General features: G+C 72.5%; 209 protein-coding genes and 5 tRNA genes (2 of these 214 running past the window's edge). 120 read left to right on the top strand and 94 right to left on the bottom strand.

Annotated elements, in window-relative coordinates:
• Both FBY23_RS04655 and FBY23_RS04660 read right to left on the bottom strand, forming a co-directional pair.
• Positions 1–45, bottom strand: partial view of a phage holin family protein gene (locus FBY23_RS04655; protein ID WP_141797081.1) — the beginning only. It extends 348 nt beyond the left edge of the window; 45 of the gene's 393 nt are visible here — the first part of the coding sequence; it begins with the start codon at positions 43–45; the stop codon falls past the left edge of the window.
• Between the two features lie 12 nt (positions 46–57).
• On the bottom strand, positions 58–762 hold the full coding sequence (locus FBY23_RS04660; RefSeq protein WP_141797082.1) for a GntR family transcriptional regulator: 705 nt from the start codon (positions 760–762) through the stop codon (positions 58–60).
• 39 nt (positions 763–801) lie between these two features.
• On the opposite strand from FBY23_RS04660, the gene FBY23_RS26300 reads away from it, so the two are divergent.
• From FBY23_RS26300 to FBY23_RS04720, 11 genes are all read left to right on the top strand, one after another.
• Complete coding sequence (locus tag FBY23_RS26300; protein ID WP_186348219.1) at positions 802–1,239, top strand: hypothetical protein; 438 nt, start codon at positions 802–804, stop codon at positions 1,237–1,239.
• A 110-nt stretch (positions 1,240–1,349) separates the two neighbouring features.
• Positions 1,350–2,228 (top strand): hypothetical protein, encoded by an 879-nt coding sequence (locus FBY23_RS04675; RefSeq protein WP_141797083.1) that lies wholly within the window; start codon positions 1,350–1,352, stop codon positions 2,226–2,228.
• A 39-nt stretch (positions 2,229–2,267) separates the two neighbouring features.
• Positions 2,268–2,495, top strand: a complete 228-nt coding sequence (locus tag FBY23_RS04680; RefSeq protein WP_141797084.1) for a hypothetical protein — start codon at positions 2,268–2,270, stop codon at positions 2,493–2,495.
• A 5-nt stretch (positions 2,496–2,500) separates the two neighbouring features.
• The gene (locus FBY23_RS04685) at positions 2,501–2,992 is read left to right on the top strand and encodes a hypothetical protein (protein WP_141797085.1); all 492 of its coding nucleotides are present in this window, start codon (positions 2,501–2,503) and stop codon (positions 2,990–2,992) included.
• Positions 2,993–3,073: 81 nt separating this feature from the next.
• On the top strand, positions 3,074–3,937 hold the full coding sequence (locus FBY23_RS26305) for a DUF2510 domain-containing protein (protein ID WP_186348220.1): 864 nt from the start codon (positions 3,074–3,076) through the stop codon (positions 3,935–3,937).
• A 13-nt stretch (positions 3,938–3,950) separates the two neighbouring features.
• Positions 3,951–4,829 carry a hypothetical protein gene (locus FBY23_RS04695; protein WP_141797086.1) on the top strand — a complete coding sequence of 293 codons (879 nt, stop codon included), beginning with the start codon at positions 3,951–3,953 and terminating at the stop codon, positions 4,827–4,829.
• Positions 4,830–4,839: 10 nt separating this feature from the next.
• Complete coding sequence (locus FBY23_RS04700; RefSeq protein WP_141797087.1) at positions 4,840–5,679, top strand: hypothetical protein; 840 nt, start codon at positions 4,840–4,842, stop codon at positions 5,677–5,679.
• A 253-nt stretch (positions 5,680–5,932) separates the two neighbouring features.
• Positions 5,933–7,066 carry a pyruvate dehydrogenase (acetyl-transferring) E1 component subunit alpha gene (gene pdhA, locus FBY23_RS04705; RefSeq protein ID WP_141797088.1) on the top strand — a complete coding sequence of 378 codons (1,134 nt, stop codon included), beginning with the start codon at positions 5,933–5,935 and terminating at the stop codon, positions 7,064–7,066.
• Positions 7,063–8,040, top strand: coding sequence for an alpha-ketoacid dehydrogenase subunit beta (locus tag FBY23_RS04710; protein ID WP_141797089.1), 978 nt, complete (start codon positions 7,063–7,065; stop codon positions 8,038–8,040). The genes pdhA and FBY23_RS04710 overlap by 4 nt, the downstream gene beginning before the upstream one ends.
• A gap of 13 nt (positions 8,041–8,053) precedes the next feature.
• A complete protein-coding gene (locus FBY23_RS04715) occupies positions 8,054–9,376 on the top strand; it encodes a dihydrolipoamide acetyltransferase family protein (protein ID WP_141797090.1) in 1,323 nt (440 codons plus the stop codon).
• 160 nt (positions 9,377–9,536) lie between these two features.
• The gene (locus FBY23_RS04720; protein WP_141797091.1) at positions 9,537–10,493 is read left to right on the top strand and encodes a serine/threonine-protein kinase; all 957 of its coding nucleotides are present in this window, start codon (positions 9,537–9,539) and stop codon (positions 10,491–10,493) included.
• On the opposite strand, the gene FBY23_RS04725 is transcribed toward FBY23_RS04720, so the two are convergent.
• The 4 genes from FBY23_RS04725 to FBY23_RS04740 form a co-directional block, all read right to left on the bottom strand.
• Entirely contained in the window at positions 10,468–11,403 is a 936-nt protein-coding gene (locus tag FBY23_RS04725) for a sensor domain-containing diguanylate cyclase (RefSeq protein ID WP_141797092.1), read from the bottom strand. The two genes, FBY23_RS04720 and FBY23_RS04725, sit on opposite strands and share 26 nt — an antisense overlap.
• Positions 11,404–11,482: 79 nt before the next feature.
• Positions 11,483–13,018, bottom strand: a complete 1,536-nt coding sequence (locus FBY23_RS04730) for a hypothetical protein (RefSeq protein WP_141797093.1) — start codon at positions 13,016–13,018, stop codon at positions 11,483–11,485.
• Positions 13,019–13,074: 56 nt separating this feature from the next.
• Positions 13,075–13,506 (bottom strand): hypothetical protein, encoded by a 432-nt coding sequence (locus tag FBY23_RS04735; RefSeq protein WP_141797094.1) that lies wholly within the window; start codon positions 13,504–13,506, stop codon positions 13,075–13,077.
• Positions 13,507–13,556: 50 nt separating this feature from the next.
• The gene (locus FBY23_RS04740) at positions 13,557–15,023 is read right to left on the bottom strand and encodes a M1 family metallopeptidase (RefSeq protein ID WP_160158161.1); all 1,467 of its coding nucleotides are present in this window, start codon (positions 15,021–15,023) and stop codon (positions 13,557–13,559) included.
• 125 nt (positions 15,024–15,148) lie between these two features.
• Between FBY23_RS04740 and FBY23_RS04745 the strand changes: the two genes are divergently transcribed.
• The 6 genes from FBY23_RS04745 (at position 15,149) to FBY23_RS04770 (ending at position 25,568) form a co-directional block, all read left to right on the top strand.
• On the top strand, positions 15,149–17,716 hold the full coding sequence (locus FBY23_RS04745) for a hypothetical protein (protein WP_141797096.1): 2,568 nt from the start codon (positions 15,149–15,151) through the stop codon (positions 17,714–17,716).
• Positions 17,717–17,895: 179 nt separating this feature from the next.
• The gene (locus FBY23_RS04750; RefSeq protein WP_141797097.1) at positions 17,896–21,234 is read left to right on the top strand and encodes a (Fe-S)-binding protein; all 3,339 of its coding nucleotides are present in this window, start codon (positions 17,896–17,898) and stop codon (positions 21,232–21,234) included.
• 93 nt (positions 21,235–21,327) lie between these two features.
• Positions 21,328–22,971: an AMP-binding protein gene (locus FBY23_RS04755; protein ID WP_141797098.1), complete on the top strand. Its 1,644-nt coding sequence runs from the start codon at positions 21,328–21,330 to the stop codon at positions 22,969–22,971.
• A 176-nt stretch (positions 22,972–23,147) separates the two neighbouring features.
• Positions 23,148–23,702, top strand: a complete 555-nt coding sequence (locus FBY23_RS04760) for a toxin-antitoxin system HicB family antitoxin (protein WP_141797099.1) — start codon at positions 23,148–23,150, stop codon at positions 23,700–23,702.
• A 24-nt stretch (positions 23,703–23,726) separates the two neighbouring features.
• On the top strand, positions 23,727–24,563 hold the full coding sequence (locus FBY23_RS04765) for a DUF4097 family beta strand repeat-containing protein (RefSeq protein ID WP_141797100.1): 837 nt from the start codon (positions 23,727–23,729) through the stop codon (positions 24,561–24,563).
• 75 nt (positions 24,564–24,638) lie between these two features.
• Entirely contained in the window at positions 24,639–25,568 is a 930-nt protein-coding gene (locus FBY23_RS04770; protein WP_141797101.1) for an NAD(P)-dependent oxidoreductase, read from the top strand.
• Here FBY23_RS04770 and FBY23_RS04775 read toward each other — a convergent pair.
• The gene (locus FBY23_RS04775; protein WP_260806566.1) at positions 25,565–26,176 is read right to left on the bottom strand and encodes a TetR/AcrR family transcriptional regulator; all 612 of its coding nucleotides are present in this window, start codon (positions 26,174–26,176) and stop codon (positions 25,565–25,567) included. The genes FBY23_RS04770 and FBY23_RS04775 overlap by 4 nt on opposite strands.
• A 41-nt stretch (positions 26,177–26,217) precedes the next feature.
• Here FBY23_RS04775 and FBY23_RS04780 point away from each other — a divergent pair, with 41 nt between their 5' ends.
• Together FBY23_RS04780 and FBY23_RS04785 are read left to right on the top strand one after the other, a co-directional pair.
• Entirely contained in the window at positions 26,218–27,021 is an 804-nt protein-coding gene (locus FBY23_RS04780) for an SDR family NAD(P)-dependent oxidoreductase (RefSeq protein ID WP_141797103.1), read from the top strand.
• An 81-nt stretch (positions 27,022–27,102) separates the two neighbouring features.
• Positions 27,103–29,172 (top strand): CocE/NonD family hydrolase, encoded by a 2,070-nt coding sequence (locus FBY23_RS04785; RefSeq protein WP_141797104.1) that lies wholly within the window; start codon positions 27,103–27,105, stop codon positions 29,170–29,172.
• Between the two features lie 199 nt (positions 29,173–29,371).
• On the opposite strand, the gene FBY23_RS04790 is transcribed toward FBY23_RS04785, so the two are convergent.
• Positions 29,372–30,136 (bottom strand): IclR family transcriptional regulator, encoded by a 765-nt coding sequence (locus tag FBY23_RS04790; protein WP_141797105.1) that lies wholly within the window; start codon positions 30,134–30,136, stop codon positions 29,372–29,374.
• Positions 30,137–30,205: 69 nt separating this feature from the next.
• Between FBY23_RS04790 and FBY23_RS04795 the strand changes: the two genes are divergently transcribed.
• The 3 genes from FBY23_RS04795 to dmpG are packed head-to-tail and all read left to right on the top strand — an operon-like array spanning position 30,206 to position 33,011.
• Positions 30,206–31,018 carry a 2-keto-4-pentenoate hydratase gene (locus FBY23_RS04795; protein WP_141797106.1) on the top strand — a complete coding sequence of 271 codons (813 nt, stop codon included), beginning with the start codon at positions 30,206–30,208 and terminating at the stop codon, positions 31,016–31,018.
• Positions 31,015–31,974 carry an acetaldehyde dehydrogenase (acetylating) gene (locus FBY23_RS04800; protein WP_141797107.1) on the top strand — a complete coding sequence of 320 codons (960 nt, stop codon included), beginning with the start codon at positions 31,015–31,017 and terminating at the stop codon, positions 31,972–31,974. The genes FBY23_RS04795 and FBY23_RS04800 overlap by 4 nt, the downstream gene beginning before the upstream one ends.
• Positions 31,971–33,011, top strand: a complete 1,041-nt coding sequence (gene dmpG, locus FBY23_RS04805; RefSeq protein ID WP_260805755.1) for a 4-hydroxy-2-oxovalerate aldolase — start codon at positions 31,971–31,973, stop codon at positions 33,009–33,011. Before FBY23_RS04800 ends, dmpG begins: the two co-directional genes overlap by 4 nt.
• 162 nt (positions 33,012–33,173) lie before the next feature.
• Here dmpG and FBY23_RS04810 read toward each other — a convergent pair whose 3' ends face one another.
• On the bottom strand, positions 33,174–34,160 hold the full coding sequence (locus tag FBY23_RS04810; protein WP_260805757.1) for a siderophore-interacting protein: 987 nt from the start codon (positions 34,158–34,160) through the stop codon (positions 33,174–33,176).
• Between the two features lie 101 nt (positions 34,161–34,261).
• Positions 34,262–34,837 (bottom strand): dCTP deaminase, encoded by a 576-nt coding sequence (dcd, locus tag FBY23_RS04815; RefSeq protein ID WP_141797108.1) that lies wholly within the window; start codon positions 34,835–34,837, stop codon positions 34,262–34,264.
• Positions 34,838–35,032: 195 nt separating this feature from the next.
• Between dcd and FBY23_RS04820 the strand changes: the two genes are divergently transcribed.
• The 4 genes from FBY23_RS04820 to FBY23_RS04835 all read left to right on the top strand — a co-directional run bounded on the left by FBY23_RS04820 (position 35,033) and on the right by FBY23_RS04835 (position 38,185).
• Positions 35,033–36,181 carry a hypothetical protein gene (locus FBY23_RS04820; RefSeq protein ID WP_141797109.1) on the top strand — a complete coding sequence of 383 codons (1,149 nt, stop codon included), beginning with the start codon at positions 35,033–35,035 and terminating at the stop codon, positions 36,179–36,181.
• 56 nt (positions 36,182–36,237) lie between these two features.
• On the top strand, positions 36,238–37,245 hold the full coding sequence (locus tag FBY23_RS04825) for a TIGR03032 family protein (protein WP_141797110.1): 1,008 nt from the start codon (positions 36,238–36,240) through the stop codon (positions 37,243–37,245).
• Positions 37,246–37,305: 60 nt separating this feature from the next.
• Positions 37,306–38,079, top strand: a complete 774-nt coding sequence (locus FBY23_RS04830; protein ID WP_141797111.1) for an SGNH/GDSL hydrolase family protein — start codon at positions 37,306–37,308, stop codon at positions 38,077–38,079.
• Positions 38,080–38,109: 30 nt separating this feature from the next.
• Positions 38,110–38,185: transfer RNA gene (locus FBY23_RS04835), tRNA-Gly, on the top strand.
• Positions 38,186–38,200: 15 nt separating this feature from the next.
• Here the strand turns inward: FBY23_RS04835 and FBY23_RS04840 are convergent.
• A complete protein-coding gene (locus FBY23_RS04840) occupies positions 38,201–38,431 on the bottom strand; it encodes a hypothetical protein (protein WP_141797112.1) in 231 nt (76 codons plus the stop codon).
• A gap of 31 nt (positions 38,432–38,462) precedes the next feature.
• On the opposite strand from FBY23_RS04840, the gene FBY23_RS04845 reads away from it, so the two are divergent.
• Together FBY23_RS04845 and FBY23_RS04850 are read left to right on the top strand one after the other, a co-directional pair.
• Complete coding sequence (locus FBY23_RS04845; protein ID WP_160158162.1) at positions 38,463–39,239, top strand: DUF3592 domain-containing protein; 777 nt, start codon at positions 38,463–38,465, stop codon at positions 39,237–39,239.
• 1 nt (position 39,240) lies between these two features.
• Positions 39,241–39,873, top strand: a complete 633-nt coding sequence (locus FBY23_RS04850) for a DUF2461 domain-containing protein (protein WP_141797114.1) — start codon at positions 39,241–39,243, stop codon at positions 39,871–39,873.
• A gap of 9 nt (positions 39,874–39,882) precedes the next feature.
• Here the strand turns inward: FBY23_RS04850 and FBY23_RS04855 are convergent, their stop codons facing one another.
• Positions 39,883–40,374, bottom strand: a complete 492-nt coding sequence (locus tag FBY23_RS04855; protein ID WP_141797115.1) for an FBP domain-containing protein — start codon at positions 40,372–40,374, stop codon at positions 39,883–39,885.
• Between the two features lie 50 nt (positions 40,375–40,424).
• Positions 40,425–40,877, bottom strand: a complete 453-nt coding sequence (locus FBY23_RS04860; protein ID WP_141797116.1) for a nuclear transport factor 2 family protein — start codon at positions 40,875–40,877, stop codon at positions 40,425–40,427.
• Positions 40,878–41,068: 191 nt separating this feature from the next.
• Between FBY23_RS04860 and FBY23_RS04865 the strand changes: the two genes are divergently transcribed.
• Positions 41,069–41,737, top strand: coding sequence for a hypothetical protein (locus FBY23_RS04865; protein ID WP_141797117.1), 669 nt, complete (start codon positions 41,069–41,071; stop codon positions 41,735–41,737).
• Positions 41,738–42,054: 317 nt separating this feature from the next.
• Here the strand turns inward: FBY23_RS04865 and FBY23_RS04870 are convergent, their stop codons facing one another.
• A complete protein-coding gene (locus FBY23_RS04870) occupies positions 42,055–42,513 on the bottom strand; it encodes an Rrf2 family transcriptional regulator (RefSeq protein ID WP_141797118.1) in 459 nt (152 codons plus the stop codon).
• A gap of 193 nt (positions 42,514–42,706) precedes the next feature.
• Here FBY23_RS04870 and FBY23_RS04875 point away from each other — a divergent pair, with 193 nt between their 5' ends.
• The 7 genes from FBY23_RS04875 to FBY23_RS04905 all read left to right on the top strand — a co-directional run bounded on the left by FBY23_RS04875 (position 42,707) and on the right by FBY23_RS04905 (position 52,325).
• Positions 42,707–44,572: an acyl-CoA dehydrogenase gene (locus FBY23_RS04875; protein WP_141800861.1), complete on the top strand. Its 1,866-nt coding sequence runs from the start codon at positions 42,707–42,709 to the stop codon at positions 44,570–44,572.
• Between the two features lie 91 nt (positions 44,573–44,663).
• A complete protein-coding gene (locus FBY23_RS04880) occupies positions 44,664–45,755 on the top strand; it encodes a family 43 glycosylhydrolase (protein ID WP_160158163.1) in 1,092 nt (363 codons plus the stop codon).
• Between the two features lie 25 nt (positions 45,756–45,780).
• Positions 45,781–46,596 carry a maleylpyruvate isomerase family mycothiol-dependent enzyme gene (locus tag FBY23_RS04885; protein WP_141797120.1) on the top strand — a complete coding sequence of 272 codons (816 nt, stop codon included), beginning with the start codon at positions 45,781–45,783 and terminating at the stop codon, positions 46,594–46,596.
• 10 nt (positions 46,597–46,606) lie between these two features.
• Positions 46,607–47,533 carry an oxidoreductase gene (locus FBY23_RS04890; protein ID WP_141797121.1) on the top strand — a complete coding sequence of 309 codons (927 nt, stop codon included), beginning with the start codon at positions 46,607–46,609 and terminating at the stop codon, positions 47,531–47,533.
• The gene (locus FBY23_RS04895) at positions 47,533–47,814 is read left to right on the top strand and encodes a DivIVA domain-containing protein (protein ID WP_141797122.1); all 282 of its coding nucleotides are present in this window, start codon (positions 47,533–47,535) and stop codon (positions 47,812–47,814) included. The genes FBY23_RS04890 and FBY23_RS04895 overlap by 1 nt, the downstream gene beginning before the upstream one ends.
• A 78-nt stretch (positions 47,815–47,892) precedes the next feature.
• The gene (locus tag FBY23_RS04900; RefSeq protein WP_141797123.1) at positions 47,893–50,514 is read left to right on the top strand and encodes an EAL domain-containing protein; all 2,622 of its coding nucleotides are present in this window, start codon (positions 47,893–47,895) and stop codon (positions 50,512–50,514) included.
• Positions 50,511–52,325 carry a glycosyltransferase gene (locus FBY23_RS04905; RefSeq protein WP_141797124.1) on the top strand — a complete coding sequence of 605 codons (1,815 nt, stop codon included), beginning with the start codon at positions 50,511–50,513 and terminating at the stop codon, positions 52,323–52,325. Before FBY23_RS04900 ends, FBY23_RS04905 begins: the two co-directional genes overlap by 4 nt.
• A 7-nt stretch (positions 52,326–52,332) precedes the next feature.
• Here FBY23_RS04905 and FBY23_RS26140 read toward each other — a convergent pair whose 3' ends face one another.
• The 7 genes from FBY23_RS26140 to FBY23_RS04930 all read right to left on the bottom strand — a co-directional run bounded on the left by FBY23_RS26140 (position 52,333) and on the right by FBY23_RS04930 (position 57,565).
• Positions 52,333–52,485: a hypothetical protein gene (locus FBY23_RS26140; protein ID WP_174245180.1), complete on the bottom strand. Its 153-nt coding sequence runs from the start codon at positions 52,483–52,485 to the stop codon at positions 52,333–52,335.
• A gap of 116 nt (positions 52,486–52,601) precedes the next feature.
• Positions 52,602–52,919, bottom strand: coding sequence for a DUF1294 domain-containing protein (locus FBY23_RS04910; protein ID WP_222117725.1), 318 nt, complete (start codon positions 52,917–52,919; stop codon positions 52,602–52,604).
• A gap of 13 nt (positions 52,920–52,932) precedes the next feature.
• Complete coding sequence (locus FBY23_RS26145) at positions 52,933–53,073, bottom strand: hypothetical protein (RefSeq protein ID WP_174245181.1); 141 nt, start codon at positions 53,071–53,073, stop codon at positions 52,933–52,935.
• A 120-nt stretch (positions 53,074–53,193) separates the two neighbouring features.
• Positions 53,194–53,991, bottom strand: coding sequence for a crotonase/enoyl-CoA hydratase family protein (locus FBY23_RS04915; RefSeq protein ID WP_141797126.1), 798 nt, complete (start codon positions 53,989–53,991; stop codon positions 53,194–53,196).
• Between the two features lie 37 nt (positions 53,992–54,028).
• A complete protein-coding gene (locus FBY23_RS04920) occupies positions 54,029–55,048 on the bottom strand; it encodes a hypothetical protein (RefSeq protein ID WP_141797127.1) in 1,020 nt (339 codons plus the stop codon).
• A gap of 83 nt (positions 55,049–55,131) precedes the next feature.
• Complete coding sequence (locus FBY23_RS04925) at positions 55,132–56,373, bottom strand: acyl-CoA desaturase (protein WP_141797128.1); 1,242 nt, start codon at positions 56,371–56,373, stop codon at positions 55,132–55,134.
• 46 nt (positions 56,374–56,419) lie between these two features.
• Positions 56,420–57,565 carry a ferredoxin reductase gene (locus FBY23_RS04930; RefSeq protein ID WP_141797129.1) on the bottom strand — a complete coding sequence of 382 codons (1,146 nt, stop codon included), beginning with the start codon at positions 57,563–57,565 and terminating at the stop codon, positions 56,420–56,422.
• Between the two features lie 93 nt (positions 57,566–57,658).
• Between FBY23_RS04930 and FBY23_RS04935 the strand changes: the two genes are divergently transcribed.
• Together FBY23_RS04935 and FBY23_RS04940 are read left to right on the top strand one after the other, a co-directional pair.
• Positions 57,659–58,849, top strand: a complete 1,191-nt coding sequence (locus tag FBY23_RS04935; RefSeq protein WP_141797130.1) for a CdaR family transcriptional regulator — start codon at positions 57,659–57,661, stop codon at positions 58,847–58,849.
• Positions 58,846–59,712 carry an SGNH/GDSL hydrolase family protein gene (locus FBY23_RS04940; RefSeq protein ID WP_141797131.1) on the top strand — a complete coding sequence of 289 codons (867 nt, stop codon included), beginning with the start codon at positions 58,846–58,848 and terminating at the stop codon, positions 59,710–59,712. The genes FBY23_RS04935 and FBY23_RS04940 overlap by 4 nt, the downstream gene beginning before the upstream one ends.
• Positions 59,713–59,962: 250 nt before the next feature.
• Here the strand turns inward: FBY23_RS04940 and FBY23_RS04945 are convergent, their stop codons facing one another.
• Positions 59,963–60,829: a CoA ester lyase gene (locus FBY23_RS04945; RefSeq protein WP_141797132.1), complete on the bottom strand. Its 867-nt coding sequence runs from the start codon at positions 60,827–60,829 to the stop codon at positions 59,963–59,965.
• Positions 60,829–61,914: a CoA ester lyase gene (locus FBY23_RS04950; protein WP_141797133.1), complete on the bottom strand. Its 1,086-nt coding sequence runs from the start codon at positions 61,912–61,914 to the stop codon at positions 60,829–60,831. Before FBY23_RS04950 ends, FBY23_RS04945 begins: the two co-directional genes overlap by 1 nt.
• A 37-nt stretch (positions 61,915–61,951) precedes the next feature.
• Here FBY23_RS04950 and FBY23_RS04955 point away from each other — a divergent pair, with 37 nt between their 5' ends.
• Positions 61,952–62,407, top strand: coding sequence for a hypothetical protein (locus FBY23_RS04955; RefSeq protein WP_141797134.1), 456 nt, complete (start codon positions 61,952–61,954; stop codon positions 62,405–62,407).
• 3 nt (positions 62,408–62,410) lie between these two features.
• Here FBY23_RS04955 and FBY23_RS04960 read toward each other — a convergent pair whose 3' ends face one another.
• Positions 62,411–62,884, bottom strand: a complete 474-nt coding sequence (locus tag FBY23_RS04960) for a DUF1992 domain-containing protein (protein ID WP_260805759.1) — start codon at positions 62,882–62,884, stop codon at positions 62,411–62,413.
• A 58-nt stretch (positions 62,885–62,942) separates the two neighbouring features.
• On the opposite strand from FBY23_RS04960, the gene FBY23_RS04965 reads away from it, so the two are divergent.
• Positions 62,943–63,128, top strand: a complete 186-nt coding sequence (locus tag FBY23_RS04965) for a DUF1918 domain-containing protein (protein ID WP_141797136.1) — start codon at positions 62,943–62,945, stop codon at positions 63,126–63,128.
• A gap of 13 nt (positions 63,129–63,141) precedes the next feature.
• On the opposite strand, the gene phaZ is transcribed toward FBY23_RS04965, so the two are convergent.
• On the bottom strand, positions 63,142–63,942 hold the full coding sequence (gene phaZ, locus FBY23_RS04970) for a poly(3-hydroxyalkanoate) depolymerase (RefSeq protein ID WP_222117726.1): 801 nt from the start codon (positions 63,940–63,942) through the stop codon (positions 63,142–63,144).
• Positions 63,943–63,953: 11 nt separating this feature from the next.
• A complete protein-coding gene (locus FBY23_RS04975; protein WP_141797137.1) occupies positions 63,954–65,645 on the bottom strand; it encodes an alpha/beta hydrolase in 1,692 nt (563 codons plus the stop codon).
• 117 nt (positions 65,646–65,762) lie between these two features.
• Here FBY23_RS04975 and FBY23_RS04980 point away from each other — a divergent pair, with 117 nt between their 5' ends.
• Positions 65,763–66,944, top strand: a complete 1,182-nt coding sequence (locus FBY23_RS04980; protein WP_141797138.1) for a CdaR family transcriptional regulator — start codon at positions 65,763–65,765, stop codon at positions 66,942–66,944.
• Positions 66,945–66,950: 6 nt separating this feature from the next.
• Here FBY23_RS04980 and FBY23_RS04985 read toward each other — a convergent pair whose 3' ends face one another.
• From FBY23_RS04985 to FBY23_RS04995, 3 genes are read right to left on the bottom strand one after another with little or no spacing between them, the layout of a single operon-like run.
• Complete coding sequence (locus FBY23_RS04985) at positions 66,951–68,246, bottom strand: ArsB/NhaD family transporter (protein WP_313901090.1); 1,296 nt, start codon at positions 68,244–68,246, stop codon at positions 66,951–66,953.
• A complete protein-coding gene (locus FBY23_RS04990) occupies positions 68,243–68,695 on the bottom strand; it encodes a TrkA C-terminal domain-containing protein (protein WP_141797139.1) in 453 nt (150 codons plus the stop codon). The genes FBY23_RS04985 and FBY23_RS04990 overlap by 4 nt, the downstream gene beginning before the upstream one ends.
• Complete coding sequence (locus FBY23_RS04995) at positions 68,682–69,005, bottom strand: hypothetical protein (protein ID WP_141797140.1); 324 nt, start codon at positions 69,003–69,005, stop codon at positions 68,682–68,684. Before FBY23_RS04995 ends, FBY23_RS04990 begins: the two co-directional genes overlap by 14 nt.
• Before the next feature lie 86 nt (positions 69,006–69,091).
• Between FBY23_RS04995 and FBY23_RS05000 the strand changes: the two genes are divergently transcribed.
• Both FBY23_RS05000 and FBY23_RS05005 read left to right on the top strand, forming a co-directional pair.
• Positions 69,092–70,069: a sensor histidine kinase gene (locus FBY23_RS05000; RefSeq protein ID WP_260805761.1), complete on the top strand. Its 978-nt coding sequence runs from the start codon at positions 69,092–69,094 to the stop codon at positions 70,067–70,069.
• Positions 70,066–70,710 carry a response regulator transcription factor gene (locus FBY23_RS05005; RefSeq protein WP_141797142.1) on the top strand — a complete coding sequence of 215 codons (645 nt, stop codon included), beginning with the start codon at positions 70,066–70,068 and terminating at the stop codon, positions 70,708–70,710. Before FBY23_RS05000 ends, FBY23_RS05005 begins: the two co-directional genes overlap by 4 nt.
• Before the next feature lie 101 nt (positions 70,711–70,811).
• On the opposite strand, the gene FBY23_RS05010 is transcribed toward FBY23_RS05005, so the two are convergent.
• Positions 70,812–72,770, bottom strand: coding sequence for an ABC transporter ATP-binding protein (locus FBY23_RS05010; protein WP_141797143.1), 1,959 nt, complete (start codon positions 72,768–72,770; stop codon positions 70,812–70,814).
• Positions 72,770–73,423, bottom strand: a complete 654-nt coding sequence (locus FBY23_RS05015; RefSeq protein ID WP_141797144.1) for a nitroreductase family protein — start codon at positions 73,421–73,423, stop codon at positions 72,770–72,772. The genes FBY23_RS05010 and FBY23_RS05015 overlap by 1 nt, the downstream gene beginning before the upstream one ends.
• Positions 73,424–73,640: 217 nt before the next feature.
• Here FBY23_RS05015 and FBY23_RS25875 point away from each other — a divergent pair, with 217 nt between their 5' ends.
• The 3 genes from FBY23_RS25875 to FBY23_RS05025 are packed head-to-tail and all read left to right on the top strand — an operon-like array spanning position 73,641 to position 78,292.
• Positions 73,641–73,793, top strand: coding sequence for a hypothetical protein (locus FBY23_RS25875; RefSeq protein WP_160158164.1), 153 nt, complete (start codon positions 73,641–73,643; stop codon positions 73,791–73,793).
• Positions 73,794–73,846: 53 nt separating this feature from the next.
• The gene (locus tag FBY23_RS26805) at positions 73,847–76,834 is read left to right on the top strand and encodes a helix-turn-helix transcriptional regulator (RefSeq protein ID WP_160158165.1); all 2,988 of its coding nucleotides are present in this window, start codon (positions 73,847–73,849) and stop codon (positions 76,832–76,834) included.
• A gap of 54 nt (positions 76,835–76,888) precedes the next feature.
• Entirely contained in the window at positions 76,889–78,292 is a 1,404-nt protein-coding gene (locus FBY23_RS05025; RefSeq protein ID WP_260805762.1) for a cytochrome P450, read from the top strand.
• Here the strand turns inward: FBY23_RS05025 and FBY23_RS05030 are convergent.
• Together FBY23_RS05030 and FBY23_RS05035 are read right to left on the bottom strand one after the other, a co-directional pair.
• Positions 78,243–79,367, bottom strand: coding sequence for a hypothetical protein (locus tag FBY23_RS05030; protein WP_141797146.1), 1,125 nt, complete (start codon positions 79,365–79,367; stop codon positions 78,243–78,245). The genes FBY23_RS05025 and FBY23_RS05030 overlap by 50 nt on opposite strands.
• A complete protein-coding gene (locus tag FBY23_RS05035; RefSeq protein ID WP_141797147.1) occupies positions 79,355–79,645 on the bottom strand; it encodes a hypothetical protein in 291 nt (96 codons plus the stop codon). The genes FBY23_RS05030 and FBY23_RS05035 overlap by 13 nt, the downstream gene beginning before the upstream one ends.
• A gap of 258 nt (positions 79,646–79,903) precedes the next feature.
• Here FBY23_RS05035 and FBY23_RS05040 point away from each other — a divergent pair, with 258 nt between their 5' ends.
• Positions 79,904–80,269, top strand: coding sequence for a VOC family protein (locus FBY23_RS05040; RefSeq protein ID WP_141797148.1), 366 nt, complete (start codon positions 79,904–79,906; stop codon positions 80,267–80,269).
• A gap of 8 nt (positions 80,270–80,277) precedes the next feature.
• Here FBY23_RS05040 and FBY23_RS05045 read toward each other — a convergent pair whose 3' ends face one another.
• Both FBY23_RS05045 and FBY23_RS05050 read right to left on the bottom strand, forming a co-directional pair.
• Positions 80,278–81,435, bottom strand: a complete 1,158-nt coding sequence (locus FBY23_RS05045; RefSeq protein WP_141797149.1) for a sulfotransferase — start codon at positions 81,433–81,435, stop codon at positions 80,278–80,280.
• Positions 81,428–82,234 carry an SDR family oxidoreductase gene (locus FBY23_RS05050; RefSeq protein WP_174245182.1) on the bottom strand — a complete coding sequence of 269 codons (807 nt, stop codon included), beginning with the start codon at positions 82,232–82,234 and terminating at the stop codon, positions 81,428–81,430. The genes FBY23_RS05045 and FBY23_RS05050 overlap by 8 nt, the downstream gene beginning before the upstream one ends.
• Positions 82,235–82,336: 102 nt before the next feature.
• Here FBY23_RS05050 and FBY23_RS05055 point away from each other — a divergent pair, with 102 nt between their 5' ends.
• On the top strand, positions 82,337–83,185 hold the full coding sequence (locus tag FBY23_RS05055) for an aldo/keto reductase (protein ID WP_141797151.1): 849 nt from the start codon (positions 82,337–82,339) through the stop codon (positions 83,183–83,185).
• A 91-nt stretch (positions 83,186–83,276) separates the two neighbouring features.
• Here FBY23_RS05055 and FBY23_RS05060 read toward each other — a convergent pair whose 3' ends face one another.
• Both FBY23_RS05060 and FBY23_RS05065 read right to left on the bottom strand, forming a co-directional pair.
• On the bottom strand, positions 83,277–84,446 hold the full coding sequence (locus FBY23_RS05060; RefSeq protein WP_141797152.1) for a hypothetical protein: 1,170 nt from the start codon (positions 84,444–84,446) through the stop codon (positions 83,277–83,279).
• Positions 84,446–85,336, bottom strand: coding sequence for a TIGR03619 family F420-dependent LLM class oxidoreductase (locus FBY23_RS05065; protein ID WP_141797153.1), 891 nt, complete (start codon positions 85,334–85,336; stop codon positions 84,446–84,448). Before FBY23_RS05065 ends, FBY23_RS05060 begins: the two co-directional genes overlap by 1 nt.
• A gap of 92 nt (positions 85,337–85,428) precedes the next feature.
• Between FBY23_RS05065 and FBY23_RS05070 the strand changes: the two genes are divergently transcribed.
• The 7 genes from FBY23_RS05070 to FBY23_RS05100 all read left to right on the top strand — a co-directional run bounded on the left by FBY23_RS05070 (position 85,429) and on the right by FBY23_RS05100 (position 91,566).
• Positions 85,429–85,914 carry a nitroreductase family deazaflavin-dependent oxidoreductase gene (locus FBY23_RS05070; protein ID WP_141797154.1) on the top strand — a complete coding sequence of 162 codons (486 nt, stop codon included), beginning with the start codon at positions 85,429–85,431 and terminating at the stop codon, positions 85,912–85,914.
• Between the two features lie 23 nt (positions 85,915–85,937).
• Positions 85,938–86,369, top strand: a complete 432-nt coding sequence (locus tag FBY23_RS05075) for a nuclear transport factor 2 family protein (RefSeq protein ID WP_141797155.1) — start codon at positions 85,938–85,940, stop codon at positions 86,367–86,369.
• 29 nt (positions 86,370–86,398) lie between these two features.
• Complete coding sequence (locus FBY23_RS05080; protein ID WP_141797156.1) at positions 86,399–87,004, top strand: hypothetical protein; 606 nt, start codon at positions 86,399–86,401, stop codon at positions 87,002–87,004.
• 427 nt (positions 87,005–87,431) lie between these two features.
• The gene (dnaK, locus tag FBY23_RS05085) at positions 87,432–89,291 is read left to right on the top strand and encodes a molecular chaperone DnaK (protein WP_141797157.1); all 1,860 of its coding nucleotides are present in this window, start codon (positions 87,432–87,434) and stop codon (positions 89,289–89,291) included.
• Entirely contained in the window at positions 89,288–89,899 is a 612-nt protein-coding gene (grpE, locus tag FBY23_RS05090) for a nucleotide exchange factor GrpE (protein WP_141797158.1), read from the top strand. Before dnaK ends, grpE begins: the two co-directional genes overlap by 4 nt.
• A 39-nt stretch (positions 89,900–89,938) precedes the next feature.
• Positions 89,939–91,135, top strand: coding sequence for a molecular chaperone DnaJ (gene dnaJ / locus FBY23_RS05095; protein ID WP_141797159.1), 1,197 nt, complete (start codon positions 89,939–89,941; stop codon positions 91,133–91,135).
• The gene (locus FBY23_RS05100) at positions 91,135–91,566 is read left to right on the top strand and encodes a heat shock protein transcriptional repressor HspR (protein WP_141797160.1); all 432 of its coding nucleotides are present in this window, start codon (positions 91,135–91,137) and stop codon (positions 91,564–91,566) included. Before dnaJ ends, FBY23_RS05100 begins: the two co-directional genes overlap by 1 nt.
• Before the next feature lie 245 nt (positions 91,567–91,811).
• Here the strand turns inward: FBY23_RS05100 and FBY23_RS05105 are convergent, their stop codons facing one another.
• From FBY23_RS05105 to FBY23_RS05130, 6 genes are all read right to left on the bottom strand, one after another.
• On the bottom strand, positions 91,812–92,630 hold the full coding sequence (locus FBY23_RS05105) for a DUF6230 family protein (protein ID WP_141797161.1): 819 nt from the start codon (positions 92,628–92,630) through the stop codon (positions 91,812–91,814).
• Positions 92,630–93,556, bottom strand: coding sequence for a hypothetical protein (locus FBY23_RS05110; protein ID WP_141797162.1), 927 nt, complete (start codon positions 93,554–93,556; stop codon positions 92,630–92,632). The genes FBY23_RS05105 and FBY23_RS05110 overlap by 1 nt, the downstream gene beginning before the upstream one ends.
• Positions 93,557–93,561: 5 nt before the next feature.
• The gene (locus tag FBY23_RS05115; protein WP_141797163.1) at positions 93,562–93,990 is read right to left on the bottom strand and encodes a DUF6114 domain-containing protein; all 429 of its coding nucleotides are present in this window, start codon (positions 93,988–93,990) and stop codon (positions 93,562–93,564) included.
• Positions 93,990–94,730: a DUF6230 family protein gene (locus FBY23_RS05120; RefSeq protein ID WP_141797164.1), complete on the bottom strand. Its 741-nt coding sequence runs from the start codon at positions 94,728–94,730 to the stop codon at positions 93,990–93,992. The genes FBY23_RS05115 and FBY23_RS05120 overlap by 1 nt, the downstream gene beginning before the upstream one ends.
• Positions 94,727–95,206 carry a DUF6114 domain-containing protein gene (locus FBY23_RS05125; RefSeq protein WP_141797165.1) on the bottom strand — a complete coding sequence of 160 codons (480 nt, stop codon included), beginning with the start codon at positions 95,204–95,206 and terminating at the stop codon, positions 94,727–94,729. Before FBY23_RS05125 ends, FBY23_RS05120 begins: the two co-directional genes overlap by 4 nt.
• Positions 95,207–95,323: 117 nt before the next feature.
• The gene (locus FBY23_RS05130) at positions 95,324–95,914 is read right to left on the bottom strand and encodes a DUF6230 family protein (protein WP_141797166.1); all 591 of its coding nucleotides are present in this window, start codon (positions 95,912–95,914) and stop codon (positions 95,324–95,326) included.
• Between the two features lie 212 nt (positions 95,915–96,126).
• On the opposite strand from FBY23_RS05130, the gene lepB reads away from it, so the two are divergent.
• The 5 genes from lepB (at position 96,127) to FBY23_RS05155 (ending at position 101,094) form a co-directional block, all read left to right on the top strand.
• Positions 96,127–96,759 (top strand): signal peptidase I, encoded by a 633-nt coding sequence (gene lepB, locus FBY23_RS05135; protein ID WP_141797167.1) that lies wholly within the window; start codon positions 96,127–96,129, stop codon positions 96,757–96,759.
• Positions 96,760–96,912: 153 nt separating this feature from the next.
• Positions 96,913–98,208, top strand: a complete 1,296-nt coding sequence (locus FBY23_RS05140; RefSeq protein WP_222117727.1) for a hypothetical protein — start codon at positions 96,913–96,915, stop codon at positions 98,206–98,208.
• A complete protein-coding gene (locus FBY23_RS05145; protein ID WP_141797168.1) occupies positions 98,205–98,714 on the top strand; it encodes an Abi-alpha family protein in 510 nt (169 codons plus the stop codon). Before FBY23_RS05140 ends, FBY23_RS05145 begins: the two co-directional genes overlap by 4 nt.
• A gap of 102 nt (positions 98,715–98,816) precedes the next feature.
• Positions 98,817–100,151, top strand: a complete 1,335-nt coding sequence (locus FBY23_RS05150) for a hypothetical protein (protein ID WP_260805763.1) — start codon at positions 98,817–98,819, stop codon at positions 100,149–100,151.
• Between the two features lie 25 nt (positions 100,152–100,176).
• Positions 100,177–101,094 (top strand): Abi-alpha family protein, encoded by a 918-nt coding sequence (locus tag FBY23_RS05155; RefSeq protein ID WP_222117728.1) that lies wholly within the window; start codon positions 100,177–100,179, stop codon positions 101,092–101,094.
• 17 nt (positions 101,095–101,111) lie between these two features.
• Here FBY23_RS05155 and FBY23_RS05160 read toward each other — a convergent pair whose 3' ends face one another.
• Complete coding sequence (locus FBY23_RS05160) at positions 101,112–102,599, bottom strand: helix-turn-helix transcriptional regulator (RefSeq protein ID WP_141797170.1); 1,488 nt, start codon at positions 102,597–102,599, stop codon at positions 101,112–101,114.
• Positions 102,600–103,049: 450 nt separating this feature from the next.
• Here FBY23_RS05160 and clpB point away from each other — a divergent pair, with 450 nt between their 5' ends.
• Together clpB and FBY23_RS05170 are read left to right on the top strand one after the other, a co-directional pair.
• Positions 103,050–105,641 (top strand): ATP-dependent chaperone ClpB, encoded by a 2,592-nt coding sequence (clpB, locus tag FBY23_RS05165; RefSeq protein WP_141797171.1) that lies wholly within the window; start codon positions 103,050–103,052, stop codon positions 105,639–105,641.
• Positions 105,642–105,768: 127 nt separating this feature from the next.
• On the top strand, positions 105,769–106,827 hold the full coding sequence (locus FBY23_RS05170; RefSeq protein ID WP_141797172.1) for a hypothetical protein: 1,059 nt from the start codon (positions 105,769–105,771) through the stop codon (positions 106,825–106,827).
• Positions 106,828–106,830: 3 nt separating this feature from the next.
• Here the strand turns inward: FBY23_RS05170 and FBY23_RS05175 are convergent, their stop codons facing one another.
• Positions 106,831–108,003 (bottom strand): pyridoxal phosphate-dependent aminotransferase, encoded by a 1,173-nt coding sequence (locus FBY23_RS05175; protein ID WP_141797173.1) that lies wholly within the window; start codon positions 108,001–108,003, stop codon positions 106,831–106,833.
• Positions 108,004–108,190: 187 nt separating this feature from the next.
• On the opposite strand from FBY23_RS05175, the gene pyrE reads away from it, so the two are divergent.
• Entirely contained in the window at positions 108,191–108,736 is a 546-nt protein-coding gene (gene pyrE, locus FBY23_RS05180; protein WP_222117729.1) for an orotate phosphoribosyltransferase, read from the top strand.
• A 3-nt stretch (positions 108,737–108,739) separates the two neighbouring features.
• Here the strand turns inward: pyrE and FBY23_RS05185 are convergent, their stop codons facing one another.
• The 7 genes from FBY23_RS05185 to FBY23_RS05215 form a co-directional block, all read right to left on the bottom strand.
• The gene (locus FBY23_RS05185) at positions 108,740–109,942 is read right to left on the bottom strand and encodes a VWA domain-containing protein (protein ID WP_141797174.1); all 1,203 of its coding nucleotides are present in this window, start codon (positions 109,940–109,942) and stop codon (positions 108,740–108,742) included.
• A complete protein-coding gene (locus FBY23_RS05190) occupies positions 109,939–112,113 on the bottom strand; it encodes a DUF5682 family protein (RefSeq protein WP_141797175.1) in 2,175 nt (724 codons plus the stop codon). Before FBY23_RS05190 ends, FBY23_RS05185 begins: the two co-directional genes overlap by 4 nt.
• A gap of 35 nt (positions 112,114–112,148) precedes the next feature.
• Positions 112,149–113,258: an AAA family ATPase gene (locus FBY23_RS05195; protein ID WP_141797176.1), complete on the bottom strand. Its 1,110-nt coding sequence runs from the start codon at positions 113,256–113,258 to the stop codon at positions 112,149–112,151.
• The gene (locus FBY23_RS05200) at positions 113,255–114,550 is read right to left on the bottom strand and encodes a DUF5691 domain-containing protein (RefSeq protein ID WP_141797177.1); all 1,296 of its coding nucleotides are present in this window, start codon (positions 114,548–114,550) and stop codon (positions 113,255–113,257) included. Before FBY23_RS05200 ends, FBY23_RS05195 begins: the two co-directional genes overlap by 4 nt.
• Positions 114,547–115,842, bottom strand: a complete 1,296-nt coding sequence (locus tag FBY23_RS05205) for an SWIM zinc finger domain-containing protein (RefSeq protein ID WP_141797178.1) — start codon at positions 115,840–115,842, stop codon at positions 114,547–114,549. Before FBY23_RS05205 ends, FBY23_RS05200 begins: the two co-directional genes overlap by 4 nt.
• Before the next feature lie 354 nt (positions 115,843–116,196).
• A complete protein-coding gene (locus FBY23_RS05210; protein WP_141797179.1) occupies positions 116,197–116,622 on the bottom strand; it encodes a VOC family protein in 426 nt (141 codons plus the stop codon).
• Between the two features lie 71 nt (positions 116,623–116,693).
• Positions 116,694–117,443, bottom strand: a complete 750-nt coding sequence (locus FBY23_RS05215) for a DedA family protein (protein ID WP_260805764.1) — start codon at positions 117,441–117,443, stop codon at positions 116,694–116,696.
• Positions 117,444–117,540: 97 nt separating this feature from the next.
• Here FBY23_RS05215 and FBY23_RS05220 point away from each other — a divergent pair, with 97 nt between their 5' ends.
• Entirely contained in the window at positions 117,541–118,188 is a 648-nt protein-coding gene (locus FBY23_RS05220) for a TrmH family RNA methyltransferase (protein ID WP_141800869.1), read from the top strand.
• On the opposite strand, the gene FBY23_RS05225 is transcribed toward FBY23_RS05220, so the two are convergent.
• Both FBY23_RS05225 and FBY23_RS05230 read right to left on the bottom strand, forming a co-directional pair.
• On the bottom strand, positions 118,185–118,682 hold the full coding sequence (locus tag FBY23_RS05225) for a SigE family RNA polymerase sigma factor (RefSeq protein WP_141797180.1): 498 nt from the start codon (positions 118,680–118,682) through the stop codon (positions 118,185–118,187). The genes FBY23_RS05220 and FBY23_RS05225 overlap by 4 nt on opposite strands.
• Positions 118,679–119,269 (bottom strand): hypothetical protein, encoded by a 591-nt coding sequence (locus FBY23_RS05230; RefSeq protein WP_141797181.1) that lies wholly within the window; start codon positions 119,267–119,269, stop codon positions 118,679–118,681. The genes FBY23_RS05225 and FBY23_RS05230 overlap by 4 nt, the downstream gene beginning before the upstream one ends.
• 113 nt (positions 119,270–119,382) lie before the next feature.
• On the opposite strand from FBY23_RS05230, the gene fbaA reads away from it, so the two are divergent.
• Together fbaA and ilvA are read left to right on the top strand one after the other, a co-directional pair.
• Entirely contained in the window at positions 119,383–120,414 is a 1,032-nt protein-coding gene (gene fbaA, locus FBY23_RS05235; RefSeq protein ID WP_141797182.1) for a class II fructose-bisphosphate aldolase, read from the top strand.
• Between the two features lie 7 nt (positions 120,415–120,421).
• Positions 120,422–121,744, top strand: coding sequence for a threonine ammonia-lyase IlvA (gene ilvA / locus FBY23_RS05240; RefSeq protein WP_141797183.1), 1,323 nt, complete (start codon positions 120,422–120,424; stop codon positions 121,742–121,744).
• Between the two features lie 106 nt (positions 121,745–121,850).
• On the opposite strand, the gene FBY23_RS05245 is transcribed toward ilvA, so the two are convergent.
• Positions 121,851–123,332 (bottom strand): DHA2 family efflux MFS transporter permease subunit, encoded by a 1,482-nt coding sequence (locus tag FBY23_RS05245; protein ID WP_141797184.1) that lies wholly within the window; start codon positions 123,330–123,332, stop codon positions 121,851–121,853.
• A gap of 59 nt (positions 123,333–123,391) precedes the next feature.
• Here FBY23_RS05245 and FBY23_RS05250 point away from each other — a divergent pair, with 59 nt between their 5' ends.
• On the top strand, positions 123,392–123,814 hold the full coding sequence (locus FBY23_RS05250; protein ID WP_141797185.1) for a DUF3151 domain-containing protein: 423 nt from the start codon (positions 123,392–123,394) through the stop codon (positions 123,812–123,814).
• 109 nt (positions 123,815–123,923) lie between these two features.
• Here the strand turns inward: FBY23_RS05250 and FBY23_RS25880 are convergent, their stop codons facing one another.
• The 3 genes from FBY23_RS25880 to FBY23_RS05260 form a co-directional block, all read right to left on the bottom strand.
• Positions 123,924–124,097, bottom strand: a complete 174-nt coding sequence (locus FBY23_RS25880; protein ID WP_160158166.1) for a hypothetical protein — start codon at positions 124,095–124,097, stop codon at positions 123,924–123,926.
• A 77-nt stretch (positions 124,098–124,174) separates the two neighbouring features.
• Entirely contained in the window at positions 124,175–125,863 is a 1,689-nt protein-coding gene (gene lysS, locus FBY23_RS05255) for a lysine--tRNA ligase (protein WP_141797186.1), read from the bottom strand.
• A 19-nt stretch (positions 125,864–125,882) separates the two neighbouring features.
• Positions 125,883–126,773, bottom strand: a complete 891-nt coding sequence (locus FBY23_RS05260; protein ID WP_260805765.1) for a diacylglycerol kinase family protein — start codon at positions 126,771–126,773, stop codon at positions 125,883–125,885.
• A 68-nt stretch (positions 126,774–126,841) separates the two neighbouring features.
• Between FBY23_RS05260 and FBY23_RS05265 the strand changes: the two genes are divergently transcribed.
• Positions 126,842–128,290 carry a carboxyl transferase domain-containing protein gene (locus FBY23_RS05265; RefSeq protein WP_141797187.1) on the top strand — a complete coding sequence of 483 codons (1,449 nt, stop codon included), beginning with the start codon at positions 126,842–126,844 and terminating at the stop codon, positions 128,288–128,290.
• 165 nt (positions 128,291–128,455) lie between these two features.
• On the opposite strand, the gene FBY23_RS05270 is transcribed toward FBY23_RS05265, so the two are convergent.
• Together FBY23_RS05270 and FBY23_RS05275 are read right to left on the bottom strand one after the other, a co-directional pair.
• Entirely contained in the window at positions 128,456–128,830 is a 375-nt protein-coding gene (locus FBY23_RS05270; RefSeq protein ID WP_141797188.1) for a nuclear transport factor 2 family protein, read from the bottom strand.
• A 26-nt stretch (positions 128,831–128,856) separates the two neighbouring features.
• Complete coding sequence (locus tag FBY23_RS05275) at positions 128,857–129,915, bottom strand: GGDEF domain-containing protein (RefSeq protein WP_141797189.1); 1,059 nt, start codon at positions 129,913–129,915, stop codon at positions 128,857–128,859.
• Positions 129,916–130,235: 320 nt separating this feature from the next.
• Between FBY23_RS05275 and FBY23_RS05280 the strand changes: the two genes are divergently transcribed.
• On the top strand, positions 130,236–131,519 hold the full coding sequence (locus FBY23_RS05280) for an adenylosuccinate synthase (protein ID WP_141797190.1): 1,284 nt from the start codon (positions 130,236–130,238) through the stop codon (positions 131,517–131,519).
• 104 nt (positions 131,520–131,623) lie between these two features.
• Complete coding sequence (locus FBY23_RS05285; protein WP_260805766.1) at positions 131,624–133,498, top strand: PAS domain S-box protein; 1,875 nt, start codon at positions 131,624–131,626, stop codon at positions 133,496–133,498.
• 26 nt (positions 133,499–133,524) lie between these two features.
• Here FBY23_RS05285 and FBY23_RS05290 read toward each other — a convergent pair whose 3' ends face one another.
• The 3 genes from FBY23_RS05290 to FBY23_RS26810 all read right to left on the bottom strand — a co-directional run bounded on the left by FBY23_RS05290 (position 133,525) and on the right by FBY23_RS26810 (position 139,948).
• Positions 133,525–135,594, bottom strand: coding sequence for a protein kinase domain-containing protein (locus tag FBY23_RS05290; RefSeq protein ID WP_141797192.1), 2,070 nt, complete (start codon positions 135,592–135,594; stop codon positions 133,525–133,527).
• Positions 135,595–135,659: 65 nt separating this feature from the next.
• On the bottom strand, positions 135,660–137,753 hold the full coding sequence (locus tag FBY23_RS05295; RefSeq protein WP_141797193.1) for a serine/threonine-protein kinase: 2,094 nt from the start codon (positions 137,751–137,753) through the stop codon (positions 135,660–135,662).
• Positions 137,753–139,948 carry a serine/threonine-protein kinase gene (locus FBY23_RS26810; protein WP_160158167.1) on the bottom strand — a complete coding sequence of 732 codons (2,196 nt, stop codon included), beginning with the start codon at positions 139,946–139,948 and terminating at the stop codon, positions 137,753–137,755. The genes FBY23_RS05295 and FBY23_RS26810 overlap by 1 nt, the downstream gene beginning before the upstream one ends.
• Positions 139,949–140,036: 88 nt before the next feature.
• Here FBY23_RS26810 and purD point away from each other — a divergent pair, with 88 nt between their 5' ends.
• The 6 genes from purD to FBY23_RS05330 are packed head-to-tail and all read left to right on the top strand — an operon-like array spanning position 140,037 to position 144,863.
• The gene (purD, locus tag FBY23_RS05305) at positions 140,037–141,329 is read left to right on the top strand and encodes a phosphoribosylamine--glycine ligase (RefSeq protein WP_141797195.1); all 1,293 of its coding nucleotides are present in this window, start codon (positions 140,037–140,039) and stop codon (positions 141,327–141,329) included.
• The gene (locus tag FBY23_RS05310; RefSeq protein ID WP_141797196.1) at positions 141,326–141,820 is read left to right on the top strand and encodes a GNAT family N-acetyltransferase; all 495 of its coding nucleotides are present in this window, start codon (positions 141,326–141,328) and stop codon (positions 141,818–141,820) included. The genes purD and FBY23_RS05310 overlap by 4 nt, the downstream gene beginning before the upstream one ends.
• A 54-nt stretch (positions 141,821–141,874) precedes the next feature.
• Positions 141,875–142,495 (top strand): hypothetical protein, encoded by a 621-nt coding sequence (locus FBY23_RS05315; RefSeq protein WP_141797197.1) that lies wholly within the window; start codon positions 141,875–141,877, stop codon positions 142,493–142,495.
• Entirely contained in the window at positions 142,488–142,985 is a 498-nt protein-coding gene (locus tag FBY23_RS05320; protein ID WP_141797198.1) for a GNAT family N-acetyltransferase, read from the top strand. The genes FBY23_RS05315 and FBY23_RS05320 overlap by 8 nt, the downstream gene beginning before the upstream one ends.
• A gap of 49 nt (positions 142,986–143,034) precedes the next feature.
• The gene (gene purB / locus FBY23_RS05325) at positions 143,035–144,465 is read left to right on the top strand and encodes an adenylosuccinate lyase (protein ID WP_141797199.1); all 1,431 of its coding nucleotides are present in this window, start codon (positions 143,035–143,037) and stop codon (positions 144,463–144,465) included.
• Between the two features lie 5 nt (positions 144,466–144,470).
• Entirely contained in the window at positions 144,471–144,863 is a 393-nt protein-coding gene (locus FBY23_RS05330; RefSeq protein WP_222117732.1) for an SRPBCC family protein, read from the top strand.
• On the opposite strand, the gene FBY23_RS05335 is transcribed toward FBY23_RS05330, so the two are convergent.
• The 3 genes from FBY23_RS05335 to FBY23_RS05345 all read right to left on the bottom strand — a co-directional run bounded on the left by FBY23_RS05335 (position 144,850) and on the right by FBY23_RS05345 (position 150,676).
• On the bottom strand, positions 144,850–145,167 hold the full coding sequence (locus FBY23_RS05335; RefSeq protein WP_141797200.1) for an antibiotic biosynthesis monooxygenase: 318 nt from the start codon (positions 145,165–145,167) through the stop codon (positions 144,850–144,852). The genes FBY23_RS05330 and FBY23_RS05335 overlap by 14 nt on opposite strands.
• A 9-nt stretch (positions 145,168–145,176) precedes the next feature.
• Positions 145,177–147,969, bottom strand: coding sequence for a hypothetical protein (locus tag FBY23_RS05340; protein WP_141797201.1), 2,793 nt, complete (start codon positions 147,967–147,969; stop codon positions 145,177–145,179).
• Positions 147,970–148,099: 130 nt separating this feature from the next.
• Complete coding sequence (locus FBY23_RS05345) at positions 148,100–150,676, bottom strand: LuxR C-terminal-related transcriptional regulator (protein WP_141797202.1); 2,577 nt, start codon at positions 150,674–150,676, stop codon at positions 148,100–148,102.
• 294 nt (positions 150,677–150,970) lie between these two features.
• Between FBY23_RS05345 and FBY23_RS05350 the strand changes: the two genes are divergently transcribed.
• Positions 150,971–152,431, top strand: a complete 1,461-nt coding sequence (locus FBY23_RS05350; protein ID WP_141800872.1) for an MFS transporter — start codon at positions 150,971–150,973, stop codon at positions 152,429–152,431.
• On the opposite strand, the gene FBY23_RS05355 is transcribed toward FBY23_RS05350, so the two are convergent.
• Together FBY23_RS05355 and FBY23_RS05360 are read right to left on the bottom strand one after the other, a co-directional pair.
• Positions 152,388–154,946, bottom strand: coding sequence for a LuxR C-terminal-related transcriptional regulator (locus FBY23_RS05355; RefSeq protein WP_141797203.1), 2,559 nt, complete (start codon positions 154,944–154,946; stop codon positions 152,388–152,390). The two genes, FBY23_RS05350 and FBY23_RS05355, sit on opposite strands and share 44 nt — an antisense overlap.
• A gap of 246 nt (positions 154,947–155,192) precedes the next feature.
• Positions 155,193–155,555, bottom strand: coding sequence for a hypothetical protein (locus FBY23_RS05360; RefSeq protein ID WP_141797204.1), 363 nt, complete (start codon positions 155,553–155,555; stop codon positions 155,193–155,195).
• 94 nt (positions 155,556–155,649) lie between these two features.
• On the opposite strand from FBY23_RS05360, the gene FBY23_RS05365 reads away from it, so the two are divergent.
• From FBY23_RS05365 to FBY23_RS05380, 4 genes are all read left to right on the top strand, one after another.
• Positions 155,650–156,201 carry an RNA polymerase sigma factor gene (locus FBY23_RS05365; RefSeq protein ID WP_141797205.1) on the top strand — a complete coding sequence of 184 codons (552 nt, stop codon included), beginning with the start codon at positions 155,650–155,652 and terminating at the stop codon, positions 156,199–156,201.
• Entirely contained in the window at positions 156,198–157,268 is a 1,071-nt protein-coding gene (locus FBY23_RS05370) for a hypothetical protein (protein WP_141797206.1), read from the top strand. Before FBY23_RS05365 ends, FBY23_RS05370 begins: the two co-directional genes overlap by 4 nt.
• 10 nt (positions 157,269–157,278) lie before the next feature.
• Positions 157,279–158,181 (top strand): phosphoribosylaminoimidazolesuccinocarboxamide synthase, encoded by a 903-nt coding sequence (locus FBY23_RS05375; protein ID WP_141797207.1) that lies wholly within the window; start codon positions 157,279–157,281, stop codon positions 158,179–158,181.
• A 107-nt stretch (positions 158,182–158,288) separates the two neighbouring features.
• A complete protein-coding gene (locus FBY23_RS05380; RefSeq protein ID WP_141797208.1) occupies positions 158,289–159,863 on the top strand; it encodes a long-chain fatty acid--CoA ligase in 1,575 nt (524 codons plus the stop codon).
• A 51-nt stretch (positions 159,864–159,914) separates the two neighbouring features.
• On the opposite strand, the gene FBY23_RS05385 is transcribed toward FBY23_RS05380, so the two are convergent.
• Genes FBY23_RS05385 through FBY23_RS05395 form a run of 3 tightly spaced genes read right to left on the bottom strand, consistent with a single transcriptional unit; the run spans position 159,915 to position 163,112 of the window.
• Complete coding sequence (locus FBY23_RS05385) at positions 159,915–162,263, bottom strand: PQQ-binding-like beta-propeller repeat protein (RefSeq protein ID WP_141797209.1); 2,349 nt, start codon at positions 162,261–162,263, stop codon at positions 159,915–159,917.
• Between the two features lie 42 nt (positions 162,264–162,305).
• On the bottom strand, positions 162,306–162,812 hold the full coding sequence (locus tag FBY23_RS05390; protein ID WP_141797210.1) for a general stress protein: 507 nt from the start codon (positions 162,810–162,812) through the stop codon (positions 162,306–162,308).
• A 45-nt stretch (positions 162,813–162,857) separates the two neighbouring features.
• Positions 162,858–163,112, bottom strand: coding sequence for a DUF4242 domain-containing protein (locus FBY23_RS05395; RefSeq protein ID WP_141797211.1), 255 nt, complete (start codon positions 163,110–163,112; stop codon positions 162,858–162,860).
• 44 nt (positions 163,113–163,156) lie between these two features.
• Between FBY23_RS05395 and FBY23_RS05400 the strand changes: the two genes are divergently transcribed.
• The 3 genes from FBY23_RS05400 (at position 163,157) to purQ (ending at position 165,146) form a co-directional block, all read left to right on the top strand.
• Positions 163,157–164,158, top strand: coding sequence for an AraC family transcriptional regulator (locus FBY23_RS05400; protein WP_260805769.1), 1,002 nt, complete (start codon positions 163,157–163,159; stop codon positions 164,156–164,158).
• A 77-nt stretch (positions 164,159–164,235) separates the two neighbouring features.
• Positions 164,236–164,481, top strand: coding sequence for a phosphoribosylformylglycinamidine synthase subunit PurS (gene purS, locus FBY23_RS05405; protein ID WP_141797213.1), 246 nt, complete (start codon positions 164,236–164,238; stop codon positions 164,479–164,481).
• Entirely contained in the window at positions 164,478–165,146 is a 669-nt protein-coding gene (purQ, locus tag FBY23_RS05410) for a phosphoribosylformylglycinamidine synthase subunit PurQ (protein WP_141797214.1), read from the top strand. Before purS ends, purQ begins: the two co-directional genes overlap by 4 nt.
• A 92-nt stretch (positions 165,147–165,238) precedes the next feature.
• On the opposite strand, the gene codB is transcribed toward purQ, so the two are convergent.
• Positions 165,239–166,543, bottom strand: coding sequence for a cytosine permease (gene codB / locus FBY23_RS05415; RefSeq protein ID WP_141797215.1), 1,305 nt, complete (start codon positions 166,541–166,543; stop codon positions 165,239–165,241).
• Positions 166,540–166,998, bottom strand: coding sequence for a nucleoside deaminase (locus FBY23_RS05420; RefSeq protein ID WP_141797216.1), 459 nt, complete (start codon positions 166,996–166,998; stop codon positions 166,540–166,542). The genes codB and FBY23_RS05420 overlap by 4 nt, the downstream gene beginning before the upstream one ends.
• A 119-nt stretch (positions 166,999–167,117) precedes the next feature.
• Between FBY23_RS05420 and FBY23_RS05425 the strand changes: the two genes are divergently transcribed.
• On the top strand, positions 167,118–168,659 hold the full coding sequence (locus tag FBY23_RS05425; RefSeq protein ID WP_141797217.1) for a PucR family transcriptional regulator: 1,542 nt from the start codon (positions 167,118–167,120) through the stop codon (positions 168,657–168,659).
• A 110-nt stretch (positions 168,660–168,769) separates the two neighbouring features.
• Here FBY23_RS05425 and FBY23_RS05430 read toward each other — a convergent pair whose 3' ends face one another.
• Positions 168,770–169,957: a glycoside hydrolase domain-containing protein gene (locus FBY23_RS05430; RefSeq protein WP_141797218.1), complete on the bottom strand. Its 1,188-nt coding sequence runs from the start codon at positions 169,955–169,957 to the stop codon at positions 168,770–168,772.
• 159 nt (positions 169,958–170,116) lie between these two features.
• Here FBY23_RS05430 and FBY23_RS05435 point away from each other — a divergent pair, with 159 nt between their 5' ends.
• Both FBY23_RS05435 and purL read left to right on the top strand, forming a co-directional pair.
• Positions 170,117–171,892, top strand: a complete 1,776-nt coding sequence (locus FBY23_RS05435; RefSeq protein WP_260806567.1) for a serine/threonine-protein kinase — start codon at positions 170,117–170,119, stop codon at positions 171,890–171,892.
• 205 nt (positions 171,893–172,097) lie between these two features.
• On the top strand, positions 172,098–174,371 hold the full coding sequence (purL, locus tag FBY23_RS05440) for a phosphoribosylformylglycinamidine synthase subunit PurL (protein WP_260805771.1): 2,274 nt from the start codon (positions 172,098–172,100) through the stop codon (positions 174,369–174,371).
• Positions 174,372–174,391: 20 nt separating this feature from the next.
• On the opposite strand, the gene FBY23_RS05445 is transcribed toward purL, so the two are convergent.
• A complete protein-coding gene (locus FBY23_RS05445; protein WP_141797221.1) occupies positions 174,392–175,432 on the bottom strand; it encodes a hypothetical protein in 1,041 nt (346 codons plus the stop codon).
• A 23-nt stretch (positions 175,433–175,455) separates the two neighbouring features.
• Entirely contained in the window at positions 175,456–176,727 is a 1,272-nt protein-coding gene (locus FBY23_RS05450) for an MFS transporter (protein ID WP_141797222.1), read from the bottom strand.
• Between the two features lie 67 nt (positions 176,728–176,794).
• Between FBY23_RS05450 and FBY23_RS05455 the strand changes: the two genes are divergently transcribed.
• A complete protein-coding gene (locus tag FBY23_RS05455; protein ID WP_141797223.1) occupies positions 176,795–177,358 on the top strand; it encodes a helix-turn-helix domain-containing protein in 564 nt (187 codons plus the stop codon).
• Between the two features lies 1 nt (position 177,359).
• Entirely contained in the window at positions 177,360–177,719 is a 360-nt protein-coding gene (locus tag FBY23_RS05460) for a sterol carrier family protein (RefSeq protein ID WP_141797224.1), read from the top strand.
• A gap of 3 nt (positions 177,720–177,722) precedes the next feature.
• Here FBY23_RS05460 and FBY23_RS05465 read toward each other — a convergent pair whose 3' ends face one another.
• Positions 177,723–178,244 (bottom strand): SecDF P1 head subdomain-containing protein, encoded by a 522-nt coding sequence (locus FBY23_RS05465; RefSeq protein ID WP_141797225.1) that lies wholly within the window; start codon positions 178,242–178,244, stop codon positions 177,723–177,725.
• A 57-nt stretch (positions 178,245–178,301) separates the two neighbouring features.
• On the opposite strand from FBY23_RS05465, the gene FBY23_RS05470 reads away from it, so the two are divergent.
• The 5 genes from FBY23_RS05470 (at position 178,302) to FBY23_RS05490 (ending at position 184,150) form a co-directional block, all read left to right on the top strand.
• A complete protein-coding gene (locus FBY23_RS05470) occupies positions 178,302–179,654 on the top strand; it encodes a dipeptidase (RefSeq protein ID WP_141797226.1) in 1,353 nt (450 codons plus the stop codon).
• 180 nt (positions 179,655–179,834) lie between these two features.
• Positions 179,835–181,241, top strand: a complete 1,407-nt coding sequence (locus tag FBY23_RS05475) for an FAD/NAD(P)-binding protein (RefSeq protein ID WP_260805772.1) — start codon at positions 179,835–179,837, stop codon at positions 181,239–181,241.
• 25 nt (positions 181,242–181,266) lie between these two features.
• Positions 181,267–182,736 (top strand): amidophosphoribosyltransferase, encoded by a 1,470-nt coding sequence (gene purF, locus FBY23_RS05480; RefSeq protein ID WP_141797227.1) that lies wholly within the window; start codon positions 181,267–181,269, stop codon positions 182,734–182,736.
• A 12-nt stretch (positions 182,737–182,748) separates the two neighbouring features.
• Positions 182,749–183,810 carry a phosphoribosylformylglycinamidine cyclo-ligase gene (gene purM, locus FBY23_RS05485; RefSeq protein WP_141797228.1) on the top strand — a complete coding sequence of 354 codons (1,062 nt, stop codon included), beginning with the start codon at positions 182,749–182,751 and terminating at the stop codon, positions 183,808–183,810.
• Between the two features lie 154 nt (positions 183,811–183,964).
• The gene (locus tag FBY23_RS05490) at positions 183,965–184,150 is read left to right on the top strand and encodes a DUF3073 domain-containing protein (protein WP_141797229.1); all 186 of its coding nucleotides are present in this window, start codon (positions 183,965–183,967) and stop codon (positions 184,148–184,150) included.
• Positions 184,151–184,358: 208 nt separating this feature from the next.
• On the opposite strand, the gene FBY23_RS05495 is transcribed toward FBY23_RS05490, so the two are convergent.
• Positions 184,359–185,681 (bottom strand): hypothetical protein, encoded by a 1,323-nt coding sequence (locus FBY23_RS05495; protein ID WP_141797230.1) that lies wholly within the window; start codon positions 185,679–185,681, stop codon positions 184,359–184,361.
• A gap of 29 nt (positions 185,682–185,710) precedes the next feature.
• On the opposite strand from FBY23_RS05495, the gene FBY23_RS05500 reads away from it, so the two are divergent.
• Positions 185,711–186,988, top strand: coding sequence for an alpha/beta hydrolase domain-containing protein (locus FBY23_RS05500; protein ID WP_141797231.1), 1,278 nt, complete (start codon positions 185,711–185,713; stop codon positions 186,986–186,988).
• Here FBY23_RS05500 and FBY23_RS05505 read toward each other — a convergent pair.
• Complete coding sequence (locus FBY23_RS05505) at positions 186,979–188,154, bottom strand: CaiB/BaiF CoA-transferase family protein (RefSeq protein ID WP_141797232.1); 1,176 nt, start codon at positions 188,152–188,154, stop codon at positions 186,979–186,981. The genes FBY23_RS05500 and FBY23_RS05505 overlap by 10 nt on opposite strands.
• A 201-nt stretch (positions 188,155–188,355) precedes the next feature.
• On the opposite strand from FBY23_RS05505, the gene FBY23_RS05510 reads away from it, so the two are divergent.
• Positions 188,356–189,492: an acyl-CoA dehydrogenase family protein gene (locus FBY23_RS05510; RefSeq protein WP_141797233.1), complete on the top strand. Its 1,137-nt coding sequence runs from the start codon at positions 188,356–188,358 to the stop codon at positions 189,490–189,492.
• 8 nt (positions 189,493–189,500) lie between these two features.
• On the opposite strand, the gene FBY23_RS05515 is transcribed toward FBY23_RS05510, so the two are convergent.
• Complete coding sequence (locus FBY23_RS05515; protein ID WP_141797234.1) at positions 189,501–191,000, bottom strand: PucR family transcriptional regulator; 1,500 nt, start codon at positions 190,998–191,000, stop codon at positions 189,501–189,503.
• 172 nt (positions 191,001–191,172) lie between these two features.
• Between FBY23_RS05515 and FBY23_RS05520 the strand changes: the two genes are divergently transcribed.
• The 9 genes from FBY23_RS05520 to FBY23_RS05560 all read left to right on the top strand — a co-directional run bounded on the left by FBY23_RS05520 (position 191,173) and on the right by FBY23_RS05560 (position 200,472).
• The gene (locus FBY23_RS05520) at positions 191,173–192,324 is read left to right on the top strand and encodes an ABC transporter substrate-binding protein (protein WP_141797235.1); all 1,152 of its coding nucleotides are present in this window, start codon (positions 191,173–191,175) and stop codon (positions 192,322–192,324) included.
• Positions 192,325–192,331: 7 nt separating this feature from the next.
• On the top strand, positions 192,332–193,195 hold the full coding sequence (locus FBY23_RS05525; protein ID WP_141797236.1) for a branched-chain amino acid ABC transporter permease: 864 nt from the start codon (positions 192,332–192,334) through the stop codon (positions 193,193–193,195).
• Positions 193,192–194,103: a branched-chain amino acid ABC transporter permease gene (locus tag FBY23_RS05530; protein WP_141797237.1), complete on the top strand. Its 912-nt coding sequence runs from the start codon at positions 193,192–193,194 to the stop codon at positions 194,101–194,103. Before FBY23_RS05525 ends, FBY23_RS05530 begins: the two co-directional genes overlap by 4 nt.
• Positions 194,100–194,921, top strand: coding sequence for an ABC transporter ATP-binding protein (locus FBY23_RS05535; RefSeq protein ID WP_141797238.1), 822 nt, complete (start codon positions 194,100–194,102; stop codon positions 194,919–194,921). Before FBY23_RS05530 ends, FBY23_RS05535 begins: the two co-directional genes overlap by 4 nt.
• Entirely contained in the window at positions 194,918–195,625 is a 708-nt protein-coding gene (locus tag FBY23_RS05540) for an ABC transporter ATP-binding protein (protein ID WP_141797239.1), read from the top strand. The genes FBY23_RS05535 and FBY23_RS05540 overlap by 4 nt, the downstream gene beginning before the upstream one ends.
• Positions 195,626–195,890: 265 nt before the next feature.
• The gene (locus FBY23_RS05545; protein ID WP_141797240.1) at positions 195,891–196,889 is read left to right on the top strand and encodes a BMP family protein; all 999 of its coding nucleotides are present in this window, start codon (positions 195,891–195,893) and stop codon (positions 196,887–196,889) included.
• A gap of 2 nt (positions 196,890–196,891) precedes the next feature.
• A complete protein-coding gene (locus tag FBY23_RS05550; RefSeq protein ID WP_141797241.1) occupies positions 196,892–198,457 on the top strand; it encodes an ABC transporter ATP-binding protein in 1,566 nt (521 codons plus the stop codon).
• Entirely contained in the window at positions 198,450–199,538 is a 1,089-nt protein-coding gene (locus tag FBY23_RS05555; RefSeq protein WP_141797242.1) for an ABC transporter permease, read from the top strand. Before FBY23_RS05550 ends, FBY23_RS05555 begins: the two co-directional genes overlap by 8 nt.
• Before the next feature lies 1 nt (position 199,539).
• Positions 199,540–200,472: an ABC transporter permease gene (locus FBY23_RS05560; RefSeq protein WP_222117733.1), complete on the top strand. Its 933-nt coding sequence runs from the start codon at positions 199,540–199,542 to the stop codon at positions 200,470–200,472.
• 62 nt (positions 200,473–200,534) lie between these two features.
• Here FBY23_RS05560 and FBY23_RS05565 read toward each other — a convergent pair whose 3' ends face one another.
• Positions 200,535–201,026, bottom strand: coding sequence for a MarR family winged helix-turn-helix transcriptional regulator (locus FBY23_RS05565; RefSeq protein WP_160158168.1), 492 nt, complete (start codon positions 201,024–201,026; stop codon positions 200,535–200,537).
• Positions 201,027–201,058: 32 nt separating this feature from the next.
• On the opposite strand from FBY23_RS05565, the gene FBY23_RS05570 reads away from it, so the two are divergent.
• Positions 201,059–203,077 carry an MMPL family transporter gene (locus FBY23_RS05570; RefSeq protein ID WP_260805774.1) on the top strand — a complete coding sequence of 673 codons (2,019 nt, stop codon included), beginning with the start codon at positions 201,059–201,061 and terminating at the stop codon, positions 203,075–203,077.
• A 45-nt stretch (positions 203,078–203,122) separates the two neighbouring features.
• Here FBY23_RS05570 and FBY23_RS05575 read toward each other — a convergent pair.
• A tRNA-Phe gene (locus FBY23_RS05575) sits at positions 203,123–203,196 on the bottom strand.
• Between the two features lie 84 nt (positions 203,197–203,280).
• Here FBY23_RS05575 and FBY23_RS05580 point away from each other — a divergent pair.
• The 4 genes from FBY23_RS05580 to FBY23_RS05595 all read left to right on the top strand — a co-directional run bounded on the left by FBY23_RS05580 (position 203,281) and on the right by FBY23_RS05595 (position 204,721).
• Complete coding sequence (locus FBY23_RS05580; RefSeq protein ID WP_260805775.1) at positions 203,281–203,778, top strand: GNAT family N-acetyltransferase; 498 nt, start codon at positions 203,281–203,283, stop codon at positions 203,776–203,778.
• A gap of 63 nt (positions 203,779–203,841) precedes the next feature.
• Positions 203,842–203,914, top strand: a tRNA-Glu gene (locus FBY23_RS05585).
• A 96-nt stretch (positions 203,915–204,010) separates the two neighbouring features.
• Positions 204,011–204,087: transfer RNA gene (locus tag FBY23_RS05590), tRNA-Asp, on the top strand.
• Between the two features lie 277 nt (positions 204,088–204,364).
• Positions 204,365–204,721: a metallopeptidase family protein gene (locus FBY23_RS05595; RefSeq protein WP_141797245.1), complete on the top strand. Its 357-nt coding sequence runs from the start codon at positions 204,365–204,367 to the stop codon at positions 204,719–204,721.
• Positions 204,722–204,743: 22 nt separating this feature from the next.
• Here the strand turns inward: FBY23_RS05595 and FBY23_RS05600 are convergent, their stop codons facing one another.
• Positions 204,744–205,730 (bottom strand): ATP-binding protein, encoded by a 987-nt coding sequence (locus FBY23_RS05600; protein WP_141797246.1) that lies wholly within the window; start codon positions 205,728–205,730, stop codon positions 204,744–204,746.
• A gap of 249 nt (positions 205,731–205,979) precedes the next feature.
• On the opposite strand from FBY23_RS05600, the gene FBY23_RS05605 reads away from it, so the two are divergent.
• Positions 205,980–207,470 carry an NAD(P)/FAD-dependent oxidoreductase gene (locus FBY23_RS05605; RefSeq protein WP_141797247.1) on the top strand — a complete coding sequence of 497 codons (1,491 nt, stop codon included), beginning with the start codon at positions 205,980–205,982 and terminating at the stop codon, positions 207,468–207,470.
• 27 nt (positions 207,471–207,497) lie between these two features.
• Here the strand turns inward: FBY23_RS05605 and FBY23_RS05610 are convergent, their stop codons facing one another.
• Positions 207,498–208,136, bottom strand: coding sequence for a PaaI family thioesterase (locus FBY23_RS05610; RefSeq protein ID WP_141797248.1), 639 nt, complete (start codon positions 208,134–208,136; stop codon positions 207,498–207,500).
• A 73-nt stretch (positions 208,137–208,209) separates the two neighbouring features.
• Here FBY23_RS05610 and FBY23_RS05615 point away from each other — a divergent pair, with 73 nt between their 5' ends.
• Entirely contained in the window at positions 208,210–208,755 is a 546-nt protein-coding gene (locus FBY23_RS05615) for a GNAT family N-acetyltransferase (RefSeq protein ID WP_222117734.1), read from the top strand.
• On the opposite strand, the gene FBY23_RS05620 is transcribed toward FBY23_RS05615, so the two are convergent.
• Complete coding sequence (locus tag FBY23_RS05620) at positions 208,742–209,695, bottom strand: hypothetical protein (protein ID WP_141797249.1); 954 nt, start codon at positions 209,693–209,695, stop codon at positions 208,742–208,744. The two genes, FBY23_RS05615 and FBY23_RS05620, sit on opposite strands and share 14 nt — an antisense overlap.
• Positions 209,696–209,868: 173 nt before the next feature.
• On the opposite strand from FBY23_RS05620, the gene FBY23_RS05625 reads away from it, so the two are divergent.
• On the top strand, positions 209,869–210,282 hold the full coding sequence (locus FBY23_RS05625) for a Fur family transcriptional regulator (RefSeq protein ID WP_141797250.1): 414 nt from the start codon (positions 209,869–209,871) through the stop codon (positions 210,280–210,282).
• A 6-nt stretch (positions 210,283–210,288) separates the two neighbouring features.
• On the opposite strand, the gene FBY23_RS05630 is transcribed toward FBY23_RS05625, so the two are convergent.
• The 5 genes from FBY23_RS05630 to FBY23_RS05650 form a co-directional block, all read right to left on the bottom strand.
• Positions 210,289–210,361, bottom strand: a tRNA-Lys gene (locus tag FBY23_RS05630).
• Positions 210,324–211,097, bottom strand: a complete 774-nt coding sequence (locus FBY23_RS26895) for a CPBP family intramembrane glutamic endopeptidase (RefSeq protein ID WP_141800877.1) — start codon at positions 211,095–211,097, stop codon at positions 210,324–210,326. The genes FBY23_RS05630 and FBY23_RS26895 overlap by 38 nt, the downstream gene beginning before the upstream one ends.
• On the bottom strand, positions 211,094–211,996 hold the full coding sequence (locus tag FBY23_RS05640; protein WP_222117735.1) for an NAD(P)H-binding protein: 903 nt from the start codon (positions 211,994–211,996) through the stop codon (positions 211,094–211,096). Before FBY23_RS05640 ends, FBY23_RS26895 begins: the two co-directional genes overlap by 4 nt.
• Positions 211,993–213,261: an NAD(P)/FAD-dependent oxidoreductase gene (locus tag FBY23_RS05645; RefSeq protein WP_141800879.1), complete on the bottom strand. Its 1,269-nt coding sequence runs from the start codon at positions 213,259–213,261 to the stop codon at positions 211,993–211,995. Before FBY23_RS05645 ends, FBY23_RS05640 begins: the two co-directional genes overlap by 4 nt.
• Positions 213,261–213,566 carry a hypothetical protein gene (locus FBY23_RS05650; RefSeq protein WP_141797251.1) on the bottom strand — a complete coding sequence of 102 codons (306 nt, stop codon included), beginning with the start codon at positions 213,564–213,566 and terminating at the stop codon, positions 213,261–213,263. The genes FBY23_RS05645 and FBY23_RS05650 overlap by 1 nt, the downstream gene beginning before the upstream one ends.
• 54 nt (positions 213,567–213,620) lie before the next feature.
• On the opposite strand from FBY23_RS05650, the gene FBY23_RS05655 reads away from it, so the two are divergent.
• Positions 213,621–214,529, top strand: a complete 909-nt coding sequence (locus FBY23_RS05655; protein ID WP_141797252.1) for a DICT sensory domain-containing protein — start codon at positions 213,621–213,623, stop codon at positions 214,527–214,529.
• Positions 214,530–214,538: 9 nt separating this feature from the next.
• Here the strand turns inward: FBY23_RS05655 and FBY23_RS05660 are convergent, their stop codons facing one another.
• Together FBY23_RS05660 and FBY23_RS05665 are read right to left on the bottom strand one after the other, a co-directional pair.
• Positions 214,539–214,805 (bottom strand): hypothetical protein, encoded by a 267-nt coding sequence (locus tag FBY23_RS05660; protein WP_141797253.1) that lies wholly within the window; start codon positions 214,803–214,805, stop codon positions 214,539–214,541.
• Positions 214,805–216,007: a Rieske 2Fe-2S domain-containing protein gene (locus FBY23_RS05665; protein WP_141797254.1), complete on the bottom strand. Its 1,203-nt coding sequence runs from the start codon at positions 216,005–216,007 to the stop codon at positions 214,805–214,807. Before FBY23_RS05665 ends, FBY23_RS05660 begins: the two co-directional genes overlap by 1 nt.
• 163 nt (positions 216,008–216,170) lie before the next feature.
• On the opposite strand from FBY23_RS05665, the gene FBY23_RS05670 reads away from it, so the two are divergent.
• The gene (locus FBY23_RS05670) at positions 216,171–216,959 is read left to right on the top strand and encodes a glucose 1-dehydrogenase (RefSeq protein ID WP_141797255.1); all 789 of its coding nucleotides are present in this window, start codon (positions 216,171–216,173) and stop codon (positions 216,957–216,959) included.
• A 38-nt stretch (positions 216,960–216,997) separates the two neighbouring features.
• On the top strand, positions 216,998–217,816 hold the full coding sequence (locus FBY23_RS05675; RefSeq protein WP_141797256.1) for an SDR family oxidoreductase: 819 nt from the start codon (positions 216,998–217,000) through the stop codon (positions 217,814–217,816).
• 247 nt (positions 217,817–218,063) lie between these two features.
• Here FBY23_RS05675 and FBY23_RS05680 read toward each other — a convergent pair whose 3' ends face one another.
• Positions 218,064–220,421, bottom strand: coding sequence for a PEP-utilizing enzyme (locus FBY23_RS05680; protein WP_141797257.1), 2,358 nt, complete (start codon positions 220,419–220,421; stop codon positions 218,064–218,066).
• A 280-nt stretch (positions 220,422–220,701) separates the two neighbouring features.
• Between FBY23_RS05680 and FBY23_RS05685 the strand changes: the two genes are divergently transcribed.
• The 4 genes from FBY23_RS05685 to FBY23_RS05700 are packed head-to-tail and all read left to right on the top strand — an operon-like array spanning position 220,702 to position 225,414.
• Positions 220,702–222,372: an FAD-dependent oxidoreductase gene (locus FBY23_RS05685; protein WP_141797258.1), complete on the top strand. Its 1,671-nt coding sequence runs from the start codon at positions 220,702–220,704 to the stop codon at positions 222,370–222,372.
• A 29-nt stretch (positions 222,373–222,401) separates the two neighbouring features.
• Positions 222,402–223,151, top strand: a complete 750-nt coding sequence (locus tag FBY23_RS05690; protein ID WP_141797259.1) for a glucose 1-dehydrogenase — start codon at positions 222,402–222,404, stop codon at positions 223,149–223,151.
• Complete coding sequence (locus tag FBY23_RS05695; protein WP_141797260.1) at positions 223,151–224,599, top strand: pyruvate, phosphate dikinase; 1,449 nt, start codon at positions 223,151–223,153, stop codon at positions 224,597–224,599. The genes FBY23_RS05690 and FBY23_RS05695 overlap by 1 nt, the downstream gene beginning before the upstream one ends.
• Positions 224,596–225,414 carry an SDR family NAD(P)-dependent oxidoreductase gene (locus tag FBY23_RS05700; protein WP_222117737.1) on the top strand — a complete coding sequence of 273 codons (819 nt, stop codon included), beginning with the start codon at positions 224,596–224,598 and terminating at the stop codon, positions 225,412–225,414. Before FBY23_RS05695 ends, FBY23_RS05700 begins: the two co-directional genes overlap by 4 nt.
• On the opposite strand, the gene FBY23_RS05705 is transcribed toward FBY23_RS05700, so the two are convergent.
• On the bottom strand, positions 225,415–225,800 hold the final stretch of the coding sequence (locus FBY23_RS05705) for an FAD-dependent oxidoreductase (protein ID WP_141797261.1). It continues 1,102 nt past the right edge of the window; only the last 386 of its 1,488 coding nucleotides appear in the window; the start codon falls outside the window, past its right edge; it ends in the stop codon at positions 225,415–225,417.

A 225,800-nucleotide genomic window follows, 5' to 3' on the forward strand; every position in this document is an offset into this window, starting at 1 on the left:
GAGCGCGGCGGTCGTGATCGCCCAACGGGACAGGAAGGCCAGCATGCCGCCAGTCTGTCATTCCAGGCCGAGCGCCTCGACGATCTCGATCTCGGCGTCGTCGATGTGCTTGCGCAAGAATGCGTGCGCCCCGTCCGGTCCGTCGATCCGGTCCGCCTCCAGCAGCGCGACCAGCCCTTCGTGGGAGCCGGCCTCGTCGTGCGCGTTGCGGTTGATCCGCTCGACCTGCGCCAGCGCCAGTCGGAGCTCGTCCATCAGCGCCTCGGCCATCTGCACCAGCCGCGCGCTCCCGGTCAGCTCGACGAGCGAGACGTGGAAGGCGAGGTGGCGCTCGTTGAGCTCCTCGTACGACGCCTCGCCGCTGCGCACCGCCGCCGTGTAGGCGTCGAGGGTGGTGCGCACCCGGGCCCGTCGTACGGCGTCCGCGGCCGGCCATGCCAGCACGCCCGCGCCCTCGAGCACCCACCGCGCCCGGCACACGTCGCGCACCGACTCGGCCCGCGGTGTGGCGACCATGACCCCACGGTGCGGCTCCCGGGTCGCCAGCCCCTCGGCCACCAGTACCGTCAGCGCCTCGCGGACCGTCGGTCTCGAGACCCCGAGCGACTCGGCGAGAGCGATCTCGCGCAGCGGCGTACCGCTCTCCAGGTCGCCCTCGAAGATCGCCCGCCGCACCTCCGCGGCGACCCGGGAGACCGTCGACTCGTTCTCGACGCTCAGCAGGGTGAACGGGCTCTTCGGTGGCGTGGACGGTCCGGCCATGCACCCATTCTGCAAGCCTTCCTCGTCTAGGGTGAGGCCGTGCCCTCCGAGCTCCCGACCGACGGCCCGTCCCTCGAGGTGGGCGGCGGCCGCGGCCTGCGGGCGGCCGTCGCCGTCGGCGGCGTCCTACTGGCCATCGCGGTCGTGGCGGTCGCCGCGTTCCTGCTCGTCGGCCGCGACGACGGCGACGCGGATCCCGCCGGCGGCAACACCAGCAGCAGTACGACGCCCGGCGCGCCCGGCACGAAGGCCAGCCTCGACCTCCCGACGATCGACCCGTCGGACTTCCCGAGCGACCTGCCGACCGAGAGCCTGCCCGAGCTGCCGAGCGGCGCTCCGAGCGTCCCGGACCTGCCGACCAAGGTTCCAAGTGGTGTCCCGTCGGGTATCCCCGACGACATCCCGCCCTTCCCCACCGACCCCGCCGACCTGGAGTCGTGGTTCTCGGACTACCTGGAGCAGGTGAACCCCTCATGAGCCAGCAGCCCCCCTTCCCCCCGCCGCCGGGTCCCCCGCCGTCGGGTCCGCCGTCGTCGGGTCCGCCGTCGGGTCCGCCGTCTGGTCCGCCGCCGTTCCCGCCGCCGGGCATGCCCGGACCGCCTCCCCCGGGCGGCCAGGGCAAGGGCAAGGGCCTGTGGATCGCGCTCGGTGTCGTCGGCGTGGTCCTGCTCGTCGGTGTCGTCGTCGGCCTGATCGTCGCCCTCACCGGTGATGACGACAGCGACGGCGAGGACCGCGGCGGCGACAGCGCCGCCGGAGCGCCCGAGGACGTCGTCGAGAAGCTGGTCGACGCCGCCGAGGACGGCGACTGCGCCGCCGCGGAGAAGCTGCTGACCGAGGAGGCCAAGGCGGCCGAGCCCTGCGAGGACGAGGCCTTCCAGCTGCTCGCCACCGAGGACGTCGAGTCCGAGGTCCACGACGCCAGCATCGACGGATCCACGGCGAGCGTGCCCGCCGACTTCACCAGCCAGTACGGCAGCTCGACGTACACCTTCCTGCTCGAGAAGGTCGACGGCGAGTGGCTGGTCGCGTCGTACGACGTCTCGCGGAGCTCGGAGTCCGACGACCCCGGCGCCGAGGGGACCGACGCGCCGACCGCGAGTGTCACCGTCCCGACCGACACGGCCCGCCCGTCCGCCACCGGCTCGAGCAGCGCCGACGCCGTACCGGACGAGCCGGCCGCCGTGGTCGAGGCGTTCCTCGACTCCGCGTTCGCCGGCGACTGCGCGACCGCGGAGGACCTGGTCACCACGACGTACCTCGACGACGAGGGCAGCTGTGACGCCGCGCAGATCCCGACCGAGCTGGGCGACTCGGTGAAGTGGAAGGTCGGCGACGCCATCGTCGACGACGCCGCCGGTACGGCGACCGTGCCGGTCGAGATCACGATCTACGGCTCGACCCAGAAGTCGGACTTCGAGCTGGCCCGCGAGGGCGGCCGCTGGAAGATCAGCGACGCGGGCTGACCCGCCCCGCGACGGCCCGATCCTGACTAGTCTGACCGCATGAGCCAGCCGCCGTACGGTGCTCCTCCTCCGCCGCCCACCGGCCCGCCCACCGGCCCGCCGCCTCCGGCCTACCTCGGCGGCGCGCCCGCCGCGTACGGCGGTCCGGCCCTCCCACCACCACCGGCGACGACGAAGCGGACCATCGGCTTCACGGTCGGACTGCTGACCGCGATCGTGCTGGTGCTGGTCGTGGTGGTGGTCGCGATCATCACCACGACCAACTGAGCCGGGTGCGCCGCCCGGGACGGCGTACCGCCATCGCGGCGGCTGCGCTCGTCGTGGTGGTGGCTGCGGTGGCCTCGCTCGTGGTGCTGTTGCGCGGCCCGGGGCCCGAGGACGTCGCGGAGGACTACCTCCGCGCGAGCTGGGAGGGCGCCTGGCGCACCGAGTGTGCGCTGGCCACCGAGCGGTGGCGCACCTACCTCTACGAGGGTGAGCCGTACGCCGACTGCGCGGCCTACGCCGAGGCCGCTGCCGCGACGGCCGAGTCGTCGGCCCTCGCGCCGTACCGTGGCGACACCGACGTGGTCGTCACCGTCGAGCCGTTCAGCCAGGGGGACGGGCGGGCCCGGGTGAGCTACGACGTCGAGCTGCGCTACCACGGCGACGACCAGGACGGGTTCGACGCGATCTGGCAGGGCGCCGGGCCGCACGACCGCGGCACCGTCGAGCTGGTCGAGGTCGACGGCGACTGGCGGGTCGCGGGCGTCGACGCGGGCTGACTCCGGGACCGCGGTGGGGTTGAAGCCCGCGGCGGCGTGGCATGATGCCCGCCGACCTGCCCGCCCGCCCAGGAGAGTGCGATGTCCGACCCGAACCAGCCCACCGTCCCCGCCGGTTGGTACCCCGACGGCCAGGGCGGGCAGCGCTGGTGGGACGGCACCCAGTGGACCGAGCACACCCAGTCGCCGTCCGCCGGGCCGGCCGCCGACGCCACCGTCATCGCCCCCCGGCCTCCGCAGCAGCAGCCCCAGCAGCCGCCCGCGCAGCCGCAGTTCCAGCAGCCCGCGCAGCCCCAGCAGCCGCCGGCCCAGCACTACGCGCAGCAGCCCTACGGCCAGCAGCCGCAGCAGTTCGGCCAGCCCCAGCAGTTCGGCCAGCATTTCGCCCAGCCCGGCTGGGCCCCGCCGAGCGGCGGCGGTGGTGGTGGCAAGAAGCTCGGTCTCCTCCTCGGTGCCGGCGCCGCGGCGCTCGTCCTGCTCGTCATCCTCGTCGTCGTGCTGGTGAAGGTGACCGGCGGCGGCAGCCCCGAGGACGTGGCGACGGACTACCTCAAGGCGCGCGGCGAGCGTGACTACGGGGCGTGGTGCGAGCTGACGGCCGAGGACGAGCGGGACTCCCTGCTCGAGGCGGCCGACGCCGACGACTGCGACGAGTTCGCAGACGAGTCGGCGAAGGAGGAGGAGAAGACGAGCGACCAGTTCGAGGACGAGTACGGACTCTCGCTCGACGAGGCCAATGACAACTTCGACTACGAGTACGAGGTCAAGGACGTCGACGAGGACGGCGACGAGGCGACGGTCGAGGTGAAGCAGACGGCCGAGTACACCGCCGACGACAAGTTCCTCGACGAAGCGCTCGACGGCGAGAAGACCGACGAGCGGACCCTCACGATGAAGCTCGTCAAGGAGGACGGCGACTGGAAGGTCCAGGACGCGAACTCCTGAGTCGACCGGCCCGATGCGCTCCCTCACCGCGACCGTCACGGTCCTCCTGGCGACCCTGGTCGCCCCCTTCGCGATCGCCGGGACCTGGCTGACCGCGCGGGTCGACGACCGCAGCGAGTACGTCGACACGGTCGCCGGTCTCGCCCACGACCCGGCCGTGCGTCAGGTGCTCGCCGAGGCGGCCGCGGACGGGGCGGTTCAGTCGCTGCAGGAGCACATCCCCTTCGGGCTGCCCTCGGCCGTGCGGGAGTGGGCCGACGAGGCGGCCACCACGGTCGTGGAGAGCCCGGAGTTCCCGGCGTTCTGGCGCCGGGCCAACGGCGACGTGCACGACCAGGTGCTCGCGGTGCTCGAGGATCCCGAGGCGCCCGCCGACGGCTCGATCACCGTCGATGCCGGACCCCTGGTCGACCAGGTGCTGGGGCGCCTCGAGGACCGCGGCATCCCGGTCGGGCTGCTGCCCGACGTCGAGCTCCGGGTCCCCGTGGAGCGGGAGTCGAAGGTCGCCGAGGCTGGCCCGGCGTACCGTGCCGTCGACGGGGTCAGCCGACTGCTGCCGTTCGTCTGGATCGGCCTCATCGTGATCGCCCTGGTCGTCGCGCGCGGCTGGCGGGCCGAGGTCCGCGCGCTCGGGCTCGGCCTGCTCGGCGTCGCCCTCGCGGCGGTGGGGCTGCTGCTCGCCGCGGAACCGCTGCGCGACGCCGCTCTCGACCGGGTCGAGGTGGAGCGCCGTGAGCTCGCCGGGGCCCTGCTGGACGCGGTGGTCGGCTCGCTGGAGCCGTACGCGCGGGGCTTCCTCCTGGCGGCGCCCGTCGGGCTGGTCCTGCTGCTCGTCACCCTGTGGCCGCGCCGCCGGGACGAATCGCCTCTCCCGGAGCCCTCGGGGCACTAGGCTCACGCGCGTGAGCGACCAGTTCCCCCCACCTGGGCAGCCCGGCGAGCAGCCTCCGACCCAGATGGCGCCGCCGGCCGGCGGCGCCCCCGTGCCGCCGTACGGCGCTCCCGGCCAGCCGCCGCAGCCGGGCTACCCGCCCCAGCCGCCGCAGCCCGCGGCGCCCGGCTACCAGCAGCCCCAGCAGCCGGGCTACCCCCAGCCCGGCTACCCCCAACCGGGCTACCCGGGCGGCGGCTACCCCGGTGGACCAGGCGGCCCCGGCGGCCCCGGATTCCCGGCGCCCCCGACCGGTGGGGGCGGCAAGAAGGGCCTGATCATCGCGGTCGTCGCCGGGGTGGTGGTCCTCGTCCTCGGTGTCGTGGCGGTGCTCGCCTTCACCGTGTTCAACGGTGACGACGACAAGCCGGCCGCCAAGGACGACACGTCCACGACCAAGGACGCTACCGACGAGCCCACCGACGAGCCGACCGACGAGCCGACCGACGAGCCGACCGAGTCCGACTCGTCCGACCTGGGCGACGCGCCCACCGACGACCCGTCGATCACGGCGCGGGCCTTCCTCGACTCGCTGCTCGAGGGCAACTGCCTCGCGGTGGAGGGTCTGACGACGCCGGACTACTTCGCCTCCGAGTTCACCGACCAGGACGGCTGCAAGGCGGTCGCCGGAAACCTCGAGATGTCCAACGCCGAGTACACCTTCGAGGACCCCACGATCGTGGGCGACATCGCCGCGCTCGACGGCGACGTCTACGCGCCCAACACCGGCAAGACCCTGGTGTCGCACTGGGCGCTCGACGGCAGCTCGGGCGAATGGCTCGTGAGCGGCTACAGCTACACCGAGAAGTGATGCGCCGGTACGACGACGCGGCTCCCCGTGTCGTCGTACCGCCCTGGGGGACAGGACGCCGGGACAGGACCCGCGCGTCGCCCCCGACGCCGGCCGGCGTCGGGTTCGCGATCCGATCATGGGGACGAAGTATCGTGGCGAGTGACGGTGTGCTCCGGATCACGTCACGCCACCCCTGTGCCGGACCCGGACCACGGACCGACCAGACCCGTGCCGCGGCGATCCCGCAGGCGGCGGATGCAAGGAGTGGCGAATGACCGACCCCGTCTTCGGACCGGCCCCCGAACGCACCCCCGATCCTGAGCTCGTCCAGCTGCTCACCCCCGAGGGGGAGCGGGTCCACCACCCGGGCTTCGACGTCGAGTTCAGCGCCGAGGAGCTGCGCGGCTTCTACCGCGACATGACCCTGGTCCGGCGCCTGGACACCGAGGCGACCGCGCTGCAGCGCCACGGCGAGCTCGGCCTGTGGGCCCAGCTGCTCGGCCAGGAGGCAGCCCAGATCGGCGCCGGTCGTGCGCTCGCGCCGCAGGACTTCGTCTTCCCGACCTACCGCGAGCACGGCGTCGCGTGGTGCCGGGGGGTCGACCCGGTCCGGCTGCTCGGCCTGTTCCGCGGCGTCGACCAGGGCGGCTGGGACCCGGCGGCCCACAACTTCGCCCTCTACACGATCGTGATCGGCGCGCAGACCCTGCACGCGACCGGGTACGCCATGGGTGTCCAGCGCGACGGCCTGGTCGGCACCGGCGACCCGGCTCGCGACACCGCCGTGGTCGCCCACTTCGGCGACGGCGCCACCTCTCAGGGCGACGTCAACGAGGCGTTCGTCTTCGCGGCCTCCTTCAACGCTCCGGTCGTGTTCTTCTGCCAGAACAACCAGTGGGCGATCTCGGAGCCCTTCGAGCGCCAGTCCCGGATCCCGCTCTACCGCCGCTCCCACGGCTTCGGCTTCCCCGGCATCCGCGTCGACGGCAACGACGTGCTCGCGACGTACGCCGTCACGAAGGCTGCCCTGCAGCGGGCGCGTGAGGGCCAGGGCCCGATCCTGATCGAGGCCTACACGTACCGGATGGGCGCCCACACCACCACCGACGATCCCACCCGCTACCGGCTCAGCGACGACGTCGAGCACTGGAAGCTCAAGGACCCGATCGCCCGCCTCGAGGTCTATCTGCGCCGCAACGGCATGGCCGACGACGCGTTCCTGTCCGAGCTCGCGGCCGAGGCCGACGCGCTCGGCGAGCGGATGCGGCGCGAGTGCCACGCCCTCCCGGATCCCTCGCCCCACGAGCTGTGGGACCTGGTCCACGCGGAGAAGACGGCCGAGCTGGCGGCCCAGCAGGCGGAGTTCGACGCGCACGCCGCCTCGTTCGAGGAGGTGCCGTCATGACCACGATGACCTTGGCCAAGGCGCTCAACGCCGGCCTGCGCAAGGCGATGGAGGACGACGACAAGGTCGTCATCATGGGCGAGGACGTCGGCACCCTCGGCGGCGTCTTCCGGCTCACCGACGGGCTGCAGAAGGACTTCGGCGACGCCCGGGTGATCGACACCCCGCTGGCCGAGTCCGGCATCGTCGGCACCGCCGTCGGCCTGGCGATGCGGGGCTACCGGCCGGTGGTCGAGATCCAGTTCGACGGCTTCGTCTACCCCGCCTACGACCAGATCGTGTGCCAGGTCGCCCGGTTCCACTTCCGCAGCCGGGGCCGGGTCCGGATCCCGATGGTCATCCGGATCCCGTTCGGCGGCGGCATCGGCGCGGTCGAGCACCACAGCGAGTCGCCCGAGGCGCAGTTCGTGCACACCCCCGGCCTCAAGGTCGTCGCCTGCTCCAACCCGGCCGACGCCTACGTGATGATCCAGCAGGCGATCCACGCCGATGACCCGGTGATCTTCCTCGAGCCCAAGCGGCTCTACCACTCGGCCAAGGCCGATGTCGACGAGTCCGCGCCGGCAGCGCCGCTGTGGCAGTCGCGGGTGGTGCGCCCCGGCTCCGACGCGACGCTCGTCGCCTACGGGCCGACGGTCTCCACCTGCCTGGACGCCGCGACCGTCGCGGCCGAGGAGGGCCGCTCGCTGGAGGTCATCGACCTGCGCACCCTCTCGCCGCTCGATCTCGTGCCCGTGCACGAGTCGGTCCGTCGTACCGGACGCCTGGTCGTGGTCCACGAGGCCCACCTGACCCTCGGTGTCGGTGCCGAGATCGCCGCGCGGGTCACCGAGGAGTGCTTCCACTCGCTCGAGGCCCCCGTGCTGCGCGTCGGCGGCTTCGACACCCCCTACCCGCCCGCCCGGATCGAGGAGGCCTTCCTGCCCGACCTCGACCGGATCCTCGACGCCGTCGACCGGACCTTCGGGTTCTGAGGAGTCTCCTGCCATGGCTGTGAACGAGTTCAAGCTCCCCGATGTCGGCGAGGGCCTCACCGAGGCCGAGATCGTGGCCTGGCGGGTCAAGGAGGGCGACGTCGTCGCCGTCAACGACATCGTCGTCGAGATCGAGACCGCCAAGTCGATCGTCGAGCTGCCCTCGCCGTACGCCGGCCACGTGCTGGCGCTGCTCGTCGCCGAGGGCGACACCGTCGAGGTCGGTACGCCGATCATCCGGGTCGGCGAGCCCGGCGCGGCGCCCGCGGCCGCTCCTGAGGCCGCTCCCGAGGTCCCCGCCCCGGCGGCGGAGGTCATCGACACCAACGTCCCACCGGCCGGCAACGCCACCCTCGTCGGCTACGGCCCCAAGCAGCGTGCCCTCAAGCGGCGCGCGCGCAAGGCCACGCCCGACGAGGTCCCGGCCGTCGTCGTGCCCGGGCCGGTCGATGAGCCCGCACGTCCGCTCCGGGCCCTCGCGAAGCCGCTCGTGCGGCGCCTGGCCCGCGACCTCGGCGTCGACCTGACCGCCCTCGTACCGACCGGGCCGAAGGGCACGGTCAGCAAGGAGGACGTGCTCGCCGCCGCCGGCTCGGCCGCGCCCACCGCCCCGGCCCCGGTGGCCGTCGACCCCGCCGGCCGCGAGACCCGTGAGCCGATCAAGGGGGTGCGCAAGAACATGGCCGCCGCGATGGTCGCCTCCGCCTCGACCGCCCCCCACGTCACCGAGTGGGTCACCATCGACGCGACCGCGACGGTCGACCTGGTCGCGCGGCTGCGCGAGCGCCGCGAGTTCGCGGACACCAAGGTCAGCCCGCTGCTCGTGGTGGCGCGTGCCTGCCTGCTCGCGATGCGTCGTACCCCGTTGGTCAACTCGACCTGGGACGAGGCCGCCCAGGAGGTCGTGGTCAAGCACTACGTCAACCTCGGCATCGCCGCCGCCACCCCGCGCGGCCTGGTCGTCCCGAACGTCAAGGACGCCCACGAGCTCACCCTCGTCGAGCTCGCCCGGGCCCTCGAGGAGCTGACCGCCACCGCCCGCGAGGGCCGCACCCAGCCCGCCGACATGGCCGGCGGCTCGTTCACGATCACCAACGTGGGCGTCTTCGGCGTCGACGGTGGTACGCCGATCATCAACCCCGGCGAGTCCGCGATCCTGTGCCTCGGCGCGATCAAGCCGCAGCCGTGGGTCGTCGGCGACCAGGTCGTGCCGCGCCAGGTGATGACGCTCTCGCTGTCCTTCGACCACCGCCACATCGACGGTGCCACCGGCTCGCAGTTCCTCGCCGACGTGGCCGACCTGGTCAGCGACCCCGCCACAGCCCTGCTGTTCTAACCCGTTGAGTTGCCGCAAACTCCCCGTTCAGTTGCCGCAGACTCACCGTTGAGTTGCGCAGAGGTGGCAACTCAACGGGGAGAAAGCGGCAACTCAACGGGCGGGGCGGGGCTGTGGACGAACGCTCGCCAGTGCCGGACCCGCCCGGTAGAACGTCGGCATGCTGCGACGCGACCTTCCCACGACGCTCGGTCCCTACCGGATCGTGCGTCTGCTGGGGCGCGGCGGCATGGGCACCGTCCACGAGGCGGTCGACACCGCGCTCGGGCGCCACGTCGCGCTCAAGCTGATCGTTCCCGAGCTCGCCGACGACCCGGACTTCCGGGAGCGGTTCGTGCGGGAGGCCCGGGCCCAGGCGTCGCTCGACTCGCCCCACGTCGTGCGGGTCTTCGCCCACGGCGAGATCGACGGCCGGCTCTACCTCGCCAGCCAGCTCGTGCCCGACGGCGACCTCGCAGCAGCGCTGCGCCGGCACGGTGCCCTGTCCGAGCCGGAGGCGGTCGATCTCGTCGCCCAGGTGGCCGACGGGCTCGCCGAGGCCCATCGCGCGGGCCTGGTGCACCGCGACGTCAAGGCGGCCAACGTGCTGCTCCACCGGCGGGGCACCCACACCGTCGCCTACCTCGCGGACTTCGGGATCGCCGCGCCCGCGCGCGGTGACGCGGCAGCCGACGACGTCCGTGAGCTGCTCCGGCTGCTGCGTGACGTCCTCGCAAAGGCTCCCGGCCCGGCGCTCGCGCGGGTGCTCGCCGAGCCGCCCGCGACCGCGGCGGCCGTGCGCGACGTACTGCGCGGAATGGTGCGTGACGGGCGCCTTGGCGAGCGAGGGGCGCGCCGTCGGTGGGTCGCGGCGGGCATCGCCGCAGCGCTGGCGCTCGTGGCCGTCCTGGCGGTGTCCCTGGTGCCCGGCTCCGGGTCGAGGCCCGACACCGTCGCGGCCCTCGCCCGCGCGCTCGAGCGCGACGCCGGCCTCGACCGGGCGACCGCGCGCTGCACCGCCCGCGCCCTCGCCGCGGCCCACCGCCCCGGCCGCCTCGAGGACGTCCCCGTCGACGTCGTCCTCACCGCCGCCGCGAGCTGCCTGTGGAGCGTCAACCCGCGCGACGGGCCCGCTTGACGGCGTACATCGCCGCGTCGGCCTGCCGGAACGCCTCACGGACCGTGCGCTCGCCCGGCCCGGTGAACGCGTGGCCCAGCGAGGCCTCGACGCCGTGCCGGCGCAGGGCGTGCACGAACCGGGCGTAGTGGGCCGGCAGGTCGGCGACGGGCACGTCGTTCGACAGTACGGCGAACTCGTCGCCGCCGTAGCGCGCCACCCGGTCACGGTCGGTCGCCGCGTAGCGCAGGGCGTCGCCCGCCCGGCGCAGCAGCTCGTCGCCGGCCTCGTGGCCCGCGGTGTCGTTGACGTGCTTGAGTCCGTCGACGTCGAGTACGGCGACGGCCACCGGGTCCGCGAAGGCGTCGACGCGCTCCTGGGCGTCCGCGACCAGGCCGTCCCAGCCGCGCCGGTTCATCAGGCCGGTCAACGCATCGGTCTCGGCGAGCGCGGTCGCGACCAGGGCGGCGCGCCGGCCACGGTCCGCTGCGCGGGCGGTGGCGAGATGGCTGGACAGCAGGTGGCTGAGCATCTCGACCAGGTCGTCGTCGACCGCGACGGGATCCGGGAGCGGGCTGTCCCCGACCCCGCACAGCACGCCGAAGAGGTCGCCGCGGTCGTCGCGGATCGGGTACCCGACGTAGGCCCGCACGGCGGGCGAGTCCGGCAGCCCGGCGTACGACGCGTCGCGGGTCGAGTCCGGGACGACGTGCGCCGCGCCGAGCGTCATCTGCCGGCAGAACGTGTCGTCCCACCGCACCCGGTCACCGGTGCCGATCAGGCCGTGGCCGTGCACGTGGACGTGCACCTGCTCGCCACCGGCCACCCGCGACACCGACCAGTTCGTCAGGGGCGTACGCCGCGCGAGGTACCCGACGACGCGGCGGGCCGCCTCAGTGAAGCTGTCGGGCGCAGCGACGTCGACCACCATGGCCGCCTCCGATCTGCCGCAGAGTGCTGGACCGCTCCTATCGGCAGGGGAGGCGCCCACCTGAGCCCGGCGCGGTCCGTCAGCCGTCGGTGAGCCGGATCAGCCCGACGATCGTGGCGACGTACAGCGCGCCGTCGGGGCCGAGGTAGATCGACGCGTAGTGGTTGTTCCACTGGATGCCCGTGCCGGTCAGCCGGCTCCAGCGGGTCTCGCCGGTGCGGATGTCGATGGCGGTGACGTACCAGGGATCGAGGAGGTTGCCCTTGGGCTTGGAGTAGACGTAGACGAGCCCGTTGCCGAGCGAGGCCTTCGGCACCGACGTCGGCGCGCTGGTCGGGTTGGTCCAGGCGACGTGGCAGCCGTCGGGGTCGATCATCACCCGCGAGACGCCGGGCGTCGTGGTCTTGCCGAGCAGCGTGGACTGCACGCCGGCGTACCCGTAGTTGTTCTCGATGATCAGCGACTCGCCGGCGGCGACCAGGCTGTTCTCGGTGGTGCTCGCGCCCGAGGCCAGCACGGGGATCGAGCAGTGCTCGCGGTCGGTGACGTCCTTGCGGCGGTCGTAGACGATGACATGGCTCTGCGGCTCGGCGTTGTCGGCGATCGCGATCCACCGCTCGCCGATGAGGGTCGGCGAGGTGCCGGAGCCCTGCGAGAGCATGCCGGGCTTCTTCACGCTGCCGCGGTCGTAGGGGATCGACCAGGTGATCTGCGGGGTGCCGTCGGCGGCCGCGTCGAGGCGGTAGGTCCGGTGGGTCGAGACGAAGTAGACGCCGCCGGTCTCGTCGGTGGAGACGGAGTTGAAGATCCCCTCGCCCTCGGGCAGCTCGAGTGCCCTCACCGCACCGGTGCCGCGATCGAGGGTGCCGACGGTGCCTTGCTGGCTGAACCACCAGACCCGTCCGGCCCAGTCGACACCGGTCGCGACGAGGCAGTCGTCGGCGCCGAGGTGCGCGGCGAGCGGCCAGGTCCGGCCGCGGGTGAGGCTCCCGTCGGCGTTGACCGTCACCTCGGCGATCGACGCGTCGGTCGTGGTGGCGTACGCGCGGTCCTGGCCGTCGAGGAAGAAGTAGGTGCCGCCGCAGATGTCGGTCAGCGGGTTCGCGCCCGAGGCCAGGTCGCGCTGCGAGAGCTGGAGCTGCGAGATCGCCCGCAGCGTGACCGGGTCGATCACCATCAGGGTGAAGCCCTCGAGCCCGCCGCACAGCCCGACGAGCCGGTCGTGCGAGTCGAACGCCATCGTGGCGCACTCCCGGATGCCGTACGACGCGGTGCGCACCTGCAGGTCGCGCCCCAGCGGCCCGGACACGGCGTACGCGTCGGAGCTGTAGGGGTCGTTGTGCATGCTGCTGCGCCCGTTGGGTGCGAGGTACGGGTTCTGTGGGATCGGGGGTGCCTCCAGCGGCTGTGCGGTGGCCGGGGCGCCGGTGAAGCGCGGCACCAGCAGGTCGGTCGGCAGGGACGGGATCGGCAGGCCGGGGATGGTCGGCAGCCCCGGCAGCCCCGGCAGCCCCGGCAGTGCGGTGTCGGCGTGGGCCGGGGCGGAGGGCAGGGCGCCGAGGGACAGGGCGAGGGCAGCGGCGAACACCTCGGCCGCCACGCGGAGCATGCGCATCCCGGGAGAGTAGAACGCGTTCCAGTTCTTGGGAAGGGGCCGGGGGTGTGCCCTCCTCAGTCGTGCCCGACCACCGTGCCGTCACCGCTCATCGTCCAGTCCAGGTCCGGCGTCCCGTCCTCGCGCGTCGAGACATAGAGCTCGGCGAGCCTGCGGGGCTCGTCGTGGTCCGCGGTCCTCAGCTCCAGCTCCTGACGCCCGGGGGCGTTCTCGATCTGGAGCTCGATGTCGCCTCCGCCGTAGCCGCGGCCGTAGAGATCCTCCAGGCCGCCGAGCGCGTACTCGATGACCTCGGTGAGATCGTCGGTCCCGATGTCGTCGGCGATCGTGACGGTCAGCGCCTCCTCGAGGTCGTCGCCGGCATCCGGGTGGAACAGGTGGACATCGGCCACGCCGTCGATCGACTCGAGGTGCTCGGTGAGCTCGCGCTCGGACCCGACCGACCCGCACCCGGTGAGGGAGACGGCGCCGAGGGTGCTCAGCAACACGAGGCGACAGGCGCGGGCGGCCCGCGGACGAAGGTGAGCCGAGCCCATGGTCAGTCGCGTTCCGGCGTGTTCTCGTCGAGCAGCCAGTCGTCGAAGAAGTCCGAGAGCTCCTCGCCTGTCGTCTGCTCGATCCAGTCGACGTACTCGCGCCGGTCGGAGGTGCCGTTGGCCTCCCGGGCGGGCCACTCGCGCAGCACCTCGAAGAACCTCTTGTCCCCGATCCGCTCCCGCAGTTCCTGCCACATCAGCGCAGGGCCGTAGTAGATGTTGCCGTCGCCGAACCGGGTCGGGTCGAACGCGCCGGGTGGGCCGGACTCGGCGCGCAGGTCGGACTCGAAGACGGCCCAGTCGTCGGTCTTGCTCAGCATCGTGGTGCCCTCCTGCTCGGCCTCCCACATGCCCTGCAGGTACATCGCCATGCCCTCGTTCATCCACACGTCCGACCAGTCCGCGGGGGTGACCGTGTCGCCGTACCAGTGATGCGCGGCCTCGTGGACCAGCACCGCCTCCGAGAGGCTGTACGTCGAGTCGCCCAGCGTGATCATGGTCTGGGTCTCCATGCCGCTCTCGTTGTCGACGACGAGCACGCCGAAGCTGTCGAAGGGGTAGGGCCCGAGCAGGTTCTCCAGCCAGTCGATCGCGGCGGGCGTCTTCGCGGTGTCGCCGGGCAGCGGGTCGCCGTCGGCGTCGGCCCACACCTGGATCGGTACGCCGCTCGCCGAGGCCAGGTCCGTGTGCTGGTAGTCGCCGAACGCCACCGTGACGAGGTACGACGACGCCGGCTCCGCGAGGTGCCAGGTGTTGACGCTGCGCCCGCCCTCGGTGGTCGAGGAGGCGAGCACACCGTTAGCGACCCCGGACATCGGCGCCGGTGCGGTCAGGGTGAAGTCGTAGAGCGCCTTGTCGGAGGGCTGGTCGTTGACGGCGTACCAGGTGAACGCGCCGTACGGCTCCTGCAGCGTCGAGGTCTCGTGCTCGGCCGTGGTGGTCCAGCCGACACCCTGGGAGAAGTCGGCGCGCTGGCTGGGGGCGGGTGCCGACACGGGGGAGCCGGAGTACTCCAGCACCAGCACGTACTGGCGGTCCGCGACCACGGCGTGCGCGACCGTGAGGTCGTTTCCCTCGACGCTGACCTCGGCAGGGGCGCCGTCGACGGTGGCGGACGAGATCGTGAGCTGCTCGTTGAAGTCGAGGGGGATCCGCGGCGCGTCGCCGGTCGCGCGGAAGGTGAGCGTCTCGCGCGCGGTGAGGCGGTCGCCGTCGGGGGCCCAGGTCAGGTCGAGGTCGTAGTGCAGGGCATCGACCAGCGGGTCGCCGAACTCGGGGTAGACCGAGTCCGCCCGGGTGTCGTTGCGGGCGATCGCGAGGTCGCCGGCGGGCGCCGTGTTGCTCGGCGAGCTGGTCGGCGCGCCCGATGACCGCTGGGGAACGGCGCCGCCGCCGATCGACTGGCCGGCGCAGGCGGCGAGTGCGAGGCAGCACGCGGCCGCGGCGACGAGACCAGCGCTCCGGGTCATGGACGCATCATGCCGCTCCATGAAATCTGACGGCCATTCATCTTTCCCGTCACCTCGGCCGCGGCTCGTCGTTGGAGGAGTGATCGGGGTCACTGTGGCGTGCCCCGGAGCGGGGAGGTGAAGTGGTGGACGAGGCACAGGTCGCACGCCCCCAGGGGTGGCAGCGGGTCGGACTCGCCGCGCTCGTCGCGCTGTCCGTGGTCGGCGTCGCGCTCGCCGTACCGGCATCGGGCTCCGGCGACGGTACGACGTCGCTCGCCTCCGCCGCCGAGCAGCAGAAGTCCGACCTCGGCGTCCCGCACGACGACGCCCTGCTCCCGCCCCACGACCACAACGACCCGCGCACCAAGAACGAGGTCGCCCGCGGCCTCGCCGTCGGTGAGGACGTCGTCGACCCGACGACGGCGCGTGAGCGCAGGGCCGCGGCGTCTTACGTCGACACCGAGCGCGCGCTCCCCGAGCCCCGCCTGGTCCCGACCGCGGCCTACCCGGCCCGCTCGGCCGTGCCCGCCGACCGCTATGCGATGGCCGGGGGCTGCTACACCCTCACTGCCGGTGGCACGGCCTTCGGCCCCTACTACTTCAAGGCGACCCGTCTCGGCGGCTACCTGCTGCACACCCCGACCGGCGAGCTGACCCGCAACGGCAACGGCTCGGTGGCCCTCGCCGCCAAGCCGAGCCCGCAGGCCGACTGGACCGTCACCGGCGGCAACGGCGCCTTCACCTTCCAGATCGACGGCGCCGGCGCCCTCGTGGCGCAGGGCGGCACCCTCACCAGCGGCGCGTCCGGCACCACCTTCCAGGTCGCGCTGGCCGGCGGCTGCCCGGAGTACCCCGAGGCCGACGTCAACGTCTCCGGCGAGCCCTTCGGCGGGGCGAAGCCCTACCAGGAGGTCCGCGGGTTCGTCGACGCCCACACCCACGGCATGGCCTTCGAGTTCCTCGGCGGCAAGGTGCACTGTGGCCGTCCGTGGCACGAGTACGGCGCGCCGTACGCCCTCGACGACTGCGCCGATCACAAGATCACCGGCGGCAAGGGCGCGCTGCTCGAGTCGGTGCTCTCCGGCAAGCCGTCCCACGACCCGGTCGGCTGGCCGACCTTCAAGGACTGGCCGGCGCCCGAGTCGCTGACCCACGAGGGCACCTACTACCGCTGGCTGGAGCGGGCGTGGCGAGGCGGTGAGCGGCTGTTCGTCAACCTGCTCGTCGAGAACAACAAGCTCTGCCAGCTCTACCCGCTGAAGAAGAACTCCTGCGACGACATGACCTCGATCCGGCTGCAGGCCAAGGACATGCACACGATGCAGGACTACATCGACGCGCAGTTCGGCGGTCCCGGCAAGGGCTTCTACCGGATCGTGAGGGACCCCTTCGAGGCCCGCCGCGTCATCAACGCCGGCAAGATGGCGGTCGTCATGGGCATCGAGACGTCCATCCCGTTCGGCTGCACCTACAAGACCGTCCTCGGCCGCGACTTCCCGGCGTGCACGCCGCAGGAGATCGACGCCAACCTCGACGAGATGCAGGCTCTCGGCGTACGCCAGATGGAGCTGGTCAACAAGTTCGACAACGCCCTCGCCGGTGTCGCCGGCGACGCCGGTGCCATCGGGCCGCTCGTCAACGCCGCCAACTTCCTCGAGACCGGCACCTTCTGGGCGATGGAGCACTGCGAGCCGGCCGACGGCGAGTCCTCCGACAACGCGCAGATCACCATCCCCGACATCACCGCCGGCCAGCAGGACGCGCTCTTCGGCGCGCTCGGCAAGGTGCTCGGCCTGCTCCCGGCGCTGCCGCTCTACCCGCAGCCCGCCCACTGCAACAAGCGCGGCCTGACCGATCTCGGCGTGCACACGATCGAGGGCCTCGCGAAGCGCAGGATGGTCTTCGACCCCGACCACCTCTCGGTCAGGGCGCGCGCCGCGTCGATGGACGTCATCGAGGACCTGCGCTACGCCGGCGTCATCTCGAGCCACTCGTGGTCGACGCCCGACACCTACCCGCGCATCTACCGCTCCGGCGGCTTCATCACGCCGTACGCCGGCGACTCGACCGGGTTCGTCGCCAAGTGGCGCCGCCACCTCGGCTGGGCGGACTCGCGCTACTACTTCGGCTTCGGGTTCGGCGCCGACATCAACGGTCTCGGCGCGCAGGGCAACCCGCGCGGGGCCGACGTGCCGAACCCGGTCCGCTACCCGTTCACCGGCCTCGGCGGCGTGACGATCGACAAGCAGCGTGCCGGCCAGCGGGTGTGGGACATCAACACCGACGGGGTCGCGCAGTACGGCCTCTATCCCGACTGGGTCGAGGACCTGCGCCAGGTCGCCGACGCCCAGCATCCCGGCGACGGCGCGAAGATCGTCGACGACATGGCCCGCGGCGCCGAGGCGTACCTGCAGATGTGGGAGCGCGCGTACGGCGTACGTCCCGACTCGTGCCGCAACCCGAACCTGCGGATGTCGCTGGCGAAGGCGAAGAGGCTCGGCAAGCGGATGGTCCGCAAGCACTTCACGACCGACCGGGTGATCGCGAAGGTCGGGCAGCCCTACCTGCGCCTCGACAACAGGTTCACGTTCTGCGCCAAGGCGAAGAAGATCAGGAAGGACGGCACGACGACCAAGAAGCTGGTCAAGGTGACCGTCGTCGTGAAGCTCAGGGCCGACGGAACGGTGAAGAAGGTCAAGTACCGCCGGTGAGGCGATGCTCACGGCGCAACGAAGTTACCTGCCGGTAGTATCCGCTGTGCCCGCGGCGCCAGCGCACGTGGGTAAGGCTTGCCTATCGCGGCGGGGTCCGTCGTCCGGCACTAGGCTCGTCGCGCGCACTCCTGTGCGCGCCCCTTGACTCCCTGCCGGATGAGGAGCTGTTGGACACCATGCAGATCGTTGCGATCGTCGTCTCCCTGGCCGTCTCGGCCGTCGCCGTCGTACTGACCGCGCGTGCCGTCGTCGCGATGCTCGGCGTGATCAAGCGCGGCCAGCCGGCGCCCGGGCGCACCGGCAACCCGGCCGGCCGCACGCTGACGATGCTGAAGGAGACGGTCCTCCACACGCGCATGCTGCAGTGGACCTGGGTCGGCATTCTGCACTGGTTCGCGTTCGCGGCCTTCATCGCGCTCTCGACCGCCGTCGCCGCGGCGTTCCCGCAGCTGTTCGACCCCGAGTGGACGATCCCGGTCCTCGGCAAGTTCTTCCTCTACGAGTGGGTGGCCGAGGTCCTCGGCCTGCTCGGGTCGCTGGCGATCATCCCGCTGATCATCTACCGGCTCACCCACAAGCCCTCGCAGCTCGGCCGCAAGAGCCGCTTCTTCGGGTCGACGATGTGGCAGGCCTACTTCGTCGAGGCGATGGTCCTGCTGGAGAGCTCCGCGATCCTCTTCATCCGCGGCGCCGAGTACAACCTGGCCAAGGCGCACGGCGGCGAGGCGGCCGAGCACGCCGATGGCTTCCACTTCCCGGTGTCGCAGTTCTTCGGCAACCTCTACCCCACCGGCCACGAGTCGATCGGGACGCTCGAGAACATCATCTTCTTCATCGCGATGGTGAAGATCACCTCCGCGATGATCTGGCTGATCGTGATCTCCTCGAACCTCACCATGGGTGTGGCCTGGCACCGCTTCACCGCCTGGTTCAACATCTGGTTCAAGCGCGAGGAGAGCGGTCGTACGGCGCTCGGCGCGGTCAAGCCGCTGACCTCGGGCGGCAAGGCGATCACGCTCGACGACGTCGACGACCTCGACGAGGACGCCGTCCTCGGCGTCGGCTCCATCTGGGACTTCTCCTGGAAGGACATCCTCGACTTCACGACCTGCACCGAGTGCGGTCGCTGCCAGTCGCAGTGCCCCGCCTGGAACACCGAGAAGCCGCTCTCGCCCAAGCTGATGATGATGGCGATGCGCGAGCACGCGTACGCCGCCGCGGGCGGTGTCGAGGGTGCCGCCGAGAAGGCGCTGGTGGGCTCAGCCGGCGAGGGGGAGTGGTTCTACAACCCCGAGGGCGGTGACTTCGTCATCGACGAGGACGCGCTGTGGGCCTGCACCAACTGTGGTGCCTGCGTCCAGCAGTGCCCCGTCGACATCGAGCACGTCGACCACTTCGTCGACATGCGCCGCTACCAGGTGCTCGTCGAGTCGAACTTCCCCTCCGAGCTCAACGGCCTGTTCAAGGGCCTGGAGAACAAGGGCAACCCGTGGAACATGTCGCCCACGGCACGCCTGGACTGGGCCAAGGACCTGCCCTTCGAGGTCAAGGTCGTCGGTGACCAGATCGAGGACCTCGAGTCCGTCGACTGGCTGTTCTGGGTCGGCTGCGCCGGTGCCTACGAGGACCGCGCCAAGAAGACCACCCGGGCCGTCGCCGAGCTGCTCGACCTCGCCGGCGTCTCGTTCGGCGTACTCGGCAACGGCGAGACCTGCACCGGTGACTCCGCGCGCCGCGCCGGCAACGAGTTCGTGTTCCAGGGCCTGGCCCAGCAGAACATCGAGACGCTCAACGACGCCAAGGCGAAGAAGGTCGTCTCGACCTGCCCGCACTGCATGAACACCCTCAAGAACGAGTACCGCCAGCTCGGTCTCGAGCTTGAGGTCATCCACCACACCCAGCTGCTCAACCGCCTCGTGCGCGAGGGCAAGCTGACTCCGGTCGCCTCCGGTGCCGGGGCGCACAACCGCAAGATCACTTACCACGACCCGTGCTTCCTCGGTCGCCACAACCAGGTCTACACGCCCCCGCGCGACCTGCTGCAGATCCTCCCGGGCGCCGAGTTCGCCGAGATGGAGCGCTCGGCCGAGCGGTCCTTCTGCTGCGGCGCCGGTGGCGCCCGCATGTGGATGGAGGAGACCATCGGTGAGCGGATCAACCTGAACCGCACCGCCGAGGCCGTCGGCACCGGCGCCGACCAGGTCGCCGTCGGCTGCCCCTTCTGCCGCGTGATGCTCTCCGACGGCCTGACCAAGATGCAGGCCGACGGCGAGGCCCGCGAGGAGGTCGAGGTCCTCGACGTCGCGCAGATGCTGCTCGCCTCGGTCAAGGGCGAGCAGGCCACCAAGCTGCTGCCCGGTGAGGGTGCCCAGGTGACGGCGAAGCCGGCTGCGGCCAAGGCCACCCAGCCGGTCGAGACCAAGGCCGAGCCGGAGGCCGGCGACGTCACGATCACCGAGGACACCGTCGTCGCGACCGAGGACGTCGGCCCCGCGGCCAAGGCGTCGGGTGGCTCGTCGATGTTCGACGACCCGGGCTCCATGTTCGACACCCCCGCTGCTCCGGCGGCGCCGGCGGCTCCCGAGGCCAAGGCGGCTCCGGCCGAGGGTGGCTCGCTCTTCGACAGCCCGGGCTCGCTGTTCGACACGCCCGCCGCGGCACCCGCTCCGGCGGCTCCGGCGGAGGAGAAGTCGGCCGCGCCCGCGGGCGGTGGCTCCCTGTTCGACGAGGGGGGCTCGCTCTTCGACACCCCGGCGACCGCGCCCGAGGCTCCGAAGCCCGAGGCTCCGAAGCCCGAGGCTCCGAAGGCCGAGGCGGCCCCGACCGCCGACCTCGGGTCGGGTGGCTCGCTGTTCGACCTCGCCGCCCCGGCTGAAGCGCCCAAGGCGGAGGCCCCCGAGGCCGAGGAGCCGAAGGTCGAGGAGCCGAAGGCGGAGACTCCCGCCCCGGCCGCCCCGGCCGCCCCGGCCGCCCCGGCCGCGCCGGCTCCGTCGGTCGACCTGAACGCCGGTGGCTCGCTGTTCGACATCGCCGCGCCCGAGGCGTCCGCCCCGACGGCTCCCGCCCCGGCACCGGTCGTCGAGCAGGCGCCGGTCGAGGCCGAGGCCCGTGCCGAGGAGGCTGCCGTCGTCGAGGAGGCGCCCGCGCCCACCCCGACGCCCGCCGCTCCCGCGAGCGCGCCGGCCACGGACGTCGACATCAACTCCATGGGCTCGCTGTTCGACATCGCCGCCCCCGCTGCTCCCGCGGCCCCGGCGCCCGCGCCGGCCGCCGCCCCGGAGCCCGAGGTCGTCGCCGAGCCGGCAGCCGAGCCGGAGCCCGAGCCGGAGCCCGAGCCGGAGCCGGAGCCGGAGCCGGAGCCGCAGACCGCGCCAGAGCCCGAGGCGGAGGTCGAGGCGGCCCCCGCCCCGGCCGCTCCCGCGGCCCCGGCCGCCCCGGCGTCGTACTCCGGCGAGGCTCACCAGCCGCGCACGGACGTCGACATCAACGCTGCGGAGTCCCTCTTCGACCTCTGATCGCCCAGCAGTCACCGGTCACGCCCCGGCCCGCCGACACCTACCTTCCTTCGAGGGGTGTGATCGCGGTCACCGGGGCGTCACCATGGGGGCATGACGGACCTGTCGTACGCCGCCGGCGAGACCACCACGCCCCTCCTCGACGAGACGATCGGGGCCAACCTCGAGCGCACCGTCGCCAGGTGGCCCGACCGCGAGGCGCTGGTCGAGGTCGCGAGCGGGCGCCGGTGGACCTGGCGTGCGTTCGACGACGCGGTCAACGAGGCGGCCCGCGGGCTGATCGGGCTCGGGATCGCGAAGGGCGACCGGGTCGGGATGTGGGCGCCGAACTGCGCCGAGTGGACGATCGTCCAGTTCGCCGCCGCGAAGGCGGGCGCGATCCTGGTCAACGTCAACCCGTCGTACCGCACCCATGAGTTCGCCTACGCCGTCAACCAGTCCGGGCTGCGTCTTCTGCTGGCCGCGACCAGCTTCAAGACCAGCGACTACAAGGGCATGGTCGAGGAGGTCGTCGCCGCGGGCGAGGTGCCCGGCCTCGAGCAGACGCTGTACGTCGACAGCGACGACTGGCAACGGCTCGTCGACGCCGGCCGGGACCTCCCCGAGGACGTGCTCGCCGAGCGCCAGGCCGGGCTGCGGCCCGACGACCCGATCAACATCCAGTACACGAGCGGCACCACCGGCTTCCCGAAGGGCGCCACGCTCAGCCACCGCAACATCCTCAACAACGGCTACTTCGTCACCGAGCTGATCGGGTTCAGCGAGCAGGACCGGCTGTGCATCCCGGTGCCCTTCTACCACTGCTTCGGCATGGTGATGGCCAACCTCGGCTGCGTCACCCACGGCGCCACCATGGTCATCCCGGCGCCCGGCTTCGACCCGGCGATCACGCTGCGGGCGGTCCAGGACGAGCGCTGCACGGCGGTCTACGGCGTACCGACCATGTTCATCGCCATGCAGAACGCCCCCGACTTCGGTGCCTACGACCTCGCCACCCTGCGCACCGGCATCATGGCCGGCTCGATCTGCCCGGTCGAGGTGATGAAGCGATGCATCCACGACATGCACATGGCCGAGGTCTCCATCGCGTACGGCATGACCGAGACCAGCCCGGTCAGCTGCCAGACCCGCGCGGACGACGACCTCGACCGTCGTACGTCGACCATCGGCCGGGCCGCGCCGCACGTCGAGATCCGCATCGTCGACCCGGTCACGGGCGAGACGGTGCCGCGCGGCACTCCGGGCGAGTTCTGCACCCGCGGGTACTCCGTGATGCTCGGCTACTGGCCACTGGGCCAGGAGGAGGGCGACGCCAAGACCGCCGAGGCGATCGACGCCGAGGGCTGGATGCACACCGGGGACCTGGCCGTGATGCGCGAGGACGGGTACGCCAACATCGTCGGCCGGATCAAGGACATGGTCATCCGCGGCGGCGAGAACATCTACCCGCGCGAGATCGAGGAGTTCCTCTACACCCACCCCGACGTCGAGGACGTCCAGGTCGTCGGCGTCCCCGACGAGAAGTACGGCGAGGAGCTGTGCGCCTGGCTCCGGCTGCGCCCCGGCGCCGATCCGCTCGACGCCGACGGGGTGCGCGCGTTCGCGAGCGGGAAGCTCGCCCACTACAAGATCCCGCGCTACGTGCTGCTGGTCGACGAGTTCCCGATGACCGTGACCGGCAAGGTCCGCAAGGTGGAGATGCGGGAGAGGTCCACCGAGCTTCTCGGTCTCACCTGATCGCCGACCCGGCTCGAACTGGCGCCGATCTCCCGCCGACCCGGCAGAAAGTGTCTCGCGCGCCGAGACACTTTCTGCCGGGTCGGCGCGATTTAACAGCCACTTCGCGCCGGGTCGGCGGGAATGACGTCACGATGGCTTGAATTTGACGTCATGATGATGTCATAGTGGCGCCCATGGACATCACTCCGTACGTCGACAGCCTCCGTCGCGACCTCCTCGCCGCCGCCGAGAGCGCGGGGGAGCAGGCGCGGGAGGTCGCCGAGCGGCTGGGCTACGCGCTGGACCCGGCGGTCCGGCTCGCGGTGATGGAGGCGATCAGCCAGGCGGCGGCCGAGATCACGGCGGCGATGCCGAGCGGTGGCGTCGACGTGCGGCTCGACGGGCGCGACCTCGACTTCGTCGTGACGGCGCCCGAGCCGGACCAGGCGATGCTGCCGCAGCAGGTGACCGGGCCGGTGCCGGCCGAGGTGCCCACCGAGGACGAGGGGCAGGCGCGGGTCAGCCTGCGACTGCCCGAGTCGCTCAAGGCCCGCGCTGACGAGGCGGCCGCCCGCGCCGGACAGTCGCTCAACACCTGGCTGGTCAGCCTGATCCGCGGAGCCACCAGCGACAGGGCGCTCCACGTCGACGTCGACCTGTCCAGCGTCCCGTTCGGACACGACTTCCCGTTCGGCCCGCCGTCCGCGGGCAAGCCCGGCGCCAACCGACGCCTCACCGGCTGGCTCTGACCAGCCTCCAGACAGGAGAAGCCCATGAACGACCACGAACCCCTCCGCCAGGTCCTCGAGACCCCGGGCCCGGTCCGCCTGCACGTCGAGAACGGCCGCGGCCGGATCGTCGTCCGGGTCGCCGAGCAGGACACCACCGAGGTCGCCGTGGCCGGTGCCCGCGCGGCCGAGGTGCGGGTGACCCAGGACGGCCGCCGCATCGGCGTCCACGCCCCGAAGCCGCGCAACGGCATCTTCGGCCGTGCCGACGAGCTCGACATCGAGGTCGTCGTCCCGCTCGACAGCGACCTGGTCGCCCGCAGCGGCAGCGCGGGCATCACTGCCAGCGGACGGCTGATGACCGCCCGGGTCAAGAGCGGCTCCGGCACGGTCGTCCTCGACCAGGCCACGACCGTCGTCGTCGACACCGGCTCGGGCGACGTCAGCGTCGCCGAGGTCGACGGCGACGTCCGGGTCCGCACCGGCTCCGGTGCGGTCGACCTGGGCCGTGTCGCCCGCGCCGCCTCGGTCTCCACCGGCTCCGGCGACGTCTGCCTCGGGCAGGCCCTCGGCACCGCCGTCGTCAAGACCGGCTCCGGCGACCTCGAGGTCGGCGAGAGCACCGCCGACCTCACCAGCAAGACCGGGTCGGGCGACGTCGTCGTGCGTACGGCGCGCCGCGGCCGGATCCTCGTCAAGGGCGCCTCGACCCGGGTGCACGTCGGGATCCCCGCAGGTACGCCGGTCTGGACCGACCTCACCACCGTCTCCGGCCGGGTCAGCTCGACCCTGGCGCCGGTCGGTCAGCCCGAGCCCGGCGCCGACCATGTCGAGCTGCGCGCCACCACCGTGTCCGGCGACATCACGCTGGTTCCCGCCTGACGGACCGCCCGGTTGACGGCGCGCCGTCGCCCTCTATCCTTATCGAACAAGCGTTAGATAAGGACGAGGGAGAGCATGAGCGTCGCACAGCGGGTCCTGGTGGTCGGTGGCACCGGCCTGATCGGTTCGACGGTGGCGGCCGAGCTCGCCCGTCGTGGGTACGACGTCGCGGTCGCCGGCCGCAACCGGCCCGAGGAGGGCTCGCCCGCGGCCGCGTTCGACTGGGTCGAGGGCGACTACACCCGGCCGGGCTGGGCCGACCGCCTCCGGGGCGTCGACGCGATCGTCTTCGCCGCCGCCCAGGACATCCGCCACGTCGGCGTGCACGCCTCGGCCGAGACCTGGCAGGACGTGCAGACCGCGAGCCTGCCGGCCTTCTTCGCGGAGGCCCGGGAGGCCGGCGTACGGCGGGCGGTGCTGGTCGGCAGCTACTACCACCAGGTGCTGCCCGACCTGGTCGCCACCAACGCCTACGTCAAGGCCCGCGCCGACGCCGAGGCGGGCGTCCTCGCGCTGGCCACCGACGACTTCGCCGTGTGCGCGGTCAACCCGCCGAACGTGGTCGGCGTCGCCCCCGGCCGCGCCCTGCACGCCTTCGCCAAGATGGTCCGCTGGGCCCGCGGCGCGATGGCCGACCGGGTGCCGGACTGCGCGCCCCACGGTGGGACCAACTACATGTCGGTGCACGCCGTCGCCGCCGCCGTGGCGGGTGCCGTCGAGCACGGCGAGTCCGGCCGTGCGTACCTCATCGGCGACGAGAACCTCACCTTCCAGGGCTACTTCCAGGCCCTGTTCGACGCCGCCGGCGCCGAGCGCACCGTCGCGGTCTGCGACGAGGACCATGCCTTCCTGCCCGACGACTTCCTGGTCGCCGGCAAGGGCGTGACGCTGCGCTACGAGCCCGACGCGACGGAGCAGGCGCTCCTCGGCTACCACCGTGGCGACATCGCGGAGACCCTGCGCACCATGGTGGCCGCGGTCGACGCGCTCCCGCCCCGGGTCTAGTGCGTGCCGTAGAAGACCGCGAGGTACTGCTCGGCCAGCGTGTCCGCATCGCTCGCCGAGCCGGCGCGGTACCAGCGCACCGCGGTCCAGGTCGCGTCGCGCACCAGGCGGTACCGCACGTCCACCGGTACGTCGACCGCGAAGTCCCCGGCGTCGGCACTCTCGGTCAGCGCGCGCACCCACCCGGCCTCGATCGCCGCGCTCTGCTCGGCCACGAAGTCGAAGCCCGGCTGGTCGACCAGCCGGAGGAACTCGTTCTGGTAGGTCAGCACCCAGGCCGGCCGCTCGGCGATCAGGCCGAGGGCGTGCCGGACCAGGTCGCCGACCCGCTTCCGCGGCGGTGCGTCCGCGCGGACGATCGCCTCGGTCGCCGCCGCCAGGTCGGCCAGGAACTCCCGCAGCACCGCCTCGAGGAGCGCGTCCTTGGAGGCGAAGTAGTGATACAGGCTGCCCGACTGGATCTCGGCCTCGTCCGCGATGTGCCGCACCGTCGTGTCGGCGTACCCGCGCCGCGCGAACAGAGTCGCGGCGCTGTCGAGGATCGCCTGCCGTCGTACGGCGGGATCCTCCCGCACCCGCATCCGGCGGGCCGGAGCGGGCTCGGGCATCACGCCGCGATCCTGCCAGAACCTCAGTGATCGGAGAGAGCATGGAACACCGGGTCAGCATCGTCACCGGAGGAGCGGGCGGCATCGGGGGAGCGATCTCGCGCGCCCTCGCGGCCCGCGGTGACCACGTCGTCCTCAACGACATCGACCCGGAGACCGCCGCGGCCACGGCCACCGGCATCCGCGAGGACGGCGGCGCCTGCACCGTCGTCCCCGGCGACATCACCGATGACGACGTCGCCACCACCGTCGTGGCCACGGCGGCCGGGATCAGCGGCGCGATCGACGTCCTGGTCAACAACGTCGGCGACTTCCGCCCGGCCTCGCGCGACTTCGCGCACAGCACCCCCGAGCAGTGGCAGCGGCTCTACGAGGTCAACCTGCGCCACGTCCTCACGATGACGTACGCCGTGCTGCCGCACCTGGTGGCCGGCTCCTCGATCGTCAACGTCTCGACGGTCGAGGCCTACCGAGGCATCCCGGCCAGCGCGCCGTACTCCGCCTTCAAGGCCGGCGTCTCCGCCTTCACCAAGAGCATGGCCGTGGAGCTCGGGCCGCGCGGCGTGCGGGTCAACGCGATCGCCCCCGACCTCACCGACACCGCCCAGACCTCGCGCGCGGCGATGCTGCGCGGACGCGACGAGGCGCTGGTGCCGCTGTGGCTCCCGCTCGGCCGGTTCGCCGAGGCCGAGGACCACGCGGGCGTCGTCGACTTCCTGACCAGCGACGCCGCCCGGTTCGTCACCGGCCACACCGTCCCCGTGGACGGCGGCACCCTCGCCGCGTCCGGCTGGTTCCGCCGCCGCGACGGCAAGGGCTGGACGAACATGCCCGACCAGCCCTGAGCCGGCCCGGCCCGGGCGACTGCGTGACCGGGACCACAGGTGCCTCGTTACCCGTGAGTACGCCACGGGAGGGGACCACCCATGAACGACAACGCCCTGCGCCGCCGCCTGGTGGCCGCGCTGCTCAGCACCGGCCTCGCCGCCGCCTTCGTGCTCCCGCTCGGCGGTGACGCCGTCGGCGCGGGCGCGACCGCGGCCCGCACCGCCGTCTCGGCCCAGCAGGCGGGGGCGAGCGTGCCGGTCGCCCAGAAGCCGAAGAAGTGCAAGAGGAAGGCCAAGAAGCACAAGAGGAAGTGCGCCAAGGCCAAGCACGCGGCGCCCGCTCCGGCGACGACGAGCACCCCCACCGGCACGCCCGGCAGCCCTGCCGGCAGCACCGGCACCGCCCCCGCAGCCACCCCGTGGACCCCGCGCCCGGCGCAGTACGAAGCCAGCGTCACCACCCGCGACATCCCGATCACCATGGACGACGGCGTGATCCTGCGCGGTGACCTGCAGCGCCCGGCCGGCGCCGACGGCAAGCCGGTCACCACGCCACTCCCGGTCATCGTCACCATCACCGCTTACAACAAGACGGTCCTGTCCGCCGGTGCGGGCGCCACCCTCGCCGGGGCCGACCCGGGCTACCTGGTCGCGCGCGGGTACGCCCAGCTCACCGTCGACGCCCGCGGCACCGGCGGCTCCCAGGGCCAGTGGGCCGCGTTCAGCGCCCGCGAGGGCAAGGACGCCGGGGCGATCGTCGAGTGGGCGGCCTCCCAGCCGTGGAGCAACGGCAAGGTCGGCATGACCGGCGCGTCGTACATGGGCATCTCGCAGCTCTTCGCCGCCGCCCAGAAGCCCCGGGGACTCAAGGCGATCTTCCCGCAGGTCCCGGCGGCCGACGTCTACCGCGACGTCGTCGCCTCCGGCGGCCAGATCGACGTCGGGTTCATCCCGCTGTGGCTCGGACTGGTCACCGCGACCGGGGTGATCCCGCCGGCGTACGGCCTCCAGGAGCCGCAGGCCGGCTTCAAGATGGCGCTCGACCACCTGATGGGCGGGCTCGGCTTCACCCTGCCGCTCGCCGTCCAGGCGGTGCTCGGCGGCGACCCGGCCTACGACGGCCCGTTCTACCGCGAGCGCTCACCGATCGAGGTCCTCGACAACGTCACCGTCCCGACGTTCCTCGTCGGCGGCGAGTTCGACCTGTTCCAGCGCGGCACGCCGCTCGTGTTCGAGCGGCTCCAGCAGCGCGGCGTCCCGACCAAGCTCATCGTCGGTCCGTGGGACCACCTGCAGGGTTCGTCCGGCGCCGAGGTCGGCAAGGCGGGCTACGGCTCGCTCGCGGAGCTGCAGCTGCGCTGGTTCGACCAGTACATCAACGGCATGGACGGCCAGCTCGACCAGATCGCGCCGCTGACCTACTACGAGCAGGGCTCCGGCTCGTGGGTGCGCAAGGCGAAGTGGCTCGACGACGACCTCTCCGCCCGCAGCTATGCCCTGTCCGGCGACGCCGCAGTCGGCGGCAGGGCCGGCGTCCTGACCACGGGTACGGCGAGCGCCGGGTCCGCCGTCGTCCCGCCGATCCCGGTCACCGGCCTGTGCACCCGCTCGGCCAACCAGTGGACCGCCGGCGTGCCGAACGTGCTGCTCGCGGACCTACCCTGCTTCACGAACAACGCGCTCAACGACCTCGGCGGGGTCACCTTCGACACCGCGCCGCAGGACGCCGACGTGCGCTTCCAGGGTCCGCTCAACGCGCGGCTCTACGTCTCGACGCCGACCGGCGACGGGATGCTGTCGGTCGCGGTGGAGGACGTCGCACCTGACGGAACGGTCACCCGGATCAGCGGAGGCTGGCAGACCATCGCGCACCGCAAGCTCGACGAGAGCCGCTCGCGCTACCTCGACGGCCAGCTGCTCCAGCCGTACCACCCGTTCACCCGCGAGGCGAAGGCCGACCTGCCGGCCGGCGAGATCGCGCCGGTCGACGTCGAGATCTTCCCGACCGGGGCGGTCATCGCGAAGGGGCACCGGCTGCGGATCGCGGTCCAGGCGTTCGACGTACCGCACCTGTTGTCGCCGCTCACCGACCTGGTCGGCCAGCTGGTGCCGGTCACCGTGCACACCGGCCCCCAGTACCCGTCGGTGCTGACCATGGCGGTGCGCTGACCGGCCCATCCGCCGGTCCGCGCTGGTCGGGCTGGTCGGGCTGTAACACGTTGTCCACACGACTACCTGACGGTTCTCCGCACCAGGCTCGGCGTGTCGTCGGCGTGTCGTGCTGACAACCGCCGACCAGTCGGGTGGACAACGTGTTACAGCGGTGGGAGCCGACGCCGCGCCGGCCACCCTGGCTCCTCCAAACCGCCTACAACCCACCCGGGCGGCGGGCCAAGGTGCTCGCGAGCGCCGTGGCCGCCGCCCGGACCGCGTTCTGGTGCGCCTCCGGCCGGAACCGGCCGACCGGGCCGGTCACGCTGATCGCGGCCAGTGCGCTCGCCCCGTCGGTGTCGAGCACCGGCGCCGCCACGCACAGCAGGCCCGGCGTCGACTCCTCGCGCTCGAAGGCCAGCCCGTTCTCCAGGGCCCGCTCCAGCTGCTGCTCGAGCAGGCCCGGTGCCACCACCGTGTGCGGCGTACGACGGGCGAGCGGCCCCGCCAGCACCGCCGCCCGCACGGCCGGCTCGGCGTGCGCGAGCAGCACCTTGCCGATGGCGGTGCAGTGCATCGGCATCCGGCCGCCGGTCCGTGAGGGGCTGCGGGCCTGGCGGTGCCCGCCGATCTTGGCGACGTAGACGACCTCGGTGCCGTCGCGGACCCCGAGGTGGACGGTCTCGTGGGTGCGCTCGTAGAGGTCCTGCAGGAACGGCATCGCGACCTCGAGCAGGGTGCGCTCGGTGGCCGCCCGCATGCCGAGCTCGAACAGCCCGCCGGCCAGCCGGTAGCCGTGCTCGGTCTTCTCCAGCAGCCGGTGGTGCACCAGGTCGGCGGCGACCCGGTGCGCGGTGCCCTTCGGGAGGCCGGTGCGTCGGACCAGCTCGGCGAGGGGGAGCAGCCGGTCCTCGGGGCCGAAGGCGCGCAGCAGCGCGACCGCCTTGCCCAGGACGGTGTCCAGGTCCTGCGCGTCCGCCACTCGCACAGCGTACCGGTGAGTGGAACGTGCCCATGGTGGGCGACGACGCCAGGCACGAGAGTGAGCACCATGACCGAAGCTCTCGACCTCGACACTGCCGTCACGGCTGCCGCCGAGCGCCTGCACACCGCGCTGGTCGACAACCAGCCCTGTGCCCCGATCCGCGACCTGATCGGCGACCGCGACATCAACCTCGCGTACGCCGTGCAGCAGCAGCTCAACGCGCACCGCCTCGACGCCGGCGCCACGGTCGTCGGCCGCAAGATCGGCGCGACCTCCGAGGCCGTCCAGAAGCAGCTGGGCGTCGACACCCCCGACCTGGGCGTGCTCTTCGACGACATGGAGTACGACGCCTCCGCGCCGATCGACATCAGCGGGCTGCTGCAGCCGAAGGTCGAGGGCGAGATCGCGTTCGTCCTGGGCGCCGACCTCGCCGAGGGCGACCTCGACCTCGACCAGGTCGCGGCTGCCGTCGACTACGCCGTCGCCGCCATCGAGGTGTGCGACAGCCGGATCGACAACTGGGACATCAGCTTCGCCGACACCGTCGCCGACAACGCCTCGGCCGGCGGCTACGTGCTCGGCACCGAGCGCCGTACCCTCGACGACTTCTCGCCGAAGGACGCCGCCATGGCGATGACCGTCAGCGGCCAGGAAGACTCGGTCGGCACCGGCGCCGCCTCCCTCGGCGACCCGCTCGTGGCGCTGCAGTGGCTGGCCCGACAGGCTCGCGACCTCGGCGACCCGTTGCGCGCGGGCCAGGTCGTGCTCTCCGGCGCGCTCGGCCCGATGCGTCCCGCCGCCCCCGGCGCCGACGTCGAGCTCATCATCGACGGACTCGGCTCCGTCGCCATCAGCTTCAGCACCAAGGAGGACTCATGAGCAAGACCAAGGTGGCCATCATCGGCTCCGGCAACATCGGAACCGACCTGATGATCAAGATCCTGCAGACCGCGCAGCACGTCGAGATGGGGGCGCTCGTCGGCATCGACCCCGACTCCGACGGCCTCGCCCGGGCCCGCGACCTCGGCGTCGCGACCACCCACGAGGGCGTCGAGGGCCTGATGGCCCTGCCCGGCTTCGACGACATCGAGATCGTCTTCGACGCCACCTCGGCCAAGGCGCACCTCCACAACGACGCGCTGCTGCGCCCGCTCGGCAAGCGGATGATCGACCTCACCCCGGCTGCCATCGGCCCGTTCGTGATCCCGGCCGTCAACATCGACGAGCACCTCGACGCGCCCAACCTCAACATGGTCACCTGCGGCGGCCAGGCCACCATCCCGATCGTGGCCGCGATCTCCCGTGTGGTCCCGGTGGAGTACGCCGAGATCGTCGCCTCGATCTCCTCGAAGTCCGCCGGTCCGGGCACCCGCGCCAACATCGACGAGTTCACCGAGACCACGTCCGGCGCGATCGCCCAGGTCGGCGGTGCCAAGCGCGGCAAGGCCGTCATCATCCTCAACCCGGCCGAGCCGCCGCTGATGATGCGCGACACCGTCTTCGCGCTCGTCCACGCACCCGACCCGGCCCTTCATGACGAGATCCGCGCGAGCGTGGAGAAGATGGTCGCCGACGTGGCGGCGTACGTCCCCGGCTACAAGCTGGTCCAGAAGGTCCAGATCGCCGAGATCCCGGCGGACCAGCCGGTCGAGACGCTGTTGGTCGACGGCGCGGAGCGCCCGACCCACCAGGTCTCGGTGTTCCTCCAGGTCACCGGCGCCGGCCACTACCTCCCGGCGTACGCCGGCAACCTCGACATCATGACCTCGGCCGGCCTGCAGGTCGCCGAGCGGATCGCTGCTGCTCGAAACAACGACATGGAGGCCACGCTGTGAGCACCCCCGCCGAGAAGACCAAGATCTTCGTCCAGGACGTCACCCTGCGCGACGGCATGCACGCGATCCGGCACCGCATCTCGCCCGCCGACGTGAAGCGGATCGTCGTCGCCCTCGACGAGGCCGGCGTGGACGCGCTCGAGGTCGCCCACGGCGACGGCCTCGCCGGCGGCTCGGTCAACTACGGCCCCGGCTCGCACACCGACTGGGAGTGGCTCGAGGCCGCCGCGTCGGTGCTGAAGAACGCCCGGCTGACCACCCTGCTGCTGCCCGGCGTCGGCACCGTCCACGAGCTGAAGCGGGCCTACGACCTCGGCGTCCGCTCGGTCCGGATCGCTACCCACTGCACCGAGGCCGACGTCTCCGCGCAGCACATCGCGGCTGCGCGCGAGCTCGGCATGGACGTCTCCGGCTTCCTGATGCTGTCCCACATGGCCGAGCCCGAGCAGCTCGCCCAGCAGGCCAAGCTCATGGAGTCGTACGGCGCCCACTGCGTCTACGTCACCGACTCCGGCGGCCGCCTCACCATGGACGACGTCGCCGCGCGCGTGCAGGCCTACCGCCGCGTGCTGGACCCGGGGACCGAGATCGGCATCCACGCCCACGAGAACCTCTCGCTGTCGGTCGCCAACTCCGTGGTCGCCGTACAGAACGGCGTCTATCGCGTCGACGCCTCCCTCGCCGGCCACGGCGCGGGCGCCGGCAACTGCCCGATCGAGCCGTTCATCGCCGTCGCCGACCTGATGGGCTTCGAGCACGGCTGCGACGTGTTCAAGCTGCAGGACGCCGCCGACGACATCGTCCGCCCGCTCCAGGACCGCCCGGTCCGGGTCGACCGCGAGACGCTGACCCTCGGCTACGCCGGCGTCTACTCCTCGTTCCTGCGCCACGCCGAGCGTGCCGCCGAGCAGTACGACGTCGACGTGCGCGACATCCTGATGGAGTGCGGCCGCCGCCGTCTCGTCGGTGGCCAGGAGGACATGATCGTCGACATCGCGCTGACCATCGTGGCCGAGCGCGAAGCGGCACTCGTCTAGCGCGACCCGGCAGAAAGTGGCCCGGTCTTCCCGCCGACCCGGCAGAAACTGGCTCAGAAATCGCGTCGACCCGGCAGTACTTCTGCCGGGTCGACGCAATTCGCCACCCACTTCGCGCCGGGTCGGCGCAATTCGCCAGCCACTTCGCGCCGGGTCGGCGGGTCAGGAGCGCATGGAGACACCCTCGCGCCAGTAGCCCATGAAGGCGACCTGGCGTCGGTCGAGCCCGAGGTCGTTGACCAGCTTGCGGCGCAGGCCGGTCACCACCTTGGACTCGCCGGCGATCCACGCGTAGAGCCCGGCGTACGGCGTGTCCCCTGCCGGGACCGCCGTCGCCGTGCCGACCTCCTCGCCCGAGGAGGAGTGCACCGGGGTCTCCCACAGGTCGGGGTCGATCTCGTCGTCGGTCACCACGATGGCCTCGGTGGGCGCGGTGCCGGTCAGGTGGTCGAGGACCGCCGCGTGCAGCCGCTCGCCGCGTGGGCCGCCGTTGCGCGGCAGCCAGGTCACCTCGACCCCGACGGGCGCGACGAGGTCCTGGATGTCGGCGTCGACCGGCACCTCGAGGTACGCCGCCCCGGTCGCGTCGGCCGGCAGGTCGCGCAGCACGCCCCGGATCGCCGGTACGGCGGTCTCGTCGCCGACCAGCAGCAGCCGCGTCGCCGTGCCGGGGGACCACTCGATGCCGCCGAACTCGTGGCCCGTGCGCGGCGCCAGGGTGACCAGCCGCTGCCCGGGCGCGGCCTGGAGCGCCCAGCGGTTGCCGGCGCCGTCGAGCGGGCTCTCGCCGTGGGCGTCGCCCTCGTGGACGACGATGTCGACGACCAGGCGCGTGTCGGCGCCCTCGCCGATCCGGTCGCGGATCGTGTAGGTGCGCAGGGAGCCACGCTCGTCCTCGGGGATCTGCATCCAGGTGGTCCACCAGGACTCGTCCGCGTCGGCGAACGACGGCAGCGCGCCGGCCGCGTTGGGGAAGATCAGCTTGATCCGCTGGTCCAGCACGGGCCCGTCCGGGCCCAGCTCGGCCAACGCCGCGCCACCGAGCTCGACCCGCACGAACGACGGCGAGACCCGTTCGGCGCGCACGACCTCGACCTCGGTGAGGAGCATGGGAAGGGCGGCGACGTACTCGTTCTGGTCGACGGTCATGAGGTCAGGCTAACCTAACTACATGAATCCCCGGTCGGCCGGTGATTCCGGCACTTGTCGGGCGTTGCAACACCCGACAAGTGCAGGAAGCGCCCGACGAGTCAGATCTGCGTCCGGTGGAAGTTCTGGAACGAGCGCGACGGCGTCGGGCCACGCTGGCCCTGGTAGCGAGAGCCGTACCGCTCAGAGCCGTAGGGGTGCTCGCTCGGCGAGGAGAGCCGGAAGAAGCAGAACTGGCCGATCTTCATGCCCGGGTAGAGCTTGATCGGCAGGGTCGCGACATTGGCCAGCTCGAGCGTCACGTGCCCGGAGAAGCCGGGGTCGACGAAGCCGGCGGTCGCGTGCGTGAGCAGCCCGAGGCGGCCCAGCGAGGACTTGCCCTCGACGCGCGCGGCGATGTCGTCGGGCAGCGTCACGACCTCGTACGTCGAGCCGAGCACGAACTCGCCCGGGTGCAGGATGAACGGCTCGTCGCCCTCGGGCTCGACCATGCGGGTCAGGTCGGACTGGTCGGCGGCCGGGTCGATCGACGGGTACTTGTGGTTGTCGAAGACCCGGAAGAACCGGTCGAGGCGGAAGTCCACCGACGACGGCTGCATCAGCCCGGGGTCATAGGGTTCGAGGGCGATCCGTCCGGCGTCGATCTCGGCGGTGATGTCGCGGTCGCTGAGCAGCACGCCCCGCACCCTACCGGCGGACCGCGGATGGGGGGCAGGACCGACCGTCGCGCCGGTCCCCTACTCCATTTCTCGATGCTCGGGACACCCACGGATGTGAGGGTCGGCGGCGCCGCCGATTCCTCGGACGCGACTCCGTGACCGTGGCTACGTTGAGCGCGAATTGCCCCTGAATGAAGGAATGGAGGCGTTGCCATGCGCAAGCCCAGGCTGCTCGGCAGCATCGCGATCGCGGCGGTCACCGTCGGAAGCACGTGCGCGGTCATCGCGCCGCCGGCATCGGCAGCTGTGCCGGGAGCTCCGACCCTGGTCAGCTCCAGCGGCAGCGGAAGCGGTCTGTGTTCGAGCTATCCCGCGGTCCACGTCGACTGGGCGCCGCCGGCAGGTGCCAGCCCCGCGATCGACGGATACAACTACACGATCACGAGTGGCGCCACGACCATCTACTCCGGGTCGCTGGAGGACTACTACACCTCCCAGACCTGGTCCGTGCCCGCACCCGGCGCCTACACCGTGACCATCACCGCCCACAACGCGGACGGGAGCGGCGCCCCGCTGAGCGTGCCGGTCACGGCTGCTGCGCCCCGAGTGAAGGATGCGGTGGCGCCGACGCTCGGTGCGATGTCCTTCGGCGCGACGACGGTGATCGTCACCGGAACTGCCCAGATCCCGGTCACCCTCGACGTTGCCGCCTCCGACAACACGGGGGTGGACGTCTACTACGGCTCAGGTCTCTGGGGCCCGGGCGTGACCTACGACGCGGTCAATGACGACGTGAACTACGCGGATGACGGCCTGCAGCACATGGCCTGGTCGCAGTTCAGCTACCGCAAGTCGGGAACCAAGGCCAGTGGCGTCACCCAGCAGACCTTCGTCTTCGACCCGGAGAACAAGCCGGCCAATGGTCTGTGGAGCCTCTCCGAGGTCTCGCTGGTGGATTCCACCAAGGTCGGCGACGAGTGGTGCTCGGACAACTACTACGACTTCACCCGCCGGACCAAGCAGATCGCCGACGACCCCACGTACAACAAGGCGCTGCCGTCAACGCCCTCCTTCTTCCTGACCGACGTCAACCTCCCCGGCATCGGTGCACCGAAGATCAAGGGCAAGGCCAAGGCAGGCAAGAAGCTGCATGCGGTCGCCCAGCCGCCCGCAGGCGTCGCGGTCACCTACCAGTGGTACGTCACCAAGGGGAAGAAGGCCAAGACCAAGCTCATCGGCACGGGTGCGGTGATCAAGCTCAAGAAGAAGTTCAAGAGCAGCAAGATCTCGGTGACCGCGACCTACACCGCGCCCGGCGGTGCGTCGTACCTGATCGCAGGGAAGGGCAAGAAGGTCAAGTGACCACGGATCCGGCGGCAAGCCCGCTCCTCGGGGATCGGCAGCCTGCTCGTCCGGGAATGTGGGACAGCACGTTGCGCGGCGACCTCGGGGGCATCCTGGGGTCGCTGCGCAGCAGCCTCGCGGTCTCGACGTACCAATCGGGTCGCATCGTCCTCATCCGCAACCAGGGCGACGTGGTGAACACCCACCTGCGCTCCATGCGCGGTCCGATGGGCATGGCCTATCGCAAGGGCACGCTCGCGGTGGGGACCCACAATCAGGTCAAGATCTATCGCAATCTCGCTTCAGCCGCCGCCAACATCGAGCCGGCCGGCAGCCACGATGCCTGTCTGGTCCCGATGCGGGCGATCTACACCGGCGACCTCCGCATCCATGACGTCGCCTGGGCGGGCGGTGAGCTGTGGGCCGTCGCGACCCGGTTCTCCCACCTGGTCACCTTCGACGCCGAGCGCAGCTTCGTCCCGCGCTGGAAGCCGCCGTTCGTGACAGCACTGACGGCCGAGGATCGCTGCCATCTCAACGGGCTCTGCGTCGTCGACGACGAGGTTCGCTACGTCACCGCGCTGGGTATCTCGGACACCGCTGGTGGCTGGCGGGAGGACAAGGCGCGCGGCGGGGTGATCATGGACGTCACCACCTCGGAGATCGTCGCCAGCGGACTGTCGATGCCCCACTCCCCGCGGTGGCATGACGGCCAGCTGTGGTTCTGCGAGTCCGGGGAAGGCAGCCTGGCGCGGGTCGATCCAGCTACGGGCGAGGTCACCACCATCGCCTCGCTGCCCGGGTTCACGCGAGGGCTGTCCATGGTCGGCCCGCTGGCCTTCGTGGGGCTCTCGCAGGTGCGCGAGAGCAGCACCTTCGGTGGGCTCCCGCTCACCTCGCGGCTCGATCGGCGCCAGAGTGGCCTCGCCGTGGTGCACATCGAGACAGGAGAGGTCCTCGCCTCGCTGGCCTTCGACGACCAGATCCAGGAGATCTTCGAGGTCACCGTGCTGCCCGGGATGTCCTACCCCGAGCTCGCCGAGGACGACTCCCCGCTGGTCGACAACTCGTTCTACCTGTAGCGGAGGGCTTCGAAGGACGGCGGTGACGGGTCGAGGTGACGGCTGGGTCATCATGGCTGCATGGCCTTCCGCACCTACGTCGCCCTCGGCGACTCGTTCACCGAAGGGGTCGGTGACCCCGACCCGGCGCGCCCCAACGGCCTGCGCGGATGGGCCGACCGCACCGCCGAGGCGCTCGCGGCCGCGGCCGCCCGCGACGGCGTCGACTTCGGGTACGCCAACCTCGCCATCCGCGGCCGCAAGCTCCCCGCGATCATCGACGAGCAGGTCGACGCCGCCATCGCGCTCGGCCCGGACCTGGTCAGCATCCACGGCGGTGGCAACGACGTGCTCCGCCCCAAGGTCGACATCGACGCCCTCGCGGCGACGTACGACGAGGCGATCGGCCGGCTCGCCGCCAGCGGCGCCCACGTCGTGGTGTTCACCATTGCCGACCCCGGCCTCAACGGGGTCATCAAGGTGATCCGTGGCCGGACCGCGATCTTCAACGAGTGGGTCCGCGAGATCGCCGAGAAGCACGACGCGACCCTGGTCGACATGTGGCGGATGCGCGGCTGGAAGGTCGCGGAGGTGATGGACGAGGACCGCCTCCACCTCAACGCCGTCGGCCATCAGATGATCGCCATCTCCGCCCTGGACGCGCTCGGTGTCGCCCACGACCTGCAGCCGATCCCGCCCGTCCCGGCCCCGGTCCTCAGCGCCCGCCAGCAGCGCGCCGCCAACCTCGCGTGGGCCCGCACCCACCTCGCTCCCTGGGTCCAGCGCCGCGTCACCGGCCGCTCGTCGGGCGACGGGGTGGAGCCGAAGCGCAGCACCTTCCTGCCCATCGGGTAGCATCCTCATCGCTCCGGTTCGCCGGGGCCTGCGGACGTAGCTCAGTTGGTAGAGCGTCAGCTTCCCAAGCTGAATGTCGCGAGTTCGAACCTCGTCGTCCGCTCCACTGCTCCAGCGCGTGTCACGTGGCGGAGCGCCGCCCGCGGAAGAAGTAGACCACCGGCAGCACTCCGGCCGAGTTCACGAACGTCAGCGCGAGCGCCCACCGCCGCTTCGACCCGTTGACCTCGCTCTCGTCGCGTCCCCTGAGATCGGCGAGCGCGGCGGCCTTGAGCGCACCGTCGACGGCGCTGCCGACCAGGATCGCCTTCCGGGTGCGGGGGCTGAGGTCCGTCCAGCGCTTCTTGGCCATGTCACTCCTCGGGTCGGGGTTGAATGTGTCCATGGTGCACTCGGAGCCCCCGCCGTTCAGGTTCACCCCCCGCTCTCGGCGGCGTACCGGCCTGGTCGTCGCGGCCGTGCTGATGGCGGCCGGCAGCGCCTGGGCCGGCTACGGGCTGGGCCTGACGATCATCGACGCGAACGACGACGCGCCGCCGGCGTACGTCGCCCTGGACGCCGCCGCAGCCGGCACCATCGGCGGCCTGGTCATCGCCGCGATCGGCGCCATCGGCTGGCTGTTCATGATGGACCGCTTCCCGCTCGCCCTGAGCAGCTGGCACAGCGCCAGCCTGCTGCTCCTGTGCTCCGCGCCCGGCGTGGTGCTCGCGACGCGGGAGCTCGGCGCCGGCGGTTGGTACGACGTCGCGGCCGCCGGGCTGGCGACGGCCGGCGTCCTCGCGCTGCTCGGCGGCTCGCTGCTCGCCACCCGCCGGCGCCTGCGCTGGCACGACGAGCTGCGCCTGATCGCCGAGGGCACACCGGTACCGGCGACCGTCGTCGAGTCGGGGCTCGACCCGGACGACTTCGAGGAGGCGTCGAACGTGATCACCACCGCGACCTTCCGGTTCACCGGGGCCGACGGCACGTCGTACCTCGTGCACCAGCGAGTCACCATCCCCGCCGCCGCGCCGATCGTCGAGGGCCAGCGGACGACGGTCTGGTACGACCCCGCGGACCCGCTCGACGACAAGCGCATCGTGGTCGCGATGGTGCACGCGCTGCGCTGGAACGTGCCGGTCCCGCGCGCGGCGACCGAGGAGCCGGTCGTACCCTCCTGACGTGGACTTCACAGGCTTTCCCGTCGCGGCGCTCGACTTCTACGACGACCTCGAGGTCGACAACACGAAGTCCTTCTGGGAGGCCAACAAGGCCGTCTACACCGACAGCGTGAAGGCGCCGATGGTCGCCCTGACCGACGCGTTGGGCCAGGAGTTCGGCGCCGCGAAGGTGTTCCGGCCCTACCGCGACGTGCGGTTCGCGAAGGACAAGACGCCGTACAAGACCCATCAGGGCGCCTTCGTCGGCGTCGGCCCGGCGACGGGCTGGTACGTCGAGGTGGCGGCGCCCGGTGTCCGGGTCGGCGGCGGGATCTACGAGGCGTCGGGGGCGCATCTCGCCCGCCTGCGCGAGGCGATGGCCGAGGAGAAGACCGGCAAGGTCCTGCAGCGGATCCTGCGCGACCTCGAGCGCGGCGGGTTCGAGGTGGCGGGAGAGCGGCTCAAGACCGTGCCGCGCGGCTACGACAAGGAGCACCCTCGCATCGAGCTGCTCAAGATGAAGACCGTGCTCGGCATGCGCTCCTACGGCTTCGAGCCGTTCGTGCACACCGCCGAGCTACTCGACCGGGTGCGCGAGGACTGGCGTCGGCTGCGCCCGCTCGTCACCTGGGTCGCTGACGCGATCGCGGAGTGAGCGGGGCGATCAGCCGCGGACCCGGCGCAGGAAGGCGGCCAGGTTGCCGGTCAGCCGCTCGACCTGCTGCTCGACGGTGAGCGACTCGGGCAGTCGGCCCTGGTCGCTGACCCTCTTGCCCCGGACGTAGAGCGAGCACTGCAGGTCGGCGCAGATGTAGGTGCCGACGGAGTCGCCGTTCTGCCCGGCCTTGCCGGAGCGCGGTGCGACCATCAGCACCACGCCGCCGGAGCCGTGCGGCGTCAGGCACAGCGCGCACAGGTTCTTGCGGGGCACCCCGGCGCTGCCGTCGGTCGCGCGGAGCACGATGCCGTACGGCGACCCGTCGACCTCCGCCACGACGTACCCCCGCACCCGCGACTGCGGGTCCCGCCACCCGAGGAACTCGAGGTCCTCCCACGGCTGGTCGCGCAGGTCGCGGGGGACGTTGAGCCGCTTCGCCTCGCCCTTCGAGCAGTTCACGAAGGAGGCGCGGATCTGTTGCTCGGTCAGGGGGCTCACATCGATCCACCCTACGAACCGGCGCCACCCATTTACGGGTCGGCGGAGGGTCAGGCGGAGGTGAAGCTCGCCATCGTGCGGTCCGGCTCCCAGAACGCCTTCATCGACCTCACCCGCCCGTCGTCGTCGACGACGTACACCATGATCAGGTCGGTCGTCGTGTGCGAGCCGTCCGCGAAGGACGTCTTGATCCGTCCGATGTTGGCGCAGGTGTTGCTGCCCGGGTTGGCGAACGAGTCGTTGATCTGGAACTCGAAGGTGTCGATCGGCGCGATCGCCTTCTCCCAGAACGCGGAGATGCCGGCGTGGCCGTGGTGCCCCTTGCCCTCGGGGTCGAACATCGACGGCCCGACCGGGTCCTCGAGGACCGCGTCCTCGGCGTACACCGTCAGCCACTCGGCCAGGTCGCCCTTGGCCACGGCGGAGTAGGACCGCTGCGACGCGGCGCGGGCCGGGTGCGGGTCGTTGGGGGCGTTCCACACGATCGCGTCGGAGGTGATCATGTGGCCATCGTAGGGCGAAGATAGAACGTGTTCTATGTTTCGAGACGGTTTGCTCGTCCCTCGCAAACCTCCTCAACAACCGGAGGACGGTTTGCTCGTCCCTCGCAAACCTCCTCAACAACCGCCCGGGGGACTGCTGTGCGTCACCACGGGTTCACGGGCCGCTCACCGGGGCCTGTCACCGTCCGAGCATGGCGAAGAAGCAGAAGGCCTGGATCCACGTGGGCATGCCCGGCGCGGGTGACGTCGTCGAGCCGGCCCTCGCCCACCACCATGCGGCACTCGTCGAGCTCGGCGTCGCCTCCCTCGCCCGGTCGAGCGCGGAGAGCTTCCGTGCCGCCGTCGAGATCACCCGCTCCCACAAGGACTGGGGTCTCAAGCGCGCCGACGTCGAGGGCCAGTGGACGCGCCTGGTGCGCCGCGCCCGCAAGTCCCGCTGCGACGTCGTGTTCAGCCAGCCCCTCCTCGCGACCGCCACCGCCGAGCAGGTCGCTCTCCTCGTCGACGCCCTCGCCGGCTACCAGGTCAACGTCGTGCTCACCACGGGCCTCGACGACGAGTCCGCCGCCCTCGCCCGGTGGCAGACCGCCTGCCGCAAGCCCGAGCGCCTCCACGTCCTCGAGACCGACGGCCTCGACCCCGGCCAGGTCTGGAAGGCCTTCGGCAGGCTCGTCGGGTTCGGTACGGCGTCCCTCGGCCTCGACGGGCTCCCCGGCGCGTCCGCCACGCTGCAGACGCTCCCGGAGGCGTTGCGTGAGGTCGAGCGGCTGGCTCGACGCAATGCGTCATTGGAGGTGCGGCTCGAGGAGCTGGACCGCAAGCGGCGCAAGCTCAAGCGGAGGTTGAGCAGCGCGGCGTGAGGTCTCGGAGTTGGTGCGTCTCGTGATCGACTCGCGGTGTTGGTTTGGCGCTCGCTTCGCTCGCGCATGTCGGGCGCGCTTTTGCGCGTTGCCTTCCTCCGCTGCGCTCGCTGGCGCTCGCTGCGCTCCGTCCAGGCAACGCGGCGCGCCCGACGAGAAGCACTTCAGCCGCGTCTGATGCGCTCAGGCATCACGTTCGGTGAGTCTCGTCGCGCCGCCCGCCGTTTCTGGACGGAGGAGCGAGCGAGGAACGAGCGAGCGGGGGAGGAAGAAACGGCGCCAAAAGGCGGCGCGACATGCGAGCGGAGCGAGCCAAACTAATGCGGCGCCCAGGCGTCGTCGTCCGCGGTCCTCGACGTGACCGCATCGGGGAGGTGGCCGTCCGCGAGCTGCTGGATGGACACGTCCTCGAAGACCTCGCGCAGGGCGCGACGGGCGGCGATCCAGACGTGCTGGAGGACCTCGGCGGCCTCGTTGTAGTTGACCGCCTCGGGGCGCAGGCCGTAGACGGAGACGAGCGGGCCGTCGACGGCGCGGATCACGTCTGCGACCGAGACGGTGGTGGCCTCACGGGCCATCCTCCAGCCGCCGGACTGGCCGCGCTGGGACATCACGATGCCGGAGCGGCGCAGGTCGGCGAGGATCGCTTGGAGGAAGCCGTGGGGGATGTCCTGGAGGCGTCCGAGCTCCTCCGCGCTCACGGCTCGCCCGTCGGACCTGCTCGCCATGGCGATCAGGGCCCGCAGTGCGTAGTCGGACTTGGCGGAGACGCGCATGGGGCCAGTGTGTCAGATTGCTCGATCGATTCAGTCGACATAGCGCCCGTCGGGTGTGAGCCAGGACGCCGACCCGGTGCTTGCCCGCAGCTAGCACCCCCCGTATCATGAAGTTACTGGTGAGTAGCAGTGCTCATGACGAGCACCGCGAAGCCACTCCGTGAATCCCTGGAAACTGGAAACGGTGGGAACTGTGAGCCACTACAAGAGCAACCTGCGCGACATCGAGTTCAACCTCTTCGAGCTCTTCAACGTGCAGGAGTACCTCGGCACCGGCCTCTACGAGGAGATGGACGCCGACACCGCGCGCGAGATCCTCTCCGAGGTCGAGCGCATCGCGCGTGAGGACCTGGCGGCGTCGTTCGTCGACTCCGACCGGAACCCGCCGGTGTTCGACCCGACGACGAACACCGCGCCCGTCCCGGCGTCGTTCAAGAAGTCGTACGACACCTGGATGGAGTCCGGCTTCTGGGGCCTGGGCCTGCCCGAGGAGATCGGCGGCACCACCGCGCCGCCGTCGCTGGTGTGGGCGTCCGGCGAGATGGTGCTCGGCGCGCACGCGCCCATCTGGATGTACTGCACCGGCCCGTCGATGGGCTCGGTCGTCTTCAAGAACGCCAACGGCGTCGCCCGTGACATCCGCATCGCCGAGATCATGGTCGAGCGCCTGTGGGGCGCCACCATGGTGCTGACCGAGCCCGACGCGGGCTCCGACGTGGGTGCCGGCAAGACCTTCGCGACACCCAACGAGGACGGCTCCTGGAACATCTCCGGCGTCAAGCGCTTCATCACCAGCGCCGAGTCGGACCTGCAGGAGAACATCATGCACCTGGTCCTCGCCCGCCCGAAGGGCGTCGAGGGCGTGGGCGGCCCGGGCACCAAGGGCCTGAGCCTGTTCCTGGTGCCGAAGTACCACTTCGACCACCAGACCGGCGAGCTGACCGGCGAGCGCAACGGCGTCTACGTCACCAACGTCGAGCACAAGATGGGCATCAAGGTGTCCAACACCTGCGAGCTCACCTTCGGCGACCCGCAGGTCGGCGGCGGCGAGCCCGCCCAGGGCTGGCTGCTCGGCGAGGTGCACGACGGCATCCGCCAGATGTTCGACGTCATCGAGAACGCCCGCATGATGGTCGGCACCAAGGCCATCGCGACCCTGTCGACGGGCTACCTCAACGCGCTCGACTACGCCAAGGAGCGGGTGCAGGGCTCCGACCTCACCCAGTCCGCCGACAAGGCCGCGCCGCGGGTGACGATCACCCACCACCCCGACGTACGCCGCTCGCTGATGACCCAGAAGTCGTTCGCCGAGGCGATGCGCTCGCTGGTCGTGTTCACCGCCACCTGGCAGGACAAGGTCCAGCTCGCCAAGGCCGCCGGTGAGCGCGACGAGCTCGCCGAGGCCGTCAACGACCTGCTGCTCCCGATCGTCAAGGGCTACGGCTCGGAGCGCTCGTGGGTCCTGCTCGGCACCGAGTCGCTGCAGACCTTCGGCGGTTCGGGCTTCCTGCAGGAGTACCCGATCGAGCAGTACGTCCGCGACGCCAAGATCGACACCCTCTACGAGGGCACCACCGCGATCCAGGGCCAGGACTTCTTCTTCCGCAAGATCGTCAAGGACCAGGGCAAGGCGCTGGGCCACATCGCCGGCGAGATCAAGGCGTTCATCGAGGCCGAGGCCGGCAACGGCCGCCTCAAGAACGAGCGTGAGCTCCTCGCGACCGCGCTCGCCGACGCCGAGGCCATGGTCGGCCTGATGATCAACGACCTCATGTCCGCCCAGGACGAGATCAAGAACATCTACAAGGTGGGCCTCAACACCACGCGCCTGCTGATGGCGCTCGGTGACGTGGTCTGCGCCTGGCTGCTGCTCCGCGGCGCCGAGGTCGCGCTCGCCAAGCTCGACGCCGGCGCCGGCAGCGACCAGGCCTACTACGAGGGCAAGGTCGCCGCGGCCCAGTGGTTCGCGCAGCTCAACCTGCCGCGCCTCTCGGCCGAGCTCAAGATCGCCCAGGCCACCGGCCTGGACGTGATGGACCTCGACGAGGCCGCGTTCTGATCGCACGCTGAGTCACCGCCGACGGCCGCTCCGGGACACCGGGGCGGCCGTCGTCGTACGCCGGCGGCCCGACGTCGCCTATGGTCTGCGGGTGCCTCGTACCGCTCCCCGCCTCGCCTGCTGCCTCGCCGTCCTCGCCGCGCTGGTGCTCGCCCTGTGCGGTACGCCGGCGCAGGCCGACGACCGGCAGTACCCCGAGCCGTTCTTCAACGGCAACGTCGGCGACCCGAGCGTGACCATGGTCGGCAAGCGGATGGTCGTGGTCGCGACCGGGCCGCAGATCAACCGGGCGTACAAGGACCCCGGCCACCGGTGGCGCTACCAGCAGCCGGTGCTCACCCACCGCCCGAAGTGGGCGATCGCGGAGGGTGGGATCTGGGCGGCGGACATCGCCAAGGTCGGCCGGAAGTGGCTGCTCTACTACGCCGTCCCGGTCGCCGGGCTCGGCGACTTCGGGCGCTGCATCGGCGTCGCCGTGGCCAAGAAGGCGCTCGACGCGTTCAAGCCGGTCGGCGGGCGGCCGCTGGTGTGCCCCTCGCGGGCGCTGGTGCCGACCGCCCAGGACCCGGTCGCCACGCCGGACCTGCCCAGCCGCGGCATCATCGACCCGTCGCTCTACCGCGAGGGCAAGCAGAACTACCTGCTCTACAAGACCGACGGCAAGCCGTCGTCGATCCGGCTGCTGCCGCTGAGCAAGAACGGCCGTCGGGTGCGCACCGGGCAGGACCCGCTCAACCCGAGCGTCGAGCTGGTCCGCTCCGCGGACGTCGTCGAGAACCCCGTCCTGGCGCGGCATGCCGGCCTCTACTACTTGTTCGCCTCCGAGGGCGACTTCGCCCGCTGCTCCTACCTGGAGACCTGGCGCCAGTCCGCGTCGCTGACCGACTGGTCGCTCGCCGTGCCCAACGTCCTGCTGGACAGCACCATCACCCAGGGGCTGTGCGGGCCGGCCGGCGGCGACATCGTCAGGCACCGCGGCCGCACCACGCTCTACTTCCACGGCTGGGTGCGCCTGCACTCGTCGAAGCCGAAGGGCGTGAACTACTGGGCGTGGAACGGCGGGGAGAAGTACGGCCGCCGGGCGATGTACGCCGCGCGGCTGACCTTCCCGGGCGGCGTACCGACGGTCAAGAAGTACCTCACGCGCACCGGCGTCCCGCAGCGCGTTCCCACGCCCTACTGACCGCGGCCTCGCTAGGCTCGGCGGCATGAGCGACCGTGAGCTGCTGGCCGGCTACGTCGAGAACTGGTGGAGCGCGGTGGGTGACTTCGTCACCCTGCTCGAGGAGCTCGAGCCCGACGACTGGAGCACGCCGACCGACCTCGCAGGCTGGGACGTCAAGGCCGTCGCCTCGCACACCGCGCACCTCGAGTCGCTCCTCGCCGGTGGGCCCGACGAGACCGCGGACATCGGCGAGCCGGCGCACGTCACCGGCCCGATGGGCCAGTTCACCGAGATCGGCGTCGTCACCCGTCGCGATCGCGAGCCCGCCGCGATCATCGAGGAGATCCGTACGACGACCGCGAGCCGCCGCGCGACGCTGAACGCCGCGCCGCCCGAGGACCCGGCCGCGCCGGCCGACGGCATCTTCGGCCTGATCGGCTGGAACACCCGCACCCTGCTGCGCAACCGGCCGCTCGACGTGTGGATGCACGAGCAGGACATCCGCCGCGCGGTCGGCCGTCCCGGCGGCCTCGACAGCCCCGGCGCCCAGCACACCGCCGACTACCTCGTGGAGGCGTTCGGCTTCGTGGTCGGCAAGCGGGTCGCCCCGCCCGCCGGTACGACGGCCGTCCTCGCCGTCGAGGGCAGTGCACCCGTCGCCGTGCTGGTGGGCGACGACGGGCGCGCGCAGCGCCTGGCCGAGGTGCCGGACGCGCCGAGTGTCACGGTCGCCATGGACCGGGAGAGCTTCATCGTGCTGGCCGGCGGTCGTCGTACCGCTGCGCCGGGGGCCGTGACCGTCTCGGGCGACCAGGAGCTGGGGGAGCGGATCGTCGCCAGCCTCGCCACGACGCCGTAAGGGGATCTCGATGTCTGAATGGACCATCGCCGACCTGCCCGACCAGAGCGGCCGCACCGTCGTCGTCACCGGACCGACCCTCGGCGGGCTCGGGCATCACACGGCCCTGGAGCTGGCCCGTCGCGGAGCCCGGGTGATCCTCGCCGGCCGCAACCCCGCGAAGGTCGAGGAGACCGTCGGCGCGATCCGGGGAGAGGTCCCCGAGGCCCTGCTCGAGGCGCTGCACCTCGACCTGGCCAGCCTCAGCTCGGTCCGCACCGCGGCCGCCGCGGCCGCGCAGGTCGGGCCGATCGACGTGCTGGTCAACAACGCCGGGGTGATGGGCACCAAGTACTCCCGCACCGCCGACGGCCTCGAGCTGCAGATGGCGACCAACCACTTCGGGCCCTTCCTGCTCACCGGACTGCTGCTGCCGCAGCTCGTGCAGAGCGAGGACGGCCGCGTGGTGACGGTGTCCTCGCTGTTCCACACCTTCGCCGGAAAGGCACCGCTCGGGCCGCCGCGCGAGCAGACCGGCCGCTACAGCACGTGGCGGGTCTACGGGCAGACCAAGCTCGCCAACCTCTACTTCACCGCCGAGCTGGACCGCCGGTTGCGCGCTGCCGACCTGCCGGTCCGCGCGCTCGCCGCCCACCCCGGCTTCGCCGGCACCCACCTCGCCGCCAACGGGCAGTACGGCCGCTCCTCCGGCGGCATCGCCTCGATCCTCGACGCCGGCGTGAAGGCCGTATCCCAGACCGCCGCGGCCGGCGCCTGGCCCTCGCTGATGGCCGCGACCGCCGACCTGCCCGGCAACACCTTCGTCGGCCCCGGCGGCTTCCGCCAGCTCTCCGGCCGGCCCCGCACCGTCGGCCGCAGCCGGTTGGCGCGCAACGAGGGCAATGCGCGGCGGCTGTGGGAGATCAGCGAGCAGACGGTGGACCTGAGGTACCCGTGATGGACGACGGCATGAACCGCTACTTCCCGGACCGGCAGCCCGACAGCCTGACGGCGTTGATCCGCGAGGCCCGGTTCAAGCCGGTGCGATTCGTGACCGGCTACGACATGCGCGAGGTCGACGACTTCCTGGACCGGCTGGTCGATGCGCTGTCCACGGGTCGGCCGGTCCGTCCGCTCATCGCGGCCGCGGCGTTCGCCACGACCCGGATGCGCGAGGGCTACAGCCAGACCGATGTCGACGCGCTCCTGGCCGAGGTGGGCCGGCGCGCGGAGGCCTGATCGTCGTACCGGCTTCTTTACCGAGGGACGGGACCTTCGGCCCTCGCGGAAGGCCCGACCGGACCGCACGCTGGCCGGGTGACCGGTGACTCCGCGCTGCGCGCGCGCCTTGCGCTCAGCGCTGAGACGATCGCCTGGGCGGTGCTGTACGCCGGCGCCATGGTGGTCGGACGGCTCAGCAGGGTGGACACCGAGCTCGCCCTGGTGTGGCCGGCCGCGGGGGTGTCGGTGGTGTGGTTCCTGCGCGCCGGCACCGGGCATCGCCGGCTCGTCGCGGCCGCGGTACTCGCCGCGGTCACCGGGACGGTCAACTGGGTGACCGGCGTGGAACCGGTCGGCTCCTGGCTCTTCGCGGGCGTCAACGTCGCCCATGGCCTGGTCGGTGTGGCGGTGCTCGGCCGGCTGGTCGGATGGCGCACCGCGCGTGCGATGAGCTCGCTCGGCGATGTCGCGGCCCTGCTCAGCGCGTCGGCAGCGAGCGCGGTCGTCAGTGCAGTCCTGGGCGGCCTGGTCGCGGCGACGCGGTTCGGCACCGAGGTCTGGGACGGGATCGGCTTGATCGGTGTGCGCAACGGCATCAGCACCTTCGTGGTCGCCTCCGCACTCCTGGCCGTGCCCCAGCTCCGGCTCATCGGCAGTCGCGTCCACCGAGCGGGCTCGGTCCTCCTCGTGCTCGCGGTCCTCGCGGTGTCGCTCGCTGTGGTCCTGGTGCCGTGGCCGGTCGCCTTCATGCTGATCCCTCCCACGGTCGCGGTGGCGCTGCGGTGCGGGCCAGCCGTGACCAGCGTCGTCGCGGGTGCGCAAGGCGTCCTCGTCGTCCTCACCACGCGGGCCGGCGAAGGGCCGTTCTCGCTCATCCCGCGGGTGGCGCCGCGCATCCTCGAGGCCCAGGCACTCATCCTCGTCCTCGCCCTGGTCGGGGCCGTCGTGTCGCTCGCCCTCCAGGAGCGGTCGGCGGCGCTCGTCACGAGCCGTCTTGACCGCGACCGCCTGCGGGCCCACATGGACGCGGCGCTGGTTGCCAACGCGCACGTGGTGTCCACCGTGTCGACGGCTCCCGAGGTCCTGGACGTGAACGGGGCGATGATGGCGCTGACCGGCCGGACGCGCGCAGAGCTGGTCGGGACGGACCCCTGCGGCTGGTTGACCCCGGCGTCGGCGGCACTGCTCGGCTCGGGGATCGGCGATCTCACCTCAGGTTCGCAGACCGGCTGGCGCGGCGAGCTGCAGCTCGCCGATGGGTGGGGCGCGGGATGGGTGGACGCGGCGCTGTCCGCCGTCGGGTCGACCGGCCTCCCGGCACGTCCAGAGCTCAATCTGCAGATGATCGACGTGACGGTGCAGAAGGAGGCGGAGGAACGGTTGGCGACGATGGCCCTTCACGACGAGCTGACCGGGCTGCCGAACCGGGTCCTGTGGGCGGACCGGTTGGAGATCGCGCTCAGCGAAGCGGGGCGGAGCGGGTCGGTGGTGGGCATCCTGTACGTCGACGTCGACCACTTCAAGGAGGTCAACGATCGCCACGGTCATGACGTGGGCGACGAGCTCCTGCGGGAGATCGCGCGGCGCCTCTCGGGGGTGGTGCGTCCGCACGACACCGTGGCTCGTATCGGCGGCGACGAGTTCGTCGTCCTGTGCCCCCGTCTGCAGACCACCGCCGACGGGCTCGGGCTCGCCGCGCGCATCCAGCAGGTGATGGCAGCGCCGGTGCAGGCCGGACCCTGGCAGCTCACCCCCACGGTGAGCGTGGGAGTCGCCTTCGCCGACGGCGACGACGACCCGCGGGTCGTGCTGCGGCGCGCCGACACCGCGCTGTACACCGCCAAGGACCGCGGTCGCGCGAGGTTCGAGGTCTACCGTCCGAACCTCGAGGCCGAGCTCGAGCGATCGGCCCAGGTGCTCGACCGCCTCGGTGAGGCCCAACGCAACGGCGAGCTGCGCGTGCACTACCAGCCCGTCGTCGACGCGGGAACCCGACGAGTCGTCGCCCTCGAGGCGCTGCTGCGCTGGGAGCACCCGGAGCGGGGCACGCTCTCCCCGAAGACATTCCTGGACGTGCTCGAGTCGAGCGAGCTCATCCACAGCGTCGGTGGCTTCGTGCTGCGGCAGGCGTGTGACGACGCCGCAGAGCTGCTCGCACGCGGGCACCGCCTGGCGGTGCACGTCAACATCAGCGCGCGGGAGCTGGCGCGACCGGGGCTGCGGGAGGACGTCGAGCAGACCCTCGTCGAGACCGGGATGCCTGCCGAGCTCCTGGTCCTCGAGATCACCGAGACCCGACTGGTCGCCGTGAACGGGTCGCTGCTGCGCGACCTGCACGCGTTGCGCGCCCGCGGAGTCCGGGTGGCGGTCGACGACTTCGGAACGGGCTACAGCGCGCTGACGCAGCTCGTGGAGCTTCCGGTGGACGTCCTCAAGCTGGACAAGGGCTTCGTCAGCGAGATCACGACCAGCGCCCGTGCCCGAGCAGTCAGTGCCGGCGTGCAGGCCATGGCGGCGGGACTCGGCGTCGTCACCATCGCCGAGGGTGTCGAGACGGAGCGCCAGGCAGAGGAGCTGGCGGCCCTGGGATTCGAGCTGTTGCAGGGATTCCTCTTCGGACGACCCCGCGCGATGGTTGACTGGCTCGAGGAGCTGGCCGCCGGGAGGGGCGGCCCGTGGGAGCTGCGGTCCGGGACGCACGGAGAGGGCCGTGGATGAACCGGATCGGCAACCGGCTGGTCGCGCGCGGGGTCGTCCATCCGGACGAGTTGACAGCAGCCCTCCAGCGGCAGCGCGAGGAAGGCGGCTACCTCGGCCAGCTGCTCCTCGACGCGGGTGCACTCAACCGACAGGAGCTGCACGGCAGCCTCGCCGAGCAGTGGGGCATCGCTTGGCGGGACCTCGACCAGGACCCGCCCGATCCGGCCGTCCTGGCCACGACCGACGTCGACCTGTGCCTGGAGCTCGGGTGGCTGCCCTGCGAGGTCACCGACCGCGGGGTCGTGGTCGCGACCACCGTCCAGCCGGGCCCGGACCTGCTCCTCGAGATCGAGGAGCAGTTCCCCGGGACGCACGTCGATCTTGTCGCCTGCACTCGCCGTGACCTCGACCATGTCGTCCTCGAGGTACGTCGGCGCCGGGACCGCCCGGCGTCCGGCCTCGACCGCGGCCCGGGGTTGCGCCTGCGCCCCTGTGCCATCACCGGCCTGATCACGGTCGCGCTCCTCTACCTGGTCGCCCTGGCGTCCATCGCTACGGAAGATCTGCTGAGTGCCGTCCTGGCGTCCGCGGGCGTGCTCTTCGCCGGTGGCGTGCTGGGGCAGAGCCTTGCTGCGGTCCGCCTCGCGACGAGCGAGGTGGAGCCCGAGGGGCAGGGGCGGGACGAGGGCTGGCCCGATGCGGACCTACCTGGAGCCGACGACCTGCTGCTCCCCGTGTACACGGTCCTCGTCGCCGTTCCCGAGGGGGTCGCGGCGATCGCGCGCGCGATCGCCACCCTGGCGGGTCTGGACTACCCGCGCTCGCGCCTGGACGCCGTGCTGCTGGTGCCCGACGAAGCCCTGGACGCCGTACGCCGCGCCGCGCCGCCGGACTGGGTGCGGGTGGTCCACCTGCCGGTGGAGATCGCCGTGGACCGGACCCGCGCCTACGACGAGGGACTGGCCTTCGCCAGAGGGAGGTACGTCGTCGCGTACGACCCCGACGACGTGCCGGAACCCGACCAGCTCAGGAGGGCGGTCGCGGAGTTCGAGTCCGACCTTGCTGCTTGCTTGGGCGCGCGGCGTACTCACCCGGCGCTCATGAGGCTCGACGTCGAATGCCACACGTGGGTCCGGCCGGACTCGCTCGCCAGCGCTGTCGACCGGGTCGAGTCCTCGCTCGGCCTGAACCGGGCCCAGCCCGTCCAGCGCGACACCGCCGACCACCGCCCGGAGCTGACCTCGAGCCACTTCAACACGCGCGTTCTCCGCCGGCTCGGGGGGTGGTCCGCGGTGACCGCCGGCGCCGGACCCGAGTGGATCGGCGTGCAGTCCCTCCCGACCGGCCTTCTGCATTCCTCGACCCACCACCGGCGGGCGCGCGGCCTGCGGGCCACCTTCCGCCGGCAGGTCGTCCTGGCGGTCAGCTCACTCGATGCCGCCGTGGCAAGGGCAAGGGGGGTCGTCCGGGCCCCGGAGGCCGCTGAGCCACTGCCCGCCATCGCGGCGACGTTGGTGGGTTTCGCGGCTCCGGTGCTCCAGCTGACCTACCCCGTGGCACTGGTCGGTGCCTCGGTCTTCGCCGCTCGAGCGGGTGCCATGGGCGAGGTCGGTGTTCGCGTGGGAGCCGTCGGCGTCGTCGGCCTGCTGGGCGGCCTGGCAGTCGCCGTCGGCACCGCGTCGGTGTTGGTGGGGCGACGGCACGGATGGCGAGCGGCCGGATCGGCCGTGGTGGTCCCCGCGGCCTGGCTGGTCTCGGCTGCGGCGGCCTGGCACGCCGTGGTGGTCGTGCTGCCGTGCCGTCGCCGTCGGGGTGCGCCGGCGCGCTGACCGGTCTTCAGGCGGCCAGCGGCAGCGAGCCGGGCATCACCGTCGGCGCGCAGTCGCAGCTGTCGCTGCACGCAAGGAAGGTGTGCACGGCATGGCCGCACGCGGGGCACGGCAGGTCGTGGCTGAGGTGCTGGGGCTGGGTGTTCGTGGTGTTCCACATGGCCGTGTCTCCTTCGTGGTCTCGCCTGCTTCTACTAGGACGACGAAGCGGGTCGCCCTGATACGACACGGTGGGCGCGGAGATCTTGCAGAAAACTCCGCGGTCCCGGTGAGCGGTCAGCCGACGAGGGCGCCGAGGTCGACCGGTGCAGCGAGCAGCAGGGTGGCGGCACCGGCCACGTTGGTGACGACGGTGAGCCACAGCACCGTGACGAACGGCTGCTTGCGGGTCTTGTGGCGGAACAGCCGGCGGCCGGCGAGCGCGCCGGGCCAGCCGCCGAGGAGGGCGACGAGGTGGAGCGTCGACTCGCGGGTACGCCACTCGCCGTCCTGGGCGGCGCGCTTGTCGGCGCGGTAGAGGACGAGTGCGACCAGGCTGAGGACACCGTACGTCGCAGCGAGGGTGAGCAGGACGTCCGCGCGTTCGATGACCACGGCCCGAAGCGTGTCAGGCGGCGGCGAAGGCAGCGGAGCCGGGCATCACGGTCGGTGCGCAGTCACAGGTGTCGCTGCAGGCGAGGAAGGTGTGTGCGGCGTGGCCGCAGGCCAGGCAGGGCAGGTCGTGGCTGAGGTGTTCGGTGCGGGCCATGGCTGCCCTCCTCTCCGATCGGGTCTCCGATCAGGATGACCCGACCGGCGTACCCGACTCATCGGCCGTTCGGGCCCGAACCGGAGTGGTCCCGACGGACCAGGAGGTGACCCGACCGGGTCAGCGCCCGCGCGGCCCGTAGACCGCGTCCGCCTTCTTGAACGCGGCCTCGCGGGCGGCCTTCGTGTTGCGGGCCGCGAGCAGGTAGGCCTGCTCGAGCCGCTCGCGGGCGAAGGTACGACGCGGCGAGGCGCTCCAGGTGTCGTTGAAGAGCCGCTTGGCGGCGGCGAGCGCGTCGGGGGACTTCTGCGACAGCTCGTCGGCCAGGCGCAGGGCGCCGGCGAGCGGGTCGTTGTCGAGGCGGGTGACCAGGCCGAGGTCCCTGGCGCGGGAGCCGTCGAAGACCTCGGCGGTCATGGTGAGCAGCTTGGCCTGGTCGATGCCGACGAGCTCCTTGAGGGCCTGGATGCCGGACATGTCGGGGATCAGGCCCCACTTGCCCTCGAGCACCGACCAGCGCGAGTCGGGGGTGGCGATGCGGAAGTCGGCGGCGAGCGCGATCTGCAGGCCGCCACCGAGGCAGTGGCCGTGGACCGCCGCGATCACGGGGACAGGGATCCGGCGGAAGGCCCATGGGGCCTCCTGGAAGGTGTTGGTGCCACGCAGCGGCCGCGGGACGAACGCCTTCGCGACGCCGGCCGGGTTGCGGAGCACGGACGCGAAGTCGAGGCCGGCGCAGAACGCGTCGCCCTCGCCGCTGATCACGACGGCGCGCAGCGTCTTGTCGCGGCGCAGGGCGTGCGCGGTGGCGACCAGGTCGTCGAGGATGTCGAGGGTCAGTGCGTTGAGCTTGTCGGGACGGTCCAGCCGGACGTGGGCGATGCCGTCGGTGATCGTGCAGCTGACGTGGGTGCTCATGACCTCGATGCTACCCGCAGGTAACATCGAGGGGGAGTCAGGGCTGCCGCTCGATGCGCCAGCGGTCGGCGACCGCGGGCCGCCGGTCCGGATCGATCGTCACCTGCGTTGATCCGGTGAAGCGCACCGTCCGCGGCCCGGACGGCGACAGATACCGGAACGCGCCGTCGGCCAGGCGGACCGTCGTACCGTCCACCGTGACGGTGGGCGTGGTCGTGAACCCGTGCCACCAGCCCTCGGGGAGCCGGTCGTCGCCCGCTGGGTAGACGAGGTCGGCGATCGGGCAGTACGCCGTGCCGTCCTCGCAGCGGTCGAACGCCGCCAGGGCCGCCTGGGTGAGCGCGGCGACCCCTTCCTCGGTCGCGGCCGGCCGGAGTGCGGGCGCAGGCGAGACCGCCGAGCCGGCCACGACGACGACCTGCTCCGGCGGCGAGGCGAACCAGGGGGCGATGCCGCCGCGGGCCGGATAGACCGCGGGGTGCAGCCGGAGGCCGGCGGGCTCGTACGTCGTCTGCCCGGGAACCGTGACGGGGACGTCGCCGACGGTGACGTCGAGCGGGGTCGAGAGCCACGTCGCGCCGTTCCAGTCGACCGACCCGGCCAGCGGCGTCACGACCAGCCAGCGGGAGGCCTCGCCACCGGATCCTCCGCGGGATCGGCCCAGGGTGATCGTCGCGCGGTGGCGCTCGCCGGCGAGGTGGTAGCGGACCTCGAACTCCTCGAACCCGTCGAAGACCAGGTCGCTCGGGACGGTGGAGCGTGCCGTCGAGACCTCGCGGGAGTCGCCGAGGGTCACGTCGCTGATCCGCGAGCTCGCCTCGGCGAGGAGGGCGCCGGCCAGCGCCCACTCGTCCGCGTCGGTCGGTGCGAGCAACTCGTCGAGCTCGCTGGGGTCCGCGCTCTCGTCGGCGAGCACCCGGAGGTACCGCTCGGCGGTCTCCCGGGCCTGCGCCTCGGTCCCACGACGGCCGGCGAGGGCGACGCCCGCCACCCCGACCAGCAGCACGACGGCGAGGACGCCGACGAGGGCGCGTCGCGAAGGTGGCCACGAGAGCACGGGCACTCCTCCAGGACGACGACAGGGCGCCCGGACGTTGCCCGGAGGGGCTCCGCCCGAAACGCCCTGGCGAACGCCGGAGGTCAGGCCGCCTTGACCATCTCCTTCTTGGCGGCCGCGCTCTCGAGCAGGCGCTGCATGACCCGGCGCTTGCGCTTGTCGGCCGTCGTCATGGCGTAGAGGAGCTTGAGCTGCGAGGGCAGGTTCTTCGCGTTGGTCGTCGCCAGCCAGCCGTTGGGGAAGGACAGCCGGACCACGCGGTGCCAGGCGCTGTAGACCTGCTGCGGCAGCGGCGCCGAGTGGTAGTTGAGGCCGTACTTGGCGAAGACGGCCTGCACCTTCGGCGCGACCTCGGCGTACCGGCTGCTCGGCAGGTCGGGGAAGAGGTGGTGCTCGATCTGGTGCGAGAGGTTGCCGGTCATGATGTGCATCAGCTTCGAGCCGGAGATGTTGGCGGAGCCGAGCATCTGGCGCAGGTACCACTCGCCCCGGGTCTCCTTCTCCGGGATCGACTTCAGCTCGAAGGTCTCGACGCCCTCCGGGAAGTGACCACACATGATGACCGAGTGCGACCACAGGTTGCGCACCACGTTGGCGGTGAAGTTCGCGGCCAGCGCGGGGAGGAAGGAGCCCGTCGGCAGCGCGAGCGCCGGGTTGACGACGTAGTCCTTGGTCGCCTGCTTGCGGATCTTCTTCAGCGTCTTGGAGAGGTTGCGCTTGAACTCCTCGCTGCGCTTCTCCTTCGGCGTGCGCAGGTTGCGGCCCAGCTCGAGGTCGTAGGCCGCGATGCCGTACTCGAAGAAGCACGCGTTGATGAAGTTCCACAGCGGCTGCGCGAGGTAGAGCGGGTACCAGCGCTGCTCCTCGTCGACGCGCATGATGCCGTAGCCGAGGTCGTTGTCCTTGCCGACGATGTTCGTGTAGGTGTGGTGGATCTCGTTGTGGGAGTGCTTCCAGCCGTCGGCGGTCGAGGCGTTGTCCCACTCCCAGGTGGTCGAGTGGATCTTCGGGTCACGCATCCAGTCCCACTGGCCGTGCATGACGTTGTGGCCGATCTCCATGTTCTCGAGGATCTTGGCGACGCTCAGGCCCACCGTGCCCGCGACCCAGGCCGGCGGGAAGATGCTGACCAGCAGGGTGGCGCGGGAGGCGAGCTCCAGCTTGCGCTGCAGGTCGACCATCTTGCGGATGTACGCCGCGTCCTCCTCGCCGCGCGCCTCGAGCACCTCAGCGCGGATGGCGTCGAGCTCGGCGCCGAGCGCCTCGATGTCCTCGGGGGAGAGGTGGGCGATGGGGTTGTCGGCCTTGTTGGTGACGGTCGTCATGGGGATGGCTCCTTCAGGGGGTGGGAGTCAGTGGTCTCAGGGGGTCTCAGTGGTCGAGGGTGCAGTCGCCGGCGGCGGCGCTGATGCAGGTCTGGATCTTCACGCCGTCGGGGTGGGTCTCCCCGGGGACGGCGACGGTGAGCTCGCCGGTGCGCAGGTCGCGCACGGCACCGGACTTCATGGGCAGCACGCAGCCCATGCAGATGCCCATCCGGCAGCCGCTCGGCATCAGGACGCCGGCCGACTCGGCGGCGTCGAGGATCGGGACGGAGCCGTCGGTCTCCACGGTCGTGGCGGCGCTGCCGGCGAAGGTGAGCGTGCCTCCTTCGGCGTCGACGTCGACGACGGTCGGGCGGAACCGCTCGGTGTGCAGCGTGAGCCGGCGGTCGTCGTAGAACGCCTCGAGGCTGTCGAGCAGGCCCGCCGGACCGCAGGCGTACGCCGTGCGCTCGGCCAGGTCGGGGACCTCGGCCTCGAGGTCGTCGGTGGTGAGCAGGCCGTCGGTGTCGGTGTGCCGCTCGATCAGCCGCAGCCGGCCGGCCTCGGCGTGGGCGCGCAGCTCGGCGCCGAAGATGACCTCGTCACGCTTCATCGCGGAGTGCACGAGCACGATGTCGTACGCCGCGCGGGCCTGTGCCTCGTCGCGGGAGTAGAGGTTGCGCAGCATCCCGATGACCGGGGTGATGCCGGAGCCGGCGGTGACCAGCAGCAGCTTCTGGGTGCGGCCGGCGGCGGGCGGGGTGAGGACGAAGTCGCCCTCGGCCTGCGCGAGCTGGATCATCTGGCCGGCGCGGGCCTCGCGCACGAGGTACTGCGACACGGCGCCGTCGGGGATCGCCTTGACGGTGATCGAGATGTGGCCGTCCCGGCGTGGGCCGTGGGTCAGCGAGTAGGTGCGCCACAGGCGGATGCCGTCGACGTCGACGCCGACGCGGACGTACTGGCCGGGGATGTGACCGGCCCAGTCCCGGCCGGGCTTGATCACCAGGGTCGCGGCGTCCTCGGTCTCCTTGGCGACCGAGACGATCCGGCCCTGGAGGCCGGCCGCGGCGCCGGGGCGCAGTGGGGCGAAGTGGTCGAGGAGGTCGTCGACGCTGAGCGGGGTCACCGCGGCGTCGAGGAGCGAGCGGAAGCCGGTGCGGAGGCGTCCGGTGCGGGCGGTCGCGTCGGGGGCGGCGGTCGTCGTACTCACATCACTAGAGTCCCAGCCGGGAGCGCTAAACTCATGACCACAGCCGGTGAATCTGCTCGGTTGTTTTGTTCGCAGGGAATGAAGAAGGTGCCGATGCCCCGTCGTGTGTTGCGCAGGCCCCGGGCCGGCGAGAGCGTTCTGCTCCCGCCCGAGACGGTCGTCGCGCTGCGCGGCGAGCTCGCCCGGGTCGCCGACGACGTCGTCGACCAGATCATCCGCGAGGTCCCGCCCTACGAGGACGCGTTCAGCGGGCCGATGGGCGAGACCATCCGCGGCGCGGTCCAGGTCGCCCTCGGCGGCTTCCTCTCCCTCATCAGCGACTCCCGGGGGCCGGACGCGCTGGCGCCGCGCTCCTCGGCGGTCGACGGCGCCTACCAGCTGGGGCGCGGCGAGGTCCGCAGCGGGCGTACGGCGGACGCGCTGCTGTCGGCGTACCGGATCGGGGCGCGGGTGTCCTGGCGGCACCTGTCGACCAAGGCGGTCGAGCAGGGCATCGACCCGGCGACGATGGCCTCCTTCGCCGAGCTGGTCTTCGCCTACATCGACGAGCTGTCCGCGGCGAGCGTCGCCGGGCACCGCGACGAGTCGGCCAGCGAGGGCCGGATCCGGCAGCGGATGGTGGAGCGGCTCGCCCGGCACCTGCTGACCGGCGCGCCCGAGGCGACGGTGCTCGCCTCGGCCGAGCGGGCCGAGTGGACGCCCCCGGCCACGCTGACCGCGGTGCTGGTGGCGGAGTCGCAGGCCGGGTCGCTGCTCCAGGTGCTGCGCCGCGGCACCCTGCTGACCACCGACCTGCCCGACCTCGACGGCGCGGCCCTGCTGATGGTCCCCGACGCCCACGACCGGCGGCGGGCGACCCTGCTCCGGGCGGTCGGCGACCGCGACGCGCTGGTCGGGCCGGCGCGGCCGTGGGTCGACGTACGCGAGTCCTATGACCGCGCCGTCCGCGCCCGGGCGCTCGGCCTCACCGGCGACACCGAGCGACACCTCCCGCGGCTGGTGCTGACCGCCGACCCGCAGGCGCTGGCCGACCTGCGCGCCGGCGTCCTCGCGCCGCTCGACGAGCTGCGCCCGGCCGCAGCCGCGAAGCTGCGCGAGACCCTGCGCGCGTGGCTGCTGCACCAGGGGCGGCGCGACGACGTGGCGGCCGCCCTGTTCGTGCACCCGCAGACGATCCGGTACCGGATGACACAGGTGCGGGACCTGTTCGGCGACCGGTTGGAGGACCCCGATACCGTCCTTGCCCTGACCATTGCTCTCGGGGTCGAGGAGGTGAGCAGATGAGGCGTGCCGCCTCGGTGCTGGTCGTGGCCGGCGTCCTGCTCGCCGGGTGCTCGGACCCGCCGGAGTCGAAGCTCGACCGCTCCTCCGCGGTGCCGAGCGGGTCGTCGTACGTCGCCCTGGGGGACTCCTACTCCGCGGGGCCGCGGCTGGCGCCGACCACGGGTGCGATCGGCTGTGAGCAGACCCGGGGCAACTACCCGCACCTGCTGGCCGCGCGGCTCGACCTGGAGCTCACCGACGTCACCTGCGGCGGCGCGACGACAGCCGACCTGACGCAGTCGCAGACGCCGCCCAACGGCGACCCGGTGCCGCCTCAGCTCGACGCGCTGAGTCGATCGACCGACCTGGTCACGATCGGCATGGGCGGCAACGACGGCAAGGTCTTCTCCGAGCTGGTGACGACCTGCGTCGGCAAGGCGGTCAAGGACCGTGGCGGGGCGCCGTGCACCGAGGAGGGCGCGTCCTTCCGCGCGAAGGTGGAGCGTCAGCTCGCCAAGCTCCCCACCCGGATGGGCGAGGCGCTCACGGCGATCCGGGAGCGGGCGCCGAAGGCGCGGATCGTCGTGGTCGGCTACCCCGCGGCCTTCCCGGAGCGCGGCACCTGCGACCTGCTGCCGCTCGCGCGCGGCGACTACCCCTACGCCCGCGAGTTCGTCAGCCGGGTCAACGACGGCCTCGCCGCGGCGGCCGAGCAGGCGGGCGCGACGTACGTCGATGTCTGGGCCGCCACCGACGGGCACGACATCTGCGCCAGCGATCCCTGGGTCGCCGGGGTGATCCCCGCGCAGTCCGGGCTGGAGTACCACCCGTACGCCCGGGAGCAGTCGGTCGTCACCGACCTGCTGATCGACGCGCTGGGCTGATCCTCGCGCCTCGCCGACCCGGCAGAAAGTGGTCCCGAAAAGACGCCGACCCGGCAGATAGTGGTCCGGAAAAGACAGCGACCCGGCAGAAAGTGGTCCGTGATCGGGCACTTTCTGCCGGGTCGGCGTGTTCAGCAGGACCGTTCGAGCCGGGTCAACGTGTTCAGCGGGCCAGTTCGAGCCGGGTCGACGTGTTCAGCGGGCCAGTTCGAGCCGGGTCGGCGGGAACTCGGAGCCAGTTCGAGCCGGGTCAGGCCTGGAGGGCCTGGATCGCCTCGTGGATCGCGAGCGTGCGCTCGGCGGACTCGACGTGGAGGCTCTCGACCATCTTGCCGTTGTAGGTGACGACGCCGGCGCCCTTGTTGTCCTCCCAGGCCTGGATCAGGCCACGGGCGTCCTCGACGGCCTGCTCGCTCGGGGCGAAGCCGCTGTTGGCGCCCTCGACCTGGCCGGGGTGGATCAGGGTCTTGCCGTCGAAGCCCATCTGGCGTCCCTGCTCGACCTCGGCGAGGAAGCCGTCGGTGTTCTTCACGTCGTTGTAGACGCCGTCGATGATCACGATGCCGGCGGCGCGGGCGGCGAGCAGGGCCAGGCCGAGGCCGGTGATCACGGGGGCGCGGCCGGGCACGTGCTCGGCGTACAGCTCCTTGACGAGGTCGTTGGTGCCCATCACGAAGCCGGTGAGGCGCTCGGACGCGGTGGCGATCGAGAGCGCGTTGAGCATGCCGATCGGGGTCTCGACCATCGCCCACAGCTTCGTCCGCTCGGGCGCGCCGGCCGCGGCGAGGGCGTCGACGAGCTCGAGGACCTCCTCGGCGGAGTTCACCTTGGGGACCAGGACGACGTCGGGGCCGGCCTCCGCGGCGGCGCGGATGTCGTCGGCGTGCCACTCGGTGCCGATGCCGTTGACCCGGATGATGAGGTGGCGCTCGCCGTACTCACCGGACCGGACGGCGGCCGCGGCGGCGTTGCGGGCCTCCGGCTTGGCGTCCGGGGCGACGGCGTCCTCGAGGTCGAAGATGATCGCGTCGGCGGGCAGCGTCTTCGCCTTCTCCAGCGCCCGCTCGTTGGAGCTGGGCATGTAGAGGACGGAGCGCAGGGGCTTGAACTCGGACATCAGGCGGTCACCTCGATCGCGTCGTACTGGGCCTTGAGGACGGGGTCGATCGCGGCCAGCTCCTCGGCCAGCTCGACGAGGACCAGGCACTGCTTGAGGGAGGCGTCGTCCTCCATCTTGCCGTCGATCATGACCGCGCCGGTGCCGTCGCCCATGGCGGCGACCACGCGGCGGGCGTGGGCGATGTCCTCGACGCTGGGGGAGAAGACCCGGTTGGCGATCTCGATCTGGACCGGGTGCAGCGACCAGGCGCCGACGCAGCCGAGCAGGAAGGCGTTGCGGAACTGGTCCTCGCAGGCGACGGTGTCCTTGATGTCGCCGAACGGGCCCCAGTACGGGTAGATCCCGTGGGTCGCGCAGGCGTCGACCATCTTGGCCATCGTGTAGTGCCACAGGTCCTGCTGGAAGCGGAACCGGTCGGCGTCGTACTGGTAGGCGCCGTCGGCGTCGCGCGGCGCGTCCTCCCGCACGAGGTAGCCGGGGTGGCCGCCGCCGACGCGGGTGGTCTTCATCTTGCGGTCCGCCGCGAGGTCGGCCGGACCGAGCGAGAGACCCTGCATGCGCGGCGAGGCGCCGCAGATCTCCTCGACGTTGGCCACGCCGCGCGCGGTCTCGAGGATCGCGTGGATCAGGATCGGCCTGGTGATGCCGGCCTTGGCCTCGAGCTGGGCCAGGATCCGGTCGACGTAGTGGATGTCCTCGGCGCCCTGCACCTTCGGGACCATGATCACGTCGAGCTTCTCGCCGATCGCGGGGACCAGCGTGGTGAGGTCGTCGAGCACCCAGGGGCTGTCGAGGGCGTTGATGCGTGTCCACAGCTGGGTCGGGCCGAAGTCGGTGTCCTGCGCGATCCTGACCAGGCCCTCGCGCGCGGCGACCTTGTTGTCGGCCTTGATGGCGTCCTCGAGGTTGCCCAGCAGTACGTCGACCGTGCCGACCATCGCGGGGATCTTCGCGGCCATCTTCTCGTTGCTGGGATCGAAGAAGTGGATCGCGCGACTCGGGCGGGCGGGGATCTCGCGGAGGGGCAGCGGGGCCCCGACGGCGAGCGGGCGGAAGAAGTCCTTGGCGCTCTTGTGGCTCACGTTTGGACAAACTACCGGCGAGTCACCCTGTCCGGGTATGACGGATGTCTCGCGAGATGGCGGTGCCGGGCGTGGCCGGGCGTGGTGGAGCACGGTGCTGGTCGTCGTGCTGCTGCACGCGACCGCCCTGGGGATCCTCCTCGGTTGGGTGGCGACCTACTTCGACCGCCTCGACGAGCGCTGCCCGTGGTACGACGACGAGGGCACCATGGCGGCGCCCCGCTCCCTGCAGGGCCGGCTGGTCTGCGGCGACTCGGGAGTCTCGGAGACCTACTGGATCGTGGTGATGGGCGTCATCGCCGTGGGCGCTCTCGCCGCCCTGTCGTTCTGGCTGGTCCGCCGCACGCCCCTGGCCGTGGTGGCGGTGCTGCTGACGGCGCTGGTGCCGGTCGGCATGGCCGAGGTCTCGCTGCGGCTGGAGGACAGCTGCTCCAAGGCGCAGTGGAAGCAGTACGGCAAGGAGGGCTGTGAGCAGGACCGCGAGCTGCGCTGAGGCTCAGCGCCGCCACCAGCGACGCCGGCGCTCCGGTGCCGGGGCCGCGGGCGCCGTACGCCGGCGGGCGGCGCGCCGCTCGTGCCAGCCGGCGAGCGTCTCGTCGACGTCGCGCGGCATGGTGATCAGCGGCGGTCCGTCGACCGGGGTGTAGCGGGCGCGCAGGACGCGGGCGTTGAAGTCCTCGACGAAGGTGCGCGCCTCGCGCTCCGAGCCGAGCCGGTCGAGGGCGGCCTCGAGCTCGGCGTCGTCCTTGCGGAGCTGGAGGGCGGGCGGGAGCACGGTGATGTGCTCGCGCTCGACCAGGCGCTTGACCCACCAGTCGGGGTCGTGGGTGGCGCCGAGGTCGGGGATCGGCTTCCCGGCGCCGGGGAGGTCGTCGAAGTCGCCGCGCTCCATGGCCTGGCGCACCTGGAGGTCGACCCAGGTCTGCTGCTGCTCGATCCGGGCCTTGCGCGCCTTGCCCTCCTCGTCCACGACTCCAGTGTGCCCCGCCCCCCTTGCCGCCCCGCCGAGTGCGGAGGATGGTGGAGACATGCACGCGAGCGTGGGAGATCGCCTGGTCGTGGAGGCGCACACCGACTCGACGCACCGGCGCGAGGCGGAGGTGCTCGAGGTGCGGGGACAGGACGGCGGGCCGCCGTACCTCGTCCGATGGGAGGACGGGCACGAGTCGCTCGCCTTCCCGGGGCCGGACGCGCACGTCGTACCCCGCTCCTGAGTCAGGCGGGCATTCAGGCAGGCCGCAGGAAGTCCGCGACCAGCGGCGCCAGCGTGTCCGCGCTGGTGACCAGGCCGAGATGCCCGTCCGGGTAGACGTGCAGCCGCGCGTCCGGCAGCAGCGCGCGCATGATCCGTGCGTTGACCAGCGGGATGATCGGGTCGTCGTCGCCGGCGAGGATCAGCGTGGGCTGCCGGATGAACGGCAGGCCGGGCAGGCTGGACCAGCCGGCGCCGGCGAGCAGCTGGAGCAGGTAGCCGCGGCGCGAGCCGACCCGGGAGTGCGCGTGCATGAGGCGGCGTACGTCGTCGGGGCGGTCGCGCATCTGACCCCCGTACAGCTCGGCGGCGACCTGGACGGCGTAGTCGGCGTCGCGGTAGCGCTGCGGCGTGACCATCTTGCGCAGCACCGCGGGCGGGGCCGGGACCATCAGCGAGCCGGTGGCGGTGCTGACCAGGACCAGGCGCCGGCAGCGGCGGGGCTGCTGGAAGGCGATCTGCTGGGCGAGTCCGCCGCCCCAGGAGATGCCGAGGACGTCGTACTGCTCGAACCCGAGCTGCCGCATCATCGCGCCGACACCGAGCGTGAGCAACGCGAAGTTGTAGGGCAGCTTGGGGTTGGGGGACCCGCCGACGCCGGGTACGTCGAAGCGCACGACCCCGATGCGGGGGTCGAGCGCGTCGACGAACGGCTGGAGCAGGTCGAGGCTGGCGCCGATGCCGTTGCACAGCAGCAGGGGTGGGCCGGGCTCGGTGCCGGGGCGTACGGCGGCCCGGATCTCGTGGCCGAGGACGGTGAGCTGGCGCAGCTCCAAGGCGGGTGACCTCACTTGTCGAAGACGTAGGTGCCGGGGGCCTCGGCCAGCGGCTGCAGCCGGGTCGAGCCCATCTCCTCGGGGGCGGGCTTGAGCTCGCCGCACCGCTCGTCCAGCCACTGCGCGACGTCGTTCCACCACGAGCCCTGGTGGGTCTCGGCGCCGGTCAGCCACGCCTTCGCGTCGGGGCCGTGCTCGTCGTTGGTGTGGAAGGTCGCCTTCGGGTTGCCCGGCGGGTTCACCAGTGCGGCGATGTGGCCGCTGGTGGACAGGATGAACCGGGTCCTCCCACCGAGGAGCTGGGTGGTCCGGTAGCAGTTCTCCCACGGCGTGATGTGGTCGGCGATGCCCGCGACGATGTAGCTGTCGACGGTGACCTTGCCGAGGTCGATGGGCTGCCCCAGCACGGTGAGGGCGCCGGCCCGGGTGAGCTGGTTCTCGACCGCCATGTCGACGAAGTCGGCGTGCAGGCCCGCGGACATCCGGGTCGTGTCGGCGTTCCAGAACAGGATGTCGAACGCCGGGGGCCTCTTGCCGAGCAGGTAGTTGTTGACCCAGTAGTTCCAGATCAGGTCGCTGGGCCGCAGCCACGCGAACACCTCGGCCAGCGACCGCCCGTCGAGGAAGCCCTTCTGGGCCGAGCGGGCCTTGGCCAGTGCGGCCATCCGCGGGTCGCTGAGCGCGCCGACGGTGCCGGCGTCGTGGTTGTCGATCACGGTCACCGCGAGCACGACGCCCGCGAGGCGGTCCTGACGGCCGATGCCGGCGAGGTACGCCGCGGTGATGCTCGCGAGGATGCCGCCGGAGCAGATGCCCGCGAGCACCGTCTGCGCGTTGCCGGTGATCTCCTCCACCGCGTCGAGCGCCTCGAGGATCGAGCCGACGTACGTGTCGAAGTCCCAGCCGGAGTGCCGGGTGTCCGGGTTGCGCCACGAGATGACGAACATCTGGCGGCTGTTCTGCGTGCTGAACTCGACCAGGCTGCGGCCCGGTGACAGGTCGATCGCGTAGAACTTGTTGATCGTCGGCGGCACGATCATCACCGGCACCTCGTGCACCTCGTCGCACTGCGGCACGTACTGGATCAGCTCCAGGACCTCGTTGCGGAACACCACTGCTCCCGGTGTCGCGGCGATGTTCTCGCCCAGGACGAAGCCGGACGTGTCGACCATCTCGGGCACCCGCGGCGAGGAGGCGAGGTCCTTGACCAGCTGCGTGCCGCCGCGGACCAGGCTCAGCCCGGCGGTGTCGATGACCGCCTTCGCGGAGGCGGGGTTGACCAGCGGCACGTTGCTCGGCGCCAGCGCCTCGACCAGGTTCTCCACCATGAACCGGACCCGCTTGCGGTCGCGCGGGTCGAGGTCGGCGTCCTCGACGAGCTGGTCGACGGTGCGCCCGCTCGCGAGGTAGACCTGCACCAGGCGGCGCAGCAGCGGGTTCTCGGTCCAGCCCGGGTCGGTGAACCGGCGGTCGCCGCGCGTGGGGGTGACGTCCGACGTACCGACGACGACCTTGGCGGTCTCGCCGGCCAGGGCGCCGAGGCGGCGGGCGGTCTTCCGCGGACGGCGGGCGAGGGAGACGGCCCACCGGGCGGTGGACATGTCGGGCAGGAAGCGGCGGACCGGGCCGAGGGCGGCGTCGACGAGGAGTACGTCGAGGGGAGCGGCGGCGTCGGCCAGGCGGGTGGTGGTCGAGGAGCTCATGGCTCAACTGTCGTCTCGGGAGTGGGTCCGTGGCTTCGGCCGTGGGCACCGAGATTCACGGCGATCGTGTGTGCGCGTGCACAACGCGCGGCCGGGAGAGGGCCTAGTGTCGGTCCCGTGAGTGGACCGGACGTGAACGCCGAGGTACGCAAGCTCAGTGCGCGGCTGCTGCCGGAGTGCGACCGGCTCGGCGCCGCGATGGCCGAGCGGATCCGGGCCGAGATCCCCGTCTACGACACCGGTGACGTCGTGAGCCACGACGAGCTGGTCGTGTCCTGCACGGTCAACGCCCGCTACATCCTCGGCAACCTCGCCGGCGAGGTGACGCCGACCGAGACACCCACCGAGACCGGCACCACCCGCGCCGAGCAGGGCGTCCCGTACGCGATGGTGCTGCAGGCGTTCCGGGTCGGCTCCCGGTTCATCTGGGAGGTGCTCGTCGAGCGCGCCGACCCCGAGGACCGCGACCTGCTCCTGCTCGCTGCCGCCGACATCTGGGCGGTCAGCGACCAGCTCGCCGCCGACGTCACCGACGCCTACCGCCGGGCGATGGCCGACCGTGCCCGCCGCGACGGACAGATGCGCTCCGTGCTCGTCGGCTCCCTGCTCGACGGCGACGCCGACGCGACGGCGTACGTCGGCGAGACGGCCGGCATGCTCGACCTGGGCCGGGCCACGGAGTACGTCGTGGTGTCGGCCGAGTCGCCGACGCCCGGCGCCGAGGGACTGCCCGACGTGGAGCGGGCGCTGCGACGCGCCAACGTCCGCTCGGCCTGGCGGCTCGACCACGACCACCAGGAGGGCGTGGTCGCGCTGCGGTTCGGGTTCGGCGCCGAGCACCTGGTCGACCTGCTCGCCGGTCTCGCCCGCGGCCGGGTCGGGGTCAGCAGCGTCGTCGGCCGGCTCGACGACATCCAGGAGGCGCGACGCCAGGCCCGTGTGGCCTGTGCCGCCGTCTCGCCCGGCGCGACGGTCGTCGGTCGGTTCGGCGCCGACCCGCTCGCCGTACTGCTGGCGGGGAGTCCGGACCAGGCCCGGGTCCTCGTCGACGCGGTGCTCGCCCCCGTGCTGGCGCTGCCCGAGGACGACCGGGAGGTCGTCTTCGCGACCGCCCGCGCCTGGCTCGCCGCAGGCGGCTCGACCTCGACCGCGGCCCGTGAGCTGCACGTGCACCGCAACACCGTGCGCTACCGGATCCGCCGGCTCGAGGAGATCACCGGACGCGACCTCGCCCGGCCCGTCGACGCGGCCGAGCTGTACGTCGCACTGGAGTGCGTGCGGATCCTCGGACTGGGATAGTCGAGATCAGGCCCACGCGAAGTAGCGCAGGTAGACGTAGAGCCAGGCGACGACCAGCGTCATCAGGGTGACCACGACGCCGTACCGCGTGAACTGCCAGAAGCTGATCGGCTCGCCCGACTTGGCCGCGATGCCGAGCACGACCACGTTGGCGCCGGCGGCGACGGCGGTGGCGTTGCCGCCGAGGTCGGCGCCGAAGACGAAGGCCCACCACAGCGGGCTGTCCGCACCGGACGACCCGGTGGCGGACACCATGTCCTCGACGATCGGCACGGTCGCGGTCGTGTACGGGATGTTGTCGACGAAGGCGCCGACGACCCCGGAGCCGAACAGCAGCGCGGTCGCGGCGAGCAGCTCGCGCTCGCCCATCGCCTCGGCCGCGAGCTCGCTGATGCGGCCGATGACACCGACCTGGACCAGCGAGCCGACCAGCACGAACAGCGCCATGAAGAAGGCGAGGGTGCCCCACTCGACCTCCTCGAGGAACTCCTCGGGCTCGGTGCGCGAGACCAGCACGGTCGCGCCCGCGCCGAGCATCGCGACCAGTGACGGGTCGAGGTGCAGCACGGTGTGCAGGCTGAACGCGACCATCACCAGGCCGAGCACGACCAGGCACCGCACGAGCATCCGCTGGTTGGTGATCGCGTCGCGCGGACGCAGGTCGCCGAGCACGTCGGTCACGTCGACGGGCTCGCCGAACGAGCGCCGGAACAGCCAGCGGGCCATCACCACGAAGAGCACCAGCAGGATCACGGTCAGCGGCAGCGAGTGGACGAGGAAGTCGTCGAAGCTGAGGCCGGCCCGGCTGCCGATGATGATGTTGGGCGGGTCGCCGATGAGGGTCGCCGTACCTCCGATGTTGGAGGCGAGGATCAGTGAGATGAGGTACGGCGCCGAGGGCAGTCCCAGCTGGCGGCACACCGAGATCGTGACCGGCGCGACCAGCAGCACGCACGTGACGTTGTCGAGGATCGGGGCGACGGTGGCGCTGTTCAGGACGAGCAGCACGAGCAGCCGGTAGGGGTGCCCGCCGGAGCGCAGCGCGGCCCACAGCGCGAGGAACTCGAACAGCCCGGTCTGCTTGAGCACGCCGACGATCACCATCATCCCGAACAGCAGGAAGATGACGTTCCAGTCGATGCCGGTCTCGTGGTCGAAGAAGGCCGACTGCGCGTCCACCAGCCCGATCACGGCCATCGCGGCGACGCCGCCCAGCGCGGCCGCGACCCGGTGCACCCGCTCGGTGGCGATGAGGGCGTAGGCGACGATGAAGACGGACAGGGCGGCGGACGTGAGGATCACGCCGCGCCCCACCGGGCCGGCTCGAGGGCGGCGTACCACCCGGCCAGGCGCCCGTACCTGCTCACCGCGAGCAGCCGGTCCTCGACCTCGACCTGCCGGTCCCGGGCGGTCACGGCGAGCACCTGGTCGCCGGTGCGCAGCACGGTGCGCCCGCCGGGCACCAGCACGTCAGGACCCCGGGTGATCAGCGCGACCGCCGCGCCGGGCGGGAGCCGGAGCTCGTCGACCTCGACGCCCGCGAGGTGCGACTCGGGCTCGACCTCGAAGCGCAGGAGCACGGCGTCGAGCCGGTCGAGGGTCGCGAACCCGATCGACACCTTGTGCACCAGGCTGCCCTTCTCCGCCCACCGCGGCTGCCGGCCGCGCCCGATCGCCAGGCCGATCGCGAACCCGATCGCCGCGGCGAGCATGCCGACCGCGACGGCGAGCTCCAGCTCAGCCGCGCCCATGCGGCCGGCTCCCGTCCGGGTCGGCGGACGGGGAGACAATGAGGTGCTCGACGGCGACCACCCGGACGCGCAGCAGGGCGCCGCCGATGTGGTCCAACCCGGCGGTCGGGTCGGCGGCGAGCGCGGCGAGCTCGCGGCGTCGTACCGCCTCCTCGACGGCGGGTACGACGATCGCGAACGCCACCCGCTCCAGCTCGGCCGCGGAGGCCCGGCCGGCGGCGTCGACGTCGGCCTCGAGGAGCAGGCGGATGTCCGCGCCGTCCGCCGTGCGGCTGCGGACGGTGAGGGGGACGACCAGCATCGGCGGCATGTCTCCAGCCAAGTCGCCGGACGCCGGCCGCGGTATGGGGGCCAGCACCCATTTCCTGATGCGGCCGCGTGGGCGAGGGTGGGGGAGTGCGGCTCGCGAACTCGTCCCTGTACTGGAAGGTGTGCCTGATCAACGCAGCCGTGCTGTGCGCGGGCGCGGTGGTGCTGATGCTGTCCCCGGCGAGCGTCTCGCGGCGGGTGCTGGTCTCGGAGGCGGTCGTGCTCGTCGTCGGGACCGGCCTGGTGCTCGTGCTGACCGGCGGGCTGTTGCGGGCCGCGCTCGCACCGGTGGACCGGGTGATCCGCGAGATGGCGACCGTCCGGCTGGGAGGGGAGGGCCGCCGGCTCGAGGTCCGTACGTCGGGCGACGGGCCGGGCGCCCAGCTGGTGCGCAGCTACCACGCGATGCTCGACCGGCTGGAGGGCGAGCGCCGCGCCAGCGACGCGCAGGCGATCGCCGCCCAGGAGGCCGAGCGGCACCGGATCGCGCGCGAGCTCCACGACCAGGTCGGCCAGGACCTCACCGTGGTGCTGCTCGGGCTCAAGCAGCTCGAGGACCGGGTGCCGCCCGAGCTGCGCTCCGAGCTCGCGCTGCTGCGGGAGAGTGCGCGCACCGGCCTCGACGACGTGCGCCGGGTGGCGCGCGAGCTGCGCCCCGGAGTCCTCGAGGACCTCGGCCTGCAGCCCGCGCTGGCCGCGCTGGCGACCGACGTCGCAGCGCTCGGTGGGCCGGTCGTTCGCCGTACCTTCGCGCCGGGGATGCCCACCCTCGGCCGCGACACCGAGGTCGTCGTCTACCGGGTCGCGCAGGAGGCGCTGACCAATGTCGTCCGGCACGCCGGCGCCACCCGGGTCGACCTGTCGCTGCTGCGGGTCGGTCCCCACCTCGTGCTGGAGGTGGCCGACGACGGCTCCGGGCTCGACGGCGCGGTGTGGGGGACGGGCATCCAGGGCATGCGCGACCGCTCCGCGCTGGTCGGCGGCACGCTGTCGGTCGACTCCTCGACCCGGGGGACGACGGTGCGGCTGCGGGTCCCGGTGGTGGACCGGGTGGGTGCCGGATGATCCGGGTCCTGCTCGCCGACGACCACGCCCTCGTCCGGCGCGGCGTGCGGCTGATCCTCGAGCAGCAGCCCGACATCGAGGTGGTCGCCGAGGCCTCGGACGGCGCGGAGGTGATCGCGCTGCTGCGGGAGGTCGAGGTCGACCTCGTGGTGCTGGACATCGCGATGCCCACGATGACCGGGCTGCAGGCGGCGCGCGAGATCGCGCGGCGTCGTACGCCACCGCGGGTCCTGATGCTGTCGATGCACGACAACGAGCAGTACTTCTTCTCCGCACTCAAGCTCGGCGCCTCGGGGTACGTGCTGAAGTCGGTCGTCGACGAGGACCTGGTCTCCGCGTGCCGGGCCGCCGTCCGGGGCGAGGCGTTCGTCTATCCCGGCGCGATGGGGGCGCTGGTGCGCGACTACCTCGATCGGCTGGCGCGTGGAGAGCGGGTGCCCGCGACCGTGCTGACCCCGCGCGAGGACGAGGTGCTCAAGCTGATCGCCGAGGGGCGCTCGTCGCGGGAGATCGCGGCGATCCTGTCGATCAGCATCAAGACCGTCGAGAAGCACCGCTCGCACATCCTGGCCCGGCTCGGCATGACCGACCGGACCCAGCTGACGCGGTATGCGATCCGGGCGGGGCTGGTCGAGCCGTGATGGTTGCGGTTCAACTACCGAATTCGTCGCCGATCGGGCGGAGGCATGACGAATTCGGTAGTTGAACCGCAGACACACCGCAGCGTCACAGCGTCACAACGTCACAGCGGGACGTCGGCGCGGCGCGGGTCGCACCAGGGCGTGCCGGCGGGGACGCGGGAGAACTGCTCGTCGTACAGCCGCTTGTAGAGGCCACCGGCCAGCAGCAGGTCGTCGTGGGAGCCCTGCTCGACCAGGTGCCCGTCCTCGAGCCCGAAGATGACGTCGGCGGATCGGATCGTGGAGAGCCGGTGGGCGATCGCGATGGTGGTGCGGGAGCGGGTGGCCCGTTCGAGCGCCTCCTGGACCAGCCGCTCGGTCTCGTTGTCGAGGGCGGAGGTGGCCTCGTCGAGGATCAGGATCCGCGGGTCCTTGAGCAGCACCCGGGCGATCGCGAGGCGCTGCTTCTCGCCGCCGGAGAGTCGGTAGCCGCGCTCGCCGGTGATCGTCTCGTAGCCCTCGGGGAAGCTCATGATCCGGTCGTGGATGTTGGCGTCGCGCGCCGCCCGCACGATCTCCTCCGGGCTCGCGCCGGGGCGGGCGTAGGCGATGTTGTCGCGGATCGTGCCGTGGAAGAGATACGGCTCCTGGGTGACCATCCCCACCGCGTCGGCGAGCGAGGAGAGGGTGAGGTCGCGGACGTCGTACCCGTCGATGAGGACGGCACCCTCGGTGACGTCGTAGAAGCGGGGGACCAGGTACGTCGCCGTCGTCTTGCCGCTGCCGGAGGGGCCGACGATCGCGGCGAGCTGACCGGGCTCGACCACCAGGGAGACGTCGTCGAGCGCCCACGCCGAGCCGACGGGCCGCTCCTCGTCGTCCTCGATCCGCACGCCCGTCTCGCCGAACCGGTCGCGGTCGACGGCGCCCGACAGCGAGCGCGGCTCGGGGTAGCGGAACCGGACGCCGCGCAGCTCGACCCGGCCCTGCAGCCTGTCGGGGTCGAGCACGGTCGCGCCGGGCCGCTCGGTGATCGCGGGCTCGAGGTCGAGGTACTCGAAGATCCGGCGGAACAGCGCCATCGAGGTCTGTACGTCGAGCGTGACCCGCATCAGCTGCAGCAACGGCATCTGCAGCCGGCTCTGCAGCGTCGTGAACGCGACCAGGGTGCCGGCGGTGATCGTGTCGGCACCGACGGGGACGTTGCCGGTGATGATCCAGCCGGCGACCAGGTAGATCAGTGCGGGCGTGATCGCGAAGAAGGTCTGCACCATCGCGAAGAAGGTGCGCCCGGTCATCGCCTGCTCGACCTGCAGCCGGGTCTGCCTGCGGTTCGCCTCGCGGTAGCGCTCCACCTCCGACTCGGCCCGGTTGAACACCTTGGCGAGCAGGATCCCGCTCACCGACAGGGCCTCCTCGGTGATGGCGGTCATCTCGGAGAGCGACTCCTGGGTGCGCCGAGCCAGCCGCTGCCGCGCGCGGCCGACCCGGAACTGCAGTCCCACGAACAGCGGCATCAGGAACAGCGTGAGCAGGGTCAGCTGCCACGACAGCACGATCATCGACACGAACGCCGCCGTCACGGTGACCGAGTTCTGCACGATCGTGGTCGCGGTGTCGGTGAGCACCGTCCGCACCCCGGCGACATCGTTGGCCAGCCGGGACTGGATCGCGCCGGTCTTGGTGGCGGTGAAGAACGCCAGCTCCATCTTCTGCAGGTGCTCGAAGAGGTCGCCACGCAGGTCGGCCATCGCGGAGTTCCCGACGGTCGAGGTCAGCCACATCTGCACGATGCCGATCAGCGCCGCCACGATCGGGATCGCGCACATGCCCGCGATCAGCCAGGCCAGCAGGTGCAGGCGGGGGCCGCCGCCGTCGAGCGGGAACAGGGCGTCGTCGAAGACCGCACGGGTCAGGAACGGCACCATCGCCTGCAGCGCCGCGGCGGCCAGGACCGCGACCAGGACGAGCATGATCTTGCCTCGATAGGGCCGCAGCAGGTGGGCGATCCGCGGCAGCACAGGCTCGCGCTGGCGCAGGTCGGCGGTCGTCAGGTGGGTCACCACCGGGCTCGGCCGCATCAGGCGTCCTGCCCCGGCCAGCCCGCACCCCAGCGGCCACGATGGGCGAGCTCGCGCCACGGCGTACGACGGCGCCGGCTCGCCGAGCCCTGCGCGCCCGTGCTACGGGGGGCCGGGTGGCCGATCGTGATAGCGCCGATCGGGTGTGGCGCCTCCGCGTCGTCGGTGTCGACCAGGCCGAGTGCGTCCTTGACGGCGTCGACCCGGCCGGGCACCAGCCCGAAGAAGCAGGCGCCGAGGCCGGCGTCGGTCACCGACTGGAGCAGCAGCAGGGCGGCCATCGCGGTGTCGAGGTGCCAGTAGGGCATCGCCCAGCGACCCGCGTCGTGCTCGCCCAGGCCGGCGCGGTGCTTGTCGGGCTCTGCGTAGCGGTCGAGGTAGGCATCGCGGCGGCTGCACGGCACGACCACCACCGGCGCGCTCATCATCCCGGCCAGCCAGCGGTCCGGCGCCGAGGTGTCGGCCTGCGCCTCCCAGAACCCGCGGACCGTCTCCGGGGTGTCCAGTACGACGAACGCCCACCCCTGCGAGAAGCCGGCGCTCGGCGCGCGGGTGGCGTGGTCGAGCGCCCGTTCGAGCACGGCCGCCTCGACCGGGGCGGAGGTGTAGGCGCGCGTCATCCGGCGTCGTCGTACCACCTCGGCGAACTCCACGGGGCCAGCCTAGGGGTGGGCGTGGTGGGTCCCTCGGATCGTTCGATCGAACGGTTCGAGGGACTTCACGCCGCAGAACTCCCCCGAACCGTTCGATCGAACGGTTCGGGGGAGTGGGCGCTGAGGTGCCCGGCCCCGTACCTGAGGTAGGGCAGGACCCGAACATAGGGAACGTGTCCGATGTGGGGGACTACCTCAGACGACGAGTCTCTACGTCATGAGCAGCAATTACTACCTCAACGCAGAGAACGAGTACCGCCGCCAGCAGGCGGCCCGCGGGATGGCCGCCAGCCGGGCGGGGCGCAGCCGCACCTCCTGGCTGCGGCGCCTCGCCGCCACCGACCCCAGCGTGGAGCGCCACACGCGCTGACAGGTCGACAGCACTTGTCCACCTTGTCGGTGGCGGACGCCATGATGGTGCCCGTGGCCGCACACAGCAGCCTGACCATGGTCGGGCGTGACACCGAGCTCGCCGAGGCGATCGCGGTCCTCGACGACGCCGTCAGCGCCGCCGAGGCCGGGACGTCGCGGCGTGCGGTGCTGCTGTCCGGCGACGCCGGCGTCGGCAAGACGCGGCTGCTGCGCTCGCTGCGCGACCACGCACTCGACACCGGTTGGCAGGTGCTGGCCGGTCACTGTCTCGACTTCGGCGACAGTGCGCTGCCCTACCTGCCCTTCAGCGAGGTGCTCGGCCGGCTCGACGCCAGCCACCCCGAGCTGGTCGAGGCGGTCGCCGCCGTCCACCCGGCGCTGACCCGGCTCCAGCCGGGGCGGCGCACGCGCGTGGTCGGCGACGAGTCCACCGACGAGCGCAGCCGCGGCGCAGACCGTGGCGACACCCTCGTGGCCGTGCACGCGCTGCTCGAGGCGGCGGCCACCGAGGCGCCGGTGCTGCTGGTGGTCGAGGACCTCCATTGGGCCGACCAGTCGACGCGCGACATGCTCGGGTTCCTGTTCACCCGGGCCTTCGCGCGGCCGGTGGCCATCGTGGCGTCGTACCGCTCCGACGACCTGCACCGCCGCCACCCGCTGCGCCGCCAGGTCGCGGAGTGGACCCGGCTGCCGCAGGTCGGGCGGCTCGGCCTGGGCCCGCTGCCGGCAGAGGCGGTGCGGGCGCTGGTCGGCGAGCTCGCGCCGGCCGGCCTCGACGAGCGCTCGGTGGCCCGGATCGTCGAGCGGGCCGAGGGCAACGCCTTCTTCGTCGAGGAGCTCGTCGCGTCGGGTTCGTGCGCCGACGGCGACGTTCCCGGCGACCTGGCCGACCTGCTGCTGGTCCGGCTAGACCGCCTCTCAGAAGAGGCCCGCCACGTCGTCCGCGTCGCCAGCGTCGCCGGGCGCCGGGTCACCCACGACCTGCTCGCCGCGACCGCCGACGTCCCGGTCGACCGGCTCGACTCCGGCATCCGCCAGGCGGTCGAGATGAACGTCCTCGAGGTGGGCGGACATCTCTATTCCTTCCGCCACGCACTTCTCGGCGAGGCGATCTACGACGACCTGCTGCCCGGGGAGCGGGTCCGGCTGCACGCCCGCTACGTGTCCGCACTCTCCAGCGGTGCCGCCGGCGGTACGTCGGCCGAGCTGGCCCGCCACGCCCGCCGGGCCAACGACCTCGACCGGGCGGTCACCGCCAGCATCGAGGCCGGCGACGAGGCGATGGCGGTCGGTGGCCCCGACGAGGCGGCCGACCACTACCAGCAGGCGCTGGAGCTGCTCGAGGATCCCGAGCGGGTGGCCCGGCTCGAGGTCGACCACGCCAAGCTGGTCGTCCGCGCCGCCACCGCGCTGATCACCGGCGGCAACGCGGTCCGGGCCGGGCAGCTGGTCACCGCCCGCCTGGCGCAGCTGCCGGCCGACGCGCCCGATGTCGACCGCTCCCGGCTGCTCAACGCCCAGGCCGAGGTGCTGGCGATGACCGAGACCGAGCTCGACCCGGTCGAGGTCTCGGCGCACGCGCTGGCCCTGGCCCCCGAGGGCGAGAGCCCGTTGCGGGCCAAGGTGCTCGCCAACCACGCCCGGATCCTCGGTGCCTACCGGCCCGAGGAGCAGGAGGCGGCCGAGGCGTTCGCGACCGAGGCGCTCGCGCTCGCCGAGCGGCTGGCTCTGCCCGAGCTCGCCTCCGACATCGTCACCACGCTCAGCGGGCTGCGGGTCAAGGCTGCCGCCGGGTCGGAGCAGGATGCCCTGCGCGGGGCGCTCGAGTCCGCCGTCGACAGCGCGGTCCGGGCCGGCGCCTTCCAGGCCGAGATCCGCGGCCGCTGGCTGCTCGGCCGCTCCTACCAGGACTCCGGCGACTGGGAGCAGTCCGCGCGCTGGTTCCGCTCCGCCATGGCGCTCGGCGAGCAGGCCGGCCTGGTCTGGGCGCCGTTCAGCATCGAGTCGCGCTGGCAGCTCACCCGGATCAGCTACCTCCTCGGCGACTGGGACGACGTGCTCGCGCTGGTCGAGGGCGTCGACGGGCTCAGCGGTCCGCCGATCCCGCGCGGCATCATCGAGCCGGCCCGGCTCTCGGTCCTGGCCGCCCGCGGCGAGGACGTCCTCGACCGGCTCCTCGCCCTGCGTCCGCTCTGGGAGGACGAGGGCGGCGTCGCCGTCTACAGCTCCGGCGCCGAGATCGAGCTCCACGGCGATCGTGGCGACGCGGCGGCGGCGATCGCGGTCTACGACCACGTGGTCGAGGTGCTCGGGCGGATCTGGGGCGAGTACTTCGGCGGCCGGATCCGGCTCGCCGCCGGCGTCCTGGCCGGCATCGCCCGCGCCATGCCGCGGGCCAGTGCCGCCGAGCGGCGGGTGCTGGCGGCCCGGGCCGACACGCTGCTCGCCGACGGCGAGGCGGTCCTCGCTGCGATCCGCGAGCGCAGCGGCCCCTGGGGACCCGAGGGCCGGATGTGGACCGACCGGCTGATCGCCGAGCACCGCCGCGTGCAGTGGCTGAGCGGCGGCGAGGGTGCCGAGGGTGCCCGCCGCGACGAGCTCCTCGCCGCGTGGGAGGCCGCGCTCGACTCGACCCTGAAGGTCGGGAACGTGCCCGAGCTGCTCCGGGTGCGGGCGGCGTACGCCCAGATCCTGCGGCTCGCCGGCGACACCGCCCGCGCTCGCGACGAGGCCGACCAGGCGCGCGCTCTCGCCGACCGGCTACGCGCGCCCCTCCTGGTCGCCGACCTCGCCGCCGAGGCGGGCACCGCGCGGAGCACCGCCGCGACCAGCCACTCCGGCGGGGCCGCGCTGACCGCGCGGGAGCTGGAGATCCTGGCGCTCGTCGCCGAGGGTCGGTCCAACGGCGAGATCGGCAAGCAGCTGTTCATCAGCACCAAGACGGTCAGCGTCCACGTCTCCAACATCCTCGGCAAGCTCGGCGCGGCCGGCCGCACCGAGGCGGCCGCGATCGCGCGCCGCGACGGTCTCCTGCCGTAGAAGTCCTACCGTGGGCGGAGGCCGGCCGCCGGTCCGCGGCGTAGCGTCCCTCGCATGACCATGGAGGCGGAGCGCGCGGCGCTCGATGGAGACACCCGCGAGCTCACCATGCGGCGGTTCCGGCACAGCACCGTGCTGGGCGGCCGGAACCTGCCGCCGGTGCGGCCGGACCGGCTCCCGCCCGGGCCGCGCTGGCCGGCCTTCCTGCAGACCGTCGCGCTGATGAGGTTCCGCCACCAGTTCCACCCCTGGCTGCACCGGAAGTACGGCGACGCGTACACGGTCAACCTGATCCCCGGGAACCGACCGCTCGTGCTGTTCACCCGGCCTGAGGTCACCAAGGAGATCTTCGCCGCCGACCCTGAGGTCTTCCACGCGGGGAAGGGCAACGCGATCCTCGGCCCGATCATGGGTGAGCACTCCTTGCTGCTCCAGGACGGAGGCGAGCACCACCGCGCCCGCAAGCTGTTGATGCCGGCCTTCCTCGGCCACGCGCTGCGCGGCTACCGCGGCCTGGTCGCCGAGGTCGCCGCCGCCGAGGTCGACACCTGGAGCGAGGACGAGCCGTTCCGGGCCCTGGAGCGGATGAACTCGCTGACCCTCGAGGTCATCCTCCGCGTCGTCTTCGGCGTCACCGACGAGGCGCGGCTCGCGAAGCTGCGGCCGGCGGTCAACCACACCGTCGAGATCCACCCGGCGATCCTGCTCGGCTGGGCCTACCCGCGGCTGCAGAAGCTCGGCCCGTGGCGTCGTACGGTCGACAACCAGGTCGAGCTGGACCGGCTGATGTACGCCGAGATCCGCGAGCGCCGCGCGGCCCACGACCTCGACGAGCGGTCCGACGTGCTGTCCCGGCTGCTGGCGGCGGGGGACGCCGAAGAGGGCGGGCTGGACGACACCGAGCTGCGCGACCAGCTGGTGACGCTGCTGCTGGCCGGTCACGAGACCACCGCCTCCGCACTGTCGTGGGCGCTGGTCGAGGTCGGCCGCAGCCCCGACCTGCTCGCCCGCACCCAGCGGGCCGTCGACGAGGGCGACGACGCGTGGCTCGAGGCGGTCCTCAAGGAGTCGATGCGGCTGCACCCGATCATCCCGATGGTCGTGCGCACCCTGATGGCGCCCGCAACCGTCGGCGGCTGGGACCTGCCTGCCGGCACCACCGTGGGCCCCTCGATCATCATGAGCCACCAGCAGGAGTCGAACTTCGCGGACCCGGACGTGTTCCGGCCCGAGCGCTTCCTCGGCGACGACGTGCCCGCTCTGAACGTGTGGATCCCGTTCGGGGGCGGCGTACGTCGCTGCATCGGCGCGGGCTTCTCGCTGATGGAGGGCGTCGAGGTGCTGCGCGAGGTGTTCCGCCGGTACGACGTCACCGCGGTCGGCACCGACGTGCCCAAGGTCCGCAACATCACCAGCGTGCCCCGGCGGGGCGCGCGGATCCGGGTACGGGCGCGCTGACCCCGTCCTTGATCTCCACCGTCGCGGCGACGTCCTCGAACAGGTCGCAGTAGTCGGCGTACTCGGCGCGTCCGACGGACCCGGTCAGGGTGACGCCGACGCCGTCGTGCAGCCAGGCCCACTGGTCGCACATCACGTCGGCGCCGCCGATCCGGTGGGAGAACCGGGTGTAGGCGACCGGCTCGCCGTCGAGGTCGACCACGTCGGAGTCCTCGATCTCGAGCGCGTCGAGCTGGCTCGCGAGCGTCGACATCGCCTGGTGCCGCCAGTCGGTGAGCGACGACCCGCCGTCGACCGGCCCGGTGTGCAGGGCCAGCTCGGGCGTGAAGCCGGACGGGGCGGCGGCCGGCGCCTGCGCGACCAGCGAGACGCCCGGGGCGGGGTCGTCGAAGGTCGCCCAGCGACGCGGGACGGCGAGCGAGACGGCAGGGGTGTGGTGCACGGTTCCACCTCCGGTGGGCGCGATGTCGGGACAGGACGAGGGATGGTCGGGCGGCCACGCGGGGTCGCCGGGTGGCCAGTCGATGGGCAGCGGGGCGGTCGGGTCGACGGTGGGCGGTGCGGCGGTCGTCGGGTACGCCGCGACGAGCGGGTTGCGCCGGATCGAGGGGTCGACGACGTCGACCGCGGCGCGCAGGTCCTCCTCCGCGTGCGCGAGCACCACCCACGCCGCGGCGACGATCGGCACGAGGGTGCGGAAGGTGCGCCGCTGATCGCGGTTCGGACCGGGTGGGAGCCGTACGGCGCCACCGTCGACCACGAGGTCGTGGCCGCGGGCGGTGCGTCGTACGCGACGCATCACCGTCTGCACCCCGGCCAGGCGGTCGGCGTACCGACGCAGGGCGAGGGCGAGCCCGTCGACGCCGGGCCGGAACCCGGCGAGCTCGCCGCCGAGGGCGGCGCAGGCCTGGCGGAAGTCGTCGGCACCGTCGCCGGCGAAGTCGTCGGCGGGGAACCGGGCGTGCTGGCGGACGAGATGGTCGGCGCCGGCCAGCGCGTGGCCGAGCCGTCGCAGCGCCCGGGCGGCCTCGGTGCAGGATTCCGGCGCGCCCGGCACCCGGGTCAGGAGCTCCACAGCGGCCACCCCAGCTCGAGCAGGTGCTCACCGACGAGGGTGTCGGTGTCCCCGGCGGTGCGGGCGACGTACCTCAGGCCGTCGGCGTTGGCCGTGAACGCCGCCTCGACCTCGCTCGTGCTGTCGGTGCAGGCGGTCAGCGCGAGCCGGACCGACGTCGTGAGCGCGCCGGCGTCGGGCGCGACGACGGCGGTACGACGCGCGCACAGCTCACCCGCGTCGTCCTCGAGGCGGCGGGCCGCCCGGCGCAGCGCGGCGGGGTCGACGGTGTAGGTCATGCCGGCAGCCTCGGCGCCGCGCGGCTGTGGACAAACGTGGGTGGTCCGGGCCTGTGGACAGGAGCGTGTCGGAGGTAGGGCCAAGTGGTCCGGCTCGGGAATGGCTCACCCCTTCGCGCACCCACAGCACGCACCTCGCTGCGTTGGCGATCGCTCGGAATACGCCCGGTATGCCGTCGCGATGCCGCCTTGCGTTGCACGCACTCTGGGCACGCGAAGGGGCAAGCCATTCCCGAGCCGGACCACTAGCGTCGTTCCATGGCCATCGCACGCAATCCCCAGTTCGTCATCGACTGCCCCGACCCGCGGGTCCTCGCCGACTTCTACGCCGCGCTCCTCGGCTGGGAGTCCAACGTGGAGGACGACGGCTCGTGGGGCGCGGTCTGGTCCGGCGACCGCTCGATCCAGCTGCAGCGGGTCGACGACTACCGCGCTCCCGACTGGCCGGGTCAGGACGTTCCGCAGCAGGTGCACCTCGACGTCGACGTCGACGAACTCGACGTGGCCGAGACGGCGACCCTCGCGCTCGGCGCGACCAAGCACCCGCACCAGCCCGGCACGAGCTTCCGGGTGTTCCTCGACCCGGCCGGCCACCCGTTCTGCCTGTGCAAGGTGGCCGGGTGACGTGACGCTCAGCGGGCGAACGACTCCCGTACCTCGTCCTCCGTGATGCCGTAGTCCGCGAGGTCGTACTGGTGCGCGGGGCGGCGGGGGCCGCTGCGCGACTCCTCGTCGAGCCTGCGGACGGCGTCCTGTGCAGCCTGGCTCCAGGTGAGGCCGAAGGCGTCGTAGATCGCGCCGACGGTGCCGACCGGGTCCTGCACGAAGCCGCGGTAGTCGACGTCGAAGAACTGGCGCTCGTCGGCCTTCTCGCGCGCCTGCCAGAACGCGTCCCACTGCCGGGTGAGGTGCCCGAGCTGGTCACGGCCGAGGGTCTCGCCGACGAAGGTCGTCGAGTGGCCGTCGGTCGCCTCGGCGGACAGCGAGCACGCGGAGGCGACCGAGGTGACCGGGTCGCGCTGGGTCATCACGACCAGCGCGTCGGGGTAGACCTCGAGCAGTGCGTCGAGCGCGATCAGGTGCGAGGGGTTCTTGAGCACCCAGCGCCGGTCCCGGTCGTTGAGCCCGATCAGCTGCAGGTTCTGGCGGTGGCGCTCGTAGGCGTCGGTCCACGACTGGGTTGCCAGCCAGCGGGAGTACGCCGGCACGTGGGCCAGCGACTCGAAGCCGAGCGACTTGCCGGTCTGGCGCAGCACGCGCCAGCACTCCTCGGGCTCGGTGGCGTCGGAGTAGTGGATGCCCATGAACTCCGGGTTGGTGATGTGGTGCTCGCGGAACGCCGCCTGCATCGCGTCGAAGATCGGGTCGTCCTCCCACGTCTCCCGCGGCGGGCGGGGCTGGGGGAACTCGGTCAGCCACATCTCGAGGCCCTGGTTCGCCGGGTCCGCGCAGAGCAGCCGGCTCAGGGCCGTCGTACCGGTCCGGGGGAGGCCGAGCACGAAGATCGGCCGCTCGATGGCGACCTCCGCGTGCTGGGGGAACTCGGTGAACCGCGCCTGGGTGAGCAGGCGGGCCACGAGGGAGCTCTTGACCTGCGAGCGCATGAAGTAGTTGCCGACCCCGGTCAGGCCCGCCTCGGCGGACCCGAGGTCCTCGACCAGCACCCGGAACGCCTCCTCGTGCCCGGGCGCGTCGGCGAAGCCGAAGTCGGTGAGGCCGGTGGTGCGGGTCGCGGCGTCGCAGATGTCCTCGAACGTGCCGACGTCCGCGCGCTGGCGGGGCTCAGGCATGGAATTCCCCGCAGTCGACGTTGAGCATCTGGCCGGTGACGGCCGAGGCCAGGTCGGAGGCGAGGAAGAGGGCGGCGCGGGCGACCTCGTCGGGGGTGGCGAGCCGCTTCAGGTCGGTGGGTGCCGCCTTCTCGGCGTACACGTCCTCGTGGGTGCGACCCGACTCCTGCGCGATCCAGTCGAAGTAGGCCTTGTTGACGTCCTCGTAGATGTACGACGGCGCCACGCTGTTGACCCGGATGCCACGCGGGCCGAGCTCGGTGGCCAGCGACTGGGCGAGGTGCTCGAGGGTGCCCTTCGACAGCTTGTAGCCGGAGTACTCCGGCTGGCTGCTGTAGATCACGCACGAGTTGACCATGATCACCGAGCCGCCGGTCTTGTCCTCGGCTGGATCATCGGAACGGGCGAGGGCGTCGGCGAACAACGAGGTCAACCGCAGCGGCGCGAAGACGTTGGTCTCGTTGGCGCTGCGCAGGCCGTCGAGGTCCAGGGTGCTGATCGGGTCCATCGGCGGGATGCCGAAGGCGTTGTTGATCAGGCAGTCGACCTTGCCGAACTCGTCGAGCGCCGCCTCGACCAGCGCCTTGCGCTGGTCCTCGTCGGTGATGTCGGTCGGTACGACGAGCGCGCGGCGACCGTGGGAGCGGACGGTCTCCGCCATCTTCTCCAGGCGCTTGGGGGTCCGGCTCGCGAGCACCAGGTCGGCGCCCATCTTCGCGGCCTCCTCGCCGAGCGAGCGACCCAGGCCCGGCCCGACGCCGGAGAGCACGATGACCTTGTCCGTCAGCAGATCCACCATGGCGGACACACTAGAACGTGTTTCAGTTTTGCGGAAGGGCTCATTTCGCGCACGGCCCCGGGGTACGCGGAATAGCCGCGCGGTGACGCCGTTGGAACGGAGGTGAGCACTCCCCGGATCGACCTCAACGACCAGACCACCATCCCGCAGTTCGGCCTCGGCGTGTGGCAGGTGCCGCTGGCCGACACCGAGCGCGTCGTGTCCGACGCCCTCGAGCTCGGCTACCGCCACGTCGACACCGCCCAGATGTACGGCAATGAGGAGGGCGTCGGCGCCGCGATCGCCGCCTCCGGTCTCGCCCGCGAAGACCTGTACGTCACGACCAAGCTCAACAACAACCGTCACGAGCCCGGCGCCGCCAAGGACTCGCTGAAGGTCTCCCTCGACAAGCTCGGCCTCGAGAAGGTCGACCTCTTCCTGATCCACTGGCCACTGCCGACCCGGTACGACGGAGACTTCGTCTCCACCTGGGAGGCGCTGCTGGAGCTCCGCGAGGCCGGCCTGACCACCTCGGTCGGTGTCTCCAACTTCCAGCCCGACCACCTCGACCGGATCGTCGCGGCCACCGGGGTCGTGCCGGCCGTCAACCAGGTCGAGGCGCACCCCTACTTCGCCAACGACGCGGTCCGTGCCGCGACCACCGGCCACGGCGCGCACGTCCAGGCCTGGTCCCCGCTCGGGCAGGGCGGCGGCGAGCTGACCGACCCCGCCGTGACCGCGCTCGCCGAGCGCCACGGCAAGACGCCCGCGCAGGTACTCCTGCGCTGGGCGCTCGACCGCGGCGACATCGTGTTCCCGAAGTCGCTCAACAAGGCACGCCTGGCCGAGAACTTCGAGGTCTTCGACTTCGCGCTCACCGACGACGAGGTCGCCGCGCTCGCCGCCCTCGACAAGGGCGAGGCCGGCCGTCAGGGCCCGAACCCGGACGTCTTCGACTGGATCCCCGCCTGACCCTCGCCGGGCCCCGGGATGTCGTACCCGGCGTCCGGGTCGCAGGTCGGCGCCGATCGCGACCCGAACGCCGGGTGGGACGAGGGGATCGTCAGGAGATCATCCGTCGCGCCACCGCCCGCTGCCGCTCGGCGATCCGCTCGCCGTACTCCTCGCCGGACAACCCGACCAGCCCGGGAAGGTGCTTGGCCACCTCGGTGACCGGCACGATCTCGACCGCCGGCCCGTCCTCGGCCGAGAGCGCACGGGTGAGCTGCTGCCAGCGCAGCATGATCGGGCCGGTGCGGTGACCGGTGGTCTCGAGCCAGTTGGCGATCGGGGCGCCGTCGGGGCCGGGCGGGCGCTCGGAGATCACGAACCGCATCACGCCGTCAGGGTCCGACGATGCCTGGGCCTTGGTGAGCGAGGTCTGGTGCGTCTCGTAGTCGGTCGAGGCGTACCAGTCCGAGCCGACCTGGATCGCCTGGTAGGTGCAGTCGTCGCAGCGCGGGACCGACACGATCATCGCCTCGTCCTCGGCCAGCTCGTAGTGACCGATCGAGGAGAACTGCGACGACAGGCCGCCGGGGGTGGAGGCGGGGACGGTCAGGGTGTTGACCGGCTCCTTGTACTGGAAGAAGTGAGGGAAGGCGAACCAGGTCTGGATCGAGCTGGTCAGCGACCGCGCGGCCACCTCGTACTTCTTGCGCAGCGTCGCCTCGCTCAGCGGCCGGCGCGCCTGCCCGATGGTGTCGACCCGCTCGATGGTGAGCGTGCCGCGGACCTCGGTGTCCCAGTCGTTGAAGACCTCGCGGACGATCAGCGTCTTCGCGCCCGGCTCGGCGACATAGGTGAACTCGAACGACCCGTCCTCGGCGACGTCGAGCTCGCGGTCGTCGAAGGCCATCAGCGAGGTGGCGGCCGAGTCGGCGCTGTAGCTGCCGCCCATCACCTGGAAGGACAGGTCGGCCGACGTGCCGCGCCGACCGCGTACGACGTAGGAGACCCCCTCGCGCAGGTAGGCGTTGAAGTAGACCGCGTCCGGGTTGTCGAGGCCCTGTCGCGAGAACTGGTGGGTCGGGTTGATGAAGACCGGCTGCTCGAGGTCGTAGTCGAACGCGGTCTGCATCGCCATCCGGATCCGGCCGGCCAGGTAGTCGTAGCCCTCGAGCCGGTCGGCCTCGGTCCTGATGAACGGCGCGTTCGCGATCAGCTCCTCGGCCTCGGCGATCGCCGCCTGCAGGGGAGCGGTCAGCCCGAGCGCGGCGGACGAGCCCGTCATCAGGCGTTCGCCTTCGCGATGATGTTCTCGGCGTACTGCTCGAGGTGCTTGATCTTGGTCTCGAGGGGCTCGGTGTCGGGCCCCTTGATGTAGGGCACCCGGAAGCCGACGATGCAGTCGGTGACCCCCTTGTCCTCGAGGCGCTTGATGCCGTCGAGCGTGTAGGCGTCGTACGAGATCACGTGCACCTCGAAGTCGTCGCGGGTGTCGCCCTCCTCCGCGCGGATCTCCGCGAGCCGGGTGAGCAGCCGATCGAGCTCCTCGCCGTCGCCCCCCGCGTGCATCCATCCGTCGCCCTTGCGTACGGCGCGGCGCAGGGCCGCGTCCGAGTGGCCGCCGACGAGCAGCGGGATCCTCTCCGTCGGGGCGGGGCACTGCTGGAGCGGCTCGATGTCGAAGAACTCGCCCTGGTAGCCGAAGAAGGTCGGCTCGTCGCCGGGCTGGGTGAGGCCGCGCAGGATGTCCATGCACTCGTCCATCCGCTTGCCGCGCCTCTCCCACGGGACGCCGAGCGCGGCGAAGTCCTCGGGCCACGGGGACAGGCCGACGCCGAGGCCGAGGCGGTTCTTCGACAGGAAGGCCAGCGACGAGGCCTGCTTGGCCACCAGCACCGGCGGGCGGATCGGGAGCTTGAGCACGAACGGCGTCAGCCGGAGCTTCTCGGTCACCGCGAACAGGGTCGCGCACAGGATGAAGGTCTCGATGAACTCCTTGCCGAGCAGGAACTCGCGGTCCCCGGTGTCGGTGTAGGGGTACTTCGAGTCCGACTCCTGCGGGTAGATCAGGCTGTCCGCGATGGTCATCGACGTGTAGCCGGCGGCCTCGCAGGCCTGAGCGAGCGGGGCGTAGTAGTCGGCCTGGGTCATGCCCTCGGCGAAGGAGAAGCGCATCGGATTCCGTCCGGTCAGTGAGGAGTTCGCGAGGAACGAGCGAACGTCTCGAACTGTAGAACGCGTTCTAGATTTCTGCCAGAGTGAGTCCCATGGCAACCACCAAGCCGAAGCCCGACGGCCTCGACAAGCCGATCGTCGCCAAGATCATCAAGTACGGCGCCAAGGCGAACGTTGCCATCTACCGGCTCACCAACGGCCGGGTCGGTGCGACCTGGCGGATCGGCGCCGGCTGGAAGAAGCCGGTCCCGGTGCTCCTGCTCGACCACGTTGGCCGCAGGAGCGGCGCCCGGTTCACCACGCCACTGCTGTACCTCGCCGACGGCGCGGACCTGGTGATCGTCGCCTCCCAGGGCGGACTGCCGAAGAACCCGCAGTGGCTGCACAACCTGGTGGCGAGCCCCGACACCACCGTCGCCGTGCCCGGTGAGCGCAGCCGGGCCGTGCGCGCCCGAGTCGCCGGGCCCGAGGAGCGCGCCGCGCTGTGGCCGCGCCTGGTCGACCTGTACGCCGACTTCGACAACTACCAGGCCTGGACCGACCGGGAGATCCCGGTCGTCGTCCTCGAGCCCCGCTGAGACAACCGAGGAGAACGACAGACGTGGACGTCCAGCAGCTGATCGACCGCGCCGAGATCGCCGACGCGATCACCCGCTACACCCTCGCCGTCGACGAGGGCGACTTCGACCGGCTCGACACGGTCTTCACCCCCGACGCGCAGATCGACTACACCGAGAGCGGCGGCGTCGCCGACGCCTTCCCGGTGGTCAAGGCGTGGCTCGCCGAGGCGCTGCCGGGCTTCTCGACGCACCGGATCCACATGCTCGGCCAGATCTCCTACCAGTTCGTCGACGACGGCAACGAGGCCGCCGTCGCGGCGTACTTCCACAACCCGATGCGCATCCGTGACGGCAAGGGCGGGGAACGGGTGGTCGAGGTCGGCGGTCTCTACCGCCACACCTTCGTCCGTACGGCGGACGGCTGGCGCTCACGCCGCCTGCACGAGCAGGTCGTCTGGACGCGCGGTTTCTGATTTCTTCGGCCCGTCTGGACAATGGGCGGGTGAGCGACCAGCAGCAGCCTCCTGCCGAACGTCCCGTGGTCAACGGGGTGGTGGCGCTGGTCGCGGTCGCCCTGGGTGTCGGCCTGGTCCTGGCCCTGGTCGCCCTCGTCGGCACCAAGGTGCTCGGACTCGGCGGTGACAACGGTGACTCCTCCGCGCGCTCCACGGTGCACCAGTCGATGTACCTGCCCACGCCGGTGGAGACCGACGAGGCCACGGGCCCGCTGGTCACCCTGCACACCCAGGACACCGACGAGCCCGCGGCGGGCGACAGCGGCGCCCAGGTCCCCGAGGACGAGCCGACCACCGAGCTGACCAGTGAAACCCCGGCCGCCGGCCAGATCTCGCTGCAGGCCCTCGCGACCACGGTCGCCAGCGGCGAGCGGATCTACTTCAGCGGCGTCTACCCGGGCGGCGAGGGCGCGATCCTGTTCGTCCAGCGCTTCGAGAACGGCGACTGGGCCGACTTCCCGGCCAGCGTCGGCGTCACCAACGGCACCTTCTCCAGCTACATCTTCACCGGCGTCAGCGGCGTCAACCGGTTCCGCGTGGTCGACCGCGACAGCGGCACCGTCAGCAACGAGATCAGCGTCACCGTCGGCTGAGCCTGTTCGCCGGTTCACCGGACTTGTAACTACGTGTTACGTCACGAATTCGGGTGCAATAACGCCCGGGTGAGTGTCATGGCGCCGAGGTAGTTGCCGGCGGGCGGTGCGCACGTGCCTCCGGTCGTCCGTGTCCCTCTGGAAGGCCAATCGTTGAGGTGCGCCACGCCCGGAGGTCGACTACCCGGGTGTTACGACAACTACCCGGGCGCACGTGCCACGAATTCCGTGCTGTAACACGTAGTTACAAGCGTCGGGACGCGACGAGCCCTGTCTGTCCCCATGGGGGCTGGAGTGACCCCGGAAAAGATGTTCGACCGGGCGGGAACAACCCCCGGGTACCCCGCCGTTGGAGCCTATGTCAGACTTGAGTCCATCCGGCTCAACTAACTTGAATCCACATCTTCACGCACAAGGAGAAGCACACATGGCACGAGCGGTCGGCATCGACCTCGGTACGACGAACAGCGTCGTCGCGGTCCTCGAGGGCGGCGAGCCCACGGTCATCGCCAACGCGGAGGGAGCACGGACCACGCCGTCCGTCGTCGCCTTCGCGAAGAGCGGTGAGGTGCTCGTCGGTGAGGTCGCGAAGCGCCAGGCGGTCACCAACGTGGACCGCACCATCCGGTCGGTCAAGCGCCACATGGGCACCGACTGGACCCAGCACATCGGCGACCCGGTGGACAAGGACTTCACGCCGCAGCAGATCTCGGCGTTCATCCTGCAGAAGCTCAAGCGCGACGCCGAGGCCTACCTCGGCGAGACCGTCACCAACGCGGTGATCACGGTCCCGGCGTACTTCTCCGACGCGCAGCGCCAGGCCACCAAGGAGGCCGGCGAGATCGCGGGCCTCAAGGTCGACCGCATCGTCAACGAGCCCACCGCGGCCGCGCTGGCGTACGGCCTCGACAAGGGTGACGACCAGACGATCCTCGTCTACGACCTCGGTGGCGGCACGTTCGACGTGTCCCTGCTCGAGATCGGTGAGGGCGTCGTCGAGGTCAAGGCCACCAGCGGCGACAACCACCTCGGTGGCGACGACTGGGACAACGCGATCGTCGAGTGGATGGTCAAGAAGTTCAAGGACGCCAACGGCGTCGACCTGTCCGCCGACAAGATCGCCGCGCAGCGCCTCCAGGAGGCCGCGGAGAAGGCGAAGATCGAGCTGTCCTCCTCGAGCGACACCACGATCCACCTGCCCTACATCACCCACGGGGAGAACGGCCCGCTGCACTTCGAGGAGCGGCTCACCCGCTCGGAGTTCCAGCGGCTGACGGCCGACCTGCTCGAGCGCACCAAGGCGCCGTTCCAGAACGTCCTCAAGGACGGCGGCGTCGAGCTCTCCGCGATCGACCACGTGGTCCTCGTCGGCGGCTCGACCCGCATGCCCGCGGTCACCGAGCTGGTCAAGGAGATGCTCGGCGGCAAGGAGCCCAACAAGGGCGTCAACCCGGACGAGGTCGTCGCCGTCGGCGCCGCCCTGCAGGCCGGTGTCCTCGCCGGTGAGGTCAAGGACGTCCTGCTCCTCGACGTCACCCCGCTGAGCCTCGGCATCGAGACCAAGGGCGGCGTCTTCACCACCCTCATCGAGCGGAACACCACCATCCCGACCAAGCGGTCCGAGATCTTCACGACCGCCGACGACAACCAGCCGTCGGTCGAGATCAAGGTCGCCCAGGGCGAGCGCGCGATCTGGTCGCAGAACCAGGGCCTCGGCAACTTCGAGCTGACCGGCCTCCCGCCGGCCCCGCGCGGCGTGCCGAAGATCGAGGTCACCTTCGACATCGACGCCAACGGCATCGTCCACGTCTCCGCCAAGGACCAGGCGTCCGGTCGTGAGCAGTCGATGACGATCTCCGGTGGCAGCGCGCTGTCCAAGGACGACATCGACCGCATGGTCAAGGAGGCCGAGCAGTACGCCGAGGAGGACGCCAAGCGTCGCGAGGCCGTCGAGGTCCGCAACCAGGGCGAGCAGCTCGTCTACACGACCGAGAAGTTCCTGGCCGACAACGGCGACAAGATCCCCGACGACGTCAAGGCCGAGGTGACCACCGACGTCGAGGCGCTCAAGGGCGTCCTCGAGAACGCCGAGTCCAGCTCCGAGGACCTGACCGCCGCCATCTCCAAGCTGGGTGAGTCCAGCCAGAAGATGGGTGCCGCGATGTACGCCGCCGCCGAGGCCGACTCCGCCGCCGCGGGCGGCACCACCGGCGCGACCGGTGAGTCGGACGACGACGTCGTCGAGGCCGAGATCGTCGACGAGGACACCGAGGGCGACACCAAGTGACCGAGGAGAACCTCAACCCGGAGGAGGGGGAGTCGCGTCCGGAGGTCGAGGAGGTTGCGCAGCAACCGTCTCGAGACCCGGCTCCCTCGCCCGAGGGCGACGAGCCCGAGGTGGCCGGGGCGGCCGAGAGCCCCGAAGCGCCCGGGGTCGAGGCCGGGGCCGGGGCCGGGGCCGACGAGCTGACCGTCACGAAGATGGAGCTCGAGGAGCGGACCCTCGACCTGCAGCGCCTGCAGGCGGAGTTCCTCAACTACAAGCGCCGCGTCGAGCGCGACCGCGAGCTGCTGCGCGAGAACGCGACGTACGCCGCGCTCACGCCCATCATCGACGTACTCGACACCATCGACCGGGCCCGTGAGCACGAGCCGCTCGAGGGTGGCTTCAAGGCCACGGCCGAGCAGCTCGAGCGCGTGGTCGCCGGGCTGGGCCTGGTGAAGTTCGGCGAGGTCGGCGACGCGTTCGACCCCACCGTCCACGAGGCCCTCTCGCACATCGGCACCGACGCCGAGGTCGAGGTGACCACCTGCAAGGTGATCGCGAAGGCCGGCTACAAGATCGGTGACCGGGTGGTCCGCGCAGCGCAGGTGCTGGTGGTCGACCCCGCTTGATGACAGACACGACAGCAACGACGAGGAGGGAGGTGTGCGATGAGTGACGACGGGATCCGGTCCGACTGGGCGACCAAGGACTTCTACAAGGAGCTCGGGGTCGCGAAGACCGCGTCGCAGGACGAGATCAAGAAGGCCTACCGCAAGCTCGCGCGCGCCAACCACCCCGACTCGCACCCCGACGACACCGTCAAGCACGACAAGTTCAAGGCGGTGGCCGAGGCGTACGACGTCATCGGTGACGCCGACAAGCGCAAGAAGTACGACCAGGCCCGCGAGATGTTCGGCCGCGGTGGTTTCCCCGCCGGGGCCGGCTTCGGCGGCGGTGCCGGCGGCTTCGGTGGTGGCTTCGGCGGCAGCGTCAACGTGGAGGACCTGCTCCGCGACCGTGCGGGTGGTGGCGGTGGTGGCTTCGGCGACCTGTTCGGCGACCTGTTCGGTGGCGGCGGCCGGACCCGGTCGCGCGCGCCGCGGGCCACCCGCGGTGCCGACCTGGAGACGGCCGCGACCATCGGCTTCACCGAGGCGCTCGAGGGCGCCACGGTGTCGCTGCGGGTCAGCTCCGACGGTGCCTGCGCGACCTGTCACGGCACGGGCGGCAAGCCCGGCACGCAGCCGCACGTCTGCTCGACGTGCGACGGCGCCGGTGTCGTCACGGCCTCGGTCGGCGGCGGGTTCTCGATGAACGAGACCTGCCCGACGTGCGGCGGACGCCAGCTCGTCTACGACGACCCGTGCCCCACCTGTCACGGTACCGGCCAGGGCCGGGCCACCCGGACCATCCAGGCCAAGATCCCCGCCGGGGTCAAGGACGGCCAGCGGATCCGGCTGCGCGGCAAGGGCGGCGCGGGCGAGAACGGCGGCCCTGCCGGCGACCTCTACGTCACCGTCAAGGTCACCGGTCACCGGGTGTTCGGTCGCAAGGGCGAGCACCTCACCGTCGACGTACCCGTGTCGTTCACCGAGCTCGCCCTCGGCGCGGAGATCAAGATCCCCACGCTCGGCGGCAGCCCGGTGACCCTCAAGGTCCCCGCCGGCACCCCCAACGGGCGCACCTTCCGGGTGCGCGGCAAGGGGGCCGCCAAGGCCGACGGCACGCGGGGCGACCTGCTGGCCACGGTCGAGGTCCAGGTGCCGAGCAACCTCGGTGCCGAGGCCAAGGAGGCGCTGGAGGCGTACGCCGCCGCGACCGACGACTCCGGGCTGCGGTCCGGGCTGTTCCAGGACGCGAGCTGATGGCCGCCCGACCGCCGCAGGGCCCTCCGGGTGAGGAGGAGGCCGTCTACGTCATCAGCGTGGCGGCCCAGCTCAGCGGCCTGCACCCGCAGACGCTGCGGACCTACGAGCGCGTCGGGCTGATCACGCCCGGCCGCACGGGGGGCGGCGGTCGGCGGTACTCCTACCGCGACATCGAGCGGCTGCGCGAGATCGCGCAGCTCACCGCTTCCGGCATCGGCATCGAGGGCGTCAAGCGGATCCTCGACCTCGAGGTCGCCGTCACCGCCCTGCGCGCCCGCAACGCCGAGCTGGTCGCCGAGCTCGAGGCGACCCGCGAGGCACTGCGCCAGGCGGCGGCCGCGCGACCCGTCGTACCTCGCAGCAACCTGCCCGCTCTCCCCGCCTCCGCCGTCGGCCAGTCCGTCGTCGTGTGGCGTCGCAATCCCTGACCCGGCTCCAACTGCCCCGGGATTCACGCCGACCCGGCGTGAAGTGGCTCCTGATTTCCGCCGACCCGGCAGAAAGTGGTCTCGCTCGTCCGTCGACCCGGCAGAAAGTGTCTCCGGATCTCTCGATCCGGCTGCACCTTCTGCCGGGTCGGCGCATTTCTCGAGTCACTTCGCGCCGGGTCGGCGGAATGCAGGTGCAACTTCGCGCCGGGTCGGCGGAATGCAGGGTGCCACTTCGCGCCGGGTCAGCGGGGGAAGGTGCCTTGCCGGGCCTCCGACCAGCAGGAGCGGTCGTCGATGCCGTCGGGGGTGGCGTTGAGCGTGCCGTTGGCGTTGAAGCCGGTGTCGTCCTTGAACGCCAGCACCTGGATCTTGAGGTTGGGCAGCGTGATGTTGCCGCTCACCTGGGCCTGCCACAGCTGCCCGTAGACACCGGTGAGCGCGCCGCGGGTGGCGTCGATGCCGGTGTAGCCCTGGCCGTTGACGTGTCCGCCGTTGCCGGTGGCGCCATAGACCTGCGGTCCGGTGCCGGGCCCGAAGAAGCCGCCGTCGTACGTCGACGGGACACCGAAGGGGTTGGCGACGTACGGCGCCGCGCCCGGTGCCGTGGTCAGGTCGGTGCTGGCCTGACCGATCTGGGTGCTGCCCTGCAGGTTGATGCCGGTGCCGCGCAGGGTGGTGACGTCGAAGCCGGCGTCGGCCGCGCCGATCTCCAGCGCGGAGGTGCCGTCGCCGGAGGTCAGCTTGAGGGTGTACTTGAGCGGCCCGACCGACTCGGTCTTCGAGACGCACAGCCCGTCCATGCCGGCCCGGGCGAAGCCTGCGCGCAGCAGGTTCTTCCAGGTGCCGTTGCCCAGCCGCACCGGCGCCATCCCGAAGGCCGCGTCGTCGGCGGTGATCCGCGACGACGAGAAGGTCGCCTCGCCGCCCTGGATGACGACGGTCGCGTCGAAGCCGAGCACTTGCTGCCAGGTCAGCGTCGCCAGCGCGCCGAGGGTCGCCAGCGCGGCGCCGGCCGCACCCGCCGCCCGGCCCCACCGGGTCCCGTTCCTCGTCTCCGGCATCAACCCACCGAGATCGTCGTGTTGGGCAGCTGGATCGAGTTGAGCGGGTTGCCGGAGCCGTCGACCGGGACCTGCGTGTAGGGGTCGCTCGGGTTCTGCCGGTGCGTGACCAGGTAGTAGAAGTCCAGGTTCACGCCGAGCAGCGTGTAGTTGGAGCCGCCGCCGAGCCACTGCGCGAGGTCGCCGGCGAAGTCCTCGGCGCTCAGCTCACAGGTGCCGCCGATGCCGAGGAAGCCGCCGCGCGCCGTACCTCCGACCAGGCCGCAGGCCAGGTGGGTGGCGGTCGGCAGCTGCGCGATCGGCACTGTGAACGAGCTGCTCGCCGTCGCCAGCACCTCGGTCCACACCCCGGCGCCGCCGATGGTGATCGCCTGGTCGGGGTCGATGGTGAGGCGGTACGGCGCCGCGGGCTTCGGCTGCGGCGCGTCCCCGCTGTCGGCGTACAGCTGGATGTCGGTGGTGCCGCTCGCGGGGCAGGCGCCGACGGGCGTGTTGTCGTCGGTGCAGAACTGCAGCCCGCTGAACGCGACCTGGTAGAGGTCCGTGCGCGAGCCCGCCGCCGCGTAGTAGACGGTGTTGGGGAACTTCCGGCCGTACGCCGTGCGGATCTGCCCGATCCCGGCGTCGGGGCTGGAGGTCGCGACGTTCCCGGACTGCAGGTGCCAGCGCACGCCGGCCAGGCACGGGTACATCCGCCCGGTCGCGTTGAAGTCGCCGGCGCCGTTGTCGAGCTGGACGTCCTGGCGGCGCTGCTGCGGGTTGCTGCTGCCTGGCTGGTCGCACGCGAACGGCTGGTAGGCGCTGCTCTGCGCCTGGCCGAGCGCCCGGTCCCCGGCACGGGGGAGCAGCACGCATGCCGCTGCCAGCGCCAGCACCGCACCCAGCACCAGCCACCGCTGTCGGGCGAGCGACGGCGTTCCCCGCACCGGCCTCACGAGGCGGGGACGGCCCGGCGCCGGCCGCCGGGCGCGCGCCGCGGCGCCTTCTCGCCCCAGGCCCACACCATCGAGCCGCCGAGGATGCCGAGCACCGAGCCGACGAGGTAGCCGCCGAGGTTGGCGGCGACGAACGCCGCCAGCGCCAGCCCGACCGCGAGCAGGCCCACGAGTCCCCGGTAGTGCGGGGCGAACCATGCCACCAGCCCGAACAGCACCAGCCCACCGCCGAGGATGTAGCCGGCCGAGTAGCTCCACCCGCCGCTCACCGCCAGCAGGAACGAGAAGAACATCGCACGGATGATCCAGGCCCCGGCGAGGATGCACCACAGCCCGCCCCAGAACGGACGGGTACGCCGGAACCCGCGCAACGCCCTACGCGCGGCGCCGAGCCGGCGCCGTACCTGCGTCGTCGGGGCGCTCATCAGCCGGCCGCCTGGGTAGGGCAGTCGGCCTGCGTCTTGTGGCCGGGCACGACCTTGATCTTGAGGTTCGGCAAGGTGATCGCTCCTTGCAGGTTGATGCCGTAGGTGTCGCCGCCGAGGCCGCCGACGTTGAGGCGGTCCACGGTGAGGCCGAAGTCGCCGGCGTCGGGCGGGGTCTGCCCGCCGGGCCAGGCGATGCCTGCGGTGTCGTCGACGGTGTCGGCGCTCTGGCCGAGGTTCATGCCGCTGATCAGGTTGCCGAAGCCGCTGAGCGAGCGGGAGTTCACGAACAGGTTGCTGGCGGTGATGTGGTTGCCGCCGGTCAGCAGGCCGTTGCCGTCGAAGGTCAGTGCGTTGCCGGCGCCGTCGGTGGTGGTGTTGCTGCCGTTGGCGAACGAGCTCTTCACCGGCACCCCGGCGAGGATCATCAGCGAGACCTCCCCGACGACGGGCACGGTCTCGTAGGCGATCGCGCAGAGGCCGGCCAGCTTCGCGGAGCGGATGCCGAGCTCGGCGACGCCGTTGTCCTGGCCCGACGAGGTGTCGTTGGTGGCCAGGAAGCCGGCGGCCTGCGCGCCCTGCAGGTAGTTCGAGTAGAGCTTGAACTCCTGGTTGGCGGTCGTGAAGTTCACCGCGAGCACGTTGCTGCTCACCAGCTGGAACATGGCCACGAGCGCGACCAGCCCGCCGGCGAGCGGCACCAGCGCCCGCCGGCGGGTGCCGAGTCGTACGTCGGTCATCGGGCCGCCCGCCGGGCAGCGCGTCTCTCGGCGCGCGCCGCGTCCTTCGCGGCGAACCGGTCGAGCTGCTTCTCCGAGAACGGCGTCCACGAGAAGACCAGCCCGGCGCCGGTGATGCCGAGGACCATGCCGAGCAGCCAGCCGCCGAGGTTGGCCAGCGGCAGCGAGGCGACGGCGAGCATCATCGCGACGAGCGCGGGGAAGTGACGCTGCGCGGGCAGCACCACGGCGATGCCGGCCGCGGCGGCCATGCCGCCGGCCAGCAGCAGCGGCGTGATGCTGCGGATGCCGACGGTCGTGTAGAAGGCGAAGGTGCCGCCGAGCAGCGGCCGGGCGATGAAGTACGCGCCGAGGGCGAGGATGACGGCGCCCCAGAACGGGCGGGTACGGCGGAAGCGGGCGAAGCCCTGCCACAGGGCGGCCGGCCGCGAGGTGCGGACCGCGGTCGCCGGGGTGGGGACGGTGGTGTCAGTCATGCGAGATCCCAACGAGGAGATGGTCGAACCTCGTGGGGCGCGCGGCCGCGCGCCCCACGAGGGAGTGCCGGGTCGACGGCGAACGGGCCCTGCTCGCCGTCGGAGGTCAGGCCGGGATCAGTTCCCGAGCGCGACCGAGAGCGACAGGTTGTCGAGCGCGAGGCTCTCCAGCGTGATCGCGTAGGCCTTGGCGTTGACGTTCGGCAGGTCTGCCGAGGAGCTCGTCAGCGCGAAGGCGTCGGCGACGTACCCGCTGTCCGTCGCGGTGTTGGCGAATCCTGCCTCCGACTGCGCGACACCGATGGTGGTGGTGCCGAGCGTGGCGCCGTTGGGCGTGGTCAGGGTCTTGGCGTTCAGCCCGACCGATCCCAGCGCGATCGTGGTGTCCGTGGAGGTCACCTCGAGGTGCGCCGGCAGGTTGAGCAGCGGGATCGTCACGTCGGGCGTGATGACCTCGATGCCGCTCGCGTTGGTGTTCGCACCGGTCTCCGCGTAGATCGTGGCCTGGTTGCCACCGGCGACGTTGGCCGCGCCGGTGCGCGCCTTGAGTCCGTCACTGGTGATCCGGTCACTGTTGAGCGTGAAACCGTCGGCCGACGACAGCACGGCGCCGACCATTCCCTGCAGCATCGCGACGCCGAGCCCTGCGGTGAGCAGGGTCGCCGGCACCGTGACGGCTGCGAACCGACCCAAGCGGGTGCGGCCCATTCCTTCGACCTTCTTCAACTTTCCCTCCAAAAGGCACCCGCCGATCCCTCCCGAACCGGCGGTGGAACGCTGGCCGCATCCCCATGCCTCTAGGCCAAGCGTGACGGAGTGTGACACACATCTCCGGGTGTGCGCGACACCCAGTAACAGATTTCTTCTCAGCTCTTCTCGACCGGTGCCGACGGACGGTGGATGACGTACGGTTGCGCGCCGTGACCCACCGCGCCGACTCCGGACCCTGGCTGCGCACCGCCCTCGGCATCGCCGCACTGGTCGTCTTCTTCGCGGTGATGCTCGTCGTCATCGCGGCACTCGCGTTCTCGGTGAAGGTGTCCGGGAGCAGCATGGAGCCGACCCTCTCGACCGGCGACCGGCTCCTGGTCGACCCGTTCGGCAAGGGCGAGATCCATCGCTTCGACATCGTCGAGAGCACGCTCGGCGATCGCGAGATCCCCGTCGTGAAGCGGGTGATCGGCCTTCCCGGCGACCGGATCAAGGTCCGTGCCGACCAGGACCCGCCGGTCGTGCTGGTGCGGCCGAAGGACGAGGACGCGACCCACGCCGTCGACAACCCGACCTGGGCCGGACGGGTCGGCGCGAAGGTCGCGGCCTGCTGCGCGGAGGACGGTACGTCGCTGCCCGGCGGCCGGCCGGCGGCGTGGGTCACGGTCCCCGACGGGTCCTACTGGGTCGTCGGTGACAACTGGGGCGGCTCCGACGACTCGCGGACCTTCGGCTTCGTGAAGGAGGCCCAGGTGACGGCCCGGATCGTTCTCCGGCTGCAGCCGGTCGGCGGGCTCGGCCGGCTGCCCGACCGGGCCCGGCTGGTCCCGGTCGAGAAGTAGCGCTCGGGCCCGTCTGCGACCTTTCTGCGACTGAATGTCACAGGAACCCTCGCCAAGGGGGGTGGCGGTGGTCTAGTGTCCCGGCCCGGGAGAGAGGGACCCGTACGGCGGCACATGGGACGCCGGCACGGGTGGGACGAAGGCGGGACACCCATGTTCTTGGACGGTCTGGACGATCTCGGCGGCATCGGCTTCTGGTCGATCCCCGTGTTCACCGCGCTCATCGGCTGGCTGATCAACTGGTCGGGCCTGTGGATGCTGTTCGCGCCGATCCACTTCCACGGCGTCCGCGTGCCCGGACTGGCGCGGGTCGCGGGCGCCCTGCCACGGCGGCTCCAGGAGGTGCCCGGCCTGCTGCGCGGCGGCATCGGCTGGCAGGGCATCGTGCCCGCCCGGGCCGCGAAGATGGGCAGCATCGCCGTCGACAAGGCGATCGCCCGGATCGGCACCCCGCGCGACTTCTACGAGCAGCTCGAGCCGGACGCGATCGCCGCACACATCGTCGAGACCTTCCGCTCGGACGTGCCCCTCCTCGTGGACGAGATCATGTGGCGCGAGCACCCGCAGTTGTGGGAGCGACTGCCGCGCGGGATCCGTACCGGCGTGATCGACCGGGTCCAGGCCCAGCTGCCGCAGGTCGTCGGCCGGGTCACGACCGAGATCGGCGAGCACATCGACCAGCTGCTCGACCCGAAGGTGATGGTCATCGACCACTTCGAGCGGCACCCGGAGGTCGTGGTCCGGATCTTCCGCGACTTCGGTGCGCGCGAGCTGCGGATGATGGTCTTCTTCGGGTTCGTCTTCGGATTCCTGCTGGGCATCCCGGTCGCCGTCCTCGACCACGTGCTCCACCAGTGGTGGCTGCTGCCACTGCTGGGCGTCGCGGTCGGCTGGGCGACCAACCTGCTGGGCATGTGGCTGATCTTCGAGCCGCCGGAGGCCCGCCGGATCGGGCCGTTGCGCGTCCAGGGCCTGTTCGCGCGCCGCCAGTGGGAGGCGGCCGACGTCTACGCCCGGCACATCGCCGCCGACGTGATCACCCTCGAGCGGATCGGCGAGCACCTCCTCGACGGGCCCGCCGGCGACCGGACCCGCCAGGTCATCGCCGACGCGCTGCACCCCGCCATCGACCTGGCCCTGGGCCCGTTCGCCCCGGCCGTGCGCGCCGCCGTCGGGCCACGTCGCTTCGACACGATCCGCCGTACCGTCGCGCTGGAGGCCGCCGACCTGACCCTGGTCCCGCTGCGCGACGCCGACTTCAGCGCCCGGCAGTCGGTCCGGATCCGCACGCTCGTCGCCGACCGCTGCCGCGAGCTGCCGCCGCGGGACTTCGTCGAGATGATGCGCGCGGCCATCAAGGAGGACGAGTGGCTGCTCTACGCGCACGGCGCGCTCATGGGTGCCGCCGGCGGCTTCGTGCACCTGTGGCTGTTCGGCGTCGGCGGATGAGCCGGGACGGCCGCGACCGCCTTGCTGCCCGCGGCCGGGCCCTCCTCGCCCGCTCGCGCGACGTGGCCGCCCCGTCGGACGACCACCCCGCCTTCGCTCGGGTCCTCGACCAGCTCGCGCCCGACGAGGCCCGGCTGCTGTGGTTCCTGCACACCTCGGGGCCCGAGCCCACGGTGGACGTCCACCTCGGCGGCCTCGCCGGCCGCCTCGCGCCCGCCGTGCTGGCGCGTGGACTGAGCCTGGTCGGCGCCCGCGCGGGAGTACGACGCCCCGAGCGCCTGCCACTGCACCTGACCAACCTGCGCCGGCTGGGCCTGGTCGCCGACACGGACGAGCCGGTCGCCGACCTGACCCGCTACCAGGTGGTCGAGGCCCAGCCCGCCGTGCTCACGGCCGCGCGCACCGCCCGCCGGGCGCACGTCGTACGCCGCCGCCTGGAGCTGACCCCGTTCGGCCGGGCGTTCGTCCACGCCTGTCTCGGCAGTTCCTGCGACACCGTGACCTGAGATCCCTGTGCCGGTTACCACAACAGGCGTTAACCTCCACCCGTCGGGTCCATTGCCGGTGCATGGGGGCACGGCCGGGACCGACAAGGACGAGAGGTACGCGTGGACGCAGTGCTGGACGGGCTCAGGGACTGGGCCGACCACGTCGACTGGTTCGCCTTCGTGTCGATCCCGTTCTTCACGGGCATCATCGGCTGGCTGATCAACTGGTCGGGCCTGTGGATGCTGTTCAAGCCGATCAACTTCTACGGCTTCCGGATCCCCGGGCTCAAGGAGGTGGCCGGCGTCCTGCCGCGCAAGCTCCAGGAGGTCCCCGGCTGGATGGACGGCGGCTTCGGCTGGCAGGGCATCGTCCCCGCCCGCGCCGCCAAGATGGGCAGCATCGCGGTCGACAAGGTGATCGCCAAGCTCGGCACCCCGGCCGAGTTCTACGCCCAGCTCGAGCCCGACCAGATCGCCGAGCACATCGTCGCGGTGTTCCGCCCCGACCTCCCCGACCTCGTCGACGACGTCATGATGCGCGAGCACCCGCGGCTGTGGCGCGACCTGCCCCGCCCGGTGCGCCAGGCCGTCATCGACCGCGTCCAGGCCCAGCTGCCCGGCGTCGTCAAGACGATCACCGACGAGATCGGCGTCCACATCAACCAGCTCCTCGACCCGAAGATCATGGTCATCGACCACTTCCGGAAGAACCCCGAGCTGGTGGTCAAGGTCTTCAAGGACGTCGGCCAGCGCGAGCTCAACCTGATGGTCGCCTTCGGCTTCATCTTCGGCTTCCTGCTGGGCATCCCGGTCGCGATCATCGACCAGACCTGGCACATCTGGTGGCTGCTGCCGCTGCTCGGGATCGTCGTCGGCTGGACCACGAACCTGCTCGGCATGTGGCTGATCTTCGACCCGCCGGAGGAGAGGCGGATCCTCGGCATCAAGGTGCAGGGCCTGTTCCTGCGCCGCCAGGACGAGTGCGCCGAGGTCTACGCCCGGATCATCGCCGACGACGTGATCACGCTCGAGCGGATCGGCGACTTCCTGATGGACGGCCCCCGCGGCGACCGCACCCGCCAGATGATCGCCACCGCCATGCGGCCCGCGATCGACAAGGCCGCCGGCCCGCTGCGCGGCGCGGTCAACGTCGCCATGGGCGGGCGGCGCTACGACAGCATCAAGGACTCCTTCGCCCAGGAGGCGGTCGGTCGCACGATCACGCCGTTCCGCGACCCGGGCTTCAGTCGGCAGCAGTCGGAGAAGATCCAGGTGCTGATCGCCCGGCGCACCAAGGAGCTCCCGCCCAAGGACTTCGTCGAGATGATGCGCTCGGCGATCAAGGAGGACGAGTGGATGCTCTACGCCCACGGCGCGATCATGGGTGCCGCCGGCGGGTTCATCCACCTCGGGATCTTCAATTGGGGCTGGATCCCCGGCTTCCCGCCGTCGTGATCCGCTCGAGCACCGGAAGGCTGAGATGACTGAGGACCTCGACCAGGACGGCCTGCCGCGGCTGCCCGCGCTGACCGGGCCCGCGGTGGCCGAGTCGCTGCCGGGCCTGGCGCGCGTCGCCGGGTCGGCAGCGCTGCACACCGCCGGCTGGGGCCTGCGCACCACCACCCGCAACTGGATGCGGGTCGGACGCGCGGTCACCAGCAGGGACGAGGCGGCGTCGTTGATCCGTGACGTCGGGTCGTACGTCGGCGCGCTCGGCGAGGTCGCCAAGCAGGTGTCCGGCGGGGTGCCCGTGGCCACCGCCCTGATGCGGGCCGGCGAGACGCTGGGTGGCACCGCCGACCGTCCGCGCGAGGTGATCGCGTCCCCCGTCGTCGACGGCCAGGTGGTCGCGTCGCGGCCCCAGTCGCTGCGCGACCGCGGCAAGGACCTGCTGGAGCGCTCCCGCGACGTGTGGAGCACCGACGACCGGCACCCGGCGTTCGACCGGATCCTCGACGAGCTCGCCCCCGACGAGGCCCGGATCCTGGTCATGCTGCTCAGCAAGGGGCCGCAGCCGTCGGTCGACGTCCGCACGGGCGGGCCGATCGGCATGGTCAGCAGCCAGCTGGTCGCGCCTGGCCTCAACATGGTCGGCCCGCGGGCCGGCCTGCGCTACCTGGAGCAGGTGCCGTCGTACCTCAACAACCTGTTCCGGCTGGGCCTGGTCTGGTTCTCCCGGGAGCCGGTGCACGACCACATGGAGTACCAGGTGCTCGAGGCGCAGCCCGACGTGCTCGCAGCGCTGCACTCGGTGAAGTTCGCCAAGGTCGTGCGCCGCAGCATCCACCTCACCCCGTTCGGCGAGGAGTTCTGCAAGCTGGCGCTGGTCGACGAGGCCGTCGCGTCCAGCTCCGACCTGCCCGAGCACGAGGCGCCGCCGGAGATCGACGGACAGTGACGCGGTAGGCCGGCAGGTCAGCGGATGATCCGCCCGCCCGCCTTCTGCCACCACGCCGCGGCCGCACGGGCGGCGTCGGGGAGCTGGGGGTCGGCCGCGAGGTCGGCCAGCTCCGGCTGCTGCGACATCCCGGCCGCGAACATCGCCTCGTAGCCGACCTGGTCCTCGCGCTGCACCAGCTCGCGGAGCAGCCCGCGCTCGAGCGGTACGCCCGCGAAGCCGCAGATGCTCAGCCCGGCACCGCGCAGGACCAGGTCGTCGGACGCCAGCCACGGCGCCGGGTCGGCCGAGTCGAACGGGATCATCAGGTTGGCGAACGCGAAGGCCGCGCCGTGCCGTGTGGTCTCGTCCGGTCCGTCCAGGGCGGAGCGGCAGATCAGCTCGCGCACACGGTCGGCGAAGGGCGAGGCGACCAGGAGGAACGACGAGGTCGTCACGTGTGTCGCCCGGAAGTCGTAGAGCACCTCGAACAGCAGCCGGGCCAGCATCGCCTCGCCCCCGTGGCCGTCGGCGACCTCGGCGGCGAGCGCGGCGGCGTACGAGTAGTGGTGGTTGCGCCGCGTCCGGGTCCACGCGGCCGCGCGGCGCGGCTCGACCAGGTCCTCGGTGAGCCGGGCCCTGACCTCGGCGCGGAACTCCGGCGGGCAGCCCGCCAGGGTGGCGCTGAGGATCGGCTGGCGCAGCGCGTCGCCGACGGCGGCGTCGCACGCGGCGGCGTACACCGGCACCAGCGGGAGCCAGTCGGTACGCCGCAGCCCGCCGACGCTGCGCATGTTCTGGATGCCCAGGCACCCGGCCCGCGCGATGATCCACGACTCGTCGGACAGCAGCTCGCCGCACCAGGTGACCAGCTCAGGGGTGGGGAGCTCGGTGATCGCGCTGAGCAGGTCGGCGGCGCGCTGCATGCCGGGCCGCTCGACCGCCTCCCGGATCACCTGGCCGACCACGTCGGCGTACGGGCTGCAGCGCAGCTTGCTCAGCGCCTCGTACCTCAGCTGGTAGGCCGTGCCGGCGGCCCGGCCCACCTCGTCGGCCAGGCGTACGACGAGCGGGCGGATCGTGTGCGCGGGCATCCCGAACGACGTGAGCACGTGGTACTCGGCGAAGCGCAGCCAGTCCTGCGCACTCGGGTCGGTGGACTGCACGGTGTCGACCGCGGTCGTGAACCCGGCCAGGGTCGGCTCCGGGACGTAGGGGTCGGTGTCCGCGGGCGCGTAGGCGAAGGTCCGGCACAGCACGTCGACCGGCGCGCGCAGGTGGCCGTGGGGCAGCCCGAGGGCACGCTCGTACGCCGCGACCACCGACCCGCTGCGCCGGCCCGTGGTCTCGACGCGCGAGAGCGTCGCGGGCGAGAGCCCGCCCCCGCTGCGCGCCGCGAACTCCCGCAGCGGCACCCCGGCGGAGACCCGGCTGGTCCTCAGCAGCCAGCCGATGCGCGCGGCGACGTCGATCCGCGCCCCGGCCAGCGGGGTGGGGTCGTCGATCTCGTCGGTGTGCCGAGCCACCTCGGTATCGTGCCTCCGCCGCCGCCCTCCCGCTGCGTTTCACTCGGACTCGGGACCGAAACAATCGCTTTCGAGGACACCGGTCGTGTCACGTTGTTCTCGGCGCGGTCGGCCCTGAGGCCAGCGCGGTGTGGGGTCGCGTTCCTGCTCCGGGGAACAGGAGGACGGCCCGGGCCGACCGCGACGACTCGCCGTGACTCGTGGTGGGTGGATGAGCCCGAGACCTGTCCGCCCACCACGTCCCTCGTTGGCCCGCTCCTCGCGCCGTCGACGGCAGCCCGCTCGCACTGGGTCGACCACGTGCGCCCGCGCCCACCCACGAGGTGACCGGGGACACCATGGTTCGCGCAAAGTTGAGCGGAACAGACTCAACTTTCGGGACGTTGGACCTGATGACCGGTCGGAGCATTCCGGCCAAGATGGAACCCAGACACTCTCGAGGAGCACTGCATGAGCCAATTCGGGGCCGACAAGTTCACCACGCGCAGCCGCGAGGCGATCGAGGCCGCCCAGCTCGCCGCGACCACGGCGGGCAACACCACCGTCGAGCCGATCCACCTGCTCGTCGCCCTGCTGCTGCAGGAGGACGGGACCGCCGCCCACCTCGTCGCCAAGGCCGGCGTCGACGTCTCGGGGTTGGTCCACGCCGCCTCCGCGGCCCGCGACGGGCTGCCGCGCGCCAGCGGCGCCACCGTCCAGCAGCCGTCCGGGTCGGCCGCCCTGACCCGGGTCCTGGCGTCCGCGCTGGACCTTGCACGGTCGATGAAGGACGAGTACGTCGCGACCGAGCACCTGCTCATCGCGCTCGCCACCGTCGAATCCTCGGCCCAGCAGGTGCTGGGCGACGCGGGCCTGAGTGCTGACGCCCTGCGCGAGTCGCTGACCGCCGTGCGCGGCAACCGCCGGGTGACCTCGCAGGACGCCGAGGCGACGTACGAGGCGCTGGAGAAGTACTCCGTCGACCTCACTGCCGCCGCCGAGGAGGGCAAGCTGGACCCGGTCATCGGCCGGGACCAGGAGATCCGACGCGTGGTGCAGGTGCTGTCGCGCCGTACGAAGAACAACCCGGTGCTCATCGGCGAGCCCGGCGTCGGCAAGACCGCCGTCGTGGAGGGCCTCGCCCAGCGCGTGGTCGCCGGCGACGTCCCCGACTCGCTCAAGGGCAAGCGGGTGCTCTCGCTCGACCTGATGGGCATGGTCGCCGGCGCGAAGTACCGCGGCGAGTTCGAGGAGCGGCTCAAGGCGGTCCTCGACGAGATCAAGCAGTCCGAGGGCCAGGTCATCACCTTCATCGACGAGCTGCACACCGTCGTCGGCGCGGGCGCCGGCGGCGACAGCCAGATGGACGCCGGCAACATGCTCAAGCCGATGCTCGCGCGCGGTGAGCTGCACATGATCGGCGCGACCACCCTCGACGAGTACCGCGAGTCGATCGAGAAGGACCCCGCGCTGGAGCGCCGGTTCCAGCAGGTCTTCGTCGGTGAGCCCTCGGTCGAGGACACCATCCAGATCCTGCGCGGCATCCAGGAGAAGTACGAGGCCCACCACGGCGTCCGGATCACCGACGCCGCGCTGGTGGCGGCCGCGACCCTGTCCGACCGCTACATCTCCGGCCGGCAGCTGCCCGACAAGGCGATCGACCTCGTCGACGAGGCGGCGTCCCGGTTGCGGATGGAGATCGAGTCCTCCCCGGAGGAGATCGACCAGCTGCGCCGCCAGGTCGACCGGCTCAAGATGGAGGAGTTCGCACTCGCCAAGGAGAGCGACGACGCCTCGGTCGAGCGGCTCGAGGCGCTGCGTGGCGACCTCGCCGACAAGGAGGAGGAGCTGCGCGGGCTCGAGGCACGCTGGGAGCGGGAGAAGGCCGAGCTCGAGGGCGAGGGCGTGCTGCGCCGCCAGCTCGACCAGCTCCGGGTCGAGGCGGAGCGGTTGCAGCGCGAGGGCGACCTCGGTGGCGCGAGCGCCATCCTCTACGGCCAGATCCCCGCGCTGGAGCAGCAGATCAAGGCCGTCGAGGCGGCCGAGGACGCCGAGCCGATGGGCGAGAAGCTCGTCGGTGAGGAGGTCGGGGCGACCCAGGTCGCCGAGGTCGTCGAGGCCTGGACCGGCATCCCCACCGGGCGGCTGCTGCAGGGCGAGACCGCCAAGCTGCTCGACATGGAGCAGGTCATCGGTGCCCGCCTGATCGGCCAGGCCGACGCGGTGCGTGCCGTCAGCGACGCCGTACGCCGGGCGCGGGCCGGCATCTCCGACCCGAACCGCCCGACCGGCTCGTTCCTGTTCCTCGGCCCGACCGGTGTCGGCAAGACCGAGCTGGCCAAGTCGCTGGCGGACTTCCTGTTCGACGACGACCGGGCGATCGTGCGCATCGACATGAGCGAGTACGCCGAGAAGCACTCGGTCGCGCGGCTCGTCGGTGCCCCTCCGGGCTACGTCGGGTACGACGAGGGTGGCCAGCTCACCGAGGCGGTGCGCCGGCGTCCGTACTCCGTCGTCCTGCTCGACGAGGTCGAGAAGGCCCACCCCGAGGTCTTCGACATCCTGCTGCAGGTGCTCGACGACGGTCGGCTGACCGACGGCCAGGGCCGCACGGTCGACTTCCGCAACACGATCCTGATCCTCACCTCCAACCTGGGCTCGCAGTTCCTGGTCGACCCCTCGCTGTCGCCGGAGGCCAGGCAGGAGTCGGTGATGGCCGTGGTGCGGGCCTCGTTCAAGCCGGAGTTCCTCAACCGGCTCGACGAGATCGTCACCTTCGACGCGCTGTCCCGCGAGGACCTGGCACAGATCGTGGAGCTGCTGCTCCGCTCGCTGGAGGCGCGCCTGTCCGCCCGCCGGATCACGCTGTCGGTCACGCCCGAGGCACGCGCCTGGCTGGCCGAGACCGGCTACGACCCGGCGTACGGCGCCCGGCCGCTGCGCCGCCTGATCCAGACCGCCATCGGCGACCCGCTCGCCCGGCTGCTCATCGGTGGCGAGGTCACCGACGGTGGGTCGGTCACGGTCGACCGGGGTGAGGACGGGCTGGTGCTCGCCGGCTGAGTCGCGCAGGTGCATGAATCCCCGGTCAGCCGGGGATTCATGCACTTGTCAGGGGTTGCAACGCCTGACAGGTGCATGAACTGCCCATCCCATGTGACGTGTGGGGTGGTCTGGTGGAATGGAGCCCATGAGCGAGCAGCAGCCCCGGCCGGGACAGGCGACGCTGGCGGGCGCGCTGATCATCGGCGGGTCCGTGTTCGTCGTCCTCGCCGCGTGGCAGCGGATCTCCACCCTCCACACCCTCGCGGTGCAGGAGGAGCTGCAGAAGGTCCTCACCGAGCCGATGACGGCCGACCTCGGGCTCGACGCCGACGGACTGGCGACGGTCATCCGGGTGCTGTGCATGGTCGGCGCCGGGGCGGCGACGGCGTCGGCCATCCTCGGCGTCCAGGTCTTCAAGCGCTCGGCGAGTGCCCGGCTCGCGCTGACCGCCCTGGCGCCGCTGCTGTTCGTCGGCGGCCTCGCCACCGCGGGCTTCCTGGCGCCGATGGTGCTCGCCGGCATCGCCCTGCTGTGGCTGCAGCCCACCCGGGACTGGTACGCCGGCCGGCCCTGGATGCAACGCCTCGAGGAGCGCCAGGCCGCCCGGTTGGCCGCGATCCGGTCCGCGACGCGACCCACGCCGCCGTCCCGGTTCGACCAGCCGGGCCAGCCGGGCCAGCCGAGCCAGTCCGGCCAGCCGGGCCACCTGCCTGGACCCCTGGCCGGCCCGGTCACCGGCGTCGCGCCGCCGGCCACCGGCCCCGTGGTCGGCGCCCGCCCGCCGGCGCTGGTGGCGGCATGCGCGATCACCTGTGTGGTCGCGGTGGCGATCGTGCTGCTCGTGGCCGGCATGGTCGCCTACGTGTCGGCCAACAGCGAGAAGCTGTTCGCCGAGGTGATGAAGGACCAGCCGTCCTGGCTGGACAGCTCGCAGGTCACCGAGCAGGACCTGGTCGCCGGCATCTACGTGCTCATGGCGGGCGTCACCGCCTGCGCCCTGGGCGCGATCGTGCTCGCCGCGCTCGCATTCGTCGGCCAGAACTGGGCGCGGATCGTGCTCGCCATCGGCGCCGCCGCCGGCGCCGCGCTCGCGCTGTTCCTCGCGCTCGGCGCCTGGCCGCTCGTGATCCTGGTCGCGGCGCTCGCCGGGACGACCAGTCTCCTGCTGCGGCCCGAGGTCAGTCGCTGGTACGTCGGGCGCTGAGCCTCACGCGCTCAGGTCGGCCGCGCCGAGCCGGCGTACCGCCTCGGCGATGACCTCCGGCCTCTTGCAGAACGCCCACCGCACCAGGTGGCGGCCGCTCCCGGGCGCGTCCGGGTCGTCGTAGAAGACCTCCGAGGGGATCGCCACGACGCCGGCCCGCTCGGGCAGGGCGCGGCAGAAGTCCCCGCCACTGGCCCAGCCGAGCCCGCTCACGTCGGTGGTGGCGAAGTAGGTGCCCTCGGGCACGTACGTCGTCAGGCCCGCCGCCCGCAGCCCGGCGACCAGCTGGTCCCGCTGGGACTGCAGGTCGCGGGCGAGGCCGGCGGGGAAGTCGTCGCCCGCGTCCAGGGCGGCCGCCACGGCCGGCTGCAGTGGCGCGCCGGAGGTGAAGGTCAGCCACTGCTTGGCCGCGGTCAGGGCCGCGACCAGCTCGGCCGGGCCGCTCGCCCAGCCGACCTTCCACCCGGTCACCGACCAGGACTTCCCGGCGCTGGACAGGGTGAGCGTGCGCTCGGCCATGCCGGGCAGGGTCGAGATCGGCACGTGCGGGCGGCCGTCGAAGGTGAGGTGCTCGTAGACCTCGTCGGTCACCACCAGCACGTCGTGCGCGGTCGCGACCCGGGCCACGGCGGCCAGCTCGTCGGCGTCGAGCACCCGGCCGGTCGGGTTGTGCGGGGTGTTGAGCAGGATCAGCTTGGTCCGGTCGCTGACCGCCGCCTCGAGCTCGGCCGGGTCGAGCCGGAAGTCCGGTGCGCGCAGGGTGACCGGCCGTCGTACGCCGCCGGCGAAGTCGATCATCGCCGTGTAGGAGTCGTAGTAGGGCTCGAGCACGACCACCTCGTCGCCCGGGTCGACCAGCCCGAGCAGCGCGCCGGCGATCGCCTCGGTGCAGCCGGTGGTCACCACGACCTCGCGGTCCGGGTCGAGCTCGATGCCGTAGCGGCGCTGCTGGTGGCGCGCGATCGCCTGCCGCAGAGCGGGGACGCCGGGGCCGGGCGCGTACTGGTTCGCTCCGCCCCGCAGCGCCGCGACGGCCGCGTCGAGGATGACCGGCGGGCCGTCGGTATCGGGGAATCCCTGGCCGAGGTTGACGGCGCCGGTCCGGACGGCGAGCGCGGACATCTCGGCGAAGATGGTCGTACCCATCCCGGCGACGCGTCGGGCAGCAGGAGACATGGGGACGACGATAGGGAACCGCTGATCCATCCCGCCTGCTACGCGCCGCGACGCACGCACGCTGGCTGCGTTGCAGATGCTCGACGTGCGCCCAGCATGCCTTCGCGCCTGCGCCTGGCCATCGCATGCGCCTCGCGACGCTCGCGACGGCGCCATGGATCAGCGGTTCCCTAGATAACCTACGAGCGTGACGACCACGGACACCGCCCTCGCCGCCGACATCGACGCCACCTGCCGCCTCACCGGCGAGTTCGTGCTCCGGTCGGGCCAGGTCAGCAACGAGTACTTCGACAAGTACCTCTTCGAGGCCGACCCGATCCTGCTCGCCCGCGTCGCGCGCGAGGTCGCCCAGCTGCTGCCGGAGGAGATCGACCTGCTCGGCGCGCTGGAGATGGGCGGCATCCCGATCGCCACCGCGGTCAGCCAGCTGATGGGCATCCCGGTGGTCTTCGTGCGCAAGAAGGCCAAGGAGTACGGCACCGCCAAGCTCGCCGAGGGTCCGTCGTTCGACGGCCGCAAGGTCGTGCTGATCGAAGACGTCATCACCACCGGCGGTGCGGTCCGCGACGCGACCAACGCGCTGCGCGAGGGTGGCGCGGTCGTCGAGACGGTCGTGTGCGCGATCGACCGCAGCCCGGCCGGCGAGAACCCCCTCGCCGACGTCGCGCTCGAGGTCCGTGCGGTGCTGACCAAGGCCGAGCTCGACGAGGCTCGCGCCGCAGCCCACGCCTGACGGCTAGTTGTCGTCGGGGACCGCGCTCGCGACCACGATGTCGTTGGCCGCTGCCCACTGCGCGAGGTCCCGCTTCTCGATCGCCGCGGCCATCAGGTCGGGGAACTGGTCGGGCGTGCACGCGAAGGCGGGCACGCCGATCGCGGCCAGCGCGGCGGCATGCGTGGCGTCGTACGACGGGGCTCCCGAGTCGCTCAGCGCCAGCAGCGCGACCATGACCGCGCCCGAGGACGTGATCGCGTTGGCGCGGCGCAGCATCTCCTCGGCGATGCCGCCCTCGTAGAGGTCGCTGATCAGTACCAGCACGGTCTCCTCGGGCCGCTCGATCAGTGACTGGCAGTAGGCCAGGGCGCGGTTGATGTCGGTGCCGCCGCCGAGCTGGACGCCGAAGAGCACGTCGACCGGGTCGTCGATCTCGTCGGTGAGGTCGGCGACCTCGGTGTCGAAGGCGACCAGCCGCGTCGACACGGTGCGCAGTGAGGCGAGGACGGCGCCGAAGACGCTGGAGTGGACGACCGACTCCGCCATCGAGCCGGACTGGTCGATGCACAAGATGATGTGGCGCTCGGTCTGGCGGTTGCGGCGGGCGTGGCCGTGGAGCCGCTCGGGTACGACGGTGCCGTGCTCGGGCAGGTAGTGCTTGAGATTGGCGGCGATGGTGCGGCGCCAGTCGATCTCGTGGTGTCGCGGACGCCGGGTGCGGGAGGCCCGGTCCACGGCCCCGGAGACCGCCTGGACGGTCTTGCTGCGCAGCCGCTCCTCGAGCTGGTCGGTGACCGCCCGCACGACCGCGCGGGCAGTGGTGCGGCTGTGCTCGGGGATCACCCGGTTGAGGCCGACCAGGGTGGTGACCAGGTTGAGGTCGGGCTGCACCGCGGCCATCGTCTCGGGCTCGAGCAGCAGCTCGTGGAGGCCGAGCCGGTCCATCGCGTCGGCCTGCATCACCTGCACCACCGAGGACGGGAAGTAGGTGCGGATGTCGCCGAGCCACCGGTTCACGCCGGGCGCCGAGCGTCCGAGCCCGCCGCGACGCGGACCGCCCGGGCGACCGGAGCCGGAGCCGGCGCCGTCGTAGAGCTGGGACAGGGCGCGGTCGCGGACCAGGTCCGCGGCCGAGAGATGGACGTCGTCGGGGTCGGCCTCGCCGCCGCCGAGGACCAGGCGCCACCGGGTGAGCCGGTCGCGGGACTCTGGCGTCTCGGTCATCGGGCCACCTCCAGGCCGAGGAGGGCCGCGACCCGCCGGGCGGCGTCGCGGCCGGCGACCAGGTCGAGGTCGGGGACGGAGTCGGTGTGGTCGTGGTCGAGGTTGTGGACCCGGGTGGCGACCTGGCGGCGCTCGGCGGGCGGGAAGCGGGCGAAGGTACGACGCAGCAGCGGCAGCAGGTCGTCGAAGACGGACTCGTCGACCCGGCCGACCCACTCGTCCACCATCGCGAGCAGGGTCGGGTCGTGCAGCAGGAGCACGGACTCGCCCTCGAGGAAGCCGTCGAGCCAGGCGGCCGCGTGGACCGGGGAGGCGCCGACGGAGAGCTGGCGGCTGAGCCGCTCGGCGGCGCGGTCGGCCGCGAGGTGCCCGCCGTCGAGCAGGATCCGGTTGACCCGGCCCGCGACCGAGCCGTGGACCCGGTCGTCGGCGGCCACACCGGCCAGCGCCTCGCGCCACCGGGCCGCCCCGATGCCGACCAGCGCGATCCCACGCTGGGCGCTGTCGATCGAGGCGCGCAGCGCGTCGGCCGCGTCGTCGTCCAGGCCGGTGCAGGCTGCCCGCAGCTCGACCGCCGCGCGGACCACGACGGTGTCGAGCACCTCGCGGACCCGGCCCAGGTCGGCGCGGCGGACGTCGCCGTAGCGCTGGGTGCGGGCCAGCGGCTCGACCGCGTCGAGCAGGGCGCGGGTGTCGTGCTGGTGGGCGGTGGCCGCGGCGAGCGCGTCGACCACGGTGGCGAGGGCGCGCGGCAGGTCCGCGACGAGGGCGGACTCGACCAGCCGGCCGAGCGTGGCCAGGTCCGTCGCGGCGGCAGCGGCCTCCCGGACCCGGGTCTCCGCGGCGCCGAGGACGGTGGTGCCGAGCAGGCCGGCCTCGACCAGCGAGACGGCGAACTCGGGCTGCCACTCGAGGTCCCAGGCCTCCTTGAAGGTGCCGGTGGTGCGGCCGGCCTCGCCGGGGGTGCCCCACGGGATGCCGAGGAGGGCGAGCCGGTGCAGCAGCCGGGAGCGCTCGAGCTGGGCCTCCTTGCGCAGGTCGAGGGTGACCGTCGTGGGCGTCGGCGACGGCTTGAGCCGGAGCCGGCGCTGGGTGCGGGCGAGGTCCTCGGCGAGCGGCACGAGGGGGACTGCGTCAGGCACCTGCCCGAGCTCCTCGCCGATCACCAGTCGCCGTTGCACGAGCCCGAGCGGGACTGCCGAGCCGCCGCACAGCACGGTCTGGCTGGCGTCCATCAGCTCGTCGAGACCGGCCGACGGGCGACCGCGTACGGCGGCCAGCGCCTCCGCCATCCGCACCGCCTCGACCACCGTCGCGGGGGCCGCGTCGAGGCCGTCGTCGCGCAGCGCCCGCGCCACGCGGGTCAGCCAGCCCGGGACGACGTCGCCGGGGCGGTCCTCGGCCCAGCAGGCGAACAGGTGCTGGTACCAGCCGGGCGAGGTGACCCCGGCGCCGTACCCGCTCGCGTAGGCCAGCCGGCCCGCGGTCCACGGCGCCCAGGTCGCGGTCACCCTCACCTTCGACAACCCGGCCAGCAGCTTGTTGTCGGCGGCCTGGGAGGGGAAGGTCGCGGGCTCCAGGACCGGCGCGTGGAAGGCGCCGCACACCACCGCGATCCGCTGGTGGCCCTCCTTGATCGTCGCGCGCAGCACCCTGCGCATCGCCGCCTCGCGGCGCAGGTTGTCCTCGCCCACCGGGCCGGAGGCGCGAGCCTCGGCCATCGCCTCGCGCAGCAGCGCGAAACGGGCCAGCGAGGACTCGGCGCGGTGCTCGACGGCGTCCTCCCACCAGCGCTCGGGGTCGTCGTACCCGGCGGCGGTGGCGAGCAGGGTGATCGGGTCGGTGCGTCCCTCCGCCGCCGGCTCGTCCTCGTCGCTCGGAGCGAGGGAGTGCGCGGCGGGCAGGTCGGCGAACCGGACGGGTACGCCGCGCTCGACCGCCCACGTCAGCGCCACCCACTCCGGCGAGAAGGCCGCCATCGGGTAGAACGCGGCCCGCCACGGCTCGGCGCTCGCGTAGGCCAGGCCGGCCACGGGCGGCACGAGCCCGGCGCCGACGTACGGGACCAGGGCGTCGAGCTCCGGCGGGCCCTCGATCACGACGGCGTCCGCGGCGAGCTCCTCGAGCGCGCCGGCGACCGAGCGCGCCGAGCCCGGGCCGTGGTGGCGCACGCCGAGGACCTCGACCCTGCTGTCGCCCCGGGGAGTCAGGTCAGCTCCCGACAGGCGCGGTAGAGGTCGGCCCACTCGGGGCGGTCCTTGACGACGGTCTCGAGGTACTCCTGCCACACGATCGAGTCCTGCACCGGGTCCTTGACCACCGCGCCGGTGATGCTGGCGGCCAGGTCGTCGGCGCGGACCACGCTGTCGCCGAAGTGGGCGGCGAGCGCGACGCCGTTGGTCATCACCGAGATCGCCTCGGCGGTGGACAGCGTGCTCGACGGGGACTTCACGGTGGTGCGCTGGTTGAGCGTCATCCCGCCGCGCAGCTCGCGGAAGATGGTCACCACGCGCTCGATCTCCGGGGTCGCCGCGAGCTCGTCGGGCAGCTCCAGGCCGCGGCCGATCGAGGCCACCCGGGTGCGGACGATCTCGACCTCCTCGCCGAGGCTGTCGGGCAGTGGCAGCACGAGGGTGTTGAACCGGCGCTTGAGCGCGGAGGAGAGCTCGTTGACGCCCTTGTCGCGGTTGTTGGCGGTGGCGATCACGTTGAACCCGCGCCGGGCCTGCACCTCGTCGTCGAGCTCGGGGACCGGCAGCGTCTTCTCCGACAGGATCGAGATCAGCGCGTCCTGCACGTCGGCCGGGATCCGGGTCAGCTCCTCGACCCGGACCAGCGCGCCGGCCTCCATCGCCCGCATCACCGGGCTCGGCACGAGCGCCTCGCGGGAGGGGCCCTCGGCGAGCAGGCGTGCGTAGTTCCAGCCGAACCGCAGGGACTCCTCCGGGGTGCCGGCGGTGCCCTGCACGACCAGCGTCGAGCTGCCGCTGATCGCGGCGGCGAGGTGCTCGCTGACCCACGACTTGGCGGTGCCGGGCACGCCGAGCAGCAGCAGCGCGCGGTCGGTCGCCAGGGAGGCGACGGCGATCTCCATCAGGCGCCGCGCGCCGACGTATTTCGCGCTGATCTCGGTGCCGTCGTCGAGCCGCCCGCCGAGGAGGTACGTCGTCACCGCCCACGGCGAGAGCCGCCACTGCGGCGGCCGCGGCCGGTCGTCGGCTGCGGCCAGCGCGGCGAGCTCGTGGGCGTACTCGTCCTCGGCGTGCTGGCGCAGCACGCCGGTCGGGTCGGTGCCGGTGGGTTCGGTGAGGGTCATCGGAAGGCCTCCGTGATCGCGGGCAGGAAGGAGAGGTACTGGTCGAGGTCGGCGGGCAGCGAGCCCCACCGGTGCTCGGCGCGGGCCCACGCGGAGACCGCGGGCCGGACCGACGGGTGCAGGCCGGCCGCGAGGCTCGGCAGCGCGAGGGAGGCCGAGCCGCCGGCCGGGGCGGTGTGGCGCAGGATGTCGACGACGGCGGCGCTGAGGCCGGGGCTCCACGGCGGCGGGACGTGGCGGACCACCGACGCGACGCCGGCGGCGGCCTTCGTGGCCCGCAGTAGGTGGAGCGCGGCCGCGTCCTGCTCGGCGGTGGGCAGGTACGCCAGCAGGTCGGGGCTGTCGGCCACGGCCGCACTGGCCCAGGTGAGGTCGGCCCGGGCCCGGACCGCCCGCAGCACGCCGGCCCGCGCGGCGGGCTGGGTGATCAGCGGCCAGGTGTGGGCGGCGTCCTTGCCGGTCGCGTCGGTCCACACCGACAGCGGCGCCCCGGCGCTGATCAGCTCCAGCCACCGCTCGCGCTGCGAGCCGCCGCGGGTGGTGGTCAGCCCGTCGCGCACGCCCGCGGCGTCGGGCTCGGTCGGCAGTGCGACCTCGAGACCGCGCCGCAGCCGGCCGGTCGGCGTCAGAAGGGGGCGCAGGCGCGCGGCCATCCGGGCGGCCCGCGCCGAGTCCGGAGCCGCGTCGAGCAGCGCGAGTGCCTCGCGCCGTACCTTGGCGGAGCGGTGGTCGAGCGCCGCCTCGAGCCGGTCGAGGTCGTCGGCCGGCACGGGAGTGGGTGCGGCGGCCGCGGGCTCCGGCTCGAGGACCCAACGCCAGTCGGAGCGCAGCCCGGCGAGCCAGCGGCCGCGCTCACCGACGACCGGTCGGGTGGCGGCGCGCAGGTCGGACTGCTGGGTGGCCAGGGCGAGCAGCCGCGGCAGGGTGCGGGCCGGGACCCGGACGCCGCGATCGGCGGCGACGCCGAGCCAGTGCTCCAGCGCGAGCGGGCGCAGCCGCGCGGCGACCGGCGGCTGGTCGAGGAGCAGGCCGAGCAGCTGGACGGCGGCCGGTGGCGCGACCGGGGTGGCGTCGGGGGCGGCCGGTTCGGGGAGGTCGCCCGCAGGTCGGTCGGGGAGGTGGGCACGGAGCAGGGCGCCACCGAGCGCGGCGGCGTCGAGCAGCGTGGTCTCGGGCGTGCTGTCGGGGCGGGCGGCGACGCCGAGGCCGTGGGGGAGGGGCGGCGGCTCGCGGCGCTCGGTGCCGAGCAGCGCGGCCACCGTGGTCTGCTGCCACCAGCCCGGGGCACTCACCGGTCCACTCCGACCAGGCTCAGCGGGCGCAGGCCCCGCTCCTCGAGCTCCCCGAACACGTCGGTCACCGCGCCGCCCGTCGCGGCCAGCGCGTCCCACGGGTCCGGGCCGAGCACGTCGACCGTGTCACCGGACTCGTCGACGAAGGTGGCCGGCGCTCCGTCGTACGGCGGCACGAGGCGGCCCCGCACCACCGCCGGCACCCGGACCGCCCACGGGTTGCGCCGCCACAGGTCGCTGAGCGCAGCCCGGGCGTCGGCGAGCGATCCGCCGCTCGGCAGCGGAGTGCCGAGCGAGAGGGGTGCGGGCGGGGCGGCGAAGCGGGCGCGGGCCGGCGCCGAGCCGGGGTAGCGGACGAGGGGGACGTCGACGACGCTGCCGTCGAGCTGGGGCACCGGCAACGGCTGCGGGCCGCCCGCGAAGTCGAGCACCAGCACCAGCTCGCCGGTCGCGACCGAGCGCAGCCAGGTGCGCTGCTCCTTGAGCCGCCCGGTCTCGTCGCGGTGCGCGCCGAGCACCTGCCAGCCCGCCGCCGGCTCGGCGTCGGCGAGGTCGTCGGCGCCCCACGACCAGCCGAGGTAGGTGCGCAGGTCGCCCTGCGTCTCCGGTGCCAGGTCGTCCCACCGGCGCCACGCCTGCACGGCCAGCCACCACCGGCCGGCCTCGGTCAGCAGGTGCTCGGCCCAGTCCTCCCGACTGCCCACCGCCGCCGCCATGTCGCGCAGCCGCTCGGCCAGCCCCGGCACCTGGCCGTCCACCAGCCGCGCGGCCGTCGTGTCCCACCAGGTCCACGGCTGGCGCCGGGTGGTCGCCGTACCGCTGCGGGCCAGGTCGGCCAGCCACTGCGCGAAGTCCTCCAGCGCCGCCGACATCGTCGCCCGCCGCTCCGCGATCCGCCTCGCCCGGGCCTCGGGGTCGACGGGTCGCCTGGCCTCCGCAGCCGCGGCGCCGGCCGCCCGCTCGGCCCGGGTCGCCGCCCAGTCGCCCGCGAATCCCGCCGGCTCGGCAGCATCGGCCACCGCACCGTCCGAGCGGACCCACAGGAGCAGCAGCGCCAGCGCGTGCTTGCAGGGGAACTTCCGGCTCGGGCAGCTGCACCGGTACGCCGGGCCGGCCAGGTCGATCGACACCTGGTACGGCGTCCTCCCGCTGCCCTGGCACCTGCCCCACACGAGGGTGTCAGTGCTGCCGGTCTCCGACCACGGGCCCGGCACCGCGAGCTTGCGCGCGGCCGTCAGCGACGAGGCGTCCGGCGCGGCCTTCTCGACGGCCTGGAAGTTCCAGCGGGGCATGGTGGGGCCATCATGGTTGATGGAGCCGACACCGTGGGGGCTCGGGGTTGATGCGTCTCGGGGCCGACTCACGGTGTTGGTTTGGCTCGCTTCGCTCGCATGTCGGGCGCGCTTTGACGCGTTGCCTTCCTCCGCTGCGCTCGCTGGCGCTCGCTCCGCTTCGTCCAGGCAACGCGGCGCGCCCGACGGAGAGCACTCAACCGAATGTCGTGCGGTCGCGCACGACATTCGGCTGGGTCTCGTCGCGCCGCCCGCCGTTTCTGGACGGAGGAGCGAGCGAGGAACGAGCGAGCGGGGGAGGAAGAAACGGCGCTGGCAGGCGGCGCGACATGCCGGAGCGAAGCGACGGCCAAATCACGCAGCGATGTTGATCAGCCAGTCGACGCCGTACTTGTCCTTCAGCATCCCGAAGCTGTCGCCCCAGGGCGCCTGCTCGAGCGGCTGGTGGATGGTGGCGCCGTCGGAGAGGCCGGCCCACCACGCACGGAGGGTGTCGCCGTCCTCGGCGGGGCCGCTGATGCTGACCTGCTGGGTCTGCGGCTCGCCGGGCACGTGCTTGGGGTGGTCGGCGCCCATCAGCAGGACCGACGGGGAGACCGACAGGGCCGCGTGCATGACCCAGTCGCTCTCGCCCTCGGCCTCGGCGACGCTCGCCGCGGTACCGCCCATGTCGGCGAAGGTCATCACGCTGAGCTCGCCGCCGAGAACCGACTGGTAGAACTCCATCGCCTCGCGGGCCTGGCCGCGCCAGTTGATGTAGGGGTTGAGGTTGATCGCCATGGCTGCTCCCCGGGGTTGTGGTCCACTCGTTGTGGACGCGATGCCGGGAAGACTGTCACCTCACGATGAACTCATCGCTCCTCGGCGACTGAACTCTCCGGAGCGCTGCCCGCGGCGATCTCCCTGCGCTGCCTGGCCGCGGGGCGCTTGTGGCGCCACCACTCCCAGGCGACCGGGACGGCGGAGAAGGCGAGGATGGCGAGGGTGACGTAGTCGATGTTCTCTCCGAGCGCCGGGATCGCGGCGCCGAGGAAGTAGCCGAGCAGGGTGATCGAGACGACCCACAGCACGGCGCCGATCGCGCTCCAGGTGAAGAAGCGGCGCCGCTCCATCTGGGTGACGCCCGCGACGACGGTGATGTAGGTGCGCACGAACGGCACGAACCGGCCGATGACGAGCGCCTTGTTGCCGTGCTTGTCGAAGAAGGCGCTGGTGTTGTCGAAGTACTTCTTCTTCAGGATCCGGCCGTCGCGCTCGTAGAGCGGCGGCCCGAGCTTGCGGCCGATCTCGTAGCCCGCGACGTTGCCGGCGAACGCGGCGATCACGAGCAGGACACAGGCGATGACGAGCTCGACCGGCTCGTTGGAGATCCCGACGACGGAGTACCCCGTCTTGTTGCTCCCTGCGATGAACAGGCCGAGCGCGAACAGCAGCGTGTCGCCGGGCAGGAACGGGAAGAACAGGCCGCACTCGACGAAGACGATGGCGATCGCGATCCAGATGAAGGTGGTGCCGTACTCGTGCTGCAGCCACTCCGGGTCGAGCCACTTGATGCCGAGCAGCATGGGTACGACGAACGGGGTCGCCACCAGCGAGTTCACGATGACACGCTACCGGCCGTTGCCCAACGGGGTGGTCGTTAGGGTGCGATCCGTGGACGAGCCCAGGGACGAGGAGGAGCGCGCGCCGTACGACCCCATGCCCCACGGGCCGCCCGAGGTCGGGGTCGGGCCCTGGCCGGGCGCGTGGCCGGAGGGCCCCGGGAGCGAGGTGTACGACGAGAGGCTGCTCCGCGACGGCGACCGGCGCAATGTCGTCGACCGCTACCGGTACTGGTCCGTCGAGGCGATCGTCGCCGACCTCGACACCCGCCGCCACGGCTTCCACGTCGCCATCGAGAACTGGCAGCACGACTTCAACATCGGCACCATCGTCCGCTCCGCCAACGCCTTCCTCGCCGCCGAGGTGCACATCGTCGGCAACCGACGCTGGAACCGCCGCGGCGCCATGGTCACCGACCGCTACCAGCACGTGCGCCACCACCCGACCGTCGCCGACCTGCACGCCCACCTCGCCGAGACCGGCGTACCTCTGCTCGGCATCGACAACCTCCCCGGCTCCGCCCATCTCGAGACGATGCAGATCCCCGAACGGGTCTGCTTCCTCTTCGGTCAGGAGGGGCCGGGGCTCTCCGACGGCGCCCGCGAGGCCTGCGACGGCACCTTCTCGATCGCCCAGTTCGGCTCCACCCGGTCGATCAACGCCTCGGCCGCCGCCGCGATCGCGATGCACTCCTGGGTGCGCCAGCACGCCGACCTCGGCAGCGACGAGGCCTGGCGGGGCTAGGCGGGCTCGGTCTCCTCGAGCCGCCCCCGCAGGGCGTGCAGACCGCGCGACGTGTGGCTCTTGACCGTCCCCTCGGAGATGCCGAGCTCGGCGGCGACCTCGGCGACCGGCAGCCCCAGCCAGTGCCGCAGCAGGACCGCCGCCCGTTGCTGGGCGGGCAGGGTCTGGAGCGCGGCGACGAGCGAGTCGCGCTCCTCCACGCCGATGCCTGGTGAGGCCGCGATGTCCGGCAGCGTGTCGGTCGGCACCTCGCGGCGTACGGAGCGCCGCGACTCGTCGATCGCCGCGTTGAGCAGGATCCTGCGGACGTAGGCGTCCTCGGTCCCGTGGCGCGCGACCCGCGGCCAGGCGACGTACAGGCGCACCAGCGCGGTCTGCACCAGGTCGTCGGCACGGTGCCAGTCGCCGCACATGCCGTAGGCGATCCGGCGCAGCTGGTCGCGGCGGGCGGTGGCGAACTCGACGTACGCCGCCTCGCGCTCGGCGCGCCTCACTGCGCGGCCTCGGTGAACCCGGCCAGCTTGTAGGCGACCCAGCTGGACAGGTTGTGGTAGCCGGAGTCGGCCGATGTCTCGGTGTTGCCGCCACCGCTCTGGTCCCGGGGATCGTCCCCGCGGGCGGAGTAGCGGAAGAGCAGGACGAACGTGATGTCGCCGCCCTTGCGGAGCGCGAGCGCCACGGAGTCGGCGATCGGTTCGCTGCCTCCCGCGAACATCCCGTCGACCGGGCCGTCGATCCGGTCGACCACCTCCCAACCGTTGCGGACCAGGAGGTCGTGCTCGTCCTGTGGGTCGTAGCCGGCCGGGAAGTCGTCGTTGAGCCCCGCGGTCGAGGCCAGCCCCTCGGCGGAGACGCCAGCCGCCACCTGGACCGACCCGTCCACCTGCGTGCCCCCGAACCGCGACGTCACCGCCACTCCGGCACCGCCGATCACCAGGGCCAGCGCAAGCGCAGCCGAGCCGCGCGCGAGTCGCCGGCGTCGTACGGCGCGCCGTCCGGCGCCCACCGTCGCCGCGACGTCGAAGGTCGGTGGCGGGGGCGTGCGCAGCTCGGCGCCGAGCCGGTCGGTGATGTCCTGCATCGGTCCTCCAGGGGTGGGGGGTTCACTCAAGCAGGGATACGCACGCCGACAGCGATCGGTTGTCACGGTAGGTTGAGGTGGACGTCACCGCACCCTGCGCAGGAGCCAATCGCATGCCCATCGCCACCCCTGAGAAGTACGCCGAGATGCTCGACGCCGCGAAGGCCGGCTCGTTCGCCTTCCCGGCCATCAACGTCACGTCGTCGCAGACCCTCAACGCGGCGCTCAAGGGCTTCGCCGACGCCGGCTCCGACGGCATCCTGCAGGTCTCGACCGGCGGCGCGGAGTACCTCTCCGGCCCGTCCGTCAAGGACATGGTCACCGGGTCGGTCGCCTTCGCCGCGTACGCCGCCGAGGTCGCCAAGAACTACCCGGTCAACATCGCGCTGCACACCGACCACTGCCCCAAGGACAAGCTCGACGGCTTCGTCCGGCCGCTGCTCGCGATCTCGGCCGAGCGCGTCGCCCGGGGCGAGGCGCCGCTGTTCCAGTCGCACATGTGGGACGGGTCCGCCGTACCGCTCGACGAGAACCTGCAGATCGCCGAGGAGCTGCTCGCGAAGGCCGCCGCGGCCAACGTGATCCTCGAGATCGAGGTCGGCGTCGTCGGTGGTGAGGAGGACGGCGTCGTCGGTGCGATCGACGAGAAGCTCTACACCACCCCCGAGGACGCCCTCGCCACCGTGCGGGCGCTCGGGATCGGCGAGAAGGGCCGCTACATGACGGCCCTGACCTTCGGCAACGTGCACGGCGTCTACAAGCCCGGCAACGTCAAGCTGCGTCCCGAGATCCTGCGCGACGCGCAGGCCGCGGTCGTCGCCGAGCTCGGCCTCGCCGACGGTGCCCGGCCCTTCGACCTCGTCTTCCACGGCGGCTCCGGCTCCACGCCTGCGGAGATCGCCGCCGCGGTCGACTACGGCGTGGTGAAGATGAACATCGACACCGACACGCAGTACGCCTTCACCCGGCCCGCCGCGGACCACATGTTCCGCAACTACGACGGTGTCCTGAAGGTCGACGGCGAGGTCGGCGACAAGAAGGCCTACGACCCGCGTGCCTGGGGCAAGGCCGCCGAGGCCGGCATGGCCGCCCGCATCGTCGAGGCCACCGAGAACCTGCGCTCGGCCGGCAAGTCCGTCGGCTGAGGCACCGGTGGTCGAGGAGGTCGCGCAGCGACCGTCACGAGACCCCGGGCTCCCCACCGCGGCGGACGTCGACCGGGCGGCCGGCCTGCTCGACGCGGTCATCCCGCCGACCCCGCTGCAGCGGGCCGACCGGCTCTCCGCACTGACCGGGTACGACGTCTGGCTCAAGCGCGAGGACCTCACCCCGGTCCGCTCCTACAAGGCCCGCGGCGCCTACACCGTGCTCGCCGGGCTCTCCGAGGAGGAGCGGGCCCGGGGCGTGACCTGCGCGAGCGCCGGCAACCACGCCCAGGGCGTCGCGTTCGCTTGCGCCCGGGCCGGCGTGCACGCCACGATCTTCCTGCCCCGCACCACCCCACGGCAGAAGCGCGACCGGGTCGCCGCCCTCGGCGGTGACCAGGTCGAGGTCGTCATCGCCGGCGACCAGTACGACGACGCGGCCGTCGCCGCCGCCGACTTCGCCGCCGCCTCGGGCGCGAGCGTCGTCCCCGCCTTCGACCACCCCGGGATCATCGCCGGCCAGGGCACGGTCGCCGCCGAGATCCTCGCCCAGTCCGCCGCGCTCGGCTGGCAGCCCGACGCGCTCGTGCTCCCGGTCGGCGGCGCCGGCCTGATCGCCGGCTCCCTCACCGTCCTCGCCGAGCGGCTGCCCGGCGTACGCGTCCTCGCCGCCGAGCCCGCCGGTGCCGCCTCCCTCGCCGCGGCCCTGGCCGCCGGTGGCCCGGTCGAGCTCGGCTCCGTCGACCCGTTCGTCGACGGTGCCGCCGTACGCCGCGTCGGTGACCTCACCTACCGCGCCGTCGCCTCCGCCCGCGCCTCGGTCGACCTGTCCGCGGTCGCCGTGCCCGAGGGCCTGATCTGCGTCGAGATGCTCGACCTCTACCAGGTCGACGGCATCATCGCCGAGCCCGCCGGCGCGTTGGCGCCCGCGGCGCTCCGCCTTCCCGGCCGGGAGGGCTTGGAGGCGCTCGCCCCCGGCAGCCGGGTCGTCGTGGTCGTCTCCGGCGGCAACAACGACGTCTCCCGCTACGCCGACATCGTCGAGCGGGCCCTGGTCCACGAGGGCCTCAAGCACTACTTCCTCATCGAGTTCCCGCAGGAGCCGGGTGCCCTGCGGCGCTTCCTCGACGACGTGCTGGGGCCCGACGACGACATCACGCTCTTCGAGTACACCAAGCGCAACAACCGCGAGACCGGGCCCGCCCTGGTCGGCATCGAGATGCAGTCGCCCGCCGACCTCCCCGGGCTGCTGGCCAGGATGGAGGAGTCGCGGCTGCGGGTCGAGAAGGTGCCGCCGGACAGCCCGCTGTTCGGGTTCGTGCTCTCCTGACGGGAGCCTGGACGACAAAACTGGCGCTGGGACGAGGAAGCTTCCTCGTCCCAGCGCCAGTTTCACCGGCCGGCCGGTGAAACTGGCGGCCGCCTGAAATCCGAGCTCAGTGCCCGAACCCCTCGTGCCGCGGCTTCTCGTAGAACATCACCGCGACCAGGCCGACGGCGTACATCACCGCGGGCAGCCACAGCGACTGCTGCATCGCCTTGCTGAACAGCTCGGCCACGTGCGGGTCGGGGATCCGGGCGGCGCCGGCGTCGCCGTGGGCGGCGGCGCCGGGGAGGTAGTGGGCGAGGCGGCTGTCCATGAGGACGGCGATCGCGGCCGCGCCGAGCACCGAGCCGACCTGGCGGGTGGCGTTGTAGACGCCCGCGCCCGCGCCGGCCAGCTGGATCGGAAGGTTGCGGTTGGCAGTGGCGGCGGTGGGGGCCCAGATGAAGGCGTTCCCGATGCCGATGACGCCCATGGGCACGGCGATCTCCCACACGGAGATGCCCGGCTCCAGGCGCCACATCAGCAGCAGGAAGCCGACCAGGCTGACCGCGAAGCCGAAGCCGAGGACCTGGCGAGGGTGCATCCGGTCGGTGAGCTTGCCAACGGGCTGGGCCAGGAAGATCGACATCACGGCCATCGGCAGCATCAGCAGCGCCGCCTGGGTGGGGGAGTTGCCGCGGACGGCCTGGGCGTAGAGCATCAGCGGGAAGCCGAACGACGCGCCGATCGAGCCCATGCACATGATCGCGACGTTGGACACCGAGAAGTTGCGGTCCTTGAACAGGCTGAGCGGCACCAGCGGCTCAGCACGGTTGAACCACTGCCACAGCACGAACGCGACGAACAGGGCGAGGCCACCGGCGATCATGGCGATGATCCAGCCGGCCCAGTCCATCTGGTGGCCCTCCTGGATGCCGAAGCAGAGCAGGAACATGGCCGCGCCCGACAGGGCGACGCCGAGCCAATCGAACTTGTGAGCGTGGGTGGGCAGGGCGGGGACCAGGCGCCAGGCCATGACGAAGGCGACCAGGCCGACCGGGATGTTGACGAAGAAGATCCACTCCCAGCCCAGGCCGTCGGTGAGCACGCCACCCAGGATCGGGCCGACCACCATCGCCACGCCGGCAGTGGCCCCCCAGACCGCCATCGCGCTGCCCCGCTTGGCCGGCGGGAAGATGCGGGTGATGATCGCCATCGTCTGCGGCGTCATCATCGAGGCGCCGAAGCCCTGCACGACGCGGGCCAGGATCAGCGCCTCGACCGTCGTGGTCAGGCCGCACCACAGGGAGGCGAGCGTGAACACCGTGAGGCCGGCGAGGTAGAGGTACTTCGAACCGAAGCGGTCACCGAGGCGTCCCGTGATCAGCACCGGGACGGCGTACGCCAGCATGTAGGCGCTGGTGACCCACACGACGTCGTTGACCGATGCGTCGAGGTCCTCGATGATCGTCGGCGTCGCGACCGTGACGATCGTCAGGTCGACCAGGATCATGAAGAACCCGATGACCAGGGCCCACAGGGCCGGCCACGGGTTGCTCTCGGCCGCCGCGGGCGCGCTCGCCGCGGGGGAGGTGGATGCACTCTGGGTCACGAAGACAAGTCAACACCCGGACGCCGACACTGCTTCCCGCCCGCGCCAGAATGGGGCCCATGAGCATCACGCCCGGCGCCGACCTGATGGCCGGCCCCCCGCCCACCCACCTGCCCGTCGACCCCGCCGAGGCGCTCCTCGCGGAGGGCAAGGCCCCCGCGGACGTCGTACGCCGCCTGCCGTCGTCGCCCCTCGCCTGGGCGACCCTGGCCGAGCAGGCCCGCGACGGCGGGGCCGACGACGTGACGGTCTACGCCTACTCCCGCGTCGGCTACCACCGCTCGCTCGACCTGCTGCGCCGCAACGGCTGGAAGGGCAACGGGCCGGTGCCGTGGGAGCACGAGCCGAACCGCGGCTTCCTGCGCGCGCTCGGGCTCCTCGCCCTCGCCGCCCGCGCGATCGGTGAGACCGACGAGTGGGAGCGCTGCTCCGCGTTCCTGCGCGACTCCAGCCCGACGGCGTACGACGAGCTGCTGGGCTGAGCCGACCTGAGCCCAGCCGGCGGCTCGTCAGTGACGCACGAGCCGCCGGACCGGGGCGATGACCAGAGCGTTCAGCGCCGCGCCGAGCGACGGCAGCCAGAGCTTCACGTCAGCCCCGCACGGCCAACCAGGCCGCGACGACCAACAGGATCAGGCCGAGCGCGGCCGCGATCGGCAGGTCCGTGGCTCGCGAGCCCCGGTGGGCGCGGGTCGCGGCGGGGCGGTCGGCCGCCGGCACCGGCTCCGTCGCGCGGTGCTTCTGGGTCATGGGCGTGGTTCGCATGAGAGCTCCTTGTCCGAGACGTTCACCAGTCCGGACGGGGTCCGGCGGCGTTCATCACGCGGATTTCGGAGAAATCCTCAGGGAACGAGCAGCGAGCGCACCTTGTCGTGCCCCAGGGCGGCGAACAGCGTGGGCAGCCGCGGACCACGCTCGGCGTCGACGAGCAGGTGGTAGAGCAGCTTGAAGAACGCCTTCTGGTCGGCCTTGACCTCGTCGGTCGGGGCGTCGTCGAGCGTCAGCCCGCGGGCGATCTTGGGCACGCCGTAGATCACCGTGGTGAGCCCGTCGACCTGGTCGGCGGCGTCGAAGGCGGCCGCGAGCCGCTTGACCAGGAGCCCGAGCCACGCCTCCTCCTGCTCCGACAGCGACGCCAGCCGGTCGGTGTCGGCGGCCTCGCGGACCGTCGTGCGCTCCTCCGGGTCGACGTACTCGGTGATCCAGGTGGCGGCCTTCGCCAGCCGCGGCTCGAGGTCCGCCTCCGAGGCGCCGACGGTGCGCGCGGTGATCTCCCGCGAGCCGGCGGTGACGTCGGCGACCGACGACAGCATCCGGAACGGTACGACGACCGCCGGGGTCGGCAGCGTGCCCGCCGTCGACGTCGCGGAGGCCCGCTCCCAGGCGAGCACGGCGGCGTCCCGCTTCTCCGGGATCGCGGCCTTCTTCGTCAGGGCGTCCCACTCGTCGTACAGGCGCAGCACCTCCTGCCCGAAGTCGACGTTGAACGCCTGCTTGGGCTGCCGGCGCGCGTAGAGCCAGCGCAGGATCGGCGCCTCGAGGATCCGCAGCGCCTCGGCCGCGGTGGGCACGCCGCCCTTGGACGACGACATCTTCGGCATGCCGGCGACGCCGACGAACGAGTAGCCGACGAACGACGGGGCGGTGCCGCCGAAGATGGGGCCCACGATCTCCTTGCCGACGGTGTACGACGAACCGGGCGAGGCGTGGTCGACGCCGCCGGGCTCGAAGTGCACGCCCTCGAAGGTCCAGCGCATCGGCCAGTCGACCTTCCAGACCAGCTTGCCCTCGTCCTGCGTGGCGACGTTGGTGACGTAGGAGTCGCCGCACACGTCGCAGGTGTAGGCGAGGTCGGTCGTCTCGTCGTCGTAGGACGTCAGGGTGACCGTGTCGCGTCCGCAACCGCGGCAGTACGGCTTGTAGGGGAACCGGGCGAGGTCCTCGCTGGCGCCGTGGCCCTCGTCCTCATCGGCGTCCGGGGCGTCGCCGCTCTCGACCTTCTTGGTGCGGAAGCGCGCCATCACGGCCTCGATCTCGTCGCGCTTGCGGATCGCGGTGAGCACCTGCTCCCGGTAGGCGCCGGAGCGGTACATCGCGGTCTGGTCGACCTCGACCATGTCGCAGCCCATCTCGACGAGCGCGGCACGCAGGGGCGCCTTGTAGCGCTCGCCCCAGTTGGCGAACTCGCCCGTCGGGTCGGGGACGGCGGACAGCGGGCGGCCGATGTGCTCGTTCCAGGCGGTGTCGATGCCGGCCGGCACCTTGCGGAACCGGTCGTAGTCGTCCCAGCTGTGCAGGTGGCGCACGTTGATGCCGCGGCGCCGGATCTCCTCGGCCACGAAGTGGACGGTGAGGAACTCGCGCAGGTTGCCGAGGTGGATCGGCCCGGACGGGCTGATCCCGGACGCGCAGGTGACCAGGTCGGGCAGGGTGCCGCCGTTGACCTGCTCGGCGTGCCGCAGCGCCAGGTCGGCGGTCCGGGTCACCCAGTCGGCGGGGTCCTGCTGCTGGTTGCTCTGTCCACGTGCCACGGCGCCCAAGCCTATTGCGCTAGAGGTGGGGGACCACCATCGCGTACGCCGCCGGCTGCACCCGCCACGTCCGCGACCGCACCGGCCCGTCGATCTCGCCGTCGCTGTTGCACTCGAACGCGGTCCCGCTGACCCGCACCGTGCGGCCCCGCAGGATCCGGACGTCGCGGTGCTCCTCGTGCCGTGCGAACGGGAGCCGGACCAGGTAGCCCAGCCGTGCGAGAGGACCGCGCGGCGTCGCGATCAGCACGTCGACCTCGCCGTCGTGCGGCTCGGCGTCGGGGGTGAGCTCGGTGCCGCCGCCGACCGAGGCGCCGTTGCCGACGGCCACCATGAGCACCGGCTGGTCGACGTCGACGACCACCTCGCCGTCGACCTCCACCCGGACCCGCAGGCTCGGCGGGTTGATCGCGGTCTGCAGCGCCCCGATCGGGTAGCCCACCCGGCCCAGCCGCTCCTTCCACCGCGCACCCCGCTTGCCCGCCTCCGCGCCGGCGCCGAGGTGCACGCTGTTGACGGTCACCTGGCCGTCCTCGTCGACGACCAGGTCCGTGGGCCGCGGGGTGCCCGCCAGCACCACCCGCGCCGCCTCCTCGGGCTCGAGCGGCAGGCCGAGCGTGCGGGCGAAGTCGTTGCCGGTCCCGAGCGGGACCAGGGCGAGCTCCCTGCCGGCCAGGTCGCCGCGGGAGTGCAGCGCCTGCACCACCGCGTGGATGCTGCCGTCCCCGCCGGCAACCACGATCCTGCGGTCGCCCGCGTCCTCCAGCACGTCGTCGAGCTCATCCTCGGAGGAGGTGGCGGCCACCTCGACCTCGGCGCCCTCCCGGAGCACCGCGAGCGCGGCGTCGACGGCCTCCCGGTCCGCCGTACCGGCCTCGCCGTTGGTGATCAGCAGCAGTCTCGTGGCCACGCGCCCACCCTAGGCATTGGCAGAACTTGCCGACGTACCCCGGGCGCGGCCGTGGTTGTATCCGCGTCATGAGCACGCCCCGACGCTGGACCGCCCGCGAGCTGATCGACCTCGTCCTGGACGAGGGCTCCTACGAGTCGTGGGACACGCCGGTCGACATCAGCGGGCACGGCGAGGTCTACCGGGCCGAGCTGCGCGCCGCCGCGGAGAAGGCCGGGACGGACGAGTCGGTGCTGACCGGCCGCGGCACGGTGCGCGGGCGGCCGGTGGCGTTCGTGGTCAACGAGTTCCGCTTCCTGGCCGGCTCGATCGGCGTCGCGGCGGCGACCCGGATCGCGGCCGCCGTACGCCGGGCGACGGCGGAGGGCCTGCCGGTGCTGGCGAGCACGTCGTCGGGCGGCACCCGGATGCAGGAGGGCACCCGGGCGTTCGTGCAGATGGTCGAGATCTCGCGGGCGCTGATGGAGCACCGCGCCGCCGGCCTGCCGTACCTCGTCCACCTGCGCCACCCCACCACGGGCGGCGTCTACGCGTCGTGGGGCTCGCTCGGGCATGTCACGGTCGCCGAGCCGGGCGCTCTGGTCGGCTTCCTCGGCCCGAAGGTCTACGAAGCGCTCAACGGCCGCCCGTTCCCCGAGGGCGTCCAGCTGGCCGAGAACCTCGCCGCCCACGGTGTCATCGACGCGGTCATCCCCGTGGAGAGCATCCCGGCGCTCGTCGACCACGCCCTCGGCGTGCTCGTCGACCCGCCGTCGTCGCCCGAGCTCGACCGGCGCGATCCGGTCACCCGCGGCACCACCCTGGACCACCCGGTCTGGGAGGACATCGAGGCGACCCGGGCGCCGGGGCGGGTCGGCGTACGGGACCTGATCAGGTACGGCGCCGCCAGCACGCTGCGGCTCAAGGGCACCGACGAGGGCGAGCGTGACGACTCGGTGCTCATCGCGCTGACCCGCCTCGACGGCCAGCCGTGCGTCCTGGTCGGCCAGGACCGCTCCCGCCAGACACCGGCGACCCCGATGGGGCCGGGTGCGCTGCGCGAGGCCCGGCGGGCGATGGAGCTCGCCGAGGAGCTGCGGCTGCCGCTGGTCACCGTGATCGACACCCCCGGCGCCGAGCTGTCGCAGCACGCCGAGGAGGGCGCGATGGCGGGCGAGATCGCCCGCTGCATCGCCGGGCTGGTGACCATGACCGTGCCGACCGTCTCGGTGATCCTCGGCCAGGGCTGCGGCGGAGGCGCGCTCGCGCTGCTGCCCGCGAAGACGGTGCTCGCGACCGAGCGCGGTTGGCTCTCGCCACTCCCGCCCGAGGGCGCGAGCGTCATCGTCCACGGCGAGCCGTCGCGGGCCGCCGAGATGGCCGCCCAGCAGAAGGTCGGCGCGCTCGACCTGCTCGCGGACGGCGACGTCCACGGCGTCGTCCCCGAGACCGACGGCGACACCCCCGAGACCCTCGCCCGGGCCGTCGTCGCGGAGATCGCCGCCCGCCTCGCCGACCCGGCTCGAACTGGCTCCTAACGCCCGCCGACCCGGCTCGAACTGCTCTGAAATCCCGCCGACCCGGCAGAAAGTGTCTTGCTCATGAGGCACTTTCTGCCGGGTCGGCGCGTTTCCGGCGCCACTCTGCGCCGGGTCAGCGGAAGATCCGGACCACTTTGTGCCGGGTCGGCGAGGCCGGAACAGTCAGCTGACGGCCATGTCCTCGCCGGACCAGAACGCCCGCATGCTGGTGATCCGGCCGTCGTCGTCGAAGGTCATCACGTCGATCGGGGCGAGGGTGAACGTCTGGTCGCCGGCCTTGGTGGCCAGCTCGAAGGAGAAGGCGGCCTCGTTGCCGGCGACGCGGGCGAACAGCAGGCGGCCGGACTGCTCGAGGCCGTCGAGGGTGCCGTAGAACGACGCGATCTGCTCGCGGGTAGTCAGTACGTCGGAGCCGACCGGGTCCTCGAGGGTGGCGCCGTCGGCGTACAACGCCACGACGTCGGCCGAGGAGCCGGTCGCGACGAGGTCGACGTACTTCTGGATGGTCTCGAGGATGGTCTCGCGGCTGGCGCCCATGGCTGCTCCTAGATCTAGAACACGTTCTAGTTGAGCATAGGGGATGCGCCTTCGGTGAGGGCGTCAGTCGTGCCGACCCGCCCGCGACCGGACTGCTTGGCCTCGTAGAGCGCGGCGTCGGCGGCGGAGTACAGGGACCGCAGGTCGTCGCCATGGGTGGGCATGTGGGCGCAGCCGAGGCTGACCGAGACGTCGAGCTGGGTGCCGTCGCCGACGACGAACGTCCGGTCGCGTACGGCGGCCAGGATCTCCTCGGCGCGGGCGAGGGCCGCGTCGAGGCCACATCCCGGGAGCAGCACGGCGATCTCGTCGCCGCCGAGGCGGCACACGACATCGGTCGGGCGGCTGTGCTCGAGCAGCAGGCCGGCGAGCTGCACCAGCACCTCGTCTCCCGCGGGGTGGCCGTGCCCGTCGTTGATCGCCTTGTAGTGGTCGACGTCGATGAGGACGAGTGCGGTGCCGGCGTCGCTGTGCGCGCCGGACAGTGCGGACGCCGCGGCCTTCTCGAGCACCCGTCGCGTCGACAGGCCGGTGAGCGGGTCGACCGCCGCCATCCGCTCGAGCTGGGCGACCATGCGGGCGTGCCGCTCGCTGGCCACGGCCAGCAGGACCGCGGAGGTGACGAGGGCGGCGCTCACGTAGACGGCGTCCACGACGGCCGCGCGCGCCGGCAGCTGGGTGAGGACGACGACCAGCTCGCCACCCACGGACGCCGCGGTCAGCAGGGCTGCGCCGGGCGGGCGCAGCTGGGAGGCGCCGTACAGCGCCGGGAAGAGGAAGAAGGCCTGTGCCGAGACGCCGCTGTCGTGGGTCAGCAGGTCGATCGCGGCCAGGGCCCCGACGGCGAGCAGCGGCCCGAACGCCCAGCCGAGGCGGTGCCGCTCGTCGAACCGGCGCGCCAGGATGCTGAACGCGATCACCAGCGCCACCAGACCGCCCGCGACCGCGATCCCGGACCGGCCGAGGTCCTCGTGCTGCAGGGGCGCGGTGAGGACCGCCACGCCGGCGCCGACCGCGCACAGCGTCGAGACGGAACGGGCGGCGGCGCGGTGGCTGCGGGGCTGCATCCAGTGGACGACGTTCATGGGGCATCCGAGACAGGTGAGGACGGTCGGAGTTCGACGGTAAGCGGGGAGGAGCGTGCGGATCCGGTGATCGCGCAGGCCCGGCACCACCACCCGGACATCCGGACCGATCGTCGGCGCGCCGTGGTGCGACCGGACTAGACCGGCACTGCCGAAAGCCGGTCTTGGATCGCGTTTTGGTAACGTGACGCCGCAAGAGCCCCGGTCCTTGCCGGGGCTTCTCGCTTGTCCGACACCAGCAAGAGAACAAGTGGTGCGTTGAGCAGCCGACCCGGTACGCCGGGACGGAGGGACTCCGTCCGTGCGAAGGAGCAACCAAGATGCCTGCAATCGTGATCGTCGGAGCCCAGTGGGGCGACGAGGGCAAGGGCAAGGCGACCGACCACCTCGGCAGCCAGGTCGACTACGTCGTGAAGTTCAACGGCGGCAACAACGCCGGCCACACGGTCGTCATCGGTGACGAGAAGTACGCCCTCCACCTGCTGCCCAGCGGCATCCTCACGCCCGGCTGCACGCCGGTCATCGGCAACGGTGTCGTCGTCGACATCGACGTGCTGTTCCAGGAGATCGACGGCCTCGAGGGCCGCGGCGTCGACACGAGCAAGCTCAAGCTCAGCGCCAACGCGCACGTCATCGCCGACTACAACCGGACCATCGACAAGGTCACCGAGCGCTTCCTCGGCTCCCGCCGGATCGGTACGACGGGCCGCGGCATCGGCCCGACGTACGCCGACAAGATGAACCGGATCGGCATCCGGGTCCAGGACCTGTTCGACGAGAAGATCCTCACCCAGAAGGTCGAGGGCGCCCTCGAGCTCAAGGGCCAGATCCTCACCAAGATCTACAACCGCCGCGCCCCCTCGGTCGAGCAGACCGTCGAGGGCCTGTTGGCGCACGCGGAGCGGCTGGCGCCGTACGTCTGCGACACGGGGCTGCTGCTCAACGACGCGCTCGACCGGGGCGACGTGGTGCTGATGGAGGCCGGCCAGGCCACCCTGCTCGACGTCGACCACGGCACCTACCCGTTCGTGACCTCCAGCAGCGCGGTCTCGGCCGGCGCCTGCACCGGCACCGGCATCCCGCCGACCCGGATCGACCAGGTGATCGCCATCGCGAAGGCCTACACCACGCGCGTCGGCGAGGGCCCCTTCCCGACCGAGCTGCACGACGACAACGGCGAGTTCCTGCGCAAGGCCGGTTGGGAGTACGGCACCACCACCGGCCGCCCGCGCCGTTGCGGCTGGATGGACACCGTGATCACCCGCTACGCCGCGCGGGTCAACGGCGTCACCGACTTCGTGCTCACCAAGCTCGACACCCTCACCGGCCTGGCCGAGCTCCCTGTCTGCGTCGCCTACGACGTCGACGGGGTGCGCCACGACGAGATGCCGGTCAACCAGACCGACTTCCACCACGCCGTGCCGATCTACGAGAACCTCCCCGGCTGGACCGAGGACATCTCCGGGTGCCGGTCGTTCGAGGACCTGCCCAAGGCGGCGCAGGCGTACGTCGAGTTCGTCGAGGAGCGCTCCGGGGCGAGGATCTCGGTCGTCGGCGTCGGTCCCGAGCGCGAGCAGGCGGTCGTCCGGCACGCCCTGCGCTGACATCTCTCCCCCCGGGGGGGTATGGGATCCCCTTTCCGGGGCACCTCACGTCGGACGTGGGGACCCAGGGGACGTGAGGGTGTGGGGTGGCGCAACAGGCGAGGGTGCTGATCGTTGACGACTCACCGGAGTTGCGCGCCGTCGTGGGCGCGCGGCTCCGGGCGTCGGGCCTGTTCGACGTGGTGGGCGAGGGCGGTGACGGCGGCGCGGCGCTGATGCTGGCGCACGAGCACCAGCCCGACCTCGTGCTGCTCGACACCTCGATGCCGGTGCTCGACGGCCTGGAGTGCCTGCCGCTGGTGCTGGCGGTCTCGCCGGAGAGCAAGGTCGTCATGTACACCGGGTTCGGGGCCGCCGGGCTCGCCGACCGCGCGCGAGAGCTGGGGGCCACGGACTTCGTCGAGAAGTCGGCGCCGCTCGACGTCCTCGTGGACCGCCTGTGGAGCCACGTCGCCGACCCGCTGGCGCCGCCGGTCCCGTCCGGTCCCCGCGGCCGCCCGCTGCGCCTCGCGCGACTCGACGACCCGGCGCCGCAGGCCCAGCGCGTGCTCGACGAGCACCTCGAGCGCTACCGGGAGGTCTTCGACCAGGCCACCATCGGGATGGCGACGATGACCCTCAACGGCAGCATCGTCCGGGCCAACCGCGCACTCGTCGAGATGGTCGGCCGGCCCGCGCAGGACCTGGTCGGCCTCGACTACGGCGTCCTGACCCGTGAGCACGGCGACCAGCTGGACGACGCCCTGGCCCGCGTCACCGACAGCGGGGAGTCGGTCGTCTCGTTCGACCACCCCATCGGGACCGAGCACGTCCGCACCGCTCGGCTCACGCTGACTCCGGTCCGCGACTCCCGCGGCGACGCGCTCTACGTCTTCGCGCAGGTCCAGGACGTCACGACCGAGCTCGCGCTGCGGCGCAGCGAGGAGGACTTCCGCCTGCTCGTCACCGCGGTCAAGGACTACGCCATCTTCATGCTCGATCCCGACGGCCGGGTCGCGAGCTGGAACGCCGGCGCGGCGTACATCAAGGGCTACCCGGCAGAGGAGATCGTCGGCCAGCACTTCCGGGTCTTCTATCCCGAGGGCGACCGGCTCTCCCGCCATCCCGAGCACAACCTGGAGATGGCACTGCGCGACGGGGTGTATGCCGAGGAGGGCTGGCGGGTCCGACGCGACGGGAGCACCTTCTGGGCCCGCGTCGTCATCACGGCGGTGTACGACGACGCCGGTCGGCACCGCGGGTTCGCCAAGGTCACCCGTGACCAGAGCGAGCAGCGGGCTCACGAGGAGGAGCGACGCCGGGCGCTCGAGCAGCAGGCCCACCTGCTGACGGTGACCGCCCACGAGCTGCGCACGCCCGCGGCCGTGATCGAGGGTGCGGTCGGGATGCTGCGCGACGACGGCGACCTCGACCCGCAGGAGCGCCGCAAGCTGCTCGAGGCGATGGCCTCGAGCGCGCTGCGGCTGCAACGGCTGATCTCGGACCTCGGCACGGCCTCGGACGTGCAGACCGAGGCGCTGGCCCTGTCCCCGGAGCCGATGTCGCTGCGCCATGTCCTGACCACGTCGGCCGACCGGGTCCGCGCCGCCCACGGCGCCGCCGCCCGCATCCAGGTGCGGGTCGACCAGGACGTCGAGCTCGTCGCGGACCCCCTGCGGCTCGGGCAGGCACTCGACAACCTGCTCGAGAACGCCCTGCGCCACGGGCGCCCGCCGGTCGCCGTGTCGGGGGAGCGGGCGGAGCGCGGGATCAGGATCGTCGTCAGCGACGCGGGTTCCGGCGTCCAGCCCCGGCTGGTGGACCGCCTCTTCGAGCGGTTCGCCCACGCCGGCCCGACCGCCGGGACCGGGCTCGGGCTCTACCTCGTGCGCGAGATCGCGCGCCTCCACGGAGGCGAGGCGAGCTACCTCGACGACGGGTCCGGCCGCCCGGCGTTCGTCATCGACCTGCCGACCCAGCCGCAGATCCCGCGGTCCTGACGCCCGGCACGCCGGCACGCCCGGGCTCAGTCGACGAGGTCGAACCCGTCCTCGCACTCGGGCGAGCAGTCCAGCCCACCCCACTCCTGGGCGTCACCGAACGACGCCCCGTCGGACAGCATCACCCACAGGACGAGCGGGTCGTCGGGGCCGTTGTCGTTGGCGGTGTAGCGCAGCTCGACGAGGTCGTCGTCGCCGTCGCCGTCGACGTCGCTGAGCGCGCTCCCGGCGACGCCGCTGTCCCATGCGTTCTTGCGCGCCTGCTCCCGGGGGACAGGGGTCGCGTGCCAGCGGGTGCGGGGCTGGAAGGCGTCGTCGGCGATCTCGTAGACGAAGATGACGCGGCCGGTCGCGTTGGGGGCCACGAGCTCGTCGGTGCCGTCGCCGTCGACGTCGCCGACGAGCCACTCGGCCAGCAGCGGCGCGACACCGGCGCCGCCGAGGACCTTCTCGGCGACCATGACGAACCGGCCGTCCTCGGGACGCAGCAGGCGCACCGTGTCGTCGCCCGCGGGGTTCTCGCCGAAGCAGATGACCTCGACCTTCCCGTCCCCGTCGAAGTCGCCGACTCGGGGAAGGCTGCTGGAGAGGTCGGAGGAGTACCACTGCTCGGGGGCGGCGAACCCTCGGTCCCGGGCCAGGGCGACGTACAGCCCGTCCCGCTCGTCGGTCTCGTCGCCGTAGAGGACCAGGTCGTCGCGGCCGTCGCCGTCGAGGTCGCCGGCCGTCGCGCTGTAGGGCTTGATGTCGAAGGCGGGGTCGAGGTCGAGCTCGGTCGACCACGTCTCACCGTCGCCGGGTACGACGGTGATCGCCATCCGGTCGTCGTCCTCGTCGAGCCAGACGACGTCGCGGGCCCGGTCGCCGTCGACGTCGGCGAAGAACGGGTAGCCGACCTGCGCGCCGGCCCGCTGCGGCGAGCCGAACCGCATCCCGGTCGACGCCACGGTGAAGACCGAGAGCGGGTTGAGCGACTCGAAGCGGGTCTGGTGGATGAGCACGTCGCCGTACCCGTCGCCGGTGACGTCGCCCGCGATCACCGGAGCCGGTTCGTCCGCCTTGCCCTCCGCGGCCGGGGCGTCGTCGCGGCCGACCAGCCACGCGGCGCCGCCCGCGACGAGCGCCAGGGCCACGACGCCGGCGACGGCGAGCGGCCACCGCGACCGGCGTCGTACGGCCGACGCCGCGGGCCGCACGGAGGTCCCGGTGGTCCCGGTGTCGGTCGGGGACGGCGGAGCCTCCTGGGCGTCGGGCGGGGCGACGGCGGCGAGGCGCTCGAGGTCCTCGCGGAAGGACGTGGCGTCCGCGTAGCGCTGGGTCGGGTCCTTGGCCAGTGCCCTGCCGATCACGGCGTTGAGGTCGGCGGTGAACGCGGAGTCCCCGGCCAGGCGGGGGATCGGCGCCTGCTGGTGGGCGAGCGCGACCTGCACGTCGCTGCCCTGGTAGGGCTCGTGCCCCGTCAGGCAGGCCCACAGCACGCAGCCGAGGGCGTAGACGTCGCTCGACGGCGTCGCGGGCAGGCCCTCCGCGCGCTCGGGGGACAGGTAGGTCCAGGTGCCGGCGACCGAGCCCGCGGCCGTCGGGGCGGGCCCCTCGATCCCCTCGGCACGGGCGATGCCGAAGTCGCACAGGTAGGCGTGCTGCTCGGGGGTGCCGGGATCGCGGATCAGCACGTTCGACGGCTTCACGTCGCGGTGCACCACCCCGACCCGGTGCGCGTCGGCCAGGCCGCGGGCGAGCTGGGCACACAGCCCGAGCGCCTGCCGCGCCGGCATCGGGCCGTGCTCACGCAGCCAGCTCCACAGGTCGCGCCCGTCGACGTACTGCGTGACGATGTACGGCGTCCCGTCGACCTCGTCGTGGTCGTGGATCGCGATCACGTGGGGAGAGTCGAGCCGGGCCAGGGCCGCGGCCTCGGCCTGGAAGCGCTGGCGGAACTCGTGGGAGGAGGCCAGGGTGCCGGTGATCACCTTGAGCGCGACGGTGCGCTGCAGCCGCGGGTCGGTCGCCGCGAACACCACGCCCATCCCGCCGCGGCCGAGCACGCGGTCGAGCTGGTAGCGGCCGAGCTGCTCGCCGACGTTGGGCACGCGCATGAGGTCTCTCTCCCGAGTCGAGTGGTCAGACGCGGGCCAGTGTGCCCCACGGGAGACACGGGACGTCAGTCGACCATCTGGGGGAGCTCCTCGCAGAAGCGGCAGGGCAGGTCCACCCAGTCGACCGGGTCGGCGAACCGTCCGTCGCCGTTGACCAGGACCCCGAGCCGGTCGCCGTAGTCGCCCTCGAACCGCACCAGGTCCGCGTCGTCGTCGCCGTCGACGTCGGAGAGCAGGTAGCGGTGCGGCGGGAGGGCGGGCCCCTCGGCGATCCGCTTGTTCCAGTCCTCCGCGCTCACGTTGTCGGCCCACGCGGTCCGCAGCTGCGTGAAGGCGTCGCCGTCGAGCGTCGCGACGCCGGCCTGGCCGCCGACGCCCTGGACGGCGACCAGCTCGTCGGCGCCCTTCGCGTCCACGTCGCCGGCGAGCCAGGCGGCGTCGTTCCAGGTCAACGGCGGCAGCGCGACCGGCGGGCCGTCGGTGAAGTGGTCGTCGTCGGCACGCAGCAGGACCAGGTTGCGGGTGAGGTGCTCGGCGTCGGGCGTTCCCTCGGTGAGCAGCACCATGGCCGCGTCGTCGTCACCGTCGTCGTCGAAGTCCCCGAACGCGGCCACCGAGGAGTCGGCGCCGAGGCCGTCGTGCCAGCGGGTCAGCTCGCCGAAGCCGTCGTCGGACAGCGCGACGGCGATGACCGGCCCCGCGTCCGTGTTGCCGTCGACCACCAGGTCGTCGTCGCCGTCGCCGTCGACGTCGGCGAAGTGCTTCGAGCCGGTCAGTCCTGCCATCTCCTCGGGCACCGTGATCGTCGCCTGGTCGATCCGGCCCTCGCTCCCGACGGTCCGCAGGTGGATGTCGTCCTCGGCGCCCGCCCGGTAGACCCACGCCTGCTCCGCGATGCCGTCGCCGTCGACGTCGGCCAGGTGCGGCTCACCCGGCTCGGCCGGCATCGACTCGGGCGACAGGAAGGTGCCGCCGTTCGAGCGGACGGTCCACACGACCCCGCTGGCACCCTCGCCCTTCGGCTCGTGCACCACCACGTCGCCGTACCCGTCGCCGTCGACGTCGCCCTGCACGGTCGCCGTCCGGGCGCCGGGGCCCGGGGCGGCGTCCGCGTCGTCGCGCAGCACCCGCCAGGCGGCCAGGCCGCCGCCGGCCACGGCCAGGGCGGTGACTGCGGCGACCGCGACCGGCCAGCGCCGCCGTCGTGCCGGCGGGGAGGGGGCCGGTGGCGGTGGCGGGGGCGGAGCCTGGGTCGGCGCCGTCGTGGGTCCGGTCGACGGCGCGGCCGTCGGAGGCGGGGGAGGCGGCGCCAGCACCGCGGAGGGCGCGCCGGCCGCGAGGTGCTCGATCTCGGCGCGGGCGGTGGCCGCGTCGGCGGGCCGGTCCTGCGGGTCCTTGGCCATCAGCCGCGCGAGCAACGCGTTGAGCTCGACGGCGAACGGGCTGGTCGCGGGGAGCTGGCGGACGGGGGACTGGGTGTGGGCGATCGCGATCTGCACGTCGGACCCGTTGTACGGCGGCGCGCCGGTCAGGCATGCCCACAGCACGCAGCCGAGGGCGTACAGGTCGGTGCGGACCGTCGCCGCGTCACCGCGGGTGCGCTCCGGCGCGAGATAGGCCCAGGTGCCAGTGATCGCACCGGTGGCGGTGTACCCGCCGGTGTCGCCGCGGGCGATGCCGAAGTCGCACAGGTAGACGTGCTCGTCGGGCGTGCCCGGGTCGCGCAGCAGCACGTTGGCCGGCTTCACGTCGCGGTGGATCACCCCGGCGCGGTGGGCGTCGCTCAGGCCGCGCGCGACCTGGGCGCACAGCCGCAGCGCCTCGTCGGCGGGCAGCGCGCCGCGCACGGCCAGCCACTGCGCGAGGTCCGGCCCGTCGACGTACTGCGTCACGATGAACGGGGTGCCGTCGATCTCGTCGTGGTCGTGGATGTCGATGACGTGGGGCGAGGCGAGCGAGGAGAGCACGGTCGCCTCGGCGTGGAAGCGGTGCAGGAAGGCCGCGTCGGCGGCGTAGGGCCCGGTGATCACCTTGAGGGCGACGGTGCGGCCCAGGTGCAGGTCGGTCGCGGCGAAGACGATGCCCATGCCGCCGCGGCCGAGCTCGCGGTCGATCCGGTAGCGGCCGAGGGTCGCGCCAGGGTGCGGCGTACCGGTCATCAGTGGACGACCTCGATGGTCTGCGGATTGTCGAGGCACCGCTCCCCGTCGGACCCGGCCGGGCCGCACGGGATGGTGCCCCACGTGACCGGTGCCGCCAGGGCGCCGCCCTCGCTGCGGTAGACCTCGAGCGCGAACCCGTCCGGCTGGGGGAACAGGTTGACGAGGTCGCTGTCGCCGTCGCCGTCGACGTCCGCGGCCTGCCACAGGCGCGAGACCCAGTAGGTGTTCTGGTAGTCCCGCGACCGGAACCGCCAGTCGCGGTACTGGTCGGGGGTAGTGGTCCACAGCGGGGTGGACTCGGCGAGCACGCCTTCGGTGAGCCTGCGGGCGGCGAGACCGTGCCGGCCCGCGAGGACCAGCTCGTCGGTGCCGTCGCCGTCGATGTCGGTGACGAGCATGATCCCGCGCGTGTAGCCGGTCACGTCGAGTCGCTGCTCGGTGCCCTCGCGGCGCAGGGCCTTGCCGTCCGAGGTGAGGGTCTGGAGGAGGATGGCGGCGCTGCCGCTACGGGTGACCTGCATGACGATGTCGTCGTGGCCGTCGCCGTCCACGTCGCCGGCGCGCAGGTAGAGCTCGGTCGAGGCGTAGCCGGGTGCCGTCAGCCAGGGCTTCGGCTCCGCGAAGCCGTCGCCCTTCGCCACCGCGACGTCGATCACCAGCTCGTCGTCCTCGTGGAACTCGTTGAGGTAGACCAGGTCGGGCCGGCCGTCCTGGCTCAGGTCGACCACCAACGGGCGCCCCTGGTTGGACCAGCCCTCCCCGGGCCAGCTGGCGTGCCACGGGTCGCCCTCCGCCGGGATCACGTCGACGACGGCCTGGTCGTCCTCGTCGATCGTCGTCCAGACCTGGTCCGCCCGCCCGTCACCGTCGACGTCGGCATGGGTGAGGGTGCCGACGCCGTTGGGCCACGAGGTCGGCGCGGGGGCCGACGCCTCGGTCCGCTCGCCGAAGCTGCCGCCGTCGGACAGCAGTCGCCAGCGGGTGTGCGGCTCGAGGTGGCCGGGCGGCTGGTCGAAGTCACTGGTGTCCGGTGGAGACAGCTCGAGGACCGCGAGGTCGCCGAACCCGTCGCCGTCGAGATCGCCGGTCACGGCGTCGCCGTCGGCGGCGGCCCGGGCCGGTGGGTCCTCGTCGTCGCGGAGGGCCAGGCCGGTGCCGGTGGCGCCCGCGGCCACGACGACGACGGCGAGGGCCGCGACCGCCCAGGGCCAACGGCGCCGGCGCCGGAAGAGAGGGTCGGGGAGCGGGGGGAGCGAGGGCGGAGGGGGCGGCGCGGCGGGTGGTGCGGCGGGCGGCGCGGGTGGTGCGGGCAGGGGGCGCTCGATGGTGGGCCGGGCGGCCGCCGACGGCGACAGCGGCGCCGCGGCGACCAGCCGCTCGAGCTCGTCGCGCACCTCGCCCGCGTCAGCGGGCCGGGCGGCCGGGTGCTTGGCGAGCATCCGGGCCAGCAGGGCGTTGAGGCGGGCCGTGAAGGCGTCGGCCCCGGGCAGCTGCGGCACCGGTGCCTGCGCGTGGGCGAGCGCGACCTCACCCTCGCTGCCGGAGTACGGCGGCGTGCCGGTCAGGCAGGTCCACAGCACGCAGCCGAGGGCGTAGATGTCGCTGGCCGGGGTGGCGGGCGTGCCCTCGGTCCGCTCGGGGGCGAGGTTCGTCCAGCTCCCGACGACGACCCCAGCGGCGGTACGGCGGGGGAGCCCGTCCCCGCGCGCGATGCCGAAGTCGCAGACGTAGGCGTGCTGCTCCGGCGTACCGATGTCGCGCACCAGGATGTTGCTGAGCTTGAGGTCGCGGTGCACGATGCCGGCGCGGTGCGCCGCGCCGAGCCCGCGCGCGACCTGGGCGCACAGCGCCAGCGCGTCCCGCGCGGGCAGCGGCCCGAGACTGCGGACGTGGCGGGCCAGGTCGGTCCCGTCGACGTACTGCGTGACGAGATAGGGGCTCGGCCCCTGGCTGTCGTGGTCGAGCAGGCGGACCACGAACGGCGAGTCGATGCGGGCCAGCATCGCGGCCTCGTCCTCGAACCGTTGGCGGAACTGCGGGTCGGCGGTGTGGGGCCCGGTGATCACCTTGACCGCGACCGTCCGGCCGAGGCGGGTGTCCGTCGCGGCGAAGACGATGCCCATGCCGCCGCGGCCGACCTCGCGCTCGATCCGGTAGCGCCCGAGGACCTCCCCGACCTGCGGTGCCTGCATCCGACCAACCTCCACGCGTCCCGAGCCGTCTGTGGGCACAGTCTGCCCGAGCCGGGTCGGGCGCCGACCCCCACTAGGATCGGCGTCCGTGAAGACCCTCGTCATCGGCACCGGCGGCCGCGAGCACGCCCTGGCTCTCGCCCTCTCCCGCGACCCCGGCGTGGGCGAGGTGCACGCCGCCCCCGGCAACCCCGGCATCGGCGCCTTCGCGACGCTCCACGACGTCGACCCGATGGACGGTGCGGCCGTCGCCGCCCTGGCCCGCTCGCTCGGCGCCGACCTCGTCGTCGTCGGGCCGGAGGCGCCGCTGGTGGCGGGCGTCGCGGACGCCGTACGCGAGGCGGGGATCGCGGTCTTCGGGCCGTCGCGGGCCGCCGCTCAGCTCGAGGGCTCCAAGGCGTTCTCCAAGGAGGTGATGGCCGCCGCCGGCGTGCCGACCGCCGGGTCGCGCACCTGCACCACGCCCGAGGAGGTCGCCGCGGCGCTCGACGAGTTCGGGGCGCCGTACGTCGTCAAGGACGACGCGCTCGCCGCCGGCAAGGGCGTCGTGGTGACCCTCGACCGCGCCGAGGCGCTGGCCCACGCGGCGGGTTGTGGCCGGGTCGTGGTCGAGGAGTTCCTCGACGGGCCCGAGGTGTCGCTGTTCGCGGTCTGCGACGGCACCACCACCCGGCCGCTGCAGCCGGCGCAGGACTTCAAGCGGATCTTCGACGGCGGCCGCGGCCCCAACACGGGCGGCATGGGCTCCTACTCCCCACTGCCGTGGGCGCCCGCCGACCTGGCCGGAACCGTCGTCGACACCGTCGTCCAGCCCACCCTCGACGAGATGGCCCGCCGCGGCGCGCCGTTCGTCGGCTGCCTGTACGTCGGCCTCGCGCTCACCGCCGCAGGCCCGCGGGTCATCGAGTTCAACTGCCGCTTCGGCGACCCGGACGTGCAGCCGGTCCTCGCGCTGCTCGAGTCGCCGCTCGGCTCGCTGCTCCTGGCCGCGGCCGAGGGGCGGCTGGCGGACGTGGAGGCCCCGCGGTTCCGCGACGGCGCCTCGGTCACCGTCGTGCTCGCCTCGGCCGGCTACCCCGAGTCCTCGTCGAAGGGCGACGTCATCACGGGCGTCGGTCGCGCCAACGGGGTCGCCGACGTCGACGTCATCCACGCCGGGACCGCCTTGGTCGACGACGGGGACGGCGACCGCCTGGTCACCGCGGGCGGCCGGGTGCTCGCGGTGCGCGCGGTCGGGTACGACGTCGCCGACGCCCGCTCCCGCGCCTACGCCGCCGCCGACCTCGTCTCCTTCCCGGGCATGCAGCGGCGTACCGACATCGCGGCCGAGCCCCTCGGCGTCGTCGAGGGCGCGTCCCTCAGCCGGGCTGAGGACTCGTGACCACCGTCCGGCGGGCCGGCGACGCCGACCTCGACGCAGTCGCGGCGATCTACGGCCACGAGGTCCGCACCGGCCACGCCACGTTCGACACCACGCCTCCCGCGCGCTCGGTATGGGAGGGGAAGCTCGCGTCCACCCATCCGGGCGACCACTTCCTCGTCGCGGACGTCGACGGGGAGGTGGTCGGCTTCGCCTACTCCGGCCCCTACCGCGAGCGCGGCGCCTACGACCGCACCCGCGAGGTGACCGTCTACGTCGCGCCGGGGGCGGCGGGCCAGGGCCTCGGGCGCCTGCTGTACGACGACCTGCTCGCCCGGATGCGCGCGGGCGGCGTACGCACCGCGCTGGCCTGCATCGCGCTGCCCAACGACGCCAGCGAGGGCCTGCACCGGGCGTGCGGGTTCGAGCGGCAGGGGGTGCTGCGCGAGGTCGGCCGGAAGTTCGACCGGTGGATCGACGTGGTGTGGTGGCAGCGGATGCTGGGGGATTGAGGCCCCCTGTGGGGCGCCGCTGCACGCCGCGTCCGGCGCTGGCAAAGTGGCGCCATGGCTGAGTCCGCCGAACAGGTCCATGCCCGCGTGATGGCCGCTGCCGACGAGCACGGCCGGGTCCCCCTCCCCGACGTCGCCGCGTGGGACGTCTTCCCGTGGGAGGTGGTCGACGGGGTGCTGGCCCCCAAGCCGCTTGCGCCACCCGGTGCCGAGGGCGAGCGCGCCGGCGCCGGCGGAGTGGACTGCCGGATCTGCGACGCCGGTTCCGACGGCGTCATCTGGACCAATGATCGGTGGCGGCTCAAGCATCTTCCCGAGCGCAGCGGGCTGCCGCTCGTGCTGATGCTCGAGCCGTGGGCGCACCTGGACCTGCCCGACCTCGACGATGCGATGGCGGGGGAGCTCGGCGTCCTGGCGACCCGGATCGCTCGCATCGTGGAGGGCCTGGAGCACATCGCCCGCTGCCACGTGCAGCGCGTCGGCGACGGGGCCGAGCACCTGCATGTCTGGCTGCTCGCGCGCACCGCTGGCCTGCCGGCGGTCAGGGGCTCGTTCGTCGTCGACTGGGACGACATCCTGCCGCCGGGACCGGAGGATGTCTGGCGGGTCGACCTCGCGGCGGTGGCCCAGCAGCTGGCCGCCTACGACGGCCGGGCGGTGGCCCTCGATGACTGAGCCTGTTCAGCCCGCCGGCGTGCGTACCGACCGCCTGCAGCTGGTGCTGTGGGACGAGCCGACCGTGACCGCGATCCGCTCCGGCGAGCGGCTGCTGGGCTGGCACCCGGAGTTCCCCCGCGAGGACGACCGCGGCGCCGCCACCCTGTGGCACGACGGCGACCCGTGGGGTCCGCGGTCGATCGTGTCGCTCAAGCAGGGCGTGGTGATCGGCTCGATCGGGTTCTTCGGTCCGCCCCAGCCGGCCGACGACGAGGTGCCCGAGGTCGAGGTGGGCTACGGGCTGGTGGCCGAGGCGCGTGGGTACGGACTGGCGACCGAGGCGCTCGGCGCGCTGCTCGCCCGCGCCGACGCGGCGGGCGTGCGGGTGCGGGCCTCGATCGCGCCCGACAACGCCGCGAGCCTGCGGGTGGCGGCCAAGGCCGGATTCACCGGGGTGCGCGGGAGCAACGAGGACGGCGAGCTGGTCCTGGTGCGTCCCGTCCGCTGACGCTCGTGGAGTACGGCGGGCCGGGCCAACCGTGGGAGAATCACCACCCGTGACCGTCCCGAACGTCCTCGCCACCCGCTACGCCGCCGCCGACCTGACCGCCATCTGGTCGCCCGAGCACAAGATCGTCCTCGAGCGGCAGCTGTGGATCGCCGTCCTCAAGGCGCAGAAGGACCTGGGGATCGACGTACCCGACGGCGTCGTCGAGGCCTACGAGAAGGTCGCCGACCAGGGTGCGGACGCGGTCGACCTGGCGAGCATCGCGGCCCGCGAGCGGGTCACCCGCCACGACGTGAAGGCGCGGATCGAGGAGTTCGCGGCCCTCGCCGGGCACGAGCACATCCACAAGGGCATGACCAGCCGCGACCTGACCGAGAACGTCGAGCAGCTGCAGGTCAAGCAGTCCCTCGAGCTGCTGGTCGAGCGTGCGGTCGCCACCCTGGCCCGCCTCGGCCGGCTCGCCGCCGAGCACGAGGCCACGGTCATGGCCGGTCGCAGCCACAACGTCGCGGCGCAGGCCACCACCCTCGGCAAGCGGTTCGCCACCGTCGCCGACGAGCTGATGATCGCGGTGGAGCGGATCGAGGACCTCCTCGGCCGCTACCCGCTGCGTGGCATCAAGGGTCCGATGGGCACCGCGCAGGACATGCTCGACCTGCTCGGCGGCGACGCCAACAAGCTCGCCGACCTCGAGAAGCGGGTCGCGCAGCACCTCGGGTTCGACCGGGTGCTCACCAGTGTCGGGCAGGTCTACCCGCGCTCCCTCGACTTCGACGTGCTCTCCGCGCTGGTCCAGCTGACCGCGGCCCCATCCAACCTCGCCACCACGATCCGCCTGATGGCCGGCAACGAGATCGTGACCGAGGGCTTCAAGGAGGGCCAGGTCGGCTCGTCCGCGATGCCCCACAAGATGAACACCCGCTCCTGCGAGCGGGTCAACGGCCTCGCCGTCGTGACCCGCGGCTACCTGTCCATGGTCGGCGAGCTCGCCGGCGACCAGTGGAACGAGGGCGACGTCTCGTGCTCCGTCGTACGACGCGTCGCGCTGCCCGACGCCTTCTTCGCCGTCGACGGCCTGTTCCAGACCTTCCTCACCGTGCTCGACGAGTTCGGTGCCTTCCCGGCGGTCATCCAGCGCGAGCTCGACCGCTACCTGCCCTACCTCGCCACCACCAAGGTGCTGATGGCCGCGGTCCGCAACGGCGTCGGCCGCGAGAGCGCGCACGAGGCGATCAAGGAGGCCGCGGTCGGCACCGCCCTCGCGATGCGCCAGGGCCAGGCCGAGAACGACGTCTTCGCCAAGCTCGCCGCCGACGAGCGCCTCGGCCTCACCGAGGAGCAGCTGCAGTCGCTGGTCGCCGAGCCGATCACGTTCACCGGTGCCGCGGTCGCGCAGACCCAGGAGGTCTGTCGCCAGGTCGCGGCCGTCGTCGCCGCGCACCCCGGCGCCGCCGACTACCACCCGGGCGCGATCCTCTGACCTCGGTGGAGGTCGCCTTCCCGGTCCCCGCGGACCGGGCCTTCGCCTACCTCGAGGACCCGCGCAACCGGCCGCAGTGGCAATCCTCGCTGCGCGCCGTCGCTGACGTACGACGACAGGGCACCGCGTGGACCGACGTCACCGTGGTCCCGGGCGTGCGCCCCCGCATGCGGACGACGCTCGCCGAGCCGCCGTACCGCTGGGTCGAGGAGGGCGAGCTCGGCCCGTTCCGGGCCCGGCTCGAGCTGCGCTTCACCGCCACCGGTGACGGGGGCTGCACGGTGAGCGCGGACTTCGCCGTGCGGGGCCTGGGCCTGGGGAGACTCCTCACCGCCGGCGCCCGGCCGGCCGTGGTGGCCGACCTGCGTCGTGCGGCGGGCCGCCTCAGGCAGGCTTGACGTCCAGCACGACCTCGAACTCCAGCAGGCTGGCGCCGGTCGAGACCGGCTTGCGCGGGGCCTCGCCCTCCGGCGTCGCGTGCGCGGCGCGGGCATCGCCGTCGCGCCACGCGGCGAACGACTCTTCGTCGGCCCAGTGGGTGACGACGAAGTAGCGGTCCTCGCCGGCGGTGGGCCGGAGCAGCTGGAAGCCCAGGAAGCCGGGGGAGCCCTCGACCGCGCCGGCGCGGGCGGCGAACCGCTTCTCCAGCTCGGGGCCGGCGTTCGGCGGGACCTGGATGGCGTTGATCTTCACGACGGACATGCCTCGAGCCTACGCACGGCGCCGGGTGCGTCCGCCGCGGGCGCAGAGCAACCCGCCGGCGAGCAGCAGGAGGCCGAGCACGCCCTGCCATCCGGCCACCGCCGACCCGGTCGCGGGCAGGGCACCGGCGTCCCCGGCACCGGCACCCTGCCCGCCGTCCTGACCATCCTGACCACCGTCAGCGCCACCGCCGTTCCCGCCGCCGGCACCGCCACCCGCCTGCGGTACGCCGGCACCCGGGTCACCCGTGCCCGGGCCGCTCCCCGGGGCGGCGGTGACGCTCAGCGTCGCCGTCGCGATGACGGTGTCGCCGGGTGCGGCGAGCACGGCGAACAGGCCGGTGCACGAGCACCGTCGCGGCGTCGGCACGACGTAAGAGCCGGTCACGGTCAGCTCGGCGGCCTGCGCGGAGCCGCACCGGTTCGCCGTGCACGAGCCGGGCGCCGTCACCGTGAACGTGGTGGCGTCGGTGACGTCGCCGACCTCGTTGTCGTAGGCGTCGACGCCCGCGGCCCGGAACGCCTGGGTCTGGCCCGCGGTCACGGTCGCGGTCCTCGGGGAGAGCACCACCCGGTCGACCGGGCCGGGCGTGAACCGCAGGCTGGCCACGTCCGAGAGGCCGTCGCGGCTTCCCGTGACGTCGTACGACGCCGCGACGGTGCTCGAGCACCGGTTGGCCGCGCAGGTCGCACCGGCCGGGGCGACGAAGGTGGTCTCGGCCGTGACGTCGTCGATCGGGTTGTCGTACTCGTCGTAGACGGTCGCGGTCAGGTCGACCGGCGTACCGACCGGGACGGTCGTGCTCGGCGGCTCGATCCCGAGGTGGTGGGGCAGGCCCGGGATCACGGTCAGGATCCCGACGAACAGCCAGCTCGGCCCGGCCTCGATGTCGGTGCCGTCGACCGCGCGCACCCGGATCACGTAGACGCCGGGCCTGGTCGAGCCACAGGTCTGGCCGGTGCAGCTGGCGCCGGCGCTGGCCTCCAGGTCGATGGCGTACGGCGTCGGGGTCGCCTCGGCGATGTTGCCGTACCGGTCCATGATGCCGGCGACGAAGTCCTGCGTCTCACCGGCACGGATGACCGCGTTGCTCGGGCCCAGGCCGCTCCGGGCCAGCGGCCCGGGGACCACGATCATCGTGGTGGTGGCGCTGAGGTCGCCGAGATGGGCGGTGACGGTGTGCTCGCCGGCGACGGTGGAGGTGCAGGTGTCGGCGCTGCATGCCAGGGTCCGCTCGCCGGCCGGCGTCGTCCAGCTGCCCGCTCCGGCGATCTCGAGGGTCGCGTCGTCGGTGACCGTGCCGATCGGCCGGTCCTCGGCGTCGTAGGCGTGGACCACGAAGGTGGCCGGTGTGCCGGCCTCGACGCTGGGCGCGGTCGCGGCCACCTCGATCCGGGCGATGCCCTCGCTCGGGTGGGCGTCGGCGTGCACCTGCAGGGTCGCGGTCGCGGTCCAACCGTCGAGCGCGGCGGTGACGGTGTAGGTGCCGGGCGTGGCCGAGGTGCAGGCGTTCGCGGTGCAGGTCCCCGGTGCGTCGATGTCGTACGTCGCACCGGCGGCGGGCCCGTGGTTGCCGAAGGTGTCGACGGTCGCCGCCTCGAAGGCTTGCGAGGCGCCGACCGTCACGGCGGCCGTGGCGGGGCTGAGGATGAGGCCGACCGGGGCGGCGGGCACCACCTCGACGCGCACCGGCTCGTTCATCACCAGGTCGTCCAGGGTGGCGAAGACGGAGTACCTCCCCGCGGCGGTCAGGATGCACGAGCCGCCCGGGCACGGCACCCGGCCCGACCCGTCGGCCGCGCCGGTCTCGGTGAGCCGGACGACGGTGAAGGTGGCCCGGTCGGTGACGTCGACGACGGTGCTCCCGGCGGTCTGCGCGCGGGCGACCAGCGTCAGGGTCTCGCCCGCGACGATGCTGGCGGGGGCATCGACGTCGAGCGCGGTCAGCACCTCGGTGCTCTCCTCGACCGTGATCGTGGCGGAGGCGGTCCGGGTCGGGTCGCTGCGCAGCGCGGCGGTGACGGTGTAGCTGCCCGGCGTCGTCGACGTGCACGTCGTGGTGCTGGCGTCGTCGTCGCAGGTGAGCCCGGTGTCCGCGCTGAAGTCGACGAGGTCGGCGGGCGAGATCGGGTTGCCGTGGCGGTCGGACAGCATCGCGGACAGGGTCGTGAGCCGGCCGGTCCCGATCGTGGTGGCCGCCGGGGTCAGCGCGATCCCCGCCGGCTCGCCCGGCGAGACCTGCAGTCCGGTGATGCTGGTGAAGCCGCCCCAGGTCGCCTTGATCACGAAGTAGCCGGCGGTCGTCGTGGTGCAGGTCGTCGCGGTGCAGGTCCCTGCACCGCCGACGAACTCGAGCTCGGCCTCGGCGCTGACGTCGTGCAGGTGCTGCCCGCTGCCGTCGACCGCCCACACGGTGAACCCGACCTGGTCGCCGGCTGCGAGCTCGGCCGGGGACGGGGTGAGGGAGATGCCCGTCGGGTCGACCGCCGCGGGGGCTGCGGGCTCCGCCCGGCCCTCGGCGGGCTTCGGGTCGGGCGTCGGGTCGGGCGTCGGCGAGGGGGTCGGCGCGGACTCCGGTGCGGGCGTCGGCTCCGGCGCCGCCTCGGGCGTGGGAACCGCGTCGGGCGTGGTCTCGGGAGTCGCCTCGGGTGTGGGCTCCGCAGTGGCCTCGGCGGCCGTCGCGGACGGCCCGTCCGTGGGGACCGCGGGGTCGTCGGCCACCGCGGGGGCGATGCCGGTCAGCAGGAGCAGGGTGGCCGCGCCGAGGGCGAGGGCCATCGCCGGGCGGCGGCGAGAAGGCATGGTGGGACTCCGATCGGGGACGCCGCAGGCCGAGCACGTTGCGGGCGAGTCCACCGAACGCCCCCGCACCACCGTCGGGCAACGCCGCGGAGCCCACATCGCCCCGAATGTCACCCAATCGGCGGCGTGGCTACAGCAGGTCGAGCTCGATCGCCCGCTCGATGACCGCCCTGCGCGAGCGCGCGCCGAGCTTGCGGTAGATCCGCTGCAGGTGGGTCTTCACGGTGTTCTCCGACAGGTGCAGCGCGGCGGCCAGGTCGCTGCGGGTGGCGTGCTGGGCGAGGGCGGCCAGCACGGTGCGCTCCTGCCGGGTGAGGGCGAGGACGGTCGGCGCGGCGACGACGCACGCGGGCACGGAGCCGGCGAGATGGGCGCGCACGTCGTCGGTGCCCCGCTCGTCGGCGGTACGCCGCAGCCCGGCCAGGTCCTCGGCGGGCAGGTGGGCCAGGTGCAGCCGGGCGCCGTCGACCCCGACCTGGGCGAGCACCCGCTGCAGCAGGGCCGCGGCGGCCTCCTCCTGTCCGGTGCGGGCGGCCGCGGCGGCGCCGACGGTGAGCAGCGCGGCACGGGACCGGGTGGTGTGGCCGGGGTGGGTCTCCAGGGTGGGCAGCGCCGCCAGGACCGCGTCGGCGTCGCCCGCGCAGAGGCTGGCGAGGGCGGTGGCGGGTGCCAGCTGGCCGGCGTACCGCGTCGGGGCATGGAGCACGCCGGTCGCCCGGGTGTGGTTGCCGGCGGCGAGCCAGGCCGTCGCCAGGGCGGCGCGGACGGCGGCCGCGGCGACGCTGTCGCGCATCACCGGCGGCACCGGCGTCCGCCGCAGCTGCTCCTCCACCCGCCGGGCCTCGGCCGCGGCCGACCCCAGGCCGACGTGGGCGTGCAGCAGCGTCCAGGTCATCAGTGGCCAGAACTCGGTGGTGTCGCGGAAGGCGCAGTCGTCGTAGGAGCCCGCGGCGCCCGCGAAGTCGAAGGCGTCGAGCAGCAGCACCGCCTCGCCGATCCGACCCAGGGCGTTGGCCCAGGACCGGTCCTCGCCGGACCGCCACGCCTCGGCGTCGACCAGGCTGCGAGCGGCCCGGGCCTGCTGTGCCCGGCCCTCGAACGCGGGCAGGCCGACGGCGTACACCGCCGTGTGGTTGCGGACTGTCGGCGCCGTCGCCATCGCCACCGCACGGGAGGTGGTGTCCCGCGCGCCCTCGGGGTCGCCGGCCAGGAACTGGGAGTAGGCGAGGTGGCGCAGCGCCATCGGGCCGAGGACGGCGAGTCGCTCGGGCTCCTCCTCGCTCACCCGGCGGAAGAAGGCGAGGGCCTCCGCGGCCGCCCGACCGGACTCCTCGATGCGGCCGAGGAGGCGGAGGCTGACGACCTTCGCGACGTACCCCAGCAGGTACTCGCCCGGCGTCGGGTCGGGGAAGCGCGGACCGTCCCAGCGCGCCGAGATCGCGAAGTAGTCGGCGGCGGCGCCGCGCAAGGCCGGGTCGCGGAAGCAGGCCAACCCACGGCCGAAGGCGAGGGCGGGGAACTGGGTGAGCGCCCGGCTCGGTACGGCGGCCAGGTGCCGGTCGACGAGGCTGGCGGAATGGGCGTCCTGGGTCGTCGCGACGGCGGCGGCGTAGACCCGCGCGGCGATGCTGAACAGCCCCGCACCCACCGCCATCTCGAGGGCGGCCTCGTGGCTGCCGTGGCGGTAGAGCCAGGTCGCGCTGCGCTCGGCGGCCCGCGCCTGCTCGGCCGGGGGCCGCTGCCGCGCCTCGGCGAGCATCGCCTCGCGCAGCGACTCGACGTACTGGAACACCTGGTGGCCGGGCGCGAAGGGGATCCAGCGGCCGAAGCCGTTCCACTCGAGGTCGTCGAGCATCTCCTTGACCTCCGCCGGGCCGGACACCGCGTCGGACAGCTCCAGGGCGAGGTCGGCGTCGAGGTACGGCGGCACGCTGGTCGCGAGCACGAAGGCGTAGGCCGCGCCGCCCTCGAGCTGTCCGCGCAGGTCCTCGGCGACCAGTGCCTGCCAGCCGGGCTCGCGGCGACCGACGACCGGCCGGGCCGGCTCGCGCGTGAGCATCGCCGCCCGCAGCGCGAGCGGGTAGCCGTGGGTCGCCTCGTGGAGCCGCGCGGCGCCGTCGTCGGACCCGGGAGCGCCGAACGCGGCGAGCAGGTCGCGGGTCTCGGCGAGGGTGAACGCGAGGTCGTCCTCGGTCAGCAGCCGCACCTCGCCGCGCAGGGTGCGGGCGGGGCTGGCGAGGCCGCCGGAGGTCCGGGTCGTGACGACCACTCGCAGCTGCGGGACCAGCCGGAGCAGCTGCAGCAGGTCGGCCTCCACCTGGGCAGCCGCGGAGCGGACCTTCTCGTAGGCGTCGACGACGAGGAGGGGACGGGCACTGGCCCGCAGGCCGCGGGCGATCACGGCGCCCGGGTCGGCGCTGGACTCGATCTCGGCCTGCAGGGCCGGGGCGGGCATCGTAGGGCCCGTCACCCCGACCCGTCCGGCGCCGGCCAGCACCGTCTGCCAGAACGCCGAGCGCGACGTGAGCTCGTTCTCGAGGGTCACCCACACGACGTCGGTGCCGGTGAGGGTCTCGACCCAGGCCCGGGCCAGGCTGGTCTTGCCGAAGCCGCTCGGCGCCGCGAGCACGCTCAGCCGCGGCTCCGGCTCGTCGAGGAGGGTGTGCAGGCGAGCGCGCGCGAGGAGCACGGGACCACCACCGGTCATGGCTCCTCCTCGACCCGAGTCGACGGCTGACGACGCCGGTTCCCATCATCCCGCAGGCGGGCCGACGGCGCAGGAGGAGGGCGCAGGAGGAGGACTCAGGAGGGGGACTCAGGAGGAGGACTCAGGAGGTGGGACCCGGACGGACCTGGGGGGATATGGTCCGTCCGGGCCGTACCGGTTTCACCGGCGTCGTCGCCCCACCCGCGACGCCGGCCCTGCCGGCCCCCGGTCGTCCGCGGTACGGACCCCGTGCGCCGGCGGGTCCAGCGAACCCCCACCATTGCCCGCGTGACAATGCTCCGTCGCGGATGTCGCCCGTCGAGTCACCCGCTCCTCGCGGTGATCGCGCTGCTGGCCGCCGTCGAGGTCGCCAGCGGCGTGATCCAGGGCTACTACGGACCGGTGATGGTGGACATCGCCCACGACCTCGACGTCCGGTACGCCGACCTCAACTGGCTCGAGGCCGCCCAGCTGGTGTTCTCGGCGCTGGTCGTGCCGCCGCTGGCCCGGCTGGGCGACCTGGTCGGTCACCGGCGGGTGCTGCTGGTCGCGACCGCGGTGACGGCGCTCGCGACCTGGGGCATCGCGTTCGCACCCAGCTTCCCGGCGATGCTGGTCGCCTGGACCCTGCAGGGCACCTACGTCGTCTGGCTGCCCATCGAGGTCGCCGTCATGCACCGGCGCACGGCCGGCCGGCCCGACCAGGGCCGGCTCACCCGGCGGGCCGCGGCGATCCTGGTCGCGACCCTCGAGCTCTCGGTCATCGTCGCCGCCGTGCTCGCCGGCCAGCTCGCCGACCGGGTCTCCCTGACCACGATGCTGGTGCTGCCGGCGGTCGTCGTCACGCTCTGCCTGCCGCTGCTCGCGCTGCTCGAGGAGATCCCCGGGCTGCCGGGCGGCCGGTTCGACTGGGGCGGCCTGGGCCTGATGGCGCTCGCCGTGCTCTCCGTGCTCGGCGGCCTGGTCGCGATCCGGCTCGACGGCCCCACCTCGCTCCCCGCCTGGCTCCTCGTCGCGATCGGCGTGGTCCTGCTCGTGCCCTGGTGGCGCTACGAGGCACGCCACCCCGACCCGATGATCGACGTCCGGCTGCTCCGGGAGCCGGCGCAGTGGAGCGTCCAGGCCACGGCCTTCCTGGTGGGGATGTCCCTGCTCGGCGCGCAGGTCCCGCTCTCGACGTACTTCCGCAGCGACCCGGACGTGCACGGCTACGGCTTCGGCCTGACCGCGGCCCAGGGCTCGGTCCGGATCGCGTTCTACGTGGCCTGCCTGGCGATCGGCGCGCTGACCCTCGGCCCGGTGAGCCGACGCCTCGGGGCCCGGGGCGCGATGGCGCTCGGCTGTGTCGTGTACGCCGCCGGGTACGCCGCGTGGCTGCCCTTCCACGCCAGCCCCGGCGCCGCCTGGGGAGTGATGGCCGTGATCGGGCTCGGCACCGGAGGCCTGGTCGCCGCGATCCCGGCCGCGGCGGCGGCCGTCGCCCCGCCGGGCCGGGTCGGCTCGGCCACCGGGCTCACCAACGCCGCGAAGACCGTCGGCGGCGGCATCGCGTCGTCGGTGTTCGCGATCTGCCTCGCCGGCTCCGGGGCGATCCGGGTCGACGGAGGCAGCCTCGGCGGCTACTACGCGGTCTGGTCGATCTGCGCGGCCTCCGGCCTGGTGGCTGCGGTGGTGCTGGGCGTCACGGCCCGGGCAGCGGCGAGCTCGGCGCTCAACCTCGAGCCAGCAGGTCCAGCTCGATCGCCTTCTCGATGACCCCGTCGCGGGAGTTGACGCCGAGCTTGCGGTAGATCCGCTGCAGGTGGGTCTTCACCGTGTTCTCCGAGACGTGCAGGGCCGTCGCGACGGCCGCGCGGGTCGGGTGGTGCGCGAAGGCCGCGACGACGAGCCGCTCCTGCGGGGTGAGCGAGATGCTGACGGTGCTGCCGGCCATGCAGTCGGGGACCGCTCCACCGAGGTAGCCGCTCAGCGCCACGTCGCCCTGCGTCTGGGCCAGCCCGCGCAGTGCGGCGAGGTCGGGCGCCGGGAGGTACATGAGGTGGGCCCGGGCGCCGGTCGGCCCGACCATCGCGAGGACCCGGTCCAGCAGGGCCGCCGCCGTGTCGGGACGCTCGCAGCGCAGCGCGGCGGCCGCGCCCAGGGTGAGCAGCGCGGCGCGGGACCGGGTCGTGTGGCCCGGCCGGCTCTCCAGACGGGGGAGCACGGCGACCGCATCGGCCGCCTCACCCGCCAGCAGCCGGGCCAGCAGCTGCGCGGGAGCCAGCTGTCCGGCGTACCTCGTGCGGGTGCGGAGCAGCGGGCCGGCCTTGGTGCGGTTGCCGCCGGCCAGCCACAGCACGGCCAGGGCAGCACGGACCGCGGCGGCGCCCAGGCTGTCCGCGGAGCCCGGCGGCGCCGGGGTGCGGTCCAGCGCCGCCTCGACCCGGTGCGCCTCGGTGGCGGCATGGCCCAGGCCGAGCCGGGCATGCATCAGCGTCCACGTGACGAAGGGCCAGAACTCGGAGGCCACGGCGAACGGGCAGTCGTCGTACTCCGCGACGGATGCGGTCAGCTCGAAGTCGTCGAGGAGCAGGCAGGCCTGACCGATCCGGCCCAGCGCGTTGACGTAGGTGTGCGTCTGCCCGGGGCGCCAGGCCGCGGGGTCGACGTGCTGCTGGGCCGAACGAGCCTCGGCGCAGCGACCGTCGAGCGCGTCGAGGCCGACCGCGTAGACCGCCGTGTGGTTGAGCGACTCGGGTCGGGTGCTCATCGTGATCGCCCGATTCACCGCGCTGCGCGCGGCGTCGACCTGAGCGTCCTGGAACAAGGAGTAGGCGAGGTGGCGCAGCGTCGCGGCGCCGAGGTCGGCGACGTGGTGCTGCTCCCCGTCGGGGATGGTGTCGAAGTGGGCCAGTGCGTGCTGCGCGGCACGGCCCGAGTCGTCGAAACGGCCCAGCACCCGCAGGCTGGCGACCTTGGCGGTGTGCACCATGAGCACCTCGCCCGGCGTCATGTCGGGCGGCGGGGGACCGACCCAGGAGGCCGGGATCCGGAAGTACTCCGCGGCCGCGCCGTGCAGCGCGGGGTCGCGGTGGCAGGCCAGGCCGCGGCCGAGCGCCAGCGCCGGGTACTGGGTCAGCGCCCGCCGGGGCACCGTCGCGAGCTGCCGGTCGAAGCGGCTGGTGGTGATCGTCTCGGGGTTGCTGACGACCAGGTCCGCGTAGACCCGCCCGACGACGTCGTACTGACGGGCGGCGACGGCGACCTCGAAGGCCGCCTCGAAGAGGCCGTGCCGGCGCAGCCAGGTGGCGGTGACCCGCGCGGCGCGGGCCTGCTGGGCGGCGGGCCGGCGGGCGGCGTCGGCGAGCATGGCGCTGCGCAGCGACTCGACGTACTGGAACACCTGGCGGCCCGGCGCGAACGGGATCCAGCGGCCGAATCCGTTCCACTCGAGCTCGGCCAGCACGCCCTTGACGTCGGCCGAGCCGGTCAGCTCGACGGCGAGGTCGGCGTCGAAGTACGGCGGCAGGCAGGTCGCCAGGACCAGCTCGTACGCCGCTCCGTCGCCGAGCTGGACGCGCAGGTCCTCCGCGACCAGCGACTGCCAGTCCGGGGTGTCGGGGTCCGTGCCGGTCCGTGCCAGCGAGAGCATGCCGGCGCGCACGGCCAGCGGGAAGCCTCCGGTCGCGGCGTGCAGCTCGCCGGCCTGCTCGGCGAGCCCGGGCTCGCCGAAGGCCGCGAGCAGCTCGCGGGTCTCCCCGGAGGTGAACGCGAGGTCGTTCGCGGTCAGCAGCTCGACGTCGCCGCGCAGGGTGCGGCCGGGGTTGCCGAGCCCGGCGCCGGTGCGGGTCGTGACGACCACCCGGAGCCCGGGCACCAGCCGGACCAGGCGCTGCAGGTCCGCGTCGACGGGACCGGTGTCGTCGCGCAGCCGCTCGTGGGCGTCGACGACCAGGACGAGGGGACCGCGTCCGGTCAGCGCGCCGGCGACGAGCTCGGCCAGGTCACCGGTCCGCTCGACGTCCCCGACCAGGCCGGCGGCCTCGTCGGACGGCAGCACGCCCAGCCGGCCGGCGGTGGTCAGCACCAGCTGCCAGAAGGTGGCGCGGCGTACGTGGTCGGTGTCGAGGGTGACCCAGACGACAGTGCCGGGGTCGCGGGTCGCGACCCAGCACCGCACCAGGCTGGTCTTCCCCGACCCGCTGGGCGCCGAGAGGACGACGATCCGCGGGTCCTCCTGGTCCAGCCGCTCGTGCAGCCGGGGACGCGCGAGGAGGACGGGTCCCGTCATCGGCGTCTCCCCCTTTCGGAGGAACCCTAGTGTCGGGACGCCGGGTCGGTGACGGTTTTGGTGAGCCTGGCTCGAGATGCGCCTCAGCCTTGATCCGTGGATGGGCGCCGTAGCGAGCGGCACCAGAGGGGTGCGATGGCAAGGCGCGGGCGCGAAGTCGTGCTTGTCCGCCCATCGAGCGTCCGCAACGCTGCCAGCGTGCCGCGCTGGTGCCGCGCAGTAGGCGAGCCATCCACGGATCGAGGCTCAAGCGCGGGCGTCGCCGCCCCAGTTGGCGAGCTTCACCGCGATGTCGTGCAGGCGGGCCTCGGGCACACCCTCGGCCTCGAAGGCCAGCTGGACATGGTCGCCCGACGTACGCGCCAGGCCGACCTTCCCGGCCTCGGGAAGGTGCTCGATGATCCGGATCAGGCGGTTGCCGATCCGGCCGAGCTGCGAGGCGTGGTCGTCGGAGAGCTGGCCGAGGGCCTCGGGCTCGCGGTGGTGCAGGGTCAGGCCGAGCCGGGCACCGGCGTCGTGGCGGGCGAGGATCCAGACCTCGTCCTCCCAGATCACCTGGCCGGGGGCGAAGGACGAGCTGTCGATGAGCGGCTGCGCGGACTCCGTCATGGCGACACTCTGCCATCCGCGGTTCCGGCGCGGAGCAGGACCCCCGAGTTTCCATCGGTGCAACGATCGTCCTGCTGCCGGACAGGAGAGGAGTATGGGAGAGGACGACTTCCGCCGCCTGTACGACGCGCACTTCGACGCCGTGCTCGGCTTCGCCCTGCGCCGCACCGACCGGCCGGAGGACGCCGCCGACGTCACGGCCGACACCTTCCTGGTCGCATGGCGGCGGGTGGCCCACGTGCCGCAGGGCGACGCCGCCCGCCCCTGGCTGTACGGCGTCGCCCGCCGCACCCTCGCCAACCACCGCCGCGGTGAGGGCCGCCGGGCTGCGCTCGGCGACCGGCTGCGCCGCCAGCTCGCCCATGCCGTGGCCGACCTCGCCGACGAGGTGGTCCACCGCGCCGACGTCACCGCCGCGATGAAGCGGCTCAGCGCCCGCGACGAGGAGGTACTCCAGCTGCACCTGTGGGAGGGCCTCGAGCCGCGCGAGATCGCCGACGTGCTCGGCGTCCCGGCGACCGTCGTACGGCCCCGGCTGTCGCGGGCCCGCTCGCGTCTTCGCGAGCTGCTCGGCAACGATCCGCCGGCCCCCGGACATCTCCCTGCAGAACCCGCCACCACGATCCGGAAGGAGGGCCCCCGATGAACAGCCCGATCACCGACGCCGGCGTCGCCGGCCTACCCATCCGCGAGGGTCGTGCCGAGCTGCTGGAGGAGATCATGTCCCTCGCCCCTGTCGAGACCACCGAGCCCGCGCCCGTAGGCCGCCATCGCCGTGTCCTGCCCGTCCTCGCCGCCGCGGCTGCCGTCCTGGCCGTGGTCGGTGGCGTCGCATGGCTGGGCCTGCAGCGCGATCCGCAGGCCACTGCGCCGGTACCCCTCGCCGACGGGCCGGGCGCCGGCCCCGGAGAGCTCGCCGTCCTCACCGCTCCCGGCTGGTCGGTCACCTATGTCACCGACGACCCGAAGAGCGGGGGCGAGCTCGACTACGAGCACGCCACGGACGACAGCACCCTCGAGATCATGTGGCGCCCCGCGAAGCTCTACGACGCCTACGTCGTCGACCGCAACGACATCGGCACCCCGGTCGACGTCGACCTGCTCGGCAAGCGCTCGTTGATGTGGGCCTACGGCAAGCGCGACCACACCGTCATCCGCCCCGTCGAGGGCAGGTTCTCGCTCGAGGTCCGTGGCTCCGGCATGGACGAGACCGCCTTCCGCGCGGTCCTCGCGCAGCTCGAGCTGGTCGGGCACGACCGGCTCCAGCAGCACCTGCCCGACGAGGCGATCCTCGACGACGAGCGGGCCGCCGCGATCGACGAGGCGTTGACCGGCATCCCGCTGCCCTCGACGTTGAGCCGGGCCGACATCCTCAGCACCGGTCTGACCCACTACGAGGTCGTCGCCGACGTCACCGCGGCGGTCACTTGCGCGTGGATCGACTGGTTCGAGAGTGCCCGCTCGGATCACCGGGCCGCGGCCGTCGAGCAGGCGCAGCAGGCGCTGGCCACCGCGCACGACTGGCCCGCCCTCGACGACATCGCCGACGAGGGCGGCTGGTCCGACGCGATCTGGCAGTACGCCGACATCGTGGTCGCCGGTGCCCCGACGGCGCGCGACCAGGAGCTGCTCGACGGCCGCTTCGACGGGATCGGGTGCCCGGGCGGCGGGAGTGCGGGTGGCCCCGCGATCGACGGGGTCCCGGCGCCGTAGTCTGTGGCGCGTGACGCTCGCGAACATCCCGCCCGCGCCGGCGCTCCCCGGCACCCGCCACCTGCACTCCGGGAAGGTCCGCGACCTCTACGAGCTCACCGAGGGCCCGTACGCCGGCAAGCTGCTGATGGTCGCCAGCGACCGGCTCTCGATCTTCGACTTCGTGCTGGAGACGACGATCCCCGACAAGGGCGAGATCCTCACCCGGATGTCGTCGTGGTGGTTCGACCAGCTCGCCCCGCTGGTCCCCAACCACGTCGTCTCGACCGACGTCCCCGACGCCGTCCGCGGCCGGGCGGTGATCTGCGAGCGGCTCGACATGTTCCCCGTCGAGTGCGTCGCGCGCGGCTACCTCACCGGCTCCGGCCTGCTCGACTACCGCGCCACCGGCGAGGTCTGCGGCATCGCCCTGCCCGCCGGCCTCGAGGACGGCAGTCGCCTGCCCGAGCCGATCTTCACCCCGGCCACGAAGGCCGAGCTCGGCGACCACGACGAGAACGTCTCGTACGACGCCGTGGCCGCCACCGTCGGCGCCGAGGCGGCCGAGGCGCTGCGCGAGCTGACCCTGCGGGTCTACGGCCGCGCCGAGGAGATCGCCCGCGAGCAGGGCATCATCCTCGCCGACACCAAGTTCGAGTTCGGCGTCGCGCCGGGCGGCGAGGGCACCATCGTGCTCGCCGACGAGGTGCTCACCCCCGACTCGTCGCGGTACTGGCCGGCCGACGACTGGCAGCCCGGCCGCGCGCAGGCGTCGTACGACAAGCAGATCGTGCGCAACTGGGCCCTCTCGCCCGAGAGCGGCTGGGACAAGGCGTCCGGCGAGGCGCCGCCGCCGCTGCCCGCCGAGGTCGTCGAGCGCACCCGCAGCCGCTACATCGAGGCCTACGAGCGGCTGACCGGCGAGAGGTTCTGACCCGACCCGCCCGCCCGGGCAGGTTGGTCCCGGGCACAAGCCCGTTCCGGACGGATTGGTCCCGCGACCAGTGACCGCCGTCACGACCGGCAAGTAGGTTGTGCCGCATGACGAACCTCGCCGAGTTCCTCGAGAACAGCGCCCAGTCCTATCCCGACCGCACGGCCATCGTCTTCGGGGACACCCGGCTGTCGTACCCCCAGGTCAACGGCGCCGCCAACCAGGTCGCCAACCTCCTCGTCTCGCGGGGCATCAAGCCGGGCGACAAGGTGGCGCTGAGCTGCCCGAACCTGCCCTACTTCACGATCATCTACTACGGCATCCTCAAGGCCGGCGCGAGCGTCGTACCGCTCAACGTGCTGCTCAAGGGCCGCGAGGTCGCCTACCACCTGGGCGACTCCGACGCGAAGGCCTACTTCGCCTTCCAGGGCACCCCCGACCTGGCCATCGGCGAGGAGGGGTACGCCGGCTTCCAGGCCGCCGACGGCTGCGAGCACTTCTTCGTCATCACCGCCGACCCGACGGCCCCCTCGCCGATCGAGGGCACCGAGACCTTCGGCCAGGCCCTCGCCGGCCAGCCGCCGACGTTCGACACCGTCGACGTCTCCGACGACGACACCGCCGTGATCCTCTACACCTCCGGCACCACCGGCCAGCCCAAGGGCGCCGAGCTGCGGCACCGCAACATGCGCGACAACGCGCTCGCCGGCAAGGACCTGTTCGGCGCCGACCCGGCCAACCCCGACACCTTCTTGTGCGTGCTGCCACTGTTCCACTCGTTCGGCCAGACCGTCATCCAGAACGGCGCCTTCGCCTTCGGCGGCACGGTCGTGATGCTGCCGCGCTTCGAGGCGGCGCCGGCGATCGCGCTGATGCTCAAGGAGAAGGTCTCCTTCTTCGCCGGCGTCCCGACGATGTACTGGGGCCTGCTCAACGCCCTCGACGAGACCGTCGACGTCAAGGCCCTCGCCGAGAACCTGCGGGTCGCGGTCGCCGGTGGCGCGGCCCTCCCGGTCGAGGTGCACCACCAGTTCGAGGAGCGCTTCGGCGTGGTCATCCTCGAGGGCTACGGCCTCTCCGAGACCTCGCCCGTCGCGAGCTTCTCGCGGCTCGGCTCGCCGGTCCGGGTCGGCTCCATCGGTACGCCGATCCCCGGCGTCGAGATGAAGCTGCTGGAGCCGGAGTCCTGGGACGAAATCGATGCAGGCAAGGACCCCGACGGCACCTCTGCTGTTGGGGAGATCGCCATCAAGGGCCACAACATCATGAAGGGCTACTACAAGCGGCCCGATGCCACCGCCGAGGCGATCAGCGAGGACGGCTGGTTCCGCTCCGGCGACCTCGGCCGCAAGGACGCCGACGGCTGGTACTACATCGTCGACCGTTCCAAGGACATGATCATCCGCGGCGGCTTCAACGTGTACCCGCGCGAGATCGAGGAGGTCCTCCTCACCCACCCGGCCGTCTCCCTGGCCGCCGTGATCGGTGTCCCGCACGAGAGCCACGGCGAGGAGATCAAGGCGTTCGTCATCCTCAAGCCGGGCGCCAGCGCCACGCCTGAGGAGATCGTGACCTGGGGCAAGGAGCAGATGGCGGCCTACAAGTACCCGCGCATCGTCGAGGTCGTCGAGAGCCTGCCGATGACCGCCACCGGCAAGATCCTCAAGCGCGAGCTGTCCTAGCCCCGCCCTAGCCCCGCCCTAGCCCCGCCCTAGCCCCGCCCTAGCCCCGCCCTAGCCAGCCCGCAGCACCTTACGGGCGAGCCGGAGCACCGTGTCCTCGGTGCTCCGGCCCAGCCCCGCCCCCCAGCGGCTGTAGTCGATGTTGACGAGCAGGTTGCCCTTGCGCAGCCACAGCTCGCGCCGGCTGTTGGCGTAGCCGTCCTCGGCCACGGTCGCGTCGCTGGCCAGCAGGTCGGCACGGTCGCCGAGGCCCCTCACCCGACGGGCGTCGTACACGCTCGCGGCGTGGATCGCCGCGGCGGTCGCCGTGGCGTCGGCGCCGGAGAAGCGCGAGCCGTCGACGGCGTACGCGTGCGCGGTGAGGTCGTCGGCCTCGTCGCCGGCCTCGGTCCAGGCGCAGGAGGAGACCCGCGGGTTCACGCCGCTGCGCGTGATGACGGTCTTCTCGAGGAGTCCCGCACCCCGCGCGTCGCGGTCGAGCAGTGCGCACACGTCCGGTGCGGCGGCACGGTCGCCGTCCGCCGGCCGGGCCGGGTCGGCGCCGAGGTCGAGCCCGTACGACGCCAGCGCTTCTCGCGCGACCAGCAGCAGCCCGTCCTCCACCTGTCCCAAGGGCGGCGGTGCGGCGTGTCGGTAGCCGACGTCGAAGCCGCCGGCGTACTGCGCCACGACCACCACGTTGCGCACCCGCACCACGAGGTAGCCGGCCGTGTCGGCGCCGATCGACCCGCTGAGGTCGGCCGCCGAGACGGCCCATGCCTCGTCGCCCAGGCCGTCGACCGGCCGGGCCGGGGCGAGCTCGAGCTCGACCCGGTTGCCGGTGCGCCCCGGCGCCTCGGCGACCAGCTGCCGGACGACCTCCTCGGCGGCCTCGGTCGCGGTCCGCGCCTCCTGGTCTCCGGCGGCGGGCGTGGGCCGGGCGACGGTCACGTCGACCCACAGGTCCCGGCTGGAGTACGACGGCTCGGCGGTCTCCGACCAGTGGCAGTCGATCGGGGCCGGGAGGTCGCGGCTCGCGTCGAGCGCGAGCAGGTGGAGGGACCGGTCGCTGACTGCGAGGCAGTCTGCGACATCGCGGACATCGCCGTCCTGCCAGGCCGGCTCGGCCTGGGGCGCGGTCACCTCGGGATCGGCGTCCGGCAGGGTGACCCGGCGGATCTCGTCGGCGGTGCCGAGCAGCACGGCGTCGCCGTCGAGGGCGAGGGCGGACGACGGCTGCGGGACGACGCCCATCACGCCGCTGTCCTCACCGGTGCGCAGGTCCCAGCGGTGCAGCCAGGTCCGGCCCTCGTCGTCGCCGGACCGGCGCTGCGCGTCGGACGTGGCGACCACGACGCCGTCGGCGTCCACGCCGGCCACGGTCCGGACGAGCAGGTTCGTGCCCGGCTCCTGGACCTGCCTGCTCCACAGCTGCTCGCCGGTCGCCAGGTCGAAGGCGTACAGCCGCGCTCCGGACCGGACGTCGCCGGGGGACGTCGTACTGCCGACGAGCACGTCGCCGGCCACGCCGAGCGCGGTGAACGCACTGCCCGCGTACGCGTCGAGCTGCCGGCCGATCGCCACACCGGGGGTGGGGTCGTCCCGGGTGAACCGCCGCAGCGTGGTGTGGCCGCGCTCGGTGAGGGCGAGGACGAGGGGGTCGGAGCTGACCACCGCACCCGGCCGCAGGTCCCCGCCACGGCGCCCGGCCGCCCGGTGCCACAGCTGCTTGCCGGAGTCGACGTCGTAGAGGGCGAAGGCGCCCTCGCCGTCGGTCTGCGGGATCCAGCCGGTGCCGTGGTCGTCGGGCGTGCTCGCGTCGACCGGGTCGTGCCAGACCGCGAGCGTGCGGCCGTCGGAGTCCGCCTCGTTCGCGCACTTGCGGTCGTGCGGCGCGATGACGCCGAGCCGGCTCCCGTCCGCGACCGCGAGCCGCGTGACCTGGCCGCAGAACTGGACCAGGGTGAGCGCCCGCTCCCCGAGCCCCAGCGCCATCCCGCCGCTGTCGTACCGCTTCGACACCAGCGGGATCCGGACCGTCCAGCGCAGCTCGCCGGTGACCCCGTCGACGAGGGACACCGTCTGGCACTTCCTGCCGTGGGTGACGGCGACGTCGCCGGCCGCGTTGGGCTCACTCGCCGCGCACTTGGCGTCCACGTCCTGAGTCCAGCGGACCGATCCGTCCTTGCCGAGTGCGGTCACCCCGGAGCCGGCCACGACGTACCCGTCGGCCGTCGGCGTCACGCGGGCGTTGAGCGCGCTGACGGGTCGGGTCCAGTCGACGCTGAGCTCGGCGGGCCGGGGACCGGCACTACCGCCGGACCTGCCGGCCGGCTCGTCGGCCGTGTCGCAGGCGGCCGCCGTCAGGGCCAGCAGGACGGCGGCGACGGACGCGGCGGTACGACGAGGGGCCCGGAGCATGGGACGCCTCCTACCCCGGCGGCCGCGGGCCGAACCCGCGGCTCAGGCGAACGGGTTCGGCAGCGCCCCCGGCAGCTTGGCGAGCAGCTCGCGGGCCTGCGCGGCCACCTTGTGCTCGACCAGCACCTCGTAGCGGGTGGCGACCACGGAGCTGACCGAGGAGAAGTCACGCTGGCCGCGGGTCACGGCGTACCCGGCCAGGGCGAAGATGACGCCGAACGCGATGCCCATCAGCGTCGTGGACAAGATGATCGCCCACGTGTCGCCCGTGCCGAAGAAGCTGAACAGGACGCCGACGAACAGCCCGAACCACAGTCCGCTCATCGCACCGCCGGCGGCCACGCGGCCGCTGGTGAGCCGGCCGGTGATCCGCTCGACCTGCTTGAGGTCGGTGCCGACGATCATGCAGTTCTGCACGGGGAATCCCTCGTCGGAGAGGAAGTCGACGGTGCGCTGCGCGGTCGCGTAGTCGTCGTACACGGCCAGCGACTGGGGGAACTCGAGCGCCAGCAGGGAGCGCGAGAACGCGCCGGGAGTGGGGTTGCTCATGGCCCCAGTCTGCCCGGCGCGCGGCTCGGCCTGGTGATTCCAGGCTCACCTGCCCTCGGTGACCTCGTAGATGTGGTCGGCGAGCAGGCCGTGGGCCTCGCGGTGCACCCGGGCGGCGGTCTCCGCGTCGGGGGCCTCGACGAGGCAGAAGACCTTGCCGGCCGTCTCGTCGACCCAGTAGCTCTTGTACTCCACGCCGTACTGGGCCTGCACCCGCAGGTCCTCGGCGTGGGCACCCGCGACATCGGCCGCGGTGGCGCCGTCGGGCAGGGTGTCGTGCACGTCCATGAAGAGTGCCATCGTCTCGTTCCTTCGCTCGGTGGATGTCTGCCACAATCAGGCTCGTGGCTCGGTCGCCCGTGGACCATGACCGTGCCCCCGAACTACCTGACCAAGAACCCACGGACGCACTCGGGACCGCCCTGGACGGCCTGCAGGTCGGCGGCGCGATCTTCCTGCGCGCGCACTACACCGAGGCCTGGGCGTTCCGGTCGGTCCCCAACGCCGACCTGGGCGCCCTCCTGGCCCCCGAGGCGCGCCGGATCGTCCCCTTCCACCTGGTCGACGCCGGGCGCTGCTGGATCGAGGTCGGCGACGAGCGGCACTGGGCCGAGGCCGGCGACGTCATCGTGCTGCCGTACGGCGACCGCCACCGGATGGGCGGCACCCGGGACGCGGTCGTGGTCGAGGTCGGCGGCCTGGTGCCGCAGCCGCCGTGGACCCGGATGCCGTTCATCGAGCACGGCGAGGGCGGCGAGCTCACGCACATCGTGTGCGGCTACATCACCTGCGAGGACCCGCTGTTCGACCCGGCGCTGCGGGCGCTGCCTCCTGTGCTCGTCGTACGCCTCGAGGGGGCTGCCGCCCAGTGGGTCCGGGCCAGCGTCGACTACGCGCTCCAGCGCACCGGCCTGGTCGACCCGGGCCACGCCGAGACGCCCCGCGAGCTGGTCCGGCTGCTCCTGCTCGAGGTGCTCCGGTTGCACCTCGCGAGCGCGCCGGCCGCCGACCGAGGCTTCGTGCGGGCGCTGCGCGACCCGGTGGTCGCCCCGGCGGTGGCGGCGATCCACCGGGCCCCGGAGGAGCACTGGACGGTCCGCGAGCTCGCCAGCGCCTGCCGGGTCTCCGCGTCTCTGCTCGACGACCGCTTCCGCAGCGTCCTCGGGATGCCCCCGATCCGCTATCTGACGACCTGGCGGATGCACGTCGCCCAGGACCTGCTGGCCACCACCCACCTCGGCGTCGCCGTGATCGCCCGACGGGTCGGCTACGAGTCGGAGGAGGCCTTCAGCCGCGCCTTCAAGCGCAAGCACGGCGTCGCGCCGAGCGTGTGGCGCCGCGGCTGATCGGGCGGCCGGCCGGCCGTGTCCGCGACGGCGACCGCGAATCGGTCCCAGCGCCCGGCGGCACTAGACTGCGGGCCGTGGCCCGAGTCGTCGTTGCTGTCATGCCGAAGCCCGAGATCCTCGACCCCCAGGGGAAGGCCGTCCAGGGCGCACTGCCCCGGCTGGGCTTCGCCGGCGTCACCGACGTCCGCCAGGGCAAGCGGTTCGAGATCGAGCTCGAGGGCGACGTCACCGACGCCGTGCTCGCCGAGGTCGAGAAGATGGCGGAGACGCTGCTCTCGAACCCGGTCATCGAGAACTACACCGTGAGCGTCGAGCAGTGAGGATCGGCGTCGTCACCTTCCCGGGCTCCCTCGACGACGTCGACGCGCAGCGCGCGGTCCGGATCGGCGGCAACGAGGCCGTTGCCCTCTGGCACGGGGACGCTGACCTCAAGGGCGTCGACGCGGTCATCCTCCCGGGTGGCTTCTCGTACGGCGACTACCTGCGCTGCGGCGCCATCTCCCGGTTCGCCCCGGCGATGGGCAAGGTCGTCGAGGCGGCCGCCGCCGGCATGCCGGTGCTCGGCATCTGCAACGGCTTCCAGATCCTCTGCGAGTCCCACCTGCTGCCCGGCGCGCTGATCCGCAACGACCACCGCAAGTTCGTGTGCCGCGACCAGCTGCTCCGCATCGAGAACAACCGCACCGCCTGGACCTCGGCCTACGAGCAGGGCCAGGAGATCCGGATCGTGCTCAAGAACGGCGAGGGCGGCTTCGTCGCCGACGCCGAGACCCTCGCCCGGATCGAGGGCGAGGGCCAGGTCGTGGCGCGCTACCTCGAGGTCAACCCCAACGGCTCCCTCGACGACATCGCCGGCGTCACCAACGCGCGCGGCAATGTCGTGGGCCTGATGCCCCACCCCGAGCACGCGGTCGAGAAGCTCACCGGCAGCGGCCTCGACGGGCTCGGCTTCTTCACCTCGCTCGTCGAGACCGCCTTCGCCTGACCCGTCCTCGGGCGGCTGTGTTCCGCACCCCATACGTTCTGGCTGCGGATTCAGGAGTTTCGCGACCAATTCGTATGGGGTGCGGTGCCGACTCAGCTGAGCCGGCGGTTGAGCCCGGCGCGCCCGACGGCGTACGAGCCGCACGCGGCCAGCACGACGCCGATGACAGGTGGCACGCCGAACTCGGTCTCCTTGGCGATCCACGCGATGCCACTGGCGAGTGCGTAGACCGCGAGGTTGGGGACGTTGAGGGCGGGCAGGCGCTCGCCCTCGGGCATCCCGCCGCGGCGCCAGCGGGCGAGGTAGTCGCCGATCACCACGCCGCCGAGCGGCGGGATGAAGACGCCGAGCAGGACCAGGTAGTCGACCAGGTGGTTCTGCACGCCGGCCAGCGCGAGCACGGTGCCGATCACCGAGCCGCCGATCACGAACGGCGTCTTCTTGGGCTTCTCGAACAGCTCGGCTCCCGCGACCCCGAAGGCGTACGCCGTGTCCGCGTTCGACTTCCACAGGTTGCCGAACAGCAGCACCAGGCCCCAGGTGACCAGGCCGAGGTCGTAGAGCACGAGCACGAAGTCGCCCTGGCCGAAGGTCATCGCGCCGGTCGCCCCGAAGAAGATCATCAGGCCGTTGCCGATCAGGAAGCCGATCACGCAGGCGACCAGCGCCTGGCTGCCGCTGCGGGCGAACCGGGTCCAGTTGGGTGCCTGGGTGCCCGCCGAGACGAAGGTGCCGACCACCGTGGTGATCGCGACGGCCATGGTCATCGAGCCGTTGGGCTGGACGTCGGCCAGCCCGGACCAGCCGCCGACCTCGTCGAGGGAGCGGAAGAGCACCCAGAAGGCGAGGATCAGGATGAGTGGGGTGGAGATGGCCGAGACCCAGTACATGCCGCGGTAGCCGTAGCAGGCGGTCAGGCACATGAGCACGCTGGTCACGATCATCACCGCGGCCTTGGCGAGGTCGGACTCCCAGGAGAACGCCTGCGCGGTGAGGTCGCCGATGGTGCCGATGACGACGCCGTACCAGCCGATCTGGGTGCCGCCGAGCAGGATCGAGCCGAGCTTGCTGCCGCGGTGCCCGAGCACGTAGCGGGCCATCACGACCGTGGTGAGGCCGGTGTTGGCGCCGATCCAGCCGAGCAGTGCGACGTAGGTGCCGAGGACCAGCGAGCCGAGCAGGATCACCCGGACCAGCTCGCCGAGGGCGAACGCCGAGCCGAGCTGGGCGCCGGCGAGCATGGTCGGGGTGAACACGGTGAACCCGAGCAGCACCACCGCGAGCGAGAGGAACGACTTGCGGGCGTGGGCGGGGACCGGGGTGACCGGGTAGTCGGGGTCGACGACGGCCTGCGTGCTCCCGGCGGCGGGCTGGACCGTGTCGTCGGACAGGGTCATGCCTCCTCCCCGATGTCCTCGGCCCACAGGTCCGGCTTCTCCCGCATCATCGTGGCCATCAGGTCCAGGCAGGTCGGGTCGTCGAGCACGTCGACCACGACGCCGCGCGAGCGCAGCCACTCCTCGGAGGCCTGGAAGCTCCTGTTCTCGCCGACCACGATCCGCGGGATGTCGTAGAGCACCGAGGTGCCCGCGCACATGAAGCAGGGGGACAGCGTGGTGTACAGGGTGCTCGCCCGGTAGATCTTGGCGGGCAGCCGGCCGGCGTTCTCGATGCAGTCGGTCTCGCCGTGCCGGATCGCGGAGCCGAGCTGGACCCGGCGGTTGCGGCCGACGGCGAGCACCTCGCCCTCGTGGACGAGCGCGGCGCCGATGGGGATGCCGCCCTCCTCCCAGCCGATCCGGGCCTGCTCGATCGCCAGGTCGAGGAACCTGCGGTCGTCGTCGGTGCTCATGGGTGCCTCCGCGTCGGGGTGGGGACGGTGTGTCGGGGCTCACATCACCACGCGCACCGGAGGTCGACAAGGGACATACTGTCTGGTGTGAGCGTCAATTCTGCGGACGGAACGTCCTGATGGGGGCAACTCTCGCCGAGGTGCTGGCCCTGCCGTCGTTCCGGGCTGCCAACACCGAGGTGCTCGTCGGCGACGTCGAGCGGGTCCAGGTCCGCTGGGTGCACTCCTCGGAGGTCTTCGAGATGGGGGCGCTGCTCGCGGGCGGCGAGGTGCTGCTGACCACCGGGCTGGGCCTGCACGGGCGCACGGCCGACCACCTGGCGTCGTACGTCGACCAGCTGGCCGACGCGGGCGTCGCGGCCCTCGCGCTGGAGCTGGGCCGGACCTTCTTCACGGTGCCCGAGCCGATCCTGGCCGCCGCGCGTCGGCGCGACCTGGCGCTGCTGGCGTTCCCGACGATGGTGCCGTTCGAGCGGATGGTCGAGGACTTCCACGAGCTGCTCGTACGACGACGGGTCGCCTCGGGCGGGGACGCCGGGGACGCCGGTTGGCGGGCGCTGACCCAGGTGGTGATCGAGGGCCGCGGGCTGCGTGCCCTGCTCGACGAGGTGTCCCGGCTCGCGGGCTGCGGCGTCGAGCTGCGCGACCCCGACGGCCAGACCGTCGAGCGGAGTCGGATCGCGTCGGTGTCGGAGGAGGCCGGCGTCTCGACCCCGGTCCGTGGGCCGTCCGGCCCGCTCGGCGTGCTGCGCCTGCTCGGCGAGGAGAGCCAGGACCGGCTGCGGCTGGCCGAGGTCGCGGCGCACGCCGTGGCGCTCGAGGTGGGGCGGGGGAGCGGGGCCGGGCACCGGCCCGGGCCCGCGCAGTCGCTGGTCTCCGACCTGGTCGCCGGCGTGGTGGTCTCCCGGGCCGACGTGCTGCACCGGCTGACCGCGCTCGGCTGGCCGCCGCAGGAGGGTCGCCACCTGGTCGTGGCGGCGGTCGAGGTTGATGCCGCCGTACCGCTGACGGACGCGGTGGCCGCCACCGAGGCGGTGTTCCACGAGGAGGAGCGGGGCGACCCGGCGGTGCTGGTCGGCATCAGCGGCGGGCATGTCGTGGTCGTGCACCGCGGCGGCCGGCGGCCGGTGCCGGCCCAGGTCCGCGACGAGCTGGAGGCCGCGCGGGAGCGGCTGGCCGACCGGCTCCCGGGCCGGGTGCTGGTCGCCGCGACGACGCCGGTCGCCGACGCCGGCGACCTCGCCGCGGCCGTCGGCCGCGCCCGGCAGGTGCTGCGCACCGCGCGGCGCTACGGCCGGCGCGACGGTGTCGTGATGGAGCGCGACGTGGCCGCCCACCGGCTGGTCACCTCGGCCGTCGACCCGGCGGTGATGCGGGCGTTCGTCCGCGAGCAGATCGGGCCCCTCGTCGACCACGACCGCGAGCACCGCAGCGAGCTGCTGCGCACGCTCGACGCCTACCTCGCCTGCTCGCTCTCCAAGGCCCGGACCGCAGACCTGCTGGGGATCCGCCGGCAGTCGCTCTACGACCGGCTGTCCCGGATCGAGCGGCTGCTCGGCGTCTCCCTCGACGAGCCCGACCACCGCACCGGCCTCGGGATCGCGCTCCTGGGCTGGCGGATGCGGACCGGGCTCGACCCGCAGGTCGGCTTCGGCGGCTGATCGGCTTGTAACTAAGTGTTACGCGCCGAATTCCGGTGCAACAGCGCCCGGGTAGCAGCCACAACGCCCGGGTGGTCGGGTACGTAACACTTAGTTACAAGCGGCGCGGCTCAGCTCCCGAGCAGCGACGCCCAGTTCTTCTTGGTCCAGCTGTCCTTGACCTTCTGCCCGGCCTGTCCCTGCCAGGCGTGGATGCCGGCGCGCAACAACTTGTTGTACTTCTTCGACATCTTGCCCGGGTAGTGGCCCTTCTGCTGCAGCAGGCACTTCAGGGCGCGGACCTGGCGCGGCTTGGCCTTGCGCGGCGCGACCTTCTTGTAGGTCTTCAGGCTCACCTTGATGCCGCCGCAGCCGTAGCCGGGCACCGTCGTGGCGCCGAGCTCGAGCCAGTTGCGGTCGATGTTGATCGTCACGCCGCCCCAGGTCTCGTTGTGGCCGCCCTGGTACTGCTTCACCCGGCCGCCGGGACGCCAGCCGTCCTCGGCGATGTAGCTGGTCGAGGTGTTCGCGACGCCGTCCCAGCGCGCGATCCAGATCCGGTCGGGCAGGACGACGTCCGCGCGGCCCTGGACGCGGGCCTGGTCGAGGATCTTGATGCCGGATCCGGCGCTGGAGTAGACGCCCGAGAGGTAGCCGAGCTGGCGCACCCGCGTGGTCCAGGCGCTGAGGAAGGCCAGCGCCGGCTCGGTGCACCCCGCGTTGGCCTTGCTCAGGCTCCAGCCCTCGAGGTCGTACCAGAGCGTGCTGCCCGGCACGATGCCCAGCGCGGTCGCCGCGGCCACGGCGCTGTCGGCCTCCGCGGAGCCCTGGGCGCGCGCGGCGGCGTACCCGTTCGTCGTGTCGTTGATGATCGTCGGGTCGATCGTGGCGCCGTAGCGCGGGAACCGGCCGACGCAGCTCGACTGCGGGCCGAGCGTGATCGCCAGGATCTGCCAGCCCTTGGCCAGCTGGGTCGACACCCAGGTCGGGGTCAGCTTCTTCTGCTCGCGGCAGAACCGCGAGGCCCCGGAGATGTAGACGCCGACGGCCCGGAACGGCGAGTGCGCCAGCCAGGTGTCCATCTTGGCCTGCGACTGGGTCTCGCACTGGTCGAAGCCCAGGCCGGTGAAGTTGCCCGGCGTCGGCGGGTTCGTGGACTTCGCCGCCAGGTCCACCGGCGCGTCGGTGCTGTTCGCCGTGGGCGTGCCACTCAGCGGGGAGAGCACCAGCGCGAGCAGGACCAGCAGGACGCCGGCACCGGTGCCCAGCAGGGGGAGGTGGAAGCGGCGGTGGGACGGACGAACGGGCCGGGAAGGCATCTCGGACTCCAGGGGAAGAGGGGTCGGCAGGTAAAGGCCGAGTCACGATAACCACAAGATTCACACGAGTAACAGGGCTTCGGATGAACTACAGAGTTGTAGTTCGTCTACGGTGGCGGAGTGCCGCTGCAACCGGGTGATTCGTTCGGTCGGTACGACGTGACCGGGCACCTCGGACGAGGCGGCATGGGCGTCGTGCTGGCCGCCGTCCACCGCGACCTGGACCGGCCCGTCGCGCTCAAGGTGCTCGCCCCGCACCTCGTCGACGACGCCGGATACCGGGCGCGGTTCCTGCGTGAGGCGAAGGCCCTCGCGCGGCTGGACTCGCCGTACGTCGTCCGGGTCTTCGACGCGGGCGAGGAGGAGGGCGCCCTCTTCATCGCGACCGAGCTGGTGGCCGGCGGCGACCTCAACCAGCTGCTGCGCGGGCGGGGTGCGCTGCCGGCCGCCGACGCCGTCGCGCTGGTCCGCGACCTGGCCGTCGGGCTCGGCGCGGCCCACGACGTCGGGATCCTGCACCGCGACATCAAGCCGTCCAACGTGCTCGTCGCCCGGCTCCCCGACGGGCGGATCCGGCCGGTGCTCTGCGACTTCGGCATCGCCGCGGTCGCCGACCTCGAGCAGCTCGCCACCACCGGTGCGGTGGGGACGCCCGGCTACATGGCACCCGAGCGGCACCAGGGCTCGGACGCCAGCGTCGCCTCCGACATCTACGCGCTCGGCTGCCTGCTCTGGGCGGCACTGACCGCGCGGGCGCCGTACGAGGGGATGACCGGGCAGGTCCTGCTCGGTCACCTCCAGGGCCCGATCCCGCAGCTGCCGGCCACCTCGAGGGAGGCGCGGGCGCTCAACGAGGTGCTCACCGTCGCGCTGGCCAAGGACCCCGCCGACCGGTTCGGTACGACGGCCGAGCTGGTCGCCGCGCTCGACGCGGTCCCGCTCGGTCCCGTCGAGCACACCCTGATCGCCCCGCCCCCGCCGCCGCTCCCGGCCGGGCGCCGGTCGCGGCGTACCCCGCTCCTCGCCGGTCTGATCGGCCTCGTCGCGACGCTCGCCCTGGTCGCGGGCGCGATCGTCTGGGCCCTCGACGGCTCGGACCCGGCCCCGCCGGCGCGCGCGAGCGACCCGTCGACCGATGGCGCCGAGCCGGAGGACGACCCGCTGCTCGCCGCCTTCCCCCGGGCGGCCGACTGCGGGGTGGTGCCCGATCCCAAGTCGGCCCGGGTGCAGGCGCGGTGGTGCCTCGACGACACGTCGTCGGTGTACTACGCCCAGTGGCGCACCTGGGACGCCATGGACGCCAACTACCGGGACCGGATCGAGCGGGACCACTCCTACCGTCCCGACGTGAAGGCAGCCTGGGTGGAGCTGGCCGAGGTCGACCGCGACCACTGCCGGCGCAAGCTCGCCGTCTGGTACGCCGACCGCACGGCGCCGTACTCGATCACCGTCTGCGCGGACAGCGAGCAGGAGGTGCTCGACGTGCTCGACGCCATCGACCTGCCCTCGGGCGACGAGGTCGTCGCTCGTGCCGGTGCGGTCCCCGATGCGCTCGTCACCGCCTTCCCGAGCGCCGCCGTCTGCAAGGTCGTCGCCGAGCCGAAGCCGATCCGGGTCCGCGCGCGCTGGTGCCACGACGCGACCTCGTCGGTGCACTACACGCAGTGGACCGACTGGGACGCGATGGACGCCAACTACCGCCGTCAGACCCTCACCCCGGTCACCGACCTGGGTGAGGACCTCACCGCGGCGTGGGTCGAGCTGACCAAGGCCGAGGGCGAGACCTGGGAGACCAAGCTCGCGGTCTGGTACGCCGACGAAGGCGCGCCGTACTCCGTGACCATCTATGCCGACACCCGGGAGGCCGCCCGGCGGGTGTTCGACAGCCTCGACCTGCGGCCCGGTGACGAGGTCGCCGCCGTCCCACGGGGCTGAGCCCCGACCCATCGGTGGCTGGCTGCTGCGCGCCACCGCAGCGGCGCGCTCGCTGCGTTGCAGGTGCTCGATGGGCGGACGAGCACTACTTCGCACCTGCGCCTTGCGATCGCACCCCTGCGATGACGCTCGCGACGCCACCCACCGATGGGTCGGGGCTGAGCCGAAGCAGGTGATCGGCCCGGTCACGGATACCCTTGGGGCCGTGGCCGACACCGCTTCCGCACCCGTACGCTCCGCACTCGACACCGTGGCCGTGGCGGCCGGTGACCCCGACCGGGAGCAGCCCTGGTCCGAGCTCGGCCTGAAGGCCGACGAGTACGAGCGGATCCGCGAGATCCTGGGCCGTCGCCCCACCGGCGCGGAGCTGGCGATGTACTCGGTCATGTGGAGCGAGCACTGCTCCTACAAGTCCTCCAAGGTGCACCTCAAGCAGTTCGGCGAGATCCCGCAGGAGACCCCGATCGGCCCGATGCTCGCGGGCATCGGCGAGAACGCCGGCGTCATCGACATCGGCCAGGGCTACGCGGTCAGCTTCAAGGTCGAGAGCCACAACCACCCGTCGTACGTCGAGCCCTACCAGGGTGCCGCGACCGGTGTCGGCGGCATCGTCCGCGACATCATCGCGATGGGTGCGCGTCCGGTCGCGGTCGTGGACCCGCTGCGCTTCGGCCCGCTCGACGCCGACGACACCCACCGCGTGCTGCCCGGGATCGTCGCGGGCGTCGGCGGCTACGGCAACTGCCTGGGCCTGCCCAACATCGGCGGCGAGGCCGTCTTCGACGAGACCTACCTCGGCAACCCGCTCGTCAACGCGGGATGCATCGGGGTGCTGCGCCACGAGGACCTCCACCTCGCCAAGGCGTCCGGAGAGGGCAACCTCGTCGTCCTGTACGGCGCCCGCACCGGTGGCGACGGCATCGGCGGTGTCTCGGTGCTCGCCTCCGAGACCTTCGACGCCGACGGCCCGGCCAAGCGCCCGAGCGTCCAGGTCGGCGACCCGTTCATGGAGAAGCTGCTCATCGAGTGCACGCTGGAGCTGTTCCGGGCCGGCGTCGTCGCCGGCATCCAGGACCTCGGCGGCGCGGGCCTGTCCTGCGCGACCTCCGAGCTGGCGTCCGCCGGCGACGGCGGCATGCACGTCCACCTCGACAAGGTGCCGCTGCGCGACTCGACCCTCTCGCCCGAGGAGATCCTCATGAGCGAGAGCCAGGAGCGGATGATGGCGGTCGTCGAGCCCGGCGACATCGCCGCCTTCCTGGCGATCACCACCAAGTGGGACGTCGAGGCCTCGGTCATCGGCGAGGTCACCGAGACCGGCCGCCTGGTCATCGACTGGCACGGCGAGACCGTGGTCGACGTGCCCCCGCGGACCGTCGCGCACGACGGCCCCGTCTACGAGCGCCCGTTCGCCCGCCCGGAGTGGCAGGACGCGCTGCAGGCCGACGGTGCCGAGAAGCTCGCCCGGCCCACCACCGGCGACGAGCTGCGCGCCACCCTGCTCCAGCTGGTCGCCAGCCCCAACCTGTGCGACAAGTCGTGGATCACCGACCAGTACGACCGCTACGTCCAGGGCAACACCGTCCTCGCGCAGCCGGCCGACTCCGGCATGGTCCGCGTCGACGAGGAGACCCACCTCGGGGTGTCGATCTCCACCGACTGCAACGGCCGCTTCGCCAAGCTCGACCCGTACGCCGGCGCCCAGCTCGCGCTCGCCGAGGCCTACCGCAACGTCGCCACCGGCGGCGCGCTGCCGCTGGCGGTCTCCGACTGCCTCAACTTCGGCTCGCCCGAGGACCCGGCCGTGATGTGGCAGTTCGCCGAGGCCTGCCGAGGCCTGAAGGACGCCTGCCTCGAGCTCGGCATCCCGGTCACCGGCGGCAATGTCAGCCTCTACAACCAGACCGGCGAGACCGCGATCCTGCCGACCCCCGTCGTCGCCGTGCTCGGCGTGATCGAGGACGTGCGTCGTCGTACCCCCTCGTCCTTCCAGGCCGCCGACGAGCGGATCGTGCTGCTCGGCACCACCCGCGAGGAGCTGTCCGGCTCGGAGTGGGCCAACGTCGCCCACGGCCACCTCGGCGGCCTGCCGCCGCGGGTCGACCTGCGTGCCGAGCGCAACCTCGCCCGCCTGCTCAAGGACCTCGTCGGCATCGCGACCAGCGCCCACGACCTCTCCGACGGCGGCCTGGCCCAGGCCCTCGCCGAGGCGGCCATGGTCAGCGGGATCGGCGCGCGGGTCGAGCTCGAGGGCGACGCCTTCGTCGGCCTGTACGCCGAGTCCGCCGCCCGCGCGGTCGTCACCGTCGCCGCCGGCGACCTCGACGAGCTGCGTGCGCTGTGCGCGCGCCACGACGTCCCCCTGACCGAGCTCGGCGCCACCGGTGGCGACGTGCTCGCGGTCGAGGGGCAGTTCGAGGTGGCGCTCGGCGAGCTGCGCGACGCGTGGAGCGCGACGCTGCCCACCGCGCTGGGCTGAGCCGAATCGACCGGGCGCGCCTACTTCAGGCGCGCCGTGGCGTTGACCTTCAGGTCCAGGGTGTCCGTCGCCTCGCTGCCGCCGAAGACGGTGGCCAGGCGCAGGTCGAAGTCCTGCTCGATCGCCAGCGCCCGCGACGGCTTGCCCTCGACGTCGAAGACGACCTTGAACTCGGTGGTGCAGGCGCCGCTGTTGGTCAGGTCCGGGCAGGCGGTGTTGGTCGAGTTCCGGATCACGTGGGCGGCCTCGACGTCGCCGAGCCGGTAGCTGCTCTCGACGTTGTCGGCGTAGTAGACCGCACCTGACTTGAGGTCGTCGGCGACCTCGGTCCAGCGGCCGAGCGTGGTCCGCACGGTCACCACCCGCCAGCTGTGGCCCTCCGCCGCCCAGGCGTCGCCGGCGTACGGCAGGTCGACCGGGCGGGTCACGGTGCAGGTGAACTCCGGCGCGCGCGGCGTCGTCCGCCCGAACTCGACCTCCGGTGAGCACGGGAAGCGCTTCGCGCGGGGCTTGGTGATGTCGTAGAGCGGGGCCGCTCGGCCCTCCTCGACCTCGCCGCTGGCCAGGTCGACCTTCTGGGTGACGCCGTCGAAGTCGACGTCGAGCTTCGGGTCGGCGCCGGTGCCGGACACCAGCACGTAGAACGAGCTGGAGCCCTCGCCCGTGAGCTCCGGGGCCGGGATCCGGTACGACGCCCCGTCGGCCACCAGGTCGATCACCGGGCTCGCATCGGTCGTGAGGTAGCCGGACAGTGCGCCGAAGGTGGCGGCGTCGTACTGCCAGGTGATCGGCACGAACGCACTGCCCTCCGGGGCCACGACCTTCGCGACCTGGCGGGTGTCGGCTGCCGAGATCTCCGTGACCGGCTTGCCCGCGGTCACCTCGAGGCGCCCCACCGGCAGGGCCACGACGGACTCGACGCCCTGTCCGGAGAACTGGGCGTCGTCCGCAGCGGCCACCACGTCGCCGACCTCGATCCCGCTGTCGCCCCCGCACGCAGCGAGGACGGGCGCGAGCAGGAGCAGACCGAGCAGGCCCGTGGAGCTGCGACGAAGGAGCATGGGCCCCATTGTGGTGGTCGCGGTCACGCGGCGTGTGCGGGACTCCGATCCGGAGGGGTGAGCGGTGTCCACCGCGAGGGCCGCGGCACCGCACGGACCGACCGCGACAAGGTGGGCACGAGTGCGACGGCAGCGGTCAGCGCGCCGAGGGCGAGCACGGCGTCCCGGCCGCCGAGCAGGGTGAGCAGGGCGCCGGCCAGCGCGGGGGCGAGCGGGATGGTCAGCATCGACACCGCCTGCATCGACGCCTGCATCCGCCCGACCAGGTCGGGCGGCGTGATCGCGAGGCGGTACGAGCCGAGGGCCGCGTTGCCGGCCGGGTTGAGGAGCATGCCGGCCGAGGAGGCGAGGGCGAGCGACCACGGGTGGTTCCACAGCGCGAGGGGTACGGCGAGCGGCACGAAGCTCCACGCCACGACCACCACGAGTGCGCCGGTCGCGCACCGCTCGATGAGGACCGGCGCGGCGAGCGCGCCGAGGATGCCGAAGGTGCCGATCGCGGTCTCCGCCAGCCCGATCTGCCAGGCCGGGAAGCCGGCCTCGACCAGGCGCAGCAGCGAGACGAAGAAGAGCGCGTTGACCACCAGGTTGGCCGCCGGCGACCAGCACAGCACGATCCGCAGGAACCGGTGGCCCCACAGGAACCGCAGGCCCTCGCCGAGGTCCCGCAGCGGGCGGCCGGGGACGCCCGGGGCGGCGGTCCGCGGCTCGGGGGAGAGGTCGGTGCGGACCCGGCCGAGCAGCACCCAGCTCAGCGCGTAGGTGACGGCGTCCGCGGCGAACGGCGCCCACCGCGCGACGCCGTACAGCGCGCCCCCGAGGGGACCGCCGAGCAGGCTCGCGATGTGCTGGCGCGCCTGTTGCTGGCTGAGCGCGGTGGGCAGCTCCACGCGGTCGACGACCCGGCGGATCGCGGAGTTCTCGGCCGGGAGGAACAGCCCCGCGACCAGGCCGCTGGCGACGGCGACGGCGAGCAGGTGGGGGAGGGCGAGCCGGCCGGCCACGCCCGCGGCGACCAGTGAGGCGTGCAGGACGACGCCGGCGCCGAGGGAGAGGCGCATCAGGCGCAGCCGGTGGTACCGGTCGGCGAGCACGCCCGCGGGCAGCAGCATCACCACCATGCCGAGCAGGTACGCCGCCTCGGCCGCCGCGGCCCACAGTGCCGACCCGCTGAGCGCATAGGCCACCAGAGGCAGCGCGAAGGTCGTGATGCGGGTGCCGAGCTCGGAGACGGTCGCCGCGATCCAGAGCGCGGTGAAGTCGTGGTTGCGCGCCAGCGAGCGGTAGGACGACATTCCCGCACCATATGTTGCGCAACACATATTGCGCAATGAGTCCTGCGGATGTCGGTAGGGTGGTGCCATGGTGATGTACGACGACCCGCGGATCCTCCGCGCGATCGCGCACCCCACCCGCAACCGGGTGCTCCACGAGCTCTCCGCGGCGGGCTCGATGCGCGCCGCCGACATCGCCCGGGTCCTCGACATCCCGGCCAACCAGGCCAGCTTCCACCTGCGCCAGCTGGCGAAGTACGGCCTGGTCGAGGATGACCCCGACGCCGCGCGCGACCGCCGCGACCGGGTCTGGCGGCTGGTCGACCCCGACGGGATCCGGTTCCGCACCGCCGACATGCTCGCCCAGCCGGGTGGCCGTGCGGCGTACGCCGTCTTCCGGCGCAACGCCGTCGCCCACGGCCAGCACCTCGTCGAGCGCGCCTTCGCCGTCGCCGACGACGCCGAGCAGCCGGGCCGTAGCGTCTCGGAGTGGTCGCTCCTGCTCAGTCCCGACGAGGCCCGCGAGCTGATGGACGAGCTCATCGAGGTCGTCGAGCGCCGGCGCGAGGCCGGCCGCGAGCACGGTCCCGGCGAGGGGCGCGAGACCTACTCGGTGCTCCAGCTCATCCAGCCCTACCCCGAGGACCTCTGACATGCCCGCCCGGCTCAAGCCCGCCCCTGCCGCCGAGGTCGCCGCGGCCCTGGCCCGCCTCGATGCGGGTACGGCGCAGCGCGCCGACCTGCGGCTGCTCACCAAGCACTTCCTCGCCCTGCTCGAGACCCTCGCCCCGGGCCGCTCGGTCGAGGTCCGGGTGCCGCCGTACGCCGCCGTGCAGGTGATCGAGGGCGTGCGGCACACCCGCGGCACCCCGCCCGCCGTCATCGAGACCGACGCCGCCACCTGGATCGCGCTCGCGACGGGCCGGCTCGCGTGGACCGACGCCGTCGAGAGCGCGCGGGTGCAGGCCAGCGGGGAGCGGACCGACCTGACGCTCTACCTGCCGCTGGGATAGGCCTCAGCCCTCCGCGCCCTCCAGGGCGTCGGCCAGCGCCTCGGCCTCGTCGCGGTCCAGGTCGCCGGCGATCTGCACCTTGCCGTCAGTGATCGCGGACTGGATGACGGGCGCGGTGACGATCCGCCCGCCGGTCACGATCGCCACCTGCTGCTGGGTCCCGACCAGCTCGCGGGTGATGGCCTCGAAGGTCGTGGTCGCCTCGTCGTCGAGCTCGACGGCGACCGTCCAGCCGCCGCCGTCGGGGCTCATCGCAGCCTCGGCGTCGTCGACGCCGCCGACGATCTCGGCCGGCGCCAGCCGGTGGGCGGTGCCCTCGTCGTCGCAGGCGATCGCCTCCGCCGCCGGGTCCGGCTGCACCGCCGGGCCGGGGCAGGCGTCGGTCGTCTGCTCGAGGACGCGGCGGAACTGCACGGGCTCGGCCGGCGTACCGCCGTCGCCGCGCTCGGTGTCGTCGCTGTCGTCGCTGTCGTCGCCGCCGCCGCACGCGGCGAGGGCGAGGACGAGGGTCGCCGCGGTGGTCATGGCCGTGAGGGTCCGAGAAAGTGCCATGCCTCGATGCTGCCCCATAGATTGGCGGGCATGACCGGACCCGTCTCCACCACCGACCTGCGTACGCGCCTCGCCGAGATCCTCCCGGGTGTCCGATCGGACCTCGAGGCCCTCGTCCGCATCCAGTCCGTCAGCGCCGACCCCGCCCGCCTCGACCAGGTCGAGGTGAGCGCCCAGGCCACTGCTGACCTGTTCGCCGCGGAGGGCGTCGACGTGCGGATCGTGCGCGCCTTCGACGGCGCCCCGCCCGCCATCATCGGGGAGAAGAAGGGGCCCGAGGGTGCGCCCACGGTGCTCCTCTACGCCCACCACGACGTGCAGCCCGAGAACGACCACGCCGAGTGGGACTCCCCGCCGTGGGAGCCCACCGAGCGCGACGGCCGGCTCTACGGGCGCGGCGCCGCCGACGACAAGGCCGGCATCCTCACCCACGTCGCCGCGCTGCGGATGCTCGGCGACGACCTGCCGGTCACCGTCCGGCTGTTCATCGAGGGCGAGGAGGAGGTCGCCAGCGCGACCCTCCCGCAGCTGCTGCAGAAGTACGTCGAGGAGCTGCGCTCCGACGTCATCGTGATCGCCGACTCCGGCAACTGGGACATCGGCGTCCCGGCGCTCACCACCAGCCTGCGCGGCCTGGTCCGCGTCAACGTCGAGGTCCGTACCCTCAGCCACGCCGTCCACCAGGGCATGTGGGGCGGCCTGGTCCCCGACGCCCTGATCACCCTGTCGCGGCTGATCGCGAGCCTCCACGACGACGCCGGCAACGTCGCTGTCGCGGGCCTGCACTCCGGGCCCGCCGCCGACGTCGAGTACCCCGAGGAGCGGCTCCGCGCCGAGTCCGGGGTCGCCGAGGGCGTCGAGTGGATCGGCTCCGGCCCGGCCGTCGAGCGGCTGTGGACCAAGCCCGCGCTGTCGGTCATCGGCCTCGACGCCCCCAAGGTCGACGGCTCGTCCAACACCCTCATCCCGTCGGCCCGCGCCCGCCTCGCGCTGCGCACGGCGCCCGGCGAGACCTCCGAGAACGCCCTCGCCTGCCTGCGCGCCCACCTCGAGAAGCAGGTCCCGTGGGGCGCGCAGCTCACCATCGACGTCGTCGACACCGGCGAGCCGATCGCGCTCGAGGTCACCGGTCCGGCGTACGACGCCGCGCGGGCCGCGTTCACCGAGGCCTGGGACGGCACCGCCCCGGTCGACATGGGCGTCGGCGGCTCGATCCCGTTCATCGCGGAGTTCCTCGAGTCCTTCCCGCAGGCCTCCGTGCTGGTGACCGGCGTCGAGGACCCCGACACCCGCGCCCACGGCCCCAACGAGGGACTGCACCTCGCCGAGTTCGAGAAGGTGCTGCTCGCCGAGGCGCTGCTGCTGCGCAACCTCGGCGCCTGACCTCGCGTCGAGTTGCCCCTGACTCACCGTTGAGTTGCCGCATCCTCACGTCCGAGTTGCCACTTCGATCGGCCGCCGGCGCAGGAATCGGCAACTCAACGGTGAGGATGCGGCAACTCAACGGTGAGGACGGGGCAACTCGAACTGGCTTAAGTGCAGTGATTCGCTAGACTCACTCGCATGACGGCGACGAGCATCCCGACGGCGACCCCGACGTCCCCCCGCACGCGGACCCGGGTGGCGGTGATCGGCGGTGGCGCGAGCGGGGTCCTCACTGCCATCAACCTGCTGGTGCGATCCGACGACCCGGGCCTCGAGGTCGTCGTCCACGAGGCCAGCGGCATCGTCGGCCGGGGCGTCGCCTACGGCACCAACGACCAGCGCCACCTGCTCAACGTCCGCGCCCGGCACATGAGTGCCTTCCCCGACGCGCCCTCGGACCTGCTCGACTGGGCGCTGCGTACCGGTCGCAGCAGCGACCCGCAGGGCTTCCTGCCGCGCGCCGACTACGCGATCTACCTCCAGGACCGGCTGGCCGACGTCGCCGACGACCGGCTCCGGATCCGCGCCGGCCGGGTCCTCGACGTCGTCCCCACCGGCGCCGGCTTCGAGGTCGTCACCGAGCGGTCCGCCGCGCACGCCGACGCCGTCGTGCTGTGCCACGGGAACCAGCCGCCCCGTCCGCTCGCCACCGCGGGCGGGGCGGCTCTGCCCGATGCGCCCTGGCATGTCGCCAACCCCTGGGAGCTGGCGCGGCTGCGCGCCCTCCCCGCCGACGCCCGCGTGGTCGTCGTCGGCACCGGGCTGACCGGCATCGACACGACCATCACACTGCTCGAGGACGGCCCTGCGCGCCACGTCACGCTCGTCAGCCGCAACGGGCTGCTGCCCAAGCCGCACGTCGGCCAGGCCCACACCGCCTGGGTCACCAAGGTCCCCGACGACGCCGTCACCGCCGACGGCATCGCCGCGGCGCTCGCCGACGAGTGCCGCGCCGCCGCCGAGCGCGGGGTCGGCTGGCGTGCGGTCGTCGACGGCCTGCGTCCGCTCACCCAAGAGCTGTGGCGCCGCCTTCCGGTCGCCGAGCGCCGCCGCTTCCTCGACGTCCACGCCCGGGACTGGGAGGTGCGCCGGCACCGGATGGCGCCCGAGGTCGCGCTGCGCCTCCAGTCCTACCGGTACGACGACCGGCTGGCCGTCCACGCCGGCAGCCTGCACGCCGTGGAGGACCTCGGCGAGCGCTGCCGGGTCACCACCGCACCCGGCCACGCACCGGTCGACGTCGACGCGGTCGTCAACTGCACCGGCCCGCTGCCCGACGTACGCCACAGCTCCGACCCGCTCCTGCGCGCCCTCGTCGCCCGCGGCACCGTGACCCCCGATCCCCTCGCGCTCGGCATCGACGCCACCGTCGACGGAGCCGTCCTCGGGGCCGACGGCCGGGTCGTCGACGGGCTGTTCGTGGTCGGCCCGCCGCGCAAGGGCACGCTGTGGGAGTCGACCGCGATCCCCGAGATCCGGGGGCAGGCGGCACAGGTCGCGACGGCGGTGGTGCAGCGCACGTCTCGGAGCATCGTCGCGAACTGAGCGATCCGCGCCCCGGCCGGTAGGCTTGCGCAACGTGTGCGGAGTCTTCGGTGTATGGGCCCCGGGTGAGGACGTCGCGAAGCTGACGTACTTCGGCCTCTACTCGCTGCAGCACCGCGGGCAGGAGTCCGCGGGCATCTCGGTCAGCAACGGTCGGCAGATCCTCGTCTACAAGGACATGGGCCTCGTCTCCCAGGTCTTCGACGAGAACACCCTCGAGTCGTTCGCGGGCCACCTCGCGGTCGGTCACTGTCGCTACTCGACCACGGGCGCGAGCACGTGGCAGAACGCGCAGCCGACCTTCCGGCCCACCGAGGACGGCTCGATCGCGCTCGGCCACAACGGCAACCTGATCAACACCGCGCACCTCGCGGAGATGGTCCAGGCGCTGCCGAGCGAGGACGGCGAGCTCGACATCCACGCCCACAACCTCGAGTCGTCCACCAACGACACGAGCCTGGTGACCGCGCTCCTCGCGCACCACCCCGACCAGTCGCTGGAGGCTCGCGCGCTGGAGCTGCTGCCGCAGGTCGAGGGCGCGTTCTCGTTCGTGTTCATGAACGAGAACACGCTGTACGCCGCCCGCGACCCCGAGGGCATCCGGCCGCTCGTGCTGGGCCGCCTCGAGCGGGGTTGGGTCGTCGCGAGCGAGGACGCCGCCCTGGCGACCACCGGCGCGAGCGTCGTGCGGGAGGTCGAGCCGGGCGAGCTGATCGTCATCGACGAGGACGGTCTGCGCTCCCACAAGTTCGCCGAGCCGCGCCGCAAGGGCTGCGTGTTCGAGTACGTCTACCTCGCCCGTCCCGACGCCACCATCGCCAACCGCAGCGTGCACGAGGCGCGGGTCGAGATGGGCCGCCAGCTCGCGCGCGAGTTCCCGGTCGAGGCCGACCTGGTCATCCCGGTCCCCGAGTCCGGCACCCCTGCCGCGTCCGGCTACGCGCTGGAGAGCGGCATCCCGTTCGGCCAGGGCTTCGTCAAGAACGCCTACGTCGGCCGCACCTTCATCCAGCCCTCGCAGACCCTGCGCCAGCTCGGCATCCGGCTCAAGCTCAACGCGCTCGAGCACATGATCCGCGGCAAGCGGATCGTCGTGGTCGACGACTCGATCGTGCGCGGAAACACCCAACGCGCCCAGGTCCGGATGCTCCGCGAGGCCGGCGCGCTCGAGGTCCACGTCCGGATCTCCTCCCCGCCGGTGAAGTGGCCGTGCTTCTACGGCATCGACTTCGCGACCCGTGCCGAGCTGATCGCCAACGGCCTCGACGTCGACGAGATCGCGGCCAGCGTCGGCGCCGACAGCCTCGGCTACATCTCGCTCGAGGGCATGGTCCAGGCGACCGGCCAGCCGCAGAGCACCCTGTGCACCGCCTGCTTCACCGGCGACTACCCGATCGAGCTCCCCGACGAGAGCCTGCTCGGCAAGCACCTCCTCGAGGCCACGCTCACGCCGAGCACCCACGGCGAGGCCCTCCCTGTTTTCAACAATCCGTGATCGAGGAGAACCGTGGCTGACAATGCAACCGGGGCCTACGCCCGTGCCGGTGTCGACATCGAGGCCGCGGACCGCGCCGTCGACCTGATGAAGGAGTGGGTCGCGAAGTCCCGCCGTCCCGAGGTGCTGGGTGGCCTGGGCGGCTTCGCCGGCCTCTTCGACGCCTCGGCACTGAAGAAGTACGAGCGTCCGCTGCTCGCGACCTCCACCGACGGCGTCGGTACCAAGGTCGACATCGCGCGGAAGATGGACAAGCACGACACGATCGGCTTCGACCTCGTCGGCATGGTCGTCGACGACCTCGTGGTCTGCGGTGCCGAGCCGTTGTTCATGACCGACTACATCGCCACCGGCAAGGTCGTGCCCGAGCGGATCGCCGCGATCGTCAAGGGCATCGCCGAGGCGTGCACCGAGGCGGGCTGCGCGCTCGTCGGCGGTGAGACCGCCGAGCACCCCGGCCTGCTCGCCCCCGACGAGTACGACGTCGCCGGCGCCACCACCGGTGTCGTCGACGCGCACCGCCTGCTCGGCGCCGAGAAGGTCGCGGAGGGCGACGTCGTCATCGCGATGAAGGCCTCCGGACTCCACTCCAACGGCTACTCCCTGGCCCGGCACGTCTTCTTCACCGAGCTCGGCTGGGAGCTCGACCGTCAGGTCGACGAGCTCGGCTCGACGCTCGGCGAGGAGCTTCTCGTGCCGACGAAGATCTACGCGAAGGCCTGCCTCGCGCTCGCCGACGCGACCGGCACGCACGCGATGGCCCACATCACCGGTGGCGGACTGGCCAACAACCTGGCCCGCGTCATGCCCGCTCACCTCAGCGCCACGCTCGACCGCGCGAGCTGGACCCCGCAGCCGATCTTCGACGTCGTCCGCACGGCGGGCGGTGTCGACCAGGCAAGCCTCGAAGCGACCCTCAACTGCGGCGTCGGCATGGTCTCCCTCACCCCGGCCGCAGAGGTCGACGCGGCGATCGCCACGCTCGGGGAGCACGGCGTCCAGGCCTGGGTCGCGGGCGAGGTCGTGGCCGGCGACGGCAGCGTGACGCTGGTCGGTCAGCACCCCGGTTGGTGACCTGCGCCTCATCCGCGCGCGCCACGCGTGCGGATGAGGCTCCCAGCGTGCGGGAACACCCACCGGCCATGTACCGTTGGACCCACGAGACTACGTATTCAGCAGTCCGGGGCCCGGAGGGCTACCGGCCAAGTGTGCGAGGGGGCTGGACCCTATGGGCCGCGGCCGTGCGAAAGCCAAGCAGACCAAGGTCGCTCGCGACCTGAAGTACCGCACTCACGAGACTGACCTCTCGGCGCTGGCGGCGGAGCTCCATGGAGAGCCCGCATCGTCCAGCGCCGACGAGGTGGAGCCCGAGGTGCTCGACAAGTGGTCGGACTACGCCGACCGCCGCGACTGAGCTGAATGGCGCGAGCGCGTCGCTCGTTCCTCGCGCCGCGCTGCCGCGCCGCAGTCGAGGTCCGTGGTCGTCACGTCCGCGTGGCGGCAACACGGTCGGCTCGCGGAAAGACTCGGCTCCTCCGCTCCGGTCGCTCGTTCCTCGCTCCCTGCGCTCCGTCGCCATTGCTTCCCGCGATGACCGACGACGTGGGTTGACGCGGATCGGGTCACGCCGGCGCGGCCTGTCGCATGACCACCACGTCTCCGTGGGTGCCGTAGCCGGCGAGCCGGCCACCTGAGCGGCGCCCGTCGAACGTCACCAGCCGCCACTCGTCGCCCGGCACGTCCGGGTCGGGCGGCAGGACGCTCGGCCACGGGATGTTGGTGGGGTACGGCGCGCTCAGGGCGCCGATCTCGGTCATCGTCGTGTCGAAGACCGGGTAGCGGCCACGGACCGCCCGGCGGTTGTCCCTTCCGTCGCTGGCCAGGACCCTCCAGTCCTCGCCGACGCGGAGCAGGGTGGTGCCCTCGGTCGCCCGGCGGTCGGTCGCCGCGCCCCGCAGGGCGAGGTGGTCGAGCGACGGGCCGGCGGCGAGCAGCGGGTGGAAGTCGAAGAACCTGCGCGCGCTGACGAAGCCGACCAGCCACCCGCCGTCCGGGGTCCGCGCCAGGTGCGGGTCCCAGGTCCCGACCGTGGGGCCGTCGGTGGGCAGGTCCAGGCGCCGGGTGGGCAGCACGTGCTGCCCGCGGGTGAGGTCCTCGGCCGACTCGGCCAGGGTGACACCGAGCGCGCCCGGGACCCGGTCCGCCTTGCGCGCTGGGAAGTCCGACCAGGTGCTGGTGGCGACCAGCCAGCGATCGCCGTCGCGGACCAGGTGGGTGGCGTGGTCGCCGTACACCCCCGGTCGGTCGGGACGCTCGAAGAACAGGTCGCTGCGCCAGCTGATCCCACCGGACCGGGACAGCGACCAGACCGAGGTGTGCGCGGTGTCGAAGAATCCCGGCCCGGCGCTGGTGGCGGTCAGCAGCACCTCCGAGCCGATCCGGTACGGCGACCCGTCGGCGTGCGACACCACCCGGATGTCACGCAGCCCGAGCTGCCCGAAGCTCCCGGCGCGCACCTCGCTCGCCCCCGTGGCGTCGTGGGTGAGCCCGGCCAGCCAGTCCGGATCGCGGGTGTCGGGGCCGCCGATCTCGCGCAGGTCGATGCGCCCACGCGCGACCCAGGCGCCGTCCTCGTGGGTCAGCACCGCGAGGTGGCTGCCGGTCAGGGTCAGGCCCAGCCGGGTGGGGGGTGAGGAGACGCGACCGAACCGCCGGCTGCGCAGCGCGTGCTCGGCGCCGCCGATCCGGACCAGCAGCGAGGCCCGGCCGTCCTCGAGGCGCACCGCCAGCCGCGTCCCGTCGGCCCCCTCCAGTGCCAGCCCGGCCGCGCCGTCCCCGGACACCGCCGCCTCGACTGCGCCGAAGGGGGCGCGGAGGGGGAGGCCCTCGGCCGCCACCAGGGTGATCGGGCGGTGGCGGGCGGCGATCTCGAAGGACGGCAGCACGGGCGCACCCTACGCGGCATGATGCGTCCGTGCCCGCCCCCACCCTGACCCCGTTGACCGGCGGCAACGGCATCGCGCTGAGCGCCGCCCGCCCCGGCCCCGACCTCGCTGCCCTGGGCTGGTCCGAGGAGGAGTACGCCGCCAGCGGCACCGCCCGGGCGGTCGACGCCGCACACGGAGAGGCGCCGTACACGACCCGGGTCGTCGTACGGCGTCCGGTGACGGCGCCGGCCAGCGGGACCCTCGTCGTCGAGTGGCTCAACGTGAGCAGCGGCGCCGACGCCGCCCCCGACTGGACCTACCTCGCCGAGGAGCTGGTCCGTCAGGGTCATGCCTGGGCCGGCGTCTCCGCCCAGCGCAACGGCGTCGAGAACGGCGCCGCGACCGTCACGGTCGAGGGCGCGGCACTGCAGGGTCTCAAGGCCGTCGACCCGGTCCGGTACGGCGACCTGCACCACCCCGGGGACGCCTACGCCTACGGCATCTTCACCGACGTCGCCCGGGCCGCGGCCGAGCTGACCGGGGCGGAGCGGGTTCTCGCGATCGGTCAGTCGCAGTCGGCGTACGCGCTGACGACCTATCTCAACCACGTCCACCCGACCGAGCGCTTCTTCGACGGCTTCCTGGTCCACAGCCGCGGCGACGTCGCCGCCCCGCTCGGCGAGCCCGGCCGCGGCATCGACCTCCTCGCCGCGCGTGCCGCCGGCGAGCCGACGCCGGTCCGCGACGACCTCGACGTACCGGTCCTCGTGCTCGAGGCCGAGGGCGACCTGCTCGGCCGGATCAACTACCTGCCGGCCCGCCAGCCCGACGGGCCCCTGCTGCGCGTGTGGGAGGTCGCCGGCGCCGCCCACGCCGACCTGTTCCAGATCGGCGAGTTCGAGGCCTTCCTCGGCTGCCCCGACCCGGTCAACCGCGGCCAGCACGCGTACGTCGCCCGCGCCGCGCTCCGCCACCTCGAGGCCTGGGCTCGCGGCGGCCCTGCCGCCCCCTCCGCGCCGCCGCTGGAGATCGTCGGCGGCGCCTTCGTCCGCGACGACCTCGGCATCGTCCGCGGCGGCATCCGCACGCCCGTCGTCGACGCACCCGCCGATGTCGTCTCCGGCGACGCCGGTCCCGATGCGTCGGTCATCTGTGGCCTGTTCGGCCGCACCCTCCCGCTGCCCGCGGGAGCCGGCGCGCGGCTGTGGGCGACGCACGAGGCGTACCTGTCGGCGTACGAGAGCGCGACGGAGGCTGCCATCGCCGCCGGGTTCGTGCTCCGGGAAGACCGGGACGCGGTGCTGGCAGAGGCGCGTCAGGCCTGAGGCTCCCCGGCCTGCACGGGAGCCCGGCTGAGCCAGTCCATGAGGACCGTGTCGCGATCGCCCCCCAGGGCCGGGCTGGTACGGGCTCCGGGAACCCGCGGGACGGAGCCGGGGAAGCGCAGTGGCTGGGTCAGGAACGGAGTGCGTCCGAGGATCGGGTGGTCGAAATGCTCCACCAGGCCACGATGGGTGGCCTGCTCGCTGGCGAGGGCCTGGGCCAGGTCCCAGATCGGCGCTGCCGGCACACCGACCTCCTCGGCGGCCGCTACCGCCTCGGCCGTCGTACGTGCTGTCGACCAGCACGTCGCGAGGGCCTCGATGTCGACGCGGTGCGCGGTACGTGAGGAGTCGTCCCCGAAGCGGGGGTCGTTCGCGGCCTCGGGATGTCCGACGAGCGCACAGAACCGAGCGAACACGCTGTCGTTGGCCACCGCGATCGCGACGAGCCCGTCGTTGGTCGGGTAGGTGTCGAAGGGCGCGGAGACCGGGTGCCGGTTGCCCACCCGCCCCGGCAGCGCCCCGGTCGCCGTCAAGATGCTCATCGCGGTGACCTGGAGGGAGACCAGAGAGTCGAACATCGCGATGTCGACGTGGCGGCCGATGCCGGTCCGCTCTCGCTCGAAGAGCGCGGCGGTGACGCCCCAGGCGGCGTACAGGCCGGCGATGACGTCGCCGACGGACTCGCCCACCCGCGTCGGCCCGCCCTCGACCGTTCCGGTGCCTGCCATCAGGCCCGACATGGCCTGGACCACCAGGTCGTACGCCGGGGCATGGGCGAGCGGGCCATCCTGCCCGAACCCGGAGATGCTGGCGTAGACGAGCCGTGGGTTGATCGCGTTCAAGCTGGCGTGGTCGATGCCGAGGCGGGCGGTCACGCCCGGCCGGAAGTTCTCGACCAGGACGTCGGCGGCACGAACCAGGTCCAGCAGGGTGGCATGGTCGTCGGGGTCCTTGAGGTCCAGCGCGATGCTGCGCTTTCCGTGGTTGAGCTGGGCGAAGTAGACGCTCTCGCCGTCGCGGAACGGGCCGAGGTGGCGGGCGTCGTCGCCCTGATGCGCCTCGACCTTGACGATGTCGGCACCCAGATCTCCCAACATCGCGGTGCAGTAGGGGCCGGCCAGCACCCGGCTCAGGTCGAGCACCTTCACGTCGGTCAGCAGCGGCATCGTCGTCCTCCTCGGTCGATCAGGGGCTTCGGGCCGATCCCTGCGACCGTCCCGAGCGCGGCAACCGTAGGGACGCCTTGTCTCGGAGGACCACGTGCAAGTGCCTAATCATCGTCGCCGCCATAGGGCGTTTGCACATTGCGTGAGCCGGGTCACCTCGGCCTGAATAGTGCCGCAACGATCCCCGTCGAAAGCGAACCCATGTACCTCCTCGATGACGTCCACCACGAGCTCCGCGCCGCCGCCCGCCGCGTCAGCACCGAGAAGCTGGCCCCCCGCGCCGCCGCGGTCGACGAGGAAGCGGTCTTCCCCAAGGAGAGCTACGACGTCCTGGTCGCGGCCGGTCTGCATGCCCCCGGGATCCCCGAGCAGTACGGAGGAGACGGTGTCGACGCGATCGCGTCGGCCATCACGGTCGAGGAGGTCGCCCGGGCCTGCGCCTCCAGTTGCGCGATCATCACCTCCAACAAGCTGGGGGTGGTCCCGCTGCTGAAGTACGGCAGTGAGGAGCAGCGCCGGCGCTACCTGCCCGAGGTCGCCTCGGGCGAGGCACTGATGGCCTACGCGATCAGCGAGCGCGAGGCGGGCAGCGATGTCGCCGCGATGCGGACATCGGCCCGGCTGGAGGGTGACTCCTGGGTGCTCAACGGCGTCAAGACCTGGATCACGTCGGCCGGGATCGCCCGCTACATCGTGGTCTTCGCGGTCACCGATCCGGGGCATGCATCGCGGTCGCTGTCCGCCTTCCTGGTGCATGCCGACGACGGCGGCATCTCCTACGGCGAACCCGAGCGGAAGATGGGCCTCAAGGGATCGGTGACGCGGGAGGTCTATTTCGAGGACTGCCGGATCCCGCTGGACCGGCTGATCGGCGAGCGTGGCCGCGGGATGCGGGTGGCGCTCGGGACCCTCGACCACACCCGGGTCTCGATCGGTGCCGAGGCGGTGGGCATCGCCCAGGGGGCGTTGGATGCTGCTGTCACCTACGTGAAGGAGCGTCGGCAGTTCGGGCAGGCCATCGCCGAATTCCAGGGGATCCAGTTCATGGTCGCCGACATGGGGATGCGCGTGGAGGCGGCACGCCAGATGGTGTACGCCGCCGCGGCCCGCAGCGAGGCGGGAAGTGACGACCTCACCTTCTTCGGCGCGGCGGCCAAGTGCCTCGCGTCGGACACCGCCATGGCCGTGACCACGGACGCCGTCCAGCTGCTCGGTGGCTACGGGTACACCCGCGACTTCCCGGTGGAGCGGATGATGCGCGACGCCAAGATCACCCAGATCTACGAGGGCACCAACCAGATCCAGCGGGTGGTCATGGCCCGCCACCTCCTCGCATGATCACCCACTCAGGCCGGCGGACCCTCGGTCCTGCCGCGGTCCCCGGCGGCGTCGAGGGCGGCGAGTGCGAGGGCGAGCTCCATGCGATCGGTCAGCCGGTCGAGATCGCGGCCGAGGAGTTGCTCGATCTGCTCCAGCCGGTAGCGCAGCGTGTTGCGGTGGATGACCATCGCCGCGGCGGTCGCGCTGGGCACGCAGTCGTGGTCGAGGAAGCTGCGCAGCGTGAGGAGCAGGTGGTTGTCGCCCGGGTCCTCGCGCTCGAGGAGCGGTCCGAGGACCTCGTGGCCGAGCTCGGCGAGCGGCAGGTCGAGGTTTCCGAGGAGCAGGCCGGTGAGCGACAGCGGAGCGGACCTGCCGACGCCGTCGGGCACAGCGGCTTGGCGGGCCTCGTAGTAGCCGAGGCGCAGACCGGCCACTCCACGGCGGGCCGATCCCAGGCCCACCGCCGGACGGTGTCGTGCCTCGCGCAGCTGGGCATGCAGTCCCTCGGCGACCTGACCGGCGTCGACCCCCTCGGGCACGACGACCGCGACCGCATCATCCAGCAGGGCCGTGGGGAGGGGATCGCCCTCGCGGGCGAGGACCGACCTCAGCTCCCACGGCACCCGACGCAGACGTTCGGGAGTCTCGTCCAGCACCGCCACGACCATCGTCTGGAGAGCGTCCGCCTGGACGTTCAGCCGGCGCAGCCGGTTGCGGGCGGCGTGGTCGGAGACCAGGCCGTGCAGGACGTCCTCGAGGACCTGGCCGAGCAGCTCGCGACGACCCGTGAGAAAGGCCTGCTCCCTGGCGAGCTCGAGGCCCAGCACGGTGGCCGCGAAGGGCAGCACGCCCTCGTAGGCCGGAGTCGGCTCCGTGTGCAGCACCGCGACGGGGATGTCGTCGACGACCACTTCGGCGGATGCGGATCCCCGCGTCCCGGCGGCGGCCGAGGAGGAGGGCTTCCAGCGCGAGTTGCGGGGCGAGCGGTGGAGGACGTGACCGCCGGGCTCGGCCAGCACGACGGCGTCCAGGCCGAGCTGTCGACGCAGCTCGCTCAGCATGCCATCGACGCCTCGACGCGAGAGCAGCTCCCGCACCAGGCGGTCCTGCACCTGGAGGTTGGTCTGCACGGCGGCGTAGGTCTCCGCGTAGATCTGGTCGGCGAGCCAGTGGCTGATCGCGATGAACGGCACCTCCACGGGCGAGACCAGCAGGGTCAGCCCGGCGTCTCGCGCCGCTGTGAGCAGCTCAGCAGGCGGCTGATCGTGGACCAACCCGATCCCCAGGCAGACGGCGGCGACCGGTACTGCCGCCAGGCGGGTGGCCAGGTCACGCCACTCGTCCATGGTGCGGTCGAGCAGCGCCGTGGTCATCACCAGCTCCTGGCCGCGCAGGAAGGGCACTGGGTCAGGGAGCTCCGTGGTCGAGCCCCAGCTGATCGGCTGCTCGGCGGCGCCCTCGGGCAGCACCACCGCCCTGACCTTGAGGCTCGGCTCGTCGAGCAGGTCGCGCAGCACCACGGGCATGGCCGCATTGTGCCGGACGGTCCGCCAGGCAGTTGCGCTGCGTGGGGTCGCCCCAGGTGATCCCCACTGAATGAGAACGGCGGTCGCGGCGTGAGCCTCGATCGTCCGGGGCGTCGCCCGAGACGCCCCTCCACCCCTGGTCGTCAGCGACCTCGAACAACAAGGAGTACGCATGCGAATCCGCTCTCTGATGGCCGGCACGCTCGTCGGCCTGCTGGCCGCGACGACCGCCTGCTCAGGAGGTGAGTCCAGCAGCGACACCCTCAAGATCGGCTTCTTCGCCCCCGAGTCCGGGTTCGGGTCGGCGGACGGACGCAGCGCCCTGGCGGGTGCGAGGCTGGCTGTCGCCCAGGCGAACGCGGACGGTGGCGTCGATGGCAAGAAGGTCGAGCTGGTCACCTACGACGACGCGAGCGATCCCAAGCAGGGCGCCGTGATCGCGACCAAGCTCGTTTCCCAGGACCGGGTCGTCGCGGCCGTCAGCGGCTCGTACAGTCCCCAGACCCTCGCCGGAGCGACCATCTTCCAGCGCAACAGGATTCCCCTCGTCTCCGCGTACGCCGTGAACCCGGGCATCCCGGAGACCGGTGACTTCATCTTCCAGCAGGACTACGACGGCGAGGTCCAGGGCCGCGCTGGAGCCGTCCAGTTCGCCGAGGACGGAGTGAGGAAGCCCGCGATCATCGCGATCGACAACGACTTCGGCAACGCGCTCGTCGACGGCTTCAGCGACCAGGCGAAGGAGAGCGGGCTGGACGTCGTCTCCGTGGACAAGAACGAGTTCGGCGAGAAGGACTTCGACACGATCATCCGTCGCGCCGTCGACGCGGGCGCGGACGGCATCTACCTCGTCCAGTACGTCGCCGAGGGCACCCAGTTCTTCCGCGCCCTGCGGAAGTCAGGCGTGGGTCTCCCTGTGCTGAGTACCGAGGGCATCGACTCGGCGGGCTTCCTCGAGTCGATCGGTGACCTCGCGGACGGCGCCAAGATCACCACGAACCTCAACCGCGACGCCGAGGCTCCCGCGACCAGGTCCTTCCTGGAGGACTTCGCGAAGGAGAACGACTTCCCGGCGGACATGGTGGCCGCCTCGTCGTACGACGCCGTGAAGTTGATCCTCGACGCCGCCGACGCGACGGGGACCAGTGCGGGCGACATCCAGAAGGGCCTGCTCGGCACGTCTGACCACCAGGGAGCGACCGGAACGCTGGCGAAGTTCACCGACGGACGCCAGGTGGTCAAGCCCGTCCAGATCCTTCAGTTCGACGGCGCCACGCTGGTCTCGGTCGGCGAGGTCACCGACACGGCCGTCATCACTCCGTGAGCTGCTGATGGAAACCACAGTCGATGGACTCGTCATCGGGTCCCTGTACGCCCTGGTCGCGCTGGGGCCGTGCCTGGTCTACGGGTTGCTGCGCGTGCTCGACATCGCGAACGCCGCTTCCCTCACTCTCGGCGGCTACCTCGTCCTCGTCCTCGCCGAGCGCGCCGGCAGCCCGCTCCTGGGCGTCCTTGCCGGGCTCGCCGCCGGCGCCGCGCTCGGATGGGTGATCCAACGCTGGATCTACCTGCCGATCCTGGATCGCGGACCGATCGTCACCCTCGTGACGGGCATCGGTCTCTACATCGTGGCGACCGAGCTGTTCCGCCTCGTGTTCGGGCCGTCCCAGCGCAGCGCCCACGTCGACCTCCCTCTGCCCGACGCCGAGCTCGGCGGCGTGCGCCTCGAGGGCATCGACCTCCTGGTCCTCGCAGTGACGTTCGGAGTCATCGGCGCGACGTGGTACGTGCTGACCCGGACGCGCAGCGGCGTGCTGTGGCAGGCCGTCGCGCAGGACAGGAAGGTGGCCGGGGCGGTCGGCGTCAACAGCCCGCGGGTGATCGCTGCCGTCTTCGCGATCGGCTATCTCCTGTCGGCCCTCGCGGGTGCCCTGCTCTCGGTGAAGTACGACGCGGTGTACCCCACGCTGGGTGACATCCCTGCCTACAAGATGCTGGCGATCATCATCCTCGGCGGTCTCGGCAGCCCGCTCGGCACGATCGTCGCCGCACTCCTGATCGGCCTGGTCGAGTCCTGGGTAGTCGCGTCGTTCGGCTTCGCGCTCCCGCGCGACGCCATCGCGTTCGTCGCCCTCATCGCGATGCTCCTGATCCGGCCGCAGGGCCTGATCCCCTCCCGGGTGGTGAAGGCATGACCTACGCGATCGTCGTGGCCGTGACCGCGATCTTGATGGCGAGCGTGGTGGTGAGCCTCAACCTGACCGCCGGGTACGCCGGCCAGCCGAACCTCGCACAGAGCGCGTTCTTCGGGCTGGGCGCGTACTTCGCCGCCGTCCTCTCCGTCGAGCACGGCATGTCCTTCTGGTCGGTGTTGCCCGTGGCCGCGTTGGTCTCGGGTCTGGCCGGCGCCGTCCTGGGGGCGATCAGCCTGCGGTTGCGCGAGGACTTCTTCGCGATCACGACCGTCGGCTTGAACTTCGTGGTCGTCGCGCTGTTCAAGAGCGTCGACTTCTTCGGTGGTGCGACCGGCATCTACGGCCTGCCGCTGCCCATGATCGGCGGCACCGCGTTCACCAACGACCACTTCCTGGTGCTCTCACTGGCCCTGCTCGGCCTGGTCGTGGTCGTCGCGAAGGTGGTGCGTGACAGCTGGTACGGCGGGATGTTGATGGCGATCCGCGAGGACGAGCTCGTGGCGGCCTCGCTCGGGGCACCGGTCGCCCTGTTCAAGGCGTCCGCCTTTGCTCTCAGCTCACTGCTGGCGGGGGTGGTGGGTGCCGTGTACGCATTCTTCATCAGCAGCATCACTCCCGAGACGTTCGGCTTCAGCCAGTCGGTGCTGCTGCTGTCCATGCTCATCATCGGCGGGATGGGCACGATCCGAGGAGCCATCGTCGGCGCGGTACTCCTCACGCTGATCCCTGAGCTCTTCAGGTTCGCGTCGGACTACCGCAACCTCATCTACGGCGTCTTCCTCGTCCTGGTCCTGCGGTTCCAGCCGCAGGGACTCGTCGGAGACGCCAGCTGGCTGGCCAGGGCTGCGGCTCGGGTCCTCGGTCGTGCCCGTCCTGCGTTGTCGACCACGAAGGAGGTGGCCCGATGACTGCGGGCAGCCAAGCCGTACCGCTGGCCGAGGTCCGGGGGATCGGCGTTCGCTTCGGCGGGCTCCAGGCGCTGGACGACGTGTCCTTCTCGGTCCGGCCGGGGGAGTTCGTCTCGGTGATCGGTCCCAACGGTGCCGGGAAGTCGACTCTCTTCAACGTGATCTCCGGGGTGCAGAAGCCGACGTCGGGGGACGTGCTCTTCGACGGGGAGCCGGTGCGCCGCTTCCGCCCGGACCTGGTCCACGCCCGTGGGGTGGGTCGCAGCTTCCAGGTCGCGCGGCCGGTCGGCTCGCTGACAGTGCGGGACAACGTGCTGCTCGGCGCTGGCGGTCACCGGCTGCGCGGCGTGCTGAGCAGCCTGCGGCCGCGGGGCCGGGACCGGGCGCTGCAGGACCGGGTCGACGAGCTCCTCGAGCTCGCCGGTCTCACGACGGTCGCACACCGCCAGGCGGGGGAGATCAGCCCCGGCGACCTGCGCCGGATGGAGATCGCCCGGGCGCTGGGTGACGATCCTCGGCTGGTGCTCCTCGACGAGCCGGCTGCCGGAGTCGGCTCGGACGGGCTCACTCCGCTGGCCGAGCTTCTCGGGAAGATCCGAGACAGGGGGGTGGCCGTGCTCCTGGTCGAGCACTACGTCGGGCTCGCCCTGTCGCTCTCGGACCGGGCCGTCGTTCTCAACCGCGGCCGGTTGCTGGCAGTGGGCGACCCGGATGCGATCCGGCGGAATCAGGCCGTCATCGACGCCTACCTCGGAACCAAGCGTTCCCGGGCCGGGGGCGTCACCAAGCATTCGACAGGAACCGAGGGCGAACGATGAGCCTGCTGACCATCGAGGACGTGAGTGCCGGATATGGGCGGAGCACCGTCCTGCACGGCGTCAGTCTCGGAGTGGAGACGGGGGAGTTCGTGGTCGTGCTCGGCTCCAACGGAGCCGGGAAGTCGACGTTGATGCAGGCGGTGATGGGGTTGCTGCCGCTCACCGGCGGCAGTCTGCGGCTGCGCGACGTCGACCTCGGCGCCCTGCCGGTGCACGCGCGGGTCCGGCACCGGGTGGCCTACGTGCCGGAGGGGCGCCGGGTGTTCCCGGCGCTCACCGTCGAGGAGAACCTGGTGACTGCCTGGCGCCCCTCGGGGCGTGCGCAGGCCGACTCGCTGGACCTCCAGTACGCCACGTTCGAGCGGCTCCGCGAACGTCGAAACCAGCTCGCCGGCACGCTCTCCGGGGGTGAGCAGCAGATGCTCGCACTGGCTCGGGCGCTGATCAGCGAGCCCGAGCTGCTCGTCGCCGACGAGATCTCCCTCGGTCTCGCTCCGATGGTCGTGGAGGAGCTCTTCGAGGTGTTCGCCCAGCTCAACCGGGCCGGCACGGCGATCCTGTTGGCGGAGCAGAGCGCCCGTCTGGCCTTGGAGTACGCCACCACGGCGTACGTCATGGAGACCGGCCGGATCACCCTCTCGGGTGCGGCCGCCGACCTCGCAGACGACCCACGGGTCGCCGACGCCTACCTGCGGATGAGCTGATCCGCAGCCGAGCTGCCGCCGGCACGGGTCGAGTCGTGGTCGGCCCGTGCTGGCGGTATGGCCCCAACCTCCCCGACCCTAGGGCGTCGCGATCCCCGTCGACCCGGTCAGGTCTTTACCAAGAGCCGGCCGCCCGTAGGGCAACTCTCGCCGGTGCTGTCCCTTACCACCCGCCACCAAGATCTCCCGAAAGTGGCGCCCGACACATCCGCCTCGGGGCGGGCCCCAGGACGGTCGGGCACCGGGACTCTGAAGAGGTGGCACCATGCGCGGACTCATTCGACTTCTGGCGGCCCTGACGGCCGTCCTGCTGGTCGCGGCCGGCTGTGGAGGCGGCGACGGCGGCGGCTCCGGCGACGGAAAGGTGAGGATCGCCGCGATCTTCTCCGGCCCGACCACGGACGCCGACTACAACGCCCTCGGCCTCGAGGCGCTCAAGGCGGCCGAGAAGGACGGCGCCGAGGTGTCGTACTCCGAGAGCGTCGCGGTGCCCGACATCGAGCGCGTCCTGCAGGAGTACGTCGCCGACGGCTTCAACGTGATCTGGACGCACGGCTCGCAGTTCTACGAGGCCACCTCGAAGATCGCGAAGCAGAACCCGGACGTCCGCTTCATCGGCGAGTTCGACGGTGAGCCCGAGGGCCAGCCGGAGAACGTCTGGGTCATCGACCGCAACTTCCACACCGTCTTCTACCCGCTCGGCGTGCTCGCGACGAACCTCACCAAGTCCGGCAAGGTCGGCTACCTCGGCGGTCTCAGCCTGCCGTTCTCCTACTCCGAGGTCCACGCCGTCGAGCAGGCGATCGGCGACAGCGGCAAGGACGTGGAGCTGACCCCCGTGTGGAGCGGCGACTTCAACGACACGGTCAAGGCGCAGCAGCTCACCAGCCAGCTCATCTCCGGCGGCGCGGACGTCGTCGTCACCTCGCTCAACCTCGGTGTGGTCGGTGCGTTCAAGGCCGTCAACGACACCGACCCCGGCTCGGCCTGGGTGACCGTCAAGTACACCGACAAGTCGCAGAACGGTCCCGAGCACTACGCCGCCACCGTCCTCTACGACTTCGTGCACCCGTTGACCGAGATCCTCGCCGACATCGACAAGGGCACCACCAAGGGCCACTACGTCATCGGGTTCGGCCAGGGCGCCAGCGTCGACGTGGGCGACAACGTGCCCGCCGAGGTGAAGGCCGAGGTCGAGAAGGCCGTCGCCGGCATCTCCGACGGCTCGATCGAGGTCGCGCTCGACCAGTCCGAGGTGAAGTGACCATGGAGGACCCGCGTCTGGAGATGCGGGGGATCGTCAAGACCTTCGGCCCGGTGACGGCGCTCGACGCCGTCGACCTGGTGGTCGGGCGCAACGAGGTCCACGGCCTGCTCGGCGGCAACGGCGCCGGCAAGACCACTCTGATGAACGTCCTCTACGGGCTCTACCGGCCCAACGCCGGCGAGGTGCTCCTCGACGGCCGGCCGGTCAGCATCGGCTCGCCGAAGGACGCCATCGCCGCCGGGGTCGGCATGGTCCACCAGACGTTCCTCCAGGTCGACAACTACACCGTCACCGAGAACATCGTGCTCGGCACCGACGTCCCCGGCCCGTTGCGGCTCGACCTGTCCGACGCGAAGGCGCGGATCCGCGAGCTCAGCGAACGGTTCGGGCTCACCGTCGACCCCGATGCCGTCGTCGAGGACCTGCCGGTCGGCGTACGCCAGCGGGTGGAGATCCTCAAGGCGCTCTACCGCGGGGCGAAGCTGCTCATCCTCGACGAGCCGACGACCAACCTCACCCCGCAGGAGGTCGACGACCTGTTCGGCTCGATGCGGGCGATGGTCGACGACGGGATGAGCGTCGTGCTCATCACCCACAAGATCCGCGAGACGCTCAGCGTCTGCGACCGGATGACGGTGATGCGCGACGGCCGCCGGGTCGAGACGATCGAGCGCGCGGACACCGACGCCGAGCACCTCGCCGAGAAGATGGTCGGCAGCACGACCGACCCCGGCGCCGCGGTCGACGCGGCGCTCGGGGCGGTCGATGCGACCCAGGTCGAGGTGGACCTGTCCGCCGTCGGTACGACGACCGCGGTCGCCGTTCGCGACCTTGTCGTCGCCAACGACCAGGGCCACGAGCTGGTCCGCGGCTTCGAGCTGGAGCTGCGTGAGGGCGAGATCGTCGGCATCGCCGGTGTCGCCGGGAACGGCCAGGTCGAGCTCGCCGAGGCGTTGGCCGGCGTACGCCCGGTGCGCTCGGGCAGCGTCGAGGTCACCGGCCGCGCCATGGTCGGGCTGCCGACCGCGGCATGGCTGGGCCACGGCGTCGCCTACGTGCCGGAGGACCGGCACCGCGACGGCATCCTGCCGACCGCGAGCATCACGGAGAACCTGGTGCTCGGCTCGCAGCGCAGCGCCCAGGTCCGCAAGCGCGGGCTGATCGACTGGGGTGCCGCGAAGCAGCGGGCCGTGGATGCCATCGCCGAGTTCTCGGTGCGCGCCAACGGCCCGGGCACGCTGGTCGGCGACCTGTCCGGCGGCAACATCCAGCGGGTCATCCTGGCCCGGGCCTTCGCCCGGCAGCCTCGGATGCTGATCCTGCACAACCCGACCCGCGGCCTCGACATCGGCTCGACGCGATTCGTGTACCAGCAGGTGCGGAAGGCCACCGCGGCCGGCTGCGCCGTCCTCCTCATCTCGGAGGACCTCGACGAGGTGATCGCCCTGTCCGACCGGGTGATCGCGCTCTACCAGGGGTCGCGCGCGGGGGAGTGGCAGCACGGGTCGGTCGACGCCTACGAGGTCGGCCGCAGCATGACTGGACTGGGAGAAGCCCGTGTCTGACACCCTCACCGCCCCACCGTCCGCCCCGCCGGACGGCGCCTCGAGGCGGCCGTCCCGGCTCGCCGAGGCGCTCTGGCTGGTGGTGCCGTACGTCGTCTCCGTGGTCCTCGCCTTCGTCGTCGGCGGCCTGGTCATCGCCGCCATCGGCCGAGACCCGTTCGCCGCGTTCGAGTCGGTGCTCACCACCAGCTTCAACACCAGGTTCGGCACCATCGAGACCCTGCACAAGTGGGTGCCGGTCCTGCTGTGCGCCTACGCCTTCGCGATCCCGCTGGCCACCGGCAAGTTCAACATCGGCGCCGAGGGCCAGCTCCTGGTCGGCGCGACCGGCGGCGTGGCCCTCGGCATCCTGTGGTCCGACCTCCCGATGGTCGTGCTGCTGCCGTGCGTCCTGGTCGCGGGTGCGCTCTCCGGCGCGGTCTGGGCTGGGATCGCCGCCTTCTTGATGACGAAGTTCCAGGTCAACGAGATCCTCAGCACCGTCGTGCTGAACTTCATCTCGTTCCAGCTGATCGACTACGTCGCCAGCCACGTCTGGCCCGACCGCGGCGCCGGGCACCCGGCCACCACCCCGGTCGGCGAGGGCGCTCTGCTGCCCGGCATCGGCCAGGCGCCGCCCATGCACGCGGGTGTCCTGCTGACCGTGGTCCTCGTCGTCGTGATCGCCGTGTTCATGCGGCGGACGTCGACCGGCTTCGAGATGCGCGCGGTCGGCGCCAACCTGCGGGCCGCGCAGGTGCACGGCATCCGGACCTCGCGGCTCGCGGGTGCGGGCCTCGTGGTCGGTGGCGCCGTCGCCGGCCTGGCCGGCGCGATCGAGGTGGCCGGCGTGCACGGCAAGATGCTGGAGGGGATGCAGTCGAACTTCCTGATCCTCGGCATCATCGTCGGCCTGATGGCGCGCGGCAGCATGCTCGCGCTGCCGTTCATCGCCTTCGGCATCGCGGTGCTCGAGGTCGGCGCGGGCTCGATGCAGCGCACCGCGCAGGTGCCCGTCGAGATGGTGCTCATCATCGAGGCGCTGATCCTGCTCTTCCTGCTCCTGTCCGATATCGCCCGCGCGAAGCTCAGGAGGAACTGACATGGGTGAGATCACCGAGTTCCTGACGCTGATGATCCCGGCGATGGTGCCCTTCCTGCTCGCGGCGCAGGGCACCGTCCTCAGCGGTCGGGCGGGCGTCTTCAACGTCTCGCAGGAGGGCCTGATGGTCCTCGGCGCGGCGGTCGGCTTCCTGGTCAGCTTCAAGGTCGGCAGCAACACCGTCGGCATGGCGGCGGCGTTCGCGATCGCCGGCGTCTTCGGCCTGGTGCTGGCCTACATGACCACGCAGCTGCGCCTCGACCAGTTCGTCGTCGGCCTCGCGCTCTACTTCGCCGCACTGGGCGCCGCCGGTCTCCTCTACCGCGAGGTCATCGGCGTCACCCTCGAGCCGCCGCTGATCCCGACCCTGCAGGACAAGCCGATCCCACTGCTCTCGGACATCCCGTTCGTGGGGGAGGTGCTGTTCGACCACGACCTGGTCGTCTATGCGGCCTTCCTCATCTCGGCCGCGATCTACTGGTTCATGTACCGCACCCGCAGCGGTCTCGCGTTCCGCTCGATCGGCGAGAACCCGAAGGCCGCCGACAGCCTCGGCATCAACGTCACCTGGGCCCGGACCTGGTCCACCGTCGTCGGCTCCGGCCTGGTCGGCATGGCCGGCGCGTACCTGCCGATGGTCTACACCGGGCTCTACACCGAGGGCATGGTCGCCGGCCGCGGCTGGCTGGTGATCGCGCTGGCGTTCCTCGGAGGCTGGCGGCCGCACCTCGTGGTGGCCGGCGCGGCGTTCTTCGCCGGCATGGAGGTACTCGCCCTGCGGGCCCAGGTCGCCGGCATCGGCATTCCGCACCAGTTCGTGCTGATGCTGCCGTACGTCGCCACCCTGCTCGTGATGGTCTTCGCGTTCCGCTGGGCGCGGCAGCCGTCCTTCCTCGGACGCAACTACGACCGCGAGAGCCGCCTGGTCGGCTGACCGGCAGCGTCACCCGAGCACGAGGCCCCCGCCACGAGTCCCGGCGGGGGCCTCGTCCTGTGTCAGCGGTCCGCCGGCTCGGTCCCGGCGAGCTCGTCGGCCAGGCGACCGGCAGCGTGGCTGGCGCCGGCCAGCCAGCGCTCCACCACCGCGATCTCGGCGTCGTCGAGGTCGGCCAACGAGTCGCGCAGGGCGCCGGCCAGGGGGCCGAAGAAGGTGCTGGCCACCTCCCGGGCGTTGTCGGTGAGGGACAGCAGCTGCCGGCGCCCGTCGGCGTCGTCGGGGCGGCGCTCGACGTGACCGCTCGCCTCGAGGCGGCGCAGGAGCGCGGTGGTCGCCGGCTGGCTGAGGTCGATCGAGCGCGCCAGCGAGCTGGGCGTCATCGCGTCGTGGCGCATCGCGGCCTGGTGGAGGTGCGCGAGGGCGTCGACGTCCGTGGGGTGCAGGCCGTGGCGGTGGGCGAAGAGGTGCGAGAACCGGGTGAGCTCGTAGGAGAGCTGCTGGACCAACACCGGGACGCGGACGCCGGCGGGCTGTTCACCCGTGGGGGACATGTGCATATCCTTCCATCATGGAAGTATCTCCGGTGGACACTCGACTCCGAGGCATTCTCCGCCCTCGGGTCGCCTGGATCCTCCCTGTCCTCTACCTGCTGGTGGGCGGTGCCCTCATCGGGGCGGTCGGGACGGCGCCGGTGGACCGCGGCGCAGCCGACCAGCTGCCCGACGGCTACGACTCGACCCAGGTCGTCCGGCTGCTGGAGGACTTCCCCTCCGGCGACGGCCAGGTGGCGGTCGTGCTCTTCTCCGCCGACGAGGCGATCGACGCGGCAGGCCGGGCGAGTCTCGGGCAGGTCTTCGAGCGAGCGGCGGGCGACACCGCGGTCGCTGCGCTGCAGCCGGCGCAGGACGGTACGGCGCTGGTCGGCATCGTGTCGATGGAGAGCACCGACGCGGCCGTGCTGGCAGATGACGTCGAGGCACTGCGCAAGGCACTGCGCACGGGACTGCCCGACGGCGTCCGGGCCCAGGTGACCGGTCCTGCGGCGATCCAGGGCGATCTCGCACAGGTCTTCGACGGTGCGGACGTCACCCTGCTGGCGGTGACCGCCTCGGTGGTGGCCCTGCTGCTGATCATCACCTATCGCTCGCCCTTCCTGTGGCTGGTGCCGCTGAGCGTGGTCGGGATCGCGGATCGCCTCGCGGCCGTGGCTGCGACCCACGGGCTCACCGCGCTCGGGGTGGCCTTCGACCAGTCGACGACCGGCATCCTGTCCGTGCTCGTCTTCGGGGCGGGGACGGACTACGCCCTGCTCCTGATCTCCCGCTACCGCGACGAGCTGCATGGCACCGCGAGTCGTCCGGAGGCGATGGTGCGCGCGTGGCGGCGGACCGCAGAGGCAGTGGCGGCCAGCGCCACCACCGTCGTCGTGGCCCTGCTCGCGCTGCTCCTCTCGGCGTTCCCCACCACCCGGGGGCTCGGCCTGGCGTGCGCCATCGGCGTGGTCGTCGCGGCGCTCGCAGTGCTGGTCGTGCTGCCGCTGGCCCTGGTGGCCTTCCCGCGGGGGATCTTCTGGCCGCGCCGCCCCGTGGTCGGCCAGGCCCCTGCGTCGGAGGGACGGTCGGTGTGGCGTCGCGTCGGCGACGTGGTGGCGCGACGCCCGCTCGGCGCCGCGGCGGCGGCCGTCGTACTGCTCGCCCTGCTCGCCGGCGGGATCCTCGGCATCCGCAGCGGCCTGTCCGAGGCCGACCAGTTCATCGACACCCCCGAGTCGATCGCGGCCGCGGCCCGGCTCGCCGAGTCGTTCCCGGCCGGGAGCACCGACCCCGCCGTCGTGCTCACCCGGGGCGACGTGGCCGCGGTGGTCGCTGCGGCCGAGTCCGCGCCGGGCGTGGACACCGTCCGACCGGCCGGCGAGCACGACGGGCTCACTCGCCTCGACGTCGTGCTCGACCATGCGCCAGGCACCCCGCAGGCACGCGAGGACGTGCGCTCGCTCCGCGCCGCTCTCGCGGACCTCCCCGCGACGCTGGTCGGCGGGACCGATGCCCAGGACGTGGACTCCGACGCCGCCACGCGGGACGACCGGGCCCTCGTGCTGCCCCTGATCCTGGTCGTCGTGCTCCTGGCCCTGGGCCTGCTCCTGCGCTCGGTCGTGGCGCCCGTCGTGCTCGTGCTGACCGTGGTCGCCACCTACCTCGCCGCACTCGGTGCGGGCTGGGTGCTCAGCAGCTCGGTGTTCGGCTTCGACCGGCTCGACGTGGGCGTGCCGCTGCAGGCGTTCTTGTTCCTGGTCGCCCTCGGCGTCGACTACAACATCTTCCTCGTGGCGCGCGCCGCCGAGGAGGCGGAGCGGTACGGCGCCCGCGAGGGCATGCTGCGCGCCCTCGGCTCCACCGGCGGCGTCATCACCAGCGCCGGCGTACTGCTCGCCGCCGTGTTCGCGGTCCTCGGCGTGCTGCCGCTCGTCGTGCTCGCCCAGCTGGGCATCGTCATCTGCGTCGGCGTCCTGCTGGACACGCTGGTGGTCCGCACGGTCCTCGTCCCGGCGATCGCGCTCCGCCTCGGCGACCGGTTCTGGTGGCCCCGGCGTCCCGGGCTGTAGACGACGAGACCCCCGCCGGTCACCCGGCGGGGGTCTCGTTGCTTGTGGGCAGGGGCGGGGTCGAACCGCCGACCTATCACTTTTCAGGCGATCGCTCGTACCAACTGAGCTACCTGCCCAAGCAGTCGCCCACCTTACCGGAGGGTGTGCCGAGGTACGAAAGTGGCGGGCACCTGTGGACGCCGGCCGCCTAGGCTGGCACGGTGCCGGACCTGTCGGGCGTCGTGCTCCGCCCCCTCTCGACCGACGACGCACCCGCGATGGCCCGCCTCCACGTCGCCGTCTGGGACGAGGCGTACGCCGGACTCGTGCCCGAGTCGATCCTCGCCGAGCGTCGCGCCGACCTCGACGGGCGCACCGAGCGCTGGCGGCGGACCGCCGCGACCTCGCCCGCGGCCACGACCGTGGCCGTGCACGACGGCGAGCTGGTCGGCTTCGTGTCCGTGGGGCCGGGCCGCGACGCCGACCTCGACCTGGCCGAGGAGCTGTGGGCCCTCTACGTCCGCGCCGCCTGGTGGGGACACGGGCTCGGGCACCGGATGCTGGCCGCGACCCTGGCCGACCGGCCGGCGTACCTGTGGGTGCTGGCGGGCAACGACCGCGCCCTGGCCTTCTACCGCCGCCAGGGATTCGCGCCCGACGGGGTCGAGCGGCACGAGCCCGAGGGCCGCGAGCTGCGGCTGGTCCGGGGCTCTCGATGAGCGGGCGCGAGGCGCCGGGCACTATGCTGGCCCGCGCTGCGGAGGCTTCGTCCTCCACGGTGGGCCCCCATCGTCTAGCGGCCTAGGACACCGCCCTTTCACGGCGGGTACGCCGGTTCGAATCCGGTTGGGGGTGCGGCTCGTCCGCCGAGGTGGCTCCCGATTGGGAGTCGCGGAGGAGGATGGGTTAGAGTTCCATCCGCTTCACCACGCGAAAGCGGAGTGAGCGACTGGCCCTGTAGCGCAGTTGGTTAGCGCGCCGCCCTGTCACGGCGGAGGTCGCGAGTTCGAGTCTCGTCAGGGTCGCCAGTCTCAGGCGGCTTGTGTCTGCGGAAATCGCAGACCAGGTCGCCTGGTGTGCTTTTGGCGGCCTCCGGCCGCGGGACTCAGGCGGCTTGCGTCTGCGGAAATCGCAGACCAGGTCGCCTGGTGTGCTTTTGGCGGCCTCCGGCCGCGGGACTCAGGCGGCTTGCGTCTGCGGAGATCGCAGACCAGGTCGCCTGGTGTGTTTTTGGCGGCCTCCGGCCGCGAGGCGCGGGGCCCCAACCCCACGCCCGGGCTGGGTGAGTCCCGGCACAATGGCGCTGTGCCTGTCGAGATGAGCCCCGAGGACTTCGACGCCCTCGTCGACCGCGCCCTCGACGACATCCCCGAGGAGCTGGCCCGGCTGGTCAACAACGTGGTGGTGCTCGTCGAGGACGAGCCGCCCGAGGGGGAGCCCGACGACCTGCTCGGCCTGTACGACGGCGTCGCGCTCACCGAGCGCGGCGGCGGCTTCGAGCCGCATCTGCCCGACCGGATCTTCCTGTTCCGCGGCCCGCTGCTCGACATGTGCGAGGACGAGGCGGACCTGGCCGACGAGGTCCGGATCACCGTCGTGCACGAGGTCGCCCACCACTTCGGGATCGACGACGCCCGGCTGCACGACCTCGGCTACGCCTGACGATCGCGCGGCGAGGCTGAGGTCACGCCTGCAGGCTGGGGCGCGAGCCGGAGCTGGTGCCGCTGCCCTGCCAGGCCACCGGCGGGGCGCCGACCGACTGGCGGCGGAACTCGCCGAGGAACCAGATCTGGAAGGAGCGCTGTTCGGCCGTGCGCGGCGCGGTGAGCAGCCGCTGGGCCCGGGAGAACTCGTCGGCCGCGTCGAGCAGGTCGATCAGGCCGCCGATCTGCCGGGCGGTCTCCCGCGGCATCCGCAGCCGCAGGTCGATCGACTCGCGCCCGTCGGCGTGCGCCTTGTCGACCTGCTCGCGCCCCATGTTGGCGCGAAGCGGCCGCTCGAGGGCGTCGAAGTGCTCGGAGAGGACCTTCGCCAACGGGTAGTCGTCCTCGTGGGCCAGGGCGAGCAGCCGGATCTCGCGGCTCAGGTCTCGGTAGTGGCGCTGGAAGCGCCCGAAGTGGCCGATCGGGACACCGTTGATCTGGACGCCGACCTCGCCCACGCGGGTGTGGTCGGCGGCCAGCGACGGCATGCTGTGGGTCTGCTGGTACGGCGCACCGCCGGTCTCGGACAGCTCGGGGGCGGGCTCGAACCAGACCGCCTTGCCGTCCTCGTCGATCTCGGCGCCCCACGCGGCGGAGGCGCGGGCGACGATGTCGAGGCCGCGGCCGACCGTGGTCAGCGCGGCCAGCTGGTCCTCGTCGAGCGCGTCGAAGGCGTCGAGGTCGAAGGCGTCGAGGTCGAAGCCGCCCGCCTGGCTCACCGGCTGCGGCGGGATCACGGAGGCGTCGTGCACCTCGAACCGCGGGTGGTCGGCGGTGCCGCGGACCTGGAGCCGGATCGGCGCGGTGCCGTGGAGGACCGCGTTGGTGACCAGCTCGGAGACCGCGAGCTCGGCGCAGTCGGCGAGGTCGGTGCGCCCGAGCTGACCGCAGGTCTGGACGACCCAGCGTCGTGCGTCGTGCACGATGCGTGGCCCGGGGGCCAGGTCCAGGGTCTGCCGGTGCTGCACGGAGGAACCTTCCGGTGTCGCGGCCCGAGTGTTGTGGTCGATGTCCGGTGGATGGGGGTGGCGTTCCCGGGTGCGATACCCCACCCGGTTGACAACTAAACCAACCTCCGCGAGGTCGTTTGGTGACGGTCCGGGAGGGATGTGACCGACCAGACCTTGACCTCGGGTTGGGGGTCGTGCAGGCGACGCGGAATGATGGGCCCCAGAGGACGTCATCCGTCGTCATCCGAGGTGCTCCAGGAGGAAGCCATGGCAGCAGGCGACACCCAGCCCGACCTGCCCGATCGCATCATCGTCCCGCGTTCCGACCGTCACCAGGTCGTCGTCATCGGCTCCGGCTTCGGTGGCCTCTTCGGCACCAAGCAGCTGCGCAAGGCCGACGTCGACGTCACGATGATCGCGAAGACGACCCACCACCTCTTCCAGCCGCTGCTCTACCAGGTGGCGACCGGCATCCTCTCCGAGGGCGAGATCGCCCCACCGACCCGTGAGGTGCTGGCCAACCAGAAGAACGCCCAGGTCCTGCTGGGCGAGGTCACCGGCATCGACCTCGAGAACCGCCAGGTCACTTCCCACGTCCTGGGCCGCGAGCTCGTGACGCCGTACGACTCCCTGATCGTCGCCGCCGGCGCCGGCCAGTCGTACTTCGGCAACGACCACTTCGCCGAGTTCGCTCCCGGCATGAAGAGCATCGACGACGCCCTCGAGCTGCGCGGCCGGATCTTCGGCGCCTTCGAGATGGCCGAGCTCGGCGCCTCCCGCGGCGAGAACGTCGACCACCTGCTGACCTTCGTGGTCGTCGGGGCCGGCCCGACCGGTGTCGAGATGGCCGGGCAGATCGCCGAGCTCGCCCACCGCACCCTGACCCGCGACTTCCGCGCGATCTCGAGCCGCCACGCGCGGGTCATCCTGGTCGACGCGGCGCCCCAGGTGCTTCCGCCGTTCGGACACAAGCTCGGCCAGTGGACCCAGGAGAAGCTCGAGAAGCTCGGCGTCGAGGTCATGCTCGGCGCGCTGGTCTCCCAGGTCGACGAGCGCGGCCTGACCGTGAAGTACAAGGACGGCTCCGAGGAGCGCATCAACGCGGTCACCAAGGTGTGGGCCGCCGGCGTGCAGGCCAACAAGCTCGGCAAGACCCTCTCCGAGCAGACCGGTGCCCCGCTCGACCGCGCCGGCCGGATCTCGGTCAACCCCGACCTCACCCTCCCGGGCTACCCGGAGGTGTTCGTGGTCGGCGACATGATCTCGCTCGACAACCTCCCGGGTGTCGCGCAGGTGGCGATCCAGGGCGCGAAGTACGCCGCCAAGGAGATCGAGGGCCGGATCCAGGGCAAGCCCGCCCAGCCGCCGTTCAAGTACTTCGACAAGGGCTCGATGGCCATCATCAGCCGCTTCCGCGCGGTGGCGATGGTCGGCAAGCTCCGGCTCACCGGCATCCTGGCCTGGCTGATGTGGCTGGTCGTGCACCTCTTCTACATCACCGGCTTCAAGAACCGGGTCACCGCGGTGATGCACTGGTTCGTCTCGTTCATCGGCAAGGGCCGCTCCGAGCGCACGTCGACCGAGCAGCAGATCTTCGCCCGGGTGGCGCTGCAGCGGCTCGCCCGCGGTGCGACGGACCTGGTCTCCGAGCCCGGTGAGTACGACGAGGCGGTGCGCCGCGCCGAGCTCGAGGAGGTGGCCGCCGAGGAGGCGCGCCTGTCCGACGAGAACAAGCGCGGGGTCAAGGTCGGCGGCTGACGCCGGCTGCACGGATCGCCTGACAGGTCAGGCGAGCCGCTCCCGGATGTGGCGCGGCAGGATGAACACCCCCTCGGCCTCGGCGGTGACGCCGTCGGGGCCGATCATCCGGGCCTTCGCCCAGGTCTTGATGCCGTCCTCGCGGTCGATCCACGCCTCGGCGCGCAGGTCGCCGAGCGGCGTGCCCTGCCGGTACACGATCGTCAGGGTGCCGGTCATGCCCGGGCGGCCCGCCGCGCCCACGGCGTGCCCCAGGATCTGGTCGAGGATCAGGGACACCACGCCGCCGTGCACCAGCCCCGGTGGTCCTTCGTACGCCGCCCCGCAGTGGAAGTCCGTCTCCGCGCGGCCGGTCGCGTCGCTCACGACCTGCAACGGCGGGGCGATCGGGTTGCGCAGCCCGATGACCGGGTTGCCCCACGGGCGGCGCCGGCCGGCGGTGAGGTGCTGCTGTCCGAGCGTCTGGGTGCGCCGTACCTTCCGCAGCCGGGCCACCGCCGCCTCGACGTCGGCCCGGGCGGCGCGTACCTCGTCCTCCTCGACGTCCGACATCACACACAGGTCGACCAGCTCCCGGGCGGCCTCGGCGAGCGGGCGCCACACGGCGGCCTCCCGCTCCACCTCGGCGGCGGGCGTCTCGTCGGTGTCGGGGAGGTGCCAGTTCATGCCCGTCAGAGTAGAACACGTTCTCGTTATGCCGGTGCGGAAACCCGTTGACCGGGATGGTGGGATGGGAGCCATGACCGCCCTCGTGCCGCCCGACGTCGCCCGCTGGCAGTCCTGGGCGGCGATGATCGAGGACTTCGGCGGGACCGACGAGATGCACGGCTCTGGCCACTGGAACCTCGACGGCGCCCCCGTGCCGACCGAGGCCGGCTGCGCGGCGTACGTCGCGATGACCGAGCTGACGTCGACCGCCGACCTCGACGGGACGCGGGTCCCTTCGACGTACTTCTGGATCACCGACGGCGACGGCGGGCCCGACGACGAGGTCCTCGGCTTCCTCCACCTGCGCCACGTCCTCAACGACTGGCTCCTCGAGGAGGGCGGACACATCGGGTACGCCGTCCGGCCGTCCGCCCGGCGCCGCGGGCACGCCTCCCGGGCGCTCGCTCTCGGTGTCCGCGCCGCGGCCGGGCTCGGGATCGAGCGGGTGCTGGTCACCTGCGACCTCGACAACGCCGCGTCGCGGCGCACCATCGAGGCCGGCGGCGGGGTGCTCGAGGACGAGCGGCACGGGAAGCTGCGGTACTGGATCGCCTGCGGCGGCGCTACGGCCGGCTGACGGCGTCGGCGTCCGGGCGCAGTCCGGGGCGCAGCCGGTAGAGCACGGTCGTGAACCAGTGCGGGTCGACCATCGAGCGGGTGACCACGACCAGCGGCAGGCCCTCGCGCTCGATCAGCACCGTCCAGCGGCGCTCGCCCGGCTCGCCGACGATCGCGACCGGTGTGTAGGGGCTGGCCAGGTCGACCAGCTCGGTCTGTCCGTTGCGCTTGATCGAGAGCTGACCGCGGCGCACGGCGAGCTCGGTGGTCGTGCAGCCGGCGCGCACCGCCCACACGACGAGCAGCAGGAACCCGAGGGTGGCGGCCACGCCGATGGAGGCGGTGGTCGGCTCCTTCGCGGCGGCGTACGACGCCACGGCGGTGCCGGCCAGCACGACCAGCAGTACCCACGAGAGGACGCGGCGGACCCCGCCGCGCACCGGGAACTGCGCGTCGGTGCTCGCGTTGAGCGCGGTCAGGTTGTCCTCGGGCTCGGTCCAGCGGCCGTGCTTGACCTCGGGGTTGCTGCGCACGCGCGGGGGCGGGGTCGGGCGCACCGGTTCGGCGGGGACCTCGACGGGAACGGGCGCGGCCGGCGGCGAGGGGGCCGGCGCCGGGGCCGCGGGCCTCGGCTTCCGCGGCATGTCGGCGCGCAGCGCCTCCACGACCGAGCGGCCCAGGTCGGTGCTGTCGAGCCCGCCGGCCTGCGCGATCCGTGACGGCGGCTCGGGCGGCGACTCGACGCCGAGGGCCTCGAGCACCGAGCGCCCGGCCCGGAGGGAGTCGGCGCGGCCCTGGGGCGTCGTACCGGGCACGGGGGGAGGGGGCGTGGGGGCGACCGACGGGGCGCCGCCCCGGGGTGCGCCGACGACCCGCGCGTCCCGGGCATAGGTGCCCCGCTTGTCCAGCCAGGCGCGGATGCTCTCCGTGTCCGGACCGAACTCGTCCTTGCTCCCCACGAGCGAGTCCTCTCTGTTCCCTCTCCCGCGGTCAGGGTACCGGGGGTGGGTCCCGGTCGTCGTCGGTCCGCCGGTCCCGTCCGGGTGGTCCGAACGGGCCATGTCTGCATGGCTCTCCCCGCCAGCACGGTAGATTTGAGACTGATTCCCAGTCGACTGCCCCAGGAGGCCCGGTGCCCGACACCGACGCGCGCCCGAGCGCACTCCGGCCGACCCGCCAGCGCCGCGCGATCACCGACGCACTCGCCCGCGCGGCGGACTTCCAGAGCGCGCAGGAGATCCACGACACCCTGCGTCGTACCGGCGACAAGGTCGGGCTCGCCACCGTCTACCGCACCCTGCAGGCCATGGCCGAGACCGGCGACGTCGACGTGCGCCACAACCCGGCGGGCGAGGCGACGTACCGCCGCTGCAGCGACTCGCACCACCACCACCTGGTCTGCCGCTCCTGCGGCCGCACCGTCGAGATCACCGGCTCCGCGGTCGAGAAGTGGGCGCACGCCGTCGCCGACGAGCACGGGTTCACCGAGGTGAGCCACACGGTGGAGCTGGTCGGGCTGTGCGCGGAGTGCGCGCGGCAGCAGTGATCTGGGTAGGCCGTGTCGGGCTCGAACCGACGACCCTCGGATTAAAAGTCCGGTGCTCTACCAACTGAGCTAACGGCCCGGACCGAGCCTAGCGAGAGGCCTCGGCCGCGGAACAACGGAGGCAGGAAACGCAGCATCAGCGCCGACCACGTCGCGTGCGTGATGAGCGGGGCCTGGATGCCGCCGGACGCGCGCCGCTGCAGCCCGAAGAGGGTGCCCATCACGCCGGCGGCCAGGACGAGGGCGGGATTGCGGGTCGTCGAGGTCGCCACGGCGTAGACCGCGGTCGAGGACAGGACGGGGCTCCGGTCGCCGAGCACGGCGTAGAGCGCACCACGGAAGAACACCTCCTCGCCGACGCCGTTGGCGAGGGTGGTCGCCAGTACGAGGCGGTCGTCGCCCTCGTCGGCGAAACGGAGCACCCGGGCCACCGCCTCGCCCAGGACGGGAACCCGGCGCGCGACGAGCGCTGCGGCGTAGAACAGGCCGAAGGCCGCGACGCCCGTCGCGACCGGGGTGAGCACGGGGCGGCGCAGCGTCGCGTCCCGGTTCTCGATCCAGCCCCGGTGCAGGGGCCCCGAGGCCAGGCCGCCCACGGTCCACACGCCGGCCACGGAGGCGGTGGACAGGTAGAACTCCCTCGAGCCGGGCCGCGTGGAGAGGGAGGCTCCGAGCAGCCCGGCGCCCGCCAGGGCCGTCGCGCCGACGACTCGCCGCCGGCGGCGGCGTACCGACGACGTCTCGAGCACCTCGGCCACGGCGACGTGCGAGAGCGGCTTCGGCACCAGGCGGTCCCACCGGAGGGCGCGTCTCATCGGGCTGCGGCCCGCTCCATGAGGGCCATCCGGACCGCGTCGTCGTACGTCATCGGTTGGAACGGTACGACGTCGCGCACGCTGGTGTCGGTGACCACGACCTCGTTGACCATCGAGTCCACGAGGTTGCGTCCGGCGCGCACGTCGACGTCGGTGACCAGGGCCAGCCACCGCGACGACAGGCCCGGGGTCAGGAGGGGCACCGGCACGATCGGCAGTCGGCGCCCCTCGACCGCAGCGACTCGCTCGAGCATCTCGGCGTACTCGAGCACGTCCGGTCCGCCGATCTCGAACACCCGTCCCGCGGCGTCCGGACGGCCGAGTACCCCGACCAGGTAGCGGACCACGTCGGCGACCGCGATCGGCTGGGTGCGGGTGCGCACCCACCGTGGCGTCACCATCGCCGGCAGGTGCTCGACGAGCTGGCGGGTGATCTCCCACGAGATGCCACCGTGCCCGACCACGATGCCGGCCCGGAGCACGGTGACCGGGACGCCGCCGGCGCCGAGGAGGGACTCGACCTCGCGGCGGCTGCGCAGGTGGGCGGACAGGTCGTCGCCGTCCTTGCCGAGCCCACCGAGGTAGACGAGCTGCCCCAGCCCGGCGCGTGCGGCGCGGGTGCCGAAGGCCTCCGCCGCCCGGGCGTCGCGGGTCTCGAAGTCCGTGCGGCCGAGCGAGTGGACCAGGTAGTACGCCGCCGTGCAGCCGTCGAGCGGTCCGTCGAGCGTGGCGGGATCGCTGACGTCGCCGCGCACGGCCGTCCCGGGGCCGTCGTACCGGTCGGGGTGCCGGGTCATCACGCGGACGTCGTGACCCTGCTCGACCAGCGCGGCGACCAGGCGACTGCCGACGAACCCGGTGCCGCCGGCGACCAGGACGGGTGCCCCGGAACCGTTCACCGGCTGCTCCGGTCCGGAGCGCCCGGCCGGGAGGCGGTGGCCAGGCGTCGGAGCACGGAACGGCCGACCCGGTCGCCGGAGACCAGTGCGCCCTGGATCGAGCTGGTGTCGCGGTGGTCGCCCGCGACCCACACCCCGGCGCCGGGCAGGTACGCCGGCCGGCGCAGCGGGTGCGGGGCGGTCATGGACGGCAGCGCGAACGGGACGTCGTGCGTGGCGACCAGGTCCCAGTCGTCGTCGGGAGCATGGTGCAGCGTGGCGGCGGTGCGTCGCGCGGTGGCGGCGTCCACTCGCGCCCGGCCGTCGGTGTGCAGCACCGAGGTGGCCACGAGTGCCCGCCCGTCGTTCGAGTACGACGGTGCCGACGCCGTGAGGACCACCGAGTTGGTGACGCCCGAGCCGTCCGCGTCGACGGCGAGCGTCCCGTCCAGTCCCTGCCACGGGCGGGCCGCGAACCAGAAGGTCGTCACGCCGCGCGGCTGCGGCGCCGTGCCCAGCGCAGGCACCAGGGACGGCGCCGTCCAGGGGTCGGTGGCGACCACGACCGCGCGGGCCTCGAGGGTGGTGCCGTCGGCGAGCGTGACCCGGTCCGCCCGCACCTCGGCCACGGGGCTGTCGAGCCGTACGGAGCCCGGCGGAAGCTGCCGGGCGAGGGCGTGGGGGAGGGCCTGCATGCCGGTCGACGGCACCGCCGAGCGGCCGGTGGCGAACATGCGCATCATCAGGTCGGTGAACACGCGGCTGGTCGTCAACTCGTCCTCGAGGACCACGCCGGAGACGAACGGCACCAGGACGTCTCGCACCAGGCCGGTCGGCAGGGTCGCCCACGCCTCGCCGGCCGTCACGTCGCGGCGCTGCTTGAGCCGGCCGGCGTCGGTGGCGAGCACCGAGCCGGCGTACCGGGCGAGTGCGGCCTTCCCGCGCAGCCCGGTGGCGGAGGACGCCAGTGCGCGCAGGGGCGCGGTCGGCGAGGAGGCCGGGTGCGGCAGGTCGTGCAGCCGTCCGCCCCGCCGGACGCGGATCCCGCTCGGCAAGGGACGCAGGTCCAGGTCCCGTAGCCGGACCGCTCGCCGCAGGGCGGGATAGGCGGTGTTGATCACCTGGAACCCGCGGTCGACCGTGAAGCCGTCCACGACGTCGCTGCGCACGCGCCCGCCGACGCGGTCGCCGGCTTCGACCACCAGCGCGGCAACGCCCTCCCGGTGCAGCCGGGTCGCGCACGCGAGTCCGGCGAGACCGCCGCCGACGACGAGGACGGGGACCATCACGCGCCGACCGGGAGGGCGTCGGTCCGGGACAGGGGCGGCATCAGGTCGGGCGACAGGCTCAGCAACCACGCCCGCGCGCTCAGCCCCGACCCGGCCTGAGCGGCGGCGTGCAGCCAGGCGCCGACGTACCTCCTGGTCGTCGAGTCCTTCGCGAGTGCGGGGTCGCCGTGGCGGCACAGCTCCAGGCGCCAGGTGACGGCGCAGGTCGCGTCGTAGAAATCGAGGAAGGCCTCGACATCGCCGGTCGCGGCGCGCACGAGGAGGCGCCGCAGGTCGGCGTCGGACGGGTTCGCCTTGCTCATCGGATCTCCCCTTGGCCTAAACAAGAACATCAACAATCTGTTTAAGATTAGGCTATGAGCATGGACCAGGACCTCGACGCGACGCAACCCCCGGCAGGCTCGGGCGTCGCGGACGAGGAGGGCCGCGAGGGCGAGCTGACCATCGGCGACCTCGCGCGCCGCGCGGGCGTGAGCACGGCCGTGCTGCGGATGTGGGAGTCCCGGCACGGGTTCCCCGAGGCGCGCCGCCTGGCCAGCGGGCATCGCCGCTACACGGAGGACGACGTCGACCTCGTCCGACAGGTCCTGCGGCGCAAGGCCGCCGGCGTCCGGCTCGAGGTGGCCATCGCCGAGTCCGCGGCGAGCGCTGCGCCGGCGACCCCGTCGATCTTCGCGGAGCTGCGGCGGCGGCACCCCACGCTGGCGGTGCACCGGCTGCGGAAGTCCACGCTCATCGCGCTGTCGTGGGCGATCGAGGACGAGTGCTGTGCGGTCGCCGACCATCCGGTGCTCTTCGGCGCCTTCCAGCGCGGCAGGTTCTACGAGGCCTCAGCCGGACGCTGGGCCGAGCTGTCCCGGGTCGCTCGCTCGGCGATGGTCTTCGCCGACGAGTGGGACCCCGGGGCCCGCGCGGACCGCGGGCCGGTGCGGGTGGACCTGGCAGCCGACGCCCCGATGCGGCGCGAGTGGGCGGTCGTCTGCGACGCGCTGGACTCCCCGGCGTGCCTGTCGGCGTGGGAGCTGCCCGGGCAGTCCGGCGTACCGGACCGGGAGCGGGTCTTCGAGGCGGTGTGGACGGTCGACCCGGTCGCCGTGCGGGACGCCGCCCGGGTCGCGGCAGGCGTGGCAGCCGGCGCGGGAGTGGCCGAGGCGATCCCGCTCCTCCACGACCTCGCCGAGCCGCCGGCCTCGCGGATCACCACGCCGGTCGCGGTCACCGCCCTCTTCAACCGGGTCGTGGCGTACGTCGACCGGCTGGTCTGACCGGTCGGGTCAGTCGTCCTCCGGGGCCAGCACCGGCAGCGTGCCGTCGACGACCGCCTGGCCGATGCTCTCGCGCAGCCGGTCGCAGACCGGCGGCAGTCCCTTGATGGCGGAGCCGGGGGACCAGGAGGTGCAGGCGGCCATCGCCTCGTCGGACCACTGGACGGAGGTCTGCTGCCAGCTGGCCTTGCGGACCAGCACCCGCGCGGCGCACGACGTGCACGTCAGCGGGTGCATCGGGGCCTCGGCCAGCCGGTTGTCCGGCCGCACGCCCATCAGGCGTCCTGGGGCTGGGGGACCGCTGCGGCAGACTCGGCGGCGGCCTCGGCGCGGCGGGCGAGGTTCTCCTCGACCTCGCGCTTCCAGGCCTCGACCGGCTTGGTGGTGTCGAGCTCGAACTCGAAGCGCTCGGTCATCTCGGGGGTGACCTGGTCGGCGTCGACGTAGAACTGCTCGTACCAGCGGCGCAGCTGGTAGACCGGGCCGTCCTCCTCGCACAGCAGCGGGTTGTCGATCCGGGTCTTGTTCTTCCAGATCTCGACGTCCTGCTCGAAGCCGAGGCGGACCGTGGCGACCATCTTCGCGGCCAGCGCCTCGGCGGCGGCCGGGTCGTCGTCCTCGACCTCGGGGCGCTGCATGCTGATGCCGTAGAGCAGCATGAAGGAGTTCTCGTCGATCGGGTAGTGGCAGTTGATCAGCACGGTGCGGGTGTCGCCGTGCTCGTAGTGGTAGATCAGGTCGTCGATCATGAACGACGGGCCGTGGTACGTCGCCACCGACGTGTTGCCCAGGCGCTTCGGGGCGCCGATGGCGACCTCGGCGGGCCGCATGTCGTCGCGGTTGACGCCCTTCTGCAGCTGGGTCGCCGTGTGGCCCTCGAAGGTGTTCTTGAAGTACGTCGGGAACGCGTGGTGCACGTAGAAGAAGTGCGCCATGTCCACGACGTTGTCGATGATCTCGCGGCAGTTCGTGTTGACGATCGTGCTCGCCCACGCCCAGTCGGTCCAGGTCGGGTCGGACGGGCCGCCGTCGATGAGAGGGATGGCCTGCTCGGGGATCGGGGCCTTGCCCTCGTGGTCGTGCCACACGAAGACCAGGCCGTCCTGCGTCATCGCGTGCCAGGTGCGGGTGCGGGCACGCAGCGGGACCCGCCGCGAGTACGGGATCTGCTTGCAGCGGCCGTCGCCGCCCCAGCGCCAGTCGTGGAACGGGCAGGCGACCTCGTCGCCCTTGATCGATCCCTGCGACAGGTCGCCGCCCATGTGGCGGCAGTACGCGTCGAGGACCTTGATGTCGCCCTGGCTGTCGGCCCACACGACGAGCTTTGTGCCGAACGCCTGGATCGAGTGCGGCCTTCCGTCGCGGAACTCCTTCTCGAGACCGATGCAGTGCCAGCCGCGGGCGAACCGGGCGGGGGCGGCCTCGAACTCGATGTGGCGGACCTCGTCGGCGCCCGTGCTGTTCTGCACCGCAGTCATCTCGATCTCCTCGTGGTGGGGCTGGGTCATGAGCTCGTGGGGGCGGGGACGGAGAGCCCTGCCGATGCTGGGACGTTATGGACGGCGAACCCGTCTGGGCACGAAGGTCCCGCTGATCGGGATCCCCGGCCGAGTGCGTCGACGGCGGGGCTTCCCTACCGTCATGACCTCCATCACAAGCCAGTCCGCACCTGCCCCCGATACCGCTTCCGGCCGCGTCGCCGACAAGGTCGTCATCGTCACCGGCGGCTCGCGTGGCATCGGTGCCGCGTGCGTCCGCCGGCTCGTGCAGGAGGGCGCGCGGGTGGTCATCGCCGACGTCCTGGAGGCCGAGGGCAAGGCGCTCGCCGACGAGCTCGGCGACCGGGCGTCGTACGTCGCCCTCGACGTGACCAGCGAGGACGGCTGGGAGCGGGCGATCGCCGAGGCGGAGGCCGCCTTCGGGCCGGTGTCCGGCCTGGTCAACAACGCCGGCATCGTGCACGTCGACCCCATCGAGCAGCACAGCGAGGCGGACTACCGCCGCGTCATCGACGTCAACCAGGTCGGTGTCTTCCTCGGCATGAAGGCCGCGATCCCCTCGCTGCGCAGGGCCTCCGTGGCCGGCGTGGGCGGCTCGATCGTCAACATCTCCTCGACCGGCGGCCTGATCGCGTACTCGCGGATCATCGGGTACGTCGCCTCGAAGTGGGCCGTGCGCGGCATGACCAAGACCGCGGCCCAGGAGCTCGGCCCCGACAACATCCGGGTCAACTCCGTGCACCCGGGCTTCACCCGCTCCGAGATGACCGCCAACTCCGCGCGGTCGCACGAGGGCGCCCAGCACCAGCCCCTGGCCCGCCAGGCAGAGGCGGTCGAGATCGCCAACCTCGTGCTGTTCCTGATCTCCGACGAGTCCAGCTACAGCACCGGATCCGAGTTCGTCGCCGACGGCGGCTTCACCTCGCTCTAGGCACCCGCCGCCGAGCGCACCGACAAGGAGAGACACCCATGAAGGACTTCAACGGCAAGGTCGTCGTCATCACCGGCGCCGGCGCCGGCATCGGCCGCGAGCTCGCGGTCCAGCTCGCCCGCGAGGGTGCCCGGCTGGCTGTGTCCGGACGCAGCATCGCCAACGTCGAGGAGACCGCCGAGCTGTGCCGCAAGGCCGGCGCCGAGGCCCGCGCGTACGAGGTCGACGTCACCGACCGCAACGCGGTCATCAAGCACGCCGACGAGGTCGTCGCCGACTTCGGCAAGGTCAACGTCGTCATCAACAACGCCGGTGTCTCGCTGGTCGCCAGCGTCGACGAGGTCAGCTGGGACGACCTCGACTGGATCGTCAACATCAACTTCTGGGGCGTCGTACACGGCACCAAGGCGTTCCTGCCGCACGTCATCGCCTCCGGCGACGGCCACATCGCCAACATCTCCAGCATGTTCGGCCTGGTCGCCTGCCCGACGCAGAGCGGCTACAACGCCACCAAGTTCGCGGTCCGCGCGTTCACGGACTCGCTGCGCCAGGAGATGAGGATGTACGAGCACAAGGTGGGCGTCAGCAGCGTCCACCCCGGCTCGATCCGCACCGACATCGCCAAGAAGGCCCGCGCCGGCGGCGACCGCGACGTCGCCCAGCTCGCCGCGAACTTCGACCGGATCGCCAAGATGACGGTCGAGGAGTGCGCCGACATCATCATCAAGGGCATCCGCAAGGACAAGGCGCAGATCCTGTGCGGCAACGACGCCAAGTTCATGGCGGTCCTGCCGCGGGTCATGGGCCCGGGCTACCAGAAGGTCATCACCGCGCTGTTCAAGAAGGACGTGAAGTAGCCACCCCCTCGTCCGTCGTACGACGAAGCCCCCGGATGCATCGAGCGTGCGGGGGCTTCTCGCTCCGGACGTCGAGGAGGTTGCGCAGCAACCGTCACGAGACGACGCGAGGTGATGCCGGAACCGTCCGCAGACAGTCCCGGCATCACCTCGCCTGGTCTCGTGACGCGCCACGACCTTGCTTGCTCCGCGGCGCGAGCTCGTCGGCGCTCCTCGACCTTCGGCCGCTGACCGCGGGTTCGCGAGCTCACCCGCGGGCGGCCTCCAGCACCTCGACCGTGCCGGCGGCGCCGTCGACGCGGACGAGCATCCCGTCGGTGAGGCTGGTGGAGGCGTGCTTGGTGTCCACGACGCAGGGGATGCCGAACTCGCGGGCCACGATCGCGGCGTGGGAGGCGGCGCCACCGATGTCGGTGACGACGGCGGCGGCGTACCCGAACATCGCGGTGTGGCCCACGTCGGTGACGGACGCGACGAGGACCTCGTCGGGCTCGATGTCGTCGTCGGGGGTGCGTAGGACGCGGACCCGGCCCTCGACGGTGCCCGCGCTGACGCCGATGCCGCCGATGGTGTCGCCGACCGCGACGCCGTCGTGCACGCCCTCGGGGGCCCAGGTGCCGACGACGACGTCGGGCATCCGGATGCCCTGCAACCGCACCCGCTCGGTACGACGCCGGGCGACCCGCTCCTCGAGGCCGGCCGGGTCGACGAACAGCTCGTCCAGGGTCAGGTAGAACGCGTCGTCCACCGCCGAGAGCCGGCCCGCGGCGACCAGCCGCCCACCCCGCTCGCGTACGGCGAGCCGCAGGGCATGGGTGTAGCGGACCACGCCGTCGCGGGCGCGCTCGCGGGCCAGGATCGCGCCGGCGGCCATCTTGCCGGTGCGCGACTTCATGACCGGCGCCGCGTCACGCGACGCAGCCGGCCGCAGGGCGGCCGCAGCGGCGGAGCCGACCAGGTGCGCCGGCCGGTCGGAGAAGGACGGGTTCGCCAGCTCGCACTCGCCGGGGCCGCGGTGGCCCATGACGGCGAGCTGTGCGTCGAGCGCGGCCGCGAACGACGGGGAGGCGGCGCGCAGCGCCTCGACGTCGCCCTCGCCGGCCAGCTTGAGCAGGTGGTCGTCGCCGCGCAGCTCGTCGGCGAGGCGCTCGACGGCGAGCATGGTGCGCGCCGACTCGAGGAGCTCGACGTCGACCGCGACGTGCTCGGGCTCCTTGCCCCGCTCGTGGATCCCGTCGGCGGCGCTGGTCATCATCACGCCGATCGACGCGACGGACCAGGCGTGGGCGAGACGGTCGCGCCACAACAGGGCGCGGGTGTGCAGCTGGTCGTCGCTCAACGCGGCCACCTGCTCGGCGGTGAGGCTCTCGGCCGCCGCGGCGGTGTGCACGGCCTCGGCCTCCTCCTTGAACTTCCGCGCCCGGGCGATCACCCGGCTGGTCGCGGTGAAGGTGGCGATCCGGCTGGCGAGGCCGGTCGGCATCGGCGGGCCGCCCTGGGGCCGGAAGACGACCTCCTCGGGGATGTTGCCGTAGACGTCCTTGCGGACGGTGGCCTCGTCCCAGCCGGGCATGTTCTCGACGATGTTCACCCCGACCGAGGCGTTGATGTAGACGCAGTGGCCGAGCACGCCGAGCACCAGGCTGGTCTGCTGCTCCAGCGCCGCCCCCTCGAGGGCGAGCATCCGGCCCATGCCCTCGTTGGAGATCCGCTGCGCACCGAGCTGGAGGTCCAGCGACATCGGGGTGAGCGGGCCGGGCAGCGCCTCGGACGTGTTCGTCGCCGTCAGTACGGCGAGCCGCGGGTCGACCAGCGTGTCGAACTCGCCCTGGTACTCGGCCGACGACGCCGCCGCCACGAGCGAGCCGCCGTCGCTGGCGGGCAGGTTGTTGGGGATGACGTACGTCGGCAGGCCGAACCGCCCGGACTCGACCGCCGCGCCGCGCTTGGTGATCCGGGTGCCGCGCAGGCCGCGGGCGAGGTCCTCGACGGCCTCGCGGGCGGTCCAGCCGTAGCCGAAGCCGGCCGGCACCGCGCTCTCGGCGAGCGGGGCGGCGGGTCGGGCCGAGACACCGGGCACGGCGGGCTTCACGCCGGCGACCTGAAGCAGCCTGCGCGCTTCGGAGCCGCTGACGGTGCCGGGCGCGGCGAGCACGAAGGGGCCGGGAGCGCCATCGACGGCGACGGCCGCCAGAGCACGGTTCAGGTCGTCGTGGTGCACGACCTGCCGCGCGGCCGAGCCGCTGCCGAGCAGGTCCGCGAGGGTCTGCAGCGCCGCCCGGTCGGTACGGCGACCGGCGACCGGGGCGACCTCGACCACCACGACCTCGGCTCCTGCGGACGACAGCGCGGCCGCTGCAGCAGAGCTCTCGCCGAGCGGGACGGGGAGCACGATCCGGGTGCCGGGCGCGACGGGGAGCGGGCCACCGGCGAGGTGCACGACGACATCGACCGAACCGGCGGCGTCGACGTCGGCGACCACGACGACGCCCGGGTCCAGGTAGCGGTGCTGCCCGACTCCGACGACCTCGTGGCCGGCGGCCAGCAGCAGGCGGGCGACGTCGCGCCCGTCCTCGGTGGCGACTCCCGTGATCAGGACGCGCATGGACTCTCCTCCTCGTGGTTCCCCGGCCCCTCGTACCGGAGCCAGACGAGGAGCGTCCGGCCCGTGAGGCCGGTCACGTCCCGGAGTCCCACTCAGCGGGAGACTCCTGAAGCGGGAGCGGAGCGGGCCGCAGGCTCCCGGTCCGGGCCGCCCCCGCCGTGCCCGACGACCGCGCTTCTCGCTGAACGGGACTTGCGCCCCACCGCCGCACGCCGGTCCGTTGTCTAGGACCGCACCCCCCACGACCGAGCAGCCCCGCAGCACGCCCCAGGAGGACACGATGACGGACCCGACCACGACGGCCTGGCAGCACGAGGTCGACCTGCTCGTGGTCGGCGCGGGCGCGGGCGGCATGACCGCCGCGCTCACCGGCGCCCTGTCCCGGCTCGACACGCTGCTCGTCGAGAAGGCCGCGACGTACGGCGGCACCACCGCCCTGTCCGGAGGCGGCATCTGGGTCCCGAACAACCCGACCCTGGAGCGCGCGGGCATCACCGACCCCGAGGAGCGGGTGGTCGAGTACCTCGAGCACATCACCCACGGCACGATCGCCCGCGACCGGCTCCAGGCCTACGCGCACCACGGTCCGGCGATGTTCCGGATGTTCGAGAAGCAGACCGAGCACCTCGAGTTCAGCTGGTGCCCCGGCTACTCGGACTACCACCCCGAGGCGCCGGGGGGACGTCCTGAGGGTCGCTCCGTCGAGTGCCCGCCGTTCGACATGCACAAGCTCGGCGAGCTCGCCTACACCCAGCGCGGCAGCGCGATGAAGATCCCCGGCGGCCTGATCATCACCTCCGCCGACTACGTGCACCTCAACATGGTCACCCGCACCTGGCGCGGCCGGTGGCGCGCGCTCAAGCTCGGCGTGAAGGCCACCCTCAACAAGCTGCGCCGCCGCCAGATGGTCTCGCTCGGCCTGGCGCTGGTCGCCCGGCTGCGGATCTCGCTGCGCGACGCCGGCGTCCCGGTCTGGCTGGAGACCCCGCTGCTCGACCTCGTCCGCGACGAGGACGGCACGGTCGTCGGCGCTGTCGTCGAGCGCGACGGTGCGCCGTACCGGATCCGGGCCCGACGCGGCGTGATCATCGCCAGCGGCGGGTTCGACCACAACGAGGCGATGCGCAAGGAGTACCTCCCCGAGGTCGGCCGCGCCGGCGTGTCCGGCGGCGCCGACACCAACACCGGCGACGGCATCCTGATCGGCCACGCGGCCGGCGGCGCCCTCGACCTGATGGACGACGCCTGGTGGATGCCCGCGGTGCGCAAGCCCGACGGCCGCGTGCACTCGCTGGTCTCCGAGCGTTCGATCCCCAACTCGGTCATCCTGTCGCCCGAGGGCGAGCGGTTCACCAACGAGGCGTCGCCGTACGTCACCTTCGTGCACGACCAGATCGCCCACGGGCACCCCTACCTCTGGTTCGTGATGGACCAGACCGCGCGACGCCGCTACCCGTTCGGCGCCACGGTCCCGGGCGCCGACCTGCCGCAGAAGTGGTACGACGCCGGCACCGCCCACAAGGCCGGAACCCTCGACGAGCTGGCGCGGCAGACCGGCATGGACGCCGCCACCCTCACCGCCAGCGTGCGGCGCTGGAACGAGATCGTCGCCAGCGGCAAGGACACCGACTTCGGTCGCGGCGAGAGCGCCTACGACCGCTACTACGGCGACCCGACGCTGCCCAACCCGGTGCTCGGCGCGGTCGACAACGCGCCGTACTACGCCGTGCGGATCGAGGCCGGCGACCTCGGCACCAAGGGCGGCCTGGTGACCGACCGCGTCGGCAAGGTGCTCGACGCCGACGGCAATGCCGTCGTGGGCCTCTACGCCACGGGCAACGTGGCCGCCTCGGTCATGGGCAACGACTACGCCGGTGCCGGCGCGACCATCGGCCCCGCCATGGTCTTCGGCTACCTCGCCGCGCTGCACGCCGCCGGCGCCACCAACTGAGAACACCGGCAGGACAAGGAGAGACAGCCATGGGAACGCTGGACGGACGCGTCATCATCATCACGGGCGGAGCCCGCGGCATGGGGGCCTCGCACGCCCGGCACCTGGTCGCCGAGGGTGCGAAGGTGGTCATCGGCGACGTCATCGACGACGCCGGTGAGCTCCTCGCCAAGGAGCTCGGCGACGCCGCCGTGTTCGTGCATCACGACGTCACCTCGGCGGCGGACTGGGACGCGATCGTGGCGGCCGCCGTGGAGGCCTTCGGCGCCGTGCACGGCCTGGTCAACAACGCCGGCGTGCTCAGCTTCGGCTCGCTCGCCGACACCACGCCCGAGGCGTTCCAGCGGATCATGGACATCAACGTGACCGGCTCCTTCCTCGGCCTGCGCGCGGTCGCCCCGGTGATCACCGACGCCGGCGGCGGATCGATCGTCAACATCTCCTCGATCAACGGCCTGCTCGGCACCGGCTTCACGACCGCCTACACGGCCAGCAAGTTCGCGGTCCGCGGCCTCACCAAGGCCGCCGCCCAGGAGCTCGGCCCGGCCGGGATCCGGGTCAACTCGATCCACCCCGGCGGCATCGCCACCCCGATGACCCAGCACGAGGGCGGCGACGCCGCGGGTGCGGCGTTCGCGAAGTTCCCGATCCCCCGCTGGGGCCAGCCCGAGGAGGTCTCGCCGCTCGTGGCGTTCCTGCTGTCCGACCTGTCCAGCTACTCGACCGGCGGCGAGTTCGTCGTCGACGGTGGCATCACCAGCGGCCTGTACTTCTCATGATGGCGACCATCGACCGACCGGCCATCGCTGCCGGCATCCGTGCCGACGTCGTCCGTCTCGACGGCACCTGCGAGCTCGACCGCGCCGCCATCGGCGGCAAGGCGTGGAGCGTCAACGCGATGCGTGCGCTCGGCCTGCCCGTCCCGCCCGCCGTGGCCCTGACGACCGGCTGCTGCGCGGCCTTCTACGCCGCCGACGGCGCGCTCCCCGACGACGTCTGGGAGCAGGTACGACGCGGCGTCGCCTTCCTCGAGGAGGAGACCGGCCGCCGCTTCGGGAGCACCGAGCGTCCGCTGCTCGTCTCGGTGCGCAGCGGTGCGCCGGTCAGCATGCCCGGGATGATGGACACCGTCCTCAACCTCGGCCTCACCGACGCGACCGCGGCCGCACTGGTCGCCGAGAGCGGCGACGAGGCGCACGTCGCCGACACCCGCGAGCGCTTCGTGCGGCAGTACCAGGAGACCGTGGCCGAGGGCCCGGTCCCCGACGACGCGTGGGCCCAGCTGCGCGCGGCCGTGGCGGCCGTCTTCGGCTCGTGGCAGTCCGCCCGCGCCCGGACCTACCGCCGCACGCGGGGGATCGCCGACGACCTCGGCACCGCTGTCACCGTGCAGGCGATGGTCTTCGGCAACCTCGACGACGACTCCGGCACCGGCGTGCTCTTCTCGCGCGATCCGAGCACCGGCGACCCCGCCCCGTTCGGCGAGTGGCTCGTCCGCGGCCAGGGCGAGGACGTCGTGTCCGGCCGGGTCACTCCGAAGGCGCTGGCGACGCTCGCCGAGCAGATGCCGTCCGTGCACGCCGACCTGATGAAGGCGACCGCGACCCTGGAGGAGTCCGGGCGCGACGTGCAGGACATCGAGTTCACCGTCGAGGGCGGGCGGCTGTGGCTGCTGCAGACCCGGGCGGCCAAGCGGACGGCGGCGGCCGCCGTACGGATCGCGGTCGACCTGGTCGACGAGGGCGTCCTCACGCCGGCCGAGGCCGTGGCCCGGGTCAGCGCCGAGCAGCTGCAGGCGGTCGTCGAGGCCGCGTCCGGCGCCGGGACCGGTACGCCGGTCGCGACCGGCGAGTCGGCCTGCCCCGGCCTGGCGTACGGCGTCGCCGTCGCCGACCCCGACGAGGCCGAGGAGCGCGCGGAGGCCGGTGAGGACGTCATCCTGGTCCGCTCCGCCACCTCGCCCGACGACCTGCACGGCATGCTCGCCGCCAACGGCATCGTGACGGAGTACGGCGGTGCGACCTCGCACGCCGCCGTCGTCAGCCGCGAGATCGCGCGTCCCTGCGTCGTCGGCTGCGGTGCCGGCACGGTCGAGTCGCTGGTGGGTCGCGAGATCACCGTCGACGGCGCGACCGGCGAGGTCTGGGAGGGCCGGATCGAGACCGTCGCCGCCGAGGAGAACCCCTACCTCGCCCGGCTCCAGGCCTGGGCGGCGGAGATCGGGTGAGTGTCGCGGTCGTGACCGGTGCCTCGCGGGGCGCCGGCCGCGGCATCGCCCGGGCGCTCGGCGACCTCGGCGCGACCGTCTACCTGACCGGTCGTTCGGCCTCGGTCGCGGACGTCGCCGAGGAGGTCACCGCTCGCGGCGGCCACGGGATCGGTGTGGTCTGCGACCACGGGGACGACGACGCCGTGGCGGCCCTGTTCAGCCGAGTGGGGGAGGAACAGGGGCGCCTCGACGTCCTCGTCAACAACGCGATCGCGCTGCCGTCCGGGCTCGGCGAGGACCAGCCGTTCTGGGAGCGGCCGCTGGACCACCAGCGGATGTTCGACGTCGGCCTGCGCTCGACGTACGCCGCCGGCTGGTACGCCGCGCCGCTGCTGATCGAGGCCCGCGGGCTGCTCGTGAACACCTCGTCCTTCGGCGGCGGGTGCTACATGCACGGTCCGGCGTACGGCGCCGCGAAGGCCGGTGTCGACCGGCTGGCGCACGACATGGCGATCGACCTGGAGCCCCACGGCGTCACCGCGATCTCGCTGTGGATGGGGATCCTGCGCACCGAGCGGACGCTCGCCGCGCTCGCGGCCGATCCCGACAAGTACGGCGACCTGGCTGCCCGCACCGAGTCCGTGGAGCTTCCCGGCCGGGTGATCGCGGCGCTGTGGCAGCACCCCGACCGGGCGCGGTGGAACGGGCAGGTCGTCGTCAACGCGGAGCTCGCCGTCGAGCTCGGCGTGACGGACGTCGACGGCGGGCAGCCGCCCTCGCACCGGTCGATGCTGGGCGGACCGCCCGCGGTCAACCCCGCGATCGTGCGCTGATCACGCGCCGAGCGCCCGGGCGCTCGCCCGTCGACCCGCGATCCGGCCGAACGCCAGCGCGTCGGCGATGTGCATGCCGCCGTCCTTGCACCAGCTGTAGGTCGTGCTGACCCCGCCCGCGGCGTACAGGCCGGGGATGGTCTCGCCGAACGGGTCGAGCACCTCGGCGTGCTCGTTGCGGCGCGGGCCGCCGTTGCTCCAGGCGACCATCGGCGCCGACGTGAACGCGTAGTACGGACCGTCGCCGAGCGCGACCAGGGTCGACGGCTCGCGGCCGAACTGCTCGTCGAAGCCGGCCGCGCAGGCCGCGTTGTAGCGGGCCACCGATGCGACCAGCAGCTCCGGGTCGACGCCGATCAGCGGTGCGAGCTCCTCGAGCGTGTCGG

The organism is Nocardioides sp. SLBN-35, assembly GCF_006715725.1.
GTDB lineage: Bacteria > Actinomycetota > Actinomycetes > Propionibacteriales > Nocardioidaceae > Nocardioides.

Coding starts and splice junctions, on each gene's coding strand:
- FBY23_RS04660 (WP_141797082.1), bottom strand. CDS start 762: ATGGCCGGACCGTCCACGCCACCGAAGAGCCCGTTCACCCTGCTGAGC.
- FBY23_RS04675 (WP_141797083.1), top strand. CDS start 1,350: ATGCCCGGACCGCCTCCCCCGGGCGGCCAGGGCAAGGGCAAGGGCCTG.
- FBY23_RS04680 (WP_141797084.1), top strand. CDS start 2,268: ATGAGCCAGCCGCCGTACGGTGCTCCTCCTCCGCCGCCCACCGGCCCG.
- FBY23_RS26305 (WP_186348220.1), top strand. CDS start 3,074: ATGTCCGACCCGAACCAGCCCACCGTCCCCGCCGGTTGGTACCCCGAC.
- FBY23_RS04695 (WP_141797086.1), top strand. CDS start 3,951: ATGCGCTCCCTCACCGCGACCGTCACGGTCCTCCTGGCGACCCTGGTC.
- pdhA (WP_141797088.1), top strand. CDS start 5,933: ATGACCGACCCCGTCTTCGGACCGGCCCCCGAACGCACCCCCGATCCT.
- FBY23_RS04710 (WP_141797089.1), top strand. CDS start 7,063: ATGACCACGATGACCTTGGCCAAGGCGCTCAACGCCGGCCTGCGCAAG.
- FBY23_RS04715 (WP_141797090.1), top strand. CDS start 8,054: ATGGCTGTGAACGAGTTCAAGCTCCCCGATGTCGGCGAGGGCCTCACC.
- FBY23_RS04720 (WP_141797091.1), top strand. CDS start 9,537: ATGCTGCGACGCGACCTTCCCACGACGCTCGGTCCCTACCGGATCGTG.
- FBY23_RS04725 (WP_141797092.1), bottom strand. CDS start 11,403: ATGGTGGTCGACGTCGCTGCGCCCGACAGCTTCACTGAGGCGGCCCGC.
- FBY23_RS04730 (WP_141797093.1), bottom strand. CDS start 13,018: ATGCGCATGCTCCGCGTGGCGGCCGAGGTGTTCGCCGCTGCCCTCGCC.
- FBY23_RS04740 (WP_160158161.1), bottom strand. CDS start 15,023: ATGACCCGGAGCGCTGGTCTCGTCGCCGCGGCCGCGTGCTGCCTCGCA.
- FBY23_RS04750 (WP_141797097.1), top strand. CDS start 17,896: ATGCAGATCGTTGCGATCGTCGTCTCCCTGGCCGTCTCGGCCGTCGCC.
- FBY23_RS04755 (WP_141797098.1), top strand. CDS start 21,328: ATGACGGACCTGTCGTACGCCGCCGGCGAGACCACCACGCCCCTCCTC.
- FBY23_RS04760 (WP_141797099.1), top strand. CDS start 23,148: ATGGACATCACTCCGTACGTCGACAGCCTCCGTCGCGACCTCCTCGCC.
- FBY23_RS04765 (WP_141797100.1), top strand. CDS start 23,727: ATGAACGACCACGAACCCCTCCGCCAGGTCCTCGAGACCCCGGGCCCG.
- FBY23_RS04770 (WP_141797101.1), top strand. CDS start 24,639: ATGAGCGTCGCACAGCGGGTCCTGGTGGTCGGTGGCACCGGCCTGATC.
- FBY23_RS04775 (WP_260806566.1), bottom strand. CDS start 26,176: ATGCCCGAGCCCGCTCCGGCCCGCCGGATGCGGGTGCGGGAGGATCCC.
- FBY23_RS04780 (WP_141797103.1), top strand. CDS start 26,218: ATGGAACACCGGGTCAGCATCGTCACCGGAGGAGCGGGCGGCATCGGG.
- FBY23_RS04785 (WP_141797104.1), top strand. CDS start 27,103: ATGAACGACAACGCCCTGCGCCGCCGCCTGGTGGCCGCGCTGCTCAGC.
- FBY23_RS04795 (WP_141797106.1), top strand. CDS start 30,206: ATGACCGAAGCTCTCGACCTCGACACTGCCGTCACGGCTGCCGCCGAG.
- FBY23_RS04800 (WP_141797107.1), top strand. CDS start 31,015: ATGAGCAAGACCAAGGTGGCCATCATCGGCTCCGGCAACATCGGAACC.
- FBY23_RS04810 (WP_260805757.1), bottom strand. CDS start 34,160: ATGACCGTCGACCAGAACGAGTACGTCGCCGCCCTTCCCATGCTCCTC.
- FBY23_RS04820 (WP_141797109.1), top strand. CDS start 35,033: ATGCGCAAGCCCAGGCTGCTCGGCAGCATCGCGATCGCGGCGGTCACC.
- FBY23_RS04825 (WP_141797110.1), top strand. CDS start 36,238: ATGTGGGACAGCACGTTGCGCGGCGACCTCGGGGGCATCCTGGGGTCG.
- FBY23_RS04830 (WP_141797111.1), top strand. CDS start 37,306: ATGGCCTTCCGCACCTACGTCGCCCTCGGCGACTCGTTCACCGAAGGG.
- FBY23_RS04840 (WP_141797112.1), bottom strand. CDS start 38,431: ATGGCCAAGAAGCGCTGGACGGACCTCAGCCCCCGCACCCGGAAGGCG.
- FBY23_RS04845 (WP_160158162.1), top strand. CDS start 38,463: ATGGTGCACTCGGAGCCCCCGCCGTTCAGGTTCACCCCCCGCTCTCGG.
- FBY23_RS04860 (WP_141797116.1), bottom strand. CDS start 40,877: ATGATCACCTCCGACGCGATCGTGTGGAACGCCCCCAACGACCCGCAC.
- FBY23_RS04865 (WP_141797117.1), top strand. CDS start 41,069: ATGGCGAAGAAGCAGAAGGCCTGGATCCACGTGGGCATGCCCGGCGCG.
- FBY23_RS04870 (WP_141797118.1), bottom strand. CDS start 42,513: ATGCGCGTCTCCGCCAAGTCCGACTACGCACTGCGGGCCCTGATCGCC.
- FBY23_RS04885 (WP_141797120.1), top strand. CDS start 45,781: ATGAGCGACCGTGAGCTGCTGGCCGGCTACGTCGAGAACTGGTGGAGC.
- FBY23_RS04890 (WP_141797121.1), top strand. CDS start 46,607: ATGTCTGAATGGACCATCGCCGACCTGCCCGACCAGAGCGGCCGCACC.
- FBY23_RS04895 (WP_141797122.1), top strand. CDS start 47,533: ATGGACGACGGCATGAACCGCTACTTCCCGGACCGGCAGCCCGACAGC.
- FBY23_RS04905 (WP_141797124.1), top strand. CDS start 50,511: ATGAACCGGATCGGCAACCGGCTGGTCGCGCGCGGGGTCGTCCATCCG.
- FBY23_RS26140 (WP_174245180.1), bottom strand. CDS start 52,485: ATGTGGAACACCACGAACACCCAGCCCCAGCACCTCAGCCACGACCTG.
- FBY23_RS26145 (WP_174245181.1), bottom strand. CDS start 53,073: ATGGCCCGCACCGAACACCTCAGCCACGACCTGCCCTGCCTGGCCTGC.
- FBY23_RS04915 (WP_141797126.1), bottom strand. CDS start 53,991: ATGAGCACCCACGTCAGCTGCACGATCACCGACGGCATCGCCCACGTC.
- FBY23_RS04925 (WP_141797128.1), bottom strand. CDS start 56,373: ATGACGACCGTCACCAACAAGGCCGACAACCCCATCGCCCACCTCTCC.
- FBY23_RS04935 (WP_141797130.1), top strand. CDS start 57,659: ATGCCCCGTCGTGTGTTGCGCAGGCCCCGGGCCGGCGAGAGCGTTCTG.
- FBY23_RS04940 (WP_141797131.1), top strand. CDS start 58,846: ATGAGGCGTGCCGCCTCGGTGCTGGTCGTGGCCGGCGTCCTGCTCGCC.
- FBY23_RS04945 (WP_141797132.1), bottom strand. CDS start 60,829: ATGTCCGAGTTCAAGCCCCTGCGCTCCGTCCTCTACATGCCCAGCTCC.
- FBY23_RS04955 (WP_141797134.1), top strand. CDS start 61,952: ATGACGGATGTCTCGCGAGATGGCGGTGCCGGGCGTGGCCGGGCGTGG.
- FBY23_RS04965 (WP_141797136.1), top strand. CDS start 62,943: ATGCACGCGAGCGTGGGAGATCGCCTGGTCGTGGAGGCGCACACCGAC.
- FBY23_RS04975 (WP_141797137.1), bottom strand. CDS start 65,645: ATGAGCTCCTCGACCACCACCCGCCTGGCCGACGCCGCCGCTCCCCTC.
- FBY23_RS04990 (WP_141797139.1), bottom strand. CDS start 68,695: ATGGGCGCGGCTGAGCTGGAGCTCGCCGTCGCGGTCGGCATGCTCGCC.
- FBY23_RS04995 (WP_141797140.1), bottom strand. CDS start 69,005: ATGCCGCCGATGCTGGTCGTCCCCCTCACCGTCCGCAGCCGCACGGCG.
- FBY23_RS05005 (WP_141797142.1), top strand. CDS start 70,066: ATGATCCGGGTCCTGCTCGCCGACGACCACGCCCTCGTCCGGCGCGGC.
- FBY23_RS05010 (WP_141797143.1), bottom strand. CDS start 72,770: ATGCGGCCGAGCCCGGTGGTGACCCACCTGACGACCGCCGACCTGCGC.
- FBY23_RS25875 (WP_160158164.1), top strand. CDS start 73,641: ATGAGCAGCAATTACTACCTCAACGCAGAGAACGAGTACCGCCGCCAG.
- FBY23_RS05025 (WP_260805762.1), top strand. CDS start 76,889: ATGACCATGGAGGCGGAGCGCGCGGCGCTCGATGGAGACACCCGCGAG.
- FBY23_RS05035 (WP_141797147.1), bottom strand. CDS start 79,645: ATGACCTACACCGTCGACCCCGCCGCGCTGCGCCGGGCGGCCCGCCGC.
- FBY23_RS05040 (WP_141797148.1), top strand. CDS start 79,904: ATGGCCATCGCACGCAATCCCCAGTTCGTCATCGACTGCCCCGACCCG.
- FBY23_RS05045 (WP_141797149.1), bottom strand. CDS start 81,435: ATGCCTGAGCCCCGCCAGCGCGCGGACGTCGGCACGTTCGAGGACATC.
- FBY23_RS05050 (WP_174245182.1), bottom strand. CDS start 82,234: ATGGTGGATCTGCTGACGGACAAGGTCATCGTGCTCTCCGGCGTCGGG.
- FBY23_RS05060 (WP_141797152.1), bottom strand. CDS start 84,446: ATGACGGGCTCGTCCGCCGCGCTCGGGCTGACCGCTCCCCTGCAGGCG.
- FBY23_RS05065 (WP_141797153.1), bottom strand. CDS start 85,336: ATGCGCTTCTCCTTCGCCGAGGGCATGACCCAGGCCGACTACTACGCC.
- FBY23_RS05070 (WP_141797154.1), top strand. CDS start 85,429: ATGGCAACCACCAAGCCGAAGCCCGACGGCCTCGACAAGCCGATCGTC.
- dnaK (WP_141797157.1), top strand. CDS start 87,432: ATGGCACGAGCGGTCGGCATCGACCTCGGTACGACGAACAGCGTCGTC.
- dnaJ (WP_141797159.1), top strand. CDS start 89,939: ATGAGTGACGACGGGATCCGGTCCGACTGGGCGACCAAGGACTTCTAC.
- FBY23_RS05100 (WP_141797160.1), top strand. CDS start 91,135: ATGGCCGCCCGACCGCCGCAGGGCCCTCCGGGTGAGGAGGAGGCCGTC.
- FBY23_RS05105 (WP_141797161.1), bottom strand. CDS start 92,630: ATGCCGGAGACGAGGAACGGGACCCGGTGGGGCCGGGCGGCGGGTGCG.
- FBY23_RS05115 (WP_141797163.1), bottom strand. CDS start 93,990: ATGAGCGCCCCGACGACGCAGGTACGGCGCCGGCTCGGCGCCGCGCGT.
- FBY23_RS05120 (WP_141797164.1), bottom strand. CDS start 94,730: ATGACCGACGTACGACTCGGCACCCGCCGGCGGGCGCTGGTGCCGCTC.
- FBY23_RS05125 (WP_141797165.1), bottom strand. CDS start 95,206: ATGACTGACACCACCGTCCCCACCCCGGCGACCGCGGTCCGCACCTCG.
- FBY23_RS05130 (WP_141797166.1), bottom strand. CDS start 95,914: ATGGGCCGCACCCGCTTGGGTCGGTTCGCAGCCGTCACGGTGCCGGCG.
- FBY23_RS05140 (WP_222117727.1), top strand. CDS start 96,913: ATGTTCTTGGACGGTCTGGACGATCTCGGCGGCATCGGCTTCTGGTCG.
- FBY23_RS05145 (WP_141797168.1), top strand. CDS start 98,205: ATGAGCCGGGACGGCCGCGACCGCCTTGCTGCCCGCGGCCGGGCCCTC.
- FBY23_RS05155 (WP_222117728.1), top strand. CDS start 100,177: ATGACTGAGGACCTCGACCAGGACGGCCTGCCGCGGCTGCCCGCGCTG.
- clpB (WP_141797171.1), top strand. CDS start 103,050: ATGAGCCAATTCGGGGCCGACAAGTTCACCACGCGCAGCCGCGAGGCG.
- FBY23_RS05170 (WP_141797172.1), top strand. CDS start 105,769: ATGAGCGAGCAGCAGCCCCGGCCGGGACAGGCGACGCTGGCGGGCGCG.
- FBY23_RS05175 (WP_141797173.1), bottom strand. CDS start 108,003: ATGTCTCCTGCTGCCCGACGCGTCGCCGGGATGGGTACGACCATCTTC.
- FBY23_RS05185 (WP_141797174.1), bottom strand. CDS start 109,942: ATGACCGAGACGCCAGAGTCCCGCGACCGGCTCACCCGGTGGCGCCTG.
- FBY23_RS05195 (WP_141797176.1), bottom strand. CDS start 113,258: ATGACCCTCACCGAACCCACCGGCACCGACCCGACCGGCGTGCTGCGC.
- FBY23_RS05205 (WP_141797178.1), bottom strand. CDS start 115,842: ATGCCCCGCTGGAACTTCCAGGCCGTCGAGAAGGCCGCGCCGGACGCC.
- FBY23_RS05210 (WP_141797179.1), bottom strand. CDS start 116,622: ATGGCGATCAACCTCAACCCCTACATCAACTGGCGCGGCCAGGCCCGC.
- FBY23_RS05220 (WP_141800869.1), top strand. CDS start 117,541: ATGCCCCACGGGCCGCCCGAGGTCGGGGTCGGGCCCTGGCCGGGCGCG.
- FBY23_RS05230 (WP_141797181.1), bottom strand. CDS start 119,269: ATGCAGGACATCACCGACCGGCTCGGCGCCGAGCTGCGCACGCCCCCG.
- fbaA (WP_141797182.1), top strand. CDS start 119,383: ATGCCCATCGCCACCCCTGAGAAGTACGCCGAGATGCTCGACGCCGCG.
- FBY23_RS05250 (WP_141797185.1), top strand. CDS start 123,392: ATGAGCATCACGCCCGGCGCCGACCTGATGGCCGGCCCCCCGCCCACC.
- FBY23_RS25880 (WP_160158166.1), bottom strand. CDS start 124,097: ATGCGAACCACGCCCATGACCCAGAAGCACCGCGCGACGGAGCCGGTG.
- FBY23_RS05265 (WP_141797187.1), top strand. CDS start 126,842: ATGAGCACGCCCCGACGCTGGACCGCCCGCGAGCTGATCGACCTCGTC.
- FBY23_RS05270 (WP_141797188.1), bottom strand. CDS start 128,830: ATGGGCGCCAGCCGCGAGACCATCCTCGAGACCATCCAGAAGTACGTC.
- FBY23_RS05275 (WP_141797189.1), bottom strand. CDS start 129,915: ATGAACGTCGTCCACTGGATGCAGCCCCGCAGCCACCGCGCCGCCGCC.
- FBY23_RS05280 (WP_141797190.1), top strand. CDS start 130,236: ATGCCTGCAATCGTGATCGTCGGAGCCCAGTGGGGCGACGAGGGCAAG.
- FBY23_RS05290 (WP_141797192.1), bottom strand. CDS start 135,594: ATGCGCGTGCCCAACGTCGGCGAGCAGCTCGGCCGCTACCAGCTCGAC.
- FBY23_RS05295 (WP_141797193.1), bottom strand. CDS start 137,753: ATGACCGGTACGCCGCACCCTGGCGCGACCCTCGGCCGCTACCGGATC.
- FBY23_RS26810 (WP_160158167.1), bottom strand. CDS start 139,948: ATGCAGGCACCGCAGGTCGGGGAGGTCCTCGGGCGCTACCGGATCGAG.
- FBY23_RS05315 (WP_141797197.1), top strand. CDS start 141,875: ATGGCTGAGTCCGCCGAACAGGTCCATGCCCGCGTGATGGCCGCTGCC.
- FBY23_RS05320 (WP_141797198.1), top strand. CDS start 142,488: ATGACTGAGCCTGTTCAGCCCGCCGGCGTGCGTACCGACCGCCTGCAG.
- FBY23_RS05335 (WP_141797200.1), bottom strand. CDS start 145,167: ATGTCCGTCGTGAAGATCAACGCCATCCAGGTCCCGCCGAACGCCGGC.
- FBY23_RS05340 (WP_141797201.1), bottom strand. CDS start 147,969: ATGCCTTCTCGCCGCCGCCCGGCGATGGCCCTCGCCCTCGGCGCGGCC.
- FBY23_RS05345 (WP_141797202.1), bottom strand. CDS start 150,676: ATGACCGGTGGTGGTCCCGTGCTCCTCGCGCGCGCTCGCCTGCACACC.
- FBY23_RS05350 (WP_141800872.1), top strand. CDS start 150,971: ATGCTCCGTCGCGGATGTCGCCCGTCGAGTCACCCGCTCCTCGCGGTG.
- FBY23_RS05355 (WP_141797203.1), bottom strand. CDS start 154,946: ATGACGGGACCCGTCCTCCTCGCGCGTCCCCGGCTGCACGAGCGGCTG.
- FBY23_RS05360 (WP_141797204.1), bottom strand. CDS start 155,555: ATGACGGAGTCCGCGCAGCCGCTCATCGACAGCTCGTCCTTCGCCCCC.
- FBY23_RS05365 (WP_141797205.1), top strand. CDS start 155,650: ATGGGAGAGGACGACTTCCGCCGCCTGTACGACGCGCACTTCGACGCC.
- FBY23_RS05370 (WP_141797206.1), top strand. CDS start 156,198: ATGAACAGCCCGATCACCGACGCCGGCGTCGCCGGCCTACCCATCCGC.
- FBY23_RS05380 (WP_141797208.1), top strand. CDS start 158,289: ATGACGAACCTCGCCGAGTTCCTCGAGAACAGCGCCCAGTCCTATCCC.
- FBY23_RS05385 (WP_141797209.1), bottom strand. CDS start 162,263: ATGCTCCGGGCCCCTCGTCGTACCGCCGCGTCCGTCGCCGCCGTCCTG.
- FBY23_RS05390 (WP_141797210.1), bottom strand. CDS start 162,812: ATGAGCAACCCCACTCCCGGCGCGTTCTCGCGCTCCCTGCTGGCGCTC.
- FBY23_RS05395 (WP_141797211.1), bottom strand. CDS start 163,112: ATGGCACTCTTCATGGACGTGCACGACACCCTGCCCGACGGCGCCACC.
- codB (WP_141797215.1), bottom strand. CDS start 166,543: ATGACCCTGTCCGACGACACGGTCCAGCCCGCCGCCGGGAGCACGCAG.
- FBY23_RS05420 (WP_141797216.1), bottom strand. CDS start 166,998: ATGAGCACCGACGACGACCGCAGGTTCCTCGACCTGGCGATCGAGCAG.
- FBY23_RS05425 (WP_141797217.1), top strand. CDS start 167,118: ATGGGGGCAACTCTCGCCGAGGTGCTGGCCCTGCCGTCGTTCCGGGCT.
- FBY23_RS05430 (WP_141797218.1), bottom strand. CDS start 169,957: ATGCCTTCCCGGCCCGTTCGTCCGTCCCACCGCCGCTTCCACCTCCCC.
- FBY23_RS05445 (WP_141797221.1), bottom strand. CDS start 175,432: ATGCTCCTTCGTCGCAGCTCCACGGGCCTGCTCGGTCTGCTCCTGCTC.
- FBY23_RS05450 (WP_141797222.1), bottom strand. CDS start 176,727: ATGTCGTCCTACCGCTCGCTGGCGCGCAACCACGACTTCACCGCGCTC.
- FBY23_RS05455 (WP_141797223.1), top strand. CDS start 176,795: ATGGTGATGTACGACGACCCGCGGATCCTCCGCGCGATCGCGCACCCC.
- FBY23_RS05460 (WP_141797224.1), top strand. CDS start 177,360: ATGCCCGCCCGGCTCAAGCCCGCCCCTGCCGCCGAGGTCGCCGCGGCC.
- FBY23_RS05465 (WP_141797225.1), bottom strand. CDS start 178,244: ATGACCACCGCGGCGACCCTCGTCCTCGCCCTCGCCGCGTGCGGCGGC.
- FBY23_RS05470 (WP_141797226.1), top strand. CDS start 178,302: ATGACCGGACCCGTCTCCACCACCGACCTGCGTACGCGCCTCGCCGAG.
- FBY23_RS05475 (WP_260805772.1), top strand. CDS start 179,835: ATGACGGCGACGAGCATCCCGACGGCGACCCCGACGTCCCCCCGCACG.
- FBY23_RS05490 (WP_141797229.1), top strand. CDS start 183,965: ATGGGCCGCGGCCGTGCGAAAGCCAAGCAGACCAAGGTCGCTCGCGAC.
- FBY23_RS05505 (WP_141797232.1), bottom strand. CDS start 188,154: ATGCCGCTGCTGACCGACGTGAAGGTGCTCGACCTGAGCCGGGTGCTG.
- FBY23_RS05510 (WP_141797233.1), top strand. CDS start 188,356: ATGTACCTCCTCGATGACGTCCACCACGAGCTCCGCGCCGCCGCCCGC.
- FBY23_RS05515 (WP_141797234.1), bottom strand. CDS start 191,000: ATGCCCGTGGTGCTGCGCGACCTGCTCGACGAGCCGAGCCTCAAGGTC.
- FBY23_RS05520 (WP_141797235.1), top strand. CDS start 191,173: ATGCGAATCCGCTCTCTGATGGCCGGCACGCTCGTCGGCCTGCTGGCC.
- FBY23_RS05525 (WP_141797236.1), top strand. CDS start 192,332: ATGGAAACCACAGTCGATGGACTCGTCATCGGGTCCCTGTACGCCCTG.
- FBY23_RS05530 (WP_141797237.1), top strand. CDS start 193,192: ATGACCTACGCGATCGTCGTGGCCGTGACCGCGATCTTGATGGCGAGC.
- FBY23_RS05535 (WP_141797238.1), top strand. CDS start 194,100: ATGACTGCGGGCAGCCAAGCCGTACCGCTGGCCGAGGTCCGGGGGATC.
- FBY23_RS05540 (WP_141797239.1), top strand. CDS start 194,918: ATGAGCCTGCTGACCATCGAGGACGTGAGTGCCGGATATGGGCGGAGC.
- FBY23_RS05545 (WP_141797240.1), top strand. CDS start 195,891: ATGCGCGGACTCATTCGACTTCTGGCGGCCCTGACGGCCGTCCTGCTG.
- FBY23_RS05550 (WP_141797241.1), top strand. CDS start 196,892: ATGGAGGACCCGCGTCTGGAGATGCGGGGGATCGTCAAGACCTTCGGC.
- FBY23_RS05560 (WP_222117733.1), top strand. CDS start 199,540: ATGGGTGAGATCACCGAGTTCCTGACGCTGATGATCCCGGCGATGGTG.
- FBY23_RS05565 (WP_160158168.1), bottom strand. CDS start 201,026: ATGTCCCCCACGGGTGAACAGCCCGCCGGCGTCCGCGTCCCGGTGTTG.
- FBY23_RS05605 (WP_141797247.1), top strand. CDS start 205,980: ATGGCAGCAGGCGACACCCAGCCCGACCTGCCCGATCGCATCATCGTC.
- FBY23_RS05610 (WP_141797248.1), bottom strand. CDS start 208,136: ATGAACTGGCACCTCCCCGACACCGACGAGACGCCCGCCGCCGAGGTG.
- FBY23_RS05615 (WP_222117734.1), top strand. CDS start 208,210: ATGACCGCCCTCGTGCCGCCCGACGTCGCCCGCTGGCAGTCCTGGGCG.
- FBY23_RS26895 (WP_141800877.1), bottom strand. CDS start 211,097: ATGAGACGCGCCCTCCGGTGGGACCGCCTGGTGCCGAAGCCGCTCTCG.
- FBY23_RS05645 (WP_141800879.1), bottom strand. CDS start 213,261: ATGGTCCCCGTCCTCGTCGTCGGCGGCGGTCTCGCCGGACTCGCGTGC.
- FBY23_RS05650 (WP_141797251.1), bottom strand. CDS start 213,566: ATGAGCAAGGCGAACCCGTCCGACGCCGACCTGCGGCGCCTCCTCGTG.
- FBY23_RS05655 (WP_141797252.1), top strand. CDS start 213,621: ATGAGCATGGACCAGGACCTCGACGCGACGCAACCCCCGGCAGGCTCG.
- FBY23_RS05660 (WP_141797253.1), bottom strand. CDS start 214,805: ATGGGCGTGCGGCCGGACAACCGGCTGGCCGAGGCCCCGATGCACCCG.
- FBY23_RS05665 (WP_141797254.1), bottom strand. CDS start 216,007: ATGACTGCGGTGCAGAACAGCACGGGCGCCGACGAGGTCCGCCACATC.
- FBY23_RS05670 (WP_141797255.1), top strand. CDS start 216,171: ATGACCTCCATCACAAGCCAGTCCGCACCTGCCCCCGATACCGCTTCC.
- FBY23_RS05675 (WP_141797256.1), top strand. CDS start 216,998: ATGAAGGACTTCAACGGCAAGGTCGTCGTCATCACCGGCGCCGGCGCC.
- FBY23_RS05680 (WP_141797257.1), bottom strand. CDS start 220,421: ATGCGCGTCCTGATCACGGGAGTCGCCACCGAGGACGGGCGCGACGTC.
- FBY23_RS05685 (WP_141797258.1), top strand. CDS start 220,702: ATGACGGACCCGACCACGACGGCCTGGCAGCACGAGGTCGACCTGCTC.
- FBY23_RS05690 (WP_141797259.1), top strand. CDS start 222,402: ATGGGAACGCTGGACGGACGCGTCATCATCATCACGGGCGGAGCCCGC.
- FBY23_RS05695 (WP_141797260.1), top strand. CDS start 223,151: ATGGCGACCATCGACCGACCGGCCATCGCTGCCGGCATCCGTGCCGAC.